Consider the following 225,845-nt stretch of genomic DNA (forward strand, 5'->3'; position numbering starts at 1 on the left):
TCACCGGGCACGGCGTGCCGGACGACCTGCGCCACCGGACGCGTGAGCTGGCGCGGGAGTTCTTCGCGCTGCCCGAGGACGTCAAGCAGCGCTACGCCGTCACCGTCGGCGGCCGCGGCTGGCTGCCGCCGGGCGTCGAGGCCAACGGCTACGCCGAGGGCACCGAGACCCCGCCGGACTTGAAGGAGTCGTTCTCCGCGGGCGCGGACCTCGGCGTCGGCGTCGCCGAGGTCGACGGGTTCTGGTTCCAGCCCAACGTCTGGCCGGTCGAGGTCCCGGGCCTCGCCGAGACGGCGACGGAGTACATGCGCCGGATGCGCGCGCTCTCGGACCACCTCCTCGAAATCTGCGCCGCGGCGCTCGGCCTGGCCGAGAACCACTTCACGCGGCACACCGCGCACCCCACGTACACGTTCAACATCAACTGGTACCCGCCGATGACCCGCGTCGGCGCGCCGGCGGCGGAGCAGTTCCGGATCGGGCCGCACACCGACTTCGGCACGGTGACGGTGCTCGACCGCCAGGCCGGCGTCGGCGGTCTGCAGGTCTACACCGCCGACGGCGAGTGGGAGGACGCGCCGTTCCACCCGGACGCGTTCACGGTCAACATCGGCGACCTGATGGCCCGCTGGACGGGCGACCGCTGGCGCTCGACGCGCCACCGCGTCCTCCCGCCGGCGGCCGCCGCCCCGGACGAAGACCTGGTGTCGCTGATCTTCTTCTACGAGACCGACCACGACGCGCGGATCACGTCGCTGGCCCCGCCATTGGGCAGGACGACGTACCCGGAAGTGATCGCTTCGGACTACCTCCGCGAAAAACTGAACGCGATCACGGTCGCTCAATAACAGATTTGCTTCGCGGTCGCGGCCGGGACATTTTCGCACAATTCCCCGGTACCGCCACCCACCGGAACCCAGGACCCGTTCCGGTAGGTGAACAGAACGCTGCCCCCGTCGATTTCGTTGGAGAAGTGCGCGAACGCCCAGGGGGCGACGCATTTGATGCGCTGCAGGCCCTTGCCGTCGACGATCAGCGCGCCGGACACCTTCTCGTCCGCCTTGAGCGAGGCTTCCAGCGTGGCCTTGGTCGCCGAGGCGCAAGCGCCCACCTTGGTGGGCGCCGGCTTCACCGCCTGCGCGGACGTGGTGGCCTGCGCGGGCGCGGCGGCCGTGGTCGCGGCCGGCGTCGTCGTGGCGGGCGGCGCGGTCGCGGCCTGGCTGCCGGCCGGCGCGTTCTGCTGACCGGTGCAGCCCGAAAGAACGATCGCGGCCGCCACACCGGTTCCGGCCACGACGACACGACGAACTGAACGCATTGTTTCCCCCTGAATCCCCCGACGGCCCCTCGCCGCCTTCCTGCCATTCAAGACGCCCGGCGGTATGCCCGGTTGTACGCGTTTCTTAACGGAAGGATCACGACGCCGGTTCGGCGCAGATCGTCCGGTTGCGGCCCGCCGCCTTCGCGCGCAGCACCGCCGCTTCCGCCGCCGGCAGTGCGTCCGTCAGCGCCGCTCCGGGCGCGCAGACCGCCACCCCGATCGACACCGTCACGCCGACGAACTGCGGGCCGTCGCCGGAAGCCTTCAGCGCCACCAGTGTCGAGGCGACCCGCAGCCGGATCCGCTCGGCGATCGCCATGGCGTCGAAGCGGCCGGTTCCGGGCAGCAGCACCGCGAACTCCTCGCCGCCGGCCCGGCCGACGAGGTCCGCGGCCCGGACCTCGTCGCGCAGGGCGTCGGCGACCGCGCGCAGGACCGCGTCGCCGATGCGGGCGCCGTAGCGGTCGTTGAGCCGGCGGAAGTGGTCGAGGTCGAGCACCAGCACCGCCTGACCGGGGCCGTGGCGGCCGAGCCGGTCCAGTTCGGCTTCGGCGGCGCCGCGCCACGACGCCGCGGTCAGCACGCCGGTGCCGGGGTCGAGGGTGACGTGGTCGCGGCGGCCGTGGCCGAGCCCGCCGCGGTGCAGCACGACGGTGGCGCCGGCCAGCAGCGGAACCAGCAGCGGCGCGGCTTCGACGGCCCAGGCGAGGGGAAGGGCGAACGCCGTCATCGCGGCGTCGAAGGCGTGGCCGGGCAGGGCGGCGCGGAGCCGGCGGGGGCCGTCGGCGGCGGTGACGAGCGCGGCGTTCACCGCCAGGAACACCACGCCGGCGACGGTCAGCAGGACGACGGTGCGGGCGTCGAGGACCTCGCCGAGCGGCCGGACGCCGGTCGCGGTGAGGAACGCGCCGGCGACGAGACCGGCCAGCGCCGTCGCCGCGGCGCCGAACACCTGCCGGTACCCGGGTCTTCTGCGGACCCGGAACCACTGGTGCAGCGCGGAGAGCACGACCAGTGCGACGGCGAGGCCCGGCCGGAGCACGAGCACCCCGGCGAAGATCCACGGCGTGTCGACGCCGGGGCCGAGGAGGGTGTCCTCGCGGTGACGCTCCACGGTCCTGGCGAGTTCGGCCGAGACGAGCATGCCGCCCAGGAGCAGCGCGAACGGCGTGAGCATCGCGGCGAGCGGCGGGAACCGCAGCGCCGCGAGCACGGCGGCGACGACGGCGAGGACGTCGATCGCGACGAGGTAGAGGACCTGGCCGCGACGCGGCAGCCGCCAGAGCGCCCAGTGCCGCGGCACGACGGCGGGCAAGAACCGGCTCGGGCGGCGTCCCCCGCCCGCGGCGACCGAATCCCCCACCATTTCGGCAAAGTAGCCGGAATGGCGGGCGGTGTCACTCCGCCTTCAGGGGAATCTCACACCGCCGACGCTCGGCACCCGCGCGCGCACCGTGCGTCATTTTCCGACCGAAGGAGGGTTGACACGCAACATTGGTCTAGTCCACTGTGTGGTGGCACACAGCGCTCCTCCCGGGATGATCCCGCCGCCTCAAACCGGAGGTGCTCCACTCGCACATTGGAGGACCCCCATGCTGTACCGCTCATCGCCGATCCGGCCACAGCCACGGCCGAACAACTCCGCAGCAACGGTTACTCGTCGCTCGGGGGGCGGCCTGCTTTTGGCCGGATCGGCGCCCCTGGTGCGCCGTCTGGTGACCCTCGCGCTCGCGGCTTCGGCCGCGCTGGCGACGGCGGTCGGTCTCGCCCCGCAGGCCATGGCCGCGGTCGACCCGGTGCTCGCGTCCCCGTACCTGTACCAGTGGGGCGGGCAGACCAGCCCGACCGCGGCGATGTCCGCGACCGGCGTGAAAGCGTTTACCCTCGCGTTCGTCCTGTCGGACGGCACCTGCAACCCGAAGTGGGACGGCAGCCGCTCGCTGACCGGCTCCGACAAGACGATGATCCAGAACATCCGCAACGCGGGCGGGGACGTGATCCCCTCCTTCGGCGGCTGGTCCGGCACGAAGCTGGGCTCCAAGTGCACGTCGGCCTCGGCGCTGGCGGGCGCGTACCAGAAGGTGATCGACGCCTACGGCCTCAAGGCGATCGACCTCGACATCGAGAACACCGACGAGTTCCAGAACAACACGGTGCAGGACCGCATCCTCAACGCGGTCAAGCTGACCAAGCAGAAGAACCCGAACCTGAAGGTCGTCATCACGATCGGCACCACCACGACCGGCCCCGACTCGTGGGGCAAGCGCCTGATCAACCAGGCCAAGGCGATCGGCGCCGGCGTCGACGTCTGGTCGGTCATGCCGTTCGACTTCTCCAGCGGCGGCGACATGGCCGCCATGACGAAGTCCGCGGTCGACGGGCTGAAGAACCAGCTCAAGACCACGTTCGGCTGGAACGACGACACCGCCTACCGGCACAGCGGTCTCTCCTCGATGAACGGCAAGACCGACAACGCGGGCGAGACGGTCACCGTGGCGAACTTCAACTCCATCCGCGGCTACGCGACGAGCCACCACCTGGCCCGGTTCACGTTCTGGGCCACCAACCGCGACTGCAGCGGCGGCGGCGAGTGCAGCGGCATCACGCAGGACAAGTACGCGTTCACGAAGATCGTCGCCGGGTACGCCGGCTGACGCGAGACCCGTAGTGGGGCTGTCGGAGGCCCTCTCACCGGCATCGGGGCCGGTGAGGGGGCCTTCGCGGGGTCCCGGTCAGCGACACACCCGTTCCGGTCACCGGGATGACGTGAATGACTCATTCATGTCACCTGACGACAGGAATGAGTCATTCACGTCGCCGGGGAACCCACCGGATTCCGTCACACCGCCGAAATCTTCGTCGCCTACCGTCTTCGCATGGCGAGCACCGAGCACCCCTCCTACGGCGACAAGGTCGTCGCGGTCGAGCCCGGCGGGGTCGAACCCGTCGCCGACGCCGACCGGCACGGCACGCCCCGGCAGCTGGCCTGGACCTGGGCCTCCCCCAACCTCGAGTTCGCCACCGTCTTCGTCGGCGTCCTCGCCGTCACCGCCTTCGGGCTCTCCTTCACGCAGGCCGCGCTCGCCGCGGTCGTCGGGAACGGGCTCGGCGCCGTGGCCCACGGCGTCCTGAGCGCCCGCGGTCCGCGCTACGGCGTGCCGCAGATGGTGCTCGGGCGGGCCGCGTTCGGGCACCGCGGGAACCTGCTGCCCGCCGCGTTGATGTCGGTGATGGCCGGCGTCGGCTGGTTCGCCGTCAACAGCGTCAGCGGGGCGTTCGCGCTCGCCAGCCTGACCGGGCTCCCGACGCTCGCCTGCCTCGCGCTCGTCGTCGCGCTGCAGATCGTCATCGCCTTCTTCGGGCACAACCTCGTGCAGGCGTACGAAAAGTACGTCTTCGCCGTGCTGGCCGTCGTGTTCGCCGTCGCGAGCGTGGTCGTCTTCGGCAAGTCCGGCGCCACCACCAACTCCGGCAGCGTGGGCGGATTCCTCCTCGCCGTCGGGACGGCGTTCGGCTACACCGCCGGCTGGAACCCCTACGCCGCCGACTACACGCGCTACCTGCCGAAAACCGCGTCACCCCGGGCGATCGGCCTCTACGCCGGCGGCGGGCTGTTCCTGTCGACGACCGTCCTGATGCTCGCCGGCGCCGCCTCGACGACCATCGCCGGCCCGGCCGAGGACAACCCCACGACGGCGTTCACCGGGCACCTGCCCGGTTTCCTCGCCGCCGCGACACTGCTGGCGATCACGCTCGGCGCCGTCGCCGCGAACGTCCTCAACGTCTACTCGGGCGCGCTCGCGTTCCTCGCGCTCGGCGTCCGGCTGCCGCTGGCCTGGCGCCGCGCCGTCGTCGCGCTGGCGTTCGGCGCGGTCGGGTTCGTGCTGGCCTGGCTCGGGCTCGCCGACGCCGGGCACGCGTACGAGAACTTCCTGCTCGTGATCGCCTACTGGATCGGCCCGTGGCTCGGCGTCCTGCTGGCCGACCACCACCTGCGCCGCGGCACGGAGTTCGGCGACCTGCTCTTCGACCGGGGCCACCGCAACACCGCCGGGTTCACCGCGTTCCTCGTCGGGCTGGTGGTGTCCGTCGGGCTCTTCGCGAACCAGGCGCTCTACACCGCGCCGATCCCGAAAGCGGTGCCCGGCACCGGCGATCTGACGTTCGCCGCCGGGTTCCTGCTCGCCGCCGGCATATACCTCCTGCTGCGCCGTCAGCGCACCGGCGTGCCATCACGCCGGCAGCCGTAGGGGTAGCAGCGGCTCCAGTCCCATGTGGACGACGGCAGGGTGACCGTGGTCGTCGGCGACGGCGGCAGCTCCACCGTCACCGTGGGCGTGGGAGTCGGCGTCTTGCGCGCGTGCATCACCACCGGGGACGGCGTGGTCGTCTGCGTCGGCGCCGCGATGGCCGTCGACGTCGGGACGCCGGTCGCCGGCTGCAGCTGCGGGAACTGCGTGGTCCCCGGGACGGGCTCGGGCCGCGACGCCAGGACGACCACCAACCCGCCCAGCACCACCAGCACCGCCGACGCCAGCGCGAGCCGGCCCGCCGCACCGCGCGGCTCGTCGCCGGGATCGCGCCGGGCCGCCGTCTCGGCCGACCGCGAACCGGGCCGCCTCGCGCGCACCCCGGCCTGCCGCAGCAGTTCGTCGACCGAAACCCGGTCCCGCCGCCTGCGCGCCCTGCGCGTCATGCACGAACCTCCACCCCATCGCTGATCCGGGTGGATATTAGGAAGCCGCGCCGGAAATGTAAACGCGCTGATCGCAGCGGTCTCGTTACCGTTTCGAGACATCCGGATCGCGTCGGTGGCCGTAGTCGTCAACGAGAGGCGAACCGCCGCCGGAGACCGGCCACGCGCCGGGTCACCGGGGTGAACTCCGGCAGCTTGAGCAACGCCAGCAGTCCGAACGGGACAGCCATCCCCAGCAAGGTCTGGACCGGCAGTTTCACCCACGCGCCCGCGATCGGGCCGAGGGAACCGGGCACGGCGTAGCCGGCCAGCACGGCGGCCCCGACGCCGAGCGCGCTGACCGACAGCGTGATCAGCCCGACCCGCAGCGACCGCTTGCTGCGCAGGTGCCCGAGCCGGACCCACAGCCACACCTGGCCGAGCACGGCCCCGACGACGAACCCGGCGCCGTTGACGAGCATCACGCCGTAGACGACGTGCTCGCCGTCGAGCAGGCCGCGGCACAGCAGTAGCAACGGGATCTTGACCGCGGTCATCACGAGCATGATCAGCGTCGGCGTGCGGGCGTCCTTCATCGCGTAGAACACCCGCAGCTGCAACATGACCAGCGCGAACGGCAGCAGCCCGACGGCGGAGACGGCGAGGGTCTGGCCGAGCCGCTCGGCGTCCTCGAGCGTGCCGCGGCCCCAGGTGAAGATCGCGATGCCGACCGGCGTGCCGACGACGGCCAGCACGGCGGAGATCGGCACGAACAGCACCGTCGACATGCGGGAGGCGAGCGAGAGGTCGCCGACGAGCGAGACCGTGTCGCCGTCGGCGGCCGCGCGGCTCATCCGCGGCATCAACGCGGTCAGCAGCGAAACGCCGAGGATGCCGTACGGGAGCTGGAAGAGCAGGGACGCGTAGCTGTAGGCCGTGACGCCGCCGCTGTTGCCGTGCGTCAGCACGCGGGTGGTGACGACGAACCCGACGTGGCTGATCACGACGTAGCCGAGGATCCACGCGGCGAGCCCGCCGAACTCCCTGATCCGCGGGTCGAAGCCCCAGCGCCAGCGGAACCGGAACCCGGTGCGCAGCAACGCGGGGATCAGCACGACGGCCTGCACGACGATGCCGAGCGTGGTGCCGAGGCCGAGGACCAGCAGCTTCGGGTCGCTCATCCGGACCGGGTCGAGCGTCAGCTCCCCCGGCACGACGGCGAACACGACGAGCGTGCCGGTGACGACGACGTTGTTCAGCACCGGCGCCCAGGCCGGCGGGCCGAAGACGTTCTGGGCGTTGAGGATCGCCGAGAGCAGCGCGAAGAGGCCGTAGAACAGGATCTGCGGCAGCAGCAGGTACGCGAGCGCGGTGGTCAGGCCCGGGTTGGCCGTCGGAGACGATTTGTCGACGTAGAGCGTGGTGAACAGCGGCGCGATCGCCACCGCGACGGCCGTGCCGACGGTGAGCAGCACGAGCCCCATCGTGATCAGCCGCTGCGTGTAGGCGCGGCCGCCGTCCGGGTCGTCCTGCGAGCGGACCAGCAGCGGCACGACGACGCTGGCGAGCACGCCGCCGAAGAGCAGCTCGAAGACGATGTTGGGCAGAGTGTTCGCGACGGTGAAGGAGTCGTTGACGACCCGGGTGCCGACGACGGCGGCGAGCAGCAGCTTCGCGACGAACCCGGTGATCCGGCTGACCGTCGAGGCCACGGCCATCCGGCCGCTCGAGCGGGCGAGCGACGACCCGGCGCCCTCGCCACGCCCGGCGGAGACGGGCGAAGCGGGCGGCCGCGCGACGATCTGGGTGGCGAACTCGTCGTAGGGCCGCCGGGAGACGTCGGGGTCTCGGGTCGGCCAGTGGGCGCCGCGCAGCTCGCTGGGGAGGAAGACCGTCGCCTCGTCGTCGACCGGTGGTGGTGGTTCCGCCATGGCCCAAGCCTGCCAGGTCGGGCGGCTTTCGTGACCCCGCGCACCGGACTGGTATTCCTATACCGGGAACGTGCTACCGTTCCGGTATAATTATACCGACCCTTTGTGACGCGAGGTTTTCGTGATCGAACTGAAGTCGCCTGCGGAAGTCGACCGCATGCACGTGACCGGCCGCTTCGTCGCCGAGATCCTCACCGAGGTCGGCCGGCTCGCCGACGTGGGCGTCAACCTGCTGGACCTCGAGCACCACGCGCGCGGGATGATCAAGCGGCGCGGCGCGGAGTCGTGCTACTGGGACTACGCGCCGTCCTTCGGCAAGGGCCCGTTCCGCAACGTCATCTGCCTGTCGGTCAACGACGCCGTCCTCCACGGCCTGCCGCACGACTACGTGCTGCGCGACGGCGACGTGCTCACCGCCGACCTCGCGGTCAGCATCGACGGCTGGGCGGCCGACTCGGCGCGCACGGTCATCGTCGGCACCCCCGCCGAGGAGGACCTGCGGATCGTCCGCGCCACCGAGGAAGCCTTGGAGGCGGCGATCGACGCGGCCCGCCCGGGCAACCGGCTGGGCGACATCTCCGCGGCGATCGGGGCGGTGGCCGCCGAGTACGGCTACCCGGTCAACACCGAGTTCGGCGGGCACGGCATCGGCCGCACCATGCACGAGGACCTGCACGTTCCCAACAAGGGCACGGCCGGCCGCGGGATGAAGCTGCGGCCCGGCCTGACGCTCGCTCTGGAACCCTGGTTCGCCCACACGACCGACCGGATCGTCTACGACCCCGACGGCTGGACCATCCGGTCGGCCGACGGCTCCCGCACGGCCCACTCCGAGCACACGGTCGCCGTCACCGAAGGCGAGGCCCGGGTGCTCACCCGACGGGAAGGCGAATCGAACACCTGAGCGAACGACGACGATGCGTAACGCACGTGCGGAAGCTCAGGCGGCGACGGTGATCTCCAGCGCGGCGCGCCCGGCCTCGGTCAGTTCGGCCGGGACGCGCCCGGCGGCGGCTTCGACGGCGGGACGCAGGTAGCCGCCGCGGGCGAGCGCGTGGGCCGTCATCTGATCGCAGCACGCGAATCCGTCGATGAAGAGGTCGGGCTCGCAGCTGCACGACATCTGCGCACGTCCCGCGGCCACCGCCTTCAGCATCGCCATCGCGCGGTGGGTGAGCTCGACTCCTGAACCGGACACCGGACTGCCTTCCTCTGCGGTCTTGCTACGTATAGTCATTCGCCCGTTGGGCCGATTGTGTTACTTACGACACTATGACGGTTCGGAGCAGATCGGGGTTCCGATGGGTGTCGGTTGGTGGGGTGAACGGTCGAGCGTCGCGGTGAACGGTCGGTGGAGTCCCTGCGGGAGGTCTCGGCGGGTCGCCGCTGCGGGGTCCGTCCTGCGGGGTCCCTGCTGCGGGGTCCCTGTGGGAAAAGCTGCCCTCGCCGGGCGGGCAGGCTCTGGGATGGCCCTGGGTTTTGCTGTCGTCTCTCCTTGGCTGGTGGGTTGCTGGGTGGTCATCCCGTCGCCTGGACGAGGCCTATCACTTTGAGCCAGGCCCGCAAGCTCTTGCTGTTCTCTCGCCTTCTCGAGTGGGTTGCGGGCCTGGCTCAAAGTGATTTACCGGCCTCAGGCGACGCGATGACCACCCAGCTCTTTTCTCCGGGTCTCGAGCCGACTCCGCTCGCCTCTAGCGGCGGGCTTCCAGCTTCAGGTCTCCGCGCATCACCGCCCGGATGTGGTCTCCGGCCAGCAGGTCGTGTGGGTAGCCGAGGTCGATCCTGCTGGCCTCGTCCAGCCGGGTCAGCTGGGCGTTGGTGAACTCGACCTCCAGTGCCCCCAGGTTCCCCTCCAGTTGCTCCGGCGTTCGCGCCCCGACGATCGATGCCGTCACACCGGGGTTCTGCAAGGTCCAGGCCAACCCGACCTGCGCGGGCGTGTGCCCCAGCTCCCCTGCGACCTCCGTGACGACGTCCGCGATGGCGAGGTTCCGTTCGGTGACCATGCCCAGCCCGGCGTTGAAACTCTCCCGACCACCCGCGGGAGAAGTAGCGCGGTACTTGCCCGTCAGCAGCCCGCCCGCCAGTGGCGAATACGGCGTCACCCCCAGCCCCATCGTGCGCGCCATCGGGATCAGGTCGCGTTCCGCCGCGCGGTTGATCAGGTTGTACTCGACCTGCAGCGCGATCAGCGGGGCCCAGCCGCGCAGGTCGGCGATCGCCTGCATGCGCGAAACCTCCCACGCCGGGGCGTTCGAGATCGCCACGTACAGCACCTTGCCCCGGCGGACCAGGTCGTCCAGACCACGCAGGATCTCCTCGACCGGTGTCGTGAAGTCCCACACGTGCAGGAACAGCAGGTCGACGTAGTCCGTGGCCAGCCGCCGCAGGCTGGCGTCCACCGATGCGACCAGGCTCTTGCGGTGGGCGCCCGTGGAATTCGGGTCGCCGGGGCGGCGCAGCGTCGTGTACTTCGTGGCCAGGACCAGGCTCTCGCGGTGGTCGCGGGTGAATTCGCCCAGCTGACGCTCGGCGCTGCCGTCGGTGTAGGTGTTCGCGGTGTCGATGAAGTTGCCGCCGCGCTCGACGTACGTGTCGAACAGCTTGCGCGCTTCCGCCTTCTCCGCGCCCCAGCCCCATTCGGTGCCGAACGTCGCCGTGCCCAGCGCCAGCGGGGAAACCCGCAGCCCCGAGCGGCCCAGCAGCCGGTAGGTGTCCAGTGTCAATGCCATGGCCGTGAGTCTCCGCTCGCGACCCGGCGGCGGTAAGGGAAAGGACTTCCTGGGAACACGAGTCCCACCCCGGCTGTTGCAGCGATCATGACGACCCCCACCGCGGAGCTCGCCGCGTTCCTGCGGACCCGGCGGGAACGCCTGAACCCGCGGGACTTCGGCCTGCCGCCGCGCCGGCGGACGCCGGGACTGCGCCGCGAAGACGTCGCCGCGCTGGCCGGGATCAGCGTCGACTACGTCGTCCGGCTGGAACAGGCCCGCGGGTTGCGGCCTTCGGCGGACGTCGTGGAGGCCCTGGCCGGGGCGTTGCGGCTGGCCCCCGACGAACGCGCCTACCTCTTCGACCTGACCCGGCAGCGGCCACGCGACGACGGCGAGCTCGCCACCACCGCGACGCCGCCGCTGGCCGGGCTCGTCACGGACCTGTCCCCGCTGCCGGCCATGCTCCTCAACCACCGCTACGACGTCCTGGCGTGGAACCCCGAAATGGCGCGGCTGCTGGTGGACTTCGGCACGCTGCCGCCGGCGCGGCGCAACGCGATGTGGCTGTGCCTGGCGCACCCGCGGGTGCGCGAGTTCTACGTCGACCGGGAAACCGTGGTGCGGGAAGGGATCGCCCACCTGCGCGCCGCGTGGGCCGCGCACCCGGACGACCGGGCGCTGACCGGCCTCATCCGGGAACTGACCACCGGGAACGCGGAGTTCGCGCGGCTGTGGGCCGGCCAGGACGTCAAGGTCAACGGCCGCGGGCGCAAGGTCGTGCGGCACCCCGAGGCCGGCGTCCTCACCCTGCAGTTCGAGACGCTCCGGCCGGTCCAGGACCCGGACCAGCTGCTGGTGATCCACCGCGCCGCCGACGAAGAGAGCCAGGCGGCGCTGGACCGGCTCACCCGAGCCGCAGCTCCAGCGTCCGCGCCCACTCCCTGACGATCTGCTTGCGGCGGCGCGCGTCGTCCGTGAGCAGGTTCGCCAAACCCAGCCCGCGGCCCAGGTCGAGGGTGGCCTGGACCAGTTCGCGCACCCCCGGCTGGGACTCGTCGACGCCGAGGAGCTCCACGGCCACCCGGTGCGCCTCGCGCCCGACCCTGGCCTCCAGCGGCACCAGCACGTCCCGCAGGGCCTCGTCGGTCGCCGCGACCGCCCACAGCTGCAGGGCCGCGCGGAACAACGGCCCGGTGTAGAGGTTCAGCACCATCTCGACGACGCGCTCGGTGCGCGACGGCCCGCTCGGCAGGTCCGCGGCCTGCGCGCGCAGCTCGTCGATCTGCGCCTGGCCGAGCAGGTCGACCGCCGCCACGACGAGGTCCTCCCGCGTCGGGAAGTGGTGCTGGGCCGCGCCGCGCGAGACGCCGGCGCGCTCGGCGATGCCGGCGACCGTGACGCCGTGCCAGCCGCGCTCGCCGAACCCGTCGAGCGCGGCCTCGATCAGCCGCCGCCGCGTGGTGCGGCTGCGTTCCTGCTGGGGTTCGCGGACGCCGGTCAAGCCGGTTCGACCCAGAAGTCGAGCTGCAGGTCTTCCTCCGCGGTGTCGCCGACGCGGTACTTCGCGAAGTCGGTGACGCCTTCGGCCCGCAGCACCTCGTCGTCGAGGAAGAAGTTCCCGGTGACCTCCCGGCTCGGCTTGGTCAGGATCGCGTACGCGGCGTCGGCCATGATCTCCGGTGTGCGGCTGCGCGACGCCAGCTCCGCCCCGACGACGTTGCGGATCGCCGCGGTGTCGATCGTGGTGCGCGGCCACAGCGAGTTCGCCGCGATGCCGTCCTTCTTCAGCTCCGCGGCGAGTCCGACGGTCACCAGGCTCATCGAGTACTTCGCGATGCTGTACGCGAGGTGCCCGGCGGTGAACCACTTCTCGTCGAGGCTGATCGGCGGCGACAGCGTCAGGATGTGCCCGTTCGCGGCGTTCTTCAGGTGCGGGATGGCCAGTTTGGACAGCAGGAACGTGCCGCGCGCGTTGATGTCCTGCATGAGGTCGTAGCGCTTCATGCTGACCTGGCCGGTCGGCGTCAGGTCGATCGCGCTGGCGTTGTTCACGACGATGTCGATGCCGCCGAACTGCTCGGCCGTCTTCGCCACCGCGGCGGCGACACCGTCGTCGTCGCGGACGTCGCCGAGGATCGGCAGCGCGTGCCCGCCCGCCTTCTCGATCGCCTCGGCCGCCGTGTAGATCGTGCCGGGCAGCTTCGGGTGCGGCTCGGCCGTCTTCGCCAGCAGGGCGACGTTGGCGCCGTCTTTCGCGGCCCGGAGCGCGATCGCCTCACCGATACCGCGGCTCCCACCGGACATGATGATGGTCTTGCCCGTCAATCCAGCCATGTAAAACCTCCGTGAGGCGACGCATCTTTCTCGGGGAAAGTGACGCTTCGGGGTCAGTAGTCAGTAGGACTTGGGGAGGCCGAGGCTGTGCTGACCGACGAAGTTGAGCACCATTTCGCGGCTGACCGGCGCGATCCGGCCCAGCCGCACCGCCGTGACCAGCGTGCCGAGGCCGTACTCGGTGGCGAGGCCGTTGCCGCCGTGGGTCTGCACAGCCTGGTCGGTCGCGCGGATCGCCACCTCGGCGGCGGCGTACTTGGCCATGTTGGCCGACTCGCCCGCGCCGAAGTCGTCGCCGGAGTCGTAGAGCGACGCGGCCTTCTGCGTCATCAGCTTGGCGAGTTCCAGCTCGATCTTGATCTCGGCCAACGGGTGCGCGAGACCCTGGTGGGTGCCGATCGGAGCACCCCACACCTGCCGCTCGTTCGCGTAGCCGACGGCCTTCGACAGCGCGTACCGGGCGATGCCGAGGGAGAACGACGCGCCCATGATGCGTTCGGGGTTGAGGCCCGCGAACAGCTGCGCGATGGCCGCGTCCTCCTCGCCGACCAGCGCTTCGGCCGGGAGCTTGACGTCGTCGAGGAACAGCGAGAACTGGTTCTCCGGCGCGATGATGTCCATCGGGATCTTCGTGTACTCGAAGCCCTCGGTGCCGGTGGGCAGGATGAACAGCGCGGGCTTGAGCCGGCCGGTCTTCGAGTCCTCCATGCGGCCGACGACGAGCACCGCGTCGGCCTCGTCGACGCCCGAGATGTAGACCTTGCGTCCACTGAGGACCCAGCCGTCGCCGTCCCGCTTGGCCGTGGTGGTGATCTTGTGCGAGTTCGACCCGGCGTCCGGCTCGGTGATCGCGAAGACCATCCGCTTGCTGCCGTCGGCGATGCCCGGCAGCCACTGCTTCTTCTGCTCTTCGGTGCCGAAGCGGGAGATGACTGTGCCGCAGATCGCCGGCGAGACGACCATGAGCAGCAACGGCGAACCCGCAGCGGCGAGTTCTTCGAGCACCGCGGCGAGGTCGGCGATGCCCGCGCCCCCGCCGCCGTACTCCTCGGGGATGTTGACGCCGAGGTAGCCGAGGCGCCCGGCCTCGTCCCAGAGCTCGTGCGTCTTCTCGTCCGCGCGGGCCTTGCGGGCGTAGTACTCGTGCCCGTACTTGGCGCCCAGCTCGGCGACGGCCTTGCGGAGCGCGATCCGCTCCTCCGGCTCGATGAAGTTCATGGCGTTCATTCCGCTTCTCCCACCACCGCGAGGATCGTGCCCACTTCGACCTGCTGTCCCACCGTCACCGGCAGCTCCGCCACCACGCCGTCGGCGGGCGCGGCGATCCGGTGTTCCATCTTCATCGCTTCGAGCCACAGCAACGGGTCGCCGGCCTTGACCGGGTCACCGGCCTGGACGGCGAGCCGCACGACCGTGCCGGGCATCGGCGCGACCAGCGACCCGGCGGCGAGGGCCGCGTCCGGGTCGGCGAACCGCGGCTCGGCGTTCAGCGCCACCGAGCCGAGCGCGGAGTCCACGTAGGACACGCCGTCGTGGCGGGCGACGTCGAAGGTGCGCCGCACCCCCGCGACATCCAGCACGACCCGGCCGGGCTCGTTGGACACCAGCTCCACGTCGAAGCCCTCGGCCTCGAGCCCGTTCCGGGTCAGCGAGTAGACGACCTCGTACTCGCGGTCGGCCACCGTGAAGACCTTGCGCTGCCCGGCCGAGCGGACGTTGCGCCAGCCGCTGGGCAGCCTGCTCTGCGTGGTGGCCGACGCCCGGTTGCCCGCCGCGTCCGCCAGCGCCGCCGCGAGGGCCGACAGGCGCTCGGTGTCCACTGTGGCCAGTGGCGCGGCGAGGGTGTCGAGGCCGTGACGGTCGAAGAACGCCGTATCGGTCTCCCCCGCCAGGAAGGCTTCGTGGCGCAGGATGTTCACCAGCAGGTCGCGGTTGGTGACGACGCCGTGGATCTTCGTCGCGGCGAGTGCCTTGGCGAGCCGCCGGGCGGCTTCGGCGCGGGTAGGCGCCCAGGTGATCACCTTGGCCAGCATCGGGTCGTAGTGGACGCCCACCACCGAACCCGTCTCGAAGCCGGAGTCGAGCCGGAGGCCGGGTCCGTGTTCGAACGAACGGTCCACTTCGGGCACTTCGAACGTGTGCAGGGTGCCGCTCTGGGGTTGCCAGCCCGCGGCCGGGTCTTCGGCGTAGAGCCGGACCTCGATGGAGTGGCCGACGGTCGGCGGCGGGTCGGCGGGCAGCCGCTCGCCCTCGGCGATCCGCAGCTGCAGCGCGACCAGATCCAGGCCGGTGACGTTCTCGGTGACCGGGTGCTCGACCTGCAGCCGGGTGTTCATCTCGAGGAAGTAGAACCGGCCGTCGGGCCCGGCGAGGAACTCGACCGTGCCCGCGCCGACGTAGTCGATCGCCTTGGCGGCCTTGCGCGCGGCGTCGAACAGCTCCTCGCGCATGGCGGCGTCGACGAACGGCGACGGCGCTTCCTCGACGACTTTCTGGTGGCGACGCTGGATGGAGCATTCCCGCTCCCCCACCGCCCACACCGTGCCGTGGGTGTCGGCGAGCACCTGGACCTCGATGTGGCGACCGGTCTCCAGGTACCGCTCGCAGAAGACGGTCGGGTCGCCGAAGGCGGACCCGGCCTCGGCACTGGCGCCTTCCACCGCCTCGGCCAGCTCGTCGAGCGAGCGGACCACGCGCATCCCGCGGCCACCGCCGCCGGCGGAGGCCTTGACCAGCAACGGCAGGTCGTCGGACGTCACCGACGCCGGGTCCAGTTCGGACAGTACCGGGACCCCGGCCGCGGCCATCAGCCGCTTGGACTCCACCTTGGAGCCCATGGTCTCGATGGCCTCCGGCGGCGGCCCGACCCACGTCAGCCCCGCGTCGAGCACGGCGCGGGCGAACGTGGCGTTCTCGGACAGGAAGCCGTAGCCGGGGTGGACGGCGTCGGCGCCGGTGTCGGCCGCGGCCTTGACCAGCAGCTCGGCCCGCAAGTACGTCTCGGACGGCGCGTTGCCGGGCAGCCGGACGGCCGCGTCGGCCTCGAGGGTGTGCGGCGCGGCGGCGTCAGCGTCGGAGAACACCGCCACCGTGCCGATGCCGGCGTCGCGGCAGCTGCGGAAGACGCGGCGGGCGATCTCGCCGCGGTTGGCGACCAGCAGGTTCTGGATCATCGCTCGCTCACATCCGGAAGACGCCGAAGCCCTCGGCGCCCTTCACTGGTCCATTGTGGATCGCGGACAGGCTCAGGCCCAGCACGGTGCGGGTGTCGCGCGGGTCGATGATGCCGTCGTCGTAGAGCATGCCGGAGAGGAACATCGGCATCGACTCGGCTTCGATCTGGCCTTCCACCATGGCGCGCATGGCCTTGTCGTGCTCCTCGTTGTACTCCTGACCCCGGCTTTCGGCCGCCGCGCGGGCCACGATGGACAGCACGCCGGCCAGCTGCGCCGGGCCCATCACCGCGGACTTCGCGCTCGGCCACGCGAACAGGAAGCGGGGGTCGTAGGCCCGGCCGCACATGCCGTAGTGGCCGGCGCCGTAGGACGCTCCCATGAGGACGGACAGGTGCGGCACCTTCGAGTTCGACACCGCGTTGATCATCATCGCGCCGTGCTTGATGATGCCGCTCTGCTCGTACTCCTTGCCGACCATGTAGCCGGTCGTGTTGTGCAGGAACACCAGCGGCGTGTCGATCTGGTTGGCCAGCTGGATGAACTGCGCGGCCTTCTGCGACTCCTCGCCGAACAGCACGCCTTGGGCGTTGGCGAGGACACCGACCGGGTAGCCGTGGATGCTCGCCCAGCCGGTCACCAGCGAAGAGCCGTAGAGCGGCTTGAACTCGTCGAAGTCGGAGCCGTCGACGACGCGGGCGATGACCTCGCGCGGGTCGAACGGCACCTTGAGGTCGGTCGGGACGATGCCGAGCAGGTCCTCGGCGTCGTACAGCGGCTCTTCGTAGTCCGGCTTCGGCGTCGGCCCCTGCTTGGTCCAGTTGAGCCGTTTGATGATGTTGCGGCCCAGTCGGATCGCGTCCTGCTCGTCGACGGCCAGGTAGTCGGCCAGGCCGGACGTCCGCGCGTGCATCTCGGCACCGCCGAGCGACTCGTCGTCCGACTCTTCGCCGGTCGCCATCTTGACCAGCGGTGGCCCGCCGAGGAACACCTTCGCGCGTTCCTTGACCATCACGACGTAGTCCGACATGCCCGGCAGGTACGCCCCGCCGGCGGTGGAGTTGCCGAAGACCAGCGCGACCGTGGGACAGCCCGCGGCCGAGGCGCGCGTGATGTCGCGGAAGATCCGCCCGCCCGGGATGAAGATCTCCTTCTGCGTCGGCAGGTCCGCGCCACCGGACTCGACGAGGTTGATCGACGGCAGCCGGTTCTGCGCGGCGATGTCCGCCGCTCGGAAGGACTTCTTCGTGGTCCAAGGGTTGCTCGCCCCGCCCTTGACCGTCGGGTCGCTGGCCGAAATCAGGCACTCGACGCCTTCGACGACGCCGATGCCGGTCACCAGGCTCGCGCCGACGCGGTAGTCGGTGCCCCAGGCGGCCAGCGGCGACAGCTCCAGGAACGGCGAGTCCTGGTCGAGCAGCAGCTCGATCCGTTCGCGGGCCAGGAGCTTCCCGCGCTTGCGGTGGCGTTCGACGTACTTCTCGCCGCCGCCGGCCACGGCCTTGGCCTGCTCGGCATCGATTTCGGCGAGCTTCTCCAGCATCGCCTCGCGGTTCGCGCCGAACTCGGCGGCCCGCGTGTCCACTGTGGACCTCAAGGTAGTCACGAGGTGTATCCCAATCGCTTCGCGGCCAGGCCGGTGAGGATCTCGGTGGTGCCGCCGCCGATGCCGAGGATCCGGACGTCGCGGTAGTGCCGTTCCACTTCGGATTCGCGCATGTAGCCGAGCCCGCCGTGCAGCTGGACGGCCTCGTTGACCACCCACTCGGCGGCTTCGACGGCGGTGTTCTTCGCGAAACAGGCTTCGGCGATGACGTCTTCGCCCGAGACGTGCCGGATCGCGGCCTGCCGGGTGTAGGTCCGGGCCACGTCCACGCGACGCGCCATCTCGGTGAGCTTGTGCTGCACGACCTGCCGCGAGATGAGCGGCCGGCCGAACGTCTCGCGCAGCCGGCACCAGTCCAGCGTCAGGTCGAGGGCCCGCTGGGCGTGCGCGTACGCCTGCACGGCCAGGGAAAGCCGTTCGGTGACGAACTGGGTGGCCACCTGCGCGAAGCCGCTGTTCTCGGCGCCGACGAGGTTCTCCACCGGCACCCGTACGTCCACGTAGGACAGTTCGGCGGTGTCGGAGCAGAGCCAGCCCATCTTCTCCAGCTTGCGCGACACGGTGAACCCGGGCGTCCCGCGCTCGACGACGATCAGCGAAAGCCCATGGGCGCCGTCGCCGCCGGTGCGCACGACCGTCGTGACGAAGTCCGCGCGGCAGCCGGAGGTGATGTAGGTCTTGGCGCCGTTGATGACGTATTCGTCGCCCTCGCGGACGGCGGTGGTCCGGACGCCGGCGACGTCGGACCCACCATCGGGTTCGGTGACGGCCAGCGAGCCGATCTTGTCGCCCGCCAACGTCGGGCGGACCCAGCGTTCGATTTGGACGGGGTCACCGGCCTCGGCGATGTGCGGGACGGCGATGCCGCAGGTGAACAGCGACGCGAAGAGCCCGCCGGACCCGCCCGCGTAGTGCATCTCCTCGGCCACGACCAGCGCGTCGAGGTAGTTGCCGTCTCCCCCGCCGATCTCCTCGGGGAAGGCCACGCCGAGCAGGCCGAGGTCACCGGCCTTGCGGTGCAGGTTGCGCGGCAGCTCGCCCTCGCGCTCCCAGTCGTCGAGGTGCGGCAGGACCTCCTGCTCGACGAACCGGCGCACGGTCTTGCGCAGCTCGGCGCGCTCGGGCGTCCGGAAGGGGTCGGTCACAGCAGCACCTCCGGGACGTCGATCTCGCGGGAGCGCAGCCACTCGCCGAAGGCCTTCGCCTGCGGGTCGAACCGCGCCTGCGACGCGACGCCCTCCCCGAGGATGCCTTCGACGACGAAGTTCATCGCCCACAGGTTGGGCAGCAGGTACCGCGTCACCGGCAGGTCGGCGGTTTCGGGAAGCAGGAGCTTGAACTCGGCCACGGTCAGCCGGTGCACCAGCCACCGCCAGGCCTCTTCCGAGCGCACCCAGACGCCGAGGTTGGCGTTGCCGCCCTTGTCCCCGCTGCGGGCCCCGGCGATGGTGCCCAGGGGCGCGCGGCGCACCGGCCCGTGGTCCAGGGGTTCGGGCAGCGCGGGCTCGTCCACATCGGACAGGTCCTGAGTGGACGTCGAAGGCGCTATGTCGACACGCATGCCGTCCGGCAGCACGGCCACGTGCGGGACTCGCGAAGCGTCCACATAGGCCGCGGTGTAGACGCCGTACGGCGAGGCGTCCGACGGCGGCGCGGTGACGTGGAAGCCGGGGTAGCTGGCCAAGGCCAGTTCGACGGCGGCGCCGGTGAAGGCGCGCCCGGCGACCTTCGGGTCGGCGTCCTTGACGGCGACGTGCAGCAGCGCGCTGGCCGTCTGCTCGGTGTCGGCGTCGGCGTGGTCGGTCCGGGCGAGGGTCCACCGGACGTCGGCGGGCGGCCGGTCCTTCAAGGACGCTTCGAGTTGTTCCTTCACCAGCGCGGCCTTCGCCTCGATGTCGAGTCCGGTGAGGACGAACGTCGTCTCGTTGCGGAACCCGCCGAGGGTGTTCAGCGCGACTTTGAGGGTCGGCGGCGGCGCTTCCCCGCGGACACCGGAGATGCGGACGCGGTCGGGCCCGTCTTCGGTCAGCGACAGCGTGTCGATCCGCGTCGTGACGTCGGGTCCGGCGTAGCGCGCGCCGGTGATCTCGTACAGCAGCTGCGCCCGGACCGTGCCCGTGTTCACCACTCCCCCGGTGCCGGGGTGCTTGGTGATGACGCTGGAGCCGTCGGCCTCGATCTCGGCGATCGGGAAACCCGGTACGCCCAGGGAGTGCTCGGTGAAGAAGGCGTAGTTGCCGCCGGTCGCCTGGGCACCGCATTCGATGACGTGCCCGGCCGCGACCGCGCCGGCGAGGGCGTCGAAGTCGTCGCGGGCCCAGCCGTAGTGCGCGGCGGCCGGGCCGACGATCACCGAGGCGTCGGTGACCCGGCCGGTGACGACGACGTCGGCACCCGCGTTCAGGCATTCGACGATGCCCCACGCACCGAGATAAGCGTTGGCGGTCAACGGTTTCCCGAGGTCCAGCTCGTCCGCGCGGGCGACCAGGTCGTCGCCTTCGACGTGCGCGATCTTGACGTCCAGTCCCAGCTTGGCCGCCAGTTCGCGCAGCGCGTCGGCGAGTCCGGCGGGGTTGAGCCCACCCGCGTTGGCGACGATCTTGACACCCTTTTCCTGAGCCAGGCCGAGGTTTTCCTCCATCTGGCGCAGGAACGTCTTGGCGTAGCCGCGGTTGGCGTCCTTCATCCGGTCGCGGCCGAGGATGAGCATGGTCAGCTCGGCGAGGTAGTCGCCGGTCAGGACGTCGAGGGGGCCGCCGGTGAGCATCTCGCGGACCGCGGAGAACCGGTCGCCGTAGAAGCCGGACGCGTTGCCGATGCGGTAGGTCATGCGAACTGCCCCGGCTTCCGGCCTTCGCCAGGAGGCCCGGCAAAGGCCTGCGCGATGGTCAGCCACTCTTCGACGTCGGCGCCGTGCGCGACGAGGTCGGTGTCGGCCGGGTGCCGCCGCTGCGTGACGACCAGGCAGAAGTCCAGCGCGCCGCCGGTCAGCTTCTGCTCGGCGTCCTCCGGGCCGAACGCCCAGGTGGAGCCGTCCGGCGCGGCCAGTTCGACGCGGAACTCCTCCGCCGGCGGCGCGAGCGAGTTGGTCAGGTAGGCGAAGTCGCGGGTACGCGTGCCGAAGCGGGCGATATGCCACAGCCGCGCGGTCGGCTCGCGGGTCAGGCCGAGGGCGTCGAAGACGTCCTGGCCGTGCGCCCAGGTCTCCATCATCCGCGCGGTCGCCATCGAGGCGGCGCTCATCGGCGGGCCGTACCAGGGCAGTTTCCGCCCGTCCGGCACCGCGGCGAGCGCTTCGGCCAGCGCGGCACGCCCGGAACGCCAGTCATCGAGGATTTCGTGCGGCGGCCGCTCGGCCCCGGCCGCGGCGCCGTCGTCGACGTAGGTCGCTCCGGCCTTGAGCAGTTCCTCGACCTCGGCCTGCCAGTCCTCCGGGTGGGCCGCGGCGATCAGGGCCTTCCGGTCGGTCCAGGCCAGGTGGGCGATCTGGTGCGCGATCGTCCACCCCTCGGCGGGGGTGGCCCGCGCCCAGTCCGACGCGGGCAGGTCCGCCACCACGTCGTCGATCGTCCGTGTCTCCGCGTCGAGATCCCCGAGGATCACGCCGAGATCCGCCATCGCCCGCCTCCTTGCGTCCTGGCGCCCAGCGTCGCACCGGCGGCCGGAAAAATCAAGCACGCCTGATTGTTTCGCCCCGGACGCTGCGGACCCACTATTGACATCTTGCCAGTAGTGCCGGTCTGCAATAGTTTCCTGGCATGGCCGACTACGCCGAGATCACCTACGCCGTCGCGGACCGGATCGCCACGGTGACGCTCAACCGCCCCGAGGCGCGCAACGGCTACACGATCCGGATGGCCGACGAGCTCGGCGCCGCGATGGACCGCGCCGACCACGACGAGGACGTCCGCGTGGTCGTGCTGACCGGCGCGGGCAAGGACTTCTGCGTGGGCGCGGATCTGTCGCAGGGCGGCTTCGACTTCGACCCGTCGACCGGGCCGGACGCCGCGTGGCAGGAGCCCGCCGGCCGGTGCTCGAAGCGGATCTTCGCGATGAACAAGCCGGTGATCGCGGCCCTGCACGGCGCGGCGGTCGGCGCGGGCAGCACGATCACCCTCCCCTGTGACTACCGCCTCGCCTCGGCGGACTCGCGCTTCGGCTTCGTGTTCACGCGGCGCGGGATCTACCCCGAAGGCGCGTCGGCCTGGTTCCTCCCGCGGCTCGTCGGCATGGGCACGGCGCTCGACTGGATGATCAGCGGCCGTGTGTTCCCCGCGGCCGAGGCTCTCGAAAAGGGCTTGGTGCACAAGGTGTTCCCGGCCGGCACCGTGCTCGACGAGGCCTACGCGCTGGCCCGCGAGATCATCGCGAACACCGCGCCGGTGTCGGTCGCGGTGACCCGCCAGCTGCTCTACCGGATGGCGAGCGCCGAGTCGCCGTTCCCGGTGCACGAACTCGATTCGAAGCTGATCGGCGGTCTGGGTACGAGCCCGGATGCCGTCGAGGGCGTGCTGTCGTTCCTGCAGAAGCGGCCGCCGTCGTTCGGCATGCGCGTCGACAAGGACCTGCCGTCGTACCTCCCCTGGTTGGACAAATGAGCCGCTACCCACCGCAGCCCTGGCACCTGACCGCCGACGCGCGCGTCTCGATCTGGCGGGTGCCGCCTTCTCGCCTGCCTTCGCTGCCCGCCGGCGCGTCGCCGCTGCTCGTCGCGGGCCAGGCGTCGGTGTTCACGGCGTGGATCGACTACACCCCGCCGGGACAGCTGGCGTACCACGAGCTGCTGGCCGCGGTGTCGATCAAGGCGCGCCGGGTTTCGTGCTCCATCACCGAGATCTGGGTGGACAGCGAGACGTCCCTGGCGGGCGGGCGCGAGCTGTGGGCGATCCCGAAGGACCTGGCCACGCTGGACTTCACGACCGGCGACCGCACGTTCACGGCGACCGCGGCGACGTCCGACGCCTGGATCGCGACGGCGGCGTTCAAGCGCCGCCCGGCCCTGCCCCTGCGGGTGCCGACGTCGTTCGAGGTCGTCCAGGAGCGCGACGGGCTGCTTCGGACCCCGGTCGGCGCGAAGGTCCGGCCGCGCCCGGCGTCGGCGGACTGGAGCTTCAACCCGGACGGCCCGCTGGGTTACCTCGACGGCCGCCGCCCGGTGACGAGCCTGGAGCTCCCGGCTTCCGAGTTGCGCTTCGGCGCCTGACCTCGCGCGCCCCACCCCGGCCCGGCCCCGCCCCGCCCCGCACGTAGTGAATGACTCATTCATGTCACCAGACGACATGAATGAGTCATTCACGTCATCGGCCCGCCCGCGCGCCCGACCGGACCACTGGGCACCCGCGGTCCACCCAGGCCGAAGCGGCCTCGAAACCTACCGCCGCAAGCGCGCCCACGCACTCTGAACTGCTCCTCTCGGTGATCACGTAACCCGCCAGGGTGAGGCCGCGACACGCCACCCCTTGGGGCCCGTGCGGGTGATCACCCCTACATGTAGTCTCTGGTGACCGGCAGCCCCCAGCGACGGGGAGACCGCTGCAGAGGGTCGCCGGGCAGCTTTGAAGAACCTGCAGCGCACGGCCTCGTGAGGCCGTGCGGCGATCCAACGCGCCCAAAACTTGGAGACACGCATGTCAGTCGAAACCGGTCAGCGGCCCTCCGCCGCGGACACCCCCACCGCGATCCGGGTCATCCGGCGGGACGGCAGCGTGTCGCCGTTCGACGCCGGCAAGATCTCCGTCGCGCTGACCAAGGCGTTCCTCGCGGTCGAGGGCGGCGACGCCGCCGCGTCCTCCCGCGTGCACCACGTCGTCGCCGAGCTGACCCAGCAGGTCGAGACCACCCTGCTGCGCCACGCCGGCCCCGAGACCGCCCTGCACATCGAGCAGATCCAGGACATCGTCGAGCTCGCCCTCATGCGCGGCGAGCACCACAAGGTCGCCCGCGCCTACGTCCTCTACCGCGAGGAGCGCAGCAAGGCCCGCGAGGCCGCCAAGCCCGCCGCGGCCGAGGTCGCCCTGAACGTCAAGGGCGCCGACGGCGTCCTGCGCCCGCTCGACTGGGCTCGCGTGTCCCACGTCGTGGGCGAGGCCGTCGCCGGGCTCGAGGACGTCGACGCCGAGCCGGTGCTGGCCGAGGCCAAGCGCAACCTCTACGACGGCATCAGCGCCGACGAGCTGGCACTGGCCCAGGTCCTGGCCGCCCGCGTGCTCGTCGAGCAGGAGCCGAACTACTCCTTCGTCTCCGCCCGCCTGCTGCTGGACAAGCTGCGCGGCGAGGCCCTGAGCTACCTGGCCGGCAAGCCGCGCCAGGCCAGCCAGGACGAGATGGCCACCGAGTACCCCGCGTACTTCCGCGCCTACCTGCGCCGCGCGATCGAGCTGGAGCTGGTCGACGCCGAGCTGCAGCGCTTCGACCTCGACAAGATCACCGCCGCGATCCGACCCGAGCGCGACCTCGACTTCGGGTTCCTCGGCCTGCAGACGCTCTACGACCGGTACTTCCAGCACCACGACGGCACCCGCTTCGAGCTGCCGCAGGCGTTCTTCATGCGCGTCGCCATGGGCCTGGCCATCCGCGAGAAGGACCGCGAAGCCCGCGCGATCGAGTTCTACGAGCTGCTGTCGAGCTTCCACTTCATGGCGTCCACCCCGACGCTGTTCAACTCGGGCACCACGCGCCCGCAGCTGTCGTCCTGCTTCCTGACCACGGTGGACGACGACCTGGACTCGATCTTCCAGGCGTACAAGAACAACGCGCTGCTGGCCAAGTACTCGGGCGGCCTCGGCAACGACTGGACCCCGGTCCGCGGCCTCGGCGCCCACATCAAGGGCACCAACGGCCAGTCGCAGGGTGTCGTGCCGTTCCTCAAGATCGCCAACGACACCGCCGTCGCGGTCAACCAGGGCGGCAAGCGCAAGGGCGCGGCCTGCGCGTACCTCGAGACCTGGCACGTGGACATCGAGGAGTTCCTCGACCTGCGCAAGAACACCGGCGACGACCGCCGCCGCACCCACGACATGAACACCGCGAACTGGGTGCCCGACGAGTTCCTCCGCCGCGTCGAGGCGAACGCCGAGTGGACGCTGTTCTCGCCGAACGAGACGCCGGACCTGCACGACCTCTACGGCAACGAGTTCGCCGCCCGCTACCGCGAGTACGAGGCGATGGCCGACCGCGGCGAGATCAAGGTGTTCCGCCGGATCCGCGCGGTCGACCTGTGGCGCCGCATGCTGACCATGCTGTTCGAGACCGGCCACCCGTGGATCACGTTCAAGGACCCGTGCAACCTGCGCTCGCCGCAGCAGCACGTCGGCGTCGTGCACTCGTCCAACCTGTGCACCGAGATCACGCTGAACACCACCACCGACGAGGTCGCGGTCTGCAACCTCGGCTCGGTGAACCTGCTCAAGCACGTCACTCCGTCCGGTTTGGACACCGAGCGCCTCGAGAAGACCGTGCGCACGGCCGTCCGCATGCTGGACAACGTGATCGACATCAACTTCTACACGATCCCGGAGGCGCGCCGCTCCAACCTGCGCCACCGCCCGGTCGGCCTGGGCATCATGGGCTTCCAGGACGCGCTGTTCGAGATCGGCGTCCCGTTCGCCTCCGAAGAGGCCGTCAAGTTCGCCGACGTCTCCATGGAGCACCTGTCCTACTACGCGATCTCGGCGTCGACCGACCTCGCCGAGGAGCGCGGGCAGTACCAGTCGTTCGAGGGATCGCTGTGGAGCAAGGGCATCCTGCCGATCGACTCGATGCAGCTGCTCATCGACGCGCGCCAGGGTGACGGCCTCGACGTCGACCTGTCGTCCACTTTGGACTGGGCGCCGCTGCGCGAGCGCGTCAAGACCGTCGGCATGCGCAACTCCAACGTGATGGCGATCGCGCCGACCGCGACGATCTCCAACATCTCGGGCGTCGGGCAGTCGATCGAGCCGCTGTTCCAGAACCTGTTCGTCAAGTCGAACATGTCCGGCGACTTCACCGTCGTGAACCCGCACCTGGTCAAGAGCCTCAAGGAGCGCGGGCTCTGGGACGAGGTCATGGTCAGCGACCTCAAGTACTTCGACGGCAGCCTCGGCCAGATCGACCGCGTGCCGGACGACCTGAAGGCGCTGTACGCCACGGCGTTCGAGATCGAGTCGAAGTGGATCGTCGACGCCGGTTCGGTGCGCCAGAAGTGGATCGACCAGGCGCAGTCGCTGAACCTGTACATCGCGGCGCCGAGCGGCCGCAAGCTCGACGAGCTGTACCGCTACGCGTGGCACAAGGGCCTCAAGACCACGTACTACCTGCGGGCGCAGTCCGCGACGCACGTGGAGAAGAGCACCCTGCGCGGCACCGACGGCAAGCTGAACGCCGTCTCGGCCACCCCGGCCCCGGCTCCCGCGGCCGCCGCCCCGGCCCCGGTGCCCGCTCCGGCGCCGACGCCGACCCCGGAGCCGGCGCCGGACGTCGACTTCGTGGCCACCGAAGGCGCCGCCTGCCGCATCGACGACCCCGACTGCGAAGCCTGCCAGTAAGGAACTTGACGAACATGACGAACGTGGAGACCACGGACGCGACCGGCCTCGGGGAGATCGAGGTCGGCGCCGCCCGGATCAACGTCGACGACAAGCGCATGATCAACGCGCGCGCCGACGTCAACCAGCTGCTGCCGATGAAGTACACGTGGGCCTGGGAGAAGTACCTCGCCGGCTGCAACAACCACTGGATGCCGACCGAGGTCGCCATGCAGGCCGACATCGCGCTGTGGAAGTCGAAGGACGGCCTCACCGAGGACGAGCGGCAGATGCTCAAGCGCAACCTGGGCTTCTTCGCGACCGCGGAATCCTTGGTGGCCAACAACATCGTGCTCGCGGTGTACCGGCAGATCACCAACCCCGAGTGCCGCCAGTACCTGCTGCGCCAGGCGTTCGAGGAGGCCGTGCACACGCACACCTTCCAGTACATCTGCGAGAGCCTCGGCCTGGTCGAGGGCGAGCTGTTCAACATGTACCGCGAGGTCCCGTCCATTTCGGACAAGGACGCGTGGGCGCTGAAGTACACGCAGAACCTGGAGAACCCGGACTTCGAGACCGGGACGCCGGAGGCCGACCAGGCGTTCCTGCGTGACCTCGTCGCGTTCTACGTGATCTTCGAGGGCATGTGGTTCTACACCGGCTTCGCGCAGATCCTGTCGCTGGGCCGCCGGAACAAGATGGTCGGCATCGCCGAGCAGTACCAGTACATCCTGCGCGACGAGTCGATCCACCTGAACTTCGGCATCGACTGCATCAACCAGATCAAGATCGAGAACCCGCACCTGTGGACGCCCGAGTTCCAGGAAGAGGTCCGCGGGATGCTGAAGGAGGCGTGCGAGCTCGAGGTCAACTACGCGCGCGACACGATGCCGCGCGGCATGCTCGGCCTGTCGGCGCAGCTGTGCGAGCAGTACATGCACTTCATCACCGACCGCCGCGCGCAGCAGATCGGGCTGGCCCCGATCTTCGGCGAGACCGAGAACCCGTTCCCGTGGATGTCCGAGGCGATGGACCTGAAGAAGGAGAAGAACTTCTTCGAGACCCGCGTCATCGAGTACCAGTCGGGCGGCGCCCTCGACTGGGACTGATCTCCCGCACTGGGCCCGGCCGCGCCTTTCGAGGCGTGGCCGGGCTTTTTCACGGAGCCGGGTCGATCCTGATCGTCGCGGCCCGGGCCTCGGGGCTCGCGACGAGGGCGTCGGACACGGGTCCGTACTTGCCGGCGAAGGCGGCGTCGAGCCCGGCGGGCGGTTCGAGACCGGTCGTGAACGACACTTCGCGGGTGACGCCGTCCAGCTCGATCCGGCCGTGGCCGTGGTCGCTCGCCGCGCGGTACCAGCGCGAGCGGACGCCGCGGTAGGCGCGGACGTAGACCCCGCCGTCGACGACCGCCATGCCGATCTCGACGCCGGGCCCGCCACCGTCCCCGGCGGTCAGGACGAGGGAGTAGCTCTCGGCGAGCCGGGCGAGGTCTTCGGGTGTCCAGGTGGTCATGGTTCCAGTGTGGAGCTTCCCCGGGGTCGCGTGCGGGGGCAGGATCCTTCCCAGGCAGGAACTGTCGGCTTTTCCACCCCTTGATCCGGGGCGAAGGTGTCTTCATGACCAAAACCACCGTCACCTTCACCAGCGCCGGCATCGACATCGCCGCGCACCTGTACGTCCCCGACGACGCGGACACCCCGCGCCCGGCCCTCGTCGTCGGTCACCCCGGGACCGGCGTCAAGGAGCAGACCTCCGGGACGTACGCCCGGCTGATGGCCGACCGCGGCTTCGTCACCCTGGCCTTCGACGCCGCCCACCAGGGCGAGTCCGGCGGCCTGCCGCGTGGCCTCGAAGACCCCGCCCAGCGGATCGAAGACTTCAAGGCCGCCGTCTCGTTCCTCACCACCCGGCCCGAGGCCGACGCCGGCCGGATCGGGCTGCTGGGCATCTGCGCCTCCGGCGGCTACTCGCTCGCCGCCACCGGTGGCGACCACCGGGTCAAGGCGGTGGCGACCGTGTGTACCGCCGAACCCGCCCGCCAGTTCCGCTACGGCGCCGACGGCACCCAGGACCCGGCCGTCTTCCAGGGCCTGCTCGACGCCGCCGCGCAGGCCCGCACCGCGGCCGCCCGCGGTGCGGACCCGGGCGTGCTCACGATGTTCCCCGAGACCGCCGCGGAAGCCGGCGCGCTCGGCGGGCAGCACGGCGTCGAGGGCTGGGAATACTACTGCGGCGCCCGCGGCTACCACGAGCGCTCGGCGAAGTTCCTGACCTGGGACAGCGTCGACAAGATGGCCGCGAGCGACGTCTTCCACGCCGTCCCGCTGATCGGCCCGCGCCCGATGCTGCAGATCCTCGGCGAGCGCGCCGTCACCGCGTGGATGGGCCTGGAAGCCCACCGGCGCGCCACCGGCCCCGCGGAGGTCCACTGGATCGAGGGCGCGAGCCACGTCGACCTCTACGACAAGCGCGAGTACATCGACCTCGCCGTCGAGAAGCTGGCAAAGTACTTCACCGCCAACCTGGCTCAGTAGACGTAGCGGCGCACCTTCTCCGGGTGGACCACCAGGCGAAGCTGGTCGACCGCAAGGATTTCCTTGAGGTCCGCGGCGCGGACCGGGTCGTCGAGATCCCAGTAGCGCGCAGCCAACCGGGACGCGAGATCGTGCGCCCCACCGGATTCGACGGATACCCGGCCGGTGACCGAAACCCACCGTTCGCGCTCCCCCACCGGCGCCGCCACGACGAGCGACGCGCGGGGGTCGCGGCGCACCCGCCGCACCTTCGGCGAGTCCGGTTCCGTGAACAGCTCGATCGTGCCTTCGGCCGTCGCCTCGAACCAGACCGGGCGGGGCTCGGCTCCCGCCACCGTCAGGAACCCGTGCAGCGGGCGGCGGAGGAACTCGAGGTCCTCGGAGGTCAATGCGTTCATGACGGCCAGTCAACCCGACCGGGTCGGACGATTCCATGGGTGAAACGCCGGATCACCTACGCGATCGTCTAATCTCGGCCAGGTGGACGCGTTCGGTGACCTGCGGGCCCACGGCTCGCTCTTCGGCAGCTCGGTCCTGTCCCCGCCCTGGGCCCTGCGCTTCGTCGACGGCGCGCCGCTGACCCTGTGCACCGTCCTCGCCGGCGGCGGCTGGATCGTGCCGGACCACGGGACGCCGGAACCGCTCGACGCCTACGACACGGTCGTCGTGCGCGGGCCCGGGACGTTCACCTTCGTCGACGAACCCGGCACGACCGCCGAACCCGTCGACTGCGGGGAGTTCTGCGCCGCGCCCGAGCAGGGCGGGACCCGGCACCGGCGTGGCTGGCACGACTCCGGCGACGGCACGACGACCCTCATCACCGGCGCGTACCCCGTCCGCGGCGAGATCGGCCGCCGGCTGCTCGACGCGCTGCCCGTCGTGCTGCGCGTCGCCGGCGGCGGCACCGGCGACGCCGTGCTCGACCACCTCGCCGCCGAGGTCGCCGTCGACGCGCCGGGCCAGCAGGTGGTGCTCGACCGGCTGCTGGACTGGATGCTCGTCTGCACGCTGCGCGAGTGGTTCGACCGGCCCGGCGGTGCGCCCCCGGCGTGGTGGACCGCCCAGCGCGACCCGGTCGTCGGCCACGCGCTGCGGCTCCTGCACGCCGAGCCGGCGGCGCCGTGGACGGTCGGGACGCTGGCCGCCCGCACCGGTGTGTCGCGCTCGACGCTGGCGAAGCGGTTCGGCGAGCTGGTCGGCGAACCGCCGCTGACCTACCTCACCCGCCACCGCATGACGCTCGCGGCCGACCTCCTGGCCGAGCGGGACAGCGCGACCGTCGCGGAGGTCGCCCGCGCCGTCGGGTACGCCGACGCGTTCTCGTTCAGCGCCGCGTTCAAGCGGGTGCGCGGCAGCAACCCCTCCGCCGTCCGGCGCGCCGGGAAGCCACCCGAAAAGAGGCCCGCCCAGGTGTTGTCAGACCGTCAACAAGGGTGCATCGTGGAGGGGTAGCCGATCTCAGCGGGGAGATGGTCGTTTTGCCGGGCACCGTCAGCCGAGCCGCCGAAGCACTGCGCGAACGCGTTCCGCCCCTGACGGCGCTCCCGCTGCCGCACAAGGTCGACGAACGCTGGCTGCGGTCGCGCTGGCCGGTCAAGGAGCTCGCGACGCCGCCCGCGGGCAGCGGCCTCAAGCCCGTCCTCGGCGACGAAGGCCCGCCGGTCGTCGGGCACATGCTCGAGATGATGCGCTTTGGTCCCGCCTTCGGCCTGCGCCGCTACGAGCTCTACGGCCCGGTGTCGTGGACCGGCGGCTTCGGCCGGCGGATCGTCGCGCTGTCCGGGCCGGAGGCCACGCAGATCGCGCTCGTCAACAAGGACAAGGCATTCTCGCAGGAAGGCTGGAAGTTCTTCATCGAGAAGTTCTTCGAGCGCGGCCTGATGCTGATGGACTTCGGCGAGCACCACCTGCACCGCCGGATCATGCAGGAGGCCTTCACCCGGGCCCGGCTCACGGGCTACGTCAACGAGATGGGCCCGGCGCTGCGCGAAGGCGTCGCGAGCTGGGGATCGAACGAACGGCCACGGCTGTACTGGGCGCTCAAGCAGCTCACCCTCGACGTCGCGACGCGCGTGTTCATGGGGATGCGCAGCGGCGCCGACTCCCACCGGATCAACCGCGCGTTCGTCAGCTCCGTGCGCGCCGGCACCGCGCTGGTGCGCTTCCCGGTGCCCGGCGGCCGCTGGTCGGCGGGCCTGCACGGGCGGAAGGTGCTCGAGCGCTACTTCAGCGAAACCCTGCCCGCCAAGCGCAAGTCGGACGGTGACGACCTCTTCACCGCGCTCTGCCACGCCACCACCGAAGACGGCGACCGCTTCACCGACACCGACATCGTCAACCACATGATCTTCCTGATGATGGCCGCGCACGACACGACGACCATCACCAGCAGCGCCATGGCGTACTACCTCGCCAAGCACCCGGAGTGGCAGGAGCGCGCCCGCGCGGAGTCGCTGGCCCTCGGCGACGACGTCCTCGACATCGAGGCGATCGACCAGCTGGAGACGCTGGACCTCGTGATGAAGGAGGCGCTGCGGCTCGTCGCGCCGGTGCCGTCGCTGACCCGCCAGACCGTCAAGGACACCGAGGTCCTCGGCCACTACATCCCCGCCGGGACCCTGTGCGGCGTCTCGCCGACGGTCAACCACTTCACGCCCGAGTGCTGGACGAACCCCTTCGAGTTCGACCCGGAGCGCTTCGCCGAGCCGCGGCGCGAGGACAAGTCGCACCGGATGGCGTGGATGCCGTTCGGCGGCGGCGCGCACAAGTGCATCGGGCTCCACTTCGGCAGCCTCGAGGTGAAGTTGCTGATGCACGAAATGCTGCGGGCGTACCGCTGGTCGGTTCCGGAGAGTTACACCGCGAAGTGGGACTACGTGTCCCTGCCGGTCCCCGCCGACGGTCTTCCGGTGCGGTTGACCCGTCGCTGACCCGGGTACCGTCTGCCACTGCATACGGGGTGTGACAAAAAGTTACCGCTTGTGGAGATTCGTTCACTCGTTCAGCCGGTAGACACCCCGTTACGCGCATGATGGCGTGGCATCGGTCGCGGCCGAGGGGTACCTAGTGTGGGTTCATGATCCCCGACACCGCGGCTGAACTGGCCTGACCCGTGCATGAAGAGGTGGAGTGTGCCTGAGCCCGGTGCCGCGCCAGGACTGCTGGACGTGGCGCGCAGGTGGGCGGCGACGTTGGCCGACACCAAAGGAGTAACACTTCCCCCGGAGGAGCTGGAGCCACTGCTGCTCGAGATCGCGCACGACGCGGTCGACCACGCCGGCCCGGGCCACGACGGCGCCCTGCAGCGGTTCACGGCGCTGTACGCCGCGTCGCCGATGGGGATCGCGCTCGCCGATCCCGGCGGCGAGATCGTCGAGGCCAACCTCGCGCTCGGCCAGCTGCTCGGCTGCTCGCCGGACAAGCTGCGCGGCCGGCACCTCACCGACCTCGGCTCGACCGACCACGACGTCTCGCGGCTCAAAGCCGGGCTCGAGCAGGTGCGCAACGGACGTGAGCGGTACCAGGAGCGGATGCTGCTCGACCACACCGCGGACGGGCAGCTCTGGGCCGACGTCACCCTCGCCCGGCTGCCCGGCGACCGGCCGGGGTCGGTCTACCCGGTGCTGATGGTGTCCGACGCGAACGAGCTGCACCTGCTGCAGGAGCGGCTGCTGCACCAGAACGTGCACGACCCGCTGACCGGGCTGCCGAACGCGTCGTCGTTCACCACCAAGCTCGAAGCGGCGCTCGGCGCCGGCGCGCGCGACGACATCGCGTTGATCTACCTCGACGTCGACGGCTTCAAGGTGGTCAACGACGGCCTCGGCGCCGGGGTCGGCGACCAGGTGCTGCGCGGGGTCGCGGGCAAGCTGTCGGCGGTGTTCACCGGCCACCACGACGGGTTCGTCGCGCGCCTGTCCGGCGACGGCTTCGCGGTGCTGCTGCGCGGGAAGCTCACCGCCGCCGAGGTCGTCGAGCTCGTCGAGCGAGCCCTGGAGGACCTCAACGAGCCGATCTACCTGGGCGGGCACGGCATCGGCGTGAGCGCGAGCGCGGGCATCGTGGTGCGCGCGGCCGTCGAGGGCGGTGCGGCGGAGCTGCTGCGGGCGGCGGAGATCGCGCTGCACCGGGCCAAGGAGGCCGGCAAGGCGCAGTGGATGCTGTTCGACCCCGAGCTGGACGCCCGCGACCGCGGCCGCTACCAGCTGGGCGCGGTGATCGCCGGAGCACTGGAAAACGGCGAGTTCTCGCTCGTCTACCAGCCCACGGTGAAGCTCTCCGCCCCCGACTGCCTCGCCGCGGTCAACGCCGGCCTGCGCTGGAACCACCCGGAGAAGGGCGAGCTGGATTCGGACGAGTTCTACCCGCTGGCCCAGACGACGGGGATGACGGTGCCGCTGGGACGCTGGCTGCTGGCGGAGTCCCTGGCGGCGACGGCCCGCTGGCGCGCCCGCTTCGGCGACGCGGCCCCGGACGTGTGCGTCCGGCTGCCGACGCGGCTGGCCATCGACCCGGACCTGGTCATGCTGGTGAAGGAGCAGCTGGACAAGCACGAGCTGCCGGCCAACGCGCTCCGGCTGTGCACGGACCGCGACTCGGTCCTCGACCCGCGCGGCGAGGTCCTGGACTCGTTCGCGGTGCTGTCCGAGCTGGGCACGCAGCTGGTGCTGACGATCTCGGGCTCGGCCGACCTGGAGCTGATCCCGCAGCACCGGCTGCCGGTCCACCACGTGATCCTGTCCGGCCCGGTGGTCGACGCGCTGGACACGGACTCCCCACCGGAGCCGGCGTTGCGCCACCTGACGCAGCTGGTGACGCGGGCACGCGAGCTGAAGCTCCGCGTGGGCGCGGAGGGGGTCCGCACGCACGAGCAGGCGGCCCGGTTGCGTCAGCTGGGCGTGCTGGCGGCCCGCGGGCCGTTCGTGACGGACTCGGCCACCGGCGACGAGGTCGACGAGCTGATCGCCCGGCACCCCGTCACCTGACCGGCCCCTGGAAGCGCCCCAATGTGGCCTTCGGTGCGTCAGACGCAACCAAGGCCGCCTTGGGTGCGTTGAATCAGCACTGCGGCGCGAAGCGCCTCCGTTGAGGGTGGCGGCGGGGGCATGGATGGAGCAACCAAGGCCGCCTTGGGGCGCTTGGGCCTGTCGCTGGACCGCCATCGCCGCGGCACCCCGGCGGGTAGACCAAGCCGGTGCGGCGGTGGCTCCGAAGACCCGGCAGGATGGGTTCTGCCGCCGACGAGAAGGGACGTCCATGGACGCCGGAGACCTCGCCCCCGACTTCACGCTGCCCGACGACCAGGGCGCCGAGCGCACGCTGTCGGACTTCCTGGCCACCGGGCCGGTCGTGCTGTTCTTCTACCCCGCCGCGATGACCGGCGGCTGCACCGCCGAGAGCTGCCACTTCCGCGACCTCGCCGCCGAGTTCGCCGAGGTCGGCGCGCACCGGATCGGGATCAGCCCGGACGGCGTCACCAAGCAGCGGCAGTTCTCCGAGGCCAACGGCTTCGACTACCCGCTGCTGTCCGATGTGGAGGGTGAGGTCGCGAAGCAGTTCGGCGTCTGGCGGAAACTGCTGCCGCTGCACGCCAAGCGCGTCACCTTCGTGATCGGCGAGGACCGCAAGGTGCTCGAGAAGATCAAGAGCGAGCTGAACTTCACGGTCCACGCCGACCAGGCGCTCAAGGTGCTGCGGGAGCGCGACAAGGTGTCCTGAGCGGTCAGCGGCGGGGCGGCCAGACCCGCGGCGGCCGGCGCAGCCGCGGCCCGGCCGGCCACCCGCCGCGACGGCGGCCGTCGCACCGGCGAGCCCAAGCGGGTGTCTCGTCGGCGCGCCGGCGTCTCGCGGTCCGGGTGACGCGCGGACGTTCGCACAGCCAGCGGTGCCCCGCTTCGGTCACGTACCCCAGGTTCACGACTTCTCCCTACGCCAGACGTGGTTGACACCCGCGCACGACGGCGCGAGGGGTTTCTCGGCCGGCTCTTCGCGCACCTTCACGAAGCCCAGCCGCGCCGGCACGGCTCCACTTCGGACGTTCAGCTCGTCGTGCTTGATCTCGACGTAGCCCGCGCCCGACCGGAACGCCTCCTCGGTGAGCAGCCGCGCCGCGCGGGTCATCAGGCCGCGGCCGGTCGCCTCCCGCGCCAGCCAGTAGCCGATCTCGACCCCGCCCTCGCGCGCCATCGTGCCGATGCCGCCCGCGATCGAGCCGTCGACGCGGATGGCGAAGTCGTGCGTTTCCCCGCTTTCCCAGTTCTTCCGGGTGCGCTGCAGGAACTCGGCGCTGTCTTCGGCGCTGTAGCCGCCGGTCGCCCAGATCAGCCAGGCCCCGAGGTGGTCGAGGGACCCGTTGACGGCCGCGGTGAGTTCCGGCTCGTCGGCGAACGTCCAGCGGGCCAGCGTGAAGCCGTCTCCGGGGTAGGTTTCCTTCACGGCTTCTCCTTCCGCCACACCTGCTTGACGCCGGCGCAGGCCGCCGGCCGGACTTCGTCGTCCGCGAGTTCCTTGCGCACCACGGTAAACCCGAGCCGGGCCGGGATTGCTCCACTTCGGACGTTCGCCTCGTCGTGCTTGATCTCGACGTACCCCGCGCCACGCGCGAACGCGTCCGAAACCAGCAGCGTCACGGCGCGGGTCACCAGACCGCGGCCGGTGAACTCCCGCGCGAGCCAGTAGCCGATCTCGACGCCGCCGTCGCGGGTCATCACGCCGATCGCGCCCGCGAGCGAGCCGGCCACCCGGATCGCCCACTCGTACGCCCGGCCGGTTTCCCAGTTTTCGTGCGTCAGCCGCAGGAACTCCGCCGCGTCGGCCTGCGTGTAGCCGCCGGCCGCCCACGGGACCCAGTCGGCCAGGTGCGCGCCGGACCCCGAAACCGCGGCCGCGACGGCCGAGCAGTCGCCGGACTGCCAGCGGGTGAGCGAAAACTCGTCACGGGTGAACGTTTCGGCCGGGGTCTCCATGGCGTCCATGGTGCCCCGGCCGAATCGAAACCGCGCCCGATTTAATTGACGATGACGCTGTCCGGGATCTCCGTGTCGTTCTTCAGCGCGTCGAACAGCTGCTTCGACTTCGTCTTGTCCCAGTTCTCCGCCGAGCCGTTCGTGACCGGGACCGTCGTCGTCACCACGCCGCCCGAGGAGATGCCGCGCATCGCGATCGCCAGGCCGGCCAGGTTGTGCACGTGGTCGCCCGAGTCCATCGTCAGCGCGTCCGGGCCGGAGCCCAGCAGCGGGAAGAAGTGGAACGGGTTGAGCAGCGTGCCCGGGCTCGCGATCTGGCTCACCAGCGCGCCGATGAACTTGCGCTGGTTGGCGACGCGGTCGAGGTCCGACCGCGGCGTCGCGTCGCTGTGGCGCATGCGGACGAAGCCCAGCGCCGAGCGGCCGTCGAGCGACTGGCAGCCCGCCTTGATGCTGATCCCCGTCATCGTGTCGTTCATGTCCTTGTCGATGCACATGTCGACCCCGCCGATCGCGTCGACGATCTTGGCGAACCCGCCGAAGCCGATCTCCGCGTAGTGGTCGATGTGCAGCCCGGTGGCGCCTTCGACGGTCTGCGCGAGCAGCGACGGCCCGCCCAGCGAGAACGCCGCGTTGATCTTGTTCGTGCCGTGGCCCGGGATCTTCACCTGGGAGTCGCGCGGCAGCGACAGCAGCGTCGGCTTCGTCGAGTTGTCCGGGATGTGCGCGACCATGATCGTGTCGGTGCGCTGCCCGCCGCCGGCCGCCGCGACGTCACCGGTGGCCAGCCGCTCCTCGTCCTCGGCCGTGAGGCCTTCCCGGCTGTCGGAGCCGACGATCAGCCAGTTGGTGCCGGACGCGGCGACCGGGCGGCCCGAGTAGTCGGCGAGCGCGTCGACGCGCTTGATGGAGAACTCCAGGTAGACCCAGATACCGGCGACGAACACCACGAACACCAGCAGCAACGTCAGCAGGATCCGGCCGAAGCTCCAGCGGCGACGCCGGCGCGGCGGCCGGGACGGCGGGTAGTCCTCGTCCGGACGCGGCGGGTCACGCCGGGGCGGCGGAGGCGGCGCGTACTGCCGCTCGTCCTCGCGGGTGCCCATCGGGCGGGTGCGCTCGTCGTACGGGCTGCGGCCGCGCCCGGGCAGCGGCATCATCTGCGCGCGCTGGTGGTCCCGGGGACGCGCGGGAGGCCGGGGCGGCATGCGGCGCCCGCCGTCGTCGCCACGGTACGTCATCTCCATCACCCAATCCCGATCCGGACAAACCTGTCGTCGTCAGTACACCGCACGTCCTCTACAGGAGGACGCCCGGCACCGGGTCGGGTTGTCCGGCGAGGCTACTTGCCGGTCGCCTCGTAGCCGAACTGGTGCACCTTGAGGTACCCGGAGCGGAACCCGGCCTCCGAATAGGCCAGGTAGAACTCCCACATCCGGCGGAAGACGTCGTCGAACCCGAACCCGGCGATGTCGGCCCAGCGGTGCAGGAACCGTTCGCGCCACAACCGTAACGTGCGCGCGTAGTCTTGGCCGAACTCGCGCATCCCGGCCAGCTTGAGCCGGGTGTTCGCCTTGACGCCCTCCTCGATCGAGCGCACCGACGGGATGATCCCGCCCGGGAAGATGTACTTGTGGATCCAGGTGTAGGCGCGCGAGGCCGCCAGCATCCGGTCGTGGTCCATGGTGATGGCCTGCAGGCCGAACCGCCCGCCGGGGCGCAGCCGCTCCCCGATCGTGGCGTAGAACGCCGGCCAGTAGGACGCGCCGACGGCCTCGATCATCTCGACGCTGACCACGGCGTCGTACTGGCCGCTCGACTCGCGGTAGTCGCACAGCTTCACTTCGACGCGGTCGGAGAACCCGGCCGCGGCGATGCGCTCGGTCGCCAGCGCCCGCTGTTCCTCCGAAATGGTCAGTGACGTCACGTGCGCGCCGCGGGCGGCCGCGCGGATCGCGAGTTCACCCCATCCGGTACCGATTTCGAGGACTTCGCTGCCCTCGCGGACGCCGGCGTAGTCGAGCACGCTGTCGATCTTGCGGTGCTGGGCCGCGGTCAGATCCTCGCCGGGACCGAACAGCGCCGAGGAGTACATCATCGACTCGTCGAGGAAGGCGCCGAAGAGGTCGTTCGACAGGTCGTAGTGGCGGTGGATGTTGGCCCGCGCGCCCTCGAGGGTGTTCTCTTCGGACGGCGGCTGCGTGCGCTCGGCGATCCGCCGGAACTTCTGCAGCACCGGCGGCACCAGGGTGGCCATCCGCTCGGCGAACGGCGTCAGCACCTCGGCCAGGTCGGACGCGGTCCAGTCACCGGCCATGTAGGACTCGCCGAAGCCGATCTTGGCGTCCACGCCGAGGCGGTGGAAGAACGCTTCGGGACGCAGGATGCGCATTTCGGGCGATTCCGGCCCGCCGGCGCCGAGGACGGTGCCGTCCGGGAACGTCACCCGCACGTCGAGCGGGCGGACCGCGCGGCGGAACAGCGCGGCGGCGATCCGCGCGCGCAGAGCCGAGTGCGGCGGGGTGGCCAGGCCCGGCCAGCGGGACTCGTCGGGGATTTCCTGAGCGCGGTCAACACTCGAGGTGGTCACGGGGTTCTCCCTCCGGCCGGCCGGGTACGCCGGTGATCGATCCTAATCGCCGCACCCCCGCGGCGCGCTTCGCCGAATGCCCTGTTCGGGGGCACTTTCACACGGGTATTCGCAGGCGCTCGGGCCCCGGCGCGGCCCAGGCGCCACGGAGTTCCGCGCCGGCGTTCCCGGCGAGCACTTCCAGTGTGAAAGCAATCGTCAGCCGGGTCCACACGGACGACCGGCGGAGCATCGCGTGGCCCTCGTTCGCGATCTCGAACCGGGCGACGCGGGCGGCGACGCCCTCGGCGCGTTCGGCGAAGGCGTGCGACTCGGCCGGGCTGGTCATCCGGTCGCGGGTGCCGTGCACGATGAGCACCGCCCGCCCGGCGACCGCGGCCACCGGCTCGCCCCGCGGCGTCCACGGCGCCAGCGCGCAGACCCCGCGCACGGCCGGGTCGTCGGCCACGCGCAGCGCCACCCGGGCGCCCATGGAGTGGCCGACCAGCACCACCGGCAGGCCGGGGTGGTCGGCGTGGATGCGCTCGAGGGCCCAGCGGGCGTCGTCGATCGGGTCCATCGCGGGGGCGTTCCAGCCGTAGCGCCGGTTGCGCAGCAGCCGCACCTCGACGCCGTGCCCGCGGCCGGCCCGGTGCAGGGCGCGCGCGATCGGCACCATCCGCAGGAAGGCGAGCTTCCAGGGCGGCACGCCGCCGGTGCCGCGCTCGGCGCCGCCGTGCAGCACGAGCACGACCGCTTCGGTCCGCCCACGCGCCCGCCGCACCGACACGGCCGGTTCCGCTTCGCTCACCCAGTCCTCCTGTCGCCCGCATCCGGGTCAACCCCGCCCGGCCACCGGGCTATTCCACCGCGCACCACCATCTTCGCGGTAGATTCGGCGCCCGATCCCCTACGGAAGGGTGGGTGTGGTGAGCGCCACGGACATCTCGGGCAGCGTCGCCAAGCAGCTGGCGGACGTCGAGCAGGCCAACGCGGAGGCAGTGCGCGAAGCCGCGGATCTGGTCCTGGGGGTGATCCGGGCCGACGCACTGGTCTATACCGCCGGGGCCGGGCACTCGCTGGCGGCCGTCGCCGAGACGTTCTACCGGGCCGGGGGCCTGGCCTGCGTCTACCCGCTGTACCACCCGGACCTGCTGCCGCTGCACGGCGCGGTGAGCAGCACGCAGACCGAGCGGCGCAGCGGCCTGGCCGCCGAGGTCCTCTCCGAGCGCGCGCCGGGGCCGGACGACGTGCTGGTGGTCTTCTCGACGTCCGGGTCGAACCCGTACCCGGTCGAGCTGTGCATCGGGGCCCGCAAGCGCGGGGCCGCGGTCATCGCGATCACGTCGCGGGCGTGCGTGGCGGCGGCGCCGAAGCGGTCGTCGAGCAACCTGGTGGAGCAGGGCACGGTGGTGCTGGACTCGCTGGTGATCCCCGGCGACGCCAGCTACCCGCCGGACGCGCCGCGCACCGCGCCGCTGTCCACTGTGGTCAACGCGTTCCTGTGGAACCTCGTGCTCGCCCAGGTCCACGACCGCGGCACCGCCGAAGGGCTCGACGTCCCGCTGTGGCGCAGCTCCAATGTGGAGGGTGGCGACGAGGCCAACGCGGCACTGCTGGCCAAGTACGGCGAGATCGTGCCGCGACTGCGCTGACACCTCGTGGGAAAGCACCGGCCGGGCATGCCTTGACGGCGTGCCCGGTCCCCTTTAGCGTCGACATACCGACTGGTCGGTGTGGACCGGTCGCTCCCCGAGGAGGTCCGATGGACAGCGCCACGGCGACGGTGCACGGCGAGTGCGCGCCCGGCTTCGAACCGGTGCGAGCGGCCTTCGAAGAAAACTTCCGCTCCCGCGGCGAGCTGGGCGCGGCGTTCACGGCCATCCGCGACGGCGAAGTCGTGGTGGACCTGTGGGGCGGCTGGTCCGGTCCCGAGCGCACGGCCGAATGGCAGCCGGACACGCTCGCCAACGTGTGGTCGACGACCAAGGGCATGACGGCGATCTGCGCGCACAAGCTGGTCGACGCGGGCGAGCTGGACGTGGACGCGCCGGTGGCGAAGTACTGGCCCGAATTCGCGGCGGCGGACAAGGCGGAGGTGCCCGTGCGGTGGCTGCTCACCCACCGCTCCGGCGTCCCGGGGATCGGCCTCGACCGGCCCGTGCGGGTCGAGGAGCTGTACGACTGGGACCTCATGACGTCGCTGCTGGCGGCCCAGGAACCGTTGTACGTGCCCGGTTCCGCGGGCGGTTACCACGCGCTGGCCTACGGCTGGCTCGTCGGCGAGGTCGTCCGGCGGATCGCCGGGCAGGGCATCCGCGAGTTCTTCGCCGAGCAGGTCGCCGGGCCCCTGGACGCGGACTTTTCGATCGGCTTGGCGTCCGACGCCGACCTGGACCGCTGCGCGACGCTCGTCGACCCGGTCATGACCGAGGAGATGGCCAACGCGCTGGCCACGGCGTTCGCCGCGGCCGGCCCGGTCGCCCAGGCCGCGCTGACCAACCCCCAGCTCGCGGGCCACCACGCGAACGACCCGGCGTTCCGCCGCGCGGTGCTGCCGGCGTTGAACGGCCACGGCACGGCCCGCGCGATCGCCACGATCTACGGAGCGCTGGCCACCGGCGGTCTCCTGTCCGCTCCGGCTCTCGCGAAGGCGCGGGAGAGCCAGGGCAAGGAGATCGACGCGGTCCTCGGCCTGCCGAACGAGTGGGGCCTGGGCTTCTACCTGGGCAGCGACGCCCGCGGTTTCGGCCCGAACCCGGCGGCCTTCGGTCACGACGGCCTGGGCGGCTCGACCGGCGGCGCGGACCCGGAAAACGCAATGTCGTTCGGCTACACGCTCAACCAGCTGGGCCCGCTGATCCGCGACGACCCGCGGAAGATGGCGCTGGTCAACGCGCTCTACGAAAGCCTGGACACCCAGACCCGGTAACCGACGGGCTGAAGGGCACCTTCAGGTGCATGTGATGCGCCGAAGGTGCCCTTCAGCCCGGTCATGCCACCGCGGGCTCCTCGTCCGCGAACTGCGTCGCGTGCAAAGTCGCGTACCGGCCACCGGCGGCCAGCAGTTCCTCGTGCGTTCCGCTCTCGACGATCTCCCCGTGCTCCAGCACCAGGATCTTGTCCGCCGCCCGCACCGTCGACAGCCGGTGCGCGATCACCAAAGCCGTCCGGCCCGCCAGCGCGTGCGTCAGCGCCTCGCCGACGGCCGCCTCGGACTCGGAGTCCAGGTGCGCGGTCGCCTCGTCCAGGATGACCACCTTCGGCTGGGCCAGCAGCAGCCGCGCGATCGTCAGCCGCTGGCGTTCGCCGCCCGACAAGCGGTAGCCGCGCTCCCCCACCGTCGTGTCGAGGCCGTCGGGCAGCGACCGCGCCAGCTCGCCGAGCCGCGCCCGCTCCAGCGCCTCCCAGATCTCGTCGTCCGTCACGCCCGGACGTGCGTAGGCGAGGTTGGCGCGGATCGTGTCGTGGAAGAGGTGCCCGTCCTGCGTTACCACGCCGACGGTTTCCCGCAGCGAAGCGAAAGTCAGGTCCCGGACGTCCACATCGGACAGCCGCACCGACCCGGAGTCCACGTCGTACAGCCGCGGCAGCAGCGACGCGATCGTCGACTTCCCCGCGCCCGAAGACCCGACCAGCGCGACCATCTGCCCCGGCTCGGCGCGGAACGAGATGCCGTGCAGCACCTCGTCGCCACCGCGGTGGTCGAGCGTGGCGACGTCTTCCAGCGACGCCAGCGAGTACCGGTCCGCCGCCGGGTACCCGAACCGGACGTCGGAGAACTCCACCGAGACGCCGTCCGAAGCCGGCAGGGAACGCGCCGACGGCTTCTCCTTGATCATCGGCTCCAGGTCCAGGACCTCGAAGACCCGCTCGAAGGACACGAGCGCGGTCATGACGTCGACGCGGACGTTGGCCAGCGCGGTCAGCGGCGCGTACAACCGCGTCAGCAGCAGCGCGAGCGCGACTACCGTGCCCGGCGCGAGCTTGCCGGTCAGCGCCAGGTACCCGCCGAGGCCGTAGACGAGCGCCTGCGCCAGCGCCGAAACCAGGGTCAGGCTGGTCATGAACCAGCGCGTCAGCATCGCGGTCCGGACGCCGATGTCGCGCACCCGCCCGGCCCGCAGCGCGAAGTCGTCCGCCTCCTGCACCGGCCGGCCGAAGAGCTTGACGAGCGTCGCGCCCGGCGCGGAGAACCGCTCGGTCATCTGCGTCGTCATGCCCGCGTTGAGGTTCGCGGCCTCGCGCTGCAGCCCGGCCATCCGGCGGCCGAGCCGGCGCGCCGGCAGCACGAAGATCGGCAGCAGCACCAGCGCGAGCACCGTGACCTGCCACGACAGCGTCAGCATGACGGCCAGCGACAGCGCCAGCTGGATCGTGTTGGTGACCAGGCCGGACAGCGTCGCGGTGAACGTCCGCTGCGCGCCGATGACGTCGTTGTTCAGCCGCGAGACCAGCGCGCCGGTGCGGGTGCGGGTGAAGAACGCGATCGGCATCCGCTGCACGTGCTCGAACACCGCGCGCCGCAGGTCGAAGATGATGCCCTCGCCGATGCGCGCGGACTGCCACCGCTCGACCAGGCCGAACCCGGCGTCGGCGATCGCCAGCGCGGCGATGACGACGGCGAGCCAGACGACCAGCGGCAGGTCACGCCCGCCGACGATCGCGTCGACCACCTTGCCCGCCAGCACCGGTGTCGTCACCGCGAGGACCGCCGAGACGACGGTCAGCACGAGGAAGGCCAGCAGCCGCCGCCAGTGCGGCCGCGCGAACCGCGCCACGCGTTTCAGCGTGCCGCGGCTCAGCCCCTTCGGCACGTCGTTGGCGCGCATCGCCGAGCTCAGCAGCGCCCAGGTGTTGTCCATGGGAACCCCCAGTCTCAAAACCTCTACTATAGCTGAGGTTTTCTCCGGATATGACCTGGACAACGCGGCCGCTGTCCGATTGCTTCCCGTCGCCGTTCACTCCCCGCGAACAACGCGGCGCAGCGCGCCCCGGAACTGCTCGGCATCCGCGAGAGGCGCCAGCAACTGCGTCTCGGCCTCGCGCGTCGCCTCCTCGCCCGCCGCGCGGACCCGCTCGCCTTCGCCGGTGAGCGTCACGAGGCGCTTGCGACGGTCGCCCGGCGCGACCTCGCGCCGGACCAGTCCCTTGTCCTCCAGCTCGTCGACGAGCGCGACCATCGTCGTCCGGTCGATGCCCAGCCGCGCCGCGCCGTCCTGTTGCGACAGCGCCGGGCCGTCGCCGAACAGCGTGAGCAGCGCGAGCTGGCGGCCGGTGATCCCCAGCGGCGCGTACCGCGGCTCGGCCAGTTCGGCGAGCCGCAGCTGGGCGTGCTTGAGCAGGTAACCGAGCCGCCGCGTGACGGCGGGCGGCGCACCGGGGTCGCTGGACATGCGAGAACTCTACCCTTACGCTGATCGTCAGTTATACTGATGATTCTTCGTACTGATAATCAGGAGACCACTATGACCACGATCGGGCTCAAGCCACCGCAGCAGCACCTCGGCGTCGCCGCGCTCCGCGAGGTCTGGGCCATCGCCGACGACGCCGGGTTCGACGGCTGCTGGGTGTTCGACCACCTCGCCCCGATGGGGCCCGACCGCACCGGCGACGTCTTCGACGGCTGGACGCTGCTGGCCGCGATGGCCGAGGCGACGAAGCGGGTGCGCATCGGCTGCCTGGTGTCGGGGAACACCAACCGCCACCCGGGCACCTTCGCGAAGATCGCCGCGACGGTCGACCACCTCTCCGGCGGCCGGCTCGACGTCGGCCTCGGCGCGGGCGGCGACGCGCTCACCGACGCGATGATGGGCACGCCGACGCCGCCGCCGGTCGAACGCGTCGAACGGCTCGCCGAAGCCTGCGAAATCCTCCGTCTGCTGTGGACTCGGCCGGCGACGGACTTCTCCGGGAAGCACTACCGGTTGACGGGCGCGCTCAGCGATCCCAAGCCGGTGCAGCCGAAGCCGCCGCTGTGGCTGGGCAGCAGCGGGGAGAAGCGCGGCCTGCGGGTCGTCGCCGAGCACGCCGACGTCTGGCTCAACGCGGCTCTGCCAGGCACGGAAATCGCCGAGCTGCAACGGCTTTCGCGCGTGCTCGACGAGCACTGCGCGGCGGTGGGCCGCAACCCGGCGACGATCCGCCGGGCCGTGCAGTTCCGGCTGCCGTCCGTTGCGGACAGTGCGCTGCGGCTCGCGCAAAGCTACGTCCAAGCGGGCTTCACCGAGCTGGTGCTGATGCCGACCGGGCACGACGACGTCGTCAAGGCGGCGGAAGCGGCCGCGGAACTCCTCCCCCGCCTGCGCGACGTCGGCTGAACCGGGCAGCGGGGCCCTCGGTAGCCTCAAGAGGTGGAAACGGAGGTGGGCCGGGCGCCCGCATGGCGGCGCACGGCACGGCTCTTCACGGCCCCCACGCGCGTACCCGGCGTCGCCGCCCTGCGCTGGGACCTGGGCTTCTACCTCGCCTGCCTGGCCTTCGCGCTGCCGACCGCGCTCTTCTCCGAGTTCTACGGCTACCGCGTCTGGGGTAACTTCGCGACCGTCGCGTACGGCTTCGGCGCGCTGCACAGCGGGTGGCTGCTGCTCTCCGCGCGCACCGGCCGTACGCCGCACGGAGTACTCGGCTCGCGCTGGTGCGGCATCGCCGCCGTCGCGTTGTTGGCAATGATCCTTCCGTTGCTGCTTCTGGTGATCCGGCGACTGACCGGCGTGGACTGGCTGATCACGCCGTTCTCGTGGGCCGCGCAGCCCGAGGTCTGGGTGATCGAGCGGTCCGCGGATCTGCTGCTGCACCACGGAACCCCGTACATCGACGTCACCGCGCTCAATCGGGCGCCGGAAGTCAACGACTACACCCCCTACGGCCCGGTCATGGCGGTCTTCGGCCTGCCGCGCGCGCTGTTCGGCGGCACCCCGCTCGCCGACGCGCTCACCGACGCCCGCTGGATGTTCGCCCTCGCCGCCTGCGCGTGCGTGCTGGGCACGTTGAAGCTGCTGAAGTGGCCGAAGGTGCCGGTCGGCGCCGCGCAGCTCGCGCTGGCCTGCCCGCTGACCGCGCTCACCTGGGCCGTCGCCGGGCCGGACCTGGCGATCGTCGGGTTGCTGGTGCTCGCCTGCGCGCTCGCCGCCACCGGGCGGACCGCGTGGTCGGGCCTGGTGCTGGCGCTGGTCGTCAGCGCGAAGCTCATCGTCGCGCCCGCGGCCGCGGTGCTGGTGGTGTTCGTGCTGGTACGGCGCGGAGAGGGCCTCGACTGGCCCGCGGCCGGGCGGTTCGCCTCAGCGCTGGTGGCGACGACGGCCGCGCTGCACCTGCCCGTCTACCTGGTGGATCCGGCGGCGTTCGTCGAGCACGTCTTCCGGTTCCCCCTCGGGATGGGCGCCGTGCGGTCGCCCGCGGCGAGCCCGTTGCCGGGCCACCTGATCGCCGAACTCGGCGCCTTCGGCCGGGTGACGGCGTTCGTGCTCGTCGGCGCCGCGGCCGTGGCCATGCTGGTCTGGCTGGTGCGCCGGCCCCCCGCGAACGGCTCCGGCGCAGTCCTGCGCATCGCCGTCGGACTCGGCGCGTTGATCCTGCTCACCCCGGCCACCCGCTACGGCTACCTGGTGTACCCGCTGGTCCTGCTCGGGGCCCACCTGGTGTTCCGCGTGGCCGAAGCTCCCGCTGCGCCCCCCGCGCAGCAGTCCTCGGCTACTTCTTCTTGACCCGGGTGGCCCCGCCGCGCCCCCGCAGCTGGACTCCGGACTCCGACAGCACCCGGTGGACGAACCCGTAGGACCGGCCCGTCGACTCCGCGAGGGCCCGGATGCTCGAGCCCTTCTCGTATTTCTTCTTCAGGTCAGCGGCCAGCTTGTCGCGCGTGTTGCCGGTGATCCGCGCGCCTTTCTTGAGATCAGCCACGTCGATCGCCTTCCCGCCGAGAGTGTTCTGGGCCACATATCGGCCCCTGCCGGGGCAATGATCGAACACTGAGCGCCGGATTGCCAGACGACAGCCGCAAAACAGCCGAAATTGCGATCACATTGGGCCATTCCAGTGCCGGGCGGGAGTGATCTTGCACCCGAATGGACGCATCGATCACGCGAGCTGGACAAGTTCCAGGTAGTCCGCCGACCAGTGGTCCTCGGTGCCGTCGGGCAGCAGGATGACCCGCTCGGGCTCGAGCGCCTCGACCGCGCCGGGGTCGTGCGTGACCAGCACGACGGCGCCCGCGAAGCTGCGCAAAGCGTCCAGGACCTGGGCCCGGCTGGCCGGGTCCAGGTTGTTCGTCGGCTCGTCGAGCAGCAACACGTTGGCAGCGCTGGAGACCAGGCCCGCCAGCGCGAGCCGGGTCTTCTCACCACCGGAAAGCGTCCCGGCGGGCTGGTCGAGTTGTTCGCCGGTGAAGAGGAACGAGCCGAGCAGGTTCCGCAACTCCTGAGCACCGGTGTCGGGTGAGAGATGTCGGATGTTTTCCCACACCGACGCATCATGATCAAGAGTTTCGTGTTCCTGAGCGTAATAGCCCAAACGCATTCCGTGACCCGGTACGATCTCGCCGGTGTCCGGGGTTTCCATTCCGCCGAGGAGCCGGAGCAAAGTCGTCTTTCCCGCGCCGTTCAACCCGAGTACGACGACCTTCGAACCGCGATCGATCGCGAGGTCGACCCCGGTGAAGATTTCCAGCGAGCCGTAGGACTTCGAGAGGCCTTCGGCGGTGAGCGGCGTGCGGCCGCAGGGGGCGGGGTCCGGGAACTTGATCCGGGCCACCTTGTCGGCCTGCCGGGTCTCGTCGAGCGCGGACAGCATCTGCTCGGCGCGGCGCGCCATGTTCTTGGCCGCCACGGCCTTCGTGGCCTTCGCGCCCAGCTTCGCGGCCTGCTGCTGCAGGGCCGACGCCTTCTTCTCGGCGTTGGCGCGTTCGCGGCGGCGGCGCTTCTCGTCGGTGGCGCGGGCGTCGAGGTAGCGCTGCCAGCCCATGTTGTACAGGTCGAGCTCGCCGCGGGTGGCGTCGAGGAACCACACCTTGTTGACGACGTCGGCCAGTAGCTCGACGTCGTGGCTGATCACGACCAGGCCGCCGTCGTGCTGCTTGAGGAACCCGCGCAGCCAGTTGATGGAGTCGGCGTCGAGGTGGTTGGTCGGCTCGTCGAGCAACAGGATCGTCTCGGACTTGCCGCCGGCGCCCGCTTCGGCCGCGGCGAACAGGATCCGCGCCAGCTCGACGCGACGGCGCTGCCCACCGGAGAGCGTCTGCAGCGTCTGGGCGAGGATGCGGTCGGCCAGGCCGAGGTTCGAGCAGATCCGCGCGGCTTCGCTCTCGGCGGCGTACCCGCCGAGCGACGCGAAGCGCTCTTCGAGCCGGGCGTAGCGGTTGATGGCCTTGTCGCGCGCGGCTTCGTCGACGAGCTCGGCCATCGAGGCCTGCGCCTTTTCCATGTCGCGCATCAGCTTGTCGAGGCCGCGCGCGGACAGCACGCGGTCCTTCGCCGTGACCGAGAGGTCGCCTTCGCGCGGGTCCTGCGGCAGGTAGCCGAGCTCACCGCTGCGGCGGACCTCGCCGGCGTGCGGCTCGCCTTCGCCGGCGAGGACCTTCAGCGAGGTGGTCTTGCCCGCGCCGTTGCGGCCGACGAGGCCGATGCGGTCGCCGGGCTGGATGCGGACGGTGACGCCGTTGAGCAGGATGCGCGAACCCGCGCGCAGCTCAAGGCCGGTGGCCGTGATCAAGGGGAACTCCCGTGGACGGGGGTGAACGGAGGACAGCGTCAGGCGGCCGCGGGGGCCGCGGCGTCACTCCAGCTGGATATCCACGGTCCCCAGTGTACGGGCCGGGGTCGAGCGGTTTTCCGGACGTGTGCGGTCTCACCCGTCGCGCAGGGTGACCTGCACCGACAGCGCCCGCGCGGCGGCGTCCTCGAGCACGGCGTAGCTCGGCTCGCCGACGTCCAGCACCCGTGGTTCCGCACGGGCGAACAGCGGCGTCAGCCGGCGGTCCTCGCGCAGCTCGTCGAGGGCCCGCCGGTCGCCGCCGAGCACGACGGCGTCCACTTCGGACAATCTCGGCACCAGGACTTCGAAGACGTCCTTGGCCGCGTCCTGGAGCGCGTGCCGCGCCTGACCCGCGCGACGGCGGGCGAAGCGCTGCTGCGACCAGCCGCCCGCGGCGGAGCGGCCCTGGACGAGGTGCCGGTCGGTGCGGGAGACCTCGATCCGGCCGTCCCGCGCGACGCCGACGCTGTGGCCGCCACGGCGCACCAGCACGAGGGCGATCGTCCGCGGCCGGAGTGCGTGCGCGACGAGCGTGTCGACGGAGGGTTCTTCGAGGGGTCCGAAAGGGACGGTCGCGGTCGCGGTGGCGCCGTCGGCCGCGGTCACGCGTACTTCGCGCGGTGCTCCCGAAGTGGCGACGATCCCGCCGTGCGAGGCGGCGAAGCGTTCGAACCAGCCGGCGAGCCGCTCCGGCGGTACCTCGACGGCGCGTCCGCCACCGGAGACCTGCCGCGCTTTCGCCATGGGGAAAACGGTACGGGGCCGCCGCGATCACCGCGACGGCCCCGCAACGAACTACTGCTTACAGCGGGTGGACCGGGCCGTTGTTCGTGTAGCCCCGCACGTTCGACGGCGCGCCGGCCGCCGGGGGCTGCACGAACCCGTTGATGTGCAGAGCGACCGAGCGGATCGAGCCGGCGTCGCCGCCCGCCGCGTCGACCACGCCGAACGTCCACGTGCCGTCGACCGCCGCGCCGGTCAGGCCGCCGGTCAGCGCCTGCGTCGGCCGCCACGAACCGGTGAACGGCGCGTTGGCCGAGGTCACCGTGCTGAACGCGGCCGCGGCGTTGTCCGCGAAGACGACCTGGCACAGGTTCTTGCCGGAGCCGCCGTTGCGCTGGAACACCGTCGCCTTGGCACCCGAAGGCGCCGTCAGCGTGCCGACCAGGTCACCGACGTAAGAGTGGTTGAGCCCCACCGTCGTCGAGGTCGGGTCGGTGCTGCACGTGGTGCCGTCCACCGAGAACGTCACCTTGGACGCGCGGCCGACCCCGGTGACCGGGATGCTCACCGACGCCCCGACCGGGCTGTTGTCCGGGATCGCCACCGGCGCGCCGGCGTAAGCGAAGTCCTGCGCGACCGGCGACGGGGTGCCGACCGGGAGCGAGAACGACGTCGTCGTCGGCGAGTGCGCCCCGGCGAAGGTGACGCGGGCGTTCAGCACGACCGGCGCGCCGAGCTGCTGTGTCGCCGGGACGGTGATGGTGAAGTCGTTGACGCCGGTCTGTCCCGGGCTGATGGTGCCGTAGGACTTGGACCGCGGCGCCACCGTGACACCCGGGGTCGGGCTGCTGAGCACGACGCTGGTGGACACGGCGGTGCCGTCGCCTTCGTTGGTCACCGGCAGCGTCACCTTGGCGGTGTCGCCCGGGTCGAGCGCGGAGCCGCCGTCGGCCGGGGTGACCGTCGGCTGCTTCGCCACGGCAAGGGGCTGCGGGCTGGCGCCAGTGTAGGCGAGCACCTTGTCCGCGAGGATGACGCCGGCGCCGGTGAAGTTGTCGCGGCCCGGGGTTTCGATGTCGATCGCGGTGTTGATCAGCGCCTCGCGCACCTCGGACGGCGGCAGGCCGGGGTTGCCGGACAGCACCAGCGAGGCGATGGCGGCCGCGTGCGGCGCGGCGGCCGAGGTGCCGAAGAACGGGTTGAACCCGGTCACGCTGGTCTGCACGCCGTCGGCCGCGGTGATCTCCGGCTTGTTCCGGACCTCGCCGCCGGTCGAGGACACGTTGCCCGGGGTGATGGGCGTGCCGTCGGCTTCGTAGAACACGCGGCGCGGGCCGTCGGAGGTGAACCGCTCGGCCTTGGTGGTGCTGCTGAACGCGCCGGGGTACGGGCCCGCCGGGTTGGCCGGGTCACCGGGCTCGAGGGCGCGGCCGAAGGCCTTGGCCGCCGGAGCCGCCGCGACGCTGAAGGCGTCCCGCGCGGCCGAGTGGCCGACCGTGACACCCGGGGTGTTGTAGGCCTTGAGGCCGTCCGCCGAGTCCTTGAACCGGCCGCGCAGCGCGGACAGCGACAGGTAGCGGTTCTGGCCGGAGAACTTCACGACGGCCAGGCGCAGCCCGGTGCCGCCGAAGAGCGGCGTCTGCAGGATCTCGTACGGGTCCTGGGTGCCGTCCTGGACGTTCTGGCTGAAGCTGACCACGGCCCCCGCGGCGTTGAGCAGGTAGAGGTCGTAGTCGTTGGCCGAGTGCCCGATCGGGTCGGACCAGTGCAGCGTCACCGGGACCCCGGCCGAGGAGGCGTCGGAGACGGGCTCGTAGATCTGGTTGCCCGCGGCGCCGGCGAAGTTGTGCGCGACACCGGCGAACTTGCCGACCGACTTGCCGGAGTCGACGAAGTCGCCTTCCCAGTGCCCGGCGGTGCCGTCGGCGACGTTGCCCTCGTTGCCCGCCGACGAGAAGTACAGCGCGCCGTCCGCGGTCACGTCGTTCACGGCCTGGGCGATGATCCAGTCCTGGAACGGGGATTCCTTGAAGTAGATGACGTCGTCGACGATGACGTCGCAGTGCGACTCGAAGCGCAGCTTGCGGATGTTGTCCGCGAAGCTGGCGTCGGAGTTGAACGCCGAGGCGAAGCCGAGCGCGGCGTTGGGCGCGAGGTCGTGGATGATCTCGAGCATCGCGGTGCCCTCGTCGCCCTCGCCCTCCTGACCGGCGATGACGTCGACGTTCGGCGGGAGCTCGCCCTTGGCCTGCGAGGCCGCGAGGGAGTCGACGCCGTCGGACAGCGCGCACGCCTTGACGCCGACGCCGGTGACGCCGAACTGCTGGCGGGCGAGGTCGGCGTTGTGGGCGCGGTCGCCCTCGCTGGTCAGGGTGGCGGCCGCGGCGGCGCTGCGCTGCGACTTCGCGGCGACCGCCTGCCGCAGCTCGCCCGCGATGCGGTCGGCCTTCTGCTGCTTGGTTTCCGTCTTGGCCGGCGTCGTCGCCGGGGTGGCCAGCTCGCGGGCGGTCATGGCCTGGTCGGCCTGCTCGACGCGCCGGACGTCGCCGCGCGCGGCGATCGCGGTGACCTGGTTGAGCGGGACCTCGGCGCGGACGCTGCCGTAGCGGTCGGACACCGCGCGGATGCCCGCCCCGGCCTTGGTCAGCGAGCCGATGAGGTCCGGGGTGACCTTGCTCGCGCGGATGTCGACCAGGACGGTCCCGGCCGAAGACACCGCGGCCCCCGACTGCAGCGCGGTCAGCTGCTTGGCGACGCCCTTTTCGGCGACGAGCAGCTTGCTGTCCACTTTGGATTCGGCGGCCGAGCGGCCGGTCTTGACCGCCTGCAGCGCGGCGATCTGCTGCTGGGCGGTTTCGGTGAAGGCGTCCGGTGTGGACGCGGTGGCGGCGCCCGCGGCGGGCGGCGACACGAGGCCGAGCGCGGCGAGCAGTGCCGCGGCTCCGGCGGTGAGGACGGTGGATCTCGATCTCGTGGAACGGGTACGACGCACGGGCGCCCTCCGAATCTCCAGGCGCGTGCCCCGACTCACGCTGACCGATCGCCGGTGATCACCGGCGGGATCAAGCTAAGTACGGTGAGTGCATCGTAAAAAGCGGCCGTTGGAGTGACAAAGGACGGATAATTTCCGGAACCGGCCACAGGTCGTAGGCCGTTCAGCGCAACCGGATGCCGATCACCGGACAACCACCGGACAACGGGTTCGCCACGTGCAACGGGCGTCCGCGGCGGCGAAACCCGTTACCGCGCGCTCAGAGCACGAACGAGTCCGACCACGGCTGCGTGGCCCGGCCCGACAGCGCGTCCAAAAGGGTCACCGCCTGCTTGTCGGTCAGCGAAGCCACGAAGTCCACGACCGCGCGGCCCCGCGCCAGGCCGCGCACGGCGTCCGGACCGGACACCGGCTCCCCGGTCGCGCCGACCAGCAGCTCCGGCGCCGTGCGCGCCAGCCCCGTGTACTCCGCGTGCGCCAGCTCGACCAGGTCGTGCAACCGCCGCGGCAGCCGCGAAACCTCGTCGCGGTCCGACAGCCACGCGTCGAGCGCGTCGACCAGGCTGGTCACCAGCCCGGCCTGGCCGCGCTGGTGCAGCGCGAGGTCCGGGCGCAGCAGCACGAACCGGCGGTGCACGAACTTGAGCACCTGGACCTCGTGCCACTGCGCGGGCCGCAGCGAGACGTGGCCGGCGCGGGTGGACGGGTTCGCCAGCACGAACACGCCGTCGACCAGGCGGGCGGTCCAGTTCGCGGAGAACGCCGCCGTCGCCTGCTCGGCCTCGATCGAGCCGTCGAACTCCCCGCCGAGCAGGCCGTCGACCAGTTCCGCGCGCACCCGCGCGACGGCCGCGGCGAAGGCGTCGTCGTCGACGATCCACGCGTCCTTGACGTGCATGCGGCGGCGGACGCGCTCGAGCGAGCGGCCCGGACGGCGCAGTTCGGCGTGCAGCGTCTCGTCGTCGAGCGCGGCCAGCTCGCCCGCGTGCTCCAGCCACTCCCCCAGCTCCGCCGCCACCGGCGCGTGCTGCAGGACGCCGATGCGGTGGAAGTCCTGCAGGTCGTGGATGGCGTAGGCGATGTCGTCGGCGGTGTCCATCACGGACGCTTCGACCGTCTGCTGCCAGCCTTCGACGCGCCCGGCGAACGCCGCGCGCGCCTGCTCGAAGTCGTCGAGTTCGGTGGCGTAGGCGGAGAACTTGGCCGCGCCGGTGCCGGGCAGGTCCTCGGGCTCGCCGGCCCCGCGCGGCGGGACGGCCATCGCCGACGGGTGCGGCGCCGGGTGGTGCAGCCGCAGCCACGGGTACTTGAGGACGGCGGCGCGCACCGCCGTGGTGAGGTCGAGCCCGATCGCCGACGGCCCGCGCACGTCGGTCGTGGTGATGATGCGGAACGACTGCGCGTTGCCCTCGAAGCCGTCGGCGAGGCCGAAGCGGTGCCGGGCGATGCGGTCCAGCGTCTGCTCGCCGAGGTGCCCGAACGGCGGGTGCCCGAGGTCGTGCGCGAGCGCGGCGGCTTCGGCGACGTCGGGGTCGCAGCCGCCCAGCTTGTCGGCCAGGCCGGCGTCGGGGCCAGTGGTGATCCGCTCGGCGACGGCGCGGGCGACCTGCGCGACCTTCAGGCTGTGGGTCAGCCGGTTGTGCAGCAGCCCGGCCCCGCCGGCGCTGACCACCTGCGTCACCCCGCCGAGACGGGCGAAGAACGGCGAGGCGGCGATGCGGTCGCGGTCGATCCGGAACGGGCTGGTCGCCAGGTCGGTGAACCCGCCGGCACCGGCCGCCGGGTCGCGCCGCAGCCTCCGCGGGTCGATCTCCTGATCCATGCGCCCGACCTTATCCGGCTTCACCCGAACGGCGGGCAGGCGCGTGGGTACCCCCCAGTCATGTCCCGAGCGATGGTCACCACGCTGGCAGCACTCTCGTTCGCCCTGGTCGCCTGCGGCGGCTCACCAGCCGCACCCGGCGCGAGTTCGCCACCGGAGCCGTCGTCGACCTCGGCGAAGCTGATCAAGGTCCCGGACGTCTCCGGCATGAACCACCAGGACGCCCAGAACGCGATGCAGCGCGCCGGCCTCTACAACCTGCGCGAAGTCGACGGCACCGGCCAGGGCCGCGCGCTGGTGGTCGACCGCAACTGGGTCCAGACGGGCCAGGACCCGGCCGCGGGCACCGAGGTCCCGGCCGACGCGGTGATCACGCTGACGGCGGTCAAGGCCGGCGAGCGTTAGGCTTCCGGCCCGGACCGCCGTCATGGCCGCCGAGCGCGGAGCCCCGGCCACCACCGAAACGCCGCCACCCTCCTGACCGCCGCCAACGCCGCCCGGCCCTAAGCCTCCGGCTGGGCCGTGTAGGCGGCCAGGCAGCGGTCGGCCTGGGCGCGGGCCTTCGCCTGGTCTTCGCCGCCCGCGACGTGGGCCTCGTACCAGGCTTCGTTCGCCGCCGTCACGAACCCGATCCCTTCCGGGGACGCCATCCAGGCCATCGCCTCGGCCGGGTCGACCACGTACCCGGGGTCGGCGGCCAGGTGCCGGACCAGGGCGGTCAGCGCCATGTCCCAGCCGACGCCGACCGCGCCCGGGCCGAATTGCTCCCAGTGGTCGTCGACGTGGGCCGTGTGCTCCAGCTCGAAGCGCGTGCCCGAGCCCTCGGGGGTGAGCCGGACCTCGATCCAGCTGACTCCGCCGTGCATCTCCCAGGTCGCGGCGAAGCTCTTCGGCGGGTCGCAGCGCTCGACCGTGCCGCCCGCGTTGCCCTCCAGCTGGTACTTCCCGCCGAGCTTGAGCTCGCCGCTGACCGGCAGGAACCAGCGCGGGATGCGCTCGGCGTTGGTCACCGCGTCCCACATGTCGTCGACGTCGGTGTCGTAGACCTGGCTGATGGTCATCACGCGCGCCTCCCCCGCTTCGAGCGCGCGGCGGCCGACCGTCCGGCGGACGGCGCTGATCTGGTGGCTGACCTCGATCACGAACTTTCTCCTTCGGTGTTTCGCCGGGCGCGCTTGCCGCGGGCGATTTCGGTGGCCAGTGCGTCGAGCGGCGGGGTCCAGAACCGGCGGAACCGGTCCAGCCAGGCGTCGACGTCGCGCAGCGGGTCGTGCCCGACCGCGTACAGCCGCCGCGTGCCGTCCTGGCGGACGACCGCGAAGCCGTTGTCCCGCAACACCTTCAGATGTTGCGACACCGCCGGCTGCGAGATGCCGAACTCGGCCCGGATCACCTCGGTCACCGCGCCGGCGGCCCGCTCGCCGTCGGCCAGCAGCTCGAGGATCCGGCGGCGGACCGGGTCGCCGAGGACGTCGAACGCGTGCACGTCGTCAAGCTACAAGCAGCCACTTATATAAGTCAAGCGTGAACCAGTGGCGGACGTCACGCTGCGTTACTCCGATGTGGGTAACGGTGGTGAACATCAGTCGACATCCGTTTCGTTTCGCGGCCGGACCCGCGACGATCGGGGCGTGAAGTCGCCACGCGCGGTCCGCTTCGCCTTCCAGCCGCTGTACAGCCTCCACACGGGGGGCGTCGTGGCTCACGAAGCGCTGGCCAGGCCGGGCCAGGGCACCGTCCCCGAGCTGCTCACCGAGGCGCGCCGCGAAGGCCGCCTCGCCGAGGTCGACCTCGGCCTCGCGATCGCCGCCGTCCGGCAGGACGAGACGGCGCTCCCCCTGCACCTCAACCTCTCCGCGCGGACCCTCGCGGCGCCGGCGGCGATGTACGACGACCTGCTGGCCGAGCTCGGGAACGCCGGGCGCCGCACCCGCGACGTCGTCCTCGAGATCGGGCCGCCGTTCGCGCCGCTGCCGGCCGACCGCGCGCTGGCCGGGATGCGCGCGCTCACCGAGCTCGGCTTCCGGCTCGCGCTCGACGGCCTCGGCCGCGGCGACCTGCCGCTCGGCCTGCTCGTCGACGCGCCCGTCGACCTGGTCAAGCTCGACCGCACGGTGCTGCGCGGGCTGCCGGACGACCAGGCGTCGGTCGCCGTCGTCGAGGCGCTGCTGCACTTCACCAACCGCACCGGCACGCGGCTGGTCGCGACCGGCGTGGAGACCGACGCGCAGCTCGACGCCGTCCGCGGCCTCGGCGTCCGGATCGCGCAGGGGAACCTGCTGGCCCCGCCGACCGCCGCCGGTCCCGCCCCGGCGCTGCTCACGCGGCCCCAGCAGGCCCCGCGCGCGCCGGGTCCGGCGCAGTGCGTCGGCGACTTCCTCCGGCCGGCCACGACGCTGCCGGAGTCCGCGACCTGCGACGAGGTCCGCGAGGTGCTGGCGGCGGCCGACGCGCCCTCGGGCGTCGTCGGGGTCGACGAGCTGAACCGGCCGCGCTGGTCGGTCGACCGGACGCGGTTCCTGGTCGCGGTCACCGGCCCGTACGGGCACGCGCTGCACGCGAAGCGCCCGGCGGCGCGGCTCGCGGACACGCCACACACGATCGAGGCCCGCGCGGGCGCGATGGAGTTCCTCGAGCTGGTCACCGACGCCGACTGGGGCCGCACCGGCGACGACGTCGTGGTGGTCGACGAGGCCGGCCGCTGCCTCGGCGTGGTGCTGGTGACCGAGGTGGTGCGCGGGGTGGCCGAGGCGAAGGTCGAGGCCGCGGCGGCGCTGAACCCGCTGACCCGGCTCCCGGGCAGTGACACGGTGGCCCGCGACGTCGCCCGCCGGATCACGATCGGCGAGCCGTTCGTGGCGGCGTGGCTGGACATCGACGCGTTCAAGGCGGTCAACGACACGGCGGGCTTCGCGGCGGGCGACGACCTGATCCGCGAACTGGGCGGCGCGCTGACGGCGTTGTCCGGGCAGCTGCGGCGGATGCGGGTGAGCCACGTGGGCGGCGACGACTTCCTGGTGGTCTGCGACGTCGACGAGATCGCGACGGTGGCGGGGGCGCTGCTGGACCGCCACTGGACGGCGGACGGGATGCCGGTGACGGTGTCGCTGGCGACGCTGGTGTGTGCGAGCGGGTCGATCCGGTCCTATCAGGAGGTTTCCCGGCTGCTGGCGCCGTTGAAGAAGCGCGCGAAGGCGGTGCCGGGGTCGAGCTGGGTGCTGAGCCGGCCGGGCGCGGACCGGGTGGAAGTGCTGCGCGGCATCGGCACCCGAGGTCTCCAGGCGGCCGCCGGTTAGGACGGGCCCAAGCGCCCCAATGCGGCCTTCGTTGCGTCTCACGCACCCAAGGCGCCTGCCAACTGGGTCCGGATTGCCTCGGTCGCCCAGGTCACGTAGTCCTCGTGCGGCCAGCCGCACACCCCGGTCAAGTGGTCGTAAGCCTCGTGCGACGTCAGCAACCCGATCGCATCAGCCAACCGGTCCGAAGCCGGCACCCCCGCCTCCTCGAGCCGTGCCACGATCTCCGCGCGGCGGGCCACCACCAATTCCGCGCGGACCGCCGCCACCGCGGGGTCGGCCATCGCCGCCGTCGTGAACGCGCGCCAGATCGGCAGCGACCGGCGGACGCCCGCGGCCAGCCGCGCGACCATCTCCGGCAGCTCCTCCAGCCTGCCGCGCCCCACCAGGCCGTCCAGGTTCACCGCGTCCGGGTTGCCCGCGAAGCCGTCCCGGAACGCGGCCAGCAGCAGGTCCGCCTTGCGCCCGGTCTGCGTGACCGTCTCCAGGCTCACCCCCGCCGCGGCCGCGATCTGCCGCATGCTCGTGCCCGCGTACCCGCGCTCGGCGAACAGCCGCCCCGCCGCCGCGACCACGTTCGCGCGGGTCTGCCGGGCTCGCGCCGAGCGCACCGGCGACGAGTAGTTCCGTCGTTCGGGTATCGTCATCAATTGGATAGTACAGCGTATCGGTCAATCAAGGGGGAGCCATGGCCCGCGTACTCGTCTGCGTCCAACCCGCTCGCGGCCACGTCGGCCCGACCAAGCCGATCGTCGAAGCCCTGCTCGCCGACGGCCACGACGTCACCGTCGTCACCGGCGAGCGCTACCGGGAGGCCTTCGGGAAAGCCACCGTGAAACTCCTGCCACCGGAAGCCGACTTCGACGAAACCGACCTCGACGGCTCGATCCCCGGCCGCGCCGGGAAACGCGGGCTGCGGCTCGCCCGGTTCGAACTCGCGAACTTCGTGAACACCCTGCCCGCCCAGCTGGGCGTCCTGGACCTCGACGTCGACGTCGTCCTGTGCGACCCGCTCTTCATGGCCGGTCTCGCGCTGGTCCGCCGCGAGCGCCGGCCACGCGTGCTGGTGCTGGGGTTCCTGCCGTTCATGCCCCCGGTGCCGAGCGGCCCGAACAGCGCGTTCCTGAAGGTGCTGGCACCGTGGGTGCTCGGGCCGGCGCAGCGACGGGCCCGTGCGGTGCTGGGCGAGGACCCCGGCATGCTCTTCGCGGACTGGCCCCTGCACAGCGACGGCGTCCTGCAGATGACGTGCCCCGGTTTCGAATATCCCCGCCCGAACGCGCCGCTGCACTTCATCGGCCCGACGACGGTCAGCGCCGCGAACGAGCACCCGCTGCCGCCGTGGTGGGCCGACCTCGACGGCTCCCGGCCGATCGTGCACGTGACCCAGGGAACGGTGGCCAACGACGACCTGAGCCGGCTCGTCGAACCCGCGATCGAGGCGCTGGCCGGCGAAAACGTGCTGCTCGTCGTGACGACGTGCGGCGGCACCCTGCGGCCCGGGCCGCTGCCGGCCAACGTCCGCGTCGCCGATTTCCTGCCCTACGACGACCTGCTCCCCCGCTGCGCCGCGGTGGTCACGAACGGCGGCTACGGCGGCGTCAACCACGCCCTCCGCTACGGCGTGCCGCTCGTCGTGGTCGGCGCCAGCGAGGACAAGCGCGAGGTCGCCGCCCGCGTCACCTGGTCCGGCGCGGGGATCGGCCGCGCCCGGAGTTCGGCCTCGCCGAAGGCGCTGCGGCGGGACGTCCGCGCCGTCCTGGACGAGCCGCGCTACCGTGACCGGGCGAAGGAGCTGGCCGCCGAGATGGCGGCCGGGCCGTCGATGGCCGAGGTGGTCGAGCTGATCACGACGAGCTGAACCGCTCGTCGACCTCCTCCGCCGTCAACCCGAAGTCCTCCAGGCGGTAGCGGTGCGCCGGCTTCCGGTCCCCCGACCGGCTTTCCGAGTGCAACGCGGTCATCGCCGCGCATGCCTCGTCCGTCAAGGACAGTCCGAAGTGGTCGTACACAGTGGACACCGTGCCGATCGGGTCGGCGACGAAGTCCTCGTACGCCACGTCGCAGAACTGGGCTGCGTCGTACTTCGCCCGCGCCGTGCGGAACTCTTCCGCGCCGCGGGCCCAGAGGTCGAGCTGGGACCTGCCGATCACCTCGCCGCGGAACTTCGCCGACCAGCCGTCGGCCGCCTTCTCGGCGAGGCTGCACATCGAGCCCATGATCGTGCTCGGCGCGCGGTGGGTCTGGATCACCAGCGCGTCCGGGTACGCCGCCATCAGCGCGTCCAGCGCGAACAGGTGGCTCGGGTTCTTGAGCACCCACCGCTTGCCCGCGTCCGGCAGCCCGATGAGCTGCAGGTTGCGCCGGTGCCGGGCGTACGCGTCCGTCCAGTCCTGCTTCGCGAGCCAGCGCGAGTACCGCGGCACGTGCGCCAGGCACTCGAAGGAGATCGACCGCATCGACTGGCGCAGCAGCTGCCAGCACTCCTCCACCTGGTCCGCGGACATGTGGTGCACACCCATGAACTCCGGGTGCTCGACGTGGTGGCGCTCGTAGCCGGCCTGGATCCCCTGGTACACCGGGTTGTCCGCCCACGTCTCCCGCGGCGGGCGCGGCTGCGGGACCTCGGCGAGCCAGACTTCCAGGCCCTGGTGCCCCGGGTCTTCGGCGAGCAGCCGGTGCAGCGCGGTCGTGCCGGTGCGGGGCAGGCCCGTCACGAAGATCGGCCGTTCGATCGCCACTTCCGCCGAGGCCGGATGCTGCTTCCAGCCCGCCTCACTGAGCAGCCGGGCGACGAGCGCGCCGCGCAGCATCGCGCGGTGCACCTTGTTGCCGTACGGCGTGAGGTCCTCGTCCGCCTCGTACGACTCCAGCAGCACGCGCAGGCCCTCGACGTACTCGTCCGGGCCGAAGTCGTCGAGGCCGGTGAGCTTCGTGGCCGACGCGTGCAGGTCCTCGACGGTGCCGACGTCTTCCCGGCCGGGACGCATGGAACCTCCTAGTGGTGGTACTCGCCGCCGTTGACGTCGAGGCACTGCCCGGTGATCGCCCGCGCCATCGGCGAGGCGAGGAACACCACGGCGTCGGCGATCTCGTCCGGTTCCGGCAGCTTGCGCAGGTCTGTTGTGGACGCGGTTTCGGCGTAGACCTCTTCGGGCGTGATACCGCGTTCCTTGGCGAGGTAATTGAAGTACCACTTGAGGTTCGGCGCCCAGATGTAGCCGGGCGCGACGGTGTTGACGCGGATCCCGTCCGGCCCGAGTTCGCTGGCGAGGCTCTGCGAGAGCGACAGCAGCGCCGACTTCGCCATCTTGTACGCACCGAACGTGCGTCGCGAATGCCGCAGCACCGCCGAGTTGATCATCACCAGCGAGCCCTTGCTCTCCTTGAGCGCGGGCAGGAACAACCGGGTCAGCCGCAGCACCGAGATCCCGGCCGTTTCGAACCCGGCCCGGACGGCATCGAGGTCCACAGTGGCCAGATCGGTCAGCGGCGGGACGGCGAAGGCGTTGTGCACCACCGCGTCCACCCGGCCGAACGCTTCGAGCGCCTCGTTCACCAGGTTCGCGGCGGAGTCGGCGTCGTCGATGTCGGTCCGGACCGCGACGGCGCGCCGCCCGAGATCCGTGACTTCTTTCGCGACCTCGGTGAGCCGCGACTCGGTGCGCGCGGCGAGCACGACGTCCGCGCCCGCTTCCGCGCTGCGCACGGCGATCGACCGGCCGAGTCCCGGGCCGATACCGGAGACGACGACCACCTTGTCCCGCAACAGGTCCGCCACCATCGCTCCTTCCAAGGGGTCCGGGGAGCGGAGCCCTCCGGTGGGGTCTGGGGCTCGGCCCCAGAAGGCACAGCTCACCCCAGCATCCGGGCGGCGACGGCGTCCTGCCGGGCCGCGATCCGCGCCGACCACTCGGCCGGCGTCACGCGCGCTTCCTCGTGGAAGGGCAGCCGGTCCGGCAGCTCGTCCACCTTGACGACCTCGACGACCGGGCCGTCGTCCGGGCCGAGGTCCCGCGCGAGCCGCTGCCAGCGGATCTGGACGTACCCGCGGTCGTGGCCCGTGCGCTCCAGCCAGTTCGCCACGCCGGGGTCGCGCTCGCTGATCACGAACCGGAGCTTGCCGTCCGGGTCGACGCGCGCCTGGTCCGCGGTGAGGCTCGTCTGGTGGTTGATGTAGTCGAGCGAGACGTACCAGAGGCTGCCGAGCTGGATGCCCTGGTACGGCGCGTCCGCGCACCGCGGCACGGTGACGATCATCGCCTCTTCGTCGCCCAGCTCGTAGTGCCCGGCCGACGAGAACTGCGTGGTCAGCCCGCCCGGCGTCGACCGCGGCTCGGTCATCGTGTTGACCGGCAGGTTGTCGTAGAACCACTTCGGGAACGCGAGGAACGTCTTCAGCCGGCTCAGCAGGATCTTGCCGGTCACGCCGTAGCGCTTGGCCAGCGCCGACCGGTCCGGCACCGGCGGCGCCTGGCCCGCCGTGTCGACGCACTGGATGCGGATTTCGCCGCGCTTCTCGGTCGCCCAGTCACTGTGGACTTCGCGGACGACGAGCATCGACGAGCCTTCGCCGAGGACGAAGTAGTTCGGTCCCGGGTTCTCGCGAGCCGGGCCGAAGCGCAGCTCGAACCGGCCGTCTTCGCCGATTTCGATGGCCCGGTCGTCGAACGCGGCGAGGCTGTCGGGCACCACGACCGGCGAGTAGTCGCCGTTGAGGATCTGGAAGCTCAGGTCGGCGGTGGTCCCGCGGACGCCGGTGACGAGGTATTCGCGGTCGGCGCGGATGTTCGCGTTGAAGTACAGCGTGTCCGGGTTGTCCAGCCCCATCTTGGTGTACGGCCCGGTGGACGCGGTGAAGTACGGGAAGTCGCGCTGGTAGGCCCAGGCCATCTGCAGCGACGCGCGGATGCTCCCGGCGAGGTAGTCGTAGCCCTCCAGCAGGCCCTGCTCGGTCTGCGCCGGCGGCGCCTCGGCGATCAGCTTCTCGGCCTCGGCGATCGCGTCCGCGAACGACCGGGTCAACGAGAACTCGTTCTCGATCATGCCGGAACGGCCCAGCGGTTCGCGAGCAGCCGGAAGCCCGGGTTGTCCGCCCAGGAGAGCATCGACTCGTAGGTCCGGACGTACCCGATGTGCGACATCCGCCAGGCGCCGTCGGCCTCCCGGCGGTAGGTGTCCTCGTAGAAGGCGGCGCCCTCGATGATCACCTTGTGGTCGGGGACGATGACCTTGTCGGTGAACGACCACCGCCCGGTCGCGGTGTCGCCGTCGACCTCGATCTCGGGCTGACCTGCGTGGTGGACGGTGATGATGCCGTTGCCGAGGCTCTTGGTGAGGAACTCGAGGATGGCGTCGCGCCCCTCGAACTTCTTCCCGTCCCCGCCCACTGCGTGCGTCCCGTAGTCGGCCGTGGCGTCGACGGTGAACGTGTCGGCCACCTCGTCCCACAGCTTCAGGTCCACCCCGCGCAGGTACCGGTACTTCAGCCGGCGGATCTCTTCGAGTACGACCAGGTCCATGCTCACAGGGTCCCGCACCGCTTGACCGATGACAAGAACATGTTCTACTTTTTTCCGGTGTCCGTGGCCTATGAGCTGTCCCACCTGGCCGCGCTCGAAGCGGAGGCCGTGCACGTCTTCCGCGAAGTCGCGGCGACCTTCGAACGCCCGGTGCTGCTCTTTTCCGGCGGCAAGGACTCGGTGGTGATGCTGCACGCCGCCGCGAAGGCGTTCTGGCCGGCGCCGCTGCCGTTCCCGGTGCTGCACGTCGACACCGGCCACAACTTCGACGAGGTCATCCGGTTCCGCGACGAGACCGTCGCCTCCTTGAACCTCCGGCTGCTCGTCGCGAGCGTGCAGGACGACATCGACGCCGGGCGCGTCGTCGAGGAGACGGGACCGGGGGCCAGCCGCAACCGGCTGCAGACCGTCACGCTGCTGCGCGCGATCCGCGAAGGCGGTTTCGACGCCGTGTTCGGCGGCGCCCGTCGCGACGAGGAGAAGGCACGCGCCAAGGAGCGCGTGTTCAGCTTCCGCGACGAGCACGGCCAGTGGGATCCGCGCGGCCAGCGCCCGGAGCTGTGGAACCTCTACAACGGGCGGCACCGGCGCGGCGAGCACATCCGCGTCTTCCCGCTGTCGAACTGGACCGAGCTGGACATCTGGCAGTACATCCGGGACGAGCGGATCGCGCTGCCACCGCTGTACTACGCGCACAAGCGCCCGGTGGTCCAGCGGGACGGCATGCTGCTCGCGGCCACGCGTTTCCTGTCCCTTGTTGACGGCGAGACGCCGTACGAGGCGACCGTGCGGTTCCGGACCGTCGGCGACGCCACCTGCACCGGCTGCGTCGAATCGTCGGCGGCGACACCGTCCGAAGTGGTCGCCGAGGTGGCCGCCACGCGCGTCACCGAACGCGGCGCCACGCGGGCCGACGACCGGATTTCCGAAGCAGGCATGGAAGACCGCAAGCGGGAGGGCTACTTCTGATGCAGCTGCTGCGGATCGCCACGGCGGGGAGCGTGGACGACGGGAAGTCCACGTTGATCGGCCGGCTGCTGTTCGACTCGAAGGCGATCTTCACCGACCAGCTCGCCGCCGTCGAACGCGCCAGCCGCGACCGCGGCGAGGACTACCCGGACCTCGCGCTGCTCACCGACGGTCTGCGCGCCGAGCGCGAGCAGGGCATCACCATCGACGTCGCCCACCGCTACTTCGCCACGCCCAAACGCAAGTTCATCGTCGCGGACACGCCGGGGCACCTGCAGTACACGCGGAACATGGTGACCGGCGCGTCGACGGCCGACCTGGCGCTGATCCTGGTGGACGCGCGCAAGGGCGTGCTGGAGCAGTCGCGGCGGCACGCGTTCCTCGCGTCGCTGCTCGGCATCGGGCACCTCGTGGTGTGCGTCAACAAGATGGACCTCGTCGGGTGGTCCCAGGAGCGGTTCGGCGAAATCCGCGAAGAGTTCCGCCGGTTCGCGATGAAGCTCGACGTCGCCGACCTGACGTTCGTGCCGGTCTCGGCGCTGCACGGCGACAACGTCGTCCACCGCAGCGCGAGCATGCCCTGGTACGAAGGGACTTCGCTGCTGCACCAGCTGGAGGAGGTGCACGTCGCGTCCGACCGCAACCTGATCGACGCGCGGTTCCCGGTGCAGTACGTCATCCGCCGCGCCGACTTCCGCGGGTACGCGGGCACCATCGCCGGCGGCGTGTTCAAGCCGGGCGACGAGGTCGTGGCGCTGCCGTCGGGGTTCACCTCGCGGGTGCGCGCGGTGTGGGGCCCGGGCGGGAAACCGCTTTCGGAAGCCTTCACCGGGCAGGCGGTCGCGGTCGAGCTGGCCGACGACCTGGACCTGGGGCGCGGCGCGATGCTGTGCCGCCCGGGCAACCGCGCGGAGTCGGCCCGCGAAGTCGACGCGCTGGTGTGCTGGTTCTCTTCGAGTTCTTCGTTGACGCCGGGTGCTTCCTACGCCGTCCGGCACACGACCACCGAGACGCGGGGTTCGGTGGAACGGCTGGAGTACCGCCTCGACGTCACGACGCTGCACCGCTCCCCGGCGGATTCGCTGTCGTTGAACGACATCGGCCGGATCCGCCTGCGCACGCGCGCGCCGCTGCTGTTCGACCCGTACCGCCGCAACCGCGCCACCGGCGGGTTCCTGCTGGTGGACGAGCACACGGGCGACACGGTCGCGGCGGGCATGATCACGGGCACGGTGGCGTCCCCGGTCGTCTGGCACACGGCGGCGGTCCGCCGCGAGGACCGCCCGACCCGCGGCGCGACGGTGTGGCTGACCGGGCTGTCGGCGTCGGGCAAGTCGTCGGTGGCGGTGGAACTGGAGCGCCGCCTGGTGGCGGCGGGCCGCCCGGCGTACCTCCTCGACGGCGACAACCTGCGCCACGGGCTCAATGCCGGGCTGGGGTTCAGCCCCGAGGACCGCGCGGAGAACGTCCGGCGGGTGGCGGAGGTGGCCCGCCTGTTCGCGGACGCCGGTGTGGTGGCGATCGCGTCGCTGATCAGCCCTTATGCGGCGGACCGTGCTTCGGCGCGGGCGATCTCCGGGGACTTGCCGTTCGTGGAGGTCTTCGTGGACACGCCGCTGGAGGTCTGCGAGGCGCGCGATCCGAAGGGGATGTACGCGAAGGCGCGGGCCGGGGAGATCACCGGGTTCACGGGCATCGACGCGCCGTACGAGCGGCCCGCGTCGCCCGACCTGGTGCTTCGCCCGGGTGACGGCGACCCGGCGGCGATGGCCGCGGCGATCCAGGCCGTTCTCGACGACCTCGACCGGAATGTGTCCTAAGGCGGCCATTCCGGCTGGTTCACCGCACCCTCGCCGCCCGGTTTGTGGTCTGATATCTCCGCTGACCGGGGTGATGACGAGGGAGAACAGTGAAAAGCGTGGTGTGGTGGTCGATCGGCCTGCTGTTCGGGCTGAGCCTGGTGGCGCTCGGCCTGTTCGGCTCCGGGGAGCCCAGCTCCAAGGTGCTGTGCGGGAGCGAAGAGATGCGACCGGGGCAGACCTGCGAAAGGACCCAGTACGGCCAGAAGAGCAGCGAGACCTACGAAGAGAAGCGCCAGGAAGCGATCGACTCGGCGAGCACCTTCAAGAACGGCGGCCGGTGGGTCACGTTCGGCATCGGCGCGGGGATCGGGGCCTTGTGCGGTTGGCGGCTGGTCGTCGCGATCCGGCGCCGGGCCGGTCGGACGGTGCCCGGGCAGCAGACCGGCTTCGGTCCGACGCCGGGATTCCCGGCACAGGGTTTTCCGGCGCAGCAGGGCTTTCCGGCGCAGGGTTCTCCGGCGCAACAGGGGTTTCCGGCGCAGCAGCCGGGCTTCCCTCCGCCGCAGCAAGGATTCCCTCCGCCGCAGGGATTTCAGCAGCCGCCACCGGGTCACCAGCCGCCGCGCGGGCCATACCAGCACTAGCGTGAGACGCGCTCCTACCCGGCTTCGAGCGCGAAGAACAGGAAGCTCGGGAACGTGTCGAGCAGGTGGAAGTCGTCCGGGAACAGCTCACGCGCTTCCGGCACCGGATGGGGTTCGCTGATCACGGAGATCCGGAACCCGGCCGCGGTGAAGGCGTCGGTCATCGCGTGCAGCGGCTTGTGCCAGAACGTCATCCGCGCGGTTCCGCCGCGTAGCTCGAACTCGTCGGTCCAGGTGTACTGCTCGAAGTAGTCGGGCCGGGGCCCGGTCTGGCGGTGGATCAGGTTGTTCATGAAGGGGTGGTTGACGGACGCGATGAGCCGGCCGCCGGTCTTGAGCACCCGCCGGAACTCGGCGAGCGTCGGCTCCCAGTCCCGCAGGTAGTGCAGCACCAGGGACGCGACGACGTCGTCGAACGCGTCATCGGGGAAGGGCAGCGGATCGGCCAGGTCGGCGACCCGCAGGTCCGCGTCGGCGCCGAGCCGCCGCCGGGCGTGCTCGATCATCGCGGGGCTCTGGTCGAAGCCGGTCACGACGGCGCCCCGCTCGCGCAGCGCGGCGAACAGCGGGCCCGAGCCGCAGCCGGCGTCGAGGATCCGCCGTCCGGCGACGTCCCCGGCGAGGGCCAGGGTCGCGGGCCGTTCGTAGTAGGCGTTCATCAGGCTGGTTTCGTTTTCGGCCGTGTAGGCCTCGGCGAATTCGTCGTACGCGGCAACCGGGGTCATGCGGCCATAGTGCCCGCGCTAGCCCGCCGGCGCCACGAACCCCGAGTCGTACGCCCGGATCACCGCCTGGGTCCGGTCGCGCGCCCCGAGCTTCGCCAGCACGTTGCCCACGTGGGTCTTCACCGTCTGGATCCCCAGGTACAGCTCGCCTGCTATCTCCACATTGGACAGTCCACCGGCCATCAGCCGCAGCACTTCGCGTTCGCGCTCGGTCAGGTTCGCCCCCGCCAGGCCGTCACCGGACGGGGCGCGGTTCGCCGCCAGCCGGCGGATCGCCGCCGGGAACAGCAGCGACTCCCCCGCGACCACCGTGCGGATCGCCGCCACGATCTCCTCCGGCCTCGCCCGCTTGAGCAGGAACCCGCTCGCGCCCGCGAGCAGCGCGTCGTACACGTAGTCGTCGTTCTCGAAGGTCGTCACCACGATCACCTTCGGCGGCTCGTCCACGGTGGACATCAGGTGCGTGGTGGCGCGGATCCCGTCCACCGCGGGCATCCGCACGTCCATCAGGACGACGTCCGGACGCAGCCGAGCCACCAGGCCGGGCACCTCGGCGCCGTCGGCGGCTTCGCCGATCACCGTCAACCCGGGCTCGCTCTCGACGATCGCCCGCAGCCCGGCGCGGATCAGCGGCTCGTCGTCGACCAGCAGCACCCGCACGCTCAGCTCCCCCACGGCACCCGCACCTCGACCTCCCACCGCTCGTCCACCCGCCCGGCCGACAGCTCGCCGCCGAGCACCGCGACCCGCTCGCTCATCCCGCGCACCCCACGGCCGCCGCCGGCGCACCCCGCGCCGTTCCCGAGCGGATTGGCGACCCGGGCGAGCAGGCCGTGCGCGGCGACGTCGATGGCCACCGTCACCGGGACCCTACCGGCGTGCCGGACCGCGTTGGTCAGGCATTCCTGCAGGATCCGGTACACCTCGCGGGACACCACCGCGGGCACGGCGGCCAGGTCGCCGTCGATCGACGCGGTGACGTCGGTGCCGGCCAGCCGAGTGGTGTCCAGGAGGGTCGGCAGCTCGGTCAGCGCCGGCTGCGGTGTGCGAGCCGCCGCCTCGTCGCGCAGCAGCCCGAGGACGTGGTCGAGGTCGTCGAGGGCCGTGCGGGCGGACTCCTCGATCGCACCGAGCGCGCGCTCCGTGAAGTCCGGGTCGGTGCGCAGCGTCCGCCGGGCGGCGCCCGCCTGGAGGGTGACGACGCTCAGGGCGTGCCCGACCGAGTCGTGCAGTTCGCGGGCCAGGCGGTTGCGCTCGGCGAGCTGCCCGGTCCGCCGTTCCAGCTGCGCGATCCGATCGGCGGCGCTCATCCCGAGCAGCCGTGCCGCGACCCGGCGCAGGACGCCGCCGACCGCCCAGACGGCGTAGACGAGCAGCACGGCGGCGAGGGCGAAGACGACGGGCAGCCACACCGAGGGCCAGCCGGGCGGCACGGTGACCTCGCCACCGCCGTCGGTCTGGAAGAGGTGCCCGGTGAAGACGGCGCTGACGGAGACCCCGATGGCAACGGGCGCGGCGAGGCTGAAGAAGCTGACGACGAACCCGGCGACGACGTGCAGCACGAACATGCCGGCGGCCCGCCGCCGCCCGGGCCGGCTGCGCGGTTTCGCGGGCGCGTCGGGGACGGGGTCGTCGAGCAGCTCCCGGACGGCGGTGGATTCCAGGACGTGCACGGCGGGCAGGAAGGCGGTCCCGGCGAGGACGAGCAGCGTGATGACGCCGCCGACCAGGACGGCCTGCTCGGCGGTGGTGACGAACGGCAGGACGGAAGGCACGGCGACGGCGGAGAAGAGCAGGTAGGGGACGCTGATGGCCCCGCCGAGGACGAGGTACACCCAGCGACGGTAGGTCGCCTTGCTCGTCAGGGGGCGGAGGATGCGCACGGGCCGATCTTCGCAGGTGGCGGGGTTGAGCGCCTCCCTCTCGCGGTGGAGGCAGCCCCCGCCCTCTCCGGGGGTCCGGCCCCGCTTCCGGGTCCCCGCCGGGTAAGGGCGAGCGCCCCAAGGCGGCCTTGGTTGCGTCCCACGCACCCAATGTGGCCTTCGGTGCGTGGGACGCACCGAAGGCCACATTGGGGCGCTTCAGGACCTAGTGAGCGACCTTGCGCGGAGCAGTCTCAGCCCCCGCCAACCCGTTCACCCACAACGACTGCACCTTCGCCGCCTCGGCGGCCGAAGGCTTCGCGTTCTTGCACGACGTCCCCGGCCCGTGGCCGGACATCAACTCCGTGCACGGCCCGCTGTAGTGGTCCGGCAAGCCCAGATTGTGGCCCAGCTCGTGCGCCGCGATTCGGGTCGGGTCGTAGCCCTCCGCCACCTGGCTCGTGTCCAGGTAGATGTCGCCGCGGCCGTGGCCGTTGGTGTTCGTGTACGAACCGCCGCTGTGGATCTCGTGGAACTTGATCGTCGCGCCCGTGGTGCGTTTGACCAGCTTCACGTCGGTGACCGCGGCGTTCCAGTTGGCCGCGCCCCGGTCGATCTGGGCGAGGTAGTCCGGCGCGCCCGACGAGCTGTAGTAGAGCGTCGTGACCGCGGCCGCCGATGCGGTGGGCGCGAAGCCCACGGCCAGCGGGGCCACCAGGGCCAGGGCCGCGATCCGGCTGATCACGCGTGCGTCCATCGTGTCTCCTTCGTCCGATTCAGAGAACACTTCACCGTGGTTCGAGCGATCAGGTTAGAAGTCCACGGACCCCGCGGCCACGGCCGAAAGTAGCTCCCTCGCCGGAGGGAGCCCGGTCCCGCCGCCGCGTGAGCCGCCCCACCGCGCCGCCGTGGTCTGCTCGCCCCATGGACATCCTGCTGGGCCTGCTGACCCTGCCGCTCTACGCGCTCGTGCTGTGGCCGCTCGTGGTCGCCTCCCGGCGCGTGCTCGGCGTGCGGATCGGCGCCGTCCGCGCGTTGTGCGGCGCCGCCTTCGGCTGGCTCGTCGCGGGCGGTATCGGCCAGGCGTTCCCGGTTTCCCTGCTGCACAACGGCGGTGCGGCGGTCGGCCTGCTGATCCCGTTGGCGGGCAGCGCTTTCCTGGCGACGCTGATCTTCCTCTTCGTCGCCGAGCTGGCCCTGCCGGGCGGGTTCCGGCCGCGGTCGCTGCGCGCCAAGGTGCGGCGCGCCCGCCGGTACTCGCAGATCAGCCGGATCGCGATCAAGCACGGTCTCGGCCGCCACCTCGCCGGCCGCCGCGACTCCGGCGTCCGGCACGCCAAGCTCGCCCGCTCCCTGCGCCTCGCGCTCGAGGAGGGCGGCGTGACGTTCGTGAAGCTCGGCCAGCTGCTCTCGACGCGCGCGGACCTGCTGCCGCCGGTGTTCGTCGACGAGCTCGCGAAGCTGCAGGACCGGGTCGCGCCCGCGAAGGCCGACGCCGTCTGGGCGGTGCTCACCGAAGAGCTCGGCGGCTCGCCCGACGACGTCTTCGCGGAGTTCGACCCGGAACCCCTGGCCGCCGCGTCGGTCGCGCAGGTCTACCGGGCCCGGCTGCGCGGCGGCCAGGACGTCGTGGTCAAGGTGCAGCGCCCGGGCGTGCGGGAGCAGGCCGAACGCGACATCGACATCGTCCGCCGCGTCGCCGCCGCCCTCGAGGAACGCGCGGACTGGGCGCGCTCGCTCGGGGTCGCCGAACTCGCCGACGGGTTCGCCGAAGCGCTGGCCGAGGAGCTCGACTTCACCATCGAAGCCCGCAACATCGCCGCCGTGGCCGTCACTTCGTGCCCGGACGTCGCTTTACCGACCGTCCACAAAGAACTGTCCACCGAGCGCGTCCTCGTCATGTCCCGTTTGGACGGCAAGCCCTTGGAGACGGCCCCGGCGGCCGACCGCAAACGGCTCGCGCGGGCGCTGCTGCGGTGCCTGCTCGACCAGGTGCTGATCGGCGGCGTCTTCCACGCCGACCCGCACCCGGGCAACCTCATGCTGCTCGCCGACGGCCGCCTGGGCCTGCTCGACTTCGGCTCGGTCGGCCGCCTCGACGCCGGGCTGCGCGGCGGCCTGCAGAACCTCGTCCTGGCCCTCGACCGCGGCGACCCGGCGGCCCTGCGCGACGGCCTGCTGGAGATCGTCGACCGCACCGGCGACATCGACGAGCAGCGCCTCGACCGCGCGCTCGGCGCGCTCGTCGCCCGCCACTTCGGCCCCGGCCGCTCCCCCGGCCTCGACCTGTTCACCAGCCTGTTCCGGGTCGTCGCGGACTTCCGGCTGAGCGTGCCGCCGCCGGTCGCCGCGGTGGTCCGGGCCCTCGCCACCGTCGAAGGGACGCTGTCGGCGCTCGACCCCGGGTTCGACGTCCTGGCCGAGTCCCGCGCGTTCGCCGCCGAGCAGGTCGGCGCCCGGCTGCGGCCGGACTCGCTGCGCCACACCGCGCTCACCGAGGTCATGGCGCTGCTGCCGGTGCTGCGCCGCCTCCCCCGCCGCATCGACCGCGTCGGCGCCGCGCTGGAGGAGGGCAGGCTGTCGGTGAACGTCCGGCTGTTCTCCGACGAGCGCGACCGCGACGTCGTCACGACGCTGGTGCACGAGGTCCTGCTGGCGTTCGTCGGCGCGGCGACCGGGCTGATGGCCGTCCTGCTGCTGGGCGGCGACGGCGGCCCGCGCGTCGCCGCCGGCCTGACGCTGCACCAGGTGTTCGGCTACAACCTGCTGGTGATCAGCGCGCTGGTGGGGCTGCGGCTGCTCTTCGTCGTCTTCCGGCGCTCCGGACGGCGGTCACGATCAGCCCGGTGAGGCCGGCGACGAACAGCACGAACCCGCCGAGGATCCACCAGCGCAGCGAGCCCAGCGTCGAGTCGGTCAGCGGCGCGCCCGGCAGGCCCGCGTCGGTGAACGACGTGACCGGGGCCAGGGTCTCCGGCGTGACGACCGTGCCGGTGGCGACCACGATCCCGAGGACGCCGGACGATCGCACCGGGCCACCGAACCGCGAGTCGTCGGAGTTGCCCCGGTTGTCACCCTCGACGAAGATCGTGCCCTCGGGCACCTTGGTGGAGAACTCGAAGAGTCCTTCGTAGCCGGGGGTGATGTAGGGCTCGGTGATCGGCTTGCCGTTGATCGAAAGGTGCTCTTCGGTGCAGCAGGCGACCGTGTCCCCGGCGACCCCGACGACGCGGACGACACTGACCCCGGCGCGGCTCGAATCGGCGTAGGCGCTCAGGTCGATGGCGACGAGATCCCCACGGTGCACCTCGGCACCGTCGGTCCGGTGCACCACCAGCCGATCGCCCGGCTCGAGGGTCGGGCTCATGTTCCCGCTCTGCGTCACGTAGGCCTCATAGCCCAGCATCAGCCGGCCGAAGCCGTAGGCACCAGCGCCCACGCCGAGCACCATGAGGGCCACCATCAGCAGCACCACGCGCAGGCTGGAGCGCGATTTCGCCGGCTCGGGCGGGGCGGGCGGGAAGGACATTTCCGTCACGATGATCTATCGAGCCGTCCTCGGCTTCGTTACCCCGCCCGGGGCGCGTACATGATCACCGCGACCCCGGCGAGGCACAGCAGCGCGCCGAAGACGTCGTAGCGGTCCGGGCGGTAACCGTCCGCGACCATCCCCCTCGCCAGCGAACCGGCGACGAACACGCCGCCGTAGGCCGCGAGGATGCGGCCGAAGTGGGCGTCCGGCTGGAGTGTCGCCACGAAGCCGTACACGCCCAGAGCCAGGATCCCGCCGCCGATCCAGAGCCAGCCGCGGTGCTCGCGGACGCCCTGCCAGACCAGCCACGCGCCGCCGATTTCGCAGACCGCCGCGGCGAGGAACAGGACGATCGAGCGCAGGACCACCCCGGGATACTAGCTCCCGTGCCGTTCACGCTGAGTCATCCGGCCGCCGTGCTCCCGCTGGCCAGGCGTCCCCTGGTTCCCTCCGCGCTCGTGGCCGGGTCGGTGGCGCCGGACGTCTTCTGGTTCGTGCCGCGGCTGCCCGGCGTCGGCTTGACGAAGACGCACGAATTCGCGTCGGTGCTGTGGCTCGACCCGCTGATCGCCCTCGTCCTGCTCGCGGTCTTCCAGACCGTTTTGAAGCGGCCGCTGCTGGCCCTGGCGCCGAAACCCCTGGCCGAACGGCTCCCCCGCCAGTTCAGCTGGAGGCGGCCGGGCTGGATCGCCCTGTCGCTGGTCCTCGGCGCCGCCACGCACGTCGGCTGGGACATGTTCACCCACGAAAGCGGCGGGCTGCCGTTCCTCAAGATCCCGATCGTCACCGGCGTCGACGTCGGACGGCTGATCCAGCTGATCAGCACGATCGCCGGTGCCGCCGTCCTCGCGTGGTGGCTCGTCCGCTGGTACCGCGCCGCGCCCACCCGGCCGGTCCCGCCGGGCACCCGGCACCGCAAGGCCGTCACGGCACTCCTGGCGGCCGGCGCACTCACCGGCGTCCTGGCACAGGTGCTGCCGTTCCTGGCCCACCACGACCCGATGACCCGCGCGGGCGTGGTCGGCAACGCGACGTACCTGCTGGTCACCGGCGCCTGCAGCGGGTTCTTGGCCGCGCTCGGCCTCTACGCGCTGATCTGGCACGCGCGGTATAGGGCGTTATACACAAAGCGGGCCACCTCGGAAGGTGACCCGCTCGATGCGCGAGAAGTCAGACGGTGAAGCCGAGGGCGCGCAGCTGCTCGCGGCCGTCCTCGGTGATCTTCTCCGGGCCCCACGGCGGCATCCAGACCCAGTTGATCCGGAAGTCCTTGACGAGGCCGCCGCTGGTGAGCGCGGCGTTCGTCTGGTCCTCGATGACGTCGGTCAGCGGGCAGGCCGCGGACGTCAGGGTCATGTCGAGGGTCGCCGTGTTGTCCGGCTCGACGCGGATGTCGTAGACCAGGCCGAGGTCGACGACGTTGATGCCGAGCTCGGGGTCGACGACGTCGCGCATGGCTTCCTCGACGTCCTCGATCTTGGCGAGGTCGAGGTCCTGCTTCGCGGTGGTCTCGGCGTCGAGGTCGGCGGCGGTCCGCCCCTCACGGGTCGCGGTGTCTTCGGTCATGCCTTTTCAGCTCCACTGGTCGTCCGGGCGACGGCGTCCTTGAAAGCCATCCAGCCGAGGAGGGCGCACTTGACGCGGGCGGGGTACTTGGCGACGCCGGCGAAGGCGACCCCGTCCTCCAGCACGTCCTCGTCCGGCTCGACCTTTCCCTTGCCCTGCATCAGTTCCACGAAGGCGTCCATGGTGGTGAACGCCTCCTCGATCGTGTGGCCGACGACGAGATCCGTCAAGACCGACGTCGAAGCCTGGCTGATCGAACAGCCCTGGCCGTCGTAGGAGACGTCGGCGACCTTCCCGTCGTCGACCTTGACCCGCAGCGTCACCTCGTCGCCACAGGTCGGGTTGACCTGGAACGACTCGGCGTCGAACGGGTCGCGCAGGCCGCGCCCGTGCGGGTTCTTGTAGTGGTCCAGGATGATCTCCTGGTACATGCTCTCCAGGTTCACTGCGCCACCCCGAAGAACTTCTGCGCCTCGCGGATGCCCGCGACGAGCGCGTCCACTTCGGACAGCTCGTTGTAGAGGTAGAACGACGCGCGCACGGTCGCCTGCGCGTTGCAGGCGCGGTGCAGCGGCCACGCGCAGTGGTGGCCGACGCGGACGGCGATGCCGAGGCTGTCGAGCACCTGGCCGGCGTCGTGCGGGTGCACGCCGTCGATCACGAACGACACGGTCGCGCCACGGTCCTTCAGGTCCGTCGGCCCGATGATCCGGACGCCGGGGATCGCGGAGATGCCCTCGATGGCCGCCGCGGCGAGCTCGTGCTCGTGCGCCGCGATCCGGTCCATGCCGATGGCCGAGAGGTAGTCGACGGCCGCGCCGAGGCCGATGGCCTGCGACGTCATCGGGACGCCTGCCTCGAACCGCTGCGGCGGCGGCGCGAAGGTCGAGCCCTCCATGCGGACCATCTCGATCATCGACCCGCCGGTGAGGAACGGCGGCATCGCTTCGAGCAGCTCAGTCCGTCCATAGAGGACGCCGATGCCGGACGGGCCGAGCATCTTGTGCCCGGAGAACGCGGCGAAGTCGACGCCCAGCGCGTGGAAGTCCACCGGGAAGTGCGGCACCGACTGACAGGCGTCGAGCACGGTGAACGCGCCGACGGCCTTGGCCTTCTCCACCAACAGCGAAACCGGGTTCACCGTGCCGAGCACGTTGGACTGGTGCGCGAACGCGACCACCTTCGTGCGGTCGGTGATCAGCTCGTCCACATCGGACAGATCGAGGCGGCCGTCTTCGGTGACCTTGAACCACTTCAGCGTCGCCCCGGTGCGCTGGCACAGCTGCTGCCACGGCACGAGGTTCGCGTGGTGCTCCATCTCGGTGACGACGATCTCGTCACCCGGCCCGACGACGAAGCGCGCCGCTTCCGGGCCGGCGGTGGCGGCGTTGCCGAACGAGTAGGCGACCAGGTTGATGCCCTCGGTGGCGTTCTTGGTGAACACCAGCTCCTCGGGGTCGGCGCCGACGAACTCGGCGATCTTCGCCCGGGCGGACTCGTAGGCGTCGGTGGCCTCTTCGGACAGCTGGTGCGCGCCGCGGTGGACGGCGGCGTTCGACGTGACGACGTAGTGCCGTTCGGCGTCGAGCACCGCTTCCGGCCGTTGCGACGTCGCCCCGGAGTCCAGGTACACCAAGGGTTTCCCGTCGCGGACGGTGCGCGACAGGATGGGGAAGTCGGCCCTCAGGGCCGCCACGTCCAGTGGCAAAGAGCTGGCCGAGGTGGTGGTCATCGGGCCGACTCCTCTCATTCTCGGTGTACTGGGAAAAGCGTCAGAGCGCGGCCGGCTCGGGCTTGCCGGCGTACTTGACGTAGCCGTGCTCCTCCAGCTCGTCCGCCAGCTCCTTGCCGCCCGACTCGACGATCTTGCCGCCGGCGAAGACGTGCACGAAGTCCGGCGTGATGTGGCGGAGGATCCGGGTGTAGTGCGTGATCAGCATGACGCCGACCTCGCTCGAAGCCTTGTACGCGTTGACACCCTCGGACACGACGCGCAGGGCGTCGACGTCCAGGCCGGAGTCGGTCTCGTCGAGGATGGCGAACTTCGGCTTGAGCAGCGCCAGCTGCAGGATCTCGTGGCGCTTCTTCTCGCCGCCGGAGAAGCCCTCGTTGACCGAGCGCTCGGCGAACTCCTGCGAGATCTCGAGCTTGCCCATCTCCTCCTTGACCTCCTTGACCCAGTGGCGCAGCTTGGGGGCCTCGCCACGGACCGCGGTGGCCGCGGTGCGGAGGAAGTTGGACATGGAGACGCCGGGGACCTCGACCGGGTACTGCATCGCGAGGAACAGGCCCGCGCGGGCGCGCTCGTCGACGCTCATCTCGAGGACGTTCTCGCCGTCGAGCAGCACCTCACCGGAGGTGACTTCGTACTTCGGGTGCCCGGCGATCGCGTAGGACAGCGTGGACTTGCCCGAGCCGTTCGGGCCCATGATCGCGTGCGTCTCGCCCGACTTGATCGTCAGGTTGACGCCCTTGAGGATCTCCTTGGCGCCCTCGTCGGTCGTGACCGAGGCGTGGAGGTCCTTGATTTCCAGGGTAGCCATTTCTTCGTTTCCTAAGTCAGAGAGGGCGGTCAGGCACCGACGGCTTCGAGTTCGGCTTCGATCGCGGCTTCGAGGCGCTCGCGCACCTCGGGGACGTCGATCTTCACCAGGATCTCGTGGAAGAACCCGCGCACGACCAAGCGCCGCGCGGCTTCTTCGGCGATCCCGCGCGACTGGAGGTAGAACAACTGCTCGTCGTCGAACCTTCCCGTCGCGCTCGCGTGGCCGGCGCCTTCGATCTCGCCGGTCTCGATCTCGAGGTTCGGCACCGAGTCCGCGCGGGCGCCCGGGGTGAGCACCAGGTTGCGGTTGAGCTCGTAGGTGTCGGTGGCCTCGGCCGCGGCGCGGATCAGGACGTCGCCAATCCACACGGTGTGCGCGTCAGGCCCATCTCCTGCACTGCCCTGCAGCGCGCCCTTGTACATCACGCGCGACTTGCAGTTCGGCACCGCGTGGTCGACGAAGAGCCGGTGCTCCTGGTGCTGGCCCTTGTCCGCGAAGTAGACGCCGAGCATCTCGACGTCGCCGCCCTTGTCGGCGAAGGTCGCCGTCGGCGAGACGCGGACCAGGTCACCGCCGAGGGTGATCACGGTGTGCCGCAGCGTGGCGTCGCGGCCCAGCTTCAGGTGCTGTTCGGAGACGTGCACGGCGTCGTCGGCCCAGTCCTGGACGCTGACCACGGTGACCTTGGCGCCGTCGCCGATGACGAACTCGACGTTGTCGGCGTAGGTGCCGGAGCCGACGTGGTCGAGCACGATCACGGCTTCGGCGAACGCCTCGGCGCGGACCTGCAGGTGCCCGTAGGCGACCTGGCCCTCGCCCGGGCCGTGGATCCGCAGCACGGACGGCTTCGACGCCTTCGTCTCCTTCGGCACCGTCACGACGGTGGCCTTCTGGAACGCGGAGTACGCCTGCGCGGCGATCCGGTCGCTCGGGACGCCGGCGGCGCCGAGCCGCTCGTCGTCGCGGCCGACGGTCTCGATCTTCAGCTCGGGCGCGGCCTCGGCTTCGAGCGTGATCTCGCCGGTGGCGGTGGCGCTGCCGTCGTGGAGGCCGCGGAGGCGCTTCATCGGCGTGAAGCGCCAGTTCTCCTCACGGCCGCCGGGGACCTCGAAGGCCTCGACGTCGTAGGAGGTGAAGCGCTCCGCGCGGGAGGCGGCCGGGATGACCGCCCCCTCGCGGAGAGCTTCGGAAACGTTGTTCTCGGTAACCGACATGACTAGCCGACGGACCCTTCCATCTGGAGCTCGATCAGGCGGTTCAGCTCGAGCGCGTACTCCATCGGCAGCTCACGGGCGATCGGCTCCACGAAGCCGCGCACGATCATCGCCATCGCCTCGGCCTCGTCGAGACCGCGCGACATCAGGTAGAACAGCTGGTCCTCGCTGACCTTGGACACCGTGGCCTCGTGGCCCATGGACACCTCGTCGTTGCGGATGTCCACGTACGGGTACGTGTCCGAGCGCGAGATGGTGTCCACCAGCAACGCGTCGCAGACCACGCTGGAGCGCGAGTGGTGCGCCCGCTTCGCCACGCGGACCAGGCCGCGGTACGAAGTGCGGCCGCCGCCGCGCGCCACCGACTTCGACACGATGGTCGAGGAGGTGTACGGCGCGAGGTGCTCCATCTTGGCGCCCGCGTCCTGGTGCTGGCCCTCGCCCGCGAACGCGACCGACAGGACCTCGCCCTTGGCGTGCTCGCCCATGAGGAACACCGACGGGTACTTCATCGTCACCTTGGAACCGATGTTGCCGTCGATCCATTCCATGGTCGCGCCCTCTTCGCACTTGGCGCGCTTGGTGACCAGGTTGTAGACGTTGTTCGACCAGTTCTGGATGGTCGTGTAGCGGCAGCGGGCGCCCTTCTTGACGATGATCTCCACGACCGCCGAGTGCAGCGAGTCGGACTGGTAGATCGGCGCCGTGCAACCCTCGACGTAGTGCACGTAGGCACCTTCGTCGACGATGATCAGGGTGCGCTCGAACTGGCCCATGTTCTCGGTGTTGATCCGGAAGTAGGCCTGCAGCGGGATCTCGACGTGCACGCCCTTCGGCACGTAGATGAACGAGCCGCCGGACCACACCGCCGTGTTCAGCGCGGAGAACTTGTTGTCGCCGGCCGGGATGACCGAGCCGAAGTACTCCCGGAACAGCTCCGGGTGCTCCTTGAGCGCGGAGTCGGTGTCCAGGAACAGGACGCCCTGCTCCTCCAGGTCCTCGCGGATCTGGTGGTAGACGACCTCGGACTCGTACTGCGCGGCGACACCGGCGACGAGGCGCTGCTTCTCCGCCTCGGGGATGCCGAGCTTGTCGTACGTGTTCTTGATGTCCTCGGGCAGTTCCTCCCAGGAGGTGGCCTGCTTCTCCGTGGACCGCACGAAGTACTTGATGTTCTCGAAGTCGATCCCGGAGAGGTCCGCACCCCAGTTGGGCATAGGCTTCTTCTCGAAGAGCTTGAGCGCCTTCAGTCGCGCTTCGCGCATCCACTCCGGCTCGGACTTCTTCGAGGAGATGTCGGTGACGACGTCCTCGTTCAGCCCGCGACGGGCGCTGGCGCCCGCTTCGTCGGAGTCGGCCCAGCCGAACGCGTACTTGCCAAGGGACTCGATGGTCTCTTCCTGGCTCAGTGGCGCGGTGGTGGGAGTGCGCTGCTCGGCAGCGGCAGTCATGCGGGTTTCCCTCCATTCGGGATCCGTGCTGTGTGCCCCTCGGGGGACACCGTTCTCACCGGCTCGGGATGGGCCGGCTGACCCGCCGTGACGGGTACGTGGGTGGTGCACGCGGAGTCACCGCGCGCGATGGTCGCCAGCCGCTGGACGTGGGTGCCCAGCAGCTCGGCGAACGCCTCGGTCTCGGCCTCGCAGAGCTGCGGGAACTCCGCGGCCACGTGGGCGACCGGGCAGTGGTGCTGGCAAAGCTGCGCCCCGACGTTCTGACCCGGTGCCGGTTTTTCCGAGGCACCAGCACCGACCTGACGGGTCGACGCAGCGTAGCCCTCCCTGGTCAGCGCGGTCGCCAGGGCCTCCGCGCGCGCCGCGGGATCACTCGATCCGGTGATCGCGGAGCGGTGCGGGCCGACCAGCTTCTCGATGCGGCGCTCGGCGAAGGCGCGGACGGCGTCCTCCCCGGCGTGCTCGGCCAGGAAGCGGATGGCCGACACGGCCAGGTCGTCGTAGGCGTGCCCGAACCGCGCGCGGCCGGGCTCGGTGAGCAGGAAGAGCTTCGCCGGACGACCCCGGCCCCGGGGTCCGCGGCGGGGTGCGTCGCGGGTCTCGGCCTCGCCGTCGGCGAGCAGCGCGTCGAGGTGCCGGCGAACGGCCGTCGGGCTGATCCCCAGCTGCTCGGCGACCACGACGGCGGTCATGGGACCCTGTTCCAGCAGCAGCCGGGCGACCTCGTGCCGGGTCTTGCCCTCGGCGCTGACCTGCGACGGGACGTGCGGGTGCGCGGCGCGGGGCATGTCGCCGCCCGCCTGGTCACCCGCCTCCGTCTTTTTCACAACACAAGTGTGTCTTATTTCCGGATGACCCGCAAAGGCGGAGTCTCCGGCAGTGACCCGACTCACTCCTCGGCGACCCCGATACCCTGCACCCGTGGCAGTGGGTGAACAGGACCAGCAGGCGGCGGTCGTCGCGACCGACAGTGCGCACCCCGTCACGCTTTCGCCCGTCCACCCCCTGGAGCCGCTGCCTCTCGAGGCCGACGAGCGCCGCGGGCTGAACGTCGTCCGCCGCTTCGGCACGGTCGGGTCGCTCTTCCTCGCCCTGGGGTCCCTGGGCGCCGGCGCCGCCCCGGTGATCAACCCGGTGCAGGAGATCCCGGTGCTGCGGCTGTTCACCCGGATCCCGACGGTGTCGCTGGCCATCGCCATCTCCGGGATGGGCATCCTGGTGCTGAGCTGGCTGATGCTCGGCAAGTTCGCCCGCCCCGACCGCACCCGGCTCGCCTCCCAGGGCCAGCTCGCCCGGACCATCGCGCTGTGGGTGCTGCCGCTGCTGGTCATCCCGCCACTGTTCTCCCGTGACGTCTACAGCTACCTCGCGCAGAGCGAGATCGTGCACCGCGGGATGGACCCGTACGTGCTCGGCCCGGCGCAGGCCCTCGGCGTCGCCGACCCGTTCACCGCGGGCGTGTCGAACATGTGGCGCGAGACGCCGGCGCCGTACGGGCCGCTGGTGCTGCGCCTCGGCGGCTGGCTGGCCCCGCTGGCCGGCAACAGCATCGCCGTCGGCGTGCTGCTGCAGCGGCTGCTCGCGCTCGCCGGCGTCGTCCTCATCGTCTGGGCGCTGCCCCGGCTGGCCCGCCGCTTCGGCGTCCAGCCCGCGACCGCGCTGTGGCTCGGCGCGCTGAACCCGCTGCTGATCTTCCACTTCGTCGCCGGCGCCCACAACGACGCGCTCGCCGTCGGCCTGATGCTCGCCGGCCTCGAGGTCGGCATCCGGCGGCTGCCGATCCGGGTGAAGGGCGACACGCCACCACCGCTCGCGCGCGGGGAGCTGCTGTACATCGGCCTCGGCGTGGCGATCATCACCCTCGGCGTCGCGGTGAAGCTGCCCGCGGTGTTCGCGCTGCCCTTCTTCGCCGTGATGGTGGCGCGGCGCTGGCACGGCCGGCTCAAGGACCTCTTCTACGCGGGCGCGCCGATGGCGGCGTGGTTCGGCCTGGTCCTGGTCGCCGTGTGCTTCGGCACCGGGCTCGGCTTCGGCTGGGTCGGCGCGACGTTCAACACCCCCGGCCTGGTGCGCTCCTGGATCTCCCCCACCGCCGAGCTGGCCAACCTCTCCGGCGTCCTCGGCATCGCGCTCGGGCTCGGCAACCACACCAACGGCCTGGTGCCGATCCTCGGCGCGCTCGGCTACCTCGTGGCCGTCGCGATCACCTTCAAGTTCCTGTGGGACAGCTTCAAGTGGCGCTACCGGCCGATCATCGGCCTCGGCGTCTCCCTCGGCGCGGTGATGATCCTGCAGATCAACCTGCAGCCCTGGTACGTGCTGTGGGCGGTGATCCCGCTGGCCGCGGCGGCCGGGACGTCCCGCTTCCGGGTGGCCGCGGCGGTGCTGTCCGCCGCGCTGCCGTTCCTGCTGCCGCCCACCGGCAGCACGTTCGACGGCCGCCCGTACGTGCTGCCGTTCGCCTACGGCGCGGCGGTGGTCGTGTGCGGCGGCGGGATGCTGATCGTGCGGCGCCTCGCTCCCGTCTTGCTCTCCAGGCCGTCCCCGCGGCTGCCCGCGCGGGCCGAGCCCGTATCGTGACCCGATGTGAGTGCCCCCGCCGTCGAGATCACCGGGCTGGTGAAAAGCTACGGCTCCACCCGCGCGGTCGACGGTCTCGACCTGCGGATGGAGCGCGGCAGCCTGCTCGCCCTGCTCGGCCCGAACGGGGCCGGCAAGACCACCACCGTCGAGGTCTGCGAAGGCTTCCTCCGCGCTGACGCCGGTTCGGTGCGCGTGCTCGGCCTCGACCCGGTCCGCGAGTCGGCGGAGCTGCGCCCCCGCGTCGGGATCATGCCCCAGGGCGGCGGCGCGTACCCCGGCGTCCGCGCCGACGAGATGCTCAACCTGGTGGCCTCGTGCGCGGCGTCCCCGCTGGACCCGGCCTGGCTGCTGGAGGTCCTCGGGCTGGCTTCGGTCCGGCGGACTCCGTTCAAGCGCCTGTCCGGCGGGCAGCAGCAGCGGCTTTCGCTGGCGTGCGCCCTGGTCGGGCGGCCCGAGCTGGTGTTCCTCGACGAGCCGACCGCGGGCATGGACCCCCAGGCCCGCCGCCTGGTGTGGGACCTGCTGTCGGCGTTGCGCCGCGACGGCGTTTCGGTGCTGCTGACCACGCACCTGATGGAAGAGGCCGAGGCACTGGCCGACACGGTGGTGATCGTGGACCACGGCAAGGTCGTCGTCTCGGGTGCGCCGCAGTCGTTGACGGTGGACGAGAGCGGCAACGCGGGCCTGCGGTTCAAGGCCCGCACGCGGCTGGACACGGCGTTGCTGACGGCGGCGTTGCCGGAGGGCTACGCGGTGCGCGAGTCGGCGCCGGGAACGTACGTCGTGGTCGGGTCGGTCGACCCGCAGGTGGTGTCGACGGTCACGGCGTGGTGCGCGCAGCAGGGCGTCCTGCCGGAGGAGCTGCAGGTCGGCAAGCGGACGCTCGAAGAGGTCTTCCTCGAGCTGACCGGACGGGAGCTGCGGGCGTGACTTTTGCTCCTGGCACGTTCACCCCGGCCCCGGGGCGCGGCTCCCTCGGCCGCATGCTGCGCACGCACGCGCGCGTCGAGGCGAGCTTGACGTTGCGCCACGGCGAGCAGGTGCTGCTCACCCTGTTGATTCCGTTGGCGTTGCTGATCGGGCTGTCGCTGCTGGACATCCTCCCTTCCGCGCAGCTTGGTTCGACGTCCAAAGTGGACTGGATCACGCCCCGCATCCTGGCGCTGGCGGTGATGTCCTCGGCGTTCACGGGCCAGGCGATCGCCCTGGGCTTCGACCGCCGGTACGGAGTGCTGAAGCGGTTGTCGGCGACGGCGTTGCCGCGGTGGCTGCTGGTGGCGGGACGGCTGATCGCCGCGCTCGTGGTGGTCGTGCTGCAGTCGGTGATCATCGGTGTGGTGGCGGCGTTCCTGGGGTGGTCGCCCTCGCTGTCCGGCCTCTTCTCGGCTGTGCTCTTGCTGGTGCTGGGGACGCTTGCTTTCGGGGCTTTAGGCGTTCTTTTGGGCGGCGCGTTGCGGGCCGAAGCGGTGCTGGCCTTGGCGAACATCGTGTGGTTCGTGTTGTTGCTGGCCGGGGGGATCTTGCTGGCGCCGTCGTCGTTGCCATCCGGGCTGGCTCGCGTGGTGGAGCTGCTGCCGTCGGGGGCGCTGGCGGAGGGGATGCGGTCCGCTTTGGTGGACGGGGCTTTCGCGCCGGGGCCGATGGTGGTGCTGGCGGTGTGGGCTGTCCTCGCGGGCGCGTTGGCTTCGCGGACGACCAAGCTCACCTGAGCGTTTTCGGCGAATTCTTGTTTCTGCGCTCGTGGGGCCCGCCACCCCGCTCGCCGATTGTGACTACGGACGGCAGCACCGCGTCAAGGCGGGAAAGCGTGCCTTGACCCGGCACTGCCGTCCGTGTCCTGGCTTCGGATCGGGGCGGTGGGCCGGGTCTGGGTGGGGTGCCGGTTCTCTCCTTGGCTGCCGTTCACGTCCCTTTGCGCCTGAAGGTGCGCTGTGACTTTGCCGGGACCTCTGTTCGGAGGCCTTTGCGTGACCTTGGTCCCTTGCACTCTTCGCGGGTTTCTGGGCGCCGGGACCTGCCGAAAGCCGCGTTTCCCGGCGCTCTACCATCGATGGGTGCCGTTCACCAGCCTCGTCGCCCGCCTGCCGTTTCCGTCCGCCGCCGTGCAGCGGGCCGTCGGGATCGCCGCCGTCGTCGCGCAGGCGCTGATCGGCGTCACCGGCTCCATCGTGCGCGTCACCGGCTCGGGCCTCGGCTGCCCGACCTGGCCGCAGTGCGTCGCCGGCAGCCTCGTCCCCAAGCACGACTCCGGCATCGACGCCCTCAACCAGTGGATCGAGTTCGGCAACCGGCTGCTGACCGGTGTCGTCATCGTCGTCGCCGCCATCGCCGTCATCACCGCGTGGCGCGTGCAGATCGACCACCCCTCCCGCAAGCGCCTGGTGAAGCTGGCCTGGACGATGCCCGGCGGCGTCGTGCTGCAGGCCGTCGTCGGCGGAATGACTGTGCTCGCGAAGCTCGAGTGGTGGACCGTCGCGATCCACTTCCTCGCCACCACTCCCCTGGTGTGGCTCGCGGTCCTGCTGCTGCGCGCGTTCCGCGAAGGCGACGAGCCCGCGCGCTCGCTGGTCCCCGCGTCCGGCCGGGGCATCCTGGTGGCACTGGCCGTGGTGATGTGGCTGGTCCTCGCGGCGGGCACGACGGTGACCGGCGCCGGCCCCCACAGCGGCGACATCAACACCCACCGCCTCGACGCCCCGGTGGAGTCGCTCGCCCAGGTCCACGGCGGCCTGCTGGTGCTCTACCTGCTGCTGCTCGCGGTGTTCGGCCTCCAGCTGATGCGCATCGGCGCGCCGAAGGGCCTCTGGCAGCGCTACATCGTGGTCTGGGTGGTCGCGGTGGCGCAGGGCGGGCTCGGTTCGCTGCAGTACGCGCTGGGCGTGCCGGAGGCGATGGTGTCGTTCCACGTGCTCGGCGCGATGGCGGTGATCATCGCGACGGCGTCGCTGTGGGTGGGCAGCCGCGACCGCGGCCCGGTGGTCTCGCTGACGGCGGCGCCTAAGGAACTCGCCACCGCCTGAGCAACCGGCGGCCACCCGGCCGTAACACACCGCGGCTACGGTCCGCCCCATGACGACGCGCTCCGCGCCCAAGCCGCTCATCTCCCACCGCCGCGGCACCGGCGAGATGCTGGTGCTGAAGACGTTCCTGCTGGTGCCGTTCGCGGCGCTCCTGATCGCGGTCCCGCTGGTGTGGGGCTGGGGAATGACCTGGATCGACCTGGCCTTGGCGGCGGCGTTCTACGTGTTCGCGACGCTCGGCGTGACGGTCGGTTACCACCGCTATTTCACGCACGGGGCGTTCAAGGCGTCCCGGCCGCTGCGGATCGCGTTGGCGGTGGCGGGGAGCATGGCGGTCCAGGGGTCGGTGATCTTCTGGGTGGCGAGCCATCGGCGGCACCACGCGTTCGCGGACCGGGAGGGTGATCCGCATTCGCCGTGGCTGTTCGGGACGTCCCCTTCGGCGTTGCTGCGCGGGTTCTGGCACGCGCACATGGGGTGGATGTTTTCGCGCGAGGTGACCAACGCGGACCGGTTCGCGCCCGACCTGGTGGCGGACCGCGATCTGCGGGTGGTGAACCGGTACTTCTGGCTGTGGATCACGTTGAGCCTGGCCCTGCCGGCGGTGCTGGGCGGGTTGCTGTCGTGGTCGTGGTGGGGTGTCGTGACGGCGTTCTTCTGGGCCGGGTTGGTGCGGATCGCTTTCCTGCACCACGTGTCCTGGTCGGTGAATTCGATTTGTCACCTGATCGGGGAACGGCCGTTCGCTTCGCGTGACAAGGCGGCGAACTTTTGGCCGCTTGCCCTTTTGTCCATGGGCGAGTCTTGGCACAATTCGCACCACGCCGATCCGACTTGCGCGCGGCACGGGGTGTTGCGGGGTCAGGTGGACGTTTCGGCGCGGGTGATCCGGACGTTTGAACAGCTTGGTTGGGCGACCGATGTGCGGTGGCCGCGGGCTGACCGGTTGGCCGCCAAGCGCTCAAGCGCATGAGCATAACGTGCGCACGCTGACACGATCGAGAGATGACTCGCTCGATCGTGTCGCTCGCGTTCCCTTACGGTGAGCCAACTTTCACACCCACCGAAGGAGAATCGTGGCCAAGCACATCGACAACGGCAGGCGCGGAAAAATCCGGCGGGTTGCCGCCGGGATTGCTCTGATCCTCACCGTGGCCGGGGTGATCGCCCCGGCGTTGAGCGGCCAGGAGCCGGCCACCACCGTTGTCATCGCGGGTGGCGGAGGTGGCGGCAATACCGGGAACTGACTTCTGAATACCGAGATCCCTCGTGACCGATGGAACGTCGGTCACGAGGATTTCCACCTGAAGGCGATCCCGTAGTCCTCTCGCGGATGGCACCCTTCAACAAAGGTGTGCCGGACGAAACCGTCCTCGACGGGAAGCAGGTGCGGATCACCCTCCGGCGGTTTCCGCGTCCGTTCGTATTCCAGCTGTTCCGCGTACCACCAGCACGCCTCGGGCAGGTGTTTCGCGTCGAAGCTCACCTGGATCGTCAGGCCGCCGGGCGCGATGCCGTGGTGGTCGATGTCGACGTTGATCCATCTGCGTTCCTCTTCGAGCTGCCCGTCGAGCGCCTCGGAAACGAAGCTGTAGCGCTCGCCCTTCCGGAGAGTCCGGCGAAAGCTCAAGCGGGCCAGAATCGGGTCGTCCGGGTGCGCCCTGGGTGAAGCCACCACCCGACACGCCCACAGTGCCGTCACCGGCAGCTCCGCCATGTCGTGCGTCCAGCCGATAGCCGCATGCGTGTCGAAGCCGTCGACGCCGTCTTCGCAAGCGATGATGTCGCGTTCGGTGATGCGGCGCCAAATCGTCCGGCGGTACATCACCGCCGTGACGAGCATGCGCTCCACGAACACCTGCTGCGCCCCTCTCGAGGCCGCCCGCGCCCGCCAGGCGACGCGCTCCTCCACGACTTCCACCGCCGCCCGGCCGATGTCGATGCGGGGCCGCCAATCCACGCCCGCGGCCAGCTTGTCCGCCAGACGGCCCGCCAAGCTCTTGAGCGCGTCCCGCCAGGCTTGGTGCATCGGCGTCGTGGTGGTGGGCGGCGGATCACCGAAAACGCCCGGCAGCAGCATCAACTGCCGGAAGCGGTCGCCGAGCGTGGCCTTCCACACGGTTCCGCCTGGCGCCGGCGGCACCCGGAACGCTGCCATCAACGTGTTGTGGCGGCGAGAGCTCCCGGCCGCGCCGATCTCGTCGACGATCAGGCCCCACACGGCGAAAGCGCGTATTTCACGCGCCAACGACGCGGTCGGCGCCACCAAGGAGCGGAGCACCACCGCCGAGTCGCTCACCGGATCGTCGATCGCCTCACGGAGGAAGCGCAGGGGCTCGCCGTCCGGACGCTTCGCCAGCCAGCGCAGTGCGGCTTCGACTTCCGCGCGCGAAGCCGCCTCGTCGGCCGGTTCGCTGCCCATCCCGATCGTCATGACGCCTCCGCTACCCCGCGACGAAGATCGACAATTCCCCCGCAACGGCGAGATACGCGGCGACAAAACTCCGGCAACGAAAAACTCGGCCCGAAAACAAAAGATCACTTCCGGCCGGGCCCAGCACCGGTCACCATTGCCTGGGGCGTACTAGTACACCGATAAAGGGGTAGCACAGTGACCGACGAAAGGACAAGCAAGCGGAGCCACCGCCTGCGGGAATCGATCAAAGTCGGCCTGAGCGGGGTCGGCGGGCTCTACCTGCTCACCGGCTCACTGGCCGTGACCGCCATCGGCGCCATCGTCGCCCTCGCGCTGGCCGCCGTGCGGTGACTACGCCAGCTGCTGTCGCACCGCCGACGCGAAGCGCAGCGCCGCGGCCGGGTCCGTCTGGCGGAAGCCCAGCGACGGCTCCGTCAGCTCCAGCTCCAGCAGCAACGGCTTGCCGTCCGCGCCGCGGACCAGGTCCACTCGCGCGTACAGCAGCTCCGCGCGCAGGATTCCCAGCAACGCCGACGCCGCGTCCAGGACGTCCTCCGCCAACGCCACCGCGTCCGCGGGCGGGGACGCCGGTGCCAGCGTCTCCGACAGGTACAAGCCGGAAGCGTCCATCGTGGACCCCAGCATCGCGCCCTTCGAGAACGCGTGCGAGTAGATTCCGCCCAGGTACACCAAAGCCAGCTCGCCCGCGGTGTCCACACTGGACTGGTACGGCTGGATCAGCACCGTGTGGCCGTCGGCGTGCAACGACGAAACGTGCGCGGAAGCATCAGCACCCGCAGCGAACCGAGCCGCTCCTCGGGAACCCGCGCCCACCGAGGGCTTCACCACGAAGTCCGACGACGGGAACCGAGCCGACTCGCCCGGCGCGACCAGCGAGGTGGGCACCACCGCGACTCCCGCGTCGAGCAGCTCCACCAGGTACGACTTGTCCGTGTTCCACCGCACCACGTCGGCCGAGTTGTACAGCGACGGCACCGACTCGCACCACGACAGGAACTCCGCCCGCCGGGATGCGTAGTCCCACGTCGCGCGCAGGATCACCGCGTCAGCCGAAGCGAAGTCGAAAGACGAATCCCACGCCGCCCAGGACACCGAGAAGCCCAGCGACTCCAACGCGGGCACCACGGCGTCGTCGTCGCCGTCACCCGAAGGGAGCTCCGCGCAGCCGACCAGGATCGCGGTGGGGCTCACCGGCCCGCCATCTTGCGGCGGTGCTCCGGGCCGATCTTCGTCTGCTTGACCGTCTCCGCGTCCCACGAAGCCGCGTCGAGATCCTCGACCGCCTCGATCAACGCCGAACCGGTCTCGACGCTGGGCACCACCACGTCACCCAGCGCGCCGTCCGCGCCGACCAGTACCACGCGCGCTCCCGCCCGGCCGATGTTCTCCACCACCGCGCGGGACGGCTTGCCGTGCGCCTTCACGAACTTGCGGGCCGCGCCCAGCTGCGCGCTGGTCGGCGCGACCACGGTCTCAGAAGTTTCAGCCACGTCCCGAACGATAACCAACTACCGGCCGGAACGCGGAACAGCGTGGCGTCGGCCATAGTTGCTACCGGGAGAACCCGACCCGAGGAGGACGCATGCCCACCGCAGTGCAGGTGACGAAGACCGGCGGCCCGGAAGTGCTCGAAACGGCCGAAGTGGACGTCGCGGCCCCGCAGGCCGGCGAACTGCTGGTCGACGTCGCCGCGGCCGGGGTCAACTACATCGACACCTACCAGCGGCAGGGCATCTACCCCATCGACCTGCCGTTCGTCCTCGGCCTCGAGGGCGCGGGCACGGTCGTCGAGGCCGGCGCCGACACGGGCTTCGACGAAGGTGACCGCGTCGCCTGGCAGGGGTCGCTCGGCAGCTACGCGGCGCGCAAGCTCGTCCCCGCGTCGATGGCCGTCAAGGTCCCCGAAGGTGTCTCCCTGGAAACCGCCGCCGCGACGATGCTGCAGGGCATGACCGCGCACTACCTGGTCGCCTCGACGTTCGAGGTCAAGCCCGGCCACGACGTGCTGGTGCACGCGGCCGCGGGCGGCGTCGGGCTGCTGCTGATCCAGCTGGCCAAGGCGCGCGGCGCCCGCGTGATCGGCACGGTGTCGACCGCAGAGAAGGAGAAGCTCGCGCGCGAAGCCGGCGCCGACGAGGTGATCCGCTACGACCGCGACGACTTCGCCAAGCTCACCCGCGAGCTGACGAACGGCGAGGGCGTCGACGTGGTCTACGACGGCGTCGGCAAGGACACCGTCGACGGCAGCCTCGCCAGCCTCAAGATCCGCGGCCTGCTCGCGCTGTTCGGCGCGGCCAGCGGCCCGGTGCCGCCGATCGACCCGCAGCGCCTCAACTCGGGCGGCTCGCTGTACCTGACCCGCCCGACGTCGGCGCACTACACGCGCACCCGCGAGGAGATCGACTGGCGGTCGAAGGAGCTGTTCGACGCGGTCCAGGCGGGCGACCTGACCGTCCGGATCGGCGGCAAGTACCCCCTGGCCGACGCCCGCCAGGCCCACGAGGACCTGCAGGGCCGCCGCACCACCGGCAAGCTCCTGCTCATCCCCTGACTGTCACTTTCACGTGAAAGTGCCCACCTCGGGGCGGCACTTTCACGTGAAAGTGCCGCTTGTCAGCCCTGGTTGCCGGGGACCGAAACGGCGTCGGTGACGAAGACCAGCGTCTCGTTCGGCTGGATGCCGCGGCCGCCCTGGCCGTACGCCAGGTCCGGCGGGATGATCAGCAGCCGGCGGCCGCCCTGCTTGATGCCTTCCAGGCCCTGGTCCCAGCCCGGGATGACCTCGCCCGCGCCCAGGTTGAGGTCGAACGTCTCGCCGCGGTCGTAGGAGTTGTCCAGGACCTTCTTGTCCGACCAGGTCACCAGCAGGTAGTTCATCTTCAACTGCTGGCCGGCCTTCGCCGCGCCGCCGGTGCCCTCGGACAGGTCCTTGGTGATCAGCTTCTTCGGCGGGTCGCAGTCGTCGGGGATCGTGATCGCCGGCTTCTCGCCGAACTTGCCCGTCGTCTTGATGTCGTCCGCGGTGCACTCGCGGCCCTTGCTCTGGGTCGCCTGGGCGGCGGCCGACGACGGCGGCACCGACGGCCCCGCGGGGGCGGCCGTTTCGGTCTTGGCCTGCTGACCGCACGCGGCCAGCGACAGCGCCGCCGCGGCGGCGACCACGATCTTCCCGATCTTCTGCATGCGAGGCACCCTAGCCAAGCACGGAGAGTGCCGGGACGTCGTCACCCGTGGCGACCACGCCGAGCCGCCGCGTAGCCCGCGTCAGGGCCACGTACAGGTCGTTGAGCCCGCGCGGCGACCCCGAGACGACCTCGTCCGGCGCGACCAGCACCACCGAGTCGAACTCCAGGCCCTTCGACCGCTCGACGGTCAGCACGCTCAGCCGTTCGTCGTGGCCGGAAAGCCACGAAGACACCTCGTCGAACCGCCGGGCGGGCACCAGGACGGCCACCGTGCCACCGTCCACTTCGGACAGCTCACGCTCGGCCAGCCCGGGCAGCTCCGCGGCCAGGGACGCCGGCCGCGCCGACCACGGGGGCACCCCGGTCTCCCGCACCGAAGACGGCGCCGCCAGCTCCGGGGAAACCTCCGCCAGGACCCGCGCCGCGACCGCCATGATCTCGGCGGGCGTGCGGTAGTTCACGGTCAGCTCTTCGAGGCGCCACCGGTTCTCGACGTACGGCGAGAGCACCTCGTCCCACGACCGCGCGCCCCCGGCCGCCCCGGTCTGGGCGACGTCGCCGACCAGCGTCATCGACCGGTTCGGCGAGCGCCGCATGAGCAGCCGCCAGTCCATCGCCGACAGCTCCTGGGCCTCGTCGACGATCACGTGCCCGAACGTCCAGGTCCGGTCCTGCGCGGCCCGCTGGGCGGCGGTCAGCTCGCTGCGCGCCTGCTGGCGCTCGGCGAACAGCTCGGCGTCGAGGACGTCGGAGACGCGCAGCAGCTCCTCGTCGATGATTTCCTCGTCCTGTTCGAGGATGTCGAGCACGCCCTCGGCGTACGCGCGGTCCTCGCGCTCACGGCGTTTGCGCTCGACGCGGGCCTCGGTGTCGTCGACGCCGATCAGCTCGGCCAGCTCGTCGAGCAGCGGCACGTCGGCGGGTGTCCAGCGGGCGTCGCGGCTGCTTTCCAGAAGGGCACGATCTTCGGCGGACAGCAGCTTCCGGGCCGCACTCGAGAGCCGTTCGCGGTCGGCGAACAGGTCGTCGAGCACGCCTTCCGGGGTCAGCACCGGCCACAGTTCGTTCAGGGCCGCGGCGATGTTCTCGTCCGCGGCCAGCTCGGCGCGGATGTCGGCGAGGTCCTGCCCGTCGAGGAGGTCCTCCCCCAGCTTGCGGGCGGCTTGGCGGGTCAGCGCGTCGAGGACGTCGGAGACGAACAGGCGCCGCGCCGGGTTGTGCGGGCGCCGCGAACGGCGGGCGCGGGTGCGGGCATCGGTGCAGGTCTTGCGGTCCAGCCGCAGCACGTCGTGCTCGTACTCGATCTCCATCACCGGCTCGGGCACGCGCTGGCGGTCGCGGACGGCGTTGGCAAGCACGTCGGCCATCACCAGCCGGCCCTTGACCTCGGCCGTTTCGCGGGACTCGACGCCGTCGGCGTCCAGGCCGGGGTAGAGCTGCCCGATCGTGGCGAGCAGCACACCGGTCTCGCCGAGCGAGGGCAGCACCTGGCCGATGTAGCGCAGGAACGTGCTGTTCGGCCCGACGACGAGCACGCCGCGGGTCGTGAGCTGCTGGCGGTGCGTGTAGAGCAGGTAGGCGGCGCGGTGCAGCGCGACGGCGGTCTTGCCGGTGCCGGGACCGCCCTGGACGACCATGACGCCGCCGAGCGGGGCGCGGATGATGCGGTCCTGCTCGGCCTGGATGGTGGCGACGATGTCGCTCATCTCACCGGTGCGCCGCTGTTCGAGCGCGGCCAGCAGCGCGGCCTCGCCGGCCAGCCCGAGGTCCTGGCCCTGGTCGGCGGCGGTGAGGTCGAGGATCTCGTCGTCGAAACCGGTGACCTTGCGGGTCAGCGACCGCAGGTGCCGCCGCCGGCGCACCCCTTCGGGGGAAGCCGCGGTGGCGAGGTAGAAGGGCCGCGCGACGGGCGCCCGCCAGTCGACGAGCAGCGGCTTGTAGTCGTCGTCCTCGTCGAAGAGCCCGAGGCGGCCGATGTAGGTGGTTTCCTCGGCGCTCTCGGGGACGAAGTCGAGCCGCCCGAAGGCGAGGCCCTGCTCGACGGAGCCGAGCTGGGCGAGCCGGTCGGTGTAGAGGGTGGTGGCGACGTCGCGCTCGGTGCGGGCCTGCGGGGTGCCGCCGGTCAACCGCAACGTCTCGTCGAGGCGGCGCTGGGCGTCGACGCGCTCGGCGTCGAGCTTCGCGTAGAGAGTGGTGACGTACGCCTGCTCGCGGGCGAGCTCGGCGGAGAAGTCGTCCGAAGACAAAGATCCTGCTTTCGCCTCAAGGAAAAGAGCCAACCGAGTTTAACGGCGACCGCCGCGCGATCATTCCGCGCCGAGGGCGCAGTACGGGTAGATCTCGGCGCCCGCGCCGGGAAGCACGTGGTCACCCGGCGCGCACGACACGCTCGCCGGCGGCAGCCGGTCGCCGCCGGTCAGGTGGCCGGTGGGGTCGCGGTGGAGGACGGCGGCGCCGCGGCTGGTCAGGGCGCGGCAGTTCGCCGAGTGGTAGCGGATGCCGCCCGGTACGGCGGACGCGGTCACCGGGGTGAACCCGCCCAAGGCCTCGGGCGCGAGCCAGGTCACCGCGCCGACCACGGGCCGGTCGAGGACGACGCCGGCCCGCTGTCCGGGCGGGAGCACCGGTACCTCGACGGTCCGGGTGCCGGACGTCACCGGGATCCGGTAGGCGGCCAGGGTGCCGGTGTTCTCCAGCACCGCGACACCCGGGCCCAGCTCGGCGACGCGGACGGTCCCGCCGTCGGGGGCCGGGCCGGGGACGGCGGTGATCCGGGACGGGATCGCGCAGCCGGTTCCGAGCAGCTGGTTCTGGTCGAGCGGCACCTTCCCGCGGCCGAGCAGGACCAGCAGGCCGAGGACGACGACCGCGGCTACCGCGGTCCCGATCCGTCTCAGAACGGGAGACCGAGGGTCGGCAGGCCGATGGCCGAGTCGACCGCCAGCGCCACGAACACGATCATCAGGTACGTGTTCGACCGGTGGAACAACGCCATCGGCTTGGTCTCTTCACCACGCCGCACCGCCGCCTGCAGGCTGTGCGCGTAGAAGAGGAACCAGCCGCCCGCGAGGATCGCGAACGTGCCGTACAGCCACGACGTCACCGGGAGCAGCAGCAGCGTCCACGCCACCATCACCCACGAGTAGATGACGATCTGGCGGGCGACGTGCTGGGCGGTGGCGACCACCGGCAGCATCGGGACGCCCGCGCGCTCGTAGTCGTCGCGGTACTTCATGCCCAGGGCCCACGTGTGCGGGGGCGTCCAGAAGAAGATGACGCCGAACATCACGAACGCCGGCCACTGCACGGTGCCGGTGACGGCCGCCCAGCCGATGACCACCGGCATGCAGCCCGCCGCGCCGCCCCAGACCACGTTCTGCGACGTGCGCCGCTTGAGGCCGAGCGTGTAGACGAAGATGTAGAACAAGATCGTCGCGACCGCCAGGATCGCCGACAGCAGGTTGACCGTGAAGTACAACACCACCGCCGACGCGACACCCATCACCAAGCCGAAGATCAGCGCGCCGCGGCGGGGCACCGAGTCCTTCACCAGCGGGCGGCGCTTCGTGCGGTTCATCACCTTGTCGATGTCCGCGTCGATCACGCAGTTGAGCGCGTTCGCGCTGCCCGCGGCCATCGTCCCGCCGACCAGCGTGGCCAGCACCAGCCACGGCGACGGGATCTGACGGCCGGCGAGGAACATCGCCGGGATGGTGGTCACCAGGAGGAGCTCGATGACCCGCGGCTTCGCGAGCGCCGCGTAGGCGCCGACGACCCGGCGGAGGCTTCGCCGGTCACCGTGCGGTCGATCACCGGTCGGGTGCACGGCGCTGGTGTCGTCACTGCGTCCGTGCGCAGCGTTCACCAACGACATTTCACTCCCTGCGTCAGGTTCGGGCGGGACCAGTCCGGGTAGCCGAAGAACCAGCCCTACTGAACCCTCGAACGATGTTAGACGTGGTGAATCCCGTGGGTGATCGCGGGTCCTCGACCGGCCGAAGCACTAGGCTGGCCGCGACGGGCCGCGATTGCCCCTGCGCATGGCCGCGAGCAGGAATATCGTCCCTTCGGGATCGATTGAGATAGGTAGCCGCGCGCACGGGTAACCGGAACGAGGAAGACCAGCCGCAACCATCATGACCGGGAGTTGGAGTTCAGTGTCCGAAACCGCCACTACCAGCGAGAACAACCCACTCCTCCGGCGCAACGTGCCCGCCGACTGGACCGAGACCGACACCCGCGCCGTGGACACCGTCCGGGTGCTGGCCGCGGACGCGGTCGAAAACTGTGGCAGCGGCCACCCCGGCACCGCGATGAGCCTCGCGCCGCTGGCCTACACGCTCTTCCAGCGCACGCTGCGTCACGACCCGGCGGACCAGCACTGGCCGGGCCGCGATCGCTTCGTCCTCTCGGCCGGCCACTCGAGCCTGACGCTCTACATCCAGCTGTTCCTCGCCGGCTACGGCCTCGAGCTCGAGGACCTCAAGCAGCTGCGCAAGTGGGGCTCCAAGACCCCGGGGCACCCGGAGTACCGCCACACCGACGGCGTCGAGACCACCACCGGCCCGCTGGGTCAGGGCCTGGCGAACGCCGTGGGCATGGCGATGGCCGCCCGCCGCGAGCGCGGCCTGCTCGACCCGGACGCCGCGCCCGGCGAGAGCATCTTCGACCACCACATCTACGTGATCGCCTCCGACGGCGACATCGAAGAGGGCGTCACCTCCGAGGCCTCGTCCATCGCGGGCCGCCAGGAGCTGGGGAACCTGATCGTCTTCTACGACGACAACAAGATCTCGATCGAGGACGACACCAACATCGCGCTGTCCGAGGACACCGTCGCGCGCTACGAGGCCTACGGGTGGCACACCCAGGTCGTCGAGGGCGGCGAGGACGTCGTCGCGATCGAGGAGGCCATCAAGGCAGCCAAGGCCGAGACGCAGCGGCCGTCGTTCATCGCGCTGCGGACCGTCATCGGCTACCCGGCGCCGAAGAAGATGGGCACCGGCAAGGCGCACGGCGCCGCGCTGGGCGCCGAAGAGGTCGCCGCGGTCAAGGAGATCCTCGGCTTCGACCCGGAGCAGTCGTTCCAGGTCGAGGACGACGTGCTCAAGCACACCCGCCAGGCGCTCGAGCGGGGCAAGACCGCGCACGCCGAGTGGCAGGAGAAGTACGAGGCCTGGGGCCGGGCCAACCCGGAGCGCAAGAAGCTCGGCGACCGGCTGGCCACCCGCACGCTGCCCGAGGGCTTCGCCGACAACCTGCCGAAGTGGGAGCCGGACGCCAAGGGCATCGCGACCCGCAAGGCCTCCGGTGAGGTGCTCAACGCCCTCGCCGAGCCGCTGCCGGAGCTGTGGGGCGGCTCGGCCGACCTGGCCGAGAGCAACAACACGACTATGAAGGGCGCCGACTCGTTCGGTCCCGAGAAGGCCGCCACCGACATGTGGCAGGCCAACCCGTACGGCCGGACGCTGCACTTCGGCGTCCGCGAGCACGCCATGGGCTCGATCCTCAACGGGATCGCGCTGCACGGCGGCACCCGCCCGTACGGCGCGACGTTCCTCATCTTCTCCGACTACATGCGCCCGCCGGTCCGGCTGGCCGCGCTGATGAAGGCGCCGGTCACCTACGTGTGGACGCACGACTCGATCGGCCTCGGCGAGGACGGGCCGACGCACCAGCCGATCGAGCAGCTCTCCGCGCTGCGCGCGATCCCGGGCCTCAACGTCGTCCGCCCGGCGGACGCCAACGAGACCGCGTACGCGTGGAAGGCGGTCCTCGAGGACGTCCACCACCCGTCCGGCCTGGCGCTGACCCGCCAGAACGTGCCGGTGCTCGAGGGCACCAGCGCCGAGGGCGTCGCCAAGGGCGGGTACGTCCTGGCCGATTCCGACGGCACCCCGGACGTGGTCCTCATCGCCACCGGTTCCGAGGTCCAGCTGGCCGTCGAGGCGAAGAAGACCCTGGACGCCGACGGCGTCAAGGCGCGTGTCGTGTCCATGCCGTGCGTCGAGTGGTTCGACGCGCAGGACGCGGCCTACCGCGAATCCGTCATCCCGGCCGGTGTGAAGGCCCGCGTGTCCGTCGAGGCGGGCATCGCCCAGTCGTGGCACCGCTTCACCGGTGACGCCGGGGTGAACGTTTCGATCGAGCACTTCGGCGCCTCCGCCGATGCCGCCACACTGTTCCGTGAGTTCGGTTTCACCGCGGAAGCAGTCGTCGAGGCCGCGCGCCGCTCGATCCAGAACACCAAGAATTCCTGAAGGGGATGACGCAGCAAATGAGCAACGACAAGCTCGCGCAGCTGTCCACGGCCGGTGTCTCGATCTGGCTCGACGACCTCTCGCGTGAACGCCTGAACACCGGCAACCTCGCCGACCTGATCCGCGACAAGCACGTCGTCGGCGTGACGACCAACCCGACGATCTTCGCCAACGCGATGTCGAAGGGCGACGCCTACGACGAGCGGACGCGGGAGCTCGCCGCCCAGGGCGCCGACGTCGAGGCGACCATCCGCGACCTGACCACGACCGACGTGCGCAACGCCGCGGACCTGTTCCGCGACGTCTACACCGCCACGAACGGCGTCGACGGCCGCGTCTCGATCGAGGTCGACCCGCGCCTGGCCAAGGACACCGAGAAGACGGTGGCCGAGGCGAAGGACCTGTGGAAGACCGTCGACCGGCCGAACGTGCTGATCAAGATCCCGGCGACCGAAGAGGGCCTGCCGGCGATCACGGCCACGCTCGCCGAGGGCATCAGCGTCAACGTCACGCTGATCTTCTCCGTCGAGCGCTACAAGAAGGTCATCGAGGCCTTCTTCGCGGGCCTCGAGCAGGCGAAGGCCAACGGCCACGACCTCAAGGGCATCCACTCGGTGGCGTCGTTCTTCGTGTCCCGGGTGGACACCGAGATCGACAAGCGCCTGGAAGCGATCGGCACCGACGAAGCCCTGGCCCTGCGCGGCAAGGCCGCCGTCGCCAACGCCCGGCTGGCCTACGCGGCCTTCGAAGAGCTGTTCGCCACCGACCGCTGGAAGGCCCTCGCGGCCGACGGCGCGAACGCGCAGCGCCCGCTGTGGGCGTCGACCGGTGTGAAGAACCCGGACTACTCCCCCACGCTCTACGTCGACGACCTGGTCGTGAAGAACACCGTCAACACGATGCCGGAGAAGACCCTGGACGCGGTGGCCGAGCACGCCGACCTGCAGGGCGACCGGGTCAGCGGCCACGGCAAGGACGCCCAGCAGGTCTTCGACCAGCTCGAAGCCGTCGGCATCGACATCCGCGACGTGTTCCTCACGCTGGAGAACGAGGGCGTCGAGAAGTTCGAGAAGTCGTGGACCGAGCTTCTGGACACCGTGAACGGGCAGCTCGAGCAGGCGAAGGGCTGAAGCACGACATGACGACAGGCGAAAAGACCGGCGTCGAGATCGTGGACGCCGCACTGGCGGAGCGTGCCGCGCCGCTGGCCGAACAGCTGGTCAACGACCAGGCTGCTTCGAAGCTGGCGGCGCAGGACGCGACGCTCTGGGGGCCGGACGCCGAATCCGAGGCGTCGATCCGGCTGTCGTGGACGACGCTGCACAAGTCGTCGCGGCCGCTCATCGGCGAGATCGAGGCGCTGCGGACCGAACTGCGGTCCGAGGGCGTCGACCGCGTCGTGCTGGCCGGCATGGGCGGCTCGTCGCTGGCGCCGGAGGTGATCACCGCGACCGACGGCGTCGCGCTGACCGTCCTCGACACCACCGACCCGGGCCAGGTCGCCGACGCGCTGGCCGGCGACCTCGAGCGCACGGTGATCGTGGTGTCGTCGAAGTCGGGCGGCACCGTCGAGACCGACAGCCACCGGCGGATCTTCGCGAAGGCGTTCGCCGACGCGGGGATCGACGCGGCGCGGCGGATCGTGGTCGTCACCGACCCGGGCTCGCCGTTCCAGGAACTGTCCGAAAAGGAGGGTTACCGCAAGACCTTCCTCGCCGACCCGCACGTCGGCGGCCGTTACTCGGCGCTGACGGCGTTCGGGCTCGTCCCGGCCGGCCTGGCCGGCGCGGACGTGGCCCGGCTGCTCGACCAGGCCGCCTCGGCGGCCGAGGAACTCGCCGCGGACTCGGCGGACAACCCGGCGGTCAAGCTGGCCGCCGCCTGGGCCGCCGCGCACGAGACGGGCGCGGAGAAGGTCGTGCTGGCCGACACCGGTTCGGGCATCAAGGGTTTCCCGGACTGGGCCGAGCAGCTGATCGCGGAGTCCACCGGCAAGCAGGGCACCGGCCTGCTGCCGGTCGCGGTCGAAGGCCCGGAGGCGGCCGGCTTCGCCGACGCCAAGTCCGACGCCACGGCCACCGCGGTCGGCAGCCCGCAGGGTTCGGCGAAGATCTCGGTCACCGGCTCGCTGGGCGCTCAGTTCCTGCTCTGGGAGTTCGCCACGGCGCTCGCCGGCCGGCTGCTTGGGATCAACCCGTTCGACCAGCCCGACGTCGAAGCCGCGAAGAAGGCGGCCCGCGCGCTGCTGGACGACCCCGAGAAGCTGAAGGGCGGCGAGACGGCGTCCAATGTGGACGGCCCGGTCGAGATCTTCGGCAGCGAAGGGGTTTCCACGGACGGCAGCCTCACCGACGTGCTGCGCGCGTTCTTCGCTTCGGCGCCGGACGCGGGCTACATCGCGGTGCAGGCCTACCTCGACCGCCTCGACGACGCGTCGACCGAGCTGCTGCGCGGCGAGATCGCCAAGCGCACCGGGAAGCAGACGACGTTCGGCTGGGGCCCGCGGTTCCTGCACTCCACCGGCCAGTACCACAAGGGCGGGCACCAGAACGGCGTGTTCCTGCAGCTCACCGGCGCCGTCGAGCAGGACCTCGACGTCCCGGACCGGCCGTACACGCTGGGGCAGCTGCAGCACGCCCAGGCCCTCGGCGACGGGCAGGTGCTCGCCGAGCACGGCCGTCCGGTGCTGCGCCTGCACCTGACCGACCGGGCCGCGGGGCTCGCGGCGGTCGTCCGCGCGGTACAGGAGGGGGACGCATGACCTGGAAGAACCCGCTGCGCGACGAGCGGGACAAGCGGCTCCCGCGCATCGCCGGACCGTCCAGCCTGGTGATCTTCGGGGTCACCGGCGACCTGGCCCGCAAGAAGCTGATGCCCGCCATCTACGACCTGGCCAACCGCGGGCTGCTGCCCGCCGGCTTCTCGCTCGTCGGGTTCGCCCGGCGCGACTGGGAGCACCAGGACTTCGGCGAGCTCGTGCACGACTCGGTCAAGGAGCACGCGCGGACGCCGTTCAAGGAGTCGGTGTGGAACCGGCTCGCCGAAGGCATCCGGTTCGTGCAGGGCACCTTCGACGACGACGACGCGTTCGACCGGCTCGCGCAGACGGTCAAGGACCTCGACCAGGAACGCGGCACCGGCGGCAACACCGCGTTCTACCTGTCGATCCCGCCCGGCGCGTTCCCGGTGGTGACCAAGCAGCTGGCCCGCTCCGGGCTGGCCAACGCCGACGCCAGCACCTGGCGCCGGGTCGTCATCGAGAAGCCCTTCGGGCACGACCTGAAGAGCGCCGAAGAGCTGAACGCGATCGTCAACGACGTCTTCCCCGAGGAGTCGGTGTTCCGCATCGACCACTACCTCGGCAAGGAGACGGTGCAGAACATCCTGGCGCTGCGCTTCGCGAACCAGCTGTTCGAGCCGATCTGGAACGCCAACTACGTCGACCACGTGCAGATCACCATGGCCGAGGACATCGGCCTCGGCGGCCGCGCGGGGTACTACGACGGCATCGGCGCGGCGCGCGACGTGATCCAGAACCACCTGCTGCAGCTGCTGGCCTTCACCGCGATGGAGGAGCCGCTGTCGTTCGACCCGCGGGCCCTGCGCGCGGAGAAGATCAAGGTGCTCTCGGGCACCAAGCCGCTGGGACCGCTGGACAAGACGACCGCGCGCGGCCAGTACGCGGGCGGCTGGCAGGGCGGCACGAAGGTGCCCGGCCTGCTGCAGGAAGAGGGCTTCGCGAAGGACTCGAAGACCGAGACCTACGCCGCCGTGACGCTGGAGGTGCAGAGCCGCCGCTGGGCCGGGGTGCCGTTCTACCTGCGCACCGGCAAGCGGCTCGGCCGCCGCGTCACCGAGATCGCCGTCGTGTTCAAGCGGGCGCCGCACCTGCCGTTCGACTCGACGTCGACCGAGGAGCTGGGGCAGAACGCCCTGGTCATCCGGGTCCAGCCGGACGAGGGCATCACGCTGCGGTTCGGCTCGAAGGTGCCGGGGACCACGATGGAGGTCCGCGACGTCACGATGGACTTCGGCTACGGGCACGCGTTCACCGAGTCCTCCCCCGAGGCCTACGAACGCCTGATCCTCGACGTCCTGCTGGGTGAGCCGTCGCTGTTCCCGGTGAACGAAGAGGTCGAGCTGTCCTGGAAGATCCTCGACCCGATCCTGGCGCACTGGGCGAAGGAAGGCGCGCCCGAGCAGTACCCGCCGGGCACGTGGGGTCCGCCGTCCGCCGACGAAATGCTGGAGCGCACCGGCCGGAAATGGAGGCGCCCGTGATCATCGACCTGCCGTCCACCACGACTTCGGCACTCAACAAGAAGCTGGTGGAGATCCGCGAACAGGGCGGGCAAGTCGCGCTCGGGCGGGTACTGACGCTGGTGATCGTGGCCGACGACGACGCCAAGCTCGAGGACGCCATCGAGGCGGCCAACGGCGCGAGCCGCGAGCACCCGTCGCGGGTGATCGTGGTGGCCAAGGGCGCCCGCACGGCGGCCCCGCGCATCGACGGCCAGATCCGGGTCGGCGGCGACGCCGGCGCGAGCGAGGTCATCGTGCTGCGCCTGTACGGCCCGCTGGCCGCGCAGGGCCAGAGCGCGGTGGTGCCGCTGCTGCTGCCGGACGCGCCGATCGTCTGCTGGTGGCCCGGGGCCGGTCCGAAGGACCCGGCGAAGGACCCGCTGGGCGAGCTGGCCCAGCGCCGGATCACGGACTCGGCCGCGGAGAAGCACCCGGTGAAGGCGCTGACCACGCGGGCGAAGGCGTACACGGCCGGCGACACCGACCTGGCGTGGACCCGGCTGACCCGCTGGCGGGCGCAGCTGGTGTCGGCGCTGGACCTGCCGCCGTACGAGAAGGTGACGGGCGCGACGGTGACCGGCGAGGCCGACTCGCCGTCGACCGAACTGCTGGCCGGCTGGCTGGCCGAGTACCTCAAGGTGCCGGTCAAGCGGGTCAAGAGCACGGGCGCGGCCGGGATCATCTCGGTGACCCTGAACCGCCGGTCGGGCCCGGTGGAGCTGCACCGGCCGGACGGCCGCGTCGGCACGCTGACCCAGCCGGGCCAGCCCACCCGCCGGATCGCGCTGCAGCGGCGTGACAACCAGGACTGCCTGATCGAGGAGCTGCGGCGGCTCGACCCGGACGAGGTGTACGAGACGTCGCTGCACGGGCTTTCGAAGATCACCTCCGGCACGAACGGCAAGACGGGGGCGCCGCCCAAGGCGGACGTCACCTCGCCCGCCGCGGCGGCGGCTGCTTCCGGTTCCAAGAAATGAGCAAGACGGAAGTTGTCGTCTACGCGAACCAGGACCTCCTGGCGGCCGCGGCGGCGGCCCGCCTGGTGACGCGCCTGGTGGACGTCCAGGCGGCCAAGGGATCGGCCTCGCTGGTGCTGACCGGCGGCGGAACGGGCATCGCGGTGCTGTCGGAGCTGCGTGCTTCGTCGGCCCGCGACGCGATCGACTGGTCCCGCCTGGACATCTACTGGGGCGACGAGCGGTTCGTCCCGGCGGATTCGGACGAGCGGAACGAGAAGCAGGCCCGCGAGGCGTTGCTGGACCACGTCCCGCTGGACCCCGCGCGCGTCCATGCGATGGCACCGTCGGACGGCGAGTTCGGCGACGACGTCGACGCGGCGGCCGCGGCTTACGCGTCGGTGCTGGCGTCTCAGGCGGGTCCGGAGGACCACGGGGACGTGCCGTCGTTCGACATCATGCTGCTGGGTCTGGGCGGCGAAGGGCACACGGCTTCGGTGTTCCCGGAGTCGCCGGCGGTGTACGAGACCGAGCGGTCGGTCGTGGCGGTGCGGAACTGCCCCAAGCCGCCGCCTACGCGGGTTTCGTTGACGCTGCCCGCTATCCGGCGGGCTCGGGACGTGTGGTTGATGACGGCCGGGTCGGCGAAGGCGGACGCGGTGGCGTTGGCGTTGTCGGGGGCTGGTGAGGTCCAGTTGCCGGTGGCGGGGGCTCGTGGGCACCGTCGGACGTTGTGGCTGTTGGATCGGGCCGCGGCGGGGAAGCTGACGAAGGTTTATCAGCCACCCACGGCTTGAGTTGGTTTTTGGAGGCCCCCTCGGTTCGCGCCGAGGGGGCCTCCGCCGTTGGCGCGCCGAAACTGTCGGGGCTCGGCGGTAGCGTGGAAAACGGGGGCCTGCTCAGGCGGCTTCGCCGTGCCCACACCGGCTTCCGCCGCGGCGTGTTTCCCGGTTTCGGCTATCGCTCTCCGCGCCTTACTTCACCCGCCAGCCGCGGCCCAGGTTGCCGAAGATCTCCTCCGCCGCCTTTCGCGGGTTCTCGTTCGCCACGATCAGCTCTCGTGACGCCAGCGCGAACCTCGCCAACGACGCACACGACACGTCGTCCTCCGGTGCCTCCATCTCCGCCGCGATCGCCTTCGCCAGGGCCGTCTCGTGGCGCATCCACATCCGGCGGGCGTAGTCGCGCAGCACCGGGGTGCTCTCGATCAGGCCGATGAACTCCGCGCTCGGGCCGCCGTCCGCGCTGTCCCGGAGCATGTGCTCGCGCAGCGCGTCCACGATCGAAAAGCCCGGCGGGCGGCCGCGGACCGCCAGGACCAGCGCCGCCTCGATGTCGTCGTCCTGGTCGAACAGCAGTGCTTCCTTGCTCGGGAAGTACTTGAACAACGTCGTCACCGAGACGTCGGCGGCGTCCGCCACCTCCTTCACCCCGACCTCGTCGTAGCCGCGCGCCAGGAACAGCTCCAGCGCCGCGTCGGCCAGCGCCTGCCGGGTCTGCGCCTTCTTGCGCTCGCGGCGCCCGATCACTTCGGTCATGCCCGCCAGCCTACGTGATGGTGAACTCACTTCAAAAGTTTAGTCGTTGCACTTTTTGAGTCACTATGGTTTTCTGGGAACAGGCCGCCGGACCAGCCGGCGGCACCGAACTTCCAGGGGGAAGCCATGAACTCCATCGCGATCGTCGGCGCCGGCCTCGGCGGGCTCGCGTGTGCCCGCGTCCTGCAGCTCCACGACATCGACGTCACCGTCTTCGAACAGGAACCCTCGGCCGACTTCCGGCCCCAGGGCGGCACACTCGACCTCCACGGCGACACGGGCCAGGTCGCCATGCGCACCGCGCACCTGTACGAACCGTTTCGTACCTTGGCTCGCCCCGAAGGCCAGCAGATGCGGGCCATCGACCCGCTCAGCGGCGAAGTCGTCATGGACGAGGTACCGGCCGAAGGCGACGACTTCCGCCCCGAGATCGACCGCGGTCAGCTCCGCGGCCTGCTCCTCGACTCCCTCTCCCCCGGCACCGTCCGCTGGGGGCGCCCGATCGCCGACGTCACCAAGACCGGCGAGGGCGCCCGCCTGAGCTTCGCCGACGGCATGGACCAGGACTTCGACCTGGTCGTCGGGGCGGACGGCGCGTGGTCGCGCGTCCGGCGCGCCCTCACCGGCGTCCGGCCCGAGTACAGCGGCGTCACGTTCGTCGAGTTCGGCCTCGACGACGCCGACCGCCGCCACCCGGGCCTGGCCGCGCTGACCGGCCAGGGCACACTGATGACGAAGATCGACGGCAAGGCGCTCGTCGCGCAGCGCACCAGCACCGGCCACATCCGCTGCTACGCCACGTTCTACGCGCCCGAAGACTGGGCCACCGGGCTCGACTTCGCCGACACGGCGGCCGTGCGCGCGAACCTGCTGGAGCGCTACGCCGGCTGGCACCCGAGCCTGCTCGCGTTCCTGCACGACGTCGACGGCGGCTTCACGCACCGGCCGCTGCAGGTCCTCCCGGTGCCGCACGCGTGGACCCACACCCCCGGGCTCACGCTGCTCGGCGACGCCGCGCACCTGATGCCGCCGCTGGGCGTCGGCGCGAACCTCGCGCTGCTGGACGGCACCGAGCTCGCCACCGCGCTGGCCACGTCGGCGAGCCTCGGGGAGGCCGTCCGCGCCTATGAGGCCGGGATGCTGCCGCGGTCGATCGAGACGGCGAAGGCGTGCGCCACCGGCCTGCACGACCTGCTCAGCGACGACCTCCGGTCCATGGCGGCCTGATGACCCTTGCCGGGCGACCACACGTGGGTAACATGATTCCCACGATGTGGTCGTCTCGGTGCACAGTACGGAGCAGTACTCCCACTCTCGGTAGCACCCTTTTGCCGTCATACCCCGGACGGAGTAGTCGACTACGGAATTCGGACGCCGGAACTCCGACAACGGGTGAAACTTACCGTCTTCGTACGCGACCTCGTTAGCATCCGCACATTTGTCCGTTGCTGCGCGTCCCGATCGGGCCCTGAGCACCTCTCACCAACAAGTCCACAAGACGAATGGGGTCGCCAGCGATGAGTACAGAGGGACTCTCGATTCCAGGCATCTCGATCGCCGGCTCGGGGCCATCGGCCGCCGAGCGGGTGCGCAAGCGCGGGTTGAGCCTGTTCGGCTCGGTGCCGCGCCCCGCTGTGGTCACGTTCGCCATCGAGGCGGCCGCGGTCATCCTGGCCGTGCTCGACGTGTGGCTGGTGATTCCCGAGAAGGCCCAGCCCTATTCGATCTGGCTCTCCGGCGCCGCCTGCCTCGCGGTGGTGTTCCGCCGGAAGTTCCCGTTCCTCGCCGTGCTCGTCGCGGTCCCCGGCTTCCTGGCCGGCTGGGCGCAGCTGGCGTCGATGATCACGCTCGGCATGCTCGCCACCCGCCGTCAGCTGCACTGGCAGGTGTGGGTCGGCGCGGCGCTGGTGTGGTGCTGCCGGTTCGTGCAGTGGCCGCTGGAGGACTTCGCCGAGCTCAGCTGGCGTGAACACATCCTCGACGGTATCTACGGCGTCCTCGTCGCCGGCATGCCGATCGCGATCGGCCTGCTCATCGGGGCGCGGTCGGAGGTCTCGAACAAGCTCGCCGAGCTGGCCACGAGCCGCGACCGCGAGCGCCGCTTCCACGCCGACGCCGTCCGCGCCGAGGAACGCGCCCGGCTGGCGCGCGAGATGCACGACGTCGTCTCGCACCAGATCACGCTGATCGCGATGCAGGCCGGCGCGCTGCAGGCCCAGTCGACCGACGACCGGGCGCAGGAGACCGCGCAGGTCATCCGGACGCTGTCGAAGCGGACCCTGGAGGAGCTGCGGTCGCTGCTGAGCGTGCTGCGCGCGGGCGCCGACGACGACGGCCCGCGTCCCGGGATCAACGACCTCGACCGGCTGATCCGGACGTCGGAGGTGCCGGTACACCTGTCGGTGGAGCACCTGCCGGAGGCGCTGCCGAACCAGGTGTCGGCGGCGGCGTACCGGACGGTGCAGGAGTGCCTGACGAACGTCCACAAGCACGCCCCGGGCGCGACGGCGACGATCCGCATCCAGGGTGAGCACGGAGCGCTCAAGATCGAGGTCCGCAACGAGCGCGCTCGCCGGACGGCGGAGGCGCTGCCCTCGGGCGGGCACGGACTGACGGGCCTGGCCGAGCGGGCGCGGCTGCTGGGCGGGAGTTTCGAGACGTCCGGGACGGAGGACGGCGGGTTCCGCGTGCGGGCCCGCTATCCGCTGGACCGCTGAGGGCGGCCGCCGGCCCCCGGTATCCAGTTTACCGGCGGGGTACGACGGTTTCGGATTCGATGGAGCCGTGAACGGCGGATTCCGGACGCAACGGGCCGGGATTCGCCGTTCGCGGCTTTTTCCGTGCGGGACTGTCGGTGGTTCCCGGTAGCGTGGAAATCGGGGGCTGCTCCGGCGAGGATCGGCACCCCGGTGAAACGGTCGCGCTCACCTTGCGAGCAGGCAGCAAGGGTCTGCATCCCCGGACTTCCCATGACCCGCAGAGCGCGGCCGACCCGCCCTCGGTAGCCGCTGAACTCAACTGACGCTCGCGGCCGGCGGCTCGGCAAAGTTGGGCGTCGCCCACACATGCGTAATGCCGTGAAGGCCCGGAACTGTCGGTGCCCGCCGGTAGCGTGGAAAACGGGGGCTGCTCAGCTCCGGAACGCGCGAAAAGCCACCCCGAGGTGTCCCGGGGCGGCTTTCGGCCCGCTGGAGTTAGATGATCTCCCGGCGCTGGCGCAGGCGCTCGAGGGCTTCGGCCAGGATGGCCTCGCCGTCGGCGTCGCTGCGCCGCTCCTTCACGTACGCCAGGTGCGTCTTGTACGGCTCTGTCCGGGGTGCGGCCGGCGGGTTCTTCTCGTCCTGCCCGCCGGGGAGACCGCAGCGAGGGCAGTCCCACTCGTCCGGGATCTCCGCGTCGAGCGCGAACGACGGGCGGGCTTCGTGGCCGTTGGCGCACCAGTAGCCTACCCGGCGCCGCGGCGCCGATTCACCTCGCTCGGATTCGCCCGTAGGACCGGCACCCACCCGGGTGCCTCGAATCGCGTTACCGCCAACCATGAATCCTCACACCTAGGAATCGGCGGCGCGCCCCCCAATAGGCACGCCGAATCGCTGCGCCCTGCCGTCGTGACCCGGTCGCGATCGACGGCGGGGCGCCGGACGCCTCACACCTTGAGCAGCAGACCCAGGCCCACGATGCTGATCAGCCAGACCGCGCCCAGCAGCAGGGTGATGCGGTCGAGGTTCTTCTCGGCCACGCTCGACCCGGCCAGGCTCGACTGCATCCCGCCGCCGAACAGCGACGACAGGCCACCGCCCCGGCCCCGGTGCAGCAGCACCGCGACCACCAGGAACACGCTGGTGACGATCAACAGGATTTGCAGGAACAGCTTCATGTCATCCTCTGGGCTCTAGGAGAATGCAGGGGTACGGCATGGTCGTTTCCGACCACCACCGTACCCCTGGACTCGTCCACTGCTGTGTGACGGACCGGATACACAGGTTACCCGGTCGTGGCCTCGATCAGGGCAGCGGCCCGCCCGCGGCGAGTGCGCAGAGTTTCGTGAACTCCTCGCCGTCGAGGCTCGCTCCGCCGACCAGGGCACCGTCGATGTTCTCGCAGCCCACCAGCTCGCTGATGTTGCCCGACTTCACCGACCCCCCGTAGAGCACCCGGACGGACGAAGCGACCTCGTCGCCGTACTTCTCCTGGAGGGTCGCCCGGATGGCCTTGCAGACCTCTTCGGCGTCCGCGGACGACGCGACCTTGCCGGTGCCGATCGCCCAGACCGGCTCGTACGCGACCACCACGTCCTTGACCTGTTCGGCCTTGAGGCCCTTCAGGCCCTCGATCAGCTGCGTCGTGGTGTGGTGGATGTGCTCGCCGGCCTCGCGGACCTCGAGCTTCTCCCCGATGCAGAGGATCGGCGTGATGCCGTGCTTGAGCGCGGCCTTGACCTTCTTGTTGACCAGCTCGTCGGTCTCGGCGTGGTACTCGCGCCGCTCCGAGTGGCCGACGGTGACGAACTTGCAGCCCAGCTTCGCCAGCATCAGGCCCGAGATGTCACCGGTGTAGGCGCCCGAGTCCTGCGGCGCGAGGTCCTGCGCGCCGTAGGTCAGCGACAGCTTGTCGCCGTCGACCAGGGTCTGCACGCTGCGGATGTCGGTGAACGGCGGCAGCACCGCCACGTCGACCTTCGCGTAGTACTTCTCCGGCAGCGCAAACGCGATCTTCTGGACGAGCGCGATCGCCTCGAGGTGGTTCTGGTTCATCTTCCAGTTGCCGGCGATGAACGGCTTGCGTGCCACTAGTTCTTCTCCTCCAGGGCCGTCACGCCCGGCAGTTCCTTGCCTTCGAGGTACTCCAGCGAGGCACCGCCGCCGGTGGAGATGTGCGAGAAGCCGTCCTCGGGCAGGCCCAGCTGCCGCACCGCGGCCGCCGAGTCGCCGCCGCCGACCACGGTGAACGCGTCGCTCTTCACGAGCGCCTCCGCGACGGCCCGGGTGCCGCCGGAGAAGGCCTCGAACTCGAAGACGCCCATCGGGCCGTTCCAGAACACCGTCTGCGCGTCGGCGAGCTTGCTCGCGAACAGCTCGCGGCTGCGCGGGCCGATGTCGAGACCCTGACGGTCGGCCGGGATGGCCGTGGCGTCGACGGCTTCGTGCTCGGCGTCGGCCGAGAACTCCGTCGCGGCCAGGACGTCGACCGGCAGGACCAGTTCGACGCCGCGCTTCTCGGCCTCGGCGAGGAAGCCCTTGACCTGGTCGAGCTGGTCGGCCTGCAGCAGCGACTGGCCGACCTCGTGGCCCTGGGCCTTGAGGAACGTGTACGCCATGCCGCCGCCGACGAGCAGCCGGTCGACCTTGGTCAGCAGGTTCGCGATGACGCCGAGCTTGTCGGACACCTTCGCGCCGCCGAGCACGACCACGTACGGCCGCTTGACGTCGTCGGTCAGCTTCTTCAGCACGTCCAGCTCGGCCAGCACCAGGCCGCCCGCGTACGCCGGGAGCACCGAAGCGACCTCGTAGACCGAGGCCTGCTTGCGGTGGACGACGCCGAAGCCGTCGGACACGAACGCGCCGCCGGGGACGAGCGCGCCCAGCTCGGCGGCCAGCTCGGAGCGGTCCGCGGCGTCCTTGCTGGTCTCGCGCGCGTCGAAGCGCACGTTCTCCAGCAGGACGACACCGCCGTCGGCGAGGCCGCCGGTCAGCGCCTTCGCGGACTCGCCGACCAGGTCACCGGCCAGCGCGACCTCGGCGCCGAGCAGCTCGGAGAGCCGCTTGGCGACGGGCGCGAGGGTGTACTTCGGGTCCGGCTCGCCCTTCGGGCGGCCGAGGTGCGCGGTGACGACGACCTTCGCGCCCGCGTCGGCGAGCTTCTTGATCGTCGGCAGGGCCGCGCGGACCCGGCCGTCGTCGGTGATGCGCTCCCCGTCGAGCGGGACGTTCAGGTCGGACCGCACGAGTACGTACCGGCCCTGAACGCCCTCGCCCAGCAGGTCGTCGAGGTTCTTGACGCTCATCGGGTTCAGGAGATCTTCGTACCGACGAGCTTGACCAGGTCGGCGAGGCGGTTGGAGTAGCCCCACTCGTTGTCGTACCAGCCGACGACCTTGACCTGGTTGCCGATGACCTTGGTCAGCGGCGCGTCGTAGATGCAGGACGCCGGGTCGGTGACGATGTCGGCCGAGACGATCGGGTCGTCCGAGTAGCGCAGGATGCCCGCCAGGGGGCCCTCGGCGGCGGCCTTGTAGGCGGCGTTGATCTCCTCGACCGTGGCGGCCTTGGTGAGGGTGACGGTGAGGTCGGTGGCCGAGCCGGTCGGGACCGGGACGCGCAGCGCGTAGCCGTCCAGCTTGCCCTGCAGCTCCGGCAGCACGAGGCCGATGGCCTTGGCGGCACCGGTCGAGGTCGGGACGACGCTCAGGGCGGCGGCGCGGGCGCGGCGGAGGTCCTTGTGCGGCGCGTCCTGCAGGTTCTGGTCCTGCGTGTAGGCGTGCACGGTGGTCATCAGGCCCTGCTCGATGCCGAACGCGTCGTGCAGCACCTTGGCCAGCGGGCCGAGGCAGTTGGTGGTGCAGGAGGCGTTGGAGATGATGACCTGCGAGCCGTCGTACTTGTCGTCGTTGACGCCGAGCACGATGGTGAGGTCCTCGCCCTTGGCGGGCGCGGAGATGATGACCTTCTTGGCACCGCCGGCGATGTGCGCCTTGGCGGCGTCGGCGTTGGTGAAGAAGCCGGTCGACTCGACGACGACGTCCACGCCCAGGTCGCCCCAGGGCAGGTTGGCCGGGTCGCGCTCGGCGAGGGCCTTGATGGTCTTGCCGTCGACGACGATGCCCTCGTCGCTGACGCTGACCTCACCCGGGAACCGGCCCAGGATGGAGTCGTACTTCAGCAGGTGGGCCATGGTGGCGACGTCGCCGAGGTCGTTGAACGCGACGACCTCGATGTCGTGGCCGCTGGCCTGCACGGCGCGGAAGAAGTTGCGGCCGATGCGGCCGAAGCCGTTGACACCTACGCGAACGGTCACTGCTGCCACTCCTCTGAGGATCGGCCGGGAGGCCCGGCCGTGACTTGCGGGCTCGCGGTCACCCTAGCGTGCGGGCATGCGCGTCCCTGACTGCCCTGACGAGACTTCCACCACTTGGCGAACGGGTCAAGAATCGATTAAGAAGCGCGGGGTGCGCGGGCGGGGTTTCGGGGGCGGACCACGGTGGACCGACCGGGGGTGATGGTCCGGGCGCCGGGACCGGTTCCGGCTGGCTGCGGCGGGTGTGGGCCGGGTGGGTGGAGGTGGGCCGGTTCGGCGCTGTAACGATTCAGCCGATGGAGTGGTGGCGGGTTGTGAAAGGCGGGTTCGGAGACGTGCTCGGGCCGCCTTGGGGCCGGCGTGAGGTCGATGACTCGACCGATCCAGCGAAGGCCGGGCAGGGAGCGGGGCACGATCGAGCGCGAGCCGGCTGGGCTCGGCTGCGTTGGGCTCGGCTGAGCTCGGCTCGGCTCGGCTCGGCTGAGCTCGGCTCGGCTCGGCTGAGCTCGGCTCGGCTCGGCTGAGCTCGGCTCGGCTCGGCTGAGCTCGGCTCGGCTCGGCTCGGCTCGGCTCGGCTGAGCTTGGCTTGGCTTGGCTCAGCTGGGATGGGCTGGGCTCGGCTGGCTTGGCTTGGCTCAGCTGCGCTTAGCTGAACTCGGCCTCCGGCTCGCCCCGGCTCGGCCAGCCCCGGCCCCGGCCCCGGCCCCGGCCCCGGCCCCGGCCCCGGAAGCATCTTCCCTACGACCTGGCAGTCCCCCCTACGCCGTCAGCTCGCGTTCGAGCGGTGTCCGGAACCGCGGGACGGCCCGGACCTCGCCGTACCAGCTCGCGCACCGGTCCGCCTCCTTCTCGACCCTCTCCGCGACCTCCGATCCCACGTCCTCCAGCAACCGGTACGCGATCTCGCCCGATGCCCGCTGTCCCCAGCCACCGACGATCCGGCCGGACGCCCAGATCGTCGGGCCGATGTTGCCGCTGCGGTCGAACAACGCCTGCCGGTGCGGGCCCAGGAACCAGTCGCGCTCTTGCCAGCCCATCGGGGTCGGGTCCAGAGCCGGCAGGAACGCCACCCATGGCGAAGGCTCAGGCACCGGCGATAAGTCGTCCGCCAGCGCCACGCCCGGTACGCCGTCCAGGTCGACCTCCACCGGGGACACCGCGGAGAGAGCCTTCTTCGTCTGGCCGGCCGTCCAGCCCGTCCACCAGCGCAGGTCCGCCACCGGCGCCGGGCCGTACGCGCGCAGCCAGCGGCGGGCCAGCTCCGCCCGCGCCTCCTCCGCGCCCCAGGCACGCAACCCCGGCACCCACGAATCCAAGGGATGCCACACGTACTGGCTGCTGAGCCAGCTGCCGCGGGGCCGGCCGCGGGCGATCCGGCCGTCGGCCGCCAGCAGGAACAGCACCCGGCTCGTCACGTTGCCGATCGCTTCGTACGGCTTCCCCGCCGCCATCAGCAGCTGCTGGCGCAACCTCGGCTCGTCCTCGCTCAGCTGCTGCGCCGTCGCCGACCCGCGGGCGCGCAACGCCGCCTCGACCGACGCTTCGACGTCCGCCAGCCACTTCGCCGGCTCCGGCACGTTCTCCGGATGGCCCTGCGTCCCGAGGTGCTGTTCGAGGAGCTTCCGCTGCTTGACGGCGATGTCCGCCGAGCACCCGGCCTGCACGAGCGCCGCCGTGTCCAGGTCCGTCACGAACACCGTGCGGCGCATGCCGAGCAGCCGCAGCAGCGTCCGGTCGTCGTACAACGCCTGCTCCACCAGGGGAATCCCCGGCGACGCCAACCTTGCGGACGCCGACAGGTGCACTGTCGCCGGGTCGGTGGCGTGCAGGGCGACGACCCCGGCCACGGCGTCGGTGACCGTGGCCGCGGGCGTGGCCAGGTGGTGGCGGACCGCGAGGCGGGCCCGGCGCTGCGAGGTGCTGATCGTCGGTGGAGGCACCCGCTGTTGATACCAGCCCCCACCGACAAAAACCGCTGGTCGCCAGGTCAGGCCGGGGATAGCCTCACCGGATGGTCTCCGGTGCGCACTTCGCGGCCTTCGCCGCGCTGACTTTCCTCATGGTCGTCGTCCCCGGGCCGAGCGTGCTGTTCACCATCAGCCGCGCGCTCACGGTCGGGCGGCGCGACGCGCTGCTCACCGTCCTGGGCAACTCCGCGGGCGTCTACACGCAGGTCGTCGCGGTCGCGTTCGGCCTCGGCGCGCTCGTGACGACGTCCGCCGCGGTCTTCACCGCCATCAAGATCGCCGGCGCGCTTTACCTCGTCTACCTGGGCGTGCAGGCCTTCCGGCACCGCCGGAAGCTCACCGACGCCATGGCCGCCAAGGTGCGCACGACGCCCGGCCGGGTCCTGACCGTGCTGCGCGACGGGTTCGTCGTCGGCTTCGCGAACCCGAAGTCGATCGTGTTCCTCGCCGCGCTGCTGCCCCAGTTCGTCGACCCCGCGGCCGGGTCGGTGCCCGCGCAGATGCTGGTGCTCGGCCTGTGCCTGCCGGCGATCGCGCTGGCCACCGACAGCGCGTGGGCGCTCGTCGCCGGCACGGCCCGCGCGTGGTTCGCCCGCTCGCCGAAGCGCCTGGAGATGGTCGGCGGCACCGGCGGCCTCGTCATGATCGGCCTCGGCACCGGGCTCGCGTTCACCGGCCGGGGTGACTGAGCACCAGGTCCAGCAACCCCGGGAACGCCGCGTCGAACTCCGGGCGCCGCAAGCGGTTCAACCGCCGCGGGCCTTCGTCGCGCTGCTCGATCAGGCCCGCCGCGCGCAGGACCCCGAAGTGGTGGCTGAGCGTCGCCTTCGCCACCGGCAGGTCGAACGTGCCGCACGCCTTCGACCACTCCGGCACTTCGGCGAGCGAGCGCAGGATGCTGCGGCGGACGGGGTCGGCGACCGCGGCGAGGGCGTCCTGCAGGGACACCTCCGCCGGGACGCCGTGCGTCAGCCCGCGGGCCCGCGCCGAGGTCACCGCAGGGCCTCCGCCAGCGCCGGCCACCACTCGCGGGGCAGGTCGCCGGCCGGGACGACGACCTGGTCCGCCCCCGCCGCCCGGTACTCGCGCAGGCGGGCGACGACCGCGTCGAGGTCGCCGCGCACGGTCAGCCCGTCGACGAGCGAGTCCGAGAGGTCCGCGATGTCGGCGTCGGTGAACCCCATGCGGCGGAAGTTGTTCGCGTAGCCCGGCATCCCGGCCAGGAACCGCAGTGAACCCTCGCGGGCGCGCTCGCGAGCCGTCGTCACATCGGACTCCGGGACGACGTTCAGCAGCACGATCAGCTGCTTGCCCACGCCGAGGATCTCGCGTGCCGAAGCGACGTAGTCCGTCGTAACCAGGAACGGGTACGCGCCGTCCGCGCGGTCGCGCGCCAGCTCCAGCATCTTCGGGCCCAGCGCCGAAAGGATCCGCGCCGACGCGGGGACGGTGTCGTCCAGTTCGTCGAGGTAGTCGTTCAGCGTGGCCAGCGGACGCGGGCCGTGGGCGCCGCCGAGGCCGACGACGAACCGCCCGGCCGGCAGGTCCGCGTACGCGCGGGCGACGTCGGCGGCCGGCACCCGGTCGACCGGCAGGATGCCGCTCGCCACCGGGATCTTCGCGGTCCCGTGGATCACGTCGGTGATCAGCGGCAGGTTGCTGCCCTGCCCGCCCGGCAGCCAGAGCGTGGCGTACCCCAGCTCGTCCAGCTCCGCGGCGGCCGCGACGGTCTCCGGTCCGGTCGTGCCCAATGTGGCGCCCAGCGCCCCCAGGTTCGTCATGCGCCGGGCAACCACGAAACCGCGGGAGTTGTTCCCGTCAGGCCGTCTGTTCGTCCTCAGCGGAATCCTGCTCGGCCGCCCGCGTGAACATCCGGGTCGCCGAAAGCCGCGCGACGCCGTCCGGCTCGCCCAGGTCCTCCAGGGAGTTGCGGATCGTCGAGTCCACCGACAGGTACTTGCGGCCCGCCCGCAGGTCGGCGTCGTTGCGCAGCCGCACGATCAGCGGGAACTCCGCCAGCGCGCCCGCGTCGAACAGGCCGGTCGTGTAGATGAGCTGCACGCCCAGTGCCTCGGCCACCGCCCGCTGCAGCTCCAGCAGGTAGCCCGCGGAGGCGCGGCCGATCGGGTTGTCGAGGAACAGCACGCCCGAGTGCCGGTTGCGGACCTTGCCGCGGTTGTTGGCCCGCAGCGCCGCCAGGGTGCAGTACAGGATGATCGCCGCGGTCAGCTGCTGGCCGCCGGAGAAGACGTCGCGGATCTCGGAGACGCGCTGGCGTTCGGTGCGCAGCACCGAGTCCGGCTTGAGCATGTCGACGCGGAAGCCCTTCGGCGCCGCGGCACGTACCCCGCGCAGCACCAGGGAAAGCCCGTCGCGCTTGACGTCCCGGCCGTCCGCGGTCTTGCCCACGGCGGCCTCGTCGACGACCTCGCCGAGCTTCTCGGTCAGCGCGTTGTCCTCCAGCTCGGTGAACCGGATGCGCAGGAACTCCTGCCCGGACCAGTCGCCGAGGCCGTCCGGCAGCCGGGAGACGCGCTGGGCGGAACGCAACGTCCGGAGCGCGCCGTCGACCATGCCCTGCAGGCGCGTGATGATGCCGCCGCGGTGCCGGTCGATCTGCGCGAGGTCGTCGGTGAGCGACCGCAGCCGCGGCCGCAACGCCTCCGCCCACTCCGCGGCGTGCGCGGGCAGCTGGTCGCGTTTGACCGAGATGACCTGCTGGCGCACCGGCGTGCTCAGCTTCTCGAACCGCTTCTCCGTCGCGTACTGCGCGAGCTGGTCGGCGGCCGCGCGCACCCGCCGGTCGCCCGCGTCGGCGGCTTCCTGCGCCTGGCCGAGCGTCGCGTTGAGACGGCTGTGCTGGGCGCGGGCCGTCTCGACGTCGCCGTCGTAGGCCGCCGCGTCGGTGTCGGTGACCAGGTGGGCCATCGACTCCGCCAGCAGCGCGAACCCCGAGGCGGAACTGCGGGCCGACTCCAGCGTCGCCTCCGCCGCCGCCCGGCGTTCCTGCAGCTCTTCCCACTTGCGCGCGGCCGCCGACGCCTCCAGGCCGGCCGCGTCGATCAGCTCCAGGCCGTGCTCGATGTCCCGCGGCTTCTCGCCGTTGACGCCGTTCTGCAGCGGCAGCGCGTCCAGCTCGGCGCGCCGCGTCGAGACGAGCCCGATCGCTTCGGTGCGCTCGTCCTCCAGGCCGTCGACGACGCGGCGGGCGCGCGCCAACGCGGCCGCGCGGGCGGAAGCGTCGGACCCGTCGGGCGTTTCCAGCAGCTCGGCCGCGCGGACCCGGACGGCTTCGTCCAGGGACTCGACGGCCGAGCCCGCGGCCGCTTCGGCGGACTCGGCCTGCTCCAGCTCGGCCCGCAGGTCGCTGCCGACCTCGACCTTCGCGTACGACTCGGACGCCGACAGGTACGTCCGCCGCAGCGCGTCGACCGGCTCCGCCGGCACCGGGCCGTCGGCCGCCTCGGCCGCGCCGGGCACCTCGGCGAGTTCGGCGCGGGCGGTCGTGGCGGTCCGGCGGTGGCCGTCGGCCGTGCGCTGCTCCTCCCCCGCCTGTTCGCGCAGCCGCGCGGCCTTGGCCGCCGCGTCGGCGGCCTGCAGGTCGGCGCGTTCGGCGACCTCGGTGGCGCGCTCGACGTCTTCGGTCCATTCGGTGATCCGCGCGCTGCGGGCACCCAGCTCGCCGAGCCGCCGCGCGCGTTCCTCCGCCTCGGCCGCGGCCGCGCGGAGTTCCGGGACGCGTTCGCGCAGCGACGCCGCTTTCTCGCTCAGCCGCGCGAACTCCGCGTCGGCCTGCTCCAGCGCCGTGCGCGCGGTCTCGCGCGCGGTGCGGGCGGCCTGGGCCTGCTCGGCCAGGGTCGCGACCGCGCCGGGCGGGTAGTCCTCGCGCCAGGTGGTGAGCTTCCACGTCAACGCGCCGTCCGCGGACAGCTTGGCGGACAACGACTCCAGCCGGCGCTGCCGCTCGGTGTGCCGCCGGGCCACGGCTTCTCGCTCGGCGTCGGCGGCTTCTTCGTCGTACATCGCCGGGTTCGGCGGCACGAGGAACTCGACGCCGGGCGCCGCGGGTACCTCGGCCTGCAGCGCTTCGGTGGTGCCGACGGCGATGGTCGCGGACGGCAGCAGCCGCCGCTTGGTGAGCACTTCGCGGGCCCGGTCGACGTGCGCGGCGTCGTTCAGCAGCACGCCGGACACCAGCTGCGGCAGGCTTTCCAATACCTCGGCGCGGCGGGAAGCGTCCAGTTTGGACAGATAGCGCCAGCCGGACCACGCCGTGATCCCGGCTTCTTCCAGCGCATCGAGCGCGGCTTGGACGTCTTCCGGCGGCGGCAGCAGCCCGCCGGACCCGAGCGCGGCCAGGGCCCGCTCGTCGGCGGACTCCTCCATCCGCAGCGCGGTCTGCTCCTTCTCGACCGCCGCGCTCGCCTCCCGCAGCCGTTCCAGCAGCACCGGCAAGTCGCTCTCCAACGCGACGTCGTCGGCGCCGAGCAGCTCGACGAGACGGCTTTCGGCGGCCAGCGCGTCGGTGCGGCGGTGGGCGCGGTCGAGGTCCTCGGTGGCGCGTTCGAAGCGGTCCTGGGTGGTGCCCGCGAGCTGGTGCGCCTCGTTCACGGCCCGTTGCGCCGCTTGGAGATCCGCCGCGACGCGGTCGAGTTCCTGCTCACGCCGCGCGAGTTCGGCGGTGGCCGCTTCGGCGGCACTCCGAGCGGCGCGGGACGCTTCGGCGACGTCGGCCCCCGAAGGCAGCAATCCCGCTCGCACGGCGTTCTGGACTTCTTCGCGCAGCTCGGTGATCCGCGCGGTGAGGCCGCGCGCTTCGGCACGCCGGGCGGCCGCGAGGTTCGCGGCTTCGTCGCGATCGGTCTGCGCCTTCTCGGCTTCGGCCCGCAACGCGCCCGCGTGCGCTTCGGCCTTGTCGGCCTGGCGCTGGGCGTCCTGCGCCAGGGCGTGCAACCCGCGAGCGAGCGCCGAAGCGGCGTCGTTGCGCGCCTTCAGGGCCGGGCGCGCCTTCTCCTCCCGGCTGCCGACCAGCTCGCGCAGGTCCTTCGCCTTGCGGGCCGCGTTGAGGGAGTTGAGCACGGTCGCCGTCTCGCGCCACGCCTCCGCCTCGGTCTTGGCCGAAGCGAGTTCGGCGTCGACGCGCTTGCGGGCCTCCTGGGCTTCGTCCAGGCGCAGCACGGCTACCAGGCGACGCAGCTCCGTGACGGCCGCGGCGAGCCGCCGGTGATCGCCCTCGGCGAGCTTCTCCGCGGACTTGACCTCGGTGACGTGGTCCTCGAGCCCGGACAGCCGCGCGTTCTCGAGTTCGTTGCGCGCGACGACGCGGGCGGCGAGCGCGGCCATGTCCGCCTTCGCGGACTCGGCGATCTTCCGCGACTCCGCGGCGACGCCTTCTTCGGCGGCCAGCGGGCCCAGCAGGTCGAGGGCGCCGGCCACGAAGTCGCGTTCGGAGAGGAGATCCCCGCGCTGCGCCAGGTTGTGCGCGTACGTGGCGACGACCTCGGCGAGGTCCTTCGGCTCCTCCTCGGAGATCACCGCGCGCAGCAGGAACTCGACGAACGCGTCGTCGGTGCCGAAGGCGAACGCGTCCGCCGCCTCGCCTTCGCCGGCGTTCATCGCGCGCTGGTAGCGGAACAGCTCGGTGTCGAGGCCGAGGGTGTCGAGCCGGCCGGTCCACTCGTGGTGGCGGCGGGTCCAGGACAGCTCCAGCTCGGGCTCGGCCAGCTGCGCGGCGGCGAGCTTGTCGTGGAAGCCGGACATGGTGAGCAGCCGGCCGTCCTGGGTCATCGGCAGGGAATCGAGCCCGAGCGCGGCGGTCGGGCGGAAGCAGTACCAGGAGTCGGCGAGGTTCTCGGAGTCGGCGGACACGACATGCCCGCGCCATTCGGAGACCTTGCCGGTGATGATCCGGTGGCCGCTCTCGACGTGCAGCCACTCCAGCACGACGTGCGAGACGTCCTTGGCGGCGACGAACTTCTCGAGCACCTTGGTGCTGGTGGTGCCGACGACCTGGCGGCGGCCGGGCAGCATCACCGAGAAGATCAGCTTGATGAGCACGGACTTGCCGCCGCCGTTCTCGAGGAACAGCACGCTCGCCGGCGACGGGCGGCGCAGCTCGGCCGGCCCGGTCGCGTGGATGCCGGCGCTGAACAGCGCGTCCTGCTGCGGCGCGGTGATCTTGGCGCCGACGCCGCTGAAGTCGAGCACGACGTCCTGGTAGCGGGCACCCGCCGGGCCCACCGAGTGCAGGCGGACCCGCGAAAGCTCGTACATCTACTCCCCTTTTACAGCGTGTCCGACGAGGTCGCGCGCAGCGTTCCCCCGGCGTTCGCGACGGCCACGACGTCGAGCGCGAGCAGGTCGTCGAAGGCGGCGTCGGCCGCGAGCTCGCGGACCTGGATCTGGTAGCGCGGCGTGGTCCGGTAGGTGCCGCCCTGCTCGTCGCTCACCGGGACCAGGAAGCCCTGGTCGGCGAGGAAGCGCAGGGCGCGGGAGACCATGCCGCGGGTGGTGTCGGCGGCGAGGCGGCCGTCCTTGGTGGCCGCGGCCGCGGGCCGGCGGGTGTAGGCGCGCCAGGCCTGTTCCAGCTCGGGCGCGTCGGCCAGGGGGTCGTTGTTGGCCTCGGCCGCCGCGGCGCGTTCGTCGAGCATGCGGGCGGCTTCGCGGACCATCGCGTCGACCTGCTCGACGCTGACGCGGCCGATGTAGGTGTCGTTGGCCAGGTCGTCCGGGCGCGGGTAGCCGAGCGCGGCGGTGGCGAGGTGGATGAGGCCGTGCAGGACCTTCTCCGTGTCGCGGCGCTCGCGGATCTTGGCCTGGCGGGCGTAGGAGTCCATCTTGATCTCGAAGACGGACTCGTCGGTGGCCGCGAGGACCGCGCCGGCCTGCTGGTTGACCTCGAGGACCATGAGGCCGAGCCCGGCGGCGACGGCGTGGGTGAGCGCCTTGAACGCGTTGTCCTCGCCGTAGCGGCGGACGAGGTCGCCGTACACGACGTCACGCGCGGGCAGCTGCTTCGGCCGCATGCCGAAGGCGACCAGCCGGGCCGCCGCTTCGGCGTCCACGCTGCTGTGGGACAGCGCCATTACGCGACTTCCTCTTCTTCGTCGGCCCGCTCTACGGCGGCGGTGGACAGGAGCAGGTCGGCGCCGCCGAACTCCGGGTCGTCGAGGAGCGTGCCGTCGTCGACGGCGAGCAGCACCTGCCGGTCGCCCTGGCGGCGGGCCGCGCCGACCCCGGGACTGTAGGCGTGGACGGCCCGCAGCGCGACCAGGGCCGGGAGCCCCGGCTGGCGGCTGCGGCGGGCTTCTTCGAGGAGCCCGGAGAGCCGGCGCGGCACTTCGGGGAGGTCGAGGAGCTCGTCGGCCGCGCGCCAGACGTCGTCGCCGAAGCGGTCGGTGGTCTCGGCGGGCATGAGCTCCGGCTCGGGGATCTCGCCGACGAGCTGGTCGCGTTCGGGGGCCGGCCGCAGGAGCAGTGAGACGAGGGACGACAGCGACGGCACGACGGGTGCGGTGATGCCGGCGGCGGCGTGGAAGAAGTGCTCGGCGGGCGCGACGGCGTCGGCCAGCGGCAGCCCGAGCGTCGGGACGAGGAGCTGGCCGAACAGGTCGAGGGTGGCGCGCTGGGGCGGGCCGGAGAACTGCTGGCGGTCCTGTTCGGCGCGGAAGACCGCACCCGCGTCGGCGAGCCGGGACTGCAGGCGCGTGTGCCGGCGGATGCAGTCGCCGACGATGTCGACGAGCTCGGCGGCCCGGCGCTTGCGGTCGAGGTCCTCGGTCTCGTCGCGGGCGGTGGTGATGTTCTTGAGGATGGCGTTCTCGGCGCGGAAGCGGGCCTCGATGTGGCTGAGCGCGCTGTCGAGCAGCTCCGGGACCTCGCGCTCCCAGTCGACCGAGCGGACGTCGCGACGGGTCGCGTCGAGCTTCGCGCGCAGCGTCTCGCCGTACTGGACGGTCCGGTAACGGGCCTGCTCGGCGGCGAGCTTGGCGTCGGCGAGCCGGCCGCGGTTGATCAGGTTCTCGAGCTTGACCTCGGCGGCGATCTGGGCGGACTCGACGTCGGTGTCGAGGGCGCCGACGAGGACGTTGATGGCCTCGTCGGTGGCGCGCAGGTAGACCTCGCCGTCCGGGGCGGCCAGCTCGACCAGCAGCTTGAAGTCGAACTGGCGCCGCTGGTAGCCGCCGGGGCCGATCGAGCCGTAGACGCGCCGGAAGCCGCGGTCGGTGGTGCCGACGTTGATGAGGTTGTCGAGGACCCACTTGGCGACGCGGACGTGCTCCTCGGGCATCCGCGACGGCGCCTGCTGGGCGATGAAGGGCAGCAGGCGGTCGATGACCTCGTCGTGGCCGGCGCCGGTGTCGAAGTCCATCGCGATGGTGACCTGGTCGATCGTGTGCAGCGCGATCTCGGCCATCTGGTAGACCGTGGCGTCGGCCCAGTCGAGCTTCGCCTTGCGCGCGTCCAGGTCGTGCAGCGGCGCGGTGCAGGCCAGCGCCTTGAGGCGGCGGGTCAGCCCCTCGTCGGCCAGTCCCATGGCGGCCGCGTTGTTCATCGGCACAGCGTCGTCTCGCACAGCAGGCCAGGCTAGTCGGCCACCCTCTGCGCACGCGCGGGTGACAGGTTAACGTCCCCCGCATGCGTGAGATGAGCCGTGACGAGTGGTGGAAGTTCGCATCCGAGGGGACCCGGACCGGCATGCTGGGCCTGGTGAGGGCCAACGGCGCCCCGATCGTGACGCCGGTGTGGTTCCTGCTGAACGAGGGACCCGACGGCGACGAGCTGATCTTCACCACCGGCACGGAGACACTGAAAGGGAAGGCCATCGCCCGAGACGGCCGCATTTCCCTCGCCGTCGACGACCAGAAACCGCCGTATTCGTACGTCCAGTTCACCGCCGAGGCGCGGCTGACCCACGACTTCGACGACATGCTCGCGTGGGCGACCCGTCTGGGAGCGCGGTACATGGGTGCCGAGCGCGGCGAGGAGTACGGGAAGCGCAACGCCGTCCCGGAGGAATCGCTCGTCCGGGCGAGGATCACCAAGGTGATCGCGCGGGCCGAAATCGCCGGCTGACCTCGGTTCGCTGGTACCCTCACCGGCGGGGGTGGGGGTCATGCTTCCGGGTGAGGACGACAGACGTGACGCCGTCAAGGCGATCCTGAGCTCAGGCCAGCGCGAGCTGGTCGCCGAGCTGGAACGGCTGGACGGCGGGGCCCGCTTCGGCCGGGGCCGGGTACGCCTGCTGGAGGACGGCGACGTCTTCGAGCGGGCCGGGGTCTGCGTGACGTCGGCGGACGACAGCGACTTCTTCACCAGCGGGCTGTCGGTCGTGCTGCACCCGCGCAACCCGTGGGTCCCGGCGTTCCGGGCCGCCTTCCGGTACTGCGAATCCGGGGACGCGTGGTGGTTCGAAGGGGCCGCGGAACTCCTGCCGTGCTACGGCTTCGCCGAGGACGCGACCCACTTCCACCGGGTGCTCAAGAACTACTGCGACACGCTCGACCCGGCGTTCCACGCGCAGGCGAAGCGGGCCGCCGACGACCGGTTCCGGCTCCCCCACCGCGCCGAGCCGCACGGGATCGGCGGCATCGCGTTCGACCACCTGAGCCCGTCCGGCCCGCACGGGTGGCGGCGCGGGGCGGCGTTCACGGCGGCGGGCATCGCGACGATCGCGCCTGCGTACCTCCCGATCGTCCGGCGGCGGCGGGACCTCCCGCACGGCGAGCGCGAACGGCAGTGGCAGCTGCACCGCCGCGGCCGGTTCGTGGAGTCCGCGCTCTTCCACGCGGCCTCGGCCCCGCGCGCCGACGCCGAGGCCGTGTTGACGGCGCTGCCGCCGCTGGTGCGGTGGGACGCGGGCTTCGCGCCCGAGCCGGGGAGCCCGGAAGCGGAGCTGGCTTCGTTCCTCGTGCCGCGCGACTGGGCGGGCGAGACCGCCGCGGTGGTCGGCTGAGAGCTCGGGTCCGAACGCCGCGCGCCCGCGCACCGGTGAGCGGGAAACCCTTCTTCACCAAGGGTGAGCGGTCCCGTCGAGTATTGACACGGCCCGCTCGGAGGGTGTGAGATCTGTCCCATAGATAGGAAACTTTCCTAACTATTAGGTCCGATTCCGGTGGTCCGCCGACCAGTTCCGCCCCGGTCACCCCCTGTCCCCCGACCCACGCAGGAGGCTCCCAGTGGCACCCCGTCCACCGTGGCGCGTGGTACTGGCCGGTACCGCCGTCGCGGCGCTCGGCCTCACCGCGCTCAGTCCGGTAAGCGCTTTCGCAGTGTCCTCTGGGGCCGAGCCCCAGACCCCGGCCGGGGGGCAAGCCCCCCTGGACCCCCGAAAAGCGGTGGTGGACACCGACTACGAGTCCGAGAACGCCGTGATCTCCCAAGGCGCCGTCGAATCGAACCACGCCGGCTACTCCGGCACCGGGTTCGTCAACTTCGACAACGTCGTCGGCAGCTACGTCGAATACTCCGTGAACGCCGCGCAGGCGGGCACGCACACCCTGACCTTCCGCTACGCCAACGGAACCGCCGACAACCGCCCGGTCAAGCTCGTCGTCGACGGCGGGGACAAGGGCACCGTCGACTTCCCCGGCACCGGCGCCTGGACGACCTGGAAGACCGCCACCGCGACCGTCCAGCTGACCGCCGGCGTCAACAAGATCCGCACCACCGCGACCACCGCGAACGGCGGCCCGAACGCCGACAAGCTCACCGACACCTTCGTCGCGCCGGTCGACCCCGAGCCGCCGTCGCCGCCGTCGAACCTCAAGGCGAGCAACATCCTCCCGACCGCGGCCACGTTCACCTGGACCGCCGCGACCGACAACGTCGGCGTCGTCCGCTACGAAGTCAACCGCGGCGGCAACATCCTCAAGACCGTCGACGGCAACACCACCACGGCGACCGTGGACAACCTGACCCCGAACACCGCCTACGACATCTCCGTCGGCGCGTTCGACGCCGCGGGCAACCCGTCGCAGCAGAGCAACGTGGTCACCTTCACCACGCCGCCGAGCGACGACACCACCCCGCCCACCGTGCCGGGCAACCTGCGCTCCACCGGCGTCACCGCGAACAGCGTTTCCCTGGCGTGGAACGCTTCCACCGACAACGGCGGCACCGTCGCCGGCTACGACGTCTACCAGGGCACCACCAAGGTCGCGACCACGACGTCCCTCGGGACGACCGTCACGAACCTGAACCCGAACACCTCGTACACCTTCACGGTCAAGGCGCGCGACCCCGACGGCAACAGCTCCGCGGCCAGCAACGCGGTCACCGTCAAGACGTCCGCTCCGGGCGGCGCAGGGGGCATCCCGGAGTACGACAAGGACATCGCGAAGGTCGACCTCGGCTGGTCGGTGGACTTCCTGCCGAACGGCAACGCGCTGGTGACCGAGCGGGACCGGTTCGAGATCGTGCTCGTGACGCCGTCCGGCCAGAAGACGACGCTGGGCAAGGTGCCGGGCGCGGTCACGACCAACGGTGAAGGCGGGCTCCTCGGCCTGGCGATCTCGCCGAACTGGGCGTCCGACCACGCGATCTACCTCTACCACACGGCATCCGGGGACAACCGGATCGTCAAGATGACCTACGACGGCAGCACGCTGTCCTCGACGTCGACGCCGGTGCTGACCGGGATCGCGAAGAACCGCTACCACAACGGCGGCCGGATCAAGTTCGGTCCGGACGGCAAGCTCTACGCCACCGTGGGCGACGCGAAGAACAGCGACAACGCGCAGAACAAGAGCTCGCTCAACGGGAAGATCCTGCGGCTGAACCCCGACGGCTCGGCGCCGAGCGACAACCCGTTCTACGCCACCGGCGGCAACGCCCGGTACGTCTGGAGCTACGGCCATCGCAACCCGCAGGGCCTGGCCTGGGACTCGCGCGGCCAGCTGTGGGCGGCGGAGTTCGGCGAGAGCAGCCAGGACGAGCTCAACCTGATCCAGAAGGGCGGCAACTTCGGCTGGCCCAGCTGCGAAGGCACCCAAGGCAGCTGCAGCGGCTTCATCGCCCCGAAGAAGACGTGGTCGACGTCGCAGGCCGGGCCGAGCGGGCTGGAGATCGTCAACGACTGGATCTACATCGCCGGCGTCACCGGCGAGCAGATGTTCGCCACGCAGATCAACTCCGCGGGCACCGGGGTCGGCACCGTGTCGACGCTGTTCTCCGGCCGCTGGGGCCGGCTGCGCTCGGTCACGAAGACCCCGGACGGCGGGCTGTGGCTGACGTCGACGAACAACGACAAGAACGGCGGCACGCCGTCGGTGCTGGACAACGTGATCGTGCGGCTGAAGTTCCCGGGCGGTTCGACGCCGGGTGACTTCAAGCTGACCAGCTCCGCGTTCGCCGACAACGCGACCATCCCGGACAAGTACACCTGCGCCGGCGACGGCACGGCGGGCCAGGACCCGTCGCCGCCGCTCGCGTGGGGCGCGTCCACCGGCGCGAAGGCGTACGCGATCGTGTTCGCCGACGTCGCCAACAGCGGGAACAAGCTGCACTGGGCGATCTGGGACGTCCCGGCGGCCACTCGCTCCCTCCCGGAGGGGCTCGGCGCGGGCTACACCGTGCCGAACCAGGGTGGCGCCAAGCAGAAGGCGATGGGCAGCGGGGCGAACGCGCAGAAGTTCTTCGGCCCCTGCCCGGGCGGGTCCAGCCACCCGTACACGTTCACCCTCTACGCCCTGAACACCGCGACGGTCCCCGGCCTGAGCTCGTCCTCGACGATGGCTCAGATCGAGACGGCGATCAAGGGCGCGTCGACGGCGAGCGTGGTGCTGCGCGGCAAGTCCAGCGCGGCGGCCCAGTAGCCGCGGCAGGGGTGACCGGAGCGGCGCCGGTCACCCCTGCCGCCCTCACCGCTGTTCGGTGAGCGTGCGCAGGTGCGCGTCGACGTCGAAGCCGTGTTCCTCCAGCCGGCGGCGGGCGAGCAGGAGCTCGTCGGGGGTGAACAGCTCCGAGTACTCCGCGCGGAGCATCGTGGCCTCCGAGCTGCGGCCGAGCTGGTTCTTCTCCCAGAGGACGGTGAACCCGCCGGCGGTGCCGGCGCCGCGCAGCAGGAGCCGGGCCGCTTCGACGCCGCCGTGCTCGCGGACCATGCGCTCGAACTGGGCCGGCCGGTAGCCGTAGTCCTTGGCCAGGACCCGGCAGCCGTCGAGCAGGTCCTCGGTGAACCGCGCGGCGAGCCGGGGGTCGGCCGGGACGGGAGCGGCTGGTTCGGGCATGGGACACCTCTCGACGCGATGGCTTCCCTGATTAATCGCGAACGCTACCGGTTTCGCTACGCCGTTCGGGCAAGCATTCGGCAAACACCACTCTACGTGGGCAGGATAACGGACAAAACCGGCCAAAGGGAGACTGTCGGTGCTGCCTGCCATGCTGACCGGCATGCGAACCGTGGTCCACGGCGACGTTCCTGTCCATTATGGACAGATCTACGTCCACAGCGAGGGCGGCGAGCCGTTCGAGGGCGACCTGACCGCGTGCTTCGCCGGGCAGCGCAACGGGCTGTGCGGCGCCGCCGTGGCGGGCACCTTGTTCCTGATCACCGGCCTGCACACCGGCGACGTCGAGTTCACCGCCGAGGTACACGAGAGCGAGCCGCCCGGCACCGGCGCGCAGGACGTGGTCGAGGCGTCGTTCCGGGCGGAGGGGCGCGCGAGGCTCGTGACCTGGGGCGGCGAGGACTGGTGGGATCTCGAACTCGCGCCGGGCGACTATCGCGTCCGCTACAGCGCCACGGCGATGGACGCGGGCCGCGAGCAGGACACGCGCCTCGACGGCGAGCCCGCGCGGGACCAATACCTGCTGCAGTTCTGGCCCGCTCCCCCGGCGCCGGACGCGGTGCTCCGGCGGCACAGCGCGACCGCCGCGTACTGGCACGACTTCGCGCGGAAGCTGCCGCCACCGCCGACGCCCGAGGAACTCGCCGAGGCCCGGGAGGCGCGGCGGCGGACCGAAGAGGAGGCGCGGGCGAAGGCGAAGCACGAGCAGCTGCTCCGCGAGTGGGACGGCGAACTGCCGGGCGAAGAGATCTTGCGGCTCCGGGGCGCGCTCCGGCAGCTCGCGAAGCAGGACCGTGCGCTCATCGGTGCCGCCGTGGCCGCGCCGCCGGAGATCCAGCGCGCGCTCGCCCGGTGGGTCGCGCGGCGGACGTGCGAACGGGCCGGGCTGGACGCCGTCGGCTGGATCGCCGACGGGCTGCGCGCGCTCGAGGAAGACCGGCCGCTACCCCCGCCGTTCGACGACCGGCAGGCGGCCTGGGATCGCCTGTTGTCGGACCCGGGGGTGCCGCACACGCTGGTCCGGACGCCGGACGGGCGCCACGACAACGCGCTGCAGCAGGCCATGGCTTTTCCGGCGATCTTCGCCGCGGCGGAGATCGATCCCCACAAGGCGCTGGGTCAGGCACTTTCGGCCGCGACCGTGACCTTCGGGGCCGATCGGGCGGCCTTCTTCGCCGAAGCCCGCGCCGAACTCACCAGCCGAACAGGCCCGCCATGATGCGCGCACACCGGGACGTCATCGCGGCCGCGTCCTCGTCCGGACGGTCGATCCACCAGCTGATCAGCGAGTCCACCACCCCCGTCCACACCTGGGCGATCGCCTCGATGTCGACCGGGTCGGCCAGCCCGCGGGACGTCATCAGCTGCGTCGCGCCCAGCAGGGCGAACGCGTCCAGGCGGTGCCGGTAGTCCGCCGCCGACGCCGCGATGTCGCCCGTCGCCGGGACGGTTTCGTCGCGCAGGAGGCGCCACGCGTAGCGGTCGTGGTCGAACGTCGTGAAGATCGCCGAGAGGACCTTCAGCGGCATCTGGTCGGGCTCGCCGCCGGCCGCCATGGTCGTCGCGACGCCTTCGGTCAGCCGGTCGCCCGCTCGGTGCAGGCAGGCCAGGTAGAGCCCGTCCTTCGAGCCGAAGTACTGGTACAGCAACGGCTTCGTGACCCCGACCCGGCGCGCGATCTCGACCATCGACGCGCCCGCGTAGCCCACCCGGCCGAACTCCTCGGTGCCCGCCACGACGAGCTGGGCCTCGCGCTCCTCGCGGGGCATCCCCTTGGTCCCGACCGCCCTTGACTCCGTCACACGCGAGAGCCTACCGTGCGTAAAGTGACCCAAGGGTAAGTTACCGTCAGGTCAGATCAAGGAGGCGACGTGGCCGAGTTCCTGGCGCACCTGCGCGACCCCGTGTTGTTCGCGATTCCGGTGTTCGTGCTGTTCGTGGCGATCGAAATCGTTGCGGTGCACGTGCTCGGCCACGACGACGACGTCATCGGCTACAGCGTCGCCGACACCCGCACGAGCATGCTGATGGGCACCGTGGCGGTCGGGGTCAACGCGCTGTTCCGGCTGGTGATGCTCTTCGTCTTCGCCGCGCTGTTCGAGCTGGCGCCGGTGAAGTTCGACCCGCGCGACTGGTGGACGTGGGTGCTCATGCTGCTCGGCCAGGAGCTGGTCTTCTACGCCTACCACCGCGCCAGCCACCGCGTGCGGCTGCTGTGGGCCGGCCACCAGGTGCACCACTCCAGCGAGCACTACAACTTCTCGACCGCGCTGCGCCAGAAGTGGACGCCGTACTTCCAGCTCCCCTTCTGGTCGGTGCTGGCGCTGTGCGGGATCCCGCCGTGGATGATCCTGACCGGGCTCTCGATCGACCTCGTCTACCAGTTCTTCGTGCACACCGAGAAGGTCGGGAAGCTGCCGCGCTGGTTCGAGTACGTCTTCAACACCCCGTCGCACCACCGCGTCCACCACGGCAGCGACGAGGAGTACCTGGACGCCAACTACGGCGGCATCCTGATCATCTGGGACCGCCTGTTCGGCAGCTTCGTCCCGGAAGGCAAGCGGCCGACGTACGGGCTGACGAAGAACATCGGCACGTACCACCTGCTCAAGGTCGGCTTCCACGAGTACGGCTCGATCCTGCGCGACCTGCGCACGGCGAAGACGTGGCGCGAGCGCGCGGGTTACGTGCTCGGCCCGCCCGGGTGGGCGCCCCGCACCGCTGCCGGCGCCGGAGCGGACGCGCTGCCCAGGAGTTTCAGCGCGGTCTCCGACGGCGAACCGGGCTCGGCCGTGTAGGCGATCAGGCGCTGGCCCGACGTGCCCGGGATGACGAGGTTCTCGAAGCTGAGCTCCACTTCGCCGACCACCGGGTGCCGCAGCAGCTTCACCCCGGACGTGCACGTGCGCACCGGGTGCCGGGCCCACAGCGTCGCGAACTCGTCGGAGTTCATCGTGAGCCCGCCGACGAGCTCGGCGAGCGCGCGGTCGTCGTGGTGGCGGCCGGCGACCAGGCGCAGCGACGCCACCGCCAGCTCCGCCTGCTCGGCCCGGTTCCGGTACAGCGCGCGGTACCGCTCGTCCAGGAACAGCATCCGGGTCAGGTTGGGCCGGGTCGCGGGGTCGTCCGGGCTGTCCGGCGCGAGGTGCGCGGCGAGCAGCGCGTGCCCCAGCTGGTTCCAGGCGAGGACGTCGCCCCGCCGGTCCATGAGCACGGCCGGGACGTGGGTCATCGCCCCCAGCAGTTGCCTGGCCGACGCGCTCGCGTGCGCCACCCGCGGCGGCGCCGGGCGGCGGGACGACGTGACCGGCCGCGCGAGATCCTTCAAGTGGGCCGTCTCGTCGTCGGTGAGCCGCAGCGTTCGCGCGATCGCCTCCAGCGTGCTGTCGGACGCGTTGCTCGCGCGCCCCTGCTCGAGGCGGGTGTAGTGGGTGATGCTGACGTTGGCGAGCGTCGCCAGCTCCTCGCGGCGCAGGCCGGTGACGCGACGGCGGGCCGGGTGCGGCGTGATGCCGACGTCCTCGGGACGCAGCGCGGCGCGGCGCGACTTGAGGAAGTCGCCCAGTTCGGACGGGGCTGCCATGGACACCTCCGGTACTCACCCCCATGATGCCCGGACCGGAGGCGGTGAGCCTGGTGCTGTCGTGACCACCCTCGCGTGGACGGGGCGAACCGGGGTTCTGGCTGGGGTTCCGGGTGCCGACGATCGTTCTCGGTGATCGACGAACCCCGCTGGAAAGGACTCCCGTGTCCGTCACCGAAATCGAGGCGCCCGCCCGGCTCAGCCCCCGGCTGCGGCTGGTGCTCGTGCTGCTGCTCGCCACGCAGTTCATGCTCGCCGTGGACTTCGCCATCCTGAACGTCGCGCTGCCGGTGATCGGCGGGAACCTCGGCTTCCCGCTGGGGCACCTGCAGTGGATCGCGACGGCGTTCGCGCTGTGCGCCGCGGGGTTCACGCTGTTCTTCGGCCGGGTCGCGGACCTGTTCGGCCGGCGCCGGCTGTTCCTCGGCGGCCTGGTCGTCCTGGGCGCGGCCTCGATCCTGGGCGGGCTGGCGCGGAACCCGGAGATGCTGATCGTCGCCCGCGTCTTCCAGGGCCTGGCCACCGCCGCCGTGACGCCGGCCGCGCTGTCGCTGATGACGGTGTCGTTCCCGGAGGGCCCGTTGCGCCAGAAGGCGCTCGGCCTCAACGGCGCGCTGATGTCCAGCGGCTTCACCGCCGGCGCCATCCTCGGCGGCGTGCTGACCGACCTGCTGTCGTGGCGGTGGGCGTTCTTCATCAACGTGCCCGTCGCCCTCGCCGTGCTGCTCGTCGCCCCGACGGTGATCAAGGAGTCGCGGCCCGACGAGCGCCCCAAGCTCGACGTGCCCGGCGCCGGCACCGTGACGCTCGGCCTGCTGGCCGTCATCTTCGGGCTCACGCAGGCGAGCGAGGCGGGCTGGGGTTCGCCGGCCGTCCTCGGGTCGCTGGCGGCGGGTGTGGTGCTGCTGCTGGTGTTCTACGCCGTCGAGCGCAAGGTGTCCGCGCCGCTCGTCCCGCTCACCGTGCTCCGCAGGCGGTCGGTGGCCTGGGGCAACGTCGCGGGCCTGATCGCGTTCCTCACCGAGTGCTCGCTGGTCTTCCCGCTGACGCTGTACTTGCAGGATGTGCTCGGCTTCTCCCCGCTCGCCGCGGGACTGTCCTTCGGCGTCCTCGGCCTGGGCACGGTCACCGGCGGCGTCTTCGCCCCGAAGGTCATCGGCAAGGTCGGCAGCAAGCGGACACTGATCATCGGCGGGATCCTGCAGACGGTGTTCACCGCGGCGCTGCTCGGCCTCGGCGACGACCGCTCGTGGATGGTCCTGATGCTGATCGCCAGCTTCGCCGGCGGCGTCGGCAACATGCTCGTCATCGTCGGGTTCATGGTCACCGCCACCTCGGGGCTGGCCGACCGCGAACAGGGCCTGGCCACCGGCCTCGCCACGATGACCCAGCAGGTCGGCATCACGATGGGCACGCCGATCATGAGCGTCGTGGTCACTTCCGCGGTGGCGGGCACCGGAGCCACGGCCATCCTCGGCGGCCTGAAGGCGGCGATCGCGGTGAACGCCGCCATCGTGCTGCTCGGTCTCCTGACCAGCGCGTTGTTCCTGCGCAGCGACCGGGCGCGCTGACCGAAACGGCCGGGCAGGGACTCCCCTGCCCGGCTGTTTCGCGGCGCTCCTCAGGCGGCGGACGTCACGCCGTGTCGCGCAGGTCGAGGGCGTTCTCCGGGCGCATCGTCGCCGGCAGGCTCGCCAGCGGCGGGCGCCGCGGGGAGGTCAGGTCGGTCAGCACGAGTTCGCGTTCGACGCCGGTCTCCGACGCCCCGCGCCGGAACTGCGCGAGCAGCGTCGCCGGCGGGATCGCGGTGACCAGGCGGCCGTAGTGCTCCAGGCGGTCGAAGAGCGTCTGCATGATCTGCCCGGACATCCGGCCCAGCGCCTGCGTGCTCTGGTGCCGGTGGGCGCGGTGGCCGAGGTCGACCTGGGCGAGCGCGTCGAGGCCGCGCAGCTCCAGCAGGTCGATGAGGTGCCCGATCTCGACGCCGTAGTTGACGACGAACGGGATGCTCTCGAGCACCTCGCGGCGGCCCGCGTACTCGCCGGCGAGGGGCTGCACGAACCCGGCCAGCTCCGGCCAGAACATGTTGAGCAGCGGCCGGGCGACGAGCTCGGTGACGCGGCCGCCGCCGTCGGCCTGGTCGCCGAGCGGACGGTGGTAGAAGCCCTTGACGTAGGCGACCGCCGGGTCGGTGAGCAGCGGGCCGAGCAGCCCGGTGACGTAGTCGGTGGTGAAGTCGTGGAGGTCGCCGTCGACGAAGACGACGAGGTCGCCGGTCGTCGCGGCGACGCCCTTCCACAGCGCTTCGCCCTTGCCCTGCTGCGCGGGGAGGCCGGGGAAGACGGCGTCCTGCGCGACGACCCGGGCCCCGGCCGCGGCGGCGACCTCGGCGGTGGCATCGGTGGAGTGGCTGTCGACGACGAGGATCTCGTCGACGAGCAGGCCGTGCAGCTCCTCCCGGATGGCGGTGACGATCGCCCCGACGGTGGCTTCCTCGTCGCGGGCCGGGATGACGACGGAGACGGTGGTCCCCCGCTTCGCGGCGACGAGCTCGTCGACGGTCCAGTCGCCGGCTTTGCTGCTGCGCCGGGCGAGCCAGGTGCCGACCTCCGGCGTCACCTGCAGGCGAGCGTTGCGCATGCTTTCCCCTTCCCTCGGTCGTCTCCGAGGTTCGAGGTGCCGCGTTTCGACGGTGGCGCCCGGGTGCTACCGCGGTGTTACGAAGTGGCGGGTCCGGTTAACGCGACGGGCCGAAAACCGGCTGACCGCCGTGGCGGCGCGGCCTAGGCTCGCGGCCGATGAGCCACTCCTTCAGCATCGACGGCCCGGACGTGTGGAACCCGTCCACCGGCCCCGGCACGTTGTTCACGCGCCTCGCCGAGGCGTTCGTCCCGATGGCCGGGCCGTCCGGGATCGGGGTGACGCCCGGCGACCCCGACGACCACCCGATCGACGGCGCGACCTTCGCGGAGTTCACCGACGCGCTGATCACCGAGTACCGCGCGACCTCGCACCCGATCCAGCGAGCGCTCTTGGAGGGATTCGCGGCGACCGCGGCCGTGCTGGCGCGCCGCGGCGGGCTCACGCTGCCCGCTCTCAACGGGCCGGCGGCGGTGTCGTTCCGGGACATCCCGGGTGACGGAGCGGCCGGGCCCGACCGGCTCGCCGAGCTGATGGCCGGGCACGAGCGCGCGATGCCGGTGTGATCGAGCCGAACCGGCCGTTCCGCTGGGACCTCGTGCGCCCCGACCACCTCGGCTCGCTGCCGGCCGGCGGGCCCGAGCCGGACCTGTGGTTCCTCGACGACCTCGTCGACTGCGCGGCCAAGGTGCTCGCCCGGTCCGACAACGGCGAGCTGTACTTCGTCGGCCGGTCCGCGGACTCGGTGTTCGACCTGCTCGGCGGCGCGCTGCCGGACCCGGGGCGGCTGCGCCTGCTGCCGCTGTCGACCGCCTCGATCGACGACTGGCCGGGTGGCCGCCTGCACCCGGCCGAAGTGGCTCAGCTGCGGACCAATCTGGGCGCGCACGGGCTGAGCCCGGCCGTTCTCGCTCACGGTTCCCGGCCGATCGTCTTCGTCGACGTCGTCTCGACGGGCCGGACGCTGAAGCAGCTGCTGGACGTCTTGCGCGACTGGGCCGCCGACGACCGCGCGGACTGGCCCGCCGTGCTCCGCCGCATCCGGATCGTCGGCCTGACGCGGCGCAGGCGAACCAGCCCGAACACCTATCGGTGGCAGCAGCACGCGGACTGGACGCGGACCGTGCCGATCCGGAACGTCTCGGTCGAGCCGGCGTTGTTCGGCTACCTCGCCGACTACCAGCCCAAGCTCACGCGGTCGTTCGGCCGGTACCTGTGGGCCGCCGCGGAAGTCCGCGAACCGGCCCGCGACGACCGGACCCGCCGGGCGCTGGCGGAAGCGGTCGCGATCGTCGAAGCCGGCCGCACCCCGGCCGTGCGCGAACGGCTGGCCCGGGTGCTCGAGCGCGAGCCGGCCATTTCCGAGCCGTGGCTGCGGGACCTCGTCCGGCGTCTTCTTCGAACGCCTCGGACCTGAGCGTGGTGCCAAGCGATCCGGAAGAGCCGCACCGCCGCCCGCTCGGGGTCGCCGGGCAGCTGACCCGTCAGGCGTCCTCTTCTTCCAGCATCTCCGGCGTGACCGCGGACTCCGTGTCCGGGATGTTCAGGTCCTTCGCCCGCTTGTCCGCCATCGCCAGCAGCCGGCGGATCCGTCCGGCGACCGCGTCCTTCGTCATCTGCGGGTCCGACAGCTGGCCCAGCTCCTCCAGGGACGCCTGGCGGTTCGACAGCCGGAGCTTGCCCGCCGCCAGCAGGTGGTCCGGGGCCGTGTCGCCGAGGATCTCCAGGGCCCGCTCCACCCGGGCCGCCGCCGCGACCGCCGCGCGGGCCGAACGGCGCAGGTTCGCGTCGTCGAAGTTCGCCAGGCGGTTGGCCGTCGCGCGGACTTCGCGGCGCATCCGGCGCTCTTCCCACTGCAGGACGCTCGTGTGCGCGCCCAGGCGGGTCAGCAGCGCGCCGATCGCGTCGCCGTCGCGGACCACCACCCGGTCAGCTCCGCGCACCTCGCGCGACTTCGCCTGGATGCCCATCCGGCGCGCCGCGCCGACCAGGGCCAGCGCAGCCTCCGGGCCCGGGCACGTCACCTCGAGCGACGACGACCGGCCCGGTTCGGTCAGGGAGCCGTGCGCGAGGAACGCGCCCCGCCACGCCGCTTCCGCGTCGGCCACTCCCCCGGACACCACGGCCGCGGGCAGCCCGCGCACCGGGCGGCCGCGCTGGTCGATCAGCCCGGTCTGGCGGGCCAGGCCCTCACCGTCCTTGACCACGCGCACGACGTACCGGGTGCCCTTGCGCAGGCCGCCGCTCGCGGTGATGACGTGGACGTCCGAATGGTGGCCGTACAGCTCGTGGATCTCCTTGCGCAGCCGTCGCGCGACCGAGCCCGTGTCCAGCTCCGCCTCCACGACCACCCGGCCGGCCACGATGTGCAGCCCGCCGGCGAAGCGGAGCAGTGACGCGACCTCCGCCCGGCGCGGCCCGATCTTCGTGATCTCCAGCCGGCTCAGCTCGTCCTTGACCGCGGCGGTCATCGCCATTGCTGCCCCTCCCTGCCTTTCGCTCCTCCCCCGTGCTCCCCGCCGAGACCGAGAGCCTCCCGCATGCACAACGCGAGCGCATCAGGATCATGCCGTCCCGCCACTTCGGGGTCGGCCACCGCCCCCAGGTGCGCCCGGCCGCCGAGCCGTTCCGCCGCGCGCCGGAGATTCGCCGGGTCGGGCACGGAATCGCGGTCCGCGATCACCGCGTCGACCCGCAGATCGGGCGCGTGCTCGAAGAGTACGTCCAGGTGCCGCTCCGGTGAGAATCCCGCGGTTTCCCCCGGCTGGGGGACAAGGTTGAGCACGAGCACCTTCGTCGCGGCGGTCCGCACGAGCGCGTCGTGCAGCCCGGGCACGAGCAGGTGCGGCAGAACGCTCGTGAACCACGACCCCGGTCCGAGGAAGACGACGTCGGCGTTCAGCACCGCCTCGACCGCTTCTTCGCACGCCAGCGGCGGCCGCCCGCCCCGGCCCGACGAGTGCAAGCTCACGCGCTGGACCTGACCCGGCGTCGACGCCACCGCGACCTGGCCGCGGATCGTGCGCAGCGCCGCCGGGTCCTCGCTGTCGAGGCCGCTGACCTGACCTTCGATGTCGAGGGGCTCCGGCGACATCGGCAGCACGCGGCCCGAGACGCCCATCAGCCGGCACGCCTCGTCGAGCGCGGCGACCGGGTCGCCGAGCACCTCGAAGAGCCCCGCCAGCAGCAGGTTCCCCACCGCGTGGCCGGCCAGCGCGCCGTCGCCGCCGAAGCGGTGCTGGAACACCTCGGCCCACAGCGTGCCGCCGTCCTCCGCGGCGAACGCGGCGAAGGCCTGCCGGAGGTCGCCCGGCGGCAGCAGCCCGAGCTCGCGCCGCAGCCGGCCGGACGATCCGCCGTCGTCGGCCACGGTCACGACCGCGGTGACGTCGGGGGTCACCCGCCGCACCGCGGACAACGTGGCGTGCAGCCCGTGGCCGCCCCCGAGGGCGACCGCGCGCACGTTATTCACGACCAAGGTCGCGGTGCACCACCTTCACGGCCATACCGTCCTCTTTGGACAGACGCTGGGCGAGCTCCACGGACAGCGCCACGCTGCGGTGCTTGCCGCCGGTGCAGCCGACGGCGAGCGTCAGGTACCGCTTGCCCTCGCGCTTGTAGCCGGCGCCGATCAGCCGCAGCAGCTGGTGGTAGCGGTCCAGGAACTCCTCGGCGCCCTCCTGCGAGAGGACGTAGTTGCGGACCTCGCCGTCGAGGCCCGTGTGTTCGCGCAGCTCCGGGATCCAGAACGGGTTCGGCAGGAACCGGACGTCCATCACCAGGTCGGCGTCCATCGGCAGGCCGTACTTGTAGCCGAAGGACAGCACGGTGACCCGGGTCTGGGTGCTCGCCTCGGACCCGAACGCGTCCTCGATCTTGGCGCGCAGGTCGTGCACCGACAGCGAGGACGTGTCGAGCACCAGGTCGGCCTCTTCGCGCAGCGGCTCCAGCAGCGTCCGCTCCGCCGTGATGCCGTCGGCGAGCCGGCCGTCACCCTGCATCGGGTGACCGCGGCGAACGGCCTCGAAGCGCCGTACCAGCACGGCGTCGGTCGCCTCCAGGAACAGCACGCGCGGCTTGTAGCCCCGCGCGTCGAGATCCTTGATGACCGAGGCGAGGTCGTCGGTGAACGCGCGCGAACGCACGTCCATGACGACGGCCACCTTCGTGATCGCGCCGCGCGCCTGCGCGCCCAGCTCGACCATCGTCGCGATCAGCTCCGGGGGCAGGTTGTCGACGACGAACCAGCCCAGGTCCTCCAGGCACTTGGCCGCCGTGCTGCGGCCCGCCCCGGACAGCCCGGACACGACCGCGACCTCCATGCCGGACCCGCGGATCTCCTCTTGCGCACTCACTGTCTTTCCCTACTCCCCTGCTTGTGTGCCGTTGCCCGCACCGGACTCCCCGGCCAGCGCGGCGACCACGGCCTCCGCGGTACGCCTGCCGAAGCCGGGCACCGCCTCGATCTCCTCGACCCTGGCCTGCTTGAGCTTCTTCACCGAGCCGAAGTGCTTGATCAGCGCGGTGCGGCGAGCCTGCCCCAGCCCGGGCACACTGTCCAATTCGGACGTCACCAGCCGCTTGGAGCGCTTCTCGCGGTGGTAGGCGATGGCGAAGCGGTGGGCCTCGTCACGCAGCCGCTGCAGCAGGTACAGCCCCTCCGACGTCCGCGGCAGGATCACCGGGTCCGGGTCCGCCGGCAGCCACACCTCTTCCAGCCGCTTCGCCAGCCCGACGACGGCGATGTCGGTGATGCCGAGCTCGGCCAGCACGTCCGCGGCCGCCGTGGCCTGCGGGCCCGCGCCGTCGACGACCAGGAGGTTCGGCGGGTAGGCGAACTTCTTCGGCCGGCCGGTCTCCGGGTCGAGGCCGGGCTTGCTCGTGTCCTCCGCCGTTTCCTTGAGGTAGCGGTAGAAGCGCCGGCGCACGACCTCGGCGATCGACGCCACATCGCCCTCTTCGGCCGCCTCTCGCAGCGCGAAGCGCCGGTACTCGGACTTGCGCGCGAGCCCGTCCTCGAACACGACGAGCGACGCCACGACGTCGCTGCCCTGGATGTGGCTGATGTCGATGCACTCGATGCGCAGCGGCGCGGTGTCGAGGGCCAGGAACTCCTGCAGCTCGGTCAGCGCCGCCGAGCGGGCCGTCAGGTCGCCCGCGCGCCGCAGCTTGTGCTGGGTGAACGCCTCCCCCGCGTTGCGCTCGACCGTCTCCGCGAGGGCCTTCTTGTCGCCGCGCTGCGGCACCCGCAGCTGGACCCGCGAGCCGCGCAGCCCGCTCAGCCACTCCGCGACCGCGTCGGCGTCGGCCGGCAGCTCCGGCACCAGCACCTCGCGCGGGACGACCGGCCCGGCGTCGACGTCGTCGCGGGCGTCGAGCTCGGCCTCGTCGCCGTAGAACTGGGTGAGGAAGTGGTCGACCAGCGCCGGGACGTCCATCTCCTCGGCCTTGTCGATCACCCAGCCGCGCTGGCCGCGGACCCGGCCGCCGCGCACGTGGAAGACCTGGACGGCGGCCTCGAGCTCGTCGTGCGCGAAGGCCACGACGTCGGCGTCCGTGCCGTCGCCCAGCACCACGGCCTGCTTCTCCATGGCGCGGCGCAGCGCGCCGAGGTCGTCGCGCAGCCGGGCCGCCCGCTCGAACTCGAGCTCCGCGGACGCGGCCGCCATCTCGGCTTCGAGGCGCTTGATCATGACGTCGGTCTTGCCGGCGAGGAAGTCGCAGAAGTCCTCGACGATGTCGCGGTGCTCGTCGGCCGACACCCGGCCCACGCACGGCGCGGAGCACTTGTCGATGTAGCCGAGCAGGCAGGGCCTGCCGATCTGGCCGTGGCGCCGGAACACCCCGGCCGAGCAGGTGCGGGCCGGGAAGACGCGCAGCAGCAGGTCGAGCGTCTCGCGGATGGCCCACGCGTGCGCGTACGGCCCGAAGTACCGGACGCCCTTCTTGCGCGCGCCGCGGTAGACGTGCAGGCGCGGGAACTCCTCGTTCAGCGTCACCGCGAGCATCGGGTAGCTCTTGTCGTCGCGGTAGCGGACGTTGAACCGCGGGTCGAACTCCTTGATCCAGTTGTACTCGAGCTGGAGGGCCTCGACCTCGGTGGTGACGACGGTCCATTCGACGCTCGCCGCCGTCGTCACCATCTGGCGCGTGCGCGGGTGCAGGCCGGAGAGGTCGGCGAAGTAGGAGTTCAGCCTGCTGCGCAGGCTTTTCGCCTTGCCGACGTAGATGACCCGCTTGGTCGCGTCACGGAACTTGTACACGCCAGGGGCATCCGGGATGCTCCCCGGCGAGGGACGGTAGGTGGTCGGGTCAGCCACGTTGTCAAGACTATGGGGCGGCACCGACAGTTCTCGGCAGGCCCCCGTTCGCACCGCCGGAAGTAGGGTGTTCGTCCGGTTGCGACCTTCGTCGGTGTCCCCCTGGGTGACGCGGTGGTTACTTTCCGACCGGCCGCTCCGGTCCCCCTCCGAAAGGATCACCGCCGTGACCTCTCTCCGTCTCCTCGGTGCCGCTTCCGCGGCCGCCGTCGCGCTGACTCTCGCGGGTGGCGCCGTGGCTTCCGCCGGCGTCCAGCCGAACATCGTCGGCGGCTCCACCGCCCCCACCGTGTCGTGGGGCGCCCAGGTGTACGTGAACACCCCCGGGCGCGACTACCAGGGCTTCAACTGCTCGGGCACGGTCATCGCCTCGCGCTGGGTGCTGACCGCGGTGCACTGCCTCGACCAGGACGGCTCGGGCATGTACGTCCGGGTCGGCAGCAACACGCTGCTGTCGGGCACGAAGATCGCCGTCGACAACGAGTACGAGTCCCCGAACGGCGACATCGCGCTGCTGCACCTCGCGTCGGCGACGAGTGCTTCGCCGATCTCGCTGGGCAGCTCGGACCCGGCCACCGGCAGCACCAACCAGATCTACGGCTGGGGCCGCACGACGCCGACCGGCCCGCCGGCGACGTCGCTGAAGACGGCGAACGTCCAGGTGACCGGCCGGTCCACGGACGCCTACGGCGGCCGCGCGATCCAGAGCGTCGGCATCAACGGCTCGGCATGGAAGGGCGACTCGGGCGGCCCCGAGGTGTCGGGCGGGGTCCAGGTCGGCGTCGCGTCGACGGTCCAGAACCAGAGCGGCTCGAACACGCGCGGCACGAACAACTACGCGAGCGTGGCCGCGAGCCGCTCGTGGATCCGGACGACCGCGGGCGTTTGAGTCCCCGGGGCGGTGCTTCGGCGCCGCCCCGGTTCTGTCGGTGGGGTGTGGGATGCTCGCGGGCATGCGGATCGCCACCTGGAACGTGAACTCGATCGTCCCCCGCCTGCCGCGTGTGCTGGGTTTCCTGGAGGAGACGGCGCCGGACGTGCTGTGCCTGCAGGAGCTGAAGACCACGACGGAGAAGTTCCCGCTGGCCGAGGTCGAGGCGCTGGGCTACGAGGTGGCGGCGTACGGGCTCGGGCGCTGGAACGGCGTCGGGATCGTCTCGCGCGTGGGGTTGTCCGACGTGGTGCGCGGGTTGCCGGGCGAGCCGCAGTTCGAAGACGCCGCCGAGGCGCGTGCGGTGGGCGCCACCTGCGGCGGCGTGCGGGTGTGGTCGGTGTACGTGCCGAACGGGCGCGAGCCGGACAACCCGCACTACGCGTACAAGCTGGAGTGGCTGGAGGCGTTGCGGTCGCTGGTTTCTTCGGAGCTGACGGCCGATCCGTTCGCGGTGCTGGGTGACTTCAACGTGGCACCGACGGACGCGGACGTCTGGGACATCGCGTTGTTCGCGGAGTCGACGCACGTGACGAAGCCGGAGCGGGACGCGCTGGCCCGGCTGCGGGACCTGGGGCTGTCGGACGTCTTCCCGCGGCCGTTGAAGTACGATCACCCGTTCACGTACTGGGATTACCGGGCCGGGAACTTCCCGAACAACAAGGGGATGCGGATCGACCTGGTGTACGGCAACGAGGCGTTCACTTCCGCGGTGACGGATTCCTATGTGGACCGCAACGCGCGCAAGGGAAAGGGCCCGTCGGACCACGCGCCGATCGTGGTCGACCTGGACCTCTGACCCGCCGGGCCGGCGCTCGCGGGCACGGCCGAGATGACGTGAATGACTCATTCATGACGCCTGACGACAGGGTCCCGGCAAAGTCGTGGCCGCGCGGCCTGCCCGGCGTCGCGGCGATGTCATGAAAGGGTCGTTCATGTCGTCTGACGAGGTGAACGTCCCGTTCATTACGTGCGGGCGACCGGATCGCCCGCGCTGACCTGACTTTGCCGGAGCCCTGACGCCTGACGACAGGGTCCCGGCACACTCGTGGCCGCGCGGCCGGCCCGGCGTCCCGGCGATGTCATGAAAGGGTCGTTCATGTCGTCTGACGAGGTGAACGACCCGTTCATGACGTGCGGGCGACCGGATCGGCCGCGCTGACCTGACTTTGCCGGAGCCCTGACGCCTGACGACATGAATGAGTCATTCACGTCGTCAGGGCGCCGGCCTCCGCGACCGGCGCCGCCGCAGGACGCCGGGTCAGCCGCCGGTGGCCGCTCGGTGCAGTTTTCGCAGTGCCCGCACCGCTTCCACCGCGCGGGCCCGGTCGACCGCCTGGATCGCCATCACCGCGTGGTACTCGTCGTCCGGCAGCTCCAGCCGCGCCCACGAGGCACCGTCCGGGAAGCTCACCGAAAGCACCTCAGTCCACGCGAACCGCCGGGTGACCAGCACGTTCCGGACCTCGATGCCCTCTTCGTCCGCCCGCACCCGGGCGATCGCGAACAGCATCACGCCGCACGCCAGCAGGATGCCGATGCCGATCATCGCCGCCTGGTCGGAGCGCTGGAAGTGGACGCCCGTGTTGCCGTTGCGCAGCAGCACCGCCACCACCACGAACACCGCCAGCAGCGCCACCGCCAGCACGCTGCACATGATCAGCGCACGCCGCGGGCGGATCACCAGGAGAGTCTTCACGGTCACACGAAACCCCGCTCGGTCCACGGCTGGCGCAGGCTCTTCAGCACGTGGGCGGTGTCCAGGGCCGCGACCGTCGCCTCGTAGCCCTTGTCCTCCTTGGCACCCGGGCGGCCCGAGCGGTCGACTGCCTGCTCGTGCGTGTCGCACGTCAAGACGCCGTTGCCGACCGGAGTGCCCTCGTCGAGCGCCACCCGGGTCAGGCCCGCCGTCACCGCGTCGCACACGTACTCGAAGTGCGGGGTGCCGCCGCGGATGACCACGCCCAGCGCCACCACCGCGTCGTGGTTGCGGGCCAGCGCCTGCACCACCACCGGCAGCTCGATCGCGCCCGCGACGTGGACGACCGTCGGGTCCTCCTCCAGCTCCGCCTCGCGGGCCGCGACCAGCGCCCGCTCCAGCAGGACGTCGGTGATGTCCGCGTTCCACTTCGTGGCGACGATGCCGAGCTTGAGGGACTTGCAGCCGGTCAGGTCCAGGGAAACGTCGGGACGGCCTTCGCCGCTCACAGTGCTCCTCCGTCAGGGTGCTCGGTGCCGGCGCCGACCTGGTCGTAGTGCTCCAGCTGGGCCAGGTCGTGGCCCATCCGGTCGCGCTTGGTCCGCAGGTAGCGCAGGTTCTCCGGGTTCGGCGAGATCGGCAGCGGCACCCGCCCGGTGACGCGCAGGCCGTAGCCCTCCAGGCCGATCCGCTTGGCCGGGTTGTTCGACAGCAGCCGCATGGTGCGGACGCCGAGGTCGCACAGGATCTGCGCGCCCGTGCCGTAGTCGCGGGCGTCGGCCGGGACGCCCAGCGCGAGGTTCGCGTCGACGGTGTCGGCGCCGTCGTCCTGCAGCTGGTAGGCCTGCAGCTTGTGCAGCAGCCCGATGCCGCGGCCCTCGTGGCCGCGGATGTAGAGCACGACGCCGCGGCCTTCGGCGGCCACCGCTTCCAGGGCCGCTTCCAGCTGGGGGCCGCAGTCGCAGCGCAGCGAGCCGAAGACGTCGCCGGTCAGGCATTCGGAGTGGACGCGGACCAGGATGTCCTGGCCGTCGCCGATCTCGCCGTAGACGAACGCGACGTGCTCGATGCCGTCCAGGAGGGAGTCGTAGCCGACCGCGCGGAACGTGCCCGCGGAGAGGGGGATCCGCGCTTCGGCGACGCGCTCGACCTGCTTCTCGGTGCGGCGGCGGTAGGCGATCAGGTCGGCGATGGTGATGATCGCGAGGTCGTGGTCGGCGGCGAAGACCTCGAGCTCGTCGCGGCGCGCCATGTCGCCTTCGTCCTTCTGCGACACGATCTCGCAGAGCACGCCGGCGGGGTGGAGCCCGGCCAGGCGGGCCAGGTCGATCGCGGCCTCCGTGTGCCCCGGCCGCCGCAGCACGCCGCCCTCCTTCGCCCGCAGCGGGACGACGTGCCCGGGGCGGCGGAAGTCCTTGGCGGAGGACGCCGGGTCGGCCAGCAGCCGGATGGTGTGCGCGCGGTCGGCCGCGGAGATGCCGGTGCTGATGCCTTCGGCGGCGTCGACCGTGACGCTGTAGGCGGTGCCGCGCGCGTCCTGGTTGGTGTGGAACATCGGCGGCAGGTCCAGCCGGTCGGCCTCGGACTCGGTCAGCGGCACGCAGATGTAGCCCGAGGTGTAGCGGACCATGAAGGCCAGCAGCTCCGGCGTCGCCTTCTCGGCCGCGAAGATGAGATCGCCCTCGTTCTCGCGGTCTTCGTCGTCGACCACGACGACCGGACGACCCGCCGCGATGTCGGCGATCGCCCGCTCGATGGCGTCGGCGTCGAACACCGCCCCGGTGCCGCACGGGCTCCAGCCCGCCTCGGGTTCTGCCGCGCTCGTCTCACTCATGACCGCTCCTCCGTGCCGCCGTCCCGATTCTGCACCTGGTCGCGGATATGTGCCTCGGCCAGCTTTTCCACGTACTTCGCGACCACGTCGACCTCGAGGTTGACCAGGTCGCCGGCTTCACGGGCGCCGAGGGTCGTCACTTCGAGCGTGGTCGGGATCAACGCCACCTTGAACCGGTCGTCGGTGACGGCGGCGACGGTGAGGGAGATCCCGTCGACCGCGATCGAGCCCTTTTCGACGACGTACCGCGCGAGGTGCGCGGGCAGCGAGAACGTCGTGACGCCGTCCTCGTCGCGACCGAGGAACGTCCCGGTGCCGTCGACGTGGCCCTGCATGATGTGCCCGCCGAGCCGCCCGCCCGCGGGCGTGGCGCGTTCCAGGTTGACCCGGTCGCCGGTCGCGACCTTGGCCAGGCTCGAGCGCTGCAGCGTCTCGTTCACGACGTCGACGGTGAACTCGCCGCCGGAGACCTCGACGACCGTGAGGCACACCCCGCTGACCGCGATCGAGTCGCCGTGCCCGGCGTCGCTGGTGACCAGCGGGCCGCGTACGCGCAGCCGTGCCGCGTTGGTCAGCTGTTCGACCGCGGTGACCTCGCCGATCTCCTCGACTATGCCGGTGAACACGTCCGCTGCCTCCTTGTGAGCCGGTCCTCCCATCCAACACCCGCCGCGGCCCCGGGGCTTCCCCGGTGCCGCCCGGGGTCAGCCCGCCCGGCCGCGGGCCGCCTGCTCGCGCAGCGCGGCGACCGCCTTGCCCGGGTCGCCGGCGCCGTAGACGGCCGAGCCCGCGACGAAGCAGTCGACGCCCGCCTCGGCGGCCTGCTCGATGGTGTCGGTGTTGATCCCGCCGTCGATCTCGACGACCAGCTTGAGGTGCCCGGTGTCGACCAGCCGCCGCGCGGTGCGGACCTTCTCCAGGACGTCGGCGATGAACGACTGCCCGCCGAAGCCCGGCTCGACGGACATGACCAGCAGCGTGTCGTAGTGCTTGAGGGCGTCCAGCCACGGCTCGAGCGCGGTGCCCGGCTTGAGCGACAGGCCCGCCTTCGCACCCGCGGCGCGCAGGTTCTTCGCCAGCGCGACCGGGTCCTTCGCGGCCTCGGCGTGCACGGTGACGTTGTAGGCGCCGGCCTCGGCGTACCCGATCGCCCAGCGGTCCGGGTCGTCGATCATCAGGTGGCAGTCGATCGGCACGTCGGTGCTCTTGAGCAGCGCCTTGACCACGGGCAGGCCGAGGGTCAGGTTGGGCACGAAGTGCGCGTCCATGACGTCGACGTGGACCCAGTCGGCGCGGGTCTCCCCGGCGCCGGCCACGGCGGCGATCTCCTCGCCGAGCCGGGCGAAGTCCGCGGACAGGATGCTGGGGGCGATCAGGGGTCGGTCTGCCACGTCCTGAGTGTAGGAGGAGCGTGCTAACGCTCACTAACCGGTTGTGACCAGGATCTGGCTCCGCGGAGGGAGGTGTGCGCCACTGCGGCGGCAATAGGGTCGCCGCATGTCCGGATTCCTCCGTTCCCTGGCGCGGCTCGGCAGCTACCGCGCCCTCCCGTTCGCCGTCGCGGGTGCCCTCGTGATGGTGCCGGTGTCCCCGTTCGCCTTCGCCGCGGCGGTGTCCGTCGAAGCCGACTCGCGGGTGCGGGCGCTGCTCGCCCTGGTGGCCATCGCGGTGCTCACGGGACTGCTGGGCCTGCTGGGGCCGGTGCGGCGCGCCGGCGTCGGGCTGGCGAACCTCCTGCTCGGGACCACCGTCCCGGCCCCGGCCGGGCGCCCCGACGCCGGCTCGCGGCTGCGCTCGGGCCTGTGGCTCGCCCTGCACACGCTGCTCAGCGGGGTGCTGCTCACCGTGCTCGCGTTCCTCGGGCTCGGCCTGCTCGTCCCCGCGGTGTGGCTGGCCGGCGGGCAGGACCGGATCAGCCTGTTCTGGGACGAAGTCCCGCTCGGCGCGTGGACGGTCCCGTTCGGCCTCGTGCTGCTCTTCGGCACGCTCGTGCTGGTCGCGGGCGCCACCCGCGCGTTCCGCACCGGCGCGGAAGCGCTGCTGGGCCCGTCCGACAGCGAACGCGCGGCGCTCGCCGAGCGCCGCGCGGCCGTCCTGGCCCAGCGCAACCGGCTGGCCCGCGAGCTGCACGACTCGATCGGGCACACGCTGACGACGTCGACCATCCAGGCCGCCGCCGCGGCCGAGCTGGTCGAGGCCGACCCGGCCCAGGTGCGGCGCGCGCTCGGCACGATCGAAGAAGCGTCTCGAAGCGCCCTCGAGGACCTCGACCACGTTCTCGGCCTGCTGCGCGAGGAACCCGCGGCGAAGGAGCCGACCCGGACGCTGACCGAGGTCGACGTCCTCGCCGTGCGCGCCCGCGAAGCCGGGCTCGACGTCCGGCTGACCGTCACCGGGCCGGTCGCCGGGCTGCCCGCCGCGGTGTCGCGCGAGGGGTACCGGATCGTCCAGGAAGGCCTGACCAACGCGCTGCGCCACGCCGGCCCGGGCGCGGTCGACGTCCGCGTCGAGGCCGGTCCCGAGCGCCTGGCGATCGCCGTCGTCAACGCGCTGCCCGGTGGGGAGCCGCGGCCGGGGCGGCGCGGGCTGACCGGGCTCGCCGAGCGCGTCGAAGCCCTGCGCGGCGAGCTGGACGCGGGCCCGGACGGGCCGCGGTGGCGGTTGTCCGCGACGATCCCGCTGCGGACGCGGGCGTGACGCCCACCGTGCTCCTGGCCGACGACGAGCCGATGGTCCGTACCGGCCTGCGGGCGCTGTTGGAGCAGCAGGGCATCCCCGTGGTCGGCGAGGCGGCCGACGGCGCCGAGGTGCTGCCCGCGGTGCGCCGCGCCCGGCCGGACGTCGTGCTGATGGACGTCCGGATGCCCGGCACGGACGGCATCGAGGCCACCCGGCTGCTGCTCGCTTCGCTCGAGGACCCGCCGAAGGTGCTCGTCGTCACGACCTTCGACAACGACGACTACGTGCACGAAGCGCTGCTGGCCGGCGCGAGCGGGTTCCTGTTGAAGCGGGCGCGCAAGGAGGAGATCGCGCACGCGGTCCGGACCGTCGCGGCCGGGGAGTCGCTGCTGTTCCCCGAGGCGATCCGGCGCCTGGTGACGGCCCGGCCGCCGGGCGGGACCTACGCGAAGGCCGCGAAAGCGCTCACCCGGCGCGAGGCCGAAGTGCTCCGGCTGATCGCGCGCGGGTCGTCCAACCAGGACATCGCCGCCGAGCTGGTGATCAGCCTCGAGACCGTGAAAACCCATGTGGGCAACATCTTCGGCAAGCTCGGTGCGGCCAATCGCAGCCACGCGGTGGTGATCGCGTACGAAGCGGGCGTCGTCCGGCCGGGTCACATCGAAGCCCGGTAGGGCAGGCCCCCGGAGGTTTCCGGCGGCCTGCCCCATGCCCCCTGGTGCGCCGGCTCCCTAGCGTGGGAGCACCGAGACACCAGGGGGTTCTTCATGCGGAAGTCAGTGCGGATCATCGCCGCCGGCACGCTGGTCGTGCTGCTCGCGGCGACCACGGCGGCACCGGCGCTCGCGGCCGGTTCGGTGCAGGCGAGCTTGGACGTGCTCACCGCCCAGGACGGCGTGCCGGGCGCCGAAGCGGTGATCCAGGACGGCCACCGGACGCGGGTGGTGCGCAGCGGCGTGGGTGACGTCACGACGGGGAAACCGTTCCCGCGCAACGGTTCCTTCCGGGCGGGCAGCGTCACCAAGTCGTTCGTGGCGACCGTCGTCCTGCAGCTGGCCGGCGAGGGCCGGGTGAAGCTGGACGCGCCGGTCGAGCGGTACCTGCCGGGGCTGCTGCCGGACCGGCGGATCACCGTGCGGCAGCTGCTGCAGCACACGAGCGGCATTCCCGACTACTTGCAGGAATTCGATCTGAGCGACCCGGAATCGCTGCGCCACCGCGGGGCCGAGCCGGCCGAGCTGGTGGCGTTGGCGCTGAAGCACCCGGCGCTGTTCCCGCCGGGGACGGGCTGGTCGTACTCCAACACGAACTACATCGTCGCCGGGATGATCGCCGAGAAGGTGACCGGGCACGGGCTGAGCGACCTCATCGCCCAGCGGATCACCCGGCCGCTCGGCCTGCGCGACACGTACTTGCCCCGCCGGGGCGACGAGAAGCTGCCCGACCCGCACGCGGTCGGCTACACGCCGGATCTGGTGGATTTCAGCGACTTCGACGCGACGATCGCCGGGGCGGCGGGCGGTTTGGTCAGCACCCCGGCCGACCTGGACCGGTTCTACGGCGCGCTGCTGGGCGGTCGCCTGATCCGCCCGGCGGAGCTGGCCGAGATGAAGCGCACGGTCCCGGCCGATCTGGGCGTACCCGGGGCTCGTTACGGACTGGGCATCGGGAGCATCCCGGTGTCGTGCGGCGAGTTTTGGGGCCACGAAGGCGGGATCATCGGCTTCACCAACCTGGCCGGAGCCGGTCCGGGCGGCCGCCGGGTGACGGTGGTGCTGAACCAGAACCCCACGCCGGCCGAGACGAACGCGCACCTGCTGGCCGCGACCGACGCGGCGGTGTGCTCGTAGCCCGGCGGTCACGGGCGGCCGGCGTTCACCGTTCGCCGTTCACCGTTCGCGAGCGGCGCTACCGGCTGCGTGCGCCGCTCGCGGCCCGGAACTGTCGGTGCCACCCGGTAACGTGGAAAACGGGGGGCGCCCCCGCGGGCGGGCTCAGGGCAGCAGGTCCAGGGCCTCGGTCCACGGGCGGCCGACATCCAGCCGGTGCAGCGTCACGCCGGCGCCGGCGAGGGTGTCGAGGTGGCGCTGCCACGCCGGGTGGAACACCCGCGTGTCCTGGATCTGGTACGCCACCACGATCGTGATCCCCGGCGCGCCCAGCACGTCGCCGAGCACCGTCAGCGCCTGGTTGTCCGCGATCCCCAGCGCCAGCTTGGCCACCGAATTGGCCGACGCCGGCGCGAACAGGAACACCGACGGGTCCGGGTGCGGCCGCGGCTCCCCCGGCAACCGCGAAACGCTGCGGACCGGCAGCTCCACCGACGCCGCGACCTCGGCCAGACCGCCGGTCGACTCCAGCCAGCGGTGAGCCGTCGGCGTCAGCGTGATCGCCGGGCGCCAGCCGCGCTCGGCCGCGGGCCGGACCAGCTCGGCGGCGAACCGGGTGTCCAGCCCGCCGCACGAGCCGGCGACCAGCCCGAGATCCCTCACGGCTTGCGCAGCACGGCGCAGAACATCGCGTCGGTGCCGTGGCGGTGCGGCCACAGCTGGACGTACGGCCCGTCGCCCAGCTCCGGCACGCCCGGGAACAGCTCGCGCGCGTCCAGCACCTCGGCCTTCAGCCGCCGCGCCGTTTCGCCGATCACGCCCTCGGTCTCGGCCAGGTGCGGCGAGCAGACGACGTAGGTGAGCGCGCCGCCCGGCCGCAACAGCCCGTACGCCGCCGTGATCAGCTCGCCCTGCAGCTTGGTCAGGTCCGCGACGTCCGAGGGCTTGCGGCGCCAGCGCGCCTCCGGCCGCCGCCGCAGCGCGCCGAGCCCGCTGCACGGCGCGTCGACGAGGATCCGGTCGTAGCCCGGCTCCAGCCCGGACTCGCGGCCGTCGGCGACGTGCACCTTCACCGGAAGACCGCTCGTGGCCTTCTCGACGAGCTTCGCGCGGTGCGGCGCCTTCTCGACGGCGTCCACGGTCGCCCCGCTCAACGCCGCCAGCGCGCCCAGCAGCGCGGCCTTGCCGCCGGGACCCGCGCACAGGTCGAGCCAGCGCTCGTCGGAACCCGCCACGGGCACCTTCGTCGCGGCGATCGCGCACAGCTGGCTGCCCTCGTCCTGGACGGCGGCCAGCCGCTCGCGGACCGGCTCGACGTCGGCCGGGTCGCCGGCGCCCGCGGGCAGGCGCACGCCGTAGGGCGAGTACGGCGCCGGGTCGCCGCCGGTGATCGCGGCCAGCTCGTCGGCGCTGATCTCGCCGGGCCGGGCGACCAGGTGCACCTCGGGCCGGGCGTCGTCGGCTTCGAGCGCGGCCTTGAGGCCCGCGCCCTTGTCCCCCAGCGCTTCGGCGAACGACCGGGCGACCCAGCGCGGGTGCGCGGTGCGCAGCGCGTAGGCGCCGATCGGGTCGGTGGCCTCGTCCGGCGCGAGCTCGTCCAGCCACGCCGCTTCGTCCTTTTCGGACACCTTGCGCATGATCGCGTTGGCGAACCCGGTGGCCCACGAACCGGCTTCCGCGCGGACGAGGTCCACAGTGGACGTCACGGCGGCGTGCTCGGGGATGCGCGTGCGCAGCAGCTGGTAGGCGCCGAGGCGCAGCGCGTCGAGCACCGCCGGGTCGGTCTGCGAGAGCGGGCGCTCGGCGCAGGCGGCAATGACGGCGTCGAGCAGGCCCTGCGCCCGCGACGCGCCGTAGGCGAGTTCGGTGGCCAGCGCCGCGTCGCGGCCGGTGATCCGCCGCTCGCGCAGCAGGTCGGGCAGGACGAGGTTGGCGTAGGCGTCCTTCGTGCGCACGGCCGCGAGGACGTCGAACGCGGCCTGCCGGGGCGGGTCCACCTCCGGCGGGCGGCGGGGCCCTTCCTTGCGCGGCGCGGGGCGGCCCCGCTGCGGCCGCGACGGACGTCGTTCCCTGTGGTCGTTCACCGGAGGCGTTCTCCCTGCTCGATGCGTGATCCGCGAGCCCAGTCGGTGGCCGCCATCCGTTTCTTGCCGGGTGCCTGGACCTCGCCGAGCCGCAACGGCTTCGTCGCCGTCCCGACCAGCACCCGCTTGCGTTCGACCACGATCTCGCCCGGCGGCGGGCCGGGTTCGTCGAGCACCGTGACCGGGCCGAGCTTCAGCCGTTCCCCGCGGAACTCCGCCCACGCGCCCGGGTCCGGCGTGACCGACCGGATCTGCCGGTCGACCGCCGAGGCCGGGTCGGCGAAGGACACACGCGCGTCTTCGACGGTCACCTTCGGCGCGTAGCTGGTGCCCTCGGCGGGCTGGTCGCGGGCGACCAGGCTGCCGTCGGCCAGACCGTCCATGGTGGACAGCAGCAGCTTGGCCCCGGACTCCGCGAGCCGCCCGAGCAGGCCGCCGGCGGTGTCGGTCGCGCCGATCGCCTCGGTGACGACGCCGTAGACCGGGCCCGCGTCCAGCTCCTTGACGATCCGGAACGTCGACGCGCCGGTGATCTCGTCGCCGGCACGGATGGCGGCCTGCACCGGCGCCGCGCCCCGCCACGCGGGCAGCAGCGAGAAGTGCAGGTTCACCCAGCCGAGGCGCGGGATGTCGAGGGCGGCCTGCGGCAGCAACGCACCGTAGGCGACGACCGGGCAGGCGTCCGGCGCCAGCTCGGTCAGCCGCGCGAGGAACGCCGGGTCGCCGGCGCGCGCCGGCGTCAGGACCTCGATGCCGTACTCGTCGGCGAGGGCGCCGACCGGGGAGCGGACGACGCGGCGGCCGCGGCCGGCCTGCGCGTCCGGGCGGGTGACGACGGCGGCGACCTCGTGGCGGCCGGAGTCGAGCAGGGCGCGCAGCGCGGGGACGGCCGGCTCGGGGGTGCCGGCGAAGACGAGCTTCATCGGCCCACCCCCGGTGGGGAGGGTTCAGGTGGCTGGAACATCGGAGCCGAGTCTAGAAGGCCCACTCCAGCAGGGCGCGCTGTGGTTGTCCACACCGCTGCCGTGGTGTGGACAAACGGCTCCCGCCCCGGGCCTTCCCCGGCCTTCCGTCGGCGACCACCGATACGCTGGACTGGGGACGCCCCCCGGGAGAGGGTGGGGGCTGCGTTGGTGGCCCGGCGGCGCGGCGGGCGATCTCGTTCGCGCGGTCGAGGTCGCGGGCCGGATCGGCGCCCGGTACGCGGACCTGGAGCGCGGCAGCCTCGCGGCCTTCGACGGCGACACGATGATCGGCTACGTGAAGATCCGCTTCAAGCCGTCCGCCGACGAGGTCCACCGGGTCTTCCTGGACGGCGGGGTCCACCCGGCGCATCGCCGCCGGGGGTTCGGCGCCCGCCTCGTCGAGGCCGGGGTGGCCGCCGCGAAGGTCCTGCACGCCCGGCACCACCCCGGTCGGCGGCTCGTGGTGGACGTCCACCGGCCCGGGCACATCGCCGGGCTGGCCGAGCTGATGCGTTCGCAGGGCTTCGAGCCGGTCCGGTACTTCCGGCGCATGGAGCACACGCTGCGGGACGTCTCGCCGGTGCGAGCGCGGATCGAGCCGTGGTCGCAGGAGTCCGACGACGACTTCCGGCGGGTCCGGAACGCGGCGTTCGAGGACCACTGGGGCGCGGTACCGATGCCCACGGACCTGTGGCGGAACAAGATCGTCAACCAGACGTTCCGGCCGGAGATCAGCTTTCTGCATCGGGAGGCGACCGGGGCGGCGGCTGGCCTGCTGGTGACGATGTCGTGGGACGCCGACACCGAGGCCACCGGGATCCGCGACGCGCACTTCATGATCGTCGGGACGCTGCGCGAGCACCGGAAGCGCGGGTTCGCGACGGCCCTGCTGGCCCACGCGTTGCGCGCCGCAGCCGAGCAGGGTTACGACCGGGCGAGCCTGGTCGTGGACCCCGCGAGCCCGTCCGGCGCCTCCGGGGTGTTCGAGCGGGCCGGGTTCGTCCCGGAGGCGCGCTACATCCGCTGGGCCCTGGAAACCTGAGCGCCCCAAGGCGGCCTTCGGTGCGTCACACGCACCGAAGGCCGCCTTGGGTGCGTTAGACACAACCAAGGCCGCCTTGGGGCGCTTGCTACCAGCGGGTCGGCCACACCACCTGGGCCGCGCCCTGGCCGCGGCGGACCGGTTCCGCCGCCGCCAGCCAGCGGCCGTCGCGCAGGTGCTCGACCCCCGTTGCCGCGCCGATCTCCGCCGGCGCCGTCGAGAAGCCCTGGCCCCTCGCCTTCAGGTCCGCCGTCTCCGGCTGGTCCAGGAACGCCTGCTCGACCTGGGCGGCCGCCGAGTTCCGCTGCGACGCCCGCGGCGCCGCGATCGCGTCCTCCAGGGACAGCCCGCGGTCGAGGCGGCCGAGGATCACCTGCAGCACCGTCGTGATGATCGACGCGCCACCCGGCGAGCCGGTCGCGAAGAACGGGCGGCCGTGGTCGAGCACGATCGTCGGCGCCATCGACGAGCGCGGCCGCTTGCCCGGGCCGGGCAGGTTCGGGTCGGGCACGCCCGGCGTCACCGGCGTGAACGAGAAGTCGGTCAGCTCGTTGTTGAGCAGGAACCCGCGGCCCGGCACGACGATCCCGCTGCCGCCCTCCTGCTCGATGGTCAGCGTGTAGGCGACGACGTTGCCCCACTTGTCGGCGACCGTCAGGTGCGTGGTGTTCTCGCCCTCGTACGGCGTCGGCGCGGCGGTCGTGCCCGCGGCGCACGGTGCGGGATGGCGGGGGTCGGCCGGCGCGACCGGGCTGATCGCGGCCTTGTCCTTCGAGATCAGGCACGCCCGTGAGTCGGCGAAGCGCCGGCTCAGCAGCTGCTTGGCCGGGACGTCGACGAACGCCGGGTCGCCGATCCAGCGGTTGCGGTCGGCGAAGGCGAACCGCGTCGACTCCAGGAAGTACTGCAGGTAGTCGGCCTTGCTCGCGTGCTTCAGGTCGAAGTTCTCGAGGATGTTGAGCGCCTCGCCGACGGTGAGCCCGCCCGACGACGGCGCCGGCATGCCGTAGACGTCCAGGCCCTCGTAGGTCGCGTGGGTCGGGGTGCGCTCGATGGCGCGGTAGGCGGCGAGGTCCGCGGTCGTCAGCTTGCCGGGACGCACGTTCAGCGTCGAGGCCGGGTCCTTCGGCGGCTGCTGGACGGTCTTCGCGATGTCGGCGCCGATCGGGCCGTCGTAGAGCGCGTCGACGCCGTGGCGCTCGAGCTGCGCGTACGTCGCGGCGAGGTCGGGGTTGCGGAAGACGGTCCCGGGCACCGGCGGCGCGCCGCCGGGCAGGTACAGCGACCGCGTCGAGGGGAACGCGGAGAACCGCGCGGCGTTGTTCGCGATCTGCGTCTGGAACGTCGAGTCGACGACGAAACCCTTGCGCGCCAGGTCTTCCGCGGGCTTCAGGGACTTCGCCAGCGAGCGCGTCCCCCACTTGCGGAGGGCCTCGGACCACGTCGCGGGCGTGCCGGGGACGCCGACGCTGAGCCCGCTCGTGACGGCGTCGTTGAACGGCAGCGGCTGGCCGTTCTCGACGAAGAGGTTCGCGTCGGCGGTCTTCGGCGCGGTCTCCCGGCCGTCGAGCGTGTGGACGCGGTGGGTCTTGGCGTCGTAGTAGACGAAGAACCCGCCGCCGCCGACGCCGGCGGAGAACGGGTCGGTGACGCCGAGGGCGGCGGCGACCGCGACGGCCGCGTCGACGGCGTTGCCGCCGTCGCGCAGGACCTTCGTGCCGATCGCGGTGGCGTCGGCGTCGATGCTGGCCACGGCGCCCCCGAACCCGACGGCGACCGGGGACTTCGGCGTCGGGGTGGCGGCGACGGCGGGCGCGGCCACGCCGGCGGTGAGCGCGGCGGCAGCGGCCAGGACGAGCGTGGTTCGGCTCCAGTGCGCGGGCATGCGGGCGAGTCTGCCCCTCGGATCAAGCGCCTTCAAGACGCCAAAGGGCGCGGATCGGGCCGATTCGCCCGGTTTGCCAATGTTTCACATATTTCCCCAGACTTCGAAATTGCTTCACATGGAGCAGTGACGTTGTGGTACTCGCTGTAACAGAATCATGCGGCGCGGCCTGCACACCGCGCATCGCGAGGGCAACCGAAAGGAACAACCGAAGATGACTGCACCACGGAGGTGGCGCCGCCTGCTCGGCGCCGCTGTCGCGGTCTCGGCCTCCCTGCTGGCCGTGACCGCCCCCGGCGCTTCGGCGGCGCCGGACCCGGACAACCACGAGATGGGCGCGTCGATCCGCGCCCACGACGGGGTGGCCCCGGCGGGGCTTCTGCCGGCGTCGGCCGACGCGAGCGTCCCCGGCATCGACGTCAGCTCCTACCAGGGCAACGTCAACTGGGCGTCGTACTGGAGCGCGGGCAAGAAGTTCGCCTACGTCAAGGCGACCGAGGGCACGAGTTACCAGAATGCCTACTTCAGCCAGCAGTACACGGGCTCGTACAACGTGGGCATGATCCGCGGCGCGTACCACTACGGCCGCCCGGACACGTCGGGCGGCGCGGCCCAGGCGGACTATTTCGTCGCCCACGGCGGCGGCTGGTCGAAGGACGGCAAGACCCTCCCGGGCACGCTCGACATCGAGTGGGGCCCGAACAACGCGTGCTACGGCAAGACGCCGGCCCAGATGGTGGCGTGGATCAAGGCGTTCAGCGACGAGTACCACGCGAAGACGACCCGCTGGCCGGTGATCTACACGGCGACGAGCTGGTGGAGCCAGTGCACCGGCAACACGGGCGACTTCAGTTCGACGAACCCGTTGTGGGTGGCGCGGTACGCGTCATCGGCGGGGACTTTGCCGTACAACTGGGGCTTCTACACGTTCTGGCAGTACAGCTCTTCGCCCATTGACCAGGACCAGTTCAGCGCGGACATCACGCGGTTGAAGGTGCTGGCGACCGGCTGATCCCGACTCCGCGGGTTACGCGGGTGGCGCGGTCGGCGGAAGACCCGACCGCGTCACCCACGCCAGCAGACCGGCCACCACCCGGGCGCGAGAGCAGGCAGTCGTGGCATAGACGAGCTGGGGCCGCCGCACCAGCAACGGGTCAGTGATCGCCACTGCGCGGCGAAGCACCGTGAGGCACGGTAAAGCCCCGCTGATCGCGCCGGCCGACCACGGGTCCGACCTGTCTGCTGAGAGCTAAGTCTTTGACAGGAAGAAATACGCGTAATGCTGATCGAGTTGGTTCTGCGGCACCAGGTACACGGCCTGCGGGATCAAGCCGTTCTCGGTTGCGAGCTCCCAGAACCTCTCGATCCGGTAGGTGGTCATCTCCGCCAGCCCGGACCGGTAGCCGCGACCGCGCGAGCGGGTCCACCAGCTGCCGGTGTCGTACTTGATCTGAATCAGGGCCAAGCCGCCGGATGCCAGCATGTGGTGGGCGATCCGAAGCAGCCGTTCACCGTACTCGGGACTCGGAATCAGCTCGAAAACATAGAAGCTGAGGAACAGATCGCAGGGCGTGGTGACATGCGCCAGCGCGCTTTCCGGCCGGTTGACATCGATCGGTACTGAAACGAACGGGGTATCGCACACACCGGCGACCTCGCGCTCACACTCCCGCAACGACTCGCTGGAGATGTCGACGCCGAAGTACTCCTGAGCGCGCGGCGCGAACGCCACCGCGTTGGCCCCACCACCGCAGCCCCAGTCGACGATGCGGTCCCATTTGCGAGTGAAGCCGGCCATCCGCGCGCCCCGTTCGAGCAACTCGAGGTGCTCACGCCCGATGGCCGACCACAGGTCGCTGCCGGCGAAGACCGAGGCGTCCCGCCAGTGCGAATTCCCCCGCCAGCGGTCACCGCCGGGGCGCCGCCAGTAGGCTTGCGCATCGTTGGCGATCTTCTTCTCCGATTGGCGGAGTCCCGCGGTCGTCAGGGCACGCTGCACCAGGTTCTCACCTCTGCGCGCAAGGCGCTTGGCGTGCCGCACGACGCTCGTGGCGCCGGCCGCTGGGTTCGACATAGTGTCACCATCCAAAAGTGTGTGAGTGCGAGAAGATCAGCGGAAGTTCGCGTATCTCGGGGATGCCGCGTTTGAAGTCGAGTTCTTCGGCCGGAATTCGCTGTAGTGGCGCTCCGACTGCTCCACCCGTCGTCGCAAGCAAGGTGATGAGCCGTAGTGGTGGGAGGTGAGTGTGCAAATTGCGTGCACGCGCCTGATCCTCTATCCGTCGCCGGGCCGGGTGGTTTGCCGCTCTGCCACGCTGGCTGTCGGTCACGCGAAGACGCTTGTTACTCCATGTTATAAATTCGTATCAAATGCTCTCTGAATGGAGGATTAGGGCCCGATAAAGGACCGGTTCAATAGGGTCCTTCGGCCCTATCGAGTCCTGTTGGTCGTCCGTCCTCAAGTGGGGTCCAATGGCCCTGGCGGCGGCACACGGGGGCTCGCAGGCAAATGCGTCGCGACCACACAACGGCGAGGCACTGTTGCCTACCGATGCATGTCCGGCATCGGTGCAGGCGAGAGGACGGGACAGCACGATGGCGGACACCGGGCTCCGGCGGGCGCGACCGCGCCTCGGTCAGCCGGGTTCCTGCAGACGGCGGCTGGACGTGGGATGGTGGTGTGGTGTTGGTGGTAGCCGGCCCATCGGGCAATGTCGGTGCCGAGCTGGTTACCCTGCGCGCCGAGCGCGACCTTGAGGGAAGCTGCGGGTCGCGGAGCCTCACCCCGACCGGTATGCCGCCAGTGGCGGGGAGGCCGTGCGGAGGACTCCTTCGACCCGGCGACTCGGCCGGCGGGGCCGGCGATTCGTGGTCAACCTTCCGGAGCAGGCATCAAATGCGGACTCACGAATCGGAAGACAACGCTTTCCGCGTTCATCGACCAGCATCCTGCCTCAGTCCAAGGTCGTGCCGAGGCTGCGGCCGGTGATCCGGCGCACGACTTCGCCGACGAGCCAGCCGTAGGTGAGGGCGTGGTAGCCGTGGCGGGTGCCGGGCTTCCACGGCGGGCGCTGCGCGGCCGGCGCGTCGGTCATCGGGTGCCAGGCGAGGGCGCCGGCACGGCCGACCGGGCGGTCGAGCGTCCGGCTTGGTGGGTCGGCAGCCAGCGGTAGCGCGCCGAGGCGATCGCCGCGGGCAGCCACTTCACCATCGCCGCCGACGGCGCTGTCGGGGACGACAGAGGCAGCGCCGGACGGTGTCATCCCGAGGTGCGTGACCTGGAACGGGGACGCACGAGCAGGACCAAGTTGATGCCTGCCGTCAGCACCAGTCCGGCGAGTGTCAGCCAGAAGCCCCATCCGGTGCTGACCACTTCATCCGCTCTCCCCACCACGTCGATACCTTGGGTCGAGGGGAGGTAGATCAGAAATCGCGCGATGTCCGCAGCCACCGAAACCAGCTGGCCGACCAGCGTGAACTCGGTGATCACCAACAGCACGGCCGCCACCGACGCGACCACCGCCGTGACGACCGCACGCAGGCGCCGAACCCGGATGAGCGCGGTCAGCAGACCCAGCCCCATGATGGCCACCGTCGCGATGCCGAACCCTCTCACCGCGGACCGCGGCGACACCTCGTCCGCCATGCCCGCGGTCCCCCCGGGAGACAGTTCGAACACCCCGCTGGACTTGTAGCCGGGATCACCGCCGACGACCAGATCGGCACCCGTCACCGACACGCTGACGGACCCAGCGCCGTCCGGATTGCCTGCGGGCGCCGAACACGACGCCGTGGCCGCGGGCAAGACCAAGAACAGCAACAGCACCAGCAACAAGCCCGCAGGCCCCGCATACACCTGAACCCGCTTGACCTCGTCGGATGGCTCTTCCGCCACAGCCATGTAGCTCCCTTTCCCTCGGCGCCCGAATCTCACCGGGTGGTCGGTGCCGCGGTGGATGCCGTGTCCAGCACGCCTTGTTCACGCATCCGGCGTATCACTTCCGTGCCGACTTTCTTGACGCGGTCGCACGCGCGGTCGGCCGTGGCCGGAGGCTGATCACCGGAAACGACCTCGATGACGGTTCCCCGTTCTGCGAGGAACGCCATGCCGCAGGCCGGAATGGTGCTGCTCTTCTGCAGGAAGACCGCCACGTCATCGAGTACTGCTTCTCCGGCCGGTAACGGATAAGCTTGGCTGAAATTGACCAGGACCTGTGGATCCCAGTTGATGTAGACTCCCACCGAGAATGTCTCGGCGGGCCACATGCAGCTGCGGACCACTTCTCCCTTGTACAACTGTCCAGGGTGCAGCCCGTACGTCGCGGTCGAGGATTCCGGCAGAAACGAGCAGGGATCGGCTTCCCGCAGGCTCGGAGGCCGCAGTGGTTCGACGCTCGCCGGAGGCGCTTGCTCGTTCACGGAATGGTCGCAGCCGCTCAGCAGAGCGGTAGCGATCAGCGTTACCACGACCGTTGTCCATTTCATTGCTCCAGCGTAGATACGCGGTATGAGCGAAAGGGGTGGATGGACACAACCGGCCAGACCGGAACTCAACGCAGCCGCCGCAGCGCTTCCAGTCCCAGCGTCTTGTTGAGCCCGGCTCCGCCCGCGATGTCCTTGGCGGTGTCCAAGCCCTCGTTGTCGACCGCCAGGTCCACCATTCCCGGTACCTGCAGCCCGACGTCGACAACGCTGCCGGCGACCTGCGCGGCTCCCGTGGCCGCCGGGGTGAGCTCCGCCAGCTCCCACACCGCGCGCCCGGCCGGGATGAGCCCGACGGCGTCGCCGCCGAGGCCGATCCAGGCGTTCGGGTCGTCATAGCTCTCGGTGGCGATCATGTCGACGCCGTGGGCCGCCAAGGCCGTCGCCCCCGCCAGCAGCGCCACCGGCGCCGCGAACGGCGCCAGCACCGGGATCAGCGCGAGCCCGCCGGCGACCGCGGACACCGCGCCCGCGATGTCGCCGACCTGGCCCAGCGTGGTGTCGGTGTCCGGCGCGGCCGGTGGCGCGTGCATTCCCTGCGTCTGGGCGGCCACCAGGGCCTGCAGCTGCGCGGCGACCTGCCGGGCGAACTCCTGCTGTCTGGCCTGCCCGGCCGCGCCGTACATCGGGTTGCCCAGCTGCAAGTAGGCCGGCAGATTCGCGGTGACCGCCTGGACGATCGCGTTCTTCACGCTCGTCAACGCCTGCGCGTAGCGGTCGGCCATCGCCGCCTGCTGCTCGGCGCCCTGACGCTGGCTTTCGAGCGTCACGGCTCCGTTGCCGATGTTCTGCCCCATCGCCTGCCCGGCCTGATCGCGCCACGCTTGCTGCGCGGCTTGGCGCTGGTCGGACAGCTCGGTGCCGGCCAGGTTCGCTGTCTCACCGGCCTTGCGCCAGTCGTCGGCGAGGTCGGCGACCTGGTCCTCGTCGTCCGGGGGCCAGGGGTTCGCGATCGCCTTGACGGCGGTCCACAGCTCGTTGGCGGGTTCCGCGACGGCCATCAGCGGCCGCCGAGCGCTTCGCCGCCGGCGGCGTCCGCGGCCCGGTAGTCGCCCGCCGAGCCGTGTCCGGACGCGGCGGTGTCCTGGATCCCGCGGGCGATCCGCGCGGCGGCGTCGCTGAGGGCTTCGGCGCCGGGCCGGAAACCGGCCAGGAAGGCAGCGCCCATCGGTCCCTGACCCAGCCCGCCGGTGCCGGCCGCGGTCGCGTTGCTCCATCCCGTGTGGAACGCGGCACCGGTCTGCTCGAGTCCCGTCATAGCGTTGGTGACGCCGTCCACGTCCATGTCGGCACCGTCGGTCATGGTGCGGTCCTCCCGTTCAGAGTTCGAGCTGGCGCACGGTCAGTTGGAATGCGCGCGCGTCGGCCATTTCCCGCGCGGCACGGTGGGTTTCGGCGATCGCGTCGGCGAGCCGGCGCGAGTCGGGGTCGCGGTGGATCCGCGGGTCGAGCACGAGCTCCAGCAGGTCACCGCGGGCGTCGACGGTCACGGAAATCAGGCCGTCGGCTGAAAAGGCGGTTGCCCGGACGGCCGCGAGCTCCCGTTGGATGTCGCGGATCTCCCCGGCCAGTTGTTCGAACCGCACGGGCTCGTAGGTCAGGACCATCCGCTGGGTTTCCACCGCGCCTCCCGGGTTCGTGCGTCTACGGGGAGTCTGCCGGTCCGGCAGGTGCACGACGGCGGGCTGGCCGCTTCCGGCCACGGGCGTTCAGCGGTTGCAGGTGGCGCCGCGAATGGCCTTCGGCAGGCTTTCGTAGACCCCGCGCGCGGTGGCGGCGCGGACGAGGAAGCAGTAACGCCGCCCGGGCTCGACGGGAACGGTGAGGCTGAGCTGCCGCCCGGCGGGGAAAACCCGCGCCTGATCTCCTTCGGCGGCAACGACGATCGCGTAGTCCATGGGCGCCGAGCTCCGCCAGGTGAGTTCGACGCTGTCGCTGGAGTCCCGCGGCGGCAGCAGTTCGAGCGCGGTGGCCGGCGCGGCAACCGGTGAGGAGGGCGGCGGGGCGGCGGGTTGGGTTTCGGGGGGCTGGGCCATCTCGACGGACCCGTTGCCGAGCACGACGATCAGCCCACCGACAACGGCCGCGGTGGCGAGAGTGGCCCCGCCGGCGACGAGGATCTTCCGGCGGCTGCGGCCTTTTCCGGGTTTGCCGCCGCGGAAGTCGAACGAGGCCAGGGGAACGCGGGCGGGTGCGGGAACCTGCGGCGCCCGCGGCGACGCGGCGGGGCCCGGGGGCAGCGCGACGACGACGGGGCTCGGCGGCATGGTGTACTCGGCGGGCACGCGCGGCACGGGCGGCGGTCCCGCCGGCTGGTCGGCAGTCGGCGCCGGCGGTGGGGAGGCCACCCCGGACACCGGCGCGGCCATCCCGTACCCACCGCCCGGCATCGCGGCAGGCGCCGGTCCCGAAGCGAAGTCGTCGAAGCCCGGCGGTACCGAACCCACGGTCGCCAGCCTCCGGGCCACGTCCGCCGCGTCCGTCAGCCGATGGGCCGGGTCCGCCGCCAGCAACCGGCCGATCGTCGTGGACAGGGCCACCGGGACGTCCTCGCGGTGGATCGCCGGCACCGGCTCGCGCAGCACCCTCAGCACCCGCTCACCCTGCCGCTCCCCCAGCTTGCCCGGATGCGGCGAACTGCCCGTCAGCGCGAAGTGCACCACCGCGCCCAAGCCGTACAGATCGTTCGCCTCGTCGAGCACCTCCGTGCGCGCGGCCTCGGGCGCACGGAACTCGATGGCGTGCAGCGGATCGCGCGGGAACGTGTGCCGCAGCACCAGGCCACCGTCGGCCAGGACCGGCTCACCCGAGGCGCGGAACAGCACGTTGTGCGGGCTCACCCCGCCGTGGACGACGCCCGCCGCGTGCATCCCGGCCAGCGCCGTGGCCAGCGTCCGGCCCAGGACGACCGCGTCCGCCGCGGACAACGGGCCGCCGTCGGCGACCAGCCCGGCCAGCGACTGCGGGCACTGCTCGCGGCGCAGCACCTGGCCGCCGTCCAGCCGCGTCTCGACCGCGTCGATCGCCAGCACGGACGGGACGTGCCGCAGCGCGGCCTGCTCACGTTCGAAGGCCGCCTTGGTGCGCTTGTCGAACTTCGACGGCAGCGGCCGGTAGGCGAAGGGCACTCGCGACGAACCCCCCGGGTACGTGTCTCCGGCCGTCGTTCCCGTCATGACCCCCGCCTGTCCGCAACCTGCCGCCACACCCTTCGCGTGGCCCCGCCGATCCATAGTAGGTCCGCCCGCGCCAGTCCGCGGGTGCTCGCGGCAGCTACCTGCCGCGAGCCGAACCGAGGAAGGCCACCATGACCACGACCGGCCTGGTCCGCGTGACTGTCGCGACGCCGCACCGCCGCATCGACCTCGCGCTGCCCGAACGAGCGCCGCTCGCCGAGCTGCTGCCGGGCCTGCTCCGCCACGCCGGCGCGGCCGACGAGCCGCCCGGCGGGTGGCTGCTGCGCCGCGGCGACGGCGGCCGGCTCGACCCCGCCCGCACGGCCGCCGCGCAGCGCGTCGGCGACGGCGAGGTCCTGCACCTCGCGCCGGCCCACGTCGACTGGCCCGAGCTGGAGTACGACGACCTGGCCGACGTGATCGCCGACGGGTCGGCCCGTCTCGGCGGCACCTGGCAGGCCCGTCACACCCGGGCGGCGGGCCTGGCGGCCGGCTCGCTCGCGGCGCTGCTGGCGCTGGCCGTGCTCGGCACCGCGGGTCCGGCCTGGACTCCTCCGGCGGTCGGGGCGCTGCTCGCGGCGATCGCGCTGGTGGCGGGCGGGACGGCCCTCGCCCGGGCGTTCGGGGACAGCGGGGCCGGCACGGTGCTGGCGGTGACGGCGTGGCCGTTCGCCTTCGTGGGTGGCGCCCTCCTGCTCGCGGCCGACCAACCGCTGGGCGCGCCCCAGCTGCTCGCCGGGTGCGCGGCGGTGCTGGTCGCCGCCGTCGCCGGGCTGGTGGGCGTGGCCGACCGGGCAGCCGTCTTCACGGCCGCGGCGGTCGCCGGGCTGGCCGGGACGCTCGGGGCGTGGCTCGCCACGGCCCGTGTCGTGCCCGGGCCGCACGCCGCGGCGATCGTCGCGGCCGCGGCCCTGGTCGGTTCGCCGGCTTTGCCCGCGCTGGCCGTCCGGCTGGGCAGGCTGCCGCTGCCGGTGCTCCCGCGCGGGACGGCCGACCTGCTGCGCGACACCCCGCACCCGGCGCGGCGCGCGGTCTACGCGTCCGTCGTGCGCGCCGACGGTCTCCTCACCGGATTCCTCTGGGCGATCGCCGTGGCCGCCGTGCCGGCGCAGGTGTGGTGGGCCGGCCACGGCGGCACCGCGGGCCTGGTCTTCACGGCGGTGCTGACCGCCGGGTTCCTGCTGCGGGCACGGCTGCACCCGATCGTGCGGCACCGCCTGCCGCTGCTGCTGGCCGGTGCGACGGGCTTGGCCGGCCTCGCCTTGCTCGGCGGCGGGCGCCCGTGGACGATCACCGCGGTGTGCGCGGCCGCCGCCGTCGCCGCGGTGCCCGCCGGCCTGCGCTACGCGGAGAGGACGCCGACGCCCTACCTCGCGCGGTGGGGCGAGGTCGTCGAAGTGCTCGTCGTCGTGGCCGTGGTCCCGCTGCTGTGCTGGGTGCTCGGCCTCTACGCCGTGCTGCGCGGGCTGGCGGGCTGACGTGGCTTCCCCTCGCGACCAGCTGCACGCGCACCAGTTCCTCGTCCAGCGCACCGTTTCCGCGCTGACCGCCCGCGAAACCGACCCGGAGCGGCCGCGGTTCCGGCGGCCGGCGACCGCGGCGTTCGCCGGGATCGGGCTGTCCCTGGTCCTGCTCGCCGGGTTCGGCGTCTTCGGCCTCCTCGTCCCGGGCGGCAACACGTCCTGGCGGGCCGGCGACGCCGTCATCGTCGAAAAGGAGACCGGGACGCGGTTCGTCTACATCGCCGGCCGCCTGCACCCGGCGGCGAACTACACGTCGGCGGTGCTCGCGGTGGGTAGCGCGAAGACCCTCCAGGTGTCGCGGAACTCTCTCGACGGCGTCCCACGCGGACCGGTGATCGGCATCGCCGGCGCGCCCGACGCCCTTCCGGCGGCCGATCACCTGCTCGGGCCGGAGTGGTCGCTGTGCTCGCGGCCCGAGACCGGCACCGACGGCAGCGCGGTGAGCCGTTCGGTGCTGCTCGCCGGACGCGTGCCGCCGGGCGGAACGCCGCTGGGCGACCGTGCGCTGCTGGCCGAGTCCGCGGACACCGGCGAGCGATACGTGGTGGCAGGCGGCTTTCGGCACCGGATCGCGGCGGCTGACGCGGTGACGGTCGGGCTGGCGTTGCGCTCGGCGCCCCCGGTCCGGTTGAGCCCGGCGGCCGGCGACCTGCTGCCGGCCGGAGCGGCGATCGCGCCGATCCCCGTGCCGGACGCGGGGAAGCCGTCGACGGCGGTGCCCCGACGGCCGCAGCTGCGCGCGGGTCAGCTGCTGGCCGTCCGGACGAGCGGTGCGACGGAGTACTACCTGGCGGAAGCCGAGCGCCTGCGCCCGATCACCCCGGTGCAGTACGACATCCAGCGCGCCTACCCGCCGACCGCGGCCGCTTATCCGGACGCCCAGCCGGACGCCGTTTCGCTGAGCCCGCTCGACCTCGCGGAGGCCCGCCAGGCCCCGGCGCCGCCACGGCAGCCGGGCGACGTTCCGGCGCAGCTGCCCGGATTCACCATGGGCGCCACGGTGTGCCTGGGCTTCACCCCGGACGCGGAAGCGCCTTCGATCCTGATCGACCCCGCACTCGACCCACCGGACCCGATGACCGCGACGCCCGGCCGCACCGCGGCGGGCACGGTCCTGGCCGACCGCGTGGTGGTGCCCCCGGGCACGGCGGCGCTGGTGGAGGCGATGCCGAGCCGGACGGCGCCGGCGGGAACGCTCGCCTTGGTGACGGACGCGGGGCGGGCATACCCGTTGGCGAGCCGGCGGACCCTCGAGGTACTGGGGTACGGCGCGGCGACCCCGGTACGGATCCCGGCGGCGTTGCTCGCCCGGGTGCCGCAGGGGCCGGGCCTGGCGGAAAGCACCGCCCTCGGCCGCTGACCGGCGCCCGCTTCGGTACCGCCCCGGCCACGCGGCCGGCGTCGCGGAAGGCTCCTTCTCGACGCTCGGGCCGCCCCCTCGAACCGGCACTGTCCCGTGAACGTGCCGCTTCGGCATCGCCTCCACGGCGAAAGGCCCGCCCCCGGACTACGAGGGCGGGCCTTTCCCAGCTCAGGCGCGGTCGGAGCGCAGCACGAACGGCGGCCGTGTCACCTCCCACAGCTCCTCGTCGAGGCGGGCGCGCCCGGAGACCTGCCGGGCTCCTCCGCCGGAACCCCGCGATGGCCGCCGCGCGCCCAGCCTCCACGGCGAAAGGCCCGCCCCCGGACTACGAGGACGGGCCTTCCCCAGCTCAAGCGCGGTCTGAGCGCAGCACGGACGGCGGCGGTGCGACCTCCCACAGCTCCTCGTCGAGACGGGGCACGCCCGGCGACCACCGGGAATCCTCCGCCGGAACCCCGCGATGGTCACCGCGCGCCCGGCCGCCGAGTCGCTCGGGTACTCCCGGTGGCTGCCGCCGGGCCGGGCCGCGACCGGTGAACGGGTGCTCCGCGCGGCCCGGTCCCGGGCGCTGGCCCGATCCCGTGAGCGCGCCCGACATCGGGGGCATCATGCCCGGGAAGCCACCCGAGGCCGGACGCGCGGACGCCGCCTGGGCCGGGCCGGAGAAAGCCGGTTCGACGGGGGCGGCCGCCGTTGCCGGGGTGACCGTCGTCGCCCGGGGCGCCGCCACCTGCGGGATCGCTGCCGCGCCCGGCAGGCGGACGGAGCCGGCCAGTCCGGCGAGTCCGCCCAGTGCTGTGCCCGGCATCGCGGACGCTCCCGCCGCCGAGGGCAGTGTCGGCGCGACCGGAGTCACCGAGGGTGGCACCGGCGGGGCGACGCTCTCCAGCCCCGCCAACGTCGGTGCGACCGGGGACGGCAGATCCGGTACCTGCGGCGCCTCGGGAGCCGGGACCGCGCCGGGCTCGGCACCACCGGACGCCTGCGGCCCGGCACCACCGGACTCGGCACCGCCCGCGGCATCCGCGCCACCGGAAGCACCCCCGGCGTCAGCCGAAGCACCGCCCCCACCACCAGCTCCGGAAGCAGCACCGCCACCATCCGCGCCGGCCGAAGCACGGCTCGAGGCGCTCTGGCTGCCACCGCCCACGCCGTTTTCACCCGCCGCCGCGCGCAGCCGCTGGGCCGCCGCGACGTACAGCCGGCCCAGCTCGTCCATCTTCGCGCCGGCCGCTTCCTGCAGCTGCTTCACCTGCGATTCCGTCGGCGCACCGCTCGCCTGCGCGGCCGCGGCCTGGATCCGCCGCGCCTGCTCGAGACACTGCGCGACGTACTGCGCCACCACCGGCACCGCTTGGGCGGCCGCGTCGAGCGCCGTCCACGGGGCCGCCGCGGCGATCCGCTGAGCGTGCGTGCGCAACGACGTCGTGCCGTCGGTGGTCCGGCGGACGAAGCTCTTGCCGGCGTCGTCCTGCCACGCGCCGGAGATCCGGCTCGCGTGCTCGGTCAGCTGCCCTTCCGCGGTCTCCAGGGCGGTCCGCGCGGCCTGCCACTTGCGGCCGATCTCGCCGAACGCGCCGATGTTGCCCTGCTCCGCCTGTACCATCGCGAGCTGCTGCTCCAGTGGCAGCGATCCGTACCCCATGGCTCAGTCCCCCAGTCCGGTGCCTGCCGAGGCCAGGGCTCGGGCCCCGGCCGCGTTGCCCGCGAGGTAGTCCTGTGCCGAGCCGCGGGCGATTCGCGCCAGCGCGACGAACTCGTCGTGCGCGCGCCGGACGTACGAGGCGAGCGCGGTCGCGGATGTCGTGTCCGCGGCCGCCAGGTCGGCCGTTTCGCGCAGGCCGCCGCCGGCGATGCCCGGGCGTGCGGCCGCGACGGCCGGGTCGGGCGGTTGCGGGGCGAACTGTTCCAGGCCGTCGGTCAGGCCGTGGATGTCTTCTCCCATCAGGGTTTCCCTTCGTCCACTGTGGTCATTTCACCGGGTGGCAGCCAGGCCAGCTGCAGGAGCTTGGGCGTCTCGCGGCGGCCGATCAGCCGGCCGCGCCCCGCAGGCAGCGGCTCGGCCTTGACCCCGCCGAGCAGCGGTCCTTCTTCCTTGTCGCCGGACAGCAGCAACCCGGGCGTGCCGACGTCGCGCAGCCGCGTGAGGAACGGCTCGAACAGCGCGCGCCCGGCCCCGCCGGTCCGCCGCGTCACGATGACGTGCAGGCCGATGTCGCGGCCCTGGGCCAGGTGGTCCAGCAGCGGCAGAAACGGGTTCGCCGCGGGGTTCACGACGAGGTCGTAGTCGTCGGCCAGCACGAACAGCTCCGGCCCGCGCCACCACGACCGCGTCCGCAGCTGGGCGGGGGTGACGTCGGGGCCGGGCAGCCGTTCGGCGACCCCGCGGGCGGCCTCGGCCAGGAGGTTCGCCGTCGACGCCGGGTCGGTGCCGTAGCCGAGCAGGTGCGGCTCGGACAGGTCCCCGAGCAGTCCGCGCCGGTGGTCGACGACGATGAGCCGCGCCTGCTCCGGCCGGTACGCCCGGGCGATGCGATGGGCCAGCAGCCGCAGGAACGCCGTCTTCCCGGACTCGCCGTCGCCGAGCAGCAGCAGGTGCGGGTCGGCGGCGAAGTCCAGCCGCACCGGCCCCAGGTCCTGCTCGGCGATCCCGACCGCGAGCCGGTGCGTGGCCGGGTCGTCCACCACGGACAGTTCCGCGTACGGCAGCACGCCCGGCAGAAGCCGCACGCTCGGCGCGGGCTTCCCCGGCCAGGCCGCCGCGACGGCTTCGACGAGTGCCGCGGACCCGGCCGGCAGGTCGTCGGCGGTGGCCCGCCCGTCGATCCGGGGCAGCGCGGTCAGCATCTGGTGGCGCCCGGTCGTGACGCCGCGACCGGGCGCGTTCTCCGGGACGAGCAGCTGGCTGGCCCGGTCGACCATCGTGTCGACCGGATCGCCGAGCCGCAGCTCCAGCCGCCCCCCGAACAGGTCGCGCACGGCCGGGCGCAGGTCGAACGACCGCGAGCAGGCCACCAGCAGGTGCACGCCGTAGGCGAGCCCGCGCGCGGCGATCCCCGCGACGACTTCCTCGAGGTCTTCGAAGTCCTTGCGCAGCGTCAGCCAGCCGTCCACCACGAGGAAGACGTCGCCGTACGGATCTTCGGCGAACTCGCCCGCGGCACGGCGGCGCCGGTACTCCGGCATGCCGTCGAGCTCCAGCTCGGCGAACCGGCGTTCACGGGCCGCGAGCACGCCGGCCACCTCGGCGACCGTGCGCCGGACCGCGCCGGCGTTCTGCCGCGCGGCGACGCTCCCGACGTGGGGCAGGCCCCGCAGCGTGGCGAGCGTGCCACCGCCGAAGTCGAGGCAGTAGAACTGCGTCTCGCGCGGCGTATGCGTCAGCGCCAGGCTCGTGATGATCGCCCGCAGCGCGACGCTCTTGCCCGACCGCGGCGCGCCGACGACCACGGCGTGCCCGGCCGCGCCGGAGAAGTCCAGCTCCAGGGGGTCGCGGCGCTGGTCGAGCGGCCGGTCGACGATCCCGGCGACGGCGCGCAGCTTCCCCTGCCGCCCGGCCCCGCCGGCGACGAGGCCGCGCACCGGATCCACGACCGGTACCCCGAGCAGGCCATCCATCGTGGACGGCTCGCGCAGCGGCGGGAGCCAGACCTGGTGCGCCGGCGTGCCTTTGCCGGTGAACCGGTCGACGAGGATGTCGAGCAGGCTCTCGCCGACGGCGTCGTCGAGGTCGTCCTCGGCTTCGGCCTCTTCGGTGACTTCCGGTGCGACGTAGGCGGTCGTGTACTCGCGCACCGCCGCCTGGTGCTCGCGGGGACCCGCGCCGGTCGTGCCCGGGCGGTGGACGCCGGAGACGTAGGCGGAACGGAACCGCGTCATGACCTCGGTGCCGAACTTGAGGAAGCCGTGGCCGGGCGCGCGCGGCAGCGTGAACGCCGCGGTGACACCCAGCACCGCGCGGCTTTCCATGTCGGAAAACGTGCGCAAGCCGATCCGGTAGGACAGGTGGCCGTCGAGCCCGCGCAGCCTGCCTTCCTCCAGGCGCTGACTGGCCAGCAGCAGGTGCACGCCGAGCGACCGCCCGACCCGTCCGATTTGGACGAACATGTCGATGAAATCCGGCCGGGCCGAAAGCAGCTCGCTGAACTCGTCGCAGACCACCAGCAGCGTCGGCACTTCGGCCAGCGGTGCTCCGGCGAGCCGGGCTTTCTCGTAGTCGCGCAGGGACGCGAAGTTCCCGGCCGCGCGCAGCAGCTCCTGACGGCGGATCAGCTCGCCGTTGATCGCGTCGGCCATCCGGTCGACCAGCGGCAGCTCGTCGGCGAGGTTGGTGATCACCGCGCTGGTGTGCGGGAGCCCGTCGAGGCGGGTGAAGGTCGCGCCACCCTTGAAGTCGATGAGCGCGAAGTTGAGCTGGTTCGGCGGGTGCGTGATCGCCAACGCGAGCACGAGGGTGCGAAGCAGCTCGCTCTTGCCGGACCCGGTGGCGCCGATCAACAGGCCGTGCGGGCCCATGCCGTCCTGCGCGGACTCCTTGAGGTCCAGCTCGACCGGCGTGCCGTCGGGGGTGATCCCGAACCGCACGCGAAGCCGGTCGCGGCTGGGCCGTGGCCGCCAGGTGTCGGCCGGGTCGAACGCGAAGGGGTCGCCGAGGTCGAGCAGCTCCTCCAGACCGAGTTCGCTGCTGAGCGGCTGCTCCCCCCGCGGCCCGCCGGGCAGCCGCAGCGGCGCCAGCGTGCGCGCGAGCGCTTCGGCGGCGCTGAGCGCCATTTCGTCGGCGCGGCCGAGCTCCTCGGTGCCACCGGCGGTGCGGGCCCCGAGGTTTCCGTCGGGACCGACGGAAAGCTCGGCCGTGCCGCGGTCGAGCGCGCGGGGCACCGGTGAGCTGAGGTCGAGCACGGTGACGCCTTCGACGCCGCCGCCGGTCATCAGGTGGTCGGAGCCCAGGATGTCGCCGCCGTCGAGGACGACCAGCAGGTGCGGGGCCGGGGCGCGCCCGGCGCCGTCGGGGTCGAACCGCGGCCGGCCGGCGAGCAGGTCGTCGAGCATCGCCTCGAGCCCGGTCGCGGTCGGCGCGACCAGCCGCAGCAGGCCGACGGCGTCGGTGCGTTCCGGGTGCAGCGCGTGCGGCAGCCACTTGACCCAGTCCCATTCCGGCAGCCGGTCGGGCGCGGCGCAGACGGCGATCCGGACGTCGTCGGGTGCGTGCAGGACAGCCAGCTGGGCCAGCAGGGACCGGGTGAGCGCGGTGCGGCGGTCGCGGTCGCCGGTGAGGTGGAGGCGAGCGAACCCGTTGATCGAGACGGCGAGCGGGAGCCCGCCGACCGTGGTGTACGCCGTGACGAACCGGCGCAGCGCGAGCGCGGAAAGCGGCTCCAGCCGTTCGAGGGGCAGGGTGTCCGGCGGGACGATCGGGGTGGCCAGGGCCTGCGGACCCAGGCCGATCCGGGCGACCAGGAAGTCGGGGTCGGCGGCCCGTCGTTCCCACAGCCGCGGTCCGGCGGCCAGCGACCACAGCGTCGCCGGCTCGGGGTGCAGGTGGGCCAGCGCCGCGCGTTGCCGATCGATGGTGCGGAGCACGCGCATCCGGTGCTGGGCCAAACCGCGCAGGTACAGCCGCCGGGCGTGCGCCATCTCGCGCTTGCCGACCCCGCCGCCGTTGAGGAACGCCGCGCAGAGCATGCCGAGGATCGCGACGCCGAACAGGCCGAGCACGACGTAGCGCAGCGCGCTCGCCGTCCCGCCGAAGCCGAGCAGCGTGCCGCCCATGATCGCCACCATCGGCAGGACCATCAGGGCCTGGGCCCACGTCCGCCCCGACGGCAGCGGGATCTCCGGTGGTGCCTCCAGCACCACCTCGCCGGACGGCATCGCCGGCCCGGCCGTCCGATCGCCGCGGTGCACCAAGGTTGTCGCCACCCGGCCATCGTCGGGCCTCGCGCGGCGGCGTGGGGCGGTGTGGCAGGAACGTGCCGTGACCCGGCCACGCGGGCCGCGCAGCACCTAGCGTCGACGCGGAAACGGTTACTCCGGCGGAAAAGGAGCCGCGCGTGGCGAGCATGCAGGATCAGCTACACGGCGAAATGGACGTCCTCCAGCAATCGGCGAAGACCGCCGGTTCGGTGGCGGACAGCATCAACGGGCACCGGGCTTCGCTGCTGCCGGTGGTCGGCGCGATGCACGGGCAGTGGGTCGGGACGTCGTACGAAGCGTTCGTGCGCGCCCACGAGCAATGGGATCAGGGCATCACCCGGCTGACGGCGGCATTGGGCAACCTCGGTGAGAACACGCAGTTCTCGGCCAACACCTACCTCAGCGCCGAAGACGCGGCGCGCGCCGGCATCGAATCCGCCCAGGGGCACAGCCCCTTCGGCGGCGCGCTGCGGGCCTGACTCCGGAAGGGGATTCTCGTGCTGATCAAGGGAAACTTCAGCGAGCTGCACCGGCTCACCGATCAGATCCGCAGCACCATCGGGCGGGTCGACCAGGAGATGAGCACCTGGCAGACGATGTCCGGTCAGACCGCCGAGGGCTGGCAGGACCAGGCGGGCGGGCAGTTCTCCGAGGTGAGTGCCGCCTGGCAGCAGGTTTCGCAGGCGCAGCAGCAGATGCTGGAGGCGCTGCGCGGCGGCGTCGACAACACCAACACCGAGCTGCAGCAGGCGCTGGCGTCGGCGAAGGCGCGGGTCGGGAGCACGTCGATCTGAGGCTGATGACGAGGGGCGGTCCCGAGGTTCGGGACCGCCCCTTTTACCAATCCGACCAAAAGCAGGCCGCCCCTCACCCGGCACGTAACCGTTGCTACGAAGCCAATCGGCCGTGACTGTGGTCGGATTGGTAACGATCGGCACAGTGCCCGCCGGGCAGCAGGAACGGCTCCGCGGCGACCGGTTCGCGGTCGGGACGCGGCGGCAGCGGCCGGGTCCGGGCCGGTGTCCACCGCCGGCGCCTCCCCCGGCGAAGGACGACGATCAGGGCGGTGCCCAGCAGAGTTGCGGCCAGCGCGACGGCGACTCCGGCCCGCGCCGCGATGCCCTGCCGCGCCCACCACGCCGCGACGCTTTCGGCTTCGTGGTCGCGCGTGGTGGGCACCACGGACGGCAGCAGGGCCGCCGGGCGGGTGGTCAGCCCTTCGGTCACCGCCCGGTAGGGGTCGACCAGGCCGGCGCCGTACTCGAGGCTGCCCGCGCCGCCGGGCATCGGGGTCGCCGTCGCGATCAGCCGGTCGGCGACCTCGGCGGCGCTGAGGTTCGGCGCGGCGGCGCGGACGAGCGCGGCGGTGGCGGTGACGAAGGGGGCGGCGAAACTGGTGCCGTCGAAGTAGTCGTGGCCGCCCGCGCGGGTCGTGCTCAGCACGCCGGCCCCCGGCGCCACTATGTCCACATAGGATCCGGCTTGCGAGCCCCGCGCCCGGTGGCCGCCGATGTCGATCGAGCCGACACCGAGGACGCCGTCGTACATCGCGGGGTAGGACGGGCCGGAGCTGCGGTTCCCGACGGCCGCGACGACGAGGACGTCGTTCTGCTGGGCGTGCCGGATCGCGTCGTGCACCATGGGGTCGTCGGCGTACCCGGAGAGGGAGAGGTTGAGCACCTTCGCCCCGGAATCCGCCGCGTACCAGATCCCCCGGGCGAGCACCACTGGGTCGATCGGGGTCGGGCGGCCGTCGTCGGCGAGGTCGCGGTCGGTGATCCGCACGGGCAGCACGGTGACTCCGGGGGCGAGCCCTTGGAAGCCGACACCAGCCTGGGGCGCGGCGGCGATGATCCCGGCGACGGCCGTGCCGTGGGAGGCACAGTCGAAGTCGCCGGGGAGATCACCGGCGAGGAAGAAGTCCTTGCCGGGAAGGACTTTCCCGGCAAGCTGCGGATGGCCGGCGTCGACCCCGGAGTCGACGACGGCGACGGTGACCCCGGCACCCGTGCTGTGGGTCCACACGCGACGGGGGTCGAGGGTGCGCTGAGCCCACGGGAGTTCGGCGACGACGGGGTGGGCGCCTTCGGCGGTGGCACAGGCCCCGACGGGCGGTGCGGCGAGCGCGGGCGGCGCGACGGTGACGTTGACGAGCACCGCGGCGGCGACGGCGGCCAACGCGGGCAGGGTTCGGCTCATCAGGTCATGGTCGCGGGGGTGCCCGACAGCCGGGGCGCACTGGCCGGAACCGGCCAGGCGGGCACCATCGCACTCCGGCGCGCCGCGCACCGAACCGGTGCGCTGCCGCCCGGCCTCCGCTAACCGCGGGAGGGCCGCAACGAACGCGGGTCGAACCAAGCCAGCACCCGCCGGCCCGGCCTGGCCCTCGCCAGGCCGCGCCGCAGCTTCCGGACCGCCGACCACGCCCGATCGCGTTCACCGCCCGCCGCGGCAGGGGCCCACATCGCCGCGTCCAGGGCGTCGGCCAGTTCCGACAACCCCTCCCGCACTTCCGGCGGTGCCGAATGCCCGACCGCAGAAAGCGTGTCCCGCACCGTCATCCCGGCCGTCACCACCACGCCGTGCGCGCGCAGCCGATCTCGCGCTTCCGCCCACGCGCCCGCCACCGACTCGTACCCTGGCCGGCGCCGCCGTCGCCACCCGCGGACCAGCCCCACCACCGGCACTCCCGCCAGCCACAGCACCAGCAGCACCGCCGCCGGCACCGCGAACACCGGCCACGGCACCGATATACCGACATCCGGGCCCGAGGTGCCGCCGGGTCCGGTGGCCGGCAGGCGGGGCGGGGCCACCTGGTCCGGTGGGGGCAGCGCCGCCCGGGCGCGCGCCGTCGTGTCACCGAGGCCGCCTGACGGCGCCGCGGCCCCGGTCGGGTCCAGGGCTACCCAGCCGACACCGTCGACCGCGACTTCCGGCCACGCCAGCACGTCCGCGTTGCGCACCACCACGTCCCGGCCCGCGCCCGCGGGCGACCGGAAGCCGACCGCGATGCGGGCCGGTATGCCGAGGAGCTTCGCCATCGCCACGTACGCCGCCGCGAACTGCTCGCTCGTCCCGACTCGTGTCTCCAGCAGGAACCGCTTCAGCTGCGGCCAGCCGCTGCCGGTCGGCAACCGCTCCCCCGCGCGCACCACGCGGTAGTGGTCGCTGAAGTACTTCTCCAGCAGCAACGCCGTCTGGAACGACGGCCGCATGTCGCGGACGGCGGCCCGCGCCAGCGCCGTGACCTCCGGTGGGACCGCGCCGACGTCACCGACGTCCCGGGCCGCGGCCGGGTCGACCCCGCGTCCCAGCAGCCCGGCCTGGCCGCCCGGTTCCCACCACCGCAACCGGTACGCGGCGCCGTCGGCCGGGCCCGGCAGCCGCAGCTGGCCGGACGCGGCGTCGACGAACGGAGCCACTCCGTCCACTCCGGACACCAGCGGCTGGCTCGGCAGCCACGGGCCGAGCGAGCCGAACACCGTGACGTCGGCGGTCCGCAGGTCAGACGGTGGCGCCGCCGGGGCGGGCAGCGGTGCGCCGAGCCGCCGCGGTTCACCGCCCGGCGACCACGTGACGCCGTTGAAGCGGTCGAGGACGGCCAAGCGCCACCGGTCGACCGCCGTGACGCTCGAGTACCGGAACACCGGCACCTCGGGGTGCAGCAGCCGTCCCGCGATCTCGGTCAGCGGGTTGGCCACGCGGCCCGGCGGCAGCGGCGCGGGCTGGTTCTCCTGCAACGAAAACGCCGGCGTCCCGGCCGGGTTCGCGACGCTGCCGGCGACGACTCCGGCGCAGCCGAGCACGACCACGGGCACCGCGGCGAGCAGCAGGGTCCCCACGTGCGGCAGTGGCGACTGCGTCGCCGGCCGGTCGGGTCCGGTCAGCACCAGCAGCAGCGCCACCAGTGCGACGTAACCGGCCCCGACCACCAGCGCGGTCACCCCGGTCAGGGCGCCGTATGCCTGGCTGAGCACCAGGATCGGCAGCGAAGGCAGCAACGCGAGCAGCGGCCGTCGCCCGAGCAGCTCGACGGCCAGGACCGACGCGGCCAGCACGAGCAGCGGCACGAACAGCACCAGCGCCGGGTCCGCCGGCGCGGGCCACGTCGTCTGCAGGGTGAGCCGCCAGGAGTCGGTGACCCCGGCGGTGAGGACACGCAGCACCTCCCCGGGTGAAGCGGTTCCGCCCACCACGATCTCGACCACGGCGGTCAGTCCGAGCACGACCGCGAGGACCGGCCGCCAGGGCAGCAGTACCGGCCGCCGGGCGCACAGCTCCGCGACGCCGAAGCACACGACCCCGGCCGCGAGCACCGGCGGGCACAGCGCCCAGAACCCGAACACCGGCGCGAACAACAGGCCGGGCAGCACGGTCAGGAGCAGGACCACGGCCCGCGTCACGACGCCACCACCTCGGTCCACCGCCGCAACGCGGTGACAGCGTCCGGCGCGAGCAGCACGCGGATCGCGCCCGCGGGCGGCGCCGACGACCCCAGGACCACGGCGACCGTGCTCGCGTAGCGCAGTCGCACCGCCGCCACGGGCGCCAGGTCCGGCGCGCCGGTGGCCACGACGGTCAGGATGCCGCCGCGCTCGCGGCTCTCCGGCAGCAGAGGCGCGTCCGGCGGGGCACCTGCGCTCAGCACGCACAGCTCGTCCAGCAGGCGCCGCACCGCCTGCGGGCCGGACGGCGTCGCGACGTCGACGCCGCCCGAGGTCACCAGCCGGCAGCGTTGCCCGGCCGCGGCGGCCGCCGCCAGCAGCGAGGCGGCGACGTCGACGGCTTCCTCGAACAGCGGGCCCGGCGGGCACCGGGTGTCCAGCACGACGGTGAACCGCGGCTGCTCCGGGTCGACGAAGTCGCGCACCATCAGCCGTCCGGTCCGGGCCGTCGCTCGCCAGTGCAGGTGCCGGACCTCGTCGCCGGGCACGTACTCGCGGACATCGCGAAGGTCGTGCGAACCGTGCGGGGACAGCTCGGTGGTGACGCCCTCGTGGTGGTGGCGCGGGTGCCCGCCGACCGGCAGCCGCACCGGGCGCACCTTCGGGTGCACCCACAGCGTCGCGGTGTCCCCGGTGGTGAGCCGGACCCGGCCGAGTCCGAGCGGGTCACGGCGTTCCAGGGTCAGCGGCCCGACCTGGTGCCGGCCGCGGACTTCGGTGGGCAGCTCGTAGTGCTGCACCGACTCCGTTCCCGGCGGCAGCGCGCGGACGCGCACCTCGCGTGTCCCGGCGCCGACGCGGTCGCCCGCGGTGAACGGGCTCTGGCGCCGGCTCCCGGCGTTGCGGACCCGCACCTGCGCGAACGCCGGACGGCCGCGGCCGACGCGGTCCGGGTAGACGTCCCGGGACACCGAGACGCGCACGCGGCGGGCGCCGGCGAGCAAGGCGCCGAGGACGGCCAGCAGCCCGGCCGCGCCGAGCGCGCGCGGCAGCGGCCAGCCTCCGGCCAGGCCGGTGGCGAGCAGGGCCACCGAGGTCACCGCCAGTCCGGTGCCCCGCGCGGTCGGGCGCGTCATCAGCCGACCGGGGTCCCGGCGGCCGGGGTGCGCATGGTCGGAGCCGGGGTCGCGGCCAGCACCTCGTCGAGGATGTCCGCGGGTTTGCGCTGGGCCAGCTCGGCGTCGGAGGTCAGGATCAGCCGGTGGGCCAGCACCGGCTGCGCGACCTCCTTGACGTCGTCCGGGGTCACGTACCCGCGGCCGTGGGTGGCGGCGATCGCCTGCGCGGTCCGGATCAGCGCGATGCTGCCACGCGGGCTCGCGCCGTGCCGAAGCGCGACGTGCGTGCGCGTCGCGGCGGCGATGCGGGCGGCGTACTCGCAGACCGCGGTGTCGACGTGGATCGCCCGCACCTGCGCGATCGCGGCGCGCAGCGTCTCCAGGTCGACGACCGGCGACAGCTCGTCGGGCCCGATGCCGGCCCGGTCGCTCATGATCACCAGTACCTCGGTCGCCAGGTCGGGATAGCCGACGGTCAGGCGCATGAGGAATCGGTCGAGCTGGGCTTCGGGCAGCCGGTAGGTGCCCTCCATCTCGATCGGGTTCTGAGTGGCGACGACGACGAACGGCGCCGGCACCTCGTGGCGTTCCGAGTCGACGGTGACGGTGCGCTCGGACATCACCTCCAGCAGCGCCGACTGGGTCTTCGGCGTGCCCCGGTTGATCTCGTCGGCCACCACGACGTTGGCGAAGATGCCGCCGGGGTGGAAGCGGAACGCCTCTTCGCCCTGGTGGTAGATCTGGACGCCGGTGATGTCGCCGGGCAGCAGGTCCGGGGTGAACTGGATCCGGTGGTAGCTGCCGCCGATGCTGCGCGCCAGGCACCGGGCCAGCGTCGTCTTGCCGAGCCCGGGCACGTCCTCGACCAGCAGATGGCCCTCGGCGAGCACCGCGGCGACGGCCAGCCGCACCACCTGCGGCTTCCCGCGCAGCACCGTCTGCACGTTCGCCGCGATCCGCTGGTACACCTCGGCCGGTGTCGGCACGCTCATCCCCCTGTCCACTTGAGACGGTTCGACGTGATCGTCGCGCCGTCGCTGGTCGTGGTGACCCACACGGTGTGGCCGACCCCGAAGTAGTCGAACGCGCTGAACGACGCACGCCCGCTCGAGTCGGTTTCCACCCCGTGACCTTCGTTGTCGTAGCCGGAATCCGTCGAGTGCGGATAAATGTCGAAGTGCGCGTTGGGCGCGAACCCGCTGAGCACCACGTGCATCTTCGCGCAGCCGTCGCGGTCCCACTCGGGGTCGCACTTCCCGCCGCGCGAGAGCGTCAGCTTCTCCGTGCCGACCGGCGTCACCGAACCCGACGACGCGCCGGGCCCGTCGCCGACCTCGTTGACCGCCTTCACGGTGAACGTGTACGCCTTCCGGTTCGCCAGGCCCTGCACGGTGGTCGAGCGCGCCGAAGCGATCATCGTCACCGAGCCGCTGCTGCCCCCGCTCCACGTGACCTTGTACGCGGTCACCGGCGAGCCGTTGGCCGCGGCCGCGCCCCAGCTGACCGTCGCGGATCCGTCGCCCGCCTTCGCGGAGACCTGCGTGGGCGCGCTCGGCGGGCTCGCCGCGACCGTGGGCGGCGGCGCGGGCGGCGGTTTCGGCGTCGACTTCGGCGTCGGCGCGGGCTTCGGCCGTTCCGTGCGCACCACCGTCCGCTCCGGCTGCTGCGGCGGCGCCGGCGGCGAGCTGCCGACGACCGGGGTTTCCGGCGGCGGCGGGCTGGGCGGGGGGCTCGTCGCCGCCGGGCGGCCCGCGGCCGGGACGTCGGACACCCGCCCGTCGTGGTCGAGGACCAGGACGTGCCGGCCCTGGTCGCCTTCGACGTAGACGCGGGCGTCGCCGCCCTGCACCAGTTTCGGCGTGCCGGGCTCGGGCGGGATCGGCCTGGCGTCGCGGATCGCACCGGTGTGGTCGTAGGTCAGCAGCTTGTCGCCCGCCTTGTCGACCAGGGCGACGACGTCGCCGGTCGAGGCCGGGCCGTCGTAGTCACCCGGCGGCAGCTGCGCGGAGATCGGCCGTTCCCGCTGTTTCGCCGGGTCGAACCCGGCCGGGTCCACCAGGTACAGGCGTTTGCTCTCCGGATCGAACAGCGCGATCCGGCCGCGCACGTCGGCCGCGGCCGGGCGGGTCGCGGCCGAGACCGGGACGTCCAGCGGCACCGCGGCGCCCTCGCCGTCGTCACCGACGGTGCGCAGCGTGCGGTCGTGGGTGTTGACGAAGACGGGTTTGCCGCCGACGAGGGTCATGCCGCCGGTGTCGCCGGGCTGGGCCGAGGCCGGGCAGGAGACCGACGAGTCGTCCTTGCGCAGCCGGCACAGCTGCCCGGTGTCGGTGCGGTTGAGCCAAAGTGTGCCGTCGGCGGTCGCGACCGGGTCGCCGAAGGGCCCCTCGACGTCGATCAGCTGGACCGCACCGCCGAGCCGCGCGATCTTGCCCGCGTTGCGGTAGGCGAGGTACGGGCCGCCGGCGGCTTCGATCGCGAGCCCGCGCTCGTCGTCGGGAGCCGGCTGCGGCGGCTGCGCGGCGAGGGTGGACTGGTCGAACATCGTGATGCCGCCGTCCTGCCCCACGACGTAGCCGCTGGTGTCGCCCTGCAGCACCTGGCTGCCGGGGCGCCCGGGCACCTGACCCGCGGAGTCGATCTGCGCGGTCGAGCCGTCGATGTGCAGCGCGGACTGCGTCTCCGAGTCGTAGAACCAGTGCCCGGCGGGCACGAAGTCGGCCCCGGCCGACGGTGTCTTGCCCGACAGCGCGACGACGGCGCCTCCGGCGCACAACGCCACGACGAGCACCAGCGGGATCCGGGAACGCAGCTTCTTGCCCCCCGGCATCCGCAGTTTGATCCCCAGCTTCACGTGACGGAGTGTACGACACCGGATACATTCCCGGTCCATTTCCGCACCCCAGCAGTGTGATCACGCGCGGGAGCAGGCGAAAGACCCGGTGACGCTCAGTGGCGCTCGGGGGCCGGCGGCAGTTCCAGCTCGAAGATCGCGCCGCCCTCGTCGGCGTTGTACAGGTTGAGGCGGCCGCCGTGGGCCTGGGCGACCCAGCGAACGATCGACAGGCCCAGGCCGGACGAGCCGCTGCCGGTCCGGAACCGGTCGAACAGCTCCTCCGCCGTCGTGCTGTCGACGCCGGGGCCGTGGTCGGCCACGGTGACCCGGCCGCCGGCCACGGTGATGTGCACGACAGCCTGCTCCCCCGGCCGCCGTCCGTAGCGCAGCGCGTTGTCCAGGAGGTTGCCGATCGCGCGGCGGACCAGCACCGGGTCGACGAGCACGGTGCACGGCGCGGCGGTGAGCGTGACGCGGGCGCCCTCGGCCGGGGTGTCCTCGACCAGCCCGGAAACCAGCTGGTCGAGCCAGACCGGCTGGACGGTGAGCCGGTCGACCCCGGCCGCGAGCCGGGCGCGCACGAGCAGACCGTCGATGATCTCGCCCATCTGGGCGGACAGTGCCACCGTGCGGGGCAGCAGCTCGGCGGACTCGGCCGGGTGCCGCTGCGCCGTCTCGGCGAGGGCGCGCAACGCGGCCACCGGGGTGCGCAGGTCGTGCGCGGTCTCGGCGAGCAGCTGTTCCTGCTGCTCGAGGGCGCTCGCCGCGGGCCGGATCGCACGGCCGGACAGCAGCCAGCCGGCCAGGCCGAGCGCCCCGGCGAGCACCACGGCGCCGCCGACCACCCAGAGCACCTGGCGCTCGTGGGCGTCGGCCTCGGCGCGGGCATCGGCCACCGCGACGACGGCCCCGGCGTAGCGGCCGGACTGCGCGCGGACGGGGTCGACGCGCATCCGCAGCGGGCTGCCGTCCGGGGCGTCGATCTCGCCGTAGAGGAACTTGCCCTGCTCGACCGCCTGCTGCGCGTAGCCGTTGAGCACGTTGACGTCGACCGCCACGCACGAGCGGCCGCTCAGCTTCGCCGGGAACGTCCCGGACCCGCCGGGCAGCACGGCGAACTGCGGGCAGGCGTCGTTGACCTCGTCGCGGTCGACGCCGGCGGTGCTGATGCCGTCCGGGCCGTCGGCGCGCAGCAGCCGCTTGACCACGGACGTGACGCGGTAGAGCTCGTCGTCGAGGTGCTCGTCGCGCTGGCGGGAGTCGGCCGCGAGGACGAGCCAGGCGACCACGACCAGGCCGATCGTGTTCATCGCGGTGAACAGGATGGTGAGCAGCACGCGCAGGCGGCGCAGGCGGTCGGCCGAGGAGCGCGTCACTCCGCCGCCAGCCGGTAGCCGGCGCCGCGCACCGAGTGGATCAGGCCGGGTGCGCGCAGCTTGGCGCGCAGCCGCTTGACGACGGCGTCGACGACGTTGGCGACCGGGTCGGCCGAGCCGTCCCAGCAGTGTTCGAGCAGGTCTTCGCGGCTCACCACCTGCCCGGCGCGGATCAGCAGCACCTCGAGCACGGCGAACTCCTTGTCCGACAACGTCAGCAGCACCCCGCTCCGGCGGACCTCGCGGCGGGCACTGTCCAGCTCCAGGTCGGCGAGGCTCAGCACGGACGGCCGGGGCGTGCCGCCGCGCCGGCACAGGACGTGCACCCGAGCTGCCAGCTCGGCCGGGGAGAACGGCTTGACGAGGTAGTCGTCGCCACCGTGGGCGAAGCCGTCCACGCGGTCCTGTGTGCTGTCGCGGGCGGTGAGGAACAGGACCGGCACGGCCCAGCCGCGTCGGCGCCGGCGTTCGACGAAGTGCAGCGAGTCGCCGTCGGGCAGCATCCGGTCGAAGACGACACAGGCGACGTCGCCCGCACGCAGGGCGGCGTCCGCGCCGGCCAGGTCGGCGGCGGTCACGACGACGAGGCCCCCGGCGGTGAGCTCGGTGGCCACCGCGAAGCGCAGGTTCTCGTCGTCCTCGACGACCAGCACCCGGGTCGTTGTCATCGAATCCTCATGTCCGGTCGCGCAGGCTGAGCACAGCAGACCACGAGGGGGGTGCCAGCGATGCCGGCGACCACGCTGCCCGAGGTGTCCACCGGGCCATTGTCCACAGTGTCCCTTCCCGCGCTGTTCTCGGTGCTCGGACCGGTCCGGGTGCGCGGGGTCCGCGGCGCCCGGAAGCCGCTGGCGGTGCTGACCGCACTGCTGCTCCACGCTAACGAATGGGTGGACGTCGAGCAGCTGATCGCGGCGACTTGGCAGGAACAGGACGCGCCGGCGTCCGCCGAGGCAAACCTCAAGACCTACATCTGGCACTGGCGCCGGACACTCCCGGACGCCCTCGGCGGCCCCCGCATCGAGCGCGGCGAACACGCCTACCGGCTTCGGGTGGAGCCGGGCGACCTCGACGTCGACCACGTCGAGCTGCTGGCCGGGCAGGGCCGTCGCGCACGGGATGAGGGCTCTCGTGCGCGGGCCGCGGCCCTGTTCGGCTCGGCGTTGAAGCTGTGGCGCGGCCGGCCGTTCGACGGGCTCCGCGCGGACTCCGGCCTGGGCACAGTGACGTGGCTGGAGGGCGTACACCGCAACCTGCGGCTGGAACTGGCGGAGCTGTCCGGCTCACTCGGGCGGTTTCGCGAAGCCGAGACGCTGCTGAGGGGGCTGGTGGACGAGGACCCGTGGTGGGAGCAGCCGTGGGTCTGCTGGATGGGGCTGCTGTGCGACCGGGGCCGACCGGGTGACGCGATAGCGCTGTACCGCCGGGCCCGCGCGGCGCTCCGGAGCGACCTGGGGGTCGAGCCGGGGCCCGAGCTGACGACGGCGTTCCGGAAGGCGGTCGAAGGTGAGGTGCGCGATGGCCGGCGCTGAGCCCGGGAAGCGGCCGACGGTCCTGGCGGCGATCAACCCGGCGGTGGACGGTGCGGTAGCCCCGGCCGCCACCCACACCTCGGCCACCCCGCCGCCGGTGGTCGCGGCCGCCGTCCGCGGTCCCCTTCCGTACTCCGCGCCGCTGTCGCTGCCCGCGAACAGGCCCGCACCACCGGCCGCCGTCGCCCGACCGCCCGCCGAACCTCCGCGACCGCTTCCCCGCCCCGGCGCCTTCGTCCGCTGGGAATGCGCCGCCGCGCTGGTCGCCGCATCCCTCACCCAGCCCTGGCCCGTCACCGTGGCCGCGGCACTCGCCGCCGCCGGGCTCGGCGGCAGCACCATTCGCGTCCGGAACCGCGGCCTCGCCGAACTCGCCGCACGCGGTCTCGGCTACTGGGGCCGCCCCCGCGACCTCACCCTGCCACCGCACGAACGGGCCGCCGCGCTGCTGGGCCACCTGCTGCCCGCCGTCAGCTTCGGGGCCACCGAGCTCGCCGGTGTCCCCGTCCTGGTGATCCGGCATGCGGGCGGCGTCGCGGCCGTCACCGAACCCACCACCACCGGGCCGCGGTGGGTTTCGCCCGCCGTCCTGCTGCCCGAGGCCGGGCCCGACGGGCCCTACCCCGGTGTGCAGGGGATCTTCCACGCGGGCGGGGAACCCGGCTCGCCGCCGCGGCGGTGGTTCGGCGTGCACGCCGTCCGCACCGCCGAGCACGCCGACGACGAGCTGCTCACCCTCGTTCTGCGCAACACCCTGCGCCGCGTGCTGCGTGGCCTCGCCCAGCACGGCGTGCCCGCCGAACCGCTCGGCCGCGAAGCCGGGCTCGCCACCATCGCCGCGCTCGCGCACGTCACCGGCGGCCGGACGGAGCTGCGCGAAGAGTGGAGCCGCTGGCGCACCGGACCGGTCTCCCAGGTGTGCTTCCGGCTCGACGGCTGGAACGCCTTGCCCGGCCCGGTCACCGAACGCCTGGTCGCCGGGCTGCTCGGCCGGCCGGCCGGCGTCGCCGTCACCTTGGCGGCCCGGGCCCGGCGCACCCCGCGCGGCAGCACGGCCAGCGCCGCCCTGCGCCTGGCCGCCCGCTCCCCCACCGCGCTCGACGCCGCGTTGCCCGGGCTCACCCGCTGGTGCGCGGGCCACGGCCTGCGGCTCCACCGCCTCGACGGCCACCACCTCACGGGCGTCACCGCCACGCTCCCGATCGGAGGGACCTCAGAATGACCACGCCCCGCGACGATCTGCTGGCGGACGCCCGCCGCGAAGTTCTCGTCATGAGCACCTCGGGCCCGGCGGCCCGCGCGCCGCTCGGCGCCGTCCGGCCGAACGACCACGTCCACCTGGGCCGCGGCGTCAGCTACCGGATCCTGGTGCCCGACACGGCCCGGACGGCTCCGGCGCTGAGCCGGCGGCTCGGCACCCTCGCGCTGGCCGGGGCGTCCGTGCGCACCCTGCCCACGGTCCCGACCGACGCGCTCGTGCTCGACCGCTCGCTCGTCGTCCTGCCCGCCGACCGCGCGATCAGCTCTTCCGGCGTGCTCGCGTTCCGGCTGCCCGGCGTGGTGACGACGACGGTCGAGCTGTTCGACCGGCTGTGGCCGGCGGCGACCCCGCTGATCGAGGGCGGCCACGACGAAGAGCTCGACCAGCGCCAGGTCCGGCTGCTGGAGCTGCTCACCACCGGCCACACCGACGAGTCCGCCGCGGCCGAGCTCGGTGTGTCGGTCCGCACCGTGCGCCGCATGGTCGCCGACATCATGCGGCGCCTCGGCGCGCGCAGCCGGTTCCAGGCCGGGGTCAAGGCCGCCGACCGTGGCTGGCTGCTGGCCGAAGCGGGCTGACCAGGTGCCGGGTATTACTGTCCGGAGGTGTGCGTGTGCTGATCGTCGAAGACGACCCCGACCTCCGGCTCGCGGTAGGCGCCGCGCTGCGCGGGGCCGGATTCGCCGTCGACGCGGTCGACGACCTGCCCGCCGCCGACGAGGCGCTCTGGGTGAACAGCTACGACTGCGCGGTCCTGGACCGGATGCTGCCCAGCGGCGACTCCGTCGGATTCCTCGCGGCGAAGCGCACGGCCGGCCTGCTGACGCCGGTCCTGTTCCTCACCGCGCGCGACGCCGTCGCCGACCGCATCGCCGGGCTCGCCCACGGGGACGACTACCTCGTGAAACCCTTCGCGGTGGACGAGCTCGTGGCCCGCGTCCGCAGTCTGTGCCGCCGGGCGCCGCGTGCCGCCGAGCCGGTGGTGCTGCGCTGCGGCGACCTCGAAATGGACCTCGGCAGCCGTCAAGTGCGCCGCGGCGGCGTGCTGCTGACGTTGACGCGCACGGAGTTCGCGGTTCTGGAGCTGCTGGCGCGGCGCGCGGGCGAGGCGGTCCCGAGGGCCGAGCTGCTCGCGCACGGCTGGGACGAGCTGGCCGCCCCGGCGACCAACGTCCTCGACGTCGTCATCGCGCAGCTACGGCGCAAGCTCCGGCCGCCCTCGCTCATCCACACCGAGCATCGCGTGGGCTACCGGCTGGCGCCGTGAGCTCGTGCGCGGTGGCGAAGTTGCGACGCTCGACCGCCTTTGCCGCCTGCCGCACGGTATCGGCGATCGCCGCCGCCAGCGCTTTCGAGTCGTGGCAGGCGCGTGGGCTCACCGCGAGGTCCGCGAGCCGGCCTTCGCCGGTCACGGTGGCGCTGATCAGGCCGTCGTCCGAGATCGCCGTCTCCCGGACACCCGGCAGTTCGTCGCGGAACCGCGCCAGGCTGTCGCGCAGCGCGGGAAAGCCGGCGAGCTCCTGGAGCACGGGCTCGAAATCGAACTCGGCTTCCGAGGCCAGCGTGTCGAGCACCCTCGCGGCCAGCCGGTCCGGCGCCCGCAGGACGCGGGGATCGAGCCACAGCCGCACCAGTTCGCCCCGTTCGCCGACCGTGGCGCCGACGGTGCCGTCGGGAGACACCTTTTCGGTCACCGGCCGGCCGCCATCGTGGCCCGGGCCCGCTGGTCGGCCGCCGCGTAGTCCGCGGCGGACGCCCGGCCGGCTTCGGCGGTCGCGGCGAAGTCCGGCGCGATGAGCCCGGCGGCCTGGCGCACCGCGTCGCTCGTTTTCGTGTAGCCGTCGCGGAAGGCCGCGCCCAGCACCCCGGTGCCGATCGCCGGCTCCCCCGCCGTGATGGCCGCATCGCCGTCACGCCAAGCGGTCCGCAGAGCCGTGCCGCTGTCGGCGAGGGCCTGCGCGCCGCGGTCGACGGTGTCGGTGTCCATACCCATCTGATCGCCCGCTGCTGTGGTCACCCACCCAGTTTCCGGGGTGCGCGCGGCGCTGAACCGGCGTTGGCCGCTTTCGGCCACCGCGCGCGCTTCCGTTCGCACGAGCGGAATCCTGGCGCCATGCCCATCGCCGAACCCACCGACGCCCTGTGGAGCGCGGTGAAAGCCAAGGTCCCGTGGCCCGACACGAACGAAGACTCCGTGCGCACGCTCGCCGGCTCCTGGGAGTCGGCGGCCGGGGCGTTCGACCGGGCCGCGGCGACGAACACCGCCGACCTGACGACCTCGTGGACCGACACCGCCGGCGTCGCGATGTTCACCCGCGCTCACCGGGTGCTGACCCAGGCCGGGGACAACGGCCAGGCGATGCGGCAAGTCGCGGCCCGGGTGACGGCGTTCGCCGACGAGGTCGCCGCCGCGAAACAGTCCCTTGTGGACCTGGTCGCGAAGAACGCGCCCACTTACCAGAATCTCGCCAAGCTGCCCGCCGGGGCCGCCGACTCCTACCGGGCGCAGTTCGCGAGCCAGGTCGCCACGCTGGCGCAACGAGTGCTGGCGGACAGCGCGGGCCGGATTTCGAAGGGCGCCGGTGCTCCGCTGACGGCGCCCGACCACGGCCCGCCACCGGCGACGCCACCGCCCGGCGACCCGGCAGCGGTCAAAGCCTGGTGGGACGGCCTGTCCGACGCCGACCGGGCGAAGGTCATGCAGGACGCCCCGGACTCGATCCGCAACCGCGACGGCATCCCCGCGACCGTCCGCGACTCGCTCAACCGGGCCGCGCTCGACCGGGAGATCGACACCGCGAACGCCGCGCTCCAAGCCGACCGGAACCGGGGCTACAACCCCTACACCGGTGGCGGAGGCGGCGTTCCGGACGGCGGCGACAGCGCTCTGCAGGAGCGGGTGCGCGGCCTGACCGCCCTGCGCGACCGGCTCAACGGGGACGGGCCACCGGCATTCCTGCTGGAGCTCGACACGACCGCGGACGGCAAGGGCGTCGTCGCGACCGGGAACCCCGACACCGCGGCGAACGTCACCACCTACGTCCCGGGGACGATGGCCGACCTCAACAGCATCGCCGCGGACATCCAGCGCGCCGACGTGATGTACGACGCCGCGCAGGCCGCGGGCTCACCGTCCACTTCGGTCATCACGTGGGTCGGCTACGACGCACCGGACGAGCTCTACAACGCCGCGAGCGAATCCTACGCCGACGGCGGGAAGGCCGACCTGCAAACGTTCCAGGACGGCCTGCGCGCCACGCACGCCGGCCCCGCTTCGCACAACACGGTGCTGGGCCACAGCTACGGCACCACCACGATCGGGCACGCCGCCCGCGACGGCGGCCTGAACGCCGACGACGTGGTCTTCGTGGCCAGCCCGGGCGTCGGCGTCGACCACGCGGACCAGCTGCACCTCGACGGCGTCGACCAAGCGCACGTCGCCGAGCACGTCCACTCGACGACCGCGGCGAACGACATGATCCACATCACGAACATCAAGGTGAACACCGAACCCTACGTGGCGGGTGGCCCGCTCGACCCCGGCCAGGACATCGCGCTGGGCCCGGACCCGGCGGACCCGGCCTTCGGTGGCGAGGTCTTCGCGTCGGCGCCGGGCACCCCGGGCTGGTTCGGCGGAGTGAGCGCCGCGGCACACAGCGAATATTGGGAGCAGCGCAGCCCGTCCTTGCTCACGATCGGCGACATCATCGCCGGCCGGCGGACTTGACGTCCCGGTCCTCCGGCCCGCGGGCCGGAGGACCGGCAGGAACCGGACAAGTGCCGTCACCGCCGGGAAACGGGTGTTATCACTGTTCCATGCGTCGAAACATTCCCGTTCTGGCAGTGGTTTCCGTCGGTTTGGCCGGTTGCGGCAGCGCACCGGTGGCACAGCCACCGTCCGTGCCTTCGGTATCGACGACCCGACCCGCGACGACATCTTCGGCCGTCCCCTCGACCACGGCCACCCCCACGACGACTTCCAGTTCCCGGAACCCGAATCCGCCCGCACCGCCCAGCACCAAGGTGCGAGACTGCTTCGACGGCGACTGCACGCTGCCGCTGGCCAAGCCCACCACGATTCCCCTGGATGCGGCCAAGTTCCATTACTCCTCGCTGCGGGTGACGGCGATCAGCGCCGACAGCCTCACGTTCAGCGTCGCCTACCCGCAGGGCGGTGGCGCCGAGTCGAGCATCGGCCCGGGTCTCGGCGGGGCGAGCTTCGGGTTCCGCGGCTCCCCGTCGATCGAGGTCGGCTTGACGCAAGCAGGCGGCAAGCCGGCGTTGGTGCTTCAGCCCGGGGCGATCACGTGATCCGCGCCGCGGCCCCCGCCGGCGCGGCGCTGGCAACGGTGAAACGAGGAATCTGTGTCGTTCCCTTGGTGGTTCTCACCGCCGGGTGCGGCGGCGAGGCACCGCCGGCCGAGGTGCCGACGCCGGCCGTCACTGCGTCGTCGTCCGCGGCACCGACCGCCGCCGACGGCAGTGACTACGCCGCATGCGCCGACGGCACCTGCGAGGTGCGGGTAAGGGGCCCGGTCGACATCCCGCTGACCGGTCAGGGCGGGCTGCACCGGATCTCCGTCGACTCCGTGACCGCCGATGGGATCGGCTTCGCCACCGACAGCGGCGCCACCGGCACCCTGACACCCGGATGCGTGCTCACCTTGTACGAGAACGGGAGCGGCTCCAGTTGCAGCAGCGGTGCACCGCAGCAGCCGAAACCCGTGGACGGCGTGCTCGCCTTGCAGATCGCCGACCTGCGAGACGGCACCGCGATCCTCCGGCTCGTCTCAGGCAAGGTCGGGCCACCGCCCGCCTCCCTGCGGCCGCCGCTCCCCCCGTTGCCTGGTTCGTAGTTCCTGATCAAGGAGCTCGTCGAACTTCGCGCGCGCCTTGCGCTGATGCCTTGAAGCCGAGCCAAGCGCTCGTTCCCGGCCGCAGGCAACGGAATCCGCGCGGGCGGCGACGGAATCCTTGCCGAGCACGGTGCTGGACCGCTGATCCGGCGGAATCGCCCGCACGCCAGCAGTTTCCGACGTGCGGGCGAGGCCGCTAGATGAGGTCCAGCGGATCCACCTGGATGCGGATCGGCTCGGTCGCCTTCTTCGCGTCCCGCCGAGCGGCCGCCGCGTGGATCGCCGACGACAACGCCTTTCCGTCAGCACGTGACACCCGGACCAGCGCCCGCTCCCGCTCCGCGTTGCCCTCTTCGTCCACTTCGCCCAGCGGTACCGGCCCGAGCACCTCACCCGAATCAGGCAACGGCAAGTCCGCCAACAGCCCGGCCACCGCGTCCGGGCTCCCCTCCACGCTCGCCATCCGCATCGCCGGCGGAAAGCCCAGTTCCCGCCGCTCGGCCAGCTCCTGACCCGCGTGCCAAGCCGGGTCCCAGCGGACCAGTGCCTGAACCACCGCCAACCCCGCCTCGGCCCCCACGATCACCCGGCCACCGGACGAACCCGGCCGCACCAAGGCCGCCGCCGCCATCCAACGACGCAGCGTCTCCTCGCCCGCCCGCAAATCCTGACGCCCCAACAAGGCCCAGCCGTCCAACAGCAGCGCCGCGCCGTAGCCGCCCTCGGCCACCGGCTCCGCCCCCGGTGTGCAGACGACGAGCGCCGGCTTGCCCGGCACCGACGCCAGCACCTCCGCCGCCCCCGACGTGCGGACCGGGATGCCCGGGAACGCGCGCCCCAGTTCCTCCGCCGTCCTCTTCGCGCCCACGATCACCGCGCGCAACCGCACCGAACCGCACGCCGTGCAGCGGAACGCCGTCTCCGGGACGCCGCACCAGCGGCACGCCGGGGGCTTCGGCTGCCCGTCCACCGACCCGCCCGGCAACGCCAACGGACCCGCGCACCGGCGGCAGTGGGCCGGCGTGCGGCAGTTTCCGCAGGCCAGGCCCGGGACGTACCCGCGCCGCGGGACCTGGACCAGCGCCGGGTGGCCCGCCGCGAACGCCTGTCGCGCCGCTTCGAACGCCACCGCCGGCAGGCGCGCCACCCGCGCCGCCTCGTCGCGGGCCACGTCGAAGTCCTCGCCGACCGGCGTCACGCGGGGCGCCGCGGCCCGCAGCACCGTGCGGTCCGCCAGCACCGGCGCGGCCCAGCCGGACTCGACCAGCAGCTGCGCCTCGGCCGTCCGGGCGAACCCGCCGACCAGCAGGGACGCCTTCGCCGCGTGCGCGCGGTCCATCAGCACGTCCCGGACGTGCGGGTACGGCGCGTGCTGGTCGAGGTGCAGGTCGTCGCCGTCGTCCCAGACGACGAACAGGCCCGGGTCGTGGACCGGGGCGAACATCGCCGCCCGCGTGCCGACCACCACCCGGACCGCGCCGCGCAGCACCGCCAGCCAGCGGCGGTAGCGCTCGGCGGGCCCGAGGCCGGCGATCAGCGCCACGACGGCGTCCTCCCCGACGACCGCCGCGCACGCCTCGTGGACGCGGGTCAGGTCGCGGTGGTCCGGCACCACCAGCACCGCGCCCCGGCCGGCCGCGGCCACGACGCCGGCCGCCTCGGCCAGCCGGCGCGGCCAGTCCTCGCCCGGCAGGGCCTGCCAGACGGCGTTCGCGGGCTTCCCCTCCCCCAGCGCCTCCAGGAACGCCGGGCCACGCTGGTAGCGCGCCCAGGCCGCCGTGTCGGGCGCGTCCGGAGGCGCCGCGGGCGCCACGGCCGGCTCCCCTTCGGCCTTCGCGTGCCGGGGCGGGATGGCCAGGCGCAGGACGTCGGACAGCGTGCCGCCGTAGCGGTCGGCGACCGCCCGGCAGACCGCGTGCAACGACGGCGGCAGCACCGGCTCCGGCGAGGTGACGCGGTCGAGGAAGGCCAGTTTGCTGCCGTAGTCGCTGGTCTCGCCGCGCTCGATCAGGTAGCCGTCGACGAGCTGCCCGGCGAACCGGACGCGCACCCGGCAGCCGGGCACGGCGGTCTCGTGCAGCTTCTCCGGCACGAGGTAGTCGAACGTGCGGTCCAGGTGGGCGAGCGGGATGTCGACGACGATCCGCGCGACCGGCCGCTCGGGCGCGGGCTTCTGCGCGCCCTTGGCCTTCGCGCCCGGCTTCGGCGGTTTCCGGGCACGCGAGGGGGCCGCCTTGGGTGCGGGCGGCGTCTCCGGGAGGTCCCAGAGAGCGGCGGGCTCGGAGCTACTCACGCCACGATCTCTACCAGAACCCTCCGACACCCCGGACACGAGGAAGGGCACCCCGCGACGTACGCGGGGTGCCCTTCACCGGATCGTGCGTCAGGCGCCGGCCGCGGCCTTGAGGGCCTCGGCGCGGGCCGTGCTCTCCCACGGCAGGTCGAGCTCGGGACGGCCGAAGTGGCCGTACGCCGCCGTCGGGGCGTAGATCGGGCGCAGCAGGTCGAGGTCGCGGATGATCGCCGCCGGCCGGAGGTCGAAGACCTCGGTGATGGCCTGCTGGATCTTCGACGGGTCGACCGTCTCGGTGCCGAACGTCTCGACGAACAGGCCGACCGGGGCCGCCTTGCCGATCGCGTACGCGACCTGCACCTCGGTCCGCTGGGCCAGGCCCGCGGCGACGACGTTCTTGGCCACCCAGCGCATCGCGTACGCGGCGGACCGGTCGACCTTGGACGGGTCCTTGCCGGAGAACGCGCCGCCACCGTGGCGGGCCATGCCGCCGTAGGTGTCGACGATGATCTTGCGGCCGGTCAGGCCCGCGTCGCCCATCGGGCCGCCGATGACGAACCGGCCGGTCGGGTTGACCAGCAGCCGCGCGCCGGAGGTGTCGATGCCCAGGCCCTCGAGCTCGGGGCCGACGACGTGCTCCTTGACGTCGACGCTGAGCATCCGGTCGAGGTCGATGCCGTCGGCGTGCTGCGAGGACACGACGACCGTGTCGAGCCGCACCGGCTGGTCGCCGGCGTACTCGATGGTGACCTGGGTCTTGCCGTCCGGACGCAGGTACGGCAGCACGCCGTCCTTGCGGACCGCGGTCAGCCGCTTCGACAGGCGGTGCGCGAGCGCGATCGGCAGCGGCATCAGCTCGGGGGTGTCCGAGCAGGCGTAGCCGAACATCAGGCCCTGGTCGCCGGCGCCCTGGCGGTTGATCTCGTCCTCGTCGGACTCGACCCGCGACTCGTAGGCGGTGTCGACGCCCTGCGCGATGTCGGCCGACTGGGAGCCGATCGCGACGTTGACGCCGCAGGAGTTGCCGTCGAAGCCCTTGGCCGAGGAGTCGTAGCCGATCTTCAGGATGACGTCGCGGACGATCGTGGGGATGTCGGCGTAGGCCTCCGTGGTGACCTCGCCGGCGACGTGCACCTGGCCGGTGGTGATCAGGGTTTCGACCGCGACGCGGCTGCGCGGGTCCTTCGACAGCAGGCCGTCGAGGATCGAGTCGCTGATGGCGTCGCAAATCTTGTCGGGGTGCCCTTCGGTCACCGACTCCGAGGTGAACAATCTGCTGCTAGACGCGGTCACGGTGGCCGTCACTTCCTCACCTTGTCGTCGGATGCCCCGAAAGTTAGGCACCCCTTACCTGTGCAAGCGTACTGACTATCGCTCGGGGGACGGTCAACGCTTCATGAAGCTCACAACAGCGTCCCACAGAGTGGACGCCAGTTCAGCCTTCGCGCCGAGAGGTATGGGGATTTCCGTGCCGTCGGACCCGAGCAGCCAGCCCGAATTGTCCTCCGTGCCGAACGCCTTGCCGTCGCCGACGGCGTTCACGACCAGCAGGTCCGCGCCCTTGCGCTTGAGCTTGACGCGGGCGTGGTCGAGGACGTCACCGTGTTCGTCGCCGGTTTCCGCGGCGAACCCCACGACGACCTGACCGGGACGCCGGTTGCGCACCAGTTCCGCGAGGATGTCGGCGTTGCGGTCGAGCGTGATCACCGGATCGGGCTGGTCGTCCGACTTCTTGATCTTGTGATCGGCCCGGTTCGCCGGCCGGAAGTCGGCGACGGCGGCGGCCATCACGACGACGTCTGCGCTCTCGGACGCCGCGTGCACGGCCTGACGCAGCTCCTCGGCCGTCGAGACGTGCTCCACGGCCGCGCCCGCCGGGTCGGGCAGCGCGACCGTGTGCGCGGTGACCAGCGTGACCTCGGCGCCGCGCTGGGCGGCGACGCGCGCCAGCGCGTAGCCCTGCTTGCCGGACGAGCGGTTGCCGAGGTAGCGGACCGGGTCGAGCGGCTCGCGCGTCCCGCCGGCCGACACGACGACGCGGACGCCTTCGAGGTCGCGCGGGAGGGCGTCCGGCCGGGCCAGCAGCAACTTGGCGAGGTCGACGATCTCGGCGGGGTTCGCCAGGCGGCCCTTGCCGGTGTCGACGCCGGTCAACCGGCCGGAGTCGGGCTCGGTGACGATCGCTCCGCGCGAGCGCAGCAGGGCCACGTTGTCGCGGGTCGCGGGGTGCTCCCACATCTCCGTGTGCATCGCCGGGAAGAAGGCGACCGGGCACCGGGCGGTGAGCAGGGTGTTCGTCAGCAGGTCGTCGGCGAGGCCGTGGGCGGCCTTGGCGAGGAGGTTCGCCGTGGCCGGGACGACCAGGACGAGGTCGGCTTCCTTGCCGACGCGGACGTGCTGGACCTCCGGTACCTCGGTGAACACGCCCGTGTGCACGGGGTGGCCGGAGAGGGCTTCGAAGGTGGCCGCGCCGACGAAGTTCAGCGCGGCTTCCGTGGGGACCACGCGGACGTCGTGACCGGACTCGGTCAGCCCGCGCAGGACCTCACAGGCCTTGTAGGCGGCGATCCCGCCGCCCACGCCCAGGACGACCTTGGGTTTACTCACCCTCGGTGTGCTCGAGCAGGCCGCCGTGGATCTCGCGCAGCGCGATCGAGAGCGGCTTCTCGCGCGGGCCCGGCTCGACGAGGGGGCCGACGTACTCGAGCAGGCCCTCGCCCAGCTGGGCGTAGTAGTCGTTGATCTGGCGGGCGCGCTTGGCCGAGTAGATCACCAGCGCGTACTTCGAGCTGACCTTCTCGAGCAGGTCGTCGATCGGGGGGTTGGTGATGCCCTCGAGCTCTTCGGTCAGGGTTACCTGGGTGGTCACGCGTGGTGCTCCGATTCGTCGGAAGACTGATCAGTTATCAAGTTTAGCAAGTGCTCGGCGGCCTCCCGCACGTCGGCGTTGACGAGGCGGTGGTCGAACTCCCCCGCCGCCGCCAGCTCGCGCTCCGCTTCGGCCAGCCGGGCCTGCACCGCGGCCTCGCTTTCGGTGCCGCGCCCGGTGAGCCGGCCGACCAGTTCCTCCCAGGACGGCGGCATCAGCATCACCAGCCGGGCCTCCGGCATCGCCGCGCGGACCTGGCGGGCGCCCTGCAGCTCGATCTCCAGGACGGCCGGGCGGCCCTCGGCGAGGGCCTTCTCGACGGGCTCGCGCGGGGTGCCGTAGCGGTTGCCCGCGAACTCGGCCCACTCCAGCAGCCTGCCGTCGGCGACCATGGCGTCGAACTCCGCCCGGTCGACGAAGTGGTAGTGCGCCCCGTCGACCTCGCCGGGGCGTGCCTTGCGCGTGGTGACCGAGACGCTGAACCAGACGTCGGGCTCCAGCTTCCGCAGCTCGCCCACCACGCTCGACTTCCCGACCCCCGAAGGCCCCGATACGACGGTGAGCCGGTGCCGGGGGATGTCCCCCGCCACCGGCTCACTGCCGCGGTCGGTCCCCGGGTTCACCGGGTAGTCACGACCGGCGCCGTTCACTCGCCGCTGAACTCGGCCAGCAGCGCCTTGCGCTGCCGGTCGCCGAGGCCGCGAAGGCGACGGCTGGGGGCGATCTCCAGTCGTTCCATGGTCTGCTGCGCGCGGACCTTGCCGACGCCCGGGAGGGCCTCGAGCAGAGCCGAAACCTTCATCTTGCCGAGGACTTCGTTCTCCTCGGCCTGCTTCAGCACGTCGACCAGAGTGGTACCGCCCCGCTTCAGCCGCTCCTTCAGCTCAGCACGGATCTTGCGAGCGGCGGCGGCCTTCTCCAGCGCCGCAGCGCGCTGTTCCTCTGTCAGCTGGGGAAGTGCCACGTTTTCCTCCGGTAGTTCTCAAATCTGGGTGGGTGACGCGACGGTACCCACCCGTGAGCACCGGCCACAATGCGGGGGTGCCTGGTGGGACCCGGTTCCGGGCCCTGCTATTGGCCGTTTTCCTGCGGGTCGGCCAGCAGTTCGGCGACCCGTTCGACCGCTTGGCGCAAAGCCGCTTGCTCCGGACCGTGCTTCAGGATGTCCCGGGACGACGCGGGCAGCACGCCCAGCAGTCCCGGTCCGAAAAGCGCCTTCAGATCGGCCACAGTGGCTCCCTGGGCCCCGAAACCGGGTGCCAGCACCGGACCGTTCAGCCCGGAGAGATCCAGGTCCCCCGGCGCGACGGTGGCGCCGACGACGACCCCCACATCGCCGAGCGGTGCCGCGGCTGCGTTGAGCGCCGCCGCGGAATCGACGATCGACTGCCCCACCGTGCGCCCGTCGGGCAGCTTCGCGTTCTGCACGGCGGCCGCTTCCGGGTTCGAAGTCCGCGCAAGCACGAAGATGCCGCGCCCCGCGGAGACCGCCGTTTCGGCGCATTGGGCCAAAGAGCCGAACCCGAGGTACGGCGAAACGGTGATCGCGTCGGCCGCGATCGCCGCCCCGTCGGCCACGTACGCGGCCGTGTACGCCGCCATCGTCGAGCCGATGTCGCCGCGCTTGACGTCCAGCAGCACCAGCGCGCCCGCCTCGCGGGCCGTCTCGACGACCCGCTCGAGCACGCGGATGCCGGCCGCTCCGAAACTTTCGAAGAACGCCGACTGCGGCTTCACGACCGCCGCGCGGGCCGCCAGGACCTCCGTGGCGGACAGCGCGAACCGTTCCAGGCCCGAAGCGTCCACCGGGAGCCCCCAGGCCTCGAGGAGGCCCGGGTGGGGGTCGATCCCGGCGCACAGCGGGCCCCGGGCCGCGACGGCTTTCGCCAGCCGCGCCCCGAACCGCTCTCCCGCCGTCACGACTTCGCCTTCAGCGCCGCCTGCAGCTCCTGCAGGGACTTGACCCCGATGTCGCCCCGGATCAGCGCTTCGATGCCGTGCACGGCCGCCGCGGCGCCCTGCACGGTCGTCACGCACGGGATGTCGCGCGAGACCGCGGCGGTGCGGATTTCGTAGCCGTCGACGCGCGGACCGCTGTTGCCGTACGGGGTGTTGATCACCATGTCGACGTCGCCGGCGAGGATGACGTCCACGATGTTCGGCTCGGCTTCGGTCGACCCCTCGTAGTGCTTGCGCACCACCGTGCACGCGACCCCGTTGCGCCGCAGCACTTCCGCGGTGCCGGACGTGGCGAGGATCTCGAACCCGAGGTCCGCCAGCCGCTTCACCGGGAACACCAGCGAGCGCTTGTCGCGGTTGGCGACCGAGACGAACACGCGCCCGGACGTCGGCAGCGAGCCGTACGCGCCGCTCTGCGACTTGGCGAACGCCTTGCCGAAGGAGACGTCGACGCCCATCACCTCGCCGGTGGACTTCATCTCCGGGCCCAGCAAGGAATCCACGCCGTGACCTTCCGGCGTGCGGAAGCGGTGGAACGGCAGCACGGCTTCCTTGACCGCGACCGGCGAGTCGGCCGGCAGCTGCCCGCCGTCGCCTTCGGCCGGGAGGACGCCGCTCTCGCGCAGGTCCTTGATCGTCGAGCCGGTCATGATCAGCGCGGCGGCCTTGGCCAGCGGCACGGCCGTCGCCTTGGACACGAACGGCACCGTGCGTGACGCGCGCGGGTTGGCCTCCAGGACGTACAGGACGTCGTCCTTGAGCGCGTACTGGACGTTCAGGAGCCCCCGGACGCCCACCCCGCGCGCGATCGCCTCGGTGGAGCGCCGGACGGCCTGCAGGTCCGTGTGGCCGAGCGTGATCGGCGGCAGCGCGCACGAGGAGTCGCCGGAGTGGATCCCGGCCTCCTCGATGTGCTCCATGACGCCGCCGAGGTAGAGCTCCTCGCCGTCGAACAGCGCGTCGACGTCGATTTCGATGGCGTCGTCGAGGAAGCGGTCGACGAGCACCGGGTGCTCGGGGGTGATCTCCGTGGCGCGGCTGATGTAGCCGGCCAGGGTCTCCTCGTCGTAGACGATCTCCATGCCGCGCCCGCCGAGGACGTAGGACGGCCGGACGAGGACCGGGTAGCCGATCTCGTCGGCGATCCGCTTGGCGCCCTCGAAGGACGTCGCCGTGCCGTAGCGCGGCGCGGGCAGCCCGGCGTCGGTCAGGACCTCGCCGAACGCGCCGCGGTCCTCGGCCAGGTGGATGGCCTCCGGCGGCGTCCCGACCACCGGGACACCGGCGTCGGCGAGCTTCTTCGCCAGGCCCAGCGGGGTCTGGCCGCCGAGCTGGACGATGACACCGGCGACCGTGCCGGACGCCTGCTCGGCGTGCACGACCTCGAGCACGTCCTCGAAGGACAGCGGCTCGAAGTACAGCCGGTCGGACGTGTCGTAGTCGGTGGACACGGTTTCCGGGTTGCAGTTGACCATGACGGCCTCGAACCCGGCCTCCCGCAACGCGATCGCCGCGTGCACGCAGGAGTAGTCGAACTCGATGCCCTGGCCGATCCGGTTCGGGCCGGAGCCGAGGATGAGCACCTTCGGCTTGTCCGACTGGACGGCCACTTCGGACTGGGCGTCGGGGTCGGACTCGTAAGCCGAGTAGTGGTAAGGGGTTTTGGCCGCGAACTCGGCCGCGCAGGTGTCGACGGTCTTGAACACCGGCCGCACACCGAGGCGGTGGCGGAGGGTACGGACGCCGTCCTCGCCGGCCAGTTCCGGCCGCAGGGCGGCGATCTGGCGGTCCGAGAGCCCCGTGCGCTTGGCGCGGCGCAGCAGATCGCCGTCCAGCACGGGCGCGTCGCGGACCTCGGCGCCGACCTCGCCGATGTAGGCGATCTGGTCGATGAACCACGGGTCGATGCCCGACGCTTCGTGCACCTGCTCGATGGTGGCACCGAGCCGCAGCGCACGCTCCACTTCGTACAGCCGGCCCTCGTGCGGCGTGCGCAGGTCGTCCAAAGTGGACTCCAGCGTGACGCCCTCGGGGTCGGGCAGCGTCCAGAAGCCGGTCGCCTTGGTCTCGATCGACCGCATCACCTTGCCGAGCGCCTCGGGGAAGCTGCGGCCGAACGACATCGCCTCGCCGACGCTCTTCATCGTCGTGGTCAGCGTCGGGTCCGCGCCCGGGAACTTCTCGAAGGCGAACCGCGGCATCTTCACGACGACGTAGTCCAGCGCGGGCTCGAACGACGCCGGCGTCTCGCCGGTGATGTCGTTCTGGATCTCGTCGAGGGTGTAGCCGATGGCGAGCTTCGCGGCGATCTTGGCGATCGGGAAGCCGGTGGCCTTCGACGCCAGCGCGCTGGAGCGGGACACGCGCGGGTTCATCTCGATGACGACCATCCGGCCGTCGCGCGGGTTGATCGCGAACTGGATGTTGCAGCCGCCGGTGTCGACGCCGACCTCGCGCAGCACGGCGATGCCGACGTCGCGCATCACCTGGTACTCGCGGTCGGTGAGCGTCATGGTCGGCGCGACGGTGACCGAGTCGCCGGTGTGCACGCCCATCGCGTCGATGTTCTCGATCGAGCAGACGACCACGACGTTGTCGCTCTTGTCGCGCATCAGCTCGAGCTCGTACTCCTTCCAGCCGAGCACGCTCTCCTCGATGAGCACCTCGGTGACCGGCGACTCCGCGAGCCCGGTCGACGCGAGCCGCTCCAGGTCCTCGGGCGTGTGCGCCATGCCGGACCCGAGCCCGCCCATGGTGAAGCTCGGCCGGATGACGACCGGCAGCCCGAGGTCCTTGACCGTCTCGCGGACCTCGTCCATGTCGTGGCAGACGCGGGAACGCGGGACGTCGGCGCCGACCGTGCGGACGATGTCCTTGAACTTCTGCCGGTCCTCACCGCGCTGGATGGCGTCGATGTCGGCGCCGATCAGCTCGACACCGTACTTGTCGAGCACGCCACGCTCGTGCAGGGCGACGGCGCAGTTGAGCGCGGTCTGCCCGCCTAGGGTCGCGAGGATCGCGTCCGGGCGCTCTTCGGCGATGACCTTCTCGACGAAGTCGGGGGTGACCGGCTCGATGTAGGTGGCGTCGGCGAACTCGGGGTCGGTCATGATAGTGGCCGGGTTCGAGTTCACCAGGGAGACGCGCAGGCCTTCGCTGCGCAGCACCCGGCAGGCCTGGGTACCGGAGTAGTCGAACTCCGCGGCCTGCCCGATCACGATCGGCCCGGAGCCGATCACCAGCACGTGCTGGATGTCCGTCCTCTTCGGCATCAGGCCTTCTTCTCCATGAGCGAAACGAAATCGTCGAACAGGGGGGCCGCGTCGTGCGGGCCGGCCGCGGCTTCGGGGTGGTACTGGACCGAGAACGCCGGGACGTCGAACGCCCGCAGGCCCTCGACCGCGCCGTCGTTGGCGCAGTAGTGGCTGACCTGGGCCGCGCCGAACGGCGACTCGAAGCGCTGACCCGGCTCGCCTTCCAGCGCGAACCCGTGGTTCTGGGCCGTGATCGCCACCTGGCGCGTGGCCACGTCGATCACCGGGATGTTGATGCCGCGGTGGCCGTAGCGCATCTTGTACGTCCCCAGGCCGAGCGCGCGGCCCAGGACCTGGTTGCCGAAGCAGATGCCGAACAGCGGGATCTCGCGGCCGAGGACCTGCTTGGTCAGCTCGGTGGCGTGCGTCGTCGTGGCCGGGTCGCCCGGGCCGTTGGACAGGAACACCCCGTCCGGCTCGACCGCCAGCACCTCGTCCAGCGAAGCGGAAGAGGGCAGGACGTGCACTTCGATGCCGCGCTTGACCATCTGGCGCGGGGTGTTGGACTTGATGCCCAGGTCCAGCGCGACGACGCGGAAGCGCGTCTCACCCTCCGCGGGAACCACGTAGGGGCGAGGCGTGGTGACCTGGCCGGCCAGGTCCGCGCCCTCCATCTTCGGGCTCGCCAGGACCTCGGCGACCATGTCGTCGACCGTGCCCAGCGCGTCGCCGGAGAAGACGCCGGCGCGCATCGCGCCCAGCTCCCGCAGGTGGCGGGTCAGCGACCGGGTGTCCACCTCGGCGATGCCGACGATGCCCTGGCGCACCAGCTCCTCGTCCAGCGTGCGCTTGGAGCGCCAGTTGGACGGCGTGCGGGCGGGGTCGCGCACCACGTAGCCGTTGACCCAGATCTTGGATGACTCGTCGTCCTCGTCGTTCCAGCCGGTGTTGCCGATCTGCGGCGCCGTCTGGACCACGATCTGGCCGTGGTAGGACGGGTCGGTCAGCGTCTCCTGGTAACCGGTCATGCCGGTGCAGAACACCGCCTCGCCGAGGGTTCGCCCCTGCGCGCCGTAGGCAGCGCCGCGGAACACCCGGCCGTCTTCGAGTACCAGTGCGGCCTGAGCGCGCGCGTTCACTGGGCACCTCCCTTGATCTTGAGCTGTTCGATCCACTGTGGATAGTCGTCGAGGTCGTCGCCGCGGAAGCCGGTGTCGAGCTCGGCGTCGCCGAGCCGCCAGGTGACGACGAGCAGCGCGTCGGTGCCCATCACCTTCCCGGCGATCTTCGTGTCGCGCCGGACGCCGGTGATCGCCTCCCGCGGGATCCAGAAGTCGGGCGCACCGCCGCGTTCGACCGCGATACCCGCGTCGTGCAGGCGCCAAACCGCGCCGGTGCGCAGCCCCGCGCCGCGGGTGACGATCCGGTTCTGCCACTCCCCCGCGACCGTCGTCGCCAGGTAGACGCCGGTCGATTCCAGCAGCACCTCGCCGGCGTCCGCGGGGATGGCGGGGAACGGCGGCACCTGGGCGCTCTGCGAACGGGACTTGCGCCGCCAGCCCACGTACATGCCCCAGAGGCAGAGCAGGAAGAAGGCGACGATCGCCAGCACCAGCCAAAGGCGTTCCATCAGCAGATCTTCCCGTCCCGGGCGGTGACCCGCCCGCGCAGCAGCGTGGCGGTCACCACGCCGGGCAGCCGCATTCCCTCGTACGGGGTGTTGGCCGCGATGCTGGCCAGCTCGGCGCCCCGGACCGTCCACTCGGCGTCCGGGTCGACCAGGGCCAGGTTCGCCGGCTCGCCCACCGCGATCGGCCGGCCCTGGTCGGCCAGGTTGCCGATCTCGGCCGGCCGCTCGCTCATGACGCGGGCGACGCCGCGCCAGTCGAGCAGCCCGGTGCGGACCATCGTTTCGGCGACGATCGAAAGGGCCGTCTGAAGCCCGAGCATGCCCGGCCGGGCCGCGCTCCACTCGGTGTCCTTGTCCTGCACGGCGTGCGGCGCGTGGTCGGTGGCGACGCAATCGATCACGCCCTCGGCCAGCGCGGCCCGGAGCTTCTCGGCGTCGGACTCCGTGCGCAGCGGCGGGTTCACCTTGTTGACCGGGTCGTAGGTGGCCAGACGTTCGTCGGTGAGCAGCAGGTGGTGCGGCGTGACCTCGGCCGACACCTTCGTGCCGCGGTCCTTCGCCCAGCGCAGCACGTCCGCGGTGCCCGACGTCGAGACGTGGCAGACGTGCAGCCGCGCGTTGGCGTGCAGCGCGAGGAGGCAGTCGCGGGCCACGATGGACTCTTCCGCGGCGGCGGGCCAGCCGGTGTAGCCGAGCCGGGCCGCGCGCTCGCCCTCGTGGGCCTGGGCGCCGACGGTCAGCCGCGGCTCTTCGGCGTGCTGCGCGATGACGACGTCCAGGGCCGTCGAGTACTCCAGCGCGCGGCGCATGAGCAGCGGGTCGGCGACGCAGAGGCCGTCGTCGGAGAACACCGTGACCCGCGCCTGGGCGTTCGCCATGGTGCCCAGCTCGGCGAGCTTCTCGCCCTTGAGCCCGACGGTGACCGCGCCGACCGGGTGGACGTCGACCAGGCCGACCTCCTGGCCGCGCCGCCACACGTGGTCGACGACTACGGCGTTGTCGGCGACCGGATCGGTGTTGGCCATGGCGAACACGGCGGTGTAGCCGCCGAGCGCGGCCGCGGCCGAGCCGGTGTCGATGGTCTCGGTGTCCTCGCGGCCGGGTTCGCGCAGGTGGGTGTGCAGGTCGACGAAGCCCGGGAGCAATACTTGGCCGCCCGAGTCGATCACTTCGGCGTCTTCCGGGACGTCGACCGCGCCGATCGCGGTGATCACGCCGTCCTCGATGAGGACGTCGACCGGGTCACCTTCGCCGTAGGGGCGGGCGCCCTTGATCACGGTGCTCACGCGGCGGCTCCTTCGCTGGCCAGGAGGTGGTAGAGGACCGCCATGCGCACGTGGACACCGTTGCGGACCTGTTCGGTGATGGCCGAGGCCGGGGAGTCGGCGACCGCGCTCGCGATCTCCATCCCGCGCAGCATCGGGCCGGGGTGCAGCACGACCGCGTGGTCCGGCAGCAGCTTCTGCCGCCGTTCCGAGAGGCCGTACGCGATGGAGTACTCGCGGGCGCTCGGGAAGAACCCGCCGTGCATGCGCTCGGCCTGGACCCTCAGCATCATGACCGCATCGACCGCCGGCAGCTCGGCGTCCAGGTCGTGCGACACCGTCACCGGCAGGCTCTCGACGCCGTAGGGCAGCAGCGTCGGCGGCGCGACCAGCACCACCTCCGCACCGAGCGCGGAGAGCAGGTGGATGTTCGAGCGGGCGACCCGGCTGTGCAGGACGTCCCCGACGATGGCGACCCGGCGGTCCTTGAGCGAACCGAGCCGCTCCCGCAGCGTGGCCGCGTCGAGCAGCGCCTGCGTCGGGTGCTCGTGGGTGCCGTCGCCGGCGTTGACCACCGAGGTGCCGGGCTCGGCCAGCCACTCCGAGAGCCGCTGGGCGGCACCGCTGGCCGGGTGGCGGACGATCACGCAGTCGGCGCCCGCGGCGGCCAGCGTCAGAGCCGTGTCGCGCAGGGATTCGCCCTTGTTGACCGAGGAGCTGGACGCGGAGACGTTGATCACGTCGGCGCTCATCCACTTCCCGGCGATCTCGAACGACACCCGCGTGCGGGTCGAGTTCTCGTAGAACAGGGTGATCACCGTGCGGCCGCGCAGCGTCGGCAGCTTCTTGACCTCGCGGCCGAGCAGCGTGTGCTTCAGCTCGTCGGCGGTGTCGAGCACGGCCGTGGCGACCGCCGGGTCCAGGCCGTCGGTGGCGAGCAGGTGCTTCACGAGTCCTCTCCAGGGGCTTCCGCGGCGCCCGACGGGCCGTTTTCCGATGGGCGCAGCAGGACCGCGTCGCGGCCGTCGATCTCGGCCAGCAGGACGGACACGCCCTCGGAGCGCGCGGTCGGGACGTTCTTGCCCACGTAGTCGGCGCGGATCGGCAGCTCCCGGTGACCGCGGTCGACCAGCACGGCCAGCTGCACCGCGCGGGGACGGCCGTGATCACGGAGGGCATCGAGCGCGGCCCGGATCGTCCGGCCGGAGAAGAGCACGTCGTCGACCAGGATCACCACCCGGTCGTCGATGCCGTCCGGCGGCAGCTGCGTCTGCTCGAGCGCGCGCGGCGGGCGGCGGCGGAGGTCGTCCCGGTAGAGGGTGACGTCGAGGGCGCCGGCGGGCGGCCGGACTCCGGAGAACTCGCCGATCTTGTCGGCCAGCCGGACGGCGAGCGGGGTGCCGCGGGACGGGATCCCGAGCAACACGGGCGGGGTAGTGCTTTCCGCACCGTTCGCGGTCTTTTCGATGACCTGATGGGCCATTCGGGCGATCGTGCGCGCGACATCGCCGGCCGTCAGGAGCTCGCGCTCCCCGGCCGAACCAGCCGCGCCACGCGGACGTGACGACACTTCGGACTCCTTCCCCGCCTCACCGGACGGGTCCTTAAAGGACGTCTGTTCCCCTGCTGGTCGGGGCTTTCGCACCGACAGTAGCAGGCACTTTGCTCAGTCTTACGGGTGGTGTGAGGTGATTCGCGGCAAGCTCGCGCTTGACCTGGTGACAACAATGCGTAACCATTACTCTGAGTATTCGACTCGAAGAGTCCCCTGGACCGGTCACCCCGACCGGGAGGGGGTGGAGAACGGAGAACGACCAGATGGGCGATTACGCCAAGGCGCTCGGGGCCAAGCTCCGCGGGATCCGCCAGCAGCAGGGCCTGTCCCTGCACGGGGTCGAGCAGAAGTCCGGTGGGCGCTGGAAGGCCGTCGTCGTCGGCTCGTACGAGCGTGGCGACCGTGCCGTCACCGTGCAGAAGCTGGCCGAGCTGGCCGACTTCTACGGTGTGCCGGTGGTCGAGCTGCTGCCCGAGGGCCGGGTCCCCTCCGGTGCCGAGCCCGCCACCAAGATCGTCATCAACCTCGAGCGCCTGCAGCAGCTGCCGGCCGAGAAGGTGGGCCCGCTGGCCCGCTACGCGGCGACGATCCAGAGCCAGCGCGGCGACTACAACGGCAAGGTGCTCTCGATCCGCACCGAGGACCTGCGGTCCCTGGCGATCATCTACGACATGACCCCGGGCGAGCTGACCGAGCAGCTCATCGACTGGGGCGTCCTGCCGCCGGAGGCGCGTCCTTCCAAGGAAGACTGATCGCACGATGTGCTGCACCGACGAGGTGAGCGCTCCCCGGTGGGGCACCGGAGACCGCTCACTGACTCGTCGGGGGGCTTGCAGTACGTCTCAGAGCACGGCGCGGAGGCGGTCGGCGATCGTGCCGATCCGGCCCAGCACGCCGTTGACGAACCGCGGCGAGTCGTCCGTGGACAGTTCCTTCGCGAGGCCGACGGCCTCGTCGATCGCGACCGGGTCCGGCACGTCCTCGGCCCAGAGCAGCTCGTAGACCCCGACCCGCAGCACCGCGAGGTCGACCTTCGGCATCCGCTCCAGGGTCCAGCCCTGCGCGTGCTCGGCCAGCAGCTCGTCGATCTGCGGCTTCCGCCCGGTAACGCCCTCGACCAGGCTGATCGTGTAGTCCGCGATCGGGTCGACCTCGGTCGCGCCCACGCGGTCGGCCAGCAGCGTCACCGCGTCGGTGTCGCGCTGCGCGGCCTCGTACAGCATTTCCACCGCGCGGCGGCGCGCCTGCCTGCGGCTGATCGCGCCGCCGCGGTTCGGGTGGGGTTTCGACGTCGGCATCAGCTGGAGACGCGGCCCAGGTAACGGCCGTCGCGGGTGTCGACCTTGATCTTCTCGCCGGTGGACAGGAACAGCGGGACCTGGATCTCCGCGCCGGTCTCCAGCGTCGCCGGCTTGGTGCCGCCGGTCGAGCGGTCGCCCTGCAGGCCCGGGTCGGTGTGCTGGATGACGATCTCGACCGACGTCGGCAGCTCGACGTACAGCGGCTCGTTCTCGTGCACCGCGACCTGGACCTCGGTGTTCTCGAGCATGTAGTTGGCGTTGTCGCCGACGACCTCGGCCGGGACCGTGATCTGGTCGTAGGTGTCGCCGTCCATGAACACGAAGTCGGCGCCGTCCTTGTACAGGTACGTCATGTTGCGGCGGTCCACCGTGGCCGTGTCGACCTTCGTGCCCGCGTTGAACGTCTTGTCGACCACCTTGCCGGTGAGCACGTGCTTGAGGGTCGTGCGCACGAAGGCGCCGCCCTTGCCCGGCTTGACGTGCTGGAACGCGGTGACGGTCCACAGCTGGCCCTCGAGGTTGAGGACGAGCCCGTTCTTCAGGTCGTTGGTCGTGGCCACGAGCTTGCAGTCTCCTGTGTCGATCTACGGTTCGGGGCCGCCGTCAGACGACCACGAGGTTCTTGGTGCTCAGGGTGAGGAGTTCGGGCTCCCCAGCCCGCACGACGAGCGTGTCCTCGATGCGCACGCCACCGCGCCCCGCGAGGTAGACGCCGGGCTCGACGGTGACCGCCATACCGGCGGACAGTGTACCGACGCCCGTGGCGGCGAAGCTGGGCGCCTCGTGGATCTGCAGGCCGACGCCGTGCCCGAGGCCGTGCGCGAAGTGCTCGCCGTGGCCCGCGTCCGCGATCACCTCCCGCGCCGCGGCGTCCACATCGGACACCTCGGCGCCCGGCACGACGGCGTCGACCCCGGCCGCCTGGGCGGCGTGCACGAGGTCGTACACCTCCCGCTGCCAGTCCGCGGGCTCGCCGAGGACGAAGGTGCGGGTCATGTCGGAGTGGTAGCCGTCGACGGTCGCGCCGAAGTCCAGCTTCACGAAGTCGCCGCGCTTGAGCTCGGCGTGCGTCGGCTGGTGGTGCGGGATGGCCGAGTGCGCGCCGGCGGCGATGATGGAGGCGAAGCTGGGCGCGGACGAGCCGTGCTCCAGCATCCGGTTCTCCAGGTCACGGGCGATTTCGAGCTCGGTCCGCCCGGGCCGCAGGCCCCCGGCGGCGAGCAGGTCGTCGAGCGCCCGGTCGGCGGCGGCGCACGCCTGGCGCAGCGCGTCGACCTCGGCTTCGTCCTTGACCAGGCGCAGCTGCTCGACCAGGCCGGGGGTCCGCTCGAGGGGCACGTCCTTCTTGAGGGCCTCGTACTCCTCGACGCTGACGTGCTGGCTCTCGAAGCCGACGCGCCCGTAGGTCTTGGCGTCCTTCGCGGCCTTGGCGACGAGGGCGGCGGCGCTGGCCCGGTCGACGACCGTGTCGAGATCGGGCACCTCGGCGGCCGACTGGGTCGTGTAGCGGCCGTCGGTGCAGAAGAGCGTGTTGGCGTCACCCTCGGCGTGCAGCAGCACGGCGGCGTTCGACCCGGTGAACCCGGTGAGGTAGCGGATGTTGAGCAGATCGGTGACCAGCAGCGCGTCCAGGCCGGCTTCGGTCAGAAGCCCGCGCAGCGCCGCCCGGCGTCGTCCATGGGTTTCAGGCACGGGCCCAGCCTAGTGGGCGCTTGCCGGGCAACTCGTCGGTAACCTGGCCTACACTCCGCAGGATGAGCGCTTGGGTGATCCGCGGACTCGGGATGGCGCTGCTGCACGGCGTGGCGTTGACGCTGCTGGCCAAGTACGCCGTCTACCACCCGACGGACCAGACGCTGATGACCTCGGTGGCCCTGGCGGTCCTGGTCGGCGCGGCGGCGCTGTGGAGCGCCTTGGACGCGTGGCGGGGGCTGGTCGATCGCGGCCGCGCGTGGTTCATCGCGGCGCTGGTGGCGGGAGTCGTGTCGGGGATCCTGTACGTGATCGGCCGGGCGGTGTTCGTCGACCAGACCGGGGTTTCGGAACTGGGCGGCGCGTTGACCGGCGGAGCGGCGTTTTCGGCGTTGCTGGTGCTGATCCCGGCGGGGCTCGGGTTGTTCGTCGGCGGGCGGATCGGGCGAGCTCGGCCGGCGGATTCCGCGGAGGAGGACGACGAGGCGGCGGCGCCTTCGCCGTCACCGCGGCCGCGCCGCCGGGTTCGGACCGCGGACGGGGAAGGCTCGCCGGCCCGGCCACCCCGCCGGGCCGCGGACGAGGAACCCGCCACCCGGCCGCAGCCGGCGGTGACGGACCAGGAGCCCGCCACCCGGCCGCACGCCCGGGTCCGGTCGGCCGGCGGAGAACTCGCGCCCCGGCCGTCTCCGCGGATCCGGCCTCGCAGCGAGAAACCCCGCGCCTAGCACTCCTCCGGGTGTTCGGCGTGGTGCCCGCGGGCGCTGGTGGCCGCTTGCGTCAGCCGACCAGCGAGGGGCCTTGCGGGGAGCCGTCCCACTGGGCGTCCGTCAGCGGCTTGGCCGCCGAGCCGTTGCCCGCCGCGATCCCGCCGTCCGGGATGCGCCACAGGCGGCGGTCGTCGAGGACCAGCGCCAGCCCGCGGCCCGGCGCTTGCACCGCCTCCGCGCCGGAGCGCAGCCGCGTCGCCACCGGGAGCGCCGCCACCTCGGGCGGCTCCTTCTCCAGCAGCTCTCCGGCCAGGGCCGCCGCCACCCCACGCCGGTCGACTCGCACCTTTTGCCCGGCGCGGACCAGGTCCATCGTGCGGTCGGGCGAAGGCATCGTCACGCCGTCGAACGTCGCCGCCACCCGGCCCGGGCTCGCGCAGGCCTGGCTGCCCAGCAGGTCGAGCCCGTAGTGCCGCAGGTCGGTCGGCGCACCGGCGGAGCCGATCACGGTCGCGCGCACGACGTCGAGCGGCACCCGGTCGCACGGCGCGGCCGACGACAGCGGCGCGTGCCCGTCCGCGCGGCGCACCAGCCCCGGCCCTTCCTTCCACGGCCCCGGGACGACCACCGGCCGGTACGGGTTCTCGGTGAAGTCGGCGGTCCAGAACGTCAGCGTCGTCCCGGTGTCGGTCTCGTGCGCGATGACGAACGCGTCCAGCGCGCCCACCCACATCAGGTCGGCGCTGAACCCTTCGACGACCGAACGGCCGCGCGGCGCCGAAGTCGTCGCGACCGGCACGAACCCGCCGACGTCGAGCGCCTGCACCCCCGAGCCGAACGCGGGATCGCGCGACCGGAGCACGAACTGCCCGGCCCCGTTCCACGCCGCGGCGCGGCCGGTGGTGTCGGTGAACATGAGGTAGAACCAGCCGTCGAGGTAGACGGCCGAGGGCTGGCCGGCGCCGTAGACGTTGGCGCGGTGCACGTCGTGCGACGGCCCGAGGATCGGTTTCCCGCCGGCGGCGCGCGTCCAGTGGACGCCGTCCTGGCTGGTGGCGAGCCCGACGGCGTTGCCGAGCGCGTGGTCGCCTGCCGCGCCGGTGTAGTAGAGGTAGTAGGTCGTGCCGACGCGCAGGACGGACGGGTCGCAGGTGTGCATGCCGTCGAACTGCCCGGGCGCCCCGGAGAAGACGGCGGCCGGGATCCCGCCCCCGGGCCCGGCGAACGGCCCGTCGATCGACTGGGCCTGGGCGTAGAGGATGTCGTCGCCGGCGGGTCCGGCGCCGCCGTACTGGCTGCACCACCACATCCGGGTCTGCCCCCGGTCGAGCATGACCGACGGCCCGTAGTTGTAGACGGCGTCCGCCCCACCAGCGGCGATCACGCCACCACTCTGCCGGGGGTCACCCGAACCGAGCTTGACATCGACGGGCCGCGGCGGGGAGGTGGTCTTGCCGCCCGCGATGGCGGGCTTCTCCCCCGCGGCTTGGGGCTGGGCGTAACCCTCGGTGCACCCCGCGACGAGCAGCCCGGCCAGAACACTGGCGAGCAAGGCACGACAAGACGGGCGCACGACACCGGAGTGTAGCGAGAGCTGAATCGATCGGGTGACGGCACGCCTGCTCGACGGTCCCCCGGTCGGGCTCAAGATCGCGGGCGGGGCAAGGGTTTCCGGAAAGGCGCCGGTCAGCCGGTCGTGGGCGAGAAACAGGGTTGGAACACTGTTTCCCACTCACGACGAGCCGCCGCAGAGCAAGTACCGACCCTCGATCGCGAAGCCGGTGAGGGTCAGCTCTTCGCCGGTGGGCCTTCGAGCGCCACCAGCTCGACCTCGAAACCGGCCTCGTTCTCGAGATACGCCGCGTAATGCGCTTCGCCGCCCGCGTACGGGTAGCGGTCGGCGAACATCGGGCGCCAGCCCTTGTCCCGCGCTCGCTCGGCCAAGTCGTCCACCTCGGCGCGGGTCGCCACGTGGAGTGCCAAGTGGTTCAACCCCGGCCGCGTGCGCTCGTGGTTCTGCGCGCTCATCGCGGGGGACGCCTCGACCACCAGATATGTGCCGCCGCGGCGCCAGCTGATGCCCGCCGGCCAACGCTGGAACTCGCGCCAGCCGAGCTCGGTCAGCAGCCAGCCCCAGCTTCGCTCCGCCTCCGCCAAGTCCGGCACCCACAGCTCGATGTGGTGCGGCCGCCCGGCCACCGGCGCCAGGGCGACCAATACCCGATGCAGGTCGCCGTAGTGGATGCCGCTGCCCACGTCGAGGAAACCCAAGCGCGCGGCCACCTTCCGGCTCGCCGCGTTGCTCTCGTGCACCAACGCCCAGACCGCCGGGAGCCCGAGCGCGTCGAGGCCGTGGTCCAGCACCGCCCGCGCCGCCTCGGTCGCCAGGCCCTGACCCGCGTGCGCGCTCGCGATGTAGTAGCCCAGCTCGGCCACTCCGCCCGGCAATTCCGACGACGGGCGCAGGTGCGCGACGCCGATCACCTCGCCGTCGCGCGCGATCACCCAGTGGCCTTGGCCCGCCGGGCCGCGGTAGGCCAGGCGGCGATCCACCATCGCGCTCGCCGCGGCCGGGTCGGAAAAGTCCGCCGCGAAGAACCGGCTCATCTCCGGGTCGGAGAACACCTTCACGGCGGCTTCGCGGTCGGCCTCGACCAGCCGGCGCAGCGTCAGGCGCGCCGTCGTCAGCGTCGGGAGCGTCATCCCGGGTGCGCGGCGAGCCACCGCAGGGCCAGCGGGTAGCCATCGACGCCCAGGCCCGCGATCACCGCGGTCGCGATGTCCGACAGCACGCTGTGGTGCCGGAACGCCTCCCGCTTGTGCACGTTCGAGATGTGCAGCTCGATCAGCGGCGCGGACAGCTGCGCCGCGGCGTCGCGCACCGCGATCGAATAGTGCGTCCACGCTCCCGCGTTCAGCACCACCGGGTTGCCGCCGTCGGCCGCTTCGTGCAGCCAGCCGACCATCTCGCCCTCGTGGTCGGTCTGCCGGACCTCGACCTCGATGCCCAGTTCCTCCCCCGTCTTGACGCACAGCGCCGCGAGGTCGTCGTGGGTGGTCGAGCCGTACACCGACGGCTCGCGCTTGCCGAGCCGCCCGAGGTTGGGGCCGTTGAACACGAACGCCTTCACAGCAGCACGCTCCCGCCGCTCTTGGGCGTATCAGCCGCGATCGCCGAGTACGCGGCCGCCAGCAGCGACGGGTCCGGGCCCTCGAGCCGGCCGGGCTTGCCGAGACCGTCGAGGACGACGAACCGCAGCACCCCCGAGCGGGTCTTCTTGTCGCCCTTCATGGTTTCCAGCAGCTGCGGCAACGCGTCGGCGTCGTACGTCGTCGGCAGGCCGAGCAGCTTCAGCACGGCCGCGTGGCGTTCGGCCGTCGCGTCGTCGAGCCTCCCGGCGAGGCGCGCCAGCTCGGCGGCGAACACCAGGCCGACGCTCACCGCGGCGCCGTGACGCCACCGGTACCGCTCGCGGCGCTCGATCGCGTGGCCGAGCGTGTGGCCGTAGTTCAGGATCTCCCGCAGGTCCGACTCGCGCAGGTCGGCGGCGACGACGTCGGCCTTGACCTGGATCGAGCGGCGGACCAGCTCACCCAGCACCTCACCGGCCGGGTCGAGCGCGGCGGCCGGGTCGGCCTCGATCAGCTCGAGGATCCGCGGGTCGGCGATGAAGCCCGTCTTCACGACCTCGGCCATCCCGGCGACGAGCTCGTTCGGCGGCAGCGTCTCCAGCGTCGCGAGGTCGACGAAGACCGCGCTCGGCTCGTGGAACACCCCGACGAGGTTCTTCCCCGCCTCGGTGTTGATGCCGGTCTTGCCGCCGACCGCGGCGTCGACCATGCCGAGCAGCGTCGTCGGCACGTTGATCAGCCGCACCCCACGCATCCACGTGCCCGCGACGAACCCGGCGAGGTCGGTGACGGCGCCGCCGCCGAGCCCGACGACGACCCCGCGCCGGTCCAGCCCGATCCGGCCGAGCACCTCCCAGCAGAAGCTGGCGACCGTCAGCGCCTTGCCGTCCTCGGCGTCCGGGATTTCGACGCGGTGCGCGTCGAGGCCGGCCGCGATCAGCTCCTCGCGGATGGCCTCGGCCGTGGTGGTCAGCGTCGGCGGGTGAATCAAAGCGATCTTCGAGGCGTCGGCCAGCTGCGTGGTGAGGTCACCGAGCAGGCCGCGGCCGACCACGACGTCGTAGGGATGGGCAGTGGCGACCGGGATGCGCACCGGATCGGACACGGGGAAGATCACTCCTTGGCTTCGGCGGGGGCGAGCCGCGCGGCGAGGTCCGCGACGATCTCGGCGGGCGTCCGGTCGTCGGTGACGACCTCGACGGTGGCGACCTCGCGGTAGACGGGCACCCGCTCGTCGAGCAGTTTCTTGAACGTGGCGCGGGGGTTCACCCCGGCCAGCAGGGGCCGCGCACTAGACAACCCGGTGCGCTGCACGCCGGCGGCGAGGCCGACGTTGAGGAACACGACGGTGTGCTCGGCCAGCCGCGCGCGGGTGCCCGGGGTGAGCGGGGCGCCGCCGCCGAGGGACAGCACGCCCTCGTGCTCCGCCAGCGCCGTCGTGACCGCTGCTTCTTCCAGCGCGCGGAAAGCGGGTTCGCCGTCTTCCGCGAAGATGTCGGCGATGCTGCGCCCGGTGCGCGCGACGATGTCGTCGTCGCTGTCGCGGAATTCGACGCCGAGCGCCTTGGCGAGCAGCGGGCCGACGGTGCTCTTGCCCGAGCCGGGCGGGCCGACGACCACCGCGCGAGGGCTCACCACCGCTCCTCGAGGGCCTTCAGGTACGCCTCGGCGTTGCGCTTGCTCTCGGCGAGGGAGTCGCCGCCGAACTTCTCGAGCGCGGCGTCGGCGAGGACGAGCGCCACGACCGACTCGAGCACGACACCGGCGCGCGGCACGGCGCAGACGTCCGACCGCTGGTGGATCGCGACGGCGGGCTCGCCGGTCTTGACGTCCACTGTGGACAGTGCTTTGGGGACGGTCGAGATCGGTTTCATCGCGACGCGCACCCGCAGCGGCTCGCCGTTGGTGATGCCGCCTTCGAGGCCGCCAGCGCGGTTGGACCGGCGGGTGACGCCGACCGGGCCGGTGCCGCGGTCGATCTCGTCGTGGGCCTGGCTGCCCCAGCGGCGGGCGGTGGTGAAGCCGTCGCCGACCTCGACGCCCTTCATGGCCTGGACGCCCATCAGAGCGCCGGCGAGGCGGGCGTCGAGCCGGCGGTCCCAGTGGACGTGGGAGCCGAGGCCGGGCGGGAGGCCGTAGGCGAGGACCTCGATCACGCCGCCGACGGTGTCGCCCGCCTTCCGCACGGCGTCGACCTCGGCGACCATGGCGTCGGTGCCCTCCTGGCTGAAGGCGCGCACCGGGCTTTCGTCGATGGCGGCGAGGTCGCCCGGCTTCGGGAGGGGCCCCTCGGGCGCGTCCGCGCCGCCGATCGAGACGACGTGGCTGAGGATCTCGACGTCGAGCAGCTGCTTGAGGAAGTTCCGCGCGACGGTGCCGAGCGCGGTCCGCGACGCCGTCTCGCGGGCGCTGGCGCGCTCGAGGACGGGGCGGGCCTCGTCGAAGCCGTACTTCTGCATGCCGGGCAGGTCGGCGTGGCCGGGGCGGGGACGGGTGAGCGGTTCGTTGCGCGCGAGGCCTTCGAGGATCTGCGGGTCGACGGGGTCGGCCGCCATGACCTGCTCCCACTTGGGCCACTCGGCGTTCTCGATCTGGATCGCGACCGGGCCGCCCTGGGTGAGACCGTGGCGGACGCCGCCGAGGAAGTCGATGTGGTCGGTCTCGAAGCCCATCCGCGGGCTGCGCCCGAAGCCGAGGCGGCGCCGGGCGAGCTGCTCGGTGACGTCGGCGGTGGTGACGCCGACGCCGGCGGGCATGCCTTCGAGCACGGCGGCCAGCGCGGGTCCGTGCGATTCACCTGCGGTGATCCAGCGCAACATGGGCTCAATCCTGTCACGGGGGCCGGGGCCGCCCGAAGAGTGTTCCGGTCATGGCGCACCCGGGAAGAGGGCGCACAGCCAGGTGGCGGCGAGGAGGCCGGGGCCGTGCGGCACGCGGGGGCCGCTGAAGGGAGCAGCGGGGCGTGGGGTGGGCGCTGGTCGGGAGGCGGGTGTGGGCCTGGGGCGGTGCAGGTCGGCCGACGCAGCGGGCTCGGCGGGGCGCGGATCGGGCACCGGTCGCGGGTCGACTACCGCGGGGTGCAGGGCCGTTGCCCGGCGTGCTCGGGCGGTTGCCCGCCGTTGGCGCGCGCTCATCGCGATCGCGAGGGCCAAGCTGAACACCGCGGCCAGGACCGCCGCCAGCGCGAGGGCGGGCCAGCCGGCCGCTCCCAGGACCATCCCCAGGCTGCCGGACAGCTTGACGTCGCCGGCGCCGAGGCTGCCCGGTGCCAGACGGGCCACCAGCGCATGCGCGCCGCCGAACAGGAGGGCTCCCGCGGCCGCGCGCACCGCCAACGAGGGGCCGCCACCACCCAGAGCCGCCGCTCCGATCGCGGCGCCGAAGAGCGGATACGCGGGCAAGGTGAGCACATCGGGGAGGCGCAGGTGACGTAGATCGGCAAGGACGAGGGGGACGGCGACGATCGTGAGGACGACGGGGATCGGCAGCCACCACGCCGGCCAAGCCCCGGACGCCCAGCGGACGGCGGTCACGGCCGTCGCGAGCGCGGTCACGACGGCCGCTAGCTTGCGCGGGATCGGGGCCCGGGCTCGGTTGAGCGCACGGGCGGTGACGGGTGCGGTGGCCGCCGCGGCGGCGACGAGCAAGATCGGAAAAGGCATGAACCCAGGCTGCCGCGAACCGGCTGACCAGGGCAAATGTCGAGCGTCGCGAAAGGACCGTTCGCGACGTTCCGCGCCGCGTTTCACTCCTGTGGGCGACAACCGCGGCAGGCGGCACACGGGTGACGGACCCGCCCAAGCCGAGGCAGCATGGGCGACAACCGCCACGAACGGCCCGCGGGTGGCAGACCCGGCCAAGCCGCGGAGAGGCGGAAAAGCAAGGGGCTCGTCCGGGACCCCCTGCGTCCCGGACGAGCCCCACCCCGGTCACAACGTCAACCGCAGCAACGGGCGCCCACTCCCCCCGCGCACCTCCAACGCCGCCAAATCCGTCCGCTTCAACGCTGTCCCGATCACGATCCGGGCCGTGTTGTCCGGGACCGCCTTCCACGTCGCCAGCTGCGTCTCCGCCCCGGAATGCGAGATCGCCACCAGCACGTAGTCGCCGCCGCTGCGGCCGCCCGTGTAGCTGCACGACATGTCGACCTGCGTGCCCCACTCGAACGCGTCCAGGCGGGCGTCCGCGCGGACCGGGAACTGGCCCAGCGCCGTCATCGCGATCCCCGGGGACGGGGAAGGCGCCGACGCCACCACCGCCAGCGCCACGCACGCCGAGACCGCCAGCGCCGCCGACGCGGACGTCACCGCCAAGCGGATCCGGCGACCCCGGCGGACGCGGCGGAGCACCCTCGGCAGCAGGTCCGGCGGGGGCGGCGACAGCTCGGGCGCGACCGCCGGTGCGTCGACCCTGGCCAGCAGCCCCGGCAGCCCCGCCAGGTCGCGCACCGAGGCCGCGCAGCGGTCGCACGTCCTCAAATGCTCCTCGAAGCGCCGGCGGTCCTCGGGGGACAGCGCCCCGAGGACGTACGCCGCGTCGAACGTCGCGAACGGGTCCTCGCTCACTGGGTCACCCCCCTCTCCTCGAGCACCAGGCGCAGGGCGCGCAACGCGTAGTGCGTGCGCGACTTGACCGTCCCTTCGGCCACTCCCAGCCGCTGTGCCGCGTCCGCCACGGAATAGCCCTGGAAGTAACACAGCACCAGCACCTCGCGGTGCCGCTCCGACAGCTCCGCGAGCGCCTCGGCCACCAGCCAGCCCTGGACCGCGCGGTCGGTCCCGTCCGCGACCGCCCGTTCCGGCGGTTGGTCGGTCACGACCTCCGAGCGGGCCGACGCCGAGCGCCAGCCGTCGATCGCGATGCGCCGCGCGACCGTGAACAGCCACGCCCGCGCCGAGCCCGTCGACTGGTCCAGCACCGTCGTCGACCGCCACGCACGCAGCAGCGTCTCCTGGACGACGTCCTCGGCCCGGATCCGGTCCCCGGACGTCAGGTGGAGCGCGTACGACCACAGCGCGGCCGCGTGCTCCTCGTGGAGCGCGCGCATCAGCGCGTCTTCGGCGACTTCCCCCACGAACTCAGGCCGAGACCCGGCGCCGGTCCTTCACGAACAGCAGCGCGAGGCCGCCGACGATGCAGACCGCCTCCGTGATCACGCCCCAGTACTCCGGCTGGCTGTTGAACTGGTCGTGGTTCCCGGCGAACCCGACCGTCGCGGCCAGCACGTACGCGCCGAGCGTCAGGACGCCGAACCCGACCGCGCCCAGCGCCGGCAGCCAGTGCCGCCAGGCCAGCACCGCGATCGCGATGACCAGGCCGCCGATCGCGTCGAGCAGGAACAACGGCCCGACGATCCCCGGGTAGTCCTCGGTCCACAAGAAGTAGTGCACGCCCGCCGAGCCCAGCAGCGCGGCCGCCACGACGATGCGCAGAACCCAACCCACCATGATCGTTCCTCCACTCCACACCCACTCGGGTACATACACGGAACAGGGGCCGTTCGGGTTCACCGCGGATTGAACCGATGCGGTGCCGATCTCGTTCATAAGGGCATGACTGCCGAACTGCACTCCCGCCGCACCGTCCTGACCACGGGTGCCGCCGTCGCCGGTGCCGCCGTCGGCGCCGTCGCGCTCACCGCCTGCTCGTCGGACGACGCCAAGTCCGGGACCGCGCAGGCGCCGATCGCCGCCGGGACGCCGCTGGTCGCGCTCGCCGACGTCCCGGTCGGGCAGGCGAAGGCCGCCAAGGCCCCGGACGGCTCCGACGTGATCGTGGCCCGGACGTCCGAGTCCGCCTGCGCCGCCTTCAGCGCGATCTGCACGCACCAGGGCTGCACGGTCACGCCGAAGGGCGCCGACCTCGTCTGCCCGTGCCACGGCTCGGTGTTCAACGCCCTCACCGGGGAGGTCAAGCAGGGCCCGGCGAACAAGCCGCTGCCGAGCGTGCCGGTCAAGGTCGAGAACGGGAAGGTCGTCGCCGGCTGACGAGCCGGCAACGCCGGAGAGCCCTTGTGGACGGACACCGTCCACAAGGGCTCTCCGTGTGACAGAAGGAACTCAGGCGTCCCAGCCGAAGAGCTTCTCGCCGGCCGCGACGTCGCGTTCGGCGTCCAAACCGGACAGCACGTCCGCCGAGGCGTCCAGCGCTACGACCGGCACGATCGCCGAATAGCCCGCGGCGGTCACCGCTTCCGGGTCCCAGCTGACGATCGGCTGGCCGGCCCGCACCTGCTCGCCCTTGACGACGTGCAGCGTGAAGCCCTCGCCCTTCTCCTTGACCGTGTCGATCCCGAGGTGGACCAGCACGGCCTTGCCGTCCTCGGTCGCGACCACGTAGGCGTGTGGGTGCAGCGTCGCGACCGTGCCGTCGACCGGCGCGACCGCGTCCGACCGCCCGCCCGAGGGCTGCACCGCGATGCCCGGACCCACCATGGCCTGCGCGAACACCGGGTCCGGGACCTCGGTGATCGGCACCACGCGCCCGGCGACCGGGCTGAGGATCTCCAGGCTCACAGCAGGTCCTCGATGTCGCTGGCGATCGTGTCCGCCTCCGGCCCGACGATCACCTGCAGCGCCGTCGACCCCATCTTGACGACCCCCATCGCGCCGGCCTTCTTCAGCGCCGCCTCGTCGACGAGGCTCATGTCCTCGACCTCGCAGCGCAGCCGCGTGATGCAGCCCTCGATCTCGGTGAGGTTCCCCGTGCCGCCGAGTGCGGCGAGGATCTTTTCGGGCCTGTCATCCGCCATCGCGGTCTCCTTGATCACTGTTTGTTCCCAACCTGACGCGAACCGCGTGTCCACCTGTACTACGCCGTTCGTCGGCATGCACCCCGCCGCGGGCCACGAACGGATAACGGTGGTTGACACCCGTCCGCACGGCGGAGCATCCTGCCCCATCAGATCATTGGTCTAGACCGGAACGTACCAATGTTCCCGGCCGGACGCGAGCACCGGTCCCCGGTGCGACAGAAACGAGGAGGGTGACGCCGATGAGCGCGGCCGCGCACGTCCCGCCACCCGACCGGGTCGTCAACGGGCCCACGCCCAAGCACGCCCAGCTGCGCGAGATCCTCCGCCGCACGGTGGAACGGGAGCTCCCGCCCGGCGCGCCGATCCCGTCGGAACGCGAGCTCGCACAGCGCTACGGCGTGTCGCGGCTCACGGTCAGATCGGCGATCGGCAAGCTGGTCGAGGAGGGCCTGCTCGCCCGGGTGCGCGGCAAGGGCACCTTCACCGCCGCCCGGCGGATGGAGCTGCAGCTGTACCTGATGTCGTTCACCGACGACATGCGGCGGCGGGGGCTGACCCCGACGACCGAGGTGGTCTCCGCGGCCACCGAGGTCCCGCCCACCGCGTCGGCGCACGCCCTCGGCCTCGCCGAGGGCGCCCCCGCGCACCACCTGGTGCGGTTGCGCCACGCCGACGGCGTGCCCCTGGCCGTCGAACGGGGCTGGTACCACGCGGGCCGGGCTCCCGGCCTGCTCGAGCTCGACCTGACCCAGTCCATCTACGCGCAGCTGGCCGAGACGTACGACGTGCGTCCCGACCAGGCGTGGCAGACGGTCTGGGCCGAAGGAGCGGACCGCGAGACGGCCCGGTTGCTCGGCATGCGCGCCGGCAGCCCCCTGCTCGTGTTCCGCCGGGTCTCCAGCGCAGGCGGGGACCCGATCGAAGACATCACGTCCTGGTACCGGGGAGATCACTACCAGGTGACCATGCAGTTGGACCGGAACACCCCGGAACCCGGTCAACCACCCCACTATGGAGGTTCCAGATGAGCTCCACCACCGCGGAGGGGGCGAAGAAGAGCGGCGGCGGCCTCGCCGGTCTTCAGCGCTTCGGCCGTAGCCTCATGCTTCCGATCGCCACCCTCCCGGCGGCCGGCCTGCTGAACCGGTTCGGTCAGGACGACCTGCTCGGCAAGGACGGCCTGGGCTGGGACAAGGTCGCCGCGGTCATCGGCGCCGCGGGCAACGCGCTCTTCGACTGGCTGCCGCTGCTCTTCGCGATCGGTATCGCCGTCGGTTTCGCCCGCAAGGGCGACGGCTCGACCGCGGTCGCCGCGGCGGTCGGCTGGGTCGTCTTCAACCGGGTGATCCAGGCGATCGCCCCGATCAGCAGCCAGACCGGCTACAAGCCGAGCTGGGACGGCTCGCCGCTGCACTGGCCCTACAGCGTCCTGACGGGCATCGTGGCCGGCATCGTCGCCGCCCTGCTTTGGCAGCGGTACCACCGGATCAAGCTTCCCGCCTGGCTGGCGTTCTTCGGCGGACGGCGGTTCGTCCCGATCATCACCGCGTTCACCATGATCATCCTCGGCGTGCTCTTCGGCCTGGTCTTCAAGTACGTCGACGCCGGTATCCAGAACCTCGGCGAGGCGATCGTCGGCGCTCCGGTCGTCGGTGGCGGCATCTACGGCTTCTTCAACCGCCTGCTCATCCCGGTCGGTCTGCACCAGCTGCTGAACGTCCCGGTGTGGTTCATCTTCAACGGCGGCGACCTGACCAACTTCTTCAACCACGTGCAGGGCTCGGGCACGTTCATGACCGGGTTCTTCCCGGTCTTCATGTTCGCCCTGCCCGCCGCGGCGCTCGCCATCTGGCAGACCGCGCGCCCGGCGCAGAAGAAGGTCGTCGGCGGTGTGATGATCGCGGCCGCGCTGACCTCGTTCATCACGGGTGTCACCGAGCCGATCGAGTTCTCGTTCATGTTCGTCGCGTGGCCGCTGTACATCTTCCACGCGATCATGACCGGCATCACGCTCGCCGTGGTCAACGCCCTGGGCATCAAGCTCGGGTTCTCGTTCTCCGGTGGCGCGATCGACTTCGCGCTCAACTCGAGCCTGGACACCGCGCACAAGGCCTGGCTGCTCATCCCGATCGGCCTCGTCCTCGCGGTGATCTACTACTTCGTGTTCCGGTTCGTCATCACGAAGTGGAACCTGCGGACGCCGGGCCGCGAGGACGACTCGATCGAGGCGGACCTCGAGCGGACTTCCGCGAAGTAACATCAGCACCGACGTAACCCCTGTTTGACGAGAGGACGAACATGCCGGAGAAACGCGTCGCCGTGGCGAGCAAGGTGGGCCTGCACGCCAGGCCGGCCGCGCTGGTGGCGAAGGCGGCCGCGGCGCAGCCCGTCGCGGTGCAGATCGCCAAGGCCGGCGGGAGCCCGGTGGCCGCCGGCAGCGTGCTCAACCTGATGACGCTCGCCGCCGGGTACGGCGACGAGGTCGTCATCAGCGCCGAGGGCGAGGGCGCCGAGGAGGCCGTGGAAGCGGTCGCCCAGCTGGTCGCCACCGACCTCGACGCCTGAGCAGTACCCCGCGAAGGCCTTCGCACCGGTCCCCGACACCGGTGCGGGGGCCTTCGCGGCGTTTCGTAGGCTGGACGCATGGAAAGCGTGCGCTTGGTCGGGGACTGGCCGGTGGACAACGCCGCGACGGCCGTGGTTTCCGCGGACGGAACCGTCGTGGGCAGCCACGGCGACACCGCCCGGAAGTTCCGGCTGGCCTCGGTCAGCAAGCCGCTCACCGCCTACGCCGCGCTCATCGCGGTCGAAGAAGGCGTCGTCGAGCTGGACACCCCGGCCGGGCCCGAGGGCTCGACCGTGCGGCACCTGCTGGCCCACACCTCCGGCCTCGGGTTCGACGCGCACAAGGCCATGGCCGCGCCCGGTACGCGGCGGCTCTACTCCAACGCCGGGTTCGAAGAACTCGCCGACGCGCTGGCCGAGCACTCCGGCATCCCCTTCGCGCAGTACCAGGCCGAAGCGCTCTTCGCGCCGCTCGGTATGACGAGCACCACGCTCGACGGGTCGCCCGCCGCCGACGTCGTGTCCACTGTGGACGACCTGGCCGCGTTCGCCGCCGAGCTGCAGTCCCCCAAGCTGCTCGACCCGGCCACCGTCGCCGGGGCGACGAACGTCGTGTTCCCCGGCCTGTCCGGGGTGCTGCCCGGGTTCGGGCACCAGAAGCCGAACGACTGGGGCCTCGGCTTCGAGATCCGCGACCACAAGAGCCCGCACTGGACCGGCGCGAACAGCTCGCCGCGCACCTTCGGGCACTTCGGCCAGTCGGGCACGTTCCTCTGGGTCGACCCGGACGCGGGCGCGGCCTGCGTCGCGCTGACCGACCGCGCGTTCGGCCCGTGGGCCGCCGAGGTCTGGCCGCGCTACACCGACGCCGTGCTGGCGGAATTGAGCGCGTGAAGCCGCTCCTCGCCGCGCTGCTGCTCCTGCTCGCCGCCTGCAGCGCCCCTGCGACGGCACCCGCTCCCCCGCCTCCTTCACCGGCCGCCGAGACCGCTCCGCCGGCGCTCGGGACGAACGGCGCCGCCGTGCCGGTGCTGCGCTGGACGCCGTGCCACGGGAAGTTCCAGTGCGCGGCCGCGGCCGTGCCGCTGAGCTACCGCGAGCCCCGCGGTCCGGCGATCACGCTCTCGGTGATCCGGTTGCCGGCGGGCGACCCGGCGCGGCGGCTCGGCTCGCTGTTCTTCAACTTCGGCGGCCCGGGCACCGACGGCGTCGGCGAGCTGACGCGGTTCGCCGACCGCTACCCCGCCGAGGTCCGGGCCCGGTTCGACCTGGTGAGCTTCGACCCGCGCGGGATCGGCGGGTCCGCGCCGGTCAGCTGTCCCGGCGCCGACCACGCGCCCGCGCCGGGCTCGCCGCTGCGGCAGCCGGACGCGTTCTTCGCGGCGAGCGCCGCGACGGGCCGGGCCTGCGCCGCGTCGGGTGCCTTGCTGAGTCACCTGTCGACGGCGAACGTGGCCCGCGACCTGGAGCTGCTGCGCCAAGCCGTCGGCGACGCGACGCTGAACTTCTACGGCTACTCCTACGGCACCTACCTGGGCGGCACGTACGCGAACCTGTTCCCGGACAAGGTGCGCGCCCTGGTCCTCGACGGCACGCTCGACCTGGTCGCGAACGCCACCGGCAAGCCGGGGCAGGAGAAGGAACCCGTCGACGTCCGCGCCGACGTCGCCGGGGCGCAGCAGCAGGAACTGGACCAGTTCTTCGCCGTGTGCGCGGCGGCCGGGCCGAAGTGCGCGTTCTCCGGCGGTGACCCGAAGGCGAAGTTCGCCGGGATCTTCGCGCGGGCCTCGCGCACCACGGGCGTCGGCTCGCTGATGCGGACGGTCGACAGCGCGCTGTACCAGTCCGGCCGGTGGAAACGGCTCGCGCAGACCCTTTCCGCGATGCCGGCGGACTCCGGCCCCGCCTCGCCGGTGCTCGACCCCTACGTGCCGACGCACTCCGCGGCGTTCCTGGCGGTCCAGTGCGTCGACAGCGACAACCCGTCGTCGCCGGCGGACTATGCGGCGCTGGCGGCTCGCGAAAGCGTGCGTCAGCCGTACTTCGGGCTGGGGTCGGTGTTCTCGATGGCCCAGTGCGTGGGCTGGCCGGCGCACGACGCCGACCGGTACACGGGGCCGTGGAACCGGGCACGGAAGAACCCGGTCCTGGTGCTGAACAACCGGTTCGACCCGGCTACGCCGTTGCACAACGCCCAAGCGACGGCGGCCGAGCTGGGCGACGGCAGGGTGCTCGTCGTCGACGGGTTCGGCCACACGTCACTGGACGCGCCGAGCGCGTGCGCCTCGGCGGCCGTGACGCGGTACCTGACGGACCTGGCGGCGCCGGCCGAAGGGACGACCTGCGCGCCGGACGTCGTCCCGTTCTCGTGAGTAAGAAACAGTGTTCCAACCCTGTTTCTCACTCACGACCAGCGGGGGCGGGCGGTTCAGCCGAACGGACGCCTCACCAGGGTCTTTGGACCCTGCCCGGCGGGGGTTCCGGGTGGTGTCATGGTTCTCGTGCGGGCCCGCCGCCGGGCCGGTGCGGGGACCTCGGGCCCCGGCGGGCCGCACGCCTACTCCATCAGCCGGATCGGTTCCCCCGCCTGGTAGGCCGCGATGTCCTCGACCGCGTCGCCGTAGAAGATTTCGTACGTCTCGCGGGCGACGAACCCCAGGTGCGGCGTCAGGACGGCGTTGTCGAGCGTCCTCAGTGGATGGTCGGCGGGGAACGGCTCGACGTCGTAGACGTCCAGCGCCGCCGCCCGGATCTCCTTGCGCCGCAAGGCGTCCACCAGCGCGGCTTCGTCGACGATCGGGCCGCGCGAGGTGTTCACCAGGAGCGCGCTGGACTTCATCGCGGCGAGCTCGGCCGCGCCGACCAGACCGCGGGTGCGTCCGCTGAGCACCAGGTGGATCGACAGCACGTCCGAGCGGGCGAACAGGTCCTCTTTGGACACCGCCGTCACGCCGTGCGGATCCGCCTTCTCCGGCGTGAGGTTCTGGCTCCAGGCGATGGTTTCCATGCCGAAGGCCTGCCCGATCTTCGCCGCGCCGGCCCCGAGGCGGCCGAGGCCGAGCAGGCCGAGCGTCTTGCCGTGCAGCATGGTCCCGACGGTCGTCTGCCACCCGCCTTCCCGCATGGACCGGAACTCCTGCGGCAGGTTCCGCGACGCGGCCAGGATGAGCGCCCACGTGTGCTCGGCGGTCGGCTGGCCGAGGTACCCGGTCTTCGACACGACGACGCCGTTGCGCTTGGCCGCCGGGACGTCGATGGCGGCGTTGCGCGGGCCGGTGCTGACCAGCAGCTTGAGGTCGGGCAGCCGGTCGAGCACCGCGGCCGGGAAGCGGGTGCGCTCACGCATCGCGACGACCACTTCGAAGCCCCGCAGCTGCTCGACGACGTCGGTGAGGGGCTCGGTGAAGACCGTTATGTCGGCCTTCAACGAGTCCCAGTCACCGAAGGTCAGAGCGACGTCCTGGTAGTCGTCGAGGATCGCGATGCGCATGATCTCACCGTAGTGGCACCAGTGCGTCCACGCGTCCTTCGTGCCACCGCCTGGGATGACGTGAATGACTCATTCATGTCGCCTGACGACAGGAATGAGTCATTCACGTCACTTGGGGAGCCCGGCCGATCAGCCGCGCGGGACGAAGACGTCCACGCGGACCAAGTGGTGGTCGGAGGCGTCGTTCAGCCGGGCCAGCGGGTCGGCCGGCACCGGCCAGAACACCTCCGCGTGCCAGGGCAGCAGGCCCTTCGACGGCAGCACGTAGTCGGTCCGCAGGTTGCCCGGCGCGACGTCGTTGAAGTCGCCCGTGTCGTAGAACGGGTCGCTCTGCTGCCCCACGTTCGCGCCGCCCTGGGCCTGCGCGGCCAGCACCGCGCCGCGGCTGCCCGGGTGCGTCTGGATCACGCGGCGCGCGTTGAGCAGCTGGTCGATCGCGCCCGGGACGCTGTCGCCGTCGAGCGGGTCGGAGTTGTTGTCGCCCGCGACCACGAACCGCTCCGACGCTCCCAGGCCGCCGTGGTGGCCGCGGTCGTCGTGGATGTATCCGCCCTTACCCGGCGTCACGTAGTCCCCCCAGAAGCGGATCTCGTCGTTGTTGCGGGTGCCGTTGCGGTCTTCCGGGCCGTCGAAGCTCGGCGGCGTCGGGTGCGAGACGAGGAAGTGCACGGTCGAGCGGCCGATCTTCAGCGGCAGGTCCCAGTGCGACTTCGACGACAGCCGCAGCACGTTCAGCTCCGCGGCGTCGTACCAGTCGTGCGGCGCCGGCGTGGCCGGGTCGTCCGGCAGCAGCGCGCCCGGCATGTCCTTCCAGAGGAACTTCTGGAACGTCCGGACGTGCGCGAGGTCGATGGGATACTTCGACAGGACGAGCAGGCCGTACTGGCCCTCGAAGGTGCCGAAGCCCTGGGCGTCGTTGCCGCCGCCGACCGTGCCGCTGCGGTCGAGGTCGAAGCCCGTCGGGACGCCCGTGTTGACCGGCGCGGTGTAGGCGTACGGGTAGTCGATCGGCTTGGCGCCGTTCTGCCCGACGGCCAGGTAGTTCTTCCGGAACAGGTCCGCGGCGGCGTTGCCCGGCACGTAGTCGAACTCGTTGATCAGCTGGACGTCGGCGCGGTTGCGCTGGACGACCTCGGCGACTTCGCGCGCCTGGGCGTCGTCCGGCGTCGAGAGGTCGGTCACCAGCTGCCCGGCGGCGGCGCGGTTCAGCGAAGCGTTGAAGGTGGCGAAGCGGACGTTCTGCCCGAAGCCGGCGGAAGCGGTGGCGGGGACGAGCAGGGCGACGAGCACGGCCACGGACAGGCCGGCGGCGAAGCGTTTCACGGTCTTACCTCCCAGTCGGCGGTCACCCTATGCCGGATTCCGCCCGTCCGGGTGAGCACCAGGTGAACGAATCCCCTTCTTGAACACGTTCGAAACCGGCTACCGTGCCGCACGTGGCCAAGAGCGAGGAAACGCGGTCCCTGATCGTCACGACCGCGATGCGGCTGTTCATCGAGAACGGCTACGACCGCACGACCATGCGCGCGATCGCCGCCGAAGCGGGCGTCTCGGTCGGGAACGCGTACTACTACTTCTCGTCGAAAGAACAGCTCATCCAGGGTTTCTACGACGAGATCGCCCGGCAGCACCTCGACGCCGCCCACGCCCGGATCGACGGCGAAAGCGCCTTCGCGGCCCGGCTGAAGACCGTGCTGCTGTGCTGGCTGGACGTCGCCGCGCCCTATCACCGCTTCGGCACGCAGTTCTTCGTCAACGCGGCCGACCCGGAGTCGCCGCTGAGCCCGTTCAGCGACGACTCCTCGGCCGCCCGCGAAGCGTCGATCGGCCTCATGCGCGACGTCGTCGACGGATCCGACGTCAAGCTCGATCCGGAGCTTCGCACCCAGCTGCCGGAACTGCTGTGGCTCTACCAGATGGGCGTGGTGCTGTACTGGGTCCACGACCGCTCGGCCGGCACGAAGCGCAGCCGGATGCTGGTGGAGCGCAGCGTTCCGCTGATCGCGCGGCTGGCCGCGCTCTCCCGGCTGCGGGTGTTCCGCCCGGTCAGCCGGGAGATCGTGGACCTGATCCAGGACCTCGCTAAGCGGGACTGACCGCCCGGAAGTAGAGGAACCGCGGCTTGGTCCGCAGGTTCGCGTCCCACTTCGGGTCGGCTTCGGCCGCCTCCGGGGCCGGCATCGGCTCGACCAGCTTGTCGACGGCGAAACCCGCGTCACGCACCGCCTGGAACGTCCAGCTCAGCGGGCGCCGGTAGAAGCGGACCCGCCGACCGGGCGGGAACTCGTCTTCGAGCAGTTCCAGCTCGAAGTAGTTCTCCTTGCCGAACCAGCGCCAGTCCTCACCCGGGTGGTGCACCGAAAACGCCAGCGCTCCCCCGGGCTTGAGGATCCGGCGGAATTCGGCGAGCGCCGGTCCCCAGTCCTTCAGGTAGTGCAGGACGAGCGACGCCGTGATCACGTCGATCGAGCCCTCTTCGAGGTCGAGGGGGCGGGTCACGTCCGCGACCTCGAAGCGCGCCACGTCGCCGAACTTCCGCCGGGCCAGGGAAACCAGCGCCGCGCTCGCGTCGACGCCCAGGACGTCCGCGCCGCGCTCGGCCAGCAACGCGCTCAGGTGCCCCGCCGCGCAGCCGACGTCCAGGACGCGCCGGCCCGACACGTCGCCGGCCAGGTCGAGGATCGCCGGGCGGTCGTAGAGAGCGTTCGTCACGGACTTCTCCGCGTGCGACGCGTAGTCCTGGCTGAACGCGTCGTACTGCGCCGCCCGCGCCCGGCCGAGGATTTCTTCGATCACCTCGGTCTTCGCGTCGGCGTAGTGCTGGATGTACTTCCACTCCTTCGCGGCGAGTTCACGCTTCTTCGCCGCGTACAGGTCACGCTCCTCCGGGTGCGCGCGCATCCGGTCGCGCAGGAGCCGGTAGCGCTCGGCCTGGCCGTTGCCGGGCGAGTACACGTGCAGGTTGACGTTGGTGTCCGGGCCCTTGAAGCAGCGGTGCTTCTCCCAGTCCGGCTCGCGGATGACGAGCCGGTAGCCCGCCGCCTCCAGCGCGGGGACGTAGGTGTCCTCGGCACCGGAGTCCGGCACCTCGAGGAGGATGTCGACGCACGGCTTGGCGCACAGGCCCGGCACCGAGGTCGACCCGACGTGCTCGAGAACGAGCACCTGGTCGCCGAGCACGCCCCGGATCCGCTCGGCCTCGCGCTCGAAGAGCTTCGGCCACTCCGGGTCGTAGTCGACGAGCAGGACCGTGGAGTTGAGCTGCGGCGCGTCGCCGCCCACCCACCCCGACTCGATCTCGGTCTCGCGCAACGCTTCTTGGCTGGTCATTCCGGTTGACCCCCTTCTTCAAGGCAGTCCGCCAGAATATCGGCCGGCGCAACCGGTTTTCAGGAGATCGGCAGCGGCAGCAGGTTCCCGGTCGCTTCGCGCAGCGCGTCCCGCATCGCCGCGCGCGGGGCCGGCCGCCCGGTGAAGTGCTCGGCCTGCCCGAACGCCTGGTGCAGCAGCATGTCCAGCCCGGTCGCGAGCCGGCCGCCCCGCGCCGCGACGGCCTCGGCCAGCGGCGTCGGCCACGGGTGGTAGATGACGTCGAGGACGTGCGCGACGCCCGCCAGCTCGGCCGCGTGCGGGGCGACCGCGTCCGGCGGCACGGTGTTCACCAGCACCGCGGAGGACCCCAGAGAGGCGAAGTCCGCGTCAGCCCAGCGAAGCACGTCGACATCGAGCGAAGCCCGCTTCGCCGCGTCGAGGGTTTCGCCGGCGCGCGCGGGTTCTCGCACGACGAGCCGCACCTGCCGCACGCCGAGCGCCGCGAGCCCGACGACCGCCGCGGCCGCCGTGCCGCCAGCGCCGAGCACCACCGCGGTGTCCGACGGCGCCGGCTCGTAGCCGCCCGCCGCCCGCAGCGCGCCCGTGACGCCGTCGACGTCGGTGCAGTCCGCGAGCCAGCCCTTCGCCGTGCGGACCAGGGTGTTGGCCGCGCCGACCGCGGTCGCGCGCGGGGTCACCTCGTCCGCGTGGTCCAGCGCCGCGCGCTTGCCCGGCATGGTGACCGAGAGCCCGGCCCACTCCGGGCCGAGGCCGTCGACCAGGCCCGGCAGCTCCTCGGCGCTCGTCTCGATGCGCTCGTACGTCCAGCCGGTCAGGCCGAGCGCGGCGAACGCGGCGCCGTGCAGCACCGGGGACAGCGAGTGCGCCACCGGCTTGCCGAGCACGGCGGCGCGGCGCGGCTCAGAAGACACCACGTTGCTGGGCCAGCTTGACGTTGGCCTTGTGCTCGTCGAACGTGACCCCGAAGCAGGAGAGGCCGTTCTTCTCGCACTTGACGAAGTAGACCCACTCCCCGGCCGTCGGGTGCACCGCCGCCTGGATGGCGTCGGCGCTGGGCACCGAGATCGGGGTCGGGGTCAGGCCCGTGTTCTTGTAGGTGTTGTACGCCCCGGCCCGGTTCCGGTCGTCGTCGTTGGTCGCCAGCGTCGGGCGGTCCAGCACGTAGTTGACCGTGGAGTCCATCTGCAGCCGCATGTTGCTCGCCAGCCGGTTGTAGATCACCCGCGACAGCTTGCCGAAGTCGGCCTTCACCGCCTCGCGCTCGATGATCGAGGCGATGATCAGCGTCTGGTACGGCGTCATCCCCGGACCGGTCGACTGCGGGCTCAGCCCGGCGTTCTGGATCGCCTCGGTGGAGCTGCGCACCAGCTGCCCGATGATCTCCTGCGGGGACGCGCCCGGCCGGACGTCGTAGAGGCCGGGCGCGATGAGG

The 225,845-nt window shown here is 71.9% G+C and carries 216 protein-coding genes (2 of these 216 running past the window's edge); 78 read left to right on the plus strand and 138 right to left on the minus strand.

All coding sequences use genetic code 11. From position 1 onward, the window contains the following. Positions 1-848: the 3' portion of an isopenicillin N synthase family dioxygenase gene (locus ABFJ78_RS20265; RefSeq protein ID WP_436387933.1), read on the plus strand. Its footprint begins 118 nt before the window's first position; the window shows 848 of its 966 coding nt (coding positions 119-966); its start codon lies off the left edge, out of view; the stop codon is at positions 846-848. On the opposite strand, the gene ABFJ78_RS20270 is transcribed toward ABFJ78_RS20265, so the two are convergent. Both ABFJ78_RS20270 and ABFJ78_RS20275 read right to left on the minus strand, forming a co-directional pair. Next, positions 842-1,318: a hypothetical protein gene (locus tag ABFJ78_RS20270; protein WP_436387934.1), complete on the minus strand. Its 477-nt coding sequence runs from the start codon at positions 1,316-1,318 to the stop codon at positions 842-844. The two genes, ABFJ78_RS20265 and ABFJ78_RS20270, sit on opposite strands and share 7 nt — an antisense overlap. 97 nt (positions 1,319-1,415) lie before the next feature. Continuing rightward, positions 1,416-2,687 (minus strand): diguanylate cyclase, encoded by a 1,272-nt coding sequence (locus tag ABFJ78_RS20275; protein WP_436387935.1) that lies wholly within the window; start codon positions 2,685-2,687, stop codon positions 1,416-1,418. 337 nt (positions 2,688-3,024) lie between these two features. On the opposite strand from ABFJ78_RS20275, the gene ABFJ78_RS20280 reads away from it, so the two are divergent. Together ABFJ78_RS20280 and ABFJ78_RS20285 are read left to right on the plus strand one after the other, a co-directional pair. Beyond that, positions 3,025-3,975, plus strand: a complete 951-nt coding sequence (locus ABFJ78_RS20280; protein WP_436387936.1) for a chitinase — start codon at positions 3,025-3,027, stop codon at positions 3,973-3,975. Between the two features lie 222 nt (positions 3,976-4,197). Continuing rightward, the gene (locus ABFJ78_RS20285; RefSeq protein WP_436387937.1) at positions 4,198-5,571 is read left to right on the plus strand and encodes a purine-cytosine permease family protein; all 1,374 of its coding nucleotides are present in this window, start codon (positions 4,198-4,200) and stop codon (positions 5,569-5,571) included. Here the strand turns inward: ABFJ78_RS20285 and ABFJ78_RS20290 are convergent. Continuing rightward, complete coding sequence (locus ABFJ78_RS20290) at positions 5,535-6,017, minus strand: hypothetical protein (RefSeq protein WP_436387938.1); 483 nt, start codon at positions 6,015-6,017, stop codon at positions 5,535-5,537. The two genes, ABFJ78_RS20285 and ABFJ78_RS20290, sit on opposite strands and share 37 nt — an antisense overlap. A 128-nt stretch (positions 6,018-6,145) precedes the next feature. Beyond that, positions 6,146-7,927 carry a murein biosynthesis integral membrane protein MurJ gene (gene murJ, locus ABFJ78_RS20295; RefSeq protein WP_436387939.1) on the minus strand — a complete coding sequence of 594 codons (1,782 nt, stop codon included), beginning with the start codon at positions 7,925-7,927 and terminating at the stop codon, positions 6,146-6,148. 121 nt (positions 7,928-8,048) lie between these two features. Here murJ and map point away from each other — a divergent pair, with 121 nt between their 5' ends. Further along, positions 8,049-8,831, plus strand: a complete 783-nt coding sequence (gene map, locus ABFJ78_RS20300) for a type I methionyl aminopeptidase (RefSeq protein WP_436387940.1) — start codon at positions 8,049-8,051, stop codon at positions 8,829-8,831. Positions 8,832-8,867: 36 nt separating this feature from the next. On the opposite strand, the gene ABFJ78_RS20305 is transcribed toward map, so the two are convergent. Beyond that, a complete protein-coding gene (locus ABFJ78_RS20305) occupies positions 8,868-9,125 on the minus strand; it encodes a hypothetical protein (RefSeq protein ID WP_436387941.1) in 258 nt (85 codons plus the stop codon). Positions 9,126-9,618: 493 nt separating this feature from the next. Further along, positions 9,619-10,659, minus strand: a complete 1,041-nt coding sequence (locus ABFJ78_RS20310) for an aldo/keto reductase (RefSeq protein WP_436387942.1) — start codon at positions 10,657-10,659, stop codon at positions 9,619-9,621. Positions 10,660-10,746: 87 nt separating this feature from the next. Between ABFJ78_RS20310 and ABFJ78_RS20315 the strand changes: the two genes are divergently transcribed. Beyond that, positions 10,747-11,586 carry a helix-turn-helix transcriptional regulator gene (locus ABFJ78_RS20315; protein WP_436387943.1) on the plus strand — a complete coding sequence of 280 codons (840 nt, stop codon included), beginning with the start codon at positions 10,747-10,749 and terminating at the stop codon, positions 11,584-11,586. Here the strand turns inward: ABFJ78_RS20315 and ABFJ78_RS20320 are convergent. The 8 genes from ABFJ78_RS20320 to ABFJ78_RS20355 are packed head-to-tail and all read right to left on the minus strand — an operon-like array spanning position 11,546 to position 21,372. Next, positions 11,546-12,142 (minus strand): TetR/AcrR family transcriptional regulator, encoded by a 597-nt coding sequence (locus ABFJ78_RS20320; protein ID WP_436387944.1) that lies wholly within the window; start codon positions 12,140-12,142, stop codon positions 11,546-11,548. The genes ABFJ78_RS20315 and ABFJ78_RS20320 overlap by 41 nt on opposite strands. Further along, positions 12,139-12,975, minus strand: a complete 837-nt coding sequence (locus ABFJ78_RS20325; RefSeq protein WP_436387945.1) for an SDR family oxidoreductase — start codon at positions 12,973-12,975, stop codon at positions 12,139-12,141. The genes ABFJ78_RS20320 and ABFJ78_RS20325 overlap by 4 nt, the downstream gene beginning before the upstream one ends. Positions 12,976-13,035: 60 nt before the next feature. Beyond that, complete coding sequence (locus tag ABFJ78_RS20330) at positions 13,036-14,202, minus strand: acyl-CoA dehydrogenase family protein (RefSeq protein WP_436387946.1); 1,167 nt, start codon at positions 14,200-14,202, stop codon at positions 13,036-13,038. Further along, entirely contained in the window at positions 14,199-16,148 is a 1,950-nt protein-coding gene (locus tag ABFJ78_RS20335; RefSeq protein ID WP_436387947.1) for an acetyl/propionyl/methylcrotonyl-CoA carboxylase subunit alpha, read from the minus strand. Before ABFJ78_RS20335 ends, ABFJ78_RS20330 begins: the two co-directional genes overlap by 4 nt. A 7-nt stretch (positions 16,149-16,155) precedes the next feature. After that, positions 16,156-17,754, minus strand: a complete 1,599-nt coding sequence (locus tag ABFJ78_RS20340; RefSeq protein ID WP_191984197.1) for an acyl-CoA carboxylase subunit beta — start codon at positions 17,752-17,754, stop codon at positions 16,156-16,158. Further along, complete coding sequence (locus ABFJ78_RS20345; protein WP_436387948.1) at positions 17,751-18,899, minus strand: acyl-CoA dehydrogenase family protein; 1,149 nt, start codon at positions 18,897-18,899, stop codon at positions 17,751-17,753. Before ABFJ78_RS20345 ends, ABFJ78_RS20340 begins: the two co-directional genes overlap by 4 nt. Further along, positions 18,896-20,584 carry an acyclic terpene utilization AtuA family protein gene (locus tag ABFJ78_RS20350; RefSeq protein WP_436387949.1) on the minus strand — a complete coding sequence of 563 codons (1,689 nt, stop codon included), beginning with the start codon at positions 20,582-20,584 and terminating at the stop codon, positions 18,896-18,898. The genes ABFJ78_RS20345 and ABFJ78_RS20350 overlap by 4 nt, the downstream gene beginning before the upstream one ends. Further along, positions 20,581-21,372, minus strand: coding sequence for a TIGR03084 family metal-binding protein (locus ABFJ78_RS20355; RefSeq protein WP_436387950.1), 792 nt, complete (start codon positions 21,370-21,372; stop codon positions 20,581-20,583). The genes ABFJ78_RS20350 and ABFJ78_RS20355 overlap by 4 nt, the downstream gene beginning before the upstream one ends. A 140-nt stretch (positions 21,373-21,512) precedes the next feature. On the opposite strand from ABFJ78_RS20355, the gene ABFJ78_RS20360 reads away from it, so the two are divergent. From ABFJ78_RS20360 to ABFJ78_RS20375, 4 genes are all read left to right on the plus strand, one after another. Continuing rightward, positions 21,513-22,352 carry an enoyl-CoA hydratase-related protein gene (locus ABFJ78_RS20360; protein ID WP_436387951.1) on the plus strand — a complete coding sequence of 280 codons (840 nt, stop codon included), beginning with the start codon at positions 21,513-21,515 and terminating at the stop codon, positions 22,350-22,352. Then, on the plus strand, positions 22,349-22,957 hold the full coding sequence (locus tag ABFJ78_RS20365; RefSeq protein WP_436387952.1) for an acetoacetate decarboxylase family protein: 609 nt from the start codon (positions 22,349-22,351) through the stop codon (positions 22,955-22,957). The genes ABFJ78_RS20360 and ABFJ78_RS20365 overlap by 4 nt, the downstream gene beginning before the upstream one ends. 424 nt (positions 22,958-23,381) lie before the next feature. Further along, positions 23,382-26,279, plus strand: coding sequence for a ribonucleoside-diphosphate reductase subunit alpha (locus ABFJ78_RS20370; protein WP_436387953.1), 2,898 nt, complete (start codon positions 23,382-23,384; stop codon positions 26,277-26,279). A gap of 14 nt (positions 26,280-26,293) precedes the next feature. Then, a complete protein-coding gene (locus tag ABFJ78_RS20375) occupies positions 26,294-27,367 on the plus strand; it encodes a ribonucleotide-diphosphate reductase subunit beta (RefSeq protein ID WP_436387954.1) in 1,074 nt (357 codons plus the stop codon). 49 nt (positions 27,368-27,416) lie between these two features. Here ABFJ78_RS20375 and ABFJ78_RS20380 read toward each other — a convergent pair whose 3' ends face one another. Continuing rightward, entirely contained in the window at positions 27,417-27,773 is a 357-nt protein-coding gene (locus tag ABFJ78_RS20380; protein WP_436387955.1) for a DUF2255 family protein, read from the minus strand. A gap of 104 nt (positions 27,774-27,877) precedes the next feature. Between ABFJ78_RS20380 and ABFJ78_RS20385 the strand changes: the two genes are divergently transcribed. Next, a complete protein-coding gene (locus tag ABFJ78_RS20385; RefSeq protein ID WP_436387956.1) occupies positions 27,878-28,795 on the plus strand; it encodes an alpha/beta hydrolase in 918 nt (305 codons plus the stop codon). On the opposite strand, the gene ABFJ78_RS20390 is transcribed toward ABFJ78_RS20385, so the two are convergent. Further along, positions 28,789-29,193 carry a pyridoxamine 5'-phosphate oxidase family protein gene (locus ABFJ78_RS20390; protein ID WP_436387957.1) on the minus strand — a complete coding sequence of 135 codons (405 nt, stop codon included), beginning with the start codon at positions 29,191-29,193 and terminating at the stop codon, positions 28,789-28,791. The genes ABFJ78_RS20385 and ABFJ78_RS20390 overlap by 7 nt on opposite strands. An 82-nt stretch (positions 29,194-29,275) precedes the next feature. On the opposite strand from ABFJ78_RS20390, the gene ABFJ78_RS20395 reads away from it, so the two are divergent. From ABFJ78_RS20395 to ABFJ78_RS20410, 4 genes are all read left to right on the plus strand, one after another. Next, on the plus strand, positions 29,276-30,247 hold the full coding sequence (locus ABFJ78_RS20395; RefSeq protein ID WP_436387958.1) for a cupin domain-containing protein: 972 nt from the start codon (positions 29,276-29,278) through the stop codon (positions 30,245-30,247). Positions 30,248-30,264: 17 nt separating this feature from the next. After that, entirely contained in the window at positions 30,265-31,725 is a 1,461-nt protein-coding gene (locus ABFJ78_RS20400; RefSeq protein ID WP_436387959.1) for a cytochrome P450, read from the plus strand. A gap of 237 nt (positions 31,726-31,962) precedes the next feature. After that, on the plus strand, positions 31,963-33,780 hold the full coding sequence (locus ABFJ78_RS20405) for a putative bifunctional diguanylate cyclase/phosphodiesterase (RefSeq protein ID WP_436388408.1): 1,818 nt from the start codon (positions 31,963-31,965) through the stop codon (positions 33,778-33,780). A 271-nt stretch (positions 33,781-34,051) separates the two neighbouring features. After that, entirely contained in the window at positions 34,052-34,513 is a 462-nt protein-coding gene (locus ABFJ78_RS20410; RefSeq protein ID WP_086672450.1) for a peroxiredoxin, read from the plus strand. Positions 34,514-34,708: 195 nt separating this feature from the next. Here the strand turns inward: ABFJ78_RS20410 and ABFJ78_RS20415 are convergent, their stop codons facing one another. From ABFJ78_RS20415 to ABFJ78_RS20435, 5 genes are all read right to left on the minus strand, one after another. Beyond that, a complete protein-coding gene (locus tag ABFJ78_RS20415) occupies positions 34,709-35,230 on the minus strand; it encodes a GNAT family N-acetyltransferase (protein ID WP_436387960.1) in 522 nt (173 codons plus the stop codon). Continuing rightward, positions 35,227-35,760 carry a GNAT family N-acetyltransferase gene (locus tag ABFJ78_RS20420; RefSeq protein WP_436387961.1) on the minus strand — a complete coding sequence of 178 codons (534 nt, stop codon included), beginning with the start codon at positions 35,758-35,760 and terminating at the stop codon, positions 35,227-35,229. Before ABFJ78_RS20420 ends, ABFJ78_RS20415 begins: the two co-directional genes overlap by 4 nt. A 41-nt stretch (positions 35,761-35,801) precedes the next feature. Then, entirely contained in the window at positions 35,802-37,007 is a 1,206-nt protein-coding gene (locus ABFJ78_RS20425) for an LCP family protein (RefSeq protein WP_436387962.1), read from the minus strand. 95 nt (positions 37,008-37,102) lie between these two features. Next, positions 37,103-38,350, minus strand: coding sequence for a class I SAM-dependent methyltransferase (locus ABFJ78_RS20430; RefSeq protein ID WP_436387963.1), 1,248 nt, complete (start codon positions 38,348-38,350; stop codon positions 37,103-37,105). Between the two features lie 97 nt (positions 38,351-38,447). Beyond that, positions 38,448-39,140: an alpha/beta hydrolase gene (locus tag ABFJ78_RS20435; RefSeq protein ID WP_436387964.1), complete on the minus strand. Its 693-nt coding sequence runs from the start codon at positions 39,138-39,140 to the stop codon at positions 38,448-38,450. Positions 39,141-39,255: 115 nt separating this feature from the next. Here ABFJ78_RS20435 and ABFJ78_RS20440 point away from each other — a divergent pair, with 115 nt between their 5' ends. After that, positions 39,256-39,984 carry an SIS domain-containing protein gene (locus tag ABFJ78_RS20440; RefSeq protein WP_436387965.1) on the plus strand — a complete coding sequence of 243 codons (729 nt, stop codon included), beginning with the start codon at positions 39,256-39,258 and terminating at the stop codon, positions 39,982-39,984. Positions 39,985-40,094: 110 nt separating this feature from the next. Continuing rightward, the gene (locus tag ABFJ78_RS20445) at positions 40,095-41,261 is read left to right on the plus strand and encodes a serine hydrolase domain-containing protein (protein ID WP_436387966.1); all 1,167 of its coding nucleotides are present in this window, start codon (positions 40,095-40,097) and stop codon (positions 41,259-41,261) included. A 61-nt stretch (positions 41,262-41,322) separates the two neighbouring features. Here the strand turns inward: ABFJ78_RS20445 and ABFJ78_RS20450 are convergent, their stop codons facing one another. Next, positions 41,323-43,194 carry an ABC transporter ATP-binding protein gene (locus tag ABFJ78_RS20450; RefSeq protein WP_436387967.1) on the minus strand — a complete coding sequence of 624 codons (1,872 nt, stop codon included), beginning with the start codon at positions 43,192-43,194 and terminating at the stop codon, positions 41,323-41,325. Positions 43,195-43,290: 96 nt separating this feature from the next. Then, positions 43,291-43,725, minus strand: coding sequence for a MarR family winged helix-turn-helix transcriptional regulator (locus tag ABFJ78_RS20455; RefSeq protein WP_436387968.1), 435 nt, complete (start codon positions 43,723-43,725; stop codon positions 43,291-43,293). 72 nt (positions 43,726-43,797) lie between these two features. Here ABFJ78_RS20455 and ABFJ78_RS20460 point away from each other — a divergent pair, with 72 nt between their 5' ends. Beyond that, a complete protein-coding gene (locus ABFJ78_RS20460) occupies positions 43,798-44,649 on the plus strand; it encodes an LLM class flavin-dependent oxidoreductase (protein ID WP_436387969.1) in 852 nt (283 codons plus the stop codon). Between the two features lie 45 nt (positions 44,650-44,694). Further along, complete coding sequence (locus tag ABFJ78_RS20465; protein ID WP_436388410.1) at positions 44,695-46,035, plus strand: glycosyltransferase 87 family protein; 1,341 nt, start codon at positions 44,695-44,697, stop codon at positions 46,033-46,035. Here the strand turns inward: ABFJ78_RS20465 and ABFJ78_RS20470 are convergent. From ABFJ78_RS20470 to ABFJ78_RS20490, 5 genes are all read right to left on the minus strand, one after another. After that, a complete protein-coding gene (locus tag ABFJ78_RS20470; RefSeq protein WP_003071237.1) occupies positions 46,022-46,231 on the minus strand; it encodes a helix-turn-helix domain-containing protein in 210 nt (69 codons plus the stop codon). The genes ABFJ78_RS20465 and ABFJ78_RS20470 overlap by 14 nt on opposite strands. Positions 46,232-46,408: 177 nt before the next feature. Next, positions 46,409-48,037 (minus strand): ABC-F family ATP-binding cassette domain-containing protein, encoded by a 1,629-nt coding sequence (locus ABFJ78_RS20475; RefSeq protein ID WP_436387970.1) that lies wholly within the window; start codon positions 48,035-48,037, stop codon positions 46,409-46,411. Between the two features lie 135 nt (positions 48,038-48,172). After that, entirely contained in the window at positions 48,173-48,823 is a 651-nt protein-coding gene (locus tag ABFJ78_RS20480; protein WP_436387971.1) for an acVLRF1 family peptidyl-tRNA hydrolase, read from the minus strand. Between the two features lie 58 nt (positions 48,824-48,881). Beyond that, the gene (locus tag ABFJ78_RS20485) at positions 48,882-51,794 is read right to left on the minus strand and encodes a S8 family serine peptidase (RefSeq protein ID WP_436387972.1); all 2,913 of its coding nucleotides are present in this window, start codon (positions 51,792-51,794) and stop codon (positions 48,882-48,884) included. A gap of 259 nt (positions 51,795-52,053) precedes the next feature. Beyond that, on the minus strand, positions 52,054-53,616 hold the full coding sequence (locus tag ABFJ78_RS20490) for a deoxyguanosinetriphosphate triphosphohydrolase family protein (RefSeq protein WP_436387973.1): 1,563 nt from the start codon (positions 53,614-53,616) through the stop codon (positions 52,054-52,056). 60 nt (positions 53,617-53,676) lie between these two features. Here ABFJ78_RS20490 and ABFJ78_RS20495 point away from each other — a divergent pair, with 60 nt between their 5' ends. After that, positions 53,677-54,021 (plus strand): PASTA domain-containing protein, encoded by a 345-nt coding sequence (locus ABFJ78_RS20495; RefSeq protein ID WP_436387974.1) that lies wholly within the window; start codon positions 53,677-53,679, stop codon positions 54,019-54,021. Positions 54,022-54,119: 98 nt separating this feature from the next. Here the strand turns inward: ABFJ78_RS20495 and ABFJ78_RS20500 are convergent, their stop codons facing one another. Both ABFJ78_RS20500 and ABFJ78_RS20505 read right to left on the minus strand, forming a co-directional pair. Beyond that, positions 54,120-54,758 (minus strand): SRPBCC family protein, encoded by a 639-nt coding sequence (locus ABFJ78_RS20500; protein WP_436387975.1) that lies wholly within the window; start codon positions 54,756-54,758, stop codon positions 54,120-54,122. Further along, a complete protein-coding gene (locus ABFJ78_RS20505; RefSeq protein WP_436387976.1) occupies positions 54,755-55,102 on the minus strand; it encodes an ArsR/SmtB family transcription factor in 348 nt (115 codons plus the stop codon). The genes ABFJ78_RS20500 and ABFJ78_RS20505 overlap by 4 nt, the downstream gene beginning before the upstream one ends. A 145-nt stretch (positions 55,103-55,247) precedes the next feature. Between ABFJ78_RS20505 and ABFJ78_RS20510 the strand changes: the two genes are divergently transcribed. Beyond that, positions 55,248-56,912, plus strand: coding sequence for a GGDEF domain-containing protein (locus ABFJ78_RS20510; protein WP_436387977.1), 1,665 nt, complete (start codon positions 55,248-55,250; stop codon positions 56,910-56,912). 38 nt (positions 56,913-56,950) lie between these two features. On the opposite strand, the gene ABFJ78_RS20515 is transcribed toward ABFJ78_RS20510, so the two are convergent. Beyond that, positions 56,951-57,559: a TetR/AcrR family transcriptional regulator gene (locus tag ABFJ78_RS20515; protein ID WP_436387978.1), complete on the minus strand. Its 609-nt coding sequence runs from the start codon at positions 57,557-57,559 to the stop codon at positions 56,951-56,953. Between the two features lie 41 nt (positions 57,560-57,600). Between ABFJ78_RS20515 and ABFJ78_RS20520 the strand changes: the two genes are divergently transcribed. Further along, complete coding sequence (locus ABFJ78_RS20520) at positions 57,601-58,773, plus strand: glycosyltransferase (RefSeq protein ID WP_436387979.1); 1,173 nt, start codon at positions 57,601-57,603, stop codon at positions 58,771-58,773. Here the strand turns inward: ABFJ78_RS20520 and ABFJ78_RS20525 are convergent. The 4 genes from ABFJ78_RS20525 to ABFJ78_RS20540 all read right to left on the minus strand — a co-directional run bounded on the left by ABFJ78_RS20525 (position 58,760) and on the right by ABFJ78_RS20540 (position 62,434). Continuing rightward, on the minus strand, positions 58,760-59,902 hold the full coding sequence (locus ABFJ78_RS20525; RefSeq protein ID WP_436387980.1) for a sulfotransferase family protein: 1,143 nt from the start codon (positions 59,900-59,902) through the stop codon (positions 58,760-58,762). The genes ABFJ78_RS20520 and ABFJ78_RS20525 overlap by 14 nt on opposite strands. A gap of 8 nt (positions 59,903-59,910) precedes the next feature. Beyond that, a complete protein-coding gene (locus ABFJ78_RS20530; RefSeq protein ID WP_436387981.1) occupies positions 59,911-60,693 on the minus strand; it encodes an SDR family oxidoreductase in 783 nt (260 codons plus the stop codon). 74 nt (positions 60,694-60,767) lie between these two features. Further along, on the minus strand, positions 60,768-61,958 hold the full coding sequence (locus tag ABFJ78_RS20535; RefSeq protein WP_436387982.1) for a hypothetical protein: 1,191 nt from the start codon (positions 61,956-61,958) through the stop codon (positions 60,768-60,770). Further along, entirely contained in the window at positions 61,955-62,434 is a 480-nt protein-coding gene (locus tag ABFJ78_RS20540; protein WP_436387983.1) for a nuclear transport factor 2 family protein, read from the minus strand. Before ABFJ78_RS20540 ends, ABFJ78_RS20535 begins: the two co-directional genes overlap by 4 nt. Positions 62,435-62,473: 39 nt before the next feature. On the opposite strand from ABFJ78_RS20540, the gene cysD reads away from it, so the two are divergent. From cysD to ABFJ78_RS20555, 3 genes are all read left to right on the plus strand, one after another. After that, a complete protein-coding gene (gene cysD, locus ABFJ78_RS20545) occupies positions 62,474-63,403 on the plus strand; it encodes a sulfate adenylyltransferase subunit CysD (protein ID WP_436388411.1) in 930 nt (309 codons plus the stop codon). Continuing rightward, positions 63,403-65,223 carry an adenylyl-sulfate kinase gene (gene cysC, locus ABFJ78_RS20550; protein ID WP_436387984.1) on the plus strand — a complete coding sequence of 607 codons (1,821 nt, stop codon included), beginning with the start codon at positions 63,403-63,405 and terminating at the stop codon, positions 65,221-65,223. The genes cysD and cysC overlap by 1 nt, the downstream gene beginning before the upstream one ends. Before the next feature lie 98 nt (positions 65,224-65,321). Further along, positions 65,322-65,849 carry a hypothetical protein gene (locus tag ABFJ78_RS20555; RefSeq protein ID WP_436387985.1) on the plus strand — a complete coding sequence of 176 codons (528 nt, stop codon included), beginning with the start codon at positions 65,322-65,324 and terminating at the stop codon, positions 65,847-65,849. 14 nt (positions 65,850-65,863) lie between these two features. Here the strand turns inward: ABFJ78_RS20555 and ABFJ78_RS20560 are convergent, their stop codons facing one another. The 4 genes from ABFJ78_RS20560 to ABFJ78_RS20575 all read right to left on the minus strand — a co-directional run bounded on the left by ABFJ78_RS20560 (position 65,864) and on the right by ABFJ78_RS20575 (position 69,193). Beyond that, complete coding sequence (locus ABFJ78_RS20560) at positions 65,864-66,574, minus strand: class I SAM-dependent methyltransferase (RefSeq protein ID WP_436387986.1); 711 nt, start codon at positions 66,572-66,574, stop codon at positions 65,864-65,866. A gap of 18 nt (positions 66,575-66,592) precedes the next feature. Then, positions 66,593-67,240, minus strand: a complete 648-nt coding sequence (locus ABFJ78_RS20565; protein WP_436388412.1) for a response regulator — start codon at positions 67,238-67,240, stop codon at positions 66,593-66,595. Further along, positions 67,237-68,457 (minus strand): sensor histidine kinase, encoded by a 1,221-nt coding sequence (locus ABFJ78_RS20570; RefSeq protein WP_436387987.1) that lies wholly within the window; start codon positions 68,455-68,457, stop codon positions 67,237-67,239. The genes ABFJ78_RS20565 and ABFJ78_RS20570 overlap by 4 nt, the downstream gene beginning before the upstream one ends. A gap of 205 nt (positions 68,458-68,662) precedes the next feature. Further along, positions 68,663-69,193 (minus strand): snapalysin family zinc-dependent metalloprotease, encoded by a 531-nt coding sequence (locus ABFJ78_RS20575; RefSeq protein ID WP_436387988.1) that lies wholly within the window; start codon positions 69,191-69,193, stop codon positions 68,663-68,665. A 167-nt stretch (positions 69,194-69,360) separates the two neighbouring features. Here ABFJ78_RS20575 and ABFJ78_RS20580 point away from each other — a divergent pair, with 167 nt between their 5' ends. Beyond that, positions 69,361-71,286, plus strand: coding sequence for an ABC1 kinase family protein (locus tag ABFJ78_RS20580; protein WP_436387989.1), 1,926 nt, complete (start codon positions 69,361-69,363; stop codon positions 71,284-71,286). Here ABFJ78_RS20580 and lepB read toward each other — a convergent pair. Both lepB and ABFJ78_RS20590 read right to left on the minus strand, forming a co-directional pair. Then, on the minus strand, positions 71,210-71,965 hold the full coding sequence (lepB, locus tag ABFJ78_RS20585) for a signal peptidase I (protein ID WP_436387990.1): 756 nt from the start codon (positions 71,963-71,965) through the stop codon (positions 71,210-71,212). The genes ABFJ78_RS20580 and lepB overlap by 77 nt on opposite strands. 38 nt (positions 71,966-72,003) lie before the next feature. Next, positions 72,004-72,336 (minus strand): YnfA family protein, encoded by a 333-nt coding sequence (locus tag ABFJ78_RS20590; RefSeq protein WP_436387991.1) that lies wholly within the window; start codon positions 72,334-72,336, stop codon positions 72,004-72,006. Between the two features lie 18 nt (positions 72,337-72,354). Between ABFJ78_RS20590 and ABFJ78_RS20595 the strand changes: the two genes are divergently transcribed. Further along, the gene (locus ABFJ78_RS20595; RefSeq protein ID WP_436387992.1) at positions 72,355-73,149 is read left to right on the plus strand and encodes a DUF4184 family protein; all 795 of its coding nucleotides are present in this window, start codon (positions 72,355-72,357) and stop codon (positions 73,147-73,149) included. Here ABFJ78_RS20595 and ABFJ78_RS20600 read toward each other — a convergent pair. The 7 genes from ABFJ78_RS20600 to ABFJ78_RS20630 are packed head-to-tail and all read right to left on the minus strand — an operon-like array spanning position 73,139 to position 79,536. Next, positions 73,139-73,534, minus strand: coding sequence for a metal-sulfur cluster assembly factor (locus ABFJ78_RS20600; RefSeq protein ID WP_043788253.1), 396 nt, complete (start codon positions 73,532-73,534; stop codon positions 73,139-73,141). The genes ABFJ78_RS20595 and ABFJ78_RS20600 overlap by 11 nt on opposite strands. Beyond that, a complete protein-coding gene (sufU, locus tag ABFJ78_RS20605) occupies positions 73,531-73,980 on the minus strand; it encodes a Fe-S cluster assembly sulfur transfer protein SufU (protein WP_364446784.1) in 450 nt (149 codons plus the stop codon). The genes ABFJ78_RS20600 and sufU overlap by 4 nt, the downstream gene beginning before the upstream one ends. Then, entirely contained in the window at positions 73,977-75,266 is a 1,290-nt protein-coding gene (locus tag ABFJ78_RS20610; protein WP_436387993.1) for a cysteine desulfurase, read from the minus strand. The genes sufU and ABFJ78_RS20610 overlap by 4 nt, the downstream gene beginning before the upstream one ends. A gap of 40 nt (positions 75,267-75,306) precedes the next feature. After that, positions 75,307-76,077, minus strand: coding sequence for a Fe-S cluster assembly ATPase SufC (gene sufC / locus ABFJ78_RS20615; RefSeq protein ID WP_436387994.1), 771 nt, complete (start codon positions 76,075-76,077; stop codon positions 75,307-75,309). A gap of 29 nt (positions 76,078-76,106) precedes the next feature. Beyond that, positions 76,107-77,294, minus strand: a complete 1,188-nt coding sequence (gene sufD, locus ABFJ78_RS20620) for a Fe-S cluster assembly protein SufD (RefSeq protein WP_436387995.1) — start codon at positions 77,292-77,294, stop codon at positions 76,107-76,109. Positions 77,295-77,296: 2 nt separating this feature from the next. After that, positions 77,297-78,745 (minus strand): Fe-S cluster assembly protein SufB, encoded by a 1,449-nt coding sequence (gene sufB, locus ABFJ78_RS20625; protein WP_436387996.1) that lies wholly within the window; start codon positions 78,743-78,745, stop codon positions 77,297-77,299. Then, on the minus strand, positions 78,742-79,536 hold the full coding sequence (locus ABFJ78_RS20630) for a helix-turn-helix transcriptional regulator (protein WP_436388413.1): 795 nt from the start codon (positions 79,534-79,536) through the stop codon (positions 78,742-78,744). The genes sufB and ABFJ78_RS20630 overlap by 4 nt, the downstream gene beginning before the upstream one ends. A 139-nt stretch (positions 79,537-79,675) precedes the next feature. Here ABFJ78_RS20630 and mptB point away from each other — a divergent pair, with 139 nt between their 5' ends. From mptB to ABFJ78_RS20660, 6 genes are all read left to right on the plus strand, one after another. Further along, positions 79,676-81,328, plus strand: a complete 1,653-nt coding sequence (mptB, locus tag ABFJ78_RS20635; RefSeq protein ID WP_436388414.1) for a polyprenol phosphomannose-dependent alpha 1,6 mannosyltransferase MptB — start codon at positions 79,676-79,678, stop codon at positions 81,326-81,328. Between the two features lie 6 nt (positions 81,329-81,334). After that, on the plus strand, positions 81,335-82,261 hold the full coding sequence (locus tag ABFJ78_RS20640; RefSeq protein WP_436387997.1) for an ABC transporter ATP-binding protein: 927 nt from the start codon (positions 81,335-81,337) through the stop codon (positions 82,259-82,261). Positions 82,262-82,314: 53 nt separating this feature from the next. Continuing rightward, positions 82,315-83,040 carry an ABC transporter permease gene (locus ABFJ78_RS20645; protein WP_436388415.1) on the plus strand — a complete coding sequence of 242 codons (726 nt, stop codon included), beginning with the start codon at positions 82,315-82,317 and terminating at the stop codon, positions 83,038-83,040. Positions 83,041-83,385: 345 nt separating this feature from the next. Beyond that, positions 83,386-84,351, plus strand: a complete 966-nt coding sequence (locus ABFJ78_RS20650) for a COX15/CtaA family protein (RefSeq protein WP_364446762.1) — start codon at positions 83,386-83,388, stop codon at positions 84,349-84,351. 49 nt (positions 84,352-84,400) lie between these two features. Beyond that, the gene (locus ABFJ78_RS20655) at positions 84,401-85,324 is read left to right on the plus strand and encodes an acyl-CoA desaturase (protein ID WP_436387998.1); all 924 of its coding nucleotides are present in this window, start codon (positions 84,401-84,403) and stop codon (positions 85,322-85,324) included. Between the two features lie 103 nt (positions 85,325-85,427). After that, positions 85,428-85,598 (plus strand): hypothetical protein, encoded by a 171-nt coding sequence (locus tag ABFJ78_RS20660; protein WP_436387999.1) that lies wholly within the window; start codon positions 85,428-85,430, stop codon positions 85,596-85,598. Between the two features lie 41 nt (positions 85,599-85,639). Here ABFJ78_RS20660 and ABFJ78_RS20665 read toward each other — a convergent pair whose 3' ends face one another. Continuing rightward, a complete protein-coding gene (locus ABFJ78_RS20665) occupies positions 85,640-86,785 on the minus strand; it encodes a hypothetical protein (RefSeq protein WP_436388000.1) in 1,146 nt (381 codons plus the stop codon). A 177-nt stretch (positions 86,786-86,962) separates the two neighbouring features. On the opposite strand from ABFJ78_RS20665, the gene ABFJ78_RS20670 reads away from it, so the two are divergent. Further along, positions 86,963-87,118, plus strand: a complete 156-nt coding sequence (locus tag ABFJ78_RS20670) for a hypothetical protein (RefSeq protein ID WP_436388001.1) — start codon at positions 86,963-86,965, stop codon at positions 87,116-87,118. On the opposite strand, the gene ABFJ78_RS20675 is transcribed toward ABFJ78_RS20670, so the two are convergent. Next, positions 87,119-87,979: an ATP-grasp domain-containing protein gene (locus tag ABFJ78_RS20675; protein ID WP_436388002.1), complete on the minus strand. Its 861-nt coding sequence runs from the start codon at positions 87,977-87,979 to the stop codon at positions 87,119-87,121. Continuing rightward, the gene (locus tag ABFJ78_RS20680) at positions 87,976-88,278 is read right to left on the minus strand and encodes a hypothetical protein (protein WP_436388003.1); all 303 of its coding nucleotides are present in this window, start codon (positions 88,276-88,278) and stop codon (positions 87,976-87,978) included. The genes ABFJ78_RS20675 and ABFJ78_RS20680 overlap by 4 nt, the downstream gene beginning before the upstream one ends. A 92-nt stretch (positions 88,279-88,370) precedes the next feature. Here ABFJ78_RS20680 and ABFJ78_RS20685 point away from each other — a divergent pair, with 92 nt between their 5' ends. Then, positions 88,371-89,339: a quinone oxidoreductase family protein gene (locus ABFJ78_RS20685; protein WP_436388004.1), complete on the plus strand. Its 969-nt coding sequence runs from the start codon at positions 88,371-88,373 to the stop codon at positions 89,337-89,339. A gap of 62 nt (positions 89,340-89,401) precedes the next feature. On the opposite strand, the gene ABFJ78_RS20690 is transcribed toward ABFJ78_RS20685, so the two are convergent. The 4 genes from ABFJ78_RS20690 to ABFJ78_RS20705 form a co-directional block, all read right to left on the minus strand. Next, positions 89,402-89,971, minus strand: coding sequence for an FKBP-type peptidyl-prolyl cis-trans isomerase (locus ABFJ78_RS20690; RefSeq protein WP_436388005.1), 570 nt, complete (start codon positions 89,969-89,971; stop codon positions 89,402-89,404). A 10-nt stretch (positions 89,972-89,981) separates the two neighbouring features. Then, positions 89,982-92,219: a HelD family protein gene (locus ABFJ78_RS20695; protein ID WP_436388006.1), complete on the minus strand. Its 2,238-nt coding sequence runs from the start codon at positions 92,217-92,219 to the stop codon at positions 89,982-89,984. A gap of 60 nt (positions 92,220-92,279) precedes the next feature. Further along, the gene (locus ABFJ78_RS20700; RefSeq protein WP_436388007.1) at positions 92,280-92,798 is read right to left on the minus strand and encodes a hypothetical protein; all 519 of its coding nucleotides are present in this window, start codon (positions 92,796-92,798) and stop codon (positions 92,280-92,282) included. 68 nt (positions 92,799-92,866) lie between these two features. Continuing rightward, the gene (locus ABFJ78_RS20705; RefSeq protein ID WP_436388008.1) at positions 92,867-93,847 is read right to left on the minus strand and encodes a heme o synthase; all 981 of its coding nucleotides are present in this window, start codon (positions 93,845-93,847) and stop codon (positions 92,867-92,869) included. A 283-nt stretch (positions 93,848-94,130) separates the two neighbouring features. On the opposite strand from ABFJ78_RS20705, the gene tkt reads away from it, so the two are divergent. From tkt to pgl, 6 genes are read left to right on the plus strand one after another with little or no spacing between them, the layout of a single operon-like run. Next, entirely contained in the window at positions 94,131-96,233 is a 2,103-nt protein-coding gene (tkt, locus tag ABFJ78_RS20710; protein WP_436388009.1) for a transketolase, read from the plus strand. 17 nt (positions 96,234-96,250) lie between these two features. Next, positions 96,251-97,363 (plus strand): transaldolase, encoded by a 1,113-nt coding sequence (gene tal / locus ABFJ78_RS20715; protein ID WP_436388010.1) that lies wholly within the window; start codon positions 96,251-96,253, stop codon positions 97,361-97,363. A gap of 8 nt (positions 97,364-97,371) precedes the next feature. After that, positions 97,372-98,994 (plus strand): glucose-6-phosphate isomerase, encoded by a 1,623-nt coding sequence (locus ABFJ78_RS20720; RefSeq protein WP_436388011.1) that lies wholly within the window; start codon positions 97,372-97,374, stop codon positions 98,992-98,994. Next, positions 98,991-100,514, plus strand: a complete 1,524-nt coding sequence (zwf, locus tag ABFJ78_RS20725) for a glucose-6-phosphate dehydrogenase (protein WP_436388012.1) — start codon at positions 98,991-98,993, stop codon at positions 100,512-100,514. The genes ABFJ78_RS20720 and zwf overlap by 4 nt, the downstream gene beginning before the upstream one ends. Then, positions 100,511-101,512, plus strand: a complete 1,002-nt coding sequence (gene opcA / locus ABFJ78_RS20730; RefSeq protein WP_436388013.1) for a glucose-6-phosphate dehydrogenase assembly protein OpcA — start codon at positions 100,511-100,513, stop codon at positions 101,510-101,512. The genes zwf and opcA overlap by 4 nt, the downstream gene beginning before the upstream one ends. Continuing rightward, entirely contained in the window at positions 101,509-102,288 is a 780-nt protein-coding gene (gene pgl, locus ABFJ78_RS20735) for a 6-phosphogluconolactonase (protein WP_436388014.1), read from the plus strand. The genes opcA and pgl overlap by 4 nt, the downstream gene beginning before the upstream one ends. A 177-nt stretch (positions 102,289-102,465) precedes the next feature. On the opposite strand, the gene ABFJ78_RS20740 is transcribed toward pgl, so the two are convergent. Next, on the minus strand, positions 102,466-103,029 hold the full coding sequence (locus ABFJ78_RS20740) for a TetR/AcrR family transcriptional regulator (protein ID WP_436388015.1): 564 nt from the start codon (positions 103,027-103,029) through the stop codon (positions 102,466-102,468). Between the two features lie 126 nt (positions 103,030-103,155). Between ABFJ78_RS20740 and ABFJ78_RS20745 the strand changes: the two genes are divergently transcribed. Beyond that, positions 103,156-104,256, plus strand: coding sequence for an FAD-dependent oxidoreductase (locus tag ABFJ78_RS20745; protein WP_436388016.1), 1,101 nt, complete (start codon positions 103,156-103,158; stop codon positions 104,254-104,256). Between the two features lie 290 nt (positions 104,257-104,546). Then, a complete protein-coding gene (locus ABFJ78_RS20750; RefSeq protein WP_436388017.1) occupies positions 104,547-105,746 on the plus strand; it encodes a sensor histidine kinase in 1,200 nt (399 codons plus the stop codon). A gap of 477 nt (positions 105,747-106,223) precedes the next feature. On the opposite strand, the gene ABFJ78_RS20755 is transcribed toward ABFJ78_RS20750, so the two are convergent. The 6 genes from ABFJ78_RS20755 to ABFJ78_RS20780 form a co-directional block, all read right to left on the minus strand. Further along, positions 106,224-106,568 (minus strand): RNA polymerase-binding protein RbpA, encoded by a 345-nt coding sequence (locus ABFJ78_RS20755; protein ID WP_086671261.1) that lies wholly within the window; start codon positions 106,566-106,568, stop codon positions 106,224-106,226. A gap of 107 nt (positions 106,569-106,675) precedes the next feature. Beyond that, positions 106,676-106,906 (minus strand): preprotein translocase subunit SecG, encoded by a 231-nt coding sequence (secG, locus tag ABFJ78_RS20760; protein ID WP_086845181.1) that lies wholly within the window; start codon positions 106,904-106,906, stop codon positions 106,676-106,678. A gap of 127 nt (positions 106,907-107,033) precedes the next feature. Next, complete coding sequence (tpiA, locus tag ABFJ78_RS20765) at positions 107,034-107,819, minus strand: triose-phosphate isomerase (RefSeq protein ID WP_436388018.1); 786 nt, start codon at positions 107,817-107,819, stop codon at positions 107,034-107,036. Continuing rightward, a complete protein-coding gene (locus ABFJ78_RS20770; RefSeq protein ID WP_436388019.1) occupies positions 107,819-109,033 on the minus strand; it encodes a phosphoglycerate kinase in 1,215 nt (404 codons plus the stop codon). The genes tpiA and ABFJ78_RS20770 overlap by 1 nt, the downstream gene beginning before the upstream one ends. Before the next feature lie 5 nt (positions 109,034-109,038). Further along, entirely contained in the window at positions 109,039-110,043 is a 1,005-nt protein-coding gene (gap, locus tag ABFJ78_RS20775) for a type I glyceraldehyde-3-phosphate dehydrogenase (protein ID WP_364446698.1), read from the minus strand. Positions 110,044-110,801: 758 nt separating this feature from the next. After that, entirely contained in the window at positions 110,802-111,983 is a 1,182-nt protein-coding gene (locus tag ABFJ78_RS20780; protein ID WP_436388020.1) for a winged helix DNA-binding domain-containing protein, read from the minus strand. Between the two features lie 71 nt (positions 111,984-112,054). Between ABFJ78_RS20780 and ABFJ78_RS20785 the strand changes: the two genes are divergently transcribed. Continuing rightward, positions 112,055-112,699: a LysE family translocator gene (locus ABFJ78_RS20785; protein ID WP_372660007.1), complete on the plus strand. Its 645-nt coding sequence runs from the start codon at positions 112,055-112,057 to the stop codon at positions 112,697-112,699. On the opposite strand, the gene ABFJ78_RS20790 is transcribed toward ABFJ78_RS20785, so the two are convergent. Genes ABFJ78_RS20790 through ABFJ78_RS20810 form a run of 5 tightly spaced genes read right to left on the minus strand, consistent with a single transcriptional unit; the run spans position 112,680 to position 120,546 of the window. Next, positions 112,680-113,006, minus strand: a complete 327-nt coding sequence (locus ABFJ78_RS20790; RefSeq protein WP_436388021.1) for an ArsR/SmtB family transcription factor — start codon at positions 113,004-113,006, stop codon at positions 112,680-112,682. The genes ABFJ78_RS20785 and ABFJ78_RS20790 overlap by 20 nt on opposite strands. After that, positions 113,003-113,791, minus strand: coding sequence for a TIGR03620 family F420-dependent LLM class oxidoreductase (locus ABFJ78_RS20795; protein ID WP_436388022.1), 789 nt, complete (start codon positions 113,789-113,791; stop codon positions 113,003-113,005). Before ABFJ78_RS20795 ends, ABFJ78_RS20790 begins: the two co-directional genes overlap by 4 nt. 37 nt (positions 113,792-113,828) lie before the next feature. Continuing rightward, positions 113,829-118,283, minus strand: coding sequence for a hypothetical protein (locus ABFJ78_RS20800; RefSeq protein ID WP_436388023.1), 4,455 nt, complete (start codon positions 118,281-118,283; stop codon positions 113,829-113,831). Positions 118,284-118,294: 11 nt separating this feature from the next. After that, positions 118,295-119,095 (minus strand): hypothetical protein, encoded by an 801-nt coding sequence (locus tag ABFJ78_RS20805; RefSeq protein ID WP_436388024.1) that lies wholly within the window; start codon positions 119,093-119,095, stop codon positions 118,295-118,297. Further along, a complete protein-coding gene (locus ABFJ78_RS20810; RefSeq protein WP_436388416.1) occupies positions 119,095-120,546 on the minus strand; it encodes a hypothetical protein in 1,452 nt (483 codons plus the stop codon). The genes ABFJ78_RS20805 and ABFJ78_RS20810 overlap by 1 nt, the downstream gene beginning before the upstream one ends. Positions 120,547-120,647: 101 nt before the next feature. Here ABFJ78_RS20810 and ABFJ78_RS20815 point away from each other — a divergent pair, with 101 nt between their 5' ends. From ABFJ78_RS20815 to ABFJ78_RS20825, 3 genes are all read left to right on the plus strand, one after another. Beyond that, positions 120,648-121,085 carry a PPOX class F420-dependent oxidoreductase gene (locus ABFJ78_RS20815; protein WP_436388025.1) on the plus strand — a complete coding sequence of 146 codons (438 nt, stop codon included), beginning with the start codon at positions 120,648-120,650 and terminating at the stop codon, positions 121,083-121,085. A 40-nt stretch (positions 121,086-121,125) separates the two neighbouring features. Next, the gene (locus ABFJ78_RS20820; protein ID WP_436388026.1) at positions 121,126-121,965 is read left to right on the plus strand and encodes a coproporphyrinogen III oxidase; all 840 of its coding nucleotides are present in this window, start codon (positions 121,126-121,128) and stop codon (positions 121,963-121,965) included. A gap of 223 nt (positions 121,966-122,188) precedes the next feature. Continuing rightward, a complete protein-coding gene (locus ABFJ78_RS20825; protein ID WP_436388027.1) occupies positions 122,189-124,825 on the plus strand; it encodes a PQQ-dependent sugar dehydrogenase in 2,637 nt (878 codons plus the stop codon). A gap of 45 nt (positions 124,826-124,870) precedes the next feature. Here the strand turns inward: ABFJ78_RS20825 and ABFJ78_RS20830 are convergent, their stop codons facing one another. After that, complete coding sequence (locus ABFJ78_RS20830) at positions 124,871-125,239, minus strand: hypothetical protein (RefSeq protein WP_436388028.1); 369 nt, start codon at positions 125,237-125,239, stop codon at positions 124,871-124,873. A gap of 163 nt (positions 125,240-125,402) precedes the next feature. On the opposite strand from ABFJ78_RS20830, the gene ABFJ78_RS20835 reads away from it, so the two are divergent. Next, the gene (locus ABFJ78_RS20835) at positions 125,403-126,518 is read left to right on the plus strand and encodes a hypothetical protein (RefSeq protein WP_436388029.1); all 1,116 of its coding nucleotides are present in this window, start codon (positions 125,403-125,405) and stop codon (positions 126,516-126,518) included. Here ABFJ78_RS20835 and ABFJ78_RS20840 read toward each other — a convergent pair. After that, positions 126,493-127,101, minus strand: coding sequence for a TetR/AcrR family transcriptional regulator (locus tag ABFJ78_RS20840; protein ID WP_372659986.1), 609 nt, complete (start codon positions 127,099-127,101; stop codon positions 126,493-126,495). The genes ABFJ78_RS20835 and ABFJ78_RS20840 overlap by 26 nt on opposite strands. Positions 127,102-127,170: 69 nt before the next feature. Between ABFJ78_RS20840 and ABFJ78_RS20845 the strand changes: the two genes are divergently transcribed. Beyond that, positions 127,171-128,097 (plus strand): sterol desaturase family protein, encoded by a 927-nt coding sequence (locus ABFJ78_RS20845; protein WP_436388030.1) that lies wholly within the window; start codon positions 127,171-127,173, stop codon positions 128,095-128,097. Here the strand turns inward: ABFJ78_RS20845 and ABFJ78_RS20850 are convergent. After that, the gene (locus ABFJ78_RS20850; protein ID WP_436388031.1) at positions 127,983-128,882 is read right to left on the minus strand and encodes a helix-turn-helix transcriptional regulator; all 900 of its coding nucleotides are present in this window, start codon (positions 128,880-128,882) and stop codon (positions 127,983-127,985) included. The genes ABFJ78_RS20845 and ABFJ78_RS20850 overlap by 115 nt on opposite strands. A gap of 164 nt (positions 128,883-129,046) precedes the next feature. On the opposite strand from ABFJ78_RS20850, the gene ABFJ78_RS20855 reads away from it, so the two are divergent. After that, on the plus strand, positions 129,047-130,453 hold the full coding sequence (locus ABFJ78_RS20855; RefSeq protein ID WP_436388032.1) for an MFS transporter: 1,407 nt from the start codon (positions 129,047-129,049) through the stop codon (positions 130,451-130,453). Positions 130,454-130,517: 64 nt separating this feature from the next. Here ABFJ78_RS20855 and ABFJ78_RS20860 read toward each other — a convergent pair whose 3' ends face one another. Then, a complete protein-coding gene (locus ABFJ78_RS20860) occupies positions 130,518-131,522 on the minus strand; it encodes a glucosyl-3-phosphoglycerate synthase (protein WP_436388033.1) in 1,005 nt (334 codons plus the stop codon). A 158-nt stretch (positions 131,523-131,680) separates the two neighbouring features. Here ABFJ78_RS20860 and ABFJ78_RS20865 point away from each other — a divergent pair, with 158 nt between their 5' ends. Further along, complete coding sequence (locus ABFJ78_RS20865; protein ID WP_436388034.1) at positions 131,681-132,088, plus strand: DUF6086 family protein; 408 nt, start codon at positions 131,681-131,683, stop codon at positions 132,086-132,088. Then, positions 132,085-132,939, plus strand: coding sequence for a hypothetical protein (locus tag ABFJ78_RS20870; protein ID WP_436388035.1), 855 nt, complete (start codon positions 132,085-132,087; stop codon positions 132,937-132,939). The genes ABFJ78_RS20865 and ABFJ78_RS20870 overlap by 4 nt, the downstream gene beginning before the upstream one ends. Before the next feature lie 67 nt (positions 132,940-133,006). On the opposite strand, the gene whiA is transcribed toward ABFJ78_RS20870, so the two are convergent. Genes whiA through uvrC form a run of 4 tightly spaced genes read right to left on the minus strand, consistent with a single transcriptional unit; the run spans position 133,007 to position 137,842 of the window. After that, on the minus strand, positions 133,007-133,999 hold the full coding sequence (gene whiA / locus ABFJ78_RS20875) for a DNA-binding protein WhiA (RefSeq protein ID WP_086671216.1): 993 nt from the start codon (positions 133,997-133,999) through the stop codon (positions 133,007-133,009). After that, a complete protein-coding gene (locus ABFJ78_RS20880; RefSeq protein ID WP_436388417.1) occupies positions 133,990-134,985 on the minus strand; it encodes a gluconeogenesis factor YvcK family protein in 996 nt (331 codons plus the stop codon). Before ABFJ78_RS20880 ends, whiA begins: the two co-directional genes overlap by 10 nt. Before the next feature lies 1 nt (position 134,986). Next, a complete protein-coding gene (gene rapZ, locus ABFJ78_RS20885) occupies positions 134,987-135,844 on the minus strand; it encodes an RNase adapter RapZ (protein WP_003101350.1) in 858 nt (285 codons plus the stop codon). A gap of 42 nt (positions 135,845-135,886) precedes the next feature. Beyond that, positions 135,887-137,842 (minus strand): excinuclease ABC subunit UvrC, encoded by a 1,956-nt coding sequence (gene uvrC, locus ABFJ78_RS20890; RefSeq protein ID WP_436388036.1) that lies wholly within the window; start codon positions 137,840-137,842, stop codon positions 135,887-135,889. 166 nt (positions 137,843-138,008) lie between these two features. Here uvrC and ABFJ78_RS20895 point away from each other — a divergent pair, with 166 nt between their 5' ends. After that, positions 138,009-138,731, plus strand: coding sequence for a S1 family peptidase (locus ABFJ78_RS20895; RefSeq protein WP_436388037.1), 723 nt, complete (start codon positions 138,009-138,011; stop codon positions 138,729-138,731). 64 nt (positions 138,732-138,795) lie between these two features. Then, positions 138,796-139,572, plus strand: a complete 777-nt coding sequence (locus ABFJ78_RS20900; RefSeq protein WP_436388038.1) for an exodeoxyribonuclease III — start codon at positions 138,796-138,798, stop codon at positions 139,570-139,572. A gap of 462 nt (positions 139,573-140,034) precedes the next feature. Here ABFJ78_RS20900 and ABFJ78_RS20905 read toward each other — a convergent pair whose 3' ends face one another. The 5 genes from ABFJ78_RS20905 to rpe form a co-directional block, all read right to left on the minus strand. Next, complete coding sequence (locus ABFJ78_RS20905; RefSeq protein WP_436388039.1) at positions 140,035-140,478, minus strand: PH domain-containing protein; 444 nt, start codon at positions 140,476-140,478, stop codon at positions 140,035-140,037. Next, positions 140,475-140,981, minus strand: coding sequence for a 6,7-dimethyl-8-ribityllumazine synthase (gene ribH, locus ABFJ78_RS20910; RefSeq protein WP_436388040.1), 507 nt, complete (start codon positions 140,979-140,981; stop codon positions 140,475-140,477). Before ribH ends, ABFJ78_RS20905 begins: the two co-directional genes overlap by 4 nt. Then, positions 140,978-142,306 carry a bifunctional 3,4-dihydroxy-2-butanone-4-phosphate synthase/GTP cyclohydrolase II gene (locus ABFJ78_RS20915; RefSeq protein ID WP_436388041.1) on the minus strand — a complete coding sequence of 443 codons (1,329 nt, stop codon included), beginning with the start codon at positions 142,304-142,306 and terminating at the stop codon, positions 140,978-140,980. The genes ribH and ABFJ78_RS20915 overlap by 4 nt, the downstream gene beginning before the upstream one ends. After that, positions 142,303-142,932 (minus strand): riboflavin synthase, encoded by a 630-nt coding sequence (locus ABFJ78_RS20920; protein WP_436388042.1) that lies wholly within the window; start codon positions 142,930-142,932, stop codon positions 142,303-142,305. The genes ABFJ78_RS20915 and ABFJ78_RS20920 overlap by 4 nt, the downstream gene beginning before the upstream one ends. A gap of 78 nt (positions 142,933-143,010) precedes the next feature. Then, positions 143,011-143,682, minus strand: coding sequence for a ribulose-phosphate 3-epimerase (rpe, locus tag ABFJ78_RS20925; RefSeq protein ID WP_436388418.1), 672 nt, complete (start codon positions 143,680-143,682; stop codon positions 143,011-143,013). A 121-nt stretch (positions 143,683-143,803) separates the two neighbouring features. Here rpe and ABFJ78_RS20930 point away from each other — a divergent pair, with 121 nt between their 5' ends. The 3 genes from ABFJ78_RS20930 (at position 143,804) to ABFJ78_RS20940 (ending at position 146,835) form a co-directional block, all read left to right on the plus strand. Continuing rightward, the gene (locus tag ABFJ78_RS20930; protein ID WP_436388043.1) at positions 143,804-145,003 is read left to right on the plus strand and encodes a sensor histidine kinase; all 1,200 of its coding nucleotides are present in this window, start codon (positions 143,804-143,806) and stop codon (positions 145,001-145,003) included. After that, on the plus strand, positions 145,000-145,659 hold the full coding sequence (locus ABFJ78_RS20935) for a response regulator (RefSeq protein WP_436388044.1): 660 nt from the start codon (positions 145,000-145,002) through the stop codon (positions 145,657-145,659). The genes ABFJ78_RS20930 and ABFJ78_RS20935 overlap by 4 nt, the downstream gene beginning before the upstream one ends. Before the next feature lie 93 nt (positions 145,660-145,752). After that, positions 145,753-146,835 (plus strand): serine hydrolase domain-containing protein, encoded by a 1,083-nt coding sequence (locus ABFJ78_RS20940; RefSeq protein ID WP_436388045.1) that lies wholly within the window; start codon positions 145,753-145,755, stop codon positions 146,833-146,835. A 144-nt stretch (positions 146,836-146,979) separates the two neighbouring features. On the opposite strand, the gene ABFJ78_RS20945 is transcribed toward ABFJ78_RS20940, so the two are convergent. From ABFJ78_RS20945 to fmt, 3 genes are read right to left on the minus strand one after another with little or no spacing between them, the layout of a single operon-like run. Then, a complete protein-coding gene (locus ABFJ78_RS20945; protein ID WP_436388046.1) occupies positions 146,980-147,477 on the minus strand; it encodes a flavoprotein in 498 nt (165 codons plus the stop codon). Further along, a complete protein-coding gene (locus tag ABFJ78_RS20950) occupies positions 147,474-148,898 on the minus strand; it encodes an RsmB/NOP family class I SAM-dependent RNA methyltransferase (RefSeq protein WP_436388047.1) in 1,425 nt (474 codons plus the stop codon). The genes ABFJ78_RS20945 and ABFJ78_RS20950 overlap by 4 nt, the downstream gene beginning before the upstream one ends. After that, positions 148,895-149,821 (minus strand): methionyl-tRNA formyltransferase, encoded by a 927-nt coding sequence (fmt, locus tag ABFJ78_RS20955; RefSeq protein ID WP_436388048.1) that lies wholly within the window; start codon positions 149,819-149,821, stop codon positions 148,895-148,897. Before fmt ends, ABFJ78_RS20950 begins: the two co-directional genes overlap by 4 nt. Positions 149,822-150,023: 202 nt before the next feature. Between fmt and ABFJ78_RS20960 the strand changes: the two genes are divergently transcribed. Beyond that, positions 150,024-150,905, plus strand: coding sequence for a GNAT family N-acetyltransferase (locus ABFJ78_RS20960; RefSeq protein ID WP_436388420.1), 882 nt, complete (start codon positions 150,024-150,026; stop codon positions 150,903-150,905). Positions 150,906-150,993: 88 nt separating this feature from the next. Here the strand turns inward: ABFJ78_RS20960 and ggt are convergent, their stop codons facing one another. Further along, positions 150,994-152,790 carry a gamma-glutamyltransferase gene (gene ggt, locus ABFJ78_RS20965; RefSeq protein ID WP_436388049.1) on the minus strand — a complete coding sequence of 599 codons (1,797 nt, stop codon included), beginning with the start codon at positions 152,788-152,790 and terminating at the stop codon, positions 150,994-150,996. A 214-nt stretch (positions 152,791-153,004) separates the two neighbouring features. On the opposite strand from ggt, the gene ABFJ78_RS20970 reads away from it, so the two are divergent. Then, positions 153,005-153,802: a lysozyme gene (locus ABFJ78_RS20970; protein WP_436388050.1), complete on the plus strand. Its 798-nt coding sequence runs from the start codon at positions 153,005-153,007 to the stop codon at positions 153,800-153,802. 237 nt (positions 153,803-154,039) lie between these two features. Here ABFJ78_RS20970 and ABFJ78_RS20975 read toward each other — a convergent pair whose 3' ends face one another. From ABFJ78_RS20975 to ABFJ78_RS21010, 8 genes are all read right to left on the minus strand, one after another. Beyond that, positions 154,040-154,864 carry a class I SAM-dependent methyltransferase gene (locus ABFJ78_RS20975; protein ID WP_436388051.1) on the minus strand — a complete coding sequence of 275 codons (825 nt, stop codon included), beginning with the start codon at positions 154,862-154,864 and terminating at the stop codon, positions 154,040-154,042. Between the two features lie 880 nt (positions 154,865-155,744). Then, positions 155,745-155,993, minus strand: a complete 249-nt coding sequence (locus tag ABFJ78_RS20980) for a serine hydrolase (protein ID WP_436388052.1) — start codon at positions 155,991-155,993, stop codon at positions 155,745-155,747. Between the two features lie 56 nt (positions 155,994-156,049). Beyond that, the gene (locus ABFJ78_RS20985; protein ID WP_436388053.1) at positions 156,050-156,691 is read right to left on the minus strand and encodes a hypothetical protein; all 642 of its coding nucleotides are present in this window, start codon (positions 156,689-156,691) and stop codon (positions 156,050-156,052) included. A gap of 29 nt (positions 156,692-156,720) precedes the next feature. Then, positions 156,721-157,275 (minus strand): DUF3558 family protein, encoded by a 555-nt coding sequence (locus ABFJ78_RS20990; protein ID WP_436388054.1) that lies wholly within the window; start codon positions 157,273-157,275, stop codon positions 156,721-156,723. Positions 157,276-157,340: 65 nt separating this feature from the next. Further along, the gene (locus tag ABFJ78_RS20995; protein WP_436388055.1) at positions 157,341-158,273 is read right to left on the minus strand and encodes a hypothetical protein; all 933 of its coding nucleotides are present in this window, start codon (positions 158,271-158,273) and stop codon (positions 157,341-157,343) included. Further along, positions 158,273-158,575: a hypothetical protein gene (locus ABFJ78_RS21000; protein ID WP_436388056.1), complete on the minus strand. Its 303-nt coding sequence runs from the start codon at positions 158,573-158,575 to the stop codon at positions 158,273-158,275. Before ABFJ78_RS21000 ends, ABFJ78_RS20995 begins: the two co-directional genes overlap by 1 nt. Positions 158,576-158,591: 16 nt before the next feature. Next, positions 158,592-158,948 carry a YbaB/EbfC family nucleoid-associated protein gene (locus ABFJ78_RS21005; protein WP_436388057.1) on the minus strand — a complete coding sequence of 119 codons (357 nt, stop codon included), beginning with the start codon at positions 158,946-158,948 and terminating at the stop codon, positions 158,592-158,594. Between the two features lie 33 nt (positions 158,949-158,981). Further along, positions 158,982-160,448 carry a serine/threonine protein kinase gene (locus ABFJ78_RS21010; protein ID WP_436388058.1) on the minus strand — a complete coding sequence of 489 codons (1,467 nt, stop codon included), beginning with the start codon at positions 160,446-160,448 and terminating at the stop codon, positions 158,982-158,984. 131 nt (positions 160,449-160,579) lie between these two features. Here ABFJ78_RS21010 and eccD point away from each other — a divergent pair, with 131 nt between their 5' ends. Then, positions 160,580-161,926, plus strand: a complete 1,347-nt coding sequence (gene eccD, locus ABFJ78_RS21015) for a type VII secretion integral membrane protein EccD (protein WP_436388059.1) — start codon at positions 160,580-160,582, stop codon at positions 161,924-161,926. Position 161,927: 1 nt separating this feature from the next. Continuing rightward, positions 161,928-163,331 carry a type VII secretion protein EccB gene (gene eccB, locus ABFJ78_RS21020; RefSeq protein ID WP_436388060.1) on the plus strand — a complete coding sequence of 468 codons (1,404 nt, stop codon included), beginning with the start codon at positions 161,928-161,930 and terminating at the stop codon, positions 163,329-163,331. A 352-nt stretch (positions 163,332-163,683) separates the two neighbouring features. On the opposite strand, the gene ABFJ78_RS21025 is transcribed toward eccB, so the two are convergent. From ABFJ78_RS21025 to eccCa, 3 genes are read right to left on the minus strand one after another with little or no spacing between them, the layout of a single operon-like run. After that, positions 163,684-164,979 (minus strand): hypothetical protein, encoded by a 1,296-nt coding sequence (locus ABFJ78_RS21025; RefSeq protein WP_436388061.1) that lies wholly within the window; start codon positions 164,977-164,979, stop codon positions 163,684-163,686. Positions 164,980-164,982: 3 nt separating this feature from the next. Continuing rightward, positions 164,983-165,279 (minus strand): hypothetical protein, encoded by a 297-nt coding sequence (locus ABFJ78_RS21030; protein WP_436388062.1) that lies wholly within the window; start codon positions 165,277-165,279, stop codon positions 164,983-164,985. Further along, a complete protein-coding gene (eccCa, locus tag ABFJ78_RS21035) occupies positions 165,279-169,253 on the minus strand; it encodes a type VII secretion protein EccCa (RefSeq protein WP_436388063.1) in 3,975 nt (1,324 codons plus the stop codon). Before eccCa ends, ABFJ78_RS21030 begins: the two co-directional genes overlap by 1 nt. A gap of 140 nt (positions 169,254-169,393) precedes the next feature. On the opposite strand from eccCa, the gene ABFJ78_RS21040 reads away from it, so the two are divergent. Together ABFJ78_RS21040 and ABFJ78_RS21045 are read left to right on the plus strand one after the other, a co-directional pair. After that, positions 169,394-169,726, plus strand: coding sequence for a WXG100 family type VII secretion target (locus ABFJ78_RS21040; RefSeq protein WP_244180950.1), 333 nt, complete (start codon positions 169,394-169,396; stop codon positions 169,724-169,726). 18 nt (positions 169,727-169,744) lie between these two features. Beyond that, positions 169,745-170,041 carry a WXG100 family type VII secretion target gene (locus ABFJ78_RS21045; RefSeq protein WP_436388064.1) on the plus strand — a complete coding sequence of 99 codons (297 nt, stop codon included), beginning with the start codon at positions 169,745-169,747 and terminating at the stop codon, positions 170,039-170,041. 94 nt (positions 170,042-170,135) lie between these two features. Here the strand turns inward: ABFJ78_RS21045 and mycP are convergent, their stop codons facing one another. The 7 genes from mycP to ABFJ78_RS21080 form a co-directional block, all read right to left on the minus strand. Next, positions 170,136-171,446 carry a type VII secretion-associated serine protease mycosin gene (gene mycP, locus ABFJ78_RS21050; RefSeq protein WP_436388065.1) on the minus strand — a complete coding sequence of 437 codons (1,311 nt, stop codon included), beginning with the start codon at positions 171,444-171,446 and terminating at the stop codon, positions 170,136-170,138. 119 nt (positions 171,447-171,565) lie between these two features. Continuing rightward, positions 171,566-173,650, minus strand: coding sequence for a transglutaminaseTgpA domain-containing protein (locus ABFJ78_RS21055; RefSeq protein WP_436388066.1), 2,085 nt, complete (start codon positions 173,648-173,650; stop codon positions 171,566-171,568). Beyond that, complete coding sequence (locus ABFJ78_RS21060) at positions 173,647-174,768, minus strand: DUF58 domain-containing protein (protein WP_436388067.1); 1,122 nt, start codon at positions 174,766-174,768, stop codon at positions 173,647-173,649. The genes ABFJ78_RS21055 and ABFJ78_RS21060 overlap by 4 nt, the downstream gene beginning before the upstream one ends. Continuing rightward, positions 174,768-175,742: an AAA family ATPase gene (locus tag ABFJ78_RS21065; protein WP_436388068.1), complete on the minus strand. Its 975-nt coding sequence runs from the start codon at positions 175,740-175,742 to the stop codon at positions 174,768-174,770. Before ABFJ78_RS21065 ends, ABFJ78_RS21060 begins: the two co-directional genes overlap by 1 nt. Then, the gene (locus tag ABFJ78_RS21070) at positions 175,739-177,604 is read right to left on the minus strand and encodes a fibronectin type III domain-containing protein (RefSeq protein ID WP_436388069.1); all 1,866 of its coding nucleotides are present in this window, start codon (positions 177,602-177,604) and stop codon (positions 175,739-175,741) included. The genes ABFJ78_RS21065 and ABFJ78_RS21070 overlap by 4 nt, the downstream gene beginning before the upstream one ends. A 95-nt stretch (positions 177,605-177,699) precedes the next feature. Beyond that, a complete protein-coding gene (locus tag ABFJ78_RS21075; RefSeq protein WP_436388070.1) occupies positions 177,700-178,962 on the minus strand; it encodes a sensor histidine kinase in 1,263 nt (420 codons plus the stop codon). Beyond that, positions 178,959-179,630 (minus strand): response regulator transcription factor, encoded by a 672-nt coding sequence (locus ABFJ78_RS21080; protein WP_436388071.1) that lies wholly within the window; start codon positions 179,628-179,630, stop codon positions 178,959-178,961. The genes ABFJ78_RS21075 and ABFJ78_RS21080 overlap by 4 nt, the downstream gene beginning before the upstream one ends. Before the next feature lie 60 nt (positions 179,631-179,690). On the opposite strand from ABFJ78_RS21080, the gene ABFJ78_RS21085 reads away from it, so the two are divergent. The 4 genes from ABFJ78_RS21085 to ABFJ78_RS21100 are packed head-to-tail and all read left to right on the plus strand — an operon-like array spanning position 179,691 to position 183,022. After that, positions 179,691-180,494, plus strand: coding sequence for an AfsR/SARP family transcriptional regulator (locus tag ABFJ78_RS21085; RefSeq protein ID WP_285459524.1), 804 nt, complete (start codon positions 179,691-179,693; stop codon positions 180,492-180,494). Continuing rightward, complete coding sequence (locus tag ABFJ78_RS21090) at positions 180,481-181,716, plus strand: hypothetical protein (RefSeq protein WP_436388072.1); 1,236 nt, start codon at positions 180,481-180,483, stop codon at positions 181,714-181,716. Before ABFJ78_RS21085 ends, ABFJ78_RS21090 begins: the two co-directional genes overlap by 14 nt. Beyond that, positions 181,713-182,333: a helix-turn-helix transcriptional regulator gene (locus tag ABFJ78_RS21095; protein ID WP_436388073.1), complete on the plus strand. Its 621-nt coding sequence runs from the start codon at positions 181,713-181,715 to the stop codon at positions 182,331-182,333. The genes ABFJ78_RS21090 and ABFJ78_RS21095 overlap by 4 nt, the downstream gene beginning before the upstream one ends. A gap of 29 nt (positions 182,334-182,362) precedes the next feature. After that, positions 182,363-183,022 (plus strand): response regulator transcription factor, encoded by a 660-nt coding sequence (locus ABFJ78_RS21100; protein WP_436388074.1) that lies wholly within the window; start codon positions 182,363-182,365, stop codon positions 183,020-183,022. Here ABFJ78_RS21100 and ABFJ78_RS21105 read toward each other — a convergent pair. Both ABFJ78_RS21105 and ABFJ78_RS21110 read right to left on the minus strand, forming a co-directional pair. Continuing rightward, positions 182,979-183,449, minus strand: coding sequence for a YbaB/EbfC family nucleoid-associated protein (locus ABFJ78_RS21105; RefSeq protein WP_436388075.1), 471 nt, complete (start codon positions 183,447-183,449; stop codon positions 182,979-182,981). The genes ABFJ78_RS21100 and ABFJ78_RS21105 overlap by 44 nt on opposite strands. After that, entirely contained in the window at positions 183,446-183,772 is a 327-nt protein-coding gene (locus ABFJ78_RS21110; RefSeq protein WP_436388076.1) for a hypothetical protein, read from the minus strand. The genes ABFJ78_RS21105 and ABFJ78_RS21110 overlap by 4 nt, the downstream gene beginning before the upstream one ends. Positions 183,773-183,868: 96 nt before the next feature. Here ABFJ78_RS21110 and ABFJ78_RS21115 point away from each other — a divergent pair, with 96 nt between their 5' ends. Beyond that, complete coding sequence (locus ABFJ78_RS21115; RefSeq protein ID WP_436388077.1) at positions 183,869-185,482, plus strand: alpha/beta hydrolase; 1,614 nt, start codon at positions 183,869-183,871, stop codon at positions 185,480-185,482. Positions 185,483-185,561: 79 nt separating this feature from the next. Here the strand turns inward: ABFJ78_RS21115 and ABFJ78_RS21120 are convergent, their stop codons facing one another. Beyond that, on the minus strand, positions 185,562-185,777 hold the full coding sequence (locus ABFJ78_RS21120) for a hypothetical protein (RefSeq protein WP_436388078.1): 216 nt from the start codon (positions 185,775-185,777) through the stop codon (positions 185,562-185,564). A 1-nt stretch (position 185,778) separates the two neighbouring features. On the opposite strand from ABFJ78_RS21120, the gene ABFJ78_RS21125 reads away from it, so the two are divergent. Together ABFJ78_RS21125 and ABFJ78_RS21130 are read left to right on the plus strand one after the other, a co-directional pair. After that, on the plus strand, positions 185,779-186,066 hold the full coding sequence (locus ABFJ78_RS21125; RefSeq protein WP_436388079.1) for a hypothetical protein: 288 nt from the start codon (positions 185,779-185,781) through the stop codon (positions 186,064-186,066). Next, positions 186,063-186,611 carry a hypothetical protein gene (locus ABFJ78_RS21130; RefSeq protein WP_436388080.1) on the plus strand — a complete coding sequence of 183 codons (549 nt, stop codon included), beginning with the start codon at positions 186,063-186,065 and terminating at the stop codon, positions 186,609-186,611. The genes ABFJ78_RS21125 and ABFJ78_RS21130 overlap by 4 nt, the downstream gene beginning before the upstream one ends. A 196-nt stretch (positions 186,612-186,807) precedes the next feature. Here the strand turns inward: ABFJ78_RS21130 and ABFJ78_RS21135 are convergent, their stop codons facing one another. The 13 genes from ABFJ78_RS21135 to pyrR all read right to left on the minus strand — a co-directional run bounded on the left by ABFJ78_RS21135 (position 186,808) and on the right by pyrR (position 201,451). After that, complete coding sequence (locus ABFJ78_RS21135) at positions 186,808-188,904, minus strand: primosomal protein N' (protein ID WP_436388081.1); 2,097 nt, start codon at positions 188,902-188,904, stop codon at positions 186,808-186,810. A gap of 90 nt (positions 188,905-188,994) precedes the next feature. Beyond that, positions 188,995-190,197 carry a methionine adenosyltransferase gene (gene metK / locus ABFJ78_RS21140; protein WP_167379817.1) on the minus strand — a complete coding sequence of 401 codons (1,203 nt, stop codon included), beginning with the start codon at positions 190,195-190,197 and terminating at the stop codon, positions 188,995-188,997. Between the two features lie 93 nt (positions 190,198-190,290). Continuing rightward, positions 190,291-191,511 (minus strand): bifunctional phosphopantothenoylcysteine decarboxylase/phosphopantothenate--cysteine ligase CoaBC, encoded by a 1,221-nt coding sequence (gene coaBC, locus ABFJ78_RS21145; protein WP_436388082.1) that lies wholly within the window; start codon positions 191,509-191,511, stop codon positions 190,291-190,293. Beyond that, a complete protein-coding gene (gene rpoZ, locus ABFJ78_RS21150) occupies positions 191,504-191,773 on the minus strand; it encodes a DNA-directed RNA polymerase subunit omega (protein ID WP_308671079.1) in 270 nt (89 codons plus the stop codon). The genes coaBC and rpoZ overlap by 8 nt, the downstream gene beginning before the upstream one ends. Beyond that, positions 191,770-192,423: a guanylate kinase gene (gmk, locus tag ABFJ78_RS21155; protein WP_436388083.1), complete on the minus strand. Its 654-nt coding sequence runs from the start codon at positions 192,421-192,423 to the stop codon at positions 191,770-191,772. The genes rpoZ and gmk overlap by 4 nt, the downstream gene beginning before the upstream one ends. Then, complete coding sequence (gene mihF / locus ABFJ78_RS21160) at positions 192,420-192,737, minus strand: integration host factor, actinobacterial type (RefSeq protein WP_013224622.1); 318 nt, start codon at positions 192,735-192,737, stop codon at positions 192,420-192,422. Before mihF ends, gmk begins: the two co-directional genes overlap by 4 nt. Before the next feature lie 107 nt (positions 192,738-192,844). Then, entirely contained in the window at positions 192,845-193,693 is an 849-nt protein-coding gene (gene pyrF / locus ABFJ78_RS21165; RefSeq protein WP_436388084.1) for an orotidine-5'-phosphate decarboxylase, read from the minus strand. After that, a complete protein-coding gene (gene carB, locus ABFJ78_RS21170; protein WP_436388085.1) occupies positions 193,690-197,004 on the minus strand; it encodes a carbamoyl-phosphate synthase large subunit in 3,315 nt (1,104 codons plus the stop codon). Before carB ends, pyrF begins: the two co-directional genes overlap by 4 nt. Continuing rightward, positions 197,004-198,125, minus strand: coding sequence for a glutamine-hydrolyzing carbamoyl-phosphate synthase small subunit (gene carA / locus ABFJ78_RS21175; RefSeq protein WP_436388086.1), 1,122 nt, complete (start codon positions 198,123-198,125; stop codon positions 197,004-197,006). Before carA ends, carB begins: the two co-directional genes overlap by 1 nt. Next, the gene (locus ABFJ78_RS21180; RefSeq protein WP_436388087.1) at positions 198,122-198,616 is read right to left on the minus strand and encodes a transporter; all 495 of its coding nucleotides are present in this window, start codon (positions 198,614-198,616) and stop codon (positions 198,122-198,124) included. Before ABFJ78_RS21180 ends, carA begins: the two co-directional genes overlap by 4 nt. Then, positions 198,616-199,902, minus strand: coding sequence for a dihydroorotase (locus ABFJ78_RS21185; protein ID WP_436388088.1), 1,287 nt, complete (start codon positions 199,900-199,902; stop codon positions 198,616-198,618). The genes ABFJ78_RS21180 and ABFJ78_RS21185 overlap by 1 nt, the downstream gene beginning before the upstream one ends. Next, positions 199,899-200,831: an aspartate carbamoyltransferase catalytic subunit gene (locus tag ABFJ78_RS21190; RefSeq protein ID WP_436388089.1), complete on the minus strand. Its 933-nt coding sequence runs from the start codon at positions 200,829-200,831 to the stop codon at positions 199,899-199,901. Before ABFJ78_RS21190 ends, ABFJ78_RS21185 begins: the two co-directional genes overlap by 4 nt. Further along, entirely contained in the window at positions 200,828-201,451 is a 624-nt protein-coding gene (gene pyrR / locus ABFJ78_RS21195; RefSeq protein WP_436388090.1) for a bifunctional pyr operon transcriptional regulator/uracil phosphoribosyltransferase PyrR, read from the minus strand. The genes ABFJ78_RS21190 and pyrR overlap by 4 nt, the downstream gene beginning before the upstream one ends. A gap of 248 nt (positions 201,452-201,699) precedes the next feature. Here pyrR and bldD point away from each other — a divergent pair, with 248 nt between their 5' ends. Beyond that, a complete protein-coding gene (bldD, locus tag ABFJ78_RS21200; RefSeq protein WP_003096372.1) occupies positions 201,700-202,188 on the plus strand; it encodes a transcriptional regulator BldD in 489 nt (162 codons plus the stop codon). A 90-nt stretch (positions 202,189-202,278) separates the two neighbouring features. Here the strand turns inward: bldD and nusB are convergent, their stop codons facing one another. The 3 genes from nusB to ABFJ78_RS21215 are packed head-to-tail and all read right to left on the minus strand — an operon-like array spanning position 202,279 to position 204,429. Next, the gene (nusB, locus tag ABFJ78_RS21205) at positions 202,279-202,734 is read right to left on the minus strand and encodes a transcription antitermination factor NusB (protein ID WP_086856367.1); all 456 of its coding nucleotides are present in this window, start codon (positions 202,732-202,734) and stop codon (positions 202,279-202,281) included. Beyond that, positions 202,734-203,297 (minus strand): elongation factor P, encoded by a 564-nt coding sequence (gene efp, locus ABFJ78_RS21210; RefSeq protein WP_125315891.1) that lies wholly within the window; start codon positions 203,295-203,297, stop codon positions 202,734-202,736. Before efp ends, nusB begins: the two co-directional genes overlap by 1 nt. A gap of 43 nt (positions 203,298-203,340) precedes the next feature. Continuing rightward, complete coding sequence (locus ABFJ78_RS21215) at positions 203,341-204,429, minus strand: M24 family metallopeptidase (protein WP_436388091.1); 1,089 nt, start codon at positions 204,427-204,429, stop codon at positions 203,341-203,343. A gap of 62 nt (positions 204,430-204,491) precedes the next feature. On the opposite strand from ABFJ78_RS21215, the gene ABFJ78_RS21220 reads away from it, so the two are divergent. Next, entirely contained in the window at positions 204,492-205,157 is a 666-nt protein-coding gene (locus ABFJ78_RS21220) for a B-4DMT family transporter (protein WP_436388092.1), read from the plus strand. A gap of 52 nt (positions 205,158-205,209) precedes the next feature. Here the strand turns inward: ABFJ78_RS21220 and ABFJ78_RS21225 are convergent, their stop codons facing one another. From ABFJ78_RS21225 to ABFJ78_RS21270, 10 genes are all read right to left on the minus strand, one after another. Then, positions 205,210-206,691, minus strand: a complete 1,482-nt coding sequence (locus ABFJ78_RS21225) for a beta-xylosidase (RefSeq protein WP_436388093.1) — start codon at positions 206,689-206,691, stop codon at positions 205,210-205,212. A 236-nt stretch (positions 206,692-206,927) separates the two neighbouring features. Further along, a complete protein-coding gene (locus ABFJ78_RS21230) occupies positions 206,928-207,842 on the minus strand; it encodes a GNAT family N-acetyltransferase (protein ID WP_436388094.1) in 915 nt (304 codons plus the stop codon). Beyond that, positions 207,839-208,270: a type II 3-dehydroquinate dehydratase gene (aroQ, locus tag ABFJ78_RS21235; protein WP_086856373.1), complete on the minus strand. Its 432-nt coding sequence runs from the start codon at positions 208,268-208,270 to the stop codon at positions 207,839-207,841. The genes ABFJ78_RS21230 and aroQ overlap by 4 nt, the downstream gene beginning before the upstream one ends. After that, entirely contained in the window at positions 208,267-209,376 is a 1,110-nt protein-coding gene (gene aroB, locus ABFJ78_RS21240; RefSeq protein ID WP_436388095.1) for a 3-dehydroquinate synthase, read from the minus strand. Before aroB ends, aroQ begins: the two co-directional genes overlap by 4 nt. Positions 209,377-209,384: 8 nt before the next feature. Then, positions 209,385-209,906 (minus strand): shikimate kinase, encoded by a 522-nt coding sequence (locus tag ABFJ78_RS21245; protein ID WP_436388096.1) that lies wholly within the window; start codon positions 209,904-209,906, stop codon positions 209,385-209,387. Continuing rightward, the gene (aroC, locus tag ABFJ78_RS21250) at positions 209,903-211,090 is read right to left on the minus strand and encodes a chorismate synthase (protein WP_436388097.1); all 1,188 of its coding nucleotides are present in this window, start codon (positions 211,088-211,090) and stop codon (positions 209,903-209,905) included. The genes ABFJ78_RS21245 and aroC overlap by 4 nt, the downstream gene beginning before the upstream one ends. A 48-nt stretch (positions 211,091-211,138) precedes the next feature. After that, positions 211,139-211,933, minus strand: a complete 795-nt coding sequence (locus ABFJ78_RS21255; RefSeq protein WP_436388098.1) for a prepilin peptidase — start codon at positions 211,931-211,933, stop codon at positions 211,139-211,141. 267 nt (positions 211,934-212,200) lie between these two features. Beyond that, on the minus strand, positions 212,201-212,836 hold the full coding sequence (locus ABFJ78_RS21260) for an anti-sigma factor family protein (protein ID WP_436388099.1): 636 nt from the start codon (positions 212,834-212,836) through the stop codon (positions 212,201-212,203). Beyond that, a complete protein-coding gene (locus ABFJ78_RS21265; protein WP_400880182.1) occupies positions 212,833-213,345 on the minus strand; it encodes a sigma-70 family RNA polymerase sigma factor in 513 nt (170 codons plus the stop codon). Before ABFJ78_RS21265 ends, ABFJ78_RS21260 begins: the two co-directional genes overlap by 4 nt. Positions 213,346-213,349: 4 nt before the next feature. After that, entirely contained in the window at positions 213,350-213,718 is a 369-nt protein-coding gene (locus ABFJ78_RS21270) for a hypothetical protein (protein ID WP_086678274.1), read from the minus strand. A gap of 105 nt (positions 213,719-213,823) precedes the next feature. On the opposite strand from ABFJ78_RS21270, the gene ABFJ78_RS21275 reads away from it, so the two are divergent. Next, positions 213,824-214,258, plus strand: coding sequence for a ubiquinol-cytochrome c reductase iron-sulfur subunit (locus ABFJ78_RS21275; protein WP_372668021.1), 435 nt, complete (start codon positions 213,824-213,826; stop codon positions 214,256-214,258). A 72-nt stretch (positions 214,259-214,330) separates the two neighbouring features. On the opposite strand, the gene ABFJ78_RS21280 is transcribed toward ABFJ78_RS21275, so the two are convergent. Beyond that, on the minus strand, positions 214,331-214,786 hold the full coding sequence (locus ABFJ78_RS21280; RefSeq protein ID WP_364446486.1) for a PTS sugar transporter subunit IIA: 456 nt from the start codon (positions 214,784-214,786) through the stop codon (positions 214,331-214,333). Next, entirely contained in the window at positions 214,783-215,022 is a 240-nt protein-coding gene (locus ABFJ78_RS21285) for a glucose PTS transporter subunit EIIB (protein WP_400889934.1), read from the minus strand. Before ABFJ78_RS21285 ends, ABFJ78_RS21280 begins: the two co-directional genes overlap by 4 nt. 242 nt (positions 215,023-215,264) lie before the next feature. On the opposite strand from ABFJ78_RS21285, the gene ABFJ78_RS21290 reads away from it, so the two are divergent. The 5 genes from ABFJ78_RS21290 (at position 215,265) to ABFJ78_RS21310 (ending at position 219,962) form a co-directional block, all read left to right on the plus strand. After that, positions 215,265-216,053, plus strand: a complete 789-nt coding sequence (locus tag ABFJ78_RS21290) for a GntR family transcriptional regulator (protein ID WP_364446484.1) — start codon at positions 215,265-215,267, stop codon at positions 216,051-216,053. Then, positions 216,050-217,282 (plus strand): PTS transporter subunit EIIC, encoded by a 1,233-nt coding sequence (locus tag ABFJ78_RS21295; protein WP_436388100.1) that lies wholly within the window; start codon positions 216,050-216,052, stop codon positions 217,280-217,282. Before ABFJ78_RS21290 ends, ABFJ78_RS21295 begins: the two co-directional genes overlap by 4 nt. A gap of 41 nt (positions 217,283-217,323) precedes the next feature. Next, positions 217,324-217,590 (plus strand): HPr family phosphocarrier protein, encoded by a 267-nt coding sequence (locus ABFJ78_RS21300; protein ID WP_013224593.1) that lies wholly within the window; start codon positions 217,324-217,326, stop codon positions 217,588-217,590. A 78-nt stretch (positions 217,591-217,668) separates the two neighbouring features. Continuing rightward, entirely contained in the window at positions 217,669-218,484 is an 816-nt protein-coding gene (locus ABFJ78_RS21305) for a serine hydrolase domain-containing protein (RefSeq protein ID WP_436388101.1), read from the plus strand. Then, entirely contained in the window at positions 218,481-219,962 is a 1,482-nt protein-coding gene (locus tag ABFJ78_RS21310; RefSeq protein ID WP_436388102.1) for an alpha/beta hydrolase, read from the plus strand. Before ABFJ78_RS21305 ends, ABFJ78_RS21310 begins: the two co-directional genes overlap by 4 nt. Positions 219,963-220,147: 185 nt before the next feature. Here the strand turns inward: ABFJ78_RS21310 and ABFJ78_RS21315 are convergent, their stop codons facing one another. Together ABFJ78_RS21315 and ABFJ78_RS21320 are read right to left on the minus strand one after the other, a co-directional pair. After that, positions 220,148-221,080, minus strand: a complete 933-nt coding sequence (locus ABFJ78_RS21315) for a D-2-hydroxyacid dehydrogenase family protein (protein WP_436388103.1) — start codon at positions 221,078-221,080, stop codon at positions 220,148-220,150. Between the two features lie 129 nt (positions 221,081-221,209). Then, positions 221,210-222,403: an endonuclease/exonuclease/phosphatase family protein gene (locus ABFJ78_RS21320; protein WP_436388104.1), complete on the minus strand. Its 1,194-nt coding sequence runs from the start codon at positions 222,401-222,403 to the stop codon at positions 221,210-221,212. A 113-nt stretch (positions 222,404-222,516) separates the two neighbouring features. Here ABFJ78_RS21320 and ABFJ78_RS21325 point away from each other — a divergent pair, with 113 nt between their 5' ends. Further along, positions 222,517-223,176, plus strand: a complete 660-nt coding sequence (locus tag ABFJ78_RS21325; protein WP_436388105.1) for a TetR family transcriptional regulator — start codon at positions 222,517-222,519, stop codon at positions 223,174-223,176. Here the strand turns inward: ABFJ78_RS21325 and ABFJ78_RS21330 are convergent. The 3 genes in view from ABFJ78_RS21330 to mltG are tightly spaced (at most 59 nt apart) and all read right to left on the minus strand, a layout consistent with a single transcriptional unit that may run on beyond the window. Continuing rightward, a complete protein-coding gene (locus ABFJ78_RS21330) occupies positions 223,163-224,410 on the minus strand; it encodes a GrpB family protein (protein ID WP_436388106.1) in 1,248 nt (415 codons plus the stop codon). The genes ABFJ78_RS21325 and ABFJ78_RS21330 overlap by 14 nt on opposite strands. A 59-nt stretch (positions 224,411-224,469) precedes the next feature. Beyond that, positions 224,470-225,297, minus strand: a complete 828-nt coding sequence (locus ABFJ78_RS21335) for a shikimate dehydrogenase (protein ID WP_436388421.1) — start codon at positions 225,295-225,297, stop codon at positions 224,470-224,472. A gap of 16 nt (positions 225,298-225,313) precedes the next feature. Continuing rightward, on the minus strand, positions 225,314-225,845 hold the end of the coding sequence (gene mltG / locus ABFJ78_RS21340) for an endolytic transglycosylase MltG (protein ID WP_436388107.1). Its footprint extends 1,622 nt past the window's final position; 532 of the gene's 2,154 nt are visible here — the last part of the coding sequence; its start codon lies beyond the right edge, outside the window; it ends in the stop codon at positions 225,314-225,316.

This window comes from Amycolatopsis sp. MEPSY49, assembly GCF_051337345.1.
In the GTDB taxonomy this organism is placed as follows: Bacteria; Actinomycetota; Actinomycetes; order Mycobacteriales; family Pseudonocardiaceae; genus Amycolatopsis.

Coding starts and splice junctions, on each gene's coding strand:
- ABFJ78_RS20270 (WP_436387934.1), bottom strand. CDS start 1,318: ATGCGTTCAGTTCGTCGTGTCGTCGTGGCCGGAACCGGTGTGGCGGCC.
- ABFJ78_RS20275 (WP_436387935.1), bottom strand. CDS start 2,687: ATGGTGGGGGATTCGGTCGCCGCGGGCGGGGGACGCCGCCCGAGCCGG.
- ABFJ78_RS20285 (WP_436387937.1), top strand. CDS start 4,198: ATGGCGAGCACCGAGCACCCCTCCTACGGCGACAAGGTCGTCGCGGTC.
- ABFJ78_RS20290 (WP_436387938.1), bottom strand. CDS start 6,017: ATGACGCGCAGGGCGCGCAGGCGGCGGGACCGGGTTTCGGTCGACGAA.
- murJ (WP_436387939.1), bottom strand. CDS start 7,927: ATGGCGGAACCACCACCACCGGTCGACGACGAGGCGACGGTCTTCCTC.
- ABFJ78_RS20310 (WP_436387942.1), bottom strand. CDS start 10,659: ATGGCATTGACACTGGACACCTACCGGCTGCTGGGCCGCTCGGGGCTG.
- ABFJ78_RS20315 (WP_436387943.1), top strand. CDS start 10,747: ATGACGACCCCCACCGCGGAGCTCGCCGCGTTCCTGCGGACCCGGCGG.
- ABFJ78_RS20325 (WP_436387945.1), bottom strand. CDS start 12,975: ATGGCTGGATTGACGGGCAAGACCATCATCATGTCCGGTGGGAGCCGC.
- ABFJ78_RS20330 (WP_436387946.1), bottom strand. CDS start 14,202: ATGAACGCCATGAACTTCATCGAGCCGGAGGAGCGGATCGCGCTCCGC.
- ABFJ78_RS20335 (WP_436387947.1), bottom strand. CDS start 16,148: ATGATCCAGAACCTGCTGGTCGCCAACCGCGGCGAGATCGCCCGCCGC.
- ABFJ78_RS20350 (WP_436387949.1), bottom strand. CDS start 20,584: ATGACCTACCGCATCGGCAACGCGTCCGGCTTCTACGGCGACCGGTTC.
- ABFJ78_RS20355 (WP_436387950.1), bottom strand. CDS start 21,372: ATGGCGGATCTCGGCGTGATCCTCGGGGATCTCGACGCGGAGACACGG.
- ABFJ78_RS20360 (WP_436387951.1), top strand. CDS start 21,513: ATGGCCGACTACGCCGAGATCACCTACGCCGTCGCGGACCGGATCGCC.
- ABFJ78_RS20365 (WP_436387952.1), top strand. CDS start 22,349: ATGAGCCGCTACCCACCGCAGCCCTGGCACCTGACCGCCGACGCGCGC.
- ABFJ78_RS20370 (WP_436387953.1), top strand. CDS start 23,382: ATGTCAGTCGAAACCGGTCAGCGGCCCTCCGCCGCGGACACCCCCACC.
- ABFJ78_RS20375 (WP_436387954.1), top strand. CDS start 26,294: ATGACGAACGTGGAGACCACGGACGCGACCGGCCTCGGGGAGATCGAG.
- ABFJ78_RS20380 (WP_436387955.1), bottom strand. CDS start 27,773: ATGACCACCTGGACACCCGAAGACCTCGCCCGGCTCGCCGAGAGCTAC.
- ABFJ78_RS20385 (WP_436387956.1), top strand. CDS start 27,878: ATGACCAAAACCACCGTCACCTTCACCAGCGCCGGCATCGACATCGCC.
- ABFJ78_RS20390 (WP_436387957.1), bottom strand. CDS start 29,193: ATGAACGCATTGACCTCCGAGGACCTCGAGTTCCTCCGCCGCCCGCTG.
- ABFJ78_RS20400 (WP_436387959.1), top strand. CDS start 30,265: ATGGTCGTTTTGCCGGGCACCGTCAGCCGAGCCGCCGAAGCACTGCGC.
- ABFJ78_RS20410 (WP_086672450.1), top strand. CDS start 34,052: ATGGACGCCGGAGACCTCGCCCCCGACTTCACGCTGCCCGACGACCAG.
- ABFJ78_RS20420 (WP_436387961.1), bottom strand. CDS start 35,760: ATGGAGACCCCGGCCGAAACGTTCACCCGTGACGAGTTTTCGCTCACC.
- ABFJ78_RS20425 (WP_436387962.1), bottom strand. CDS start 37,007: ATGGAGATGACGTACCGTGGCGACGACGGCGGGCGCCGCATGCCGCCC.
- ABFJ78_RS20445 (WP_436387966.1), top strand. CDS start 40,095: ATGGACAGCGCCACGGCGACGGTGCACGGCGAGTGCGCGCCCGGCTTC.
- ABFJ78_RS20450 (WP_436387967.1), bottom strand. CDS start 43,194: ATGGACAACACCTGGGCGCTGCTGAGCTCGGCGATGCGCGCCAACGAC.
- ABFJ78_RS20455 (WP_436387968.1), bottom strand. CDS start 43,725: ATGTCCAGCGACCCCGGTGCGCCGCCCGCCGTCACGCGGCGGCTCGGT.
- ABFJ78_RS20460 (WP_436387969.1), top strand. CDS start 43,798: ATGACCACGATCGGGCTCAAGCCACCGCAGCAGCACCTCGGCGTCGCC.
- ABFJ78_RS20480 (WP_436387971.1), bottom strand. CDS start 48,823: ATGGCGAAAGCGCGGCAGGTCTCCGGTGGCGGACGCGCCGTCGAGGTA.
- ABFJ78_RS20490 (WP_436387973.1), bottom strand. CDS start 53,616: ATGGATCAGGAGATCGACCCGCGGAGGCTGCGGCGCGACCCGGCGGCC.
- ABFJ78_RS20495 (WP_436387974.1), top strand. CDS start 53,677: ATGTCCCGAGCGATGGTCACCACGCTGGCAGCACTCTCGTTCGCCCTG.
- ABFJ78_RS20515 (WP_436387978.1), bottom strand. CDS start 57,559: ATGACGATACCCGAACGACGGAACTACTCGTCGCCGGTGCGCTCGGCG.
- ABFJ78_RS20520 (WP_436387979.1), top strand. CDS start 57,601: ATGGCCCGCGTACTCGTCTGCGTCCAACCCGCTCGCGGCCACGTCGGC.
- ABFJ78_RS20525 (WP_436387980.1), bottom strand. CDS start 59,902: ATGCGTCCCGGCCGGGAAGACGTCGGCACCGTCGAGGACCTGCACGCG.
- ABFJ78_RS20535 (WP_436387982.1), bottom strand. CDS start 61,958: ATGATCGAGAACGAGTTCTCGTTGACCCGGTCGTTCGCGGACGCGATC.
- ABFJ78_RS20540 (WP_436387983.1), bottom strand. CDS start 62,434: ATGGACCTGGTCGTACTCGAAGAGATCCGCCGGCTGAAGTACCGGTAC.
- cysD (WP_436388411.1), top strand. CDS start 62,474: ATGTTCTACTTTTTTCCGGTGTCCGTGGCCTATGAGCTGTCCCACCTG.
- cysC (WP_436387984.1), top strand. CDS start 63,403: ATGCAGCTGCTGCGGATCGCCACGGCGGGGAGCGTGGACGACGGGAAG.
- ABFJ78_RS20560 (WP_436387986.1), bottom strand. CDS start 66,574: ATGACCCCGGTTGCCGCGTACGACGAATTCGCCGAGGCCTACACGGCC.
- ABFJ78_RS20575 (WP_436387988.1), bottom strand. CDS start 69,193: ATGGACGCACGCGTGATCAGCCGGATCGCGGCCCTGGCCCTGGTGGCC.
- ABFJ78_RS20580 (WP_436387989.1), top strand. CDS start 69,361: ATGGACATCCTGCTGGGCCTGCTGACCCTGCCGCTCTACGCGCTCGTG.
- lepB (WP_436387990.1), bottom strand. CDS start 71,965: ATGTCCTTCCCGCCCGCCCCGCCCGAGCCGGCGAAATCGCGCTCCAGC.
- ABFJ78_RS20600 (WP_043788253.1), bottom strand. CDS start 73,534: ATGACCGAAGACACCGCGACCCGTGAGGGGCGGACCGCCGCCGACCTC.
- ABFJ78_RS20610 (WP_436387993.1), bottom strand. CDS start 75,266: ATGACCACCACCTCGGCCAGCTCTTTGCCACTGGACGTGGCGGCCCTG.
- sufC (WP_436387994.1), bottom strand. CDS start 76,077: ATGGCTACCCTGGAAATCAAGGACCTCCACGCCTCGGTCACGACCGAC.
- sufD (WP_436387995.1), bottom strand. CDS start 77,294: ATGTCGGTTACCGAGAACAACGTTTCCGAAGCTCTCCGCGAGGGGGCG.
- sufB (WP_436387996.1), bottom strand. CDS start 78,745: ATGACTGCCGCTGCCGAGCAGCGCACTCCCACCACCGCGCCACTGAGC.
- ABFJ78_RS20630 (WP_436388413.1), bottom strand. CDS start 79,536: ATGCCCCGCGCCGCGCACCCGCACGTCCCGTCGCAGGTCAGCGCCGAG.
- ABFJ78_RS20645 (WP_436388415.1), top strand. CDS start 82,315: ATGCTGCGCACGCACGCGCGCGTCGAGGCGAGCTTGACGTTGCGCCAC.
- ABFJ78_RS20655 (WP_436387998.1), top strand. CDS start 84,401: ATGACGACGCGCTCCGCGCCCAAGCCGCTCATCTCCCACCGCCGCGGC.
- ABFJ78_RS20665 (WP_436388000.1), bottom strand. CDS start 86,785: ATGACGATCGGGATGGGCAGCGAACCGGCCGACGAGGCGGCTTCGCGC.
- ABFJ78_RS20685 (WP_436388004.1), top strand. CDS start 88,371: ATGCCCACCGCAGTGCAGGTGACGAAGACCGGCGGCCCGGAAGTGCTC.
- ABFJ78_RS20690 (WP_436388005.1), bottom strand. CDS start 89,971: ATGCAGAAGATCGGGAAGATCGTGGTCGCCGCCGCGGCGGCGCTGTCG.
- ABFJ78_RS20705 (WP_436388008.1), bottom strand. CDS start 93,847: ATGTCGTTGGTGAACGCTGCGCACGGACGCAGTGACGACACCAGCGCC.
- tal (WP_436388010.1), top strand. CDS start 96,251: ATGAGCAACGACAAGCTCGCGCAGCTGTCCACGGCCGGTGTCTCGATC.
- ABFJ78_RS20720 (WP_436388011.1), top strand. CDS start 97,372: ATGACGACAGGCGAAAAGACCGGCGTCGAGATCGTGGACGCCGCACTG.
- zwf (WP_436388012.1), top strand. CDS start 98,991: ATGACCTGGAAGAACCCGCTGCGCGACGAGCGGGACAAGCGGCTCCCG.
- pgl (WP_436388014.1), top strand. CDS start 101,509: ATGAGCAAGACGGAAGTTGTCGTCTACGCGAACCAGGACCTCCTGGCG.
- ABFJ78_RS20740 (WP_436388015.1), bottom strand. CDS start 103,029: ATGACCGAAGTGATCGGGCGCCGCGAGCGCAAGAAGGCGCAGACCCGG.
- ABFJ78_RS20745 (WP_436388016.1), top strand. CDS start 103,156: ATGAACTCCATCGCGATCGTCGGCGCCGGCCTCGGCGGGCTCGCGTGT.
- ABFJ78_RS20750 (WP_436388017.1), top strand. CDS start 104,547: ATGAGTACAGAGGGACTCTCGATTCCAGGCATCTCGATCGCCGGCTCG.
- ABFJ78_RS20755 (WP_086671261.1), bottom strand. CDS start 106,568: ATGGTTGGCGGTAACGCGATTCGAGGCACCCGGGTGGGTGCCGGTCCT.
- secG (WP_086845181.1), bottom strand. CDS start 106,906: ATGAAGCTGTTCCTGCAAATCCTGTTGATCGTCACCAGCGTGTTCCTG.
- ABFJ78_RS20770 (WP_436388019.1), bottom strand. CDS start 109,033: ATGAGCGTCAAGAACCTCGACGACCTGCTGGGCGAGGGCGTTCAGGGC.
- ABFJ78_RS20785 (WP_372660007.1), top strand. CDS start 112,055: ATGGTCTCCGGTGCGCACTTCGCGGCCTTCGCCGCGCTGACTTTCCTC.
- ABFJ78_RS20795 (WP_436388022.1), bottom strand. CDS start 113,791: ATGACGAACCTGGGGGCGCTGGGCGCCACATTGGGCACGACCGGACCG.
- ABFJ78_RS20800 (WP_436388023.1), bottom strand. CDS start 118,283: ATGTACGAGCTTTCGCGGGTCCGCCTGCACTCGGTGGGCCCGGCGGGT.
- ABFJ78_RS20805 (WP_436388024.1), bottom strand. CDS start 119,095: ATGGCGCTGTCCCACAGCAGCGTGGACGCCGAAGCGGCGGCCCGGCTG.
- ABFJ78_RS20810 (WP_436388416.1), bottom strand. CDS start 120,546: ATGGGACTGGCCGACGAGGGGCTGACCCGCCGCCTCAAGGCGCTGGCC.
- ABFJ78_RS20815 (WP_436388025.1), top strand. CDS start 120,648: ATGCGTGAGATGAGCCGTGACGAGTGGTGGAAGTTCGCATCCGAGGGG.
- ABFJ78_RS20820 (WP_436388026.1), top strand. CDS start 121,126: ATGCTTCCGGGTGAGGACGACAGACGTGACGCCGTCAAGGCGATCCTG.
- ABFJ78_RS20830 (WP_436388028.1), bottom strand. CDS start 125,239: ATGCCCGAACCAGCCGCTCCCGTCCCGGCCGACCCCCGGCTCGCCGCG.
- ABFJ78_RS20835 (WP_436388029.1), top strand. CDS start 125,403: ATGCGAACCGTGGTCCACGGCGACGTTCCTGTCCATTATGGACAGATC.
- ABFJ78_RS20850 (WP_436388031.1), bottom strand. CDS start 128,882: ATGGCAGCCCCGTCCGAACTGGGCGACTTCCTCAAGTCGCGCCGCGCC.
- ABFJ78_RS20860 (WP_436388033.1), bottom strand. CDS start 131,522: ATGCGCAACGCTCGCCTGCAGGTGACGCCGGAGGTCGGCACCTGGCTC.
- ABFJ78_RS20865 (WP_436388034.1), top strand. CDS start 131,681: ATGAGCCACTCCTTCAGCATCGACGGCCCGGACGTGTGGAACCCGTCC.
- whiA (WP_086671216.1), bottom strand. CDS start 133,999: ATGGCGATGACCGCCGCGGTCAAGGACGAGCTGAGCCGGCTGGAGATC.
- rapZ (WP_003101350.1), bottom strand. CDS start 135,844: ATGGAGGTCGCGGTCGTGTCCGGGCTGTCCGGGGCGGGCCGCAGCACG.
- ABFJ78_RS20900 (WP_436388038.1), top strand. CDS start 138,796: ATGCGGATCGCCACCTGGAACGTGAACTCGATCGTCCCCCGCCTGCCG.
- ABFJ78_RS20915 (WP_436388041.1), bottom strand. CDS start 142,306: ATGAGTGAGACGAGCGCGGCAGAACCCGAGGCGGGCTGGAGCCCGTGC.
- ABFJ78_RS20930 (WP_436388043.1), top strand. CDS start 143,804: ATGTCCGGATTCCTCCGTTCCCTGGCGCGGCTCGGCAGCTACCGCGCC.
- ABFJ78_RS20940 (WP_436388045.1), top strand. CDS start 145,753: ATGCGGAAGTCAGTGCGGATCATCGCCGCCGGCACGCTGGTCGTGCTG.
- fmt (WP_436388048.1), bottom strand. CDS start 149,821: ATGAAGCTCGTCTTCGCCGGCACCCCCGAGCCGGCCGTCCCCGCGCTG.
- ggt (WP_436388049.1), bottom strand. CDS start 152,790: ATGCCCGCGCACTGGAGCCGAACCACGCTCGTCCTGGCCGCTGCCGCC.
- ABFJ78_RS20970 (WP_436388050.1), top strand. CDS start 153,005: ATGACTGCACCACGGAGGTGGCGCCGCCTGCTCGGCGCCGCTGTCGCG.
- ABFJ78_RS20975 (WP_436388051.1), bottom strand. CDS start 154,864: ATGTCGAACCCAGCGGCCGGCGCCACGAGCGTCGTGCGGCACGCCAAG.
- ABFJ78_RS20985 (WP_436388053.1), bottom strand. CDS start 156,691: ATGGCTGTGGCGGAAGAGCCATCCGACGAGGTCAAGCGGGTTCAGGTG.
- ABFJ78_RS20990 (WP_436388054.1), bottom strand. CDS start 157,275: ATGAAATGGACAACGGTCGTGGTAACGCTGATCGCTACCGCTCTGCTG.
- ABFJ78_RS20995 (WP_436388055.1), bottom strand. CDS start 158,273: ATGGCCGTCGCGGAACCCGCCAACGAGCTGTGGACCGCCGTCAAGGCG.
- ABFJ78_RS21000 (WP_436388056.1), bottom strand. CDS start 158,575: ATGACCGACGGTGCCGACATGGACGTGGACGGCGTCACCAACGCTATG.
- ABFJ78_RS21010 (WP_436388058.1), bottom strand. CDS start 160,448: ATGACGGGAACGACGGCCGGAGACACGTACCCGGGGGGTTCGTCGCGA.
- eccD (WP_436388059.1), top strand. CDS start 160,580: ATGACCACGACCGGCCTGGTCCGCGTGACTGTCGCGACGCCGCACCGC.
- ABFJ78_RS21025 (WP_436388061.1), bottom strand. CDS start 164,979: ATGGGGTACGGATCGCTGCCACTGGAGCAGCAGCTCGCGATGGTACAG.
- ABFJ78_RS21030 (WP_436388062.1), bottom strand. CDS start 165,279: ATGGGAGAAGACATCCACGGCCTGACCGACGGCCTGGAACAGTTCGCC.
- ABFJ78_RS21040 (WP_244180950.1), top strand. CDS start 169,394: ATGCAGGATCAGCTACACGGCGAAATGGACGTCCTCCAGCAATCGGCG.
- mycP (WP_436388065.1), bottom strand. CDS start 171,446: ATGAGCCGAACCCTGCCCGCGTTGGCCGCCGTCGCCGCCGCGGTGCTC.
- ABFJ78_RS21060 (WP_436388067.1), bottom strand. CDS start 174,768: ATGACGCGCCCGACCGCGCGGGGCACCGGACTGGCGGTGACCTCGGTG.
- ABFJ78_RS21065 (WP_436388068.1), bottom strand. CDS start 175,742: ATGAGCGTGCCGACACCGGCCGAGGTGTACCAGCGGATCGCGGCGAAC.
- ABFJ78_RS21080 (WP_436388071.1), bottom strand. CDS start 179,630: ATGACAACGACCCGGGTGCTGGTCGTCGAGGACGACGAGAACCTGCGC.
- ABFJ78_RS21085 (WP_285459524.1), top strand. CDS start 179,691: ATGCCGGCGACCACGCTGCCCGAGGTGTCCACCGGGCCATTGTCCACA.
- ABFJ78_RS21090 (WP_436388072.1), top strand. CDS start 180,481: ATGGCCGGCGCTGAGCCCGGGAAGCGGCCGACGGTCCTGGCGGCGATC.
- ABFJ78_RS21095 (WP_436388073.1), top strand. CDS start 181,713: ATGACCACGCCCCGCGACGATCTGCTGGCGGACGCCCGCCGCGAAGTT.
- ABFJ78_RS21115 (WP_436388077.1), top strand. CDS start 183,869: ATGCCCATCGCCGAACCCACCGACGCCCTGTGGAGCGCGGTGAAAGCC.
- carB (WP_436388085.1), bottom strand. CDS start 197,004: ATGCCGAAGAGGACGGACATCCAGCACGTGCTGGTGATCGGCTCCGGG.
- ABFJ78_RS21180 (WP_436388087.1), bottom strand. CDS start 198,616: ATGGAACGCCTTTGGCTGGTGCTGGCGATCGTCGCCTTCTTCCTGCTC.
- bldD (WP_003096372.1), top strand. CDS start 201,700: ATGGGCGATTACGCCAAGGCGCTCGGGGCCAAGCTCCGCGGGATCCGC.
- nusB (WP_086856367.1), bottom strand. CDS start 202,734: ATGCCGACGTCGAAACCCCACCCGAACCGCGGCGGCGCGATCAGCCGC.
- ABFJ78_RS21220 (WP_436388092.1), top strand. CDS start 204,492: ATGAGCGCTTGGGTGATCCGCGGACTCGGGATGGCGCTGCTGCACGGC.
- ABFJ78_RS21230 (WP_436388094.1), bottom strand. CDS start 207,842: ATGACGCTCCCGACGCTGACGACGGCGCGCCTGACGCTGCGCCGGCTG.
- aroC (WP_436388097.1), bottom strand. CDS start 211,090: ATGTTGCGCTGGATCACCGCAGGTGAATCGCACGGACCCGCGCTGGCC.
- ABFJ78_RS21255 (WP_436388098.1), bottom strand. CDS start 211,933: ATGCCTTTTCCGATCTTGCTCGTCGCCGCCGCGGCGGCCACCGCACCC.
- ABFJ78_RS21270 (WP_086678274.1), bottom strand. CDS start 213,718: ATGGTGGGTTGGGTTCTGCGCATCGTCGTGGCGGCCGCGCTGCTGGGC.
- ABFJ78_RS21275 (WP_372668021.1), top strand. CDS start 213,824: ATGACTGCCGAACTGCACTCCCGCCGCACCGTCCTGACCACGGGTGCC.
- ABFJ78_RS21285 (WP_400889934.1), bottom strand. CDS start 215,022: ATGGCGGATGACAGGCCCGAAAAGATCCTCGCCGCACTCGGCGGCACG.
- ABFJ78_RS21290 (WP_364446484.1), top strand. CDS start 215,265: ATGAGCGCGGCCGCGCACGTCCCGCCACCCGACCGGGTCGTCAACGGG.
- ABFJ78_RS21295 (WP_436388100.1), top strand. CDS start 216,050: ATGAGCTCCACCACCGCGGAGGGGGCGAAGAAGAGCGGCGGCGGCCTC.
- ABFJ78_RS21300 (WP_013224593.1), top strand. CDS start 217,324: ATGCCGGAGAAACGCGTCGCCGTGGCGAGCAAGGTGGGCCTGCACGCC.
- ABFJ78_RS21305 (WP_436388101.1), top strand. CDS start 217,669: ATGGAAAGCGTGCGCTTGGTCGGGGACTGGCCGGTGGACAACGCCGCG.
- ABFJ78_RS21315 (WP_436388103.1), bottom strand. CDS start 221,080: ATGCGCATCGCGATCCTCGACGACTACCAGGACGTCGCTCTGACCTTC.
- ABFJ78_RS21330 (WP_436388106.1), bottom strand. CDS start 224,410: ATGACCAGCCAAGAAGCGTTGCGCGAGACCGAGATCGAGTCGGGGTGG.